General features: G+C 62.5%; 207 protein-coding genes and 15 pseudogenes (2 of these 222 cut by a window edge). 126 read left to right on the top strand and 96 right to left on the bottom strand.

Features of this window, described 5'->3' with window-relative positions:
* A protein-coding gene (locus ACPPVR_RS12845) for an ABC transporter substrate-binding protein (protein WP_426614578.1) crosses the window boundary here: on the bottom strand, positions 1-233 show its 5' portion. It extends 748 nt beyond the left edge of the window; the window shows 233 of its 981 coding nt (coding positions 1-233); it begins with the start codon at positions 231-233; its stop codon lies off the left edge, out of view.
* 87 nt (positions 234-320) lie between these two features.
* On the opposite strand from ACPPVR_RS12845, the gene ACPPVR_RS12850 reads away from it, so the two are divergent.
* Positions 321-680 carry a hypothetical protein gene (locus tag ACPPVR_RS12850; protein WP_426614579.1) on the top strand — a complete coding sequence of 120 codons (360 nt, stop codon included), beginning with the start codon at positions 321-323 and terminating at the stop codon, positions 678-680.
* 196 nt (positions 681-876) lie between these two features.
* Here ACPPVR_RS12850 and ACPPVR_RS12855 read toward each other — a convergent pair whose 3' ends face one another.
* Together ACPPVR_RS12855 and ACPPVR_RS12860 are read right to left on the bottom strand one after the other, a co-directional pair.
* Complete coding sequence (locus tag ACPPVR_RS12855) at positions 877-1,695, bottom strand: quinoprotein dehydrogenase-associated SoxYZ-like carrier (protein ID WP_426614580.1); 819 nt, start codon at positions 1,693-1,695, stop codon at positions 877-879.
* A 69-nt stretch (positions 1,696-1,764) separates the two neighbouring features.
* Complete coding sequence (locus ACPPVR_RS12860) at positions 1,765-2,673, bottom strand: quinoprotein relay system zinc metallohydrolase 2 (protein WP_426614581.1); 909 nt, start codon at positions 2,671-2,673, stop codon at positions 1,765-1,767.
* 145 nt (positions 2,674-2,818) lie between these two features.
* Here ACPPVR_RS12860 and ACPPVR_RS12865 point away from each other — a divergent pair, with 145 nt between their 5' ends.
* Both ACPPVR_RS12865 and ACPPVR_RS12870 read left to right on the top strand, forming a co-directional pair.
* Positions 2,819-3,700 (top strand): substrate-binding domain-containing protein, encoded by an 882-nt coding sequence (locus tag ACPPVR_RS12865; protein WP_426614582.1) that lies wholly within the window; start codon positions 2,819-2,821, stop codon positions 3,698-3,700.
* Complete coding sequence (locus tag ACPPVR_RS12870; protein ID WP_426614583.1) at positions 3,697-4,254, top strand: PQQ-dependent catabolism-associated CXXCW motif protein; 558 nt, start codon at positions 3,697-3,699, stop codon at positions 4,252-4,254. The genes ACPPVR_RS12865 and ACPPVR_RS12870 overlap by 4 nt, the downstream gene beginning before the upstream one ends.
* Before the next feature lie 157 nt (positions 4,255-4,411).
* Here the strand turns inward: ACPPVR_RS12870 and ACPPVR_RS12875 are convergent, their stop codons facing one another.
* From ACPPVR_RS12875 to ACPPVR_RS12900, 6 genes are all read right to left on the bottom strand, one after another.
* On the bottom strand, positions 4,412-4,711 hold the full coding sequence (locus tag ACPPVR_RS12875) for a copper-binding protein (RefSeq protein WP_426614584.1): 300 nt from the start codon (positions 4,709-4,711) through the stop codon (positions 4,412-4,414).
* A gap of 135 nt (positions 4,712-4,846) precedes the next feature.
* Complete coding sequence (locus ACPPVR_RS12880; protein ID WP_426614585.1) at positions 4,847-5,461, bottom strand: hypothetical protein; 615 nt, start codon at positions 5,459-5,461, stop codon at positions 4,847-4,849.
* Positions 5,458-6,306 carry an ABC transporter permease gene (locus tag ACPPVR_RS12885; protein ID WP_426614586.1) on the bottom strand — a complete coding sequence of 283 codons (849 nt, stop codon included), beginning with the start codon at positions 6,304-6,306 and terminating at the stop codon, positions 5,458-5,460. Before ACPPVR_RS12885 ends, ACPPVR_RS12880 begins: the two co-directional genes overlap by 4 nt.
* Positions 6,303-7,109 carry an ABC transporter ATP-binding protein gene (locus tag ACPPVR_RS12890; RefSeq protein ID WP_426614587.1) on the bottom strand — a complete coding sequence of 269 codons (807 nt, stop codon included), beginning with the start codon at positions 7,107-7,109 and terminating at the stop codon, positions 6,303-6,305. The genes ACPPVR_RS12885 and ACPPVR_RS12890 overlap by 4 nt, the downstream gene beginning before the upstream one ends.
* The gene (locus ACPPVR_RS12895) at positions 7,106-8,074 is read right to left on the bottom strand and encodes a YVTN family beta-propeller repeat protein (RefSeq protein ID WP_426614588.1); all 969 of its coding nucleotides are present in this window, start codon (positions 8,072-8,074) and stop codon (positions 7,106-7,108) included. Before ACPPVR_RS12895 ends, ACPPVR_RS12890 begins: the two co-directional genes overlap by 4 nt.
* 22 nt (positions 8,075-8,096) lie before the next feature.
* The gene (locus tag ACPPVR_RS12900; RefSeq protein WP_426614589.1) at positions 8,097-9,278 is read right to left on the bottom strand and encodes an ABC transporter substrate-binding protein; all 1,182 of its coding nucleotides are present in this window, start codon (positions 9,276-9,278) and stop codon (positions 8,097-8,099) included.
* A gap of 126 nt (positions 9,279-9,404) precedes the next feature.
* Between ACPPVR_RS12900 and ACPPVR_RS12905 the strand changes: the two genes are divergently transcribed.
* On the top strand, positions 9,405-9,908 hold the full coding sequence (locus ACPPVR_RS12905) for a DUF3280 domain-containing protein (protein ID WP_426614590.1): 504 nt from the start codon (positions 9,405-9,407) through the stop codon (positions 9,906-9,908).
* A gap of 163 nt (positions 9,909-10,071) precedes the next feature.
* On the opposite strand, the gene fghA is transcribed toward ACPPVR_RS12905, so the two are convergent.
* Both fghA and ACPPVR_RS12915 read right to left on the bottom strand, forming a co-directional pair.
* On the bottom strand, positions 10,072-10,917 hold the full coding sequence (gene fghA / locus ACPPVR_RS12910; RefSeq protein ID WP_426614591.1) for an S-formylglutathione hydrolase: 846 nt from the start codon (positions 10,915-10,917) through the stop codon (positions 10,072-10,074).
* A 77-nt stretch (positions 10,918-10,994) separates the two neighbouring features.
* Complete coding sequence (locus ACPPVR_RS12915) at positions 10,995-11,615, bottom strand: response regulator (protein WP_426614592.1); 621 nt, start codon at positions 11,613-11,615, stop codon at positions 10,995-10,997.
* 190 nt (positions 11,616-11,805) lie between these two features.
* On the opposite strand from ACPPVR_RS12915, the gene ACPPVR_RS12920 reads away from it, so the two are divergent.
* Entirely contained in the window at positions 11,806-13,164 is a 1,359-nt protein-coding gene (locus ACPPVR_RS12920; RefSeq protein WP_426614593.1) for a histidine kinase, read from the top strand.
* Between the two features lie 162 nt (positions 13,165-13,326).
* Positions 13,327-15,786, top strand: a complete 2,460-nt coding sequence (locus ACPPVR_RS12925) for a TonB-dependent receptor (protein WP_426614594.1) — start codon at positions 13,327-13,329, stop codon at positions 15,784-15,786.
* A gap of 40 nt (positions 15,787-15,826) precedes the next feature.
* Here the strand turns inward: ACPPVR_RS12925 and ACPPVR_RS12930 are convergent, their stop codons facing one another.
* Complete coding sequence (locus tag ACPPVR_RS12930) at positions 15,827-16,171, bottom strand: monooxygenase (RefSeq protein ID WP_426614595.1); 345 nt, start codon at positions 16,169-16,171, stop codon at positions 15,827-15,829.
* Between the two features lie 272 nt (positions 16,172-16,443).
* Here ACPPVR_RS12930 and ACPPVR_RS12935 point away from each other — a divergent pair, with 272 nt between their 5' ends.
* The 8 genes from ACPPVR_RS12935 (at position 16,444) to ACPPVR_RS12970 (ending at position 27,378) form a co-directional block, all read left to right on the top strand.
* Positions 16,444-17,190 (top strand): SDR family oxidoreductase, encoded by a 747-nt coding sequence (locus ACPPVR_RS12935; protein WP_426614596.1) that lies wholly within the window; start codon positions 16,444-16,446, stop codon positions 17,188-17,190.
* Between the two features lie 257 nt (positions 17,191-17,447).
* Entirely contained in the window at positions 17,448-18,296 is an 849-nt protein-coding gene (locus ACPPVR_RS12940) for a L,D-transpeptidase (protein WP_426614597.1), read from the top strand.
* A 175-nt stretch (positions 18,297-18,471) separates the two neighbouring features.
* A complete protein-coding gene (locus ACPPVR_RS12945; RefSeq protein ID WP_426614598.1) occupies positions 18,472-18,699 on the top strand; it encodes a DUF2798 domain-containing protein in 228 nt (75 codons plus the stop codon).
* Between the two features lie 159 nt (positions 18,700-18,858).
* Positions 18,859-19,665, top strand: coding sequence for a tetratricopeptide repeat protein (locus ACPPVR_RS12950; RefSeq protein WP_426614599.1), 807 nt, complete (start codon positions 18,859-18,861; stop codon positions 19,663-19,665).
* Between the two features lie 572 nt (positions 19,666-20,237).
* A complete protein-coding gene (locus ACPPVR_RS12955; protein ID WP_426614600.1) occupies positions 20,238-23,798 on the top strand; it encodes a patatin-like protein in 3,561 nt (1,186 codons plus the stop codon).
* 91 nt (positions 23,799-23,889) lie between these two features.
* A complete protein-coding gene (locus ACPPVR_RS12960) occupies positions 23,890-25,353 on the top strand; it encodes a GH1 family beta-glucosidase (protein WP_426614601.1) in 1,464 nt (487 codons plus the stop codon).
* 208 nt (positions 25,354-25,561) lie between these two features.
* A complete protein-coding gene (locus tag ACPPVR_RS12965; RefSeq protein ID WP_426614602.1) occupies positions 25,562-26,794 on the top strand; it encodes an acetyl-CoA C-acetyltransferase in 1,233 nt (410 codons plus the stop codon).
* Between the two features lie 281 nt (positions 26,795-27,075).
* Positions 27,076-27,378, top strand: coding sequence for an HU family DNA-binding protein (locus ACPPVR_RS12970; protein WP_426614603.1), 303 nt, complete (start codon positions 27,076-27,078; stop codon positions 27,376-27,378).
* 230 nt (positions 27,379-27,608) lie between these two features.
* Here the strand turns inward: ACPPVR_RS12970 and lon are convergent, their stop codons facing one another.
* From lon to ACPPVR_RS12985, 3 genes are all read right to left on the bottom strand, one after another.
* Entirely contained in the window at positions 27,609-30,002 is a 2,394-nt protein-coding gene (gene lon / locus ACPPVR_RS12975) for an endopeptidase La (protein WP_426614604.1), read from the bottom strand.
* Between the two features lie 8 nt (positions 30,003-30,010).
* Complete coding sequence (locus ACPPVR_RS12980) at positions 30,011-30,394, bottom strand: Hsp20/alpha crystallin family protein (RefSeq protein ID WP_011088914.1); 384 nt, start codon at positions 30,392-30,394, stop codon at positions 30,011-30,013.
* Between the two features lie 188 nt (positions 30,395-30,582).
* Complete coding sequence (locus ACPPVR_RS12985; RefSeq protein ID WP_426614605.1) at positions 30,583-31,149, bottom strand: ferritin-like domain-containing protein; 567 nt, start codon at positions 31,147-31,149, stop codon at positions 30,583-30,585.
* 144 nt (positions 31,150-31,293) lie between these two features.
* Between ACPPVR_RS12985 and ACPPVR_RS12990 the strand changes: the two genes are divergently transcribed.
* From ACPPVR_RS12990 to ACPPVR_RS13020, 7 genes and pseudogenes are all read left to right on the top strand, one after another.
* Positions 31,294-31,920, top strand: coding sequence for a MarC family protein (locus tag ACPPVR_RS12990; RefSeq protein ID WP_426614606.1), 627 nt, complete (start codon positions 31,294-31,296; stop codon positions 31,918-31,920).
* A gap of 160 nt (positions 31,921-32,080) precedes the next feature.
* A complete protein-coding gene (locus ACPPVR_RS12995; protein ID WP_426614607.1) occupies positions 32,081-32,734 on the top strand; it encodes a class II aldolase/adducin family protein in 654 nt (217 codons plus the stop codon).
* An 8-nt stretch (positions 32,735-32,742) separates the two neighbouring features.
* On the top strand, positions 32,743-34,530 hold the full coding sequence (locus tag ACPPVR_RS13000) for a chloride channel protein (RefSeq protein ID WP_426614608.1): 1,788 nt from the start codon (positions 32,743-32,745) through the stop codon (positions 34,528-34,530).
* 127 nt (positions 34,531-34,657) lie between these two features.
* Positions 34,658-35,947, top strand: a complete 1,290-nt coding sequence (locus ACPPVR_RS13005; protein WP_426614609.1) for an alpha/beta hydrolase — start codon at positions 34,658-34,660, stop codon at positions 35,945-35,947.
* A 118-nt stretch (positions 35,948-36,065) separates the two neighbouring features.
* Positions 36,066-36,436 (top strand): annotated as a pseudogene (locus ACPPVR_RS13010) (hypothetical protein).
* Positions 36,437-37,780: 1,344 nt separating this feature from the next.
* Positions 37,781-38,752: a hypothetical protein gene (locus ACPPVR_RS13015; protein ID WP_426614610.1), complete on the top strand. Its 972-nt coding sequence runs from the start codon at positions 37,781-37,783 to the stop codon at positions 38,750-38,752.
* A 109-nt stretch (positions 38,753-38,861) separates the two neighbouring features.
* Positions 38,862-40,034 (top strand): autotransporter outer membrane beta-barrel domain-containing protein, encoded by a 1,173-nt coding sequence (locus ACPPVR_RS13020; protein ID WP_426614611.1) that lies wholly within the window; start codon positions 38,862-38,864, stop codon positions 40,032-40,034.
* A 432-nt stretch (positions 40,035-40,466) separates the two neighbouring features.
* Here ACPPVR_RS13020 and ACPPVR_RS13025 read toward each other — a convergent pair whose 3' ends face one another.
* Entirely contained in the window at positions 40,467-40,805 is a 339-nt protein-coding gene (locus tag ACPPVR_RS13025; protein WP_426614612.1) for a hypothetical protein, read from the bottom strand.
* Positions 40,806-40,937: 132 nt separating this feature from the next.
* On the opposite strand from ACPPVR_RS13025, the gene ACPPVR_RS13030 reads away from it, so the two are divergent.
* The 4 genes from ACPPVR_RS13030 (at position 40,938) to uraD (ending at position 43,550) form a co-directional block, all read left to right on the top strand.
* Positions 40,938-41,216, top strand: a complete 279-nt coding sequence (locus ACPPVR_RS13030) for a hypothetical protein (RefSeq protein ID WP_426614613.1) — start codon at positions 40,938-40,940, stop codon at positions 41,214-41,216.
* A gap of 88 nt (positions 41,217-41,304) precedes the next feature.
* Positions 41,305-41,718: a DUF3830 family protein gene (locus tag ACPPVR_RS13035; protein ID WP_426614614.1), complete on the top strand. Its 414-nt coding sequence runs from the start codon at positions 41,305-41,307 to the stop codon at positions 41,716-41,718.
* A gap of 1 nt (position 41,719) precedes the next feature.
* On the top strand, positions 41,720-42,655 hold the full coding sequence (gene puuE, locus ACPPVR_RS13040; RefSeq protein WP_426614615.1) for an allantoinase PuuE: 936 nt from the start codon (positions 41,720-41,722) through the stop codon (positions 42,653-42,655).
* Between the two features lie 7 nt (positions 42,656-42,662).
* Positions 42,663-43,550 (top strand): 2-oxo-4-hydroxy-4-carboxy-5-ureidoimidazoline decarboxylase, encoded by an 888-nt coding sequence (gene uraD / locus ACPPVR_RS13045; protein ID WP_426614616.1) that lies wholly within the window; start codon positions 42,663-42,665, stop codon positions 43,548-43,550.
* Here the strand turns inward: uraD and ACPPVR_RS13050 are convergent.
* The 3 genes from ACPPVR_RS13050 to ACPPVR_RS13060 are packed head-to-tail and all read right to left on the bottom strand — an operon-like array spanning position 43,547 to position 48,517.
* Positions 43,547-44,944, bottom strand: coding sequence for a nucleobase:cation symporter-2 family protein (locus tag ACPPVR_RS13050; protein WP_426614617.1), 1,398 nt, complete (start codon positions 44,942-44,944; stop codon positions 43,547-43,549). The two genes, uraD and ACPPVR_RS13050, sit on opposite strands and share 4 nt — an antisense overlap.
* 25 nt (positions 44,945-44,969) lie before the next feature.
* The gene (locus ACPPVR_RS13055) at positions 44,970-47,693 is read right to left on the bottom strand and encodes a molybdopterin-dependent oxidoreductase (RefSeq protein WP_426616093.1); all 2,724 of its coding nucleotides are present in this window, start codon (positions 47,691-47,693) and stop codon (positions 44,970-44,972) included.
* Positions 47,690-48,517, bottom strand: coding sequence for an FAD binding domain-containing protein (locus tag ACPPVR_RS13060; RefSeq protein WP_426614618.1), 828 nt, complete (start codon positions 48,515-48,517; stop codon positions 47,690-47,692). The genes ACPPVR_RS13055 and ACPPVR_RS13060 overlap by 4 nt, the downstream gene beginning before the upstream one ends.
* A gap of 154 nt (positions 48,518-48,671) precedes the next feature.
* Between ACPPVR_RS13060 and ACPPVR_RS13065 the strand changes: the two genes are divergently transcribed.
* Positions 48,672-50,021 carry an 8-oxoguanine deaminase gene (locus ACPPVR_RS13065; protein ID WP_426614619.1) on the top strand — a complete coding sequence of 450 codons (1,350 nt, stop codon included), beginning with the start codon at positions 48,672-48,674 and terminating at the stop codon, positions 50,019-50,021.
* Positions 50,022-50,139: 118 nt separating this feature from the next.
* Here ACPPVR_RS13065 and ACPPVR_RS13070 read toward each other — a convergent pair whose 3' ends face one another.
* The 4 genes from ACPPVR_RS13070 to ACPPVR_RS13085 all read right to left on the bottom strand — a co-directional run bounded on the left by ACPPVR_RS13070 (position 50,140) and on the right by ACPPVR_RS13085 (position 54,843).
* Complete coding sequence (locus ACPPVR_RS13070; RefSeq protein ID WP_426614620.1) at positions 50,140-51,216, bottom strand: BMP family ABC transporter substrate-binding protein; 1,077 nt, start codon at positions 51,214-51,216, stop codon at positions 50,140-50,142.
* Positions 51,217-51,292: 76 nt separating this feature from the next.
* Complete coding sequence (locus ACPPVR_RS13075) at positions 51,293-52,210, bottom strand: ABC transporter permease (RefSeq protein WP_426614621.1); 918 nt, start codon at positions 52,208-52,210, stop codon at positions 51,293-51,295.
* Complete coding sequence (locus tag ACPPVR_RS13080) at positions 52,197-53,288, bottom strand: ABC transporter permease (RefSeq protein ID WP_426614622.1); 1,092 nt, start codon at positions 53,286-53,288, stop codon at positions 52,197-52,199. The genes ACPPVR_RS13075 and ACPPVR_RS13080 overlap by 14 nt, the downstream gene beginning before the upstream one ends.
* A complete protein-coding gene (locus ACPPVR_RS13085; protein ID WP_426614623.1) occupies positions 53,272-54,843 on the bottom strand; it encodes an ABC transporter ATP-binding protein in 1,572 nt (523 codons plus the stop codon). Before ACPPVR_RS13085 ends, ACPPVR_RS13080 begins: the two co-directional genes overlap by 17 nt.
* A gap of 303 nt (positions 54,844-55,146) precedes the next feature.
* Between ACPPVR_RS13085 and ACPPVR_RS13090 the strand changes: the two genes are divergently transcribed.
* Entirely contained in the window at positions 55,147-55,332 is a 186-nt protein-coding gene (locus tag ACPPVR_RS13090) for a hypothetical protein (RefSeq protein ID WP_426614624.1), read from the top strand.
* 92 nt (positions 55,333-55,424) lie between these two features.
* Complete coding sequence (locus tag ACPPVR_RS13095) at positions 55,425-56,534, top strand: hypothetical protein (protein ID WP_426614626.1); 1,110 nt, start codon at positions 55,425-55,427, stop codon at positions 56,532-56,534.
* Between the two features lie 183 nt (positions 56,535-56,717).
* Here the strand turns inward: ACPPVR_RS13095 and ACPPVR_RS13100 are convergent, their stop codons facing one another.
* The 6 genes from ACPPVR_RS13100 to ACPPVR_RS13125 are packed head-to-tail and all read right to left on the bottom strand — an operon-like array spanning position 56,718 to position 62,588.
* Complete coding sequence (locus ACPPVR_RS13100; protein ID WP_426614627.1) at positions 56,718-57,203, bottom strand: nucleoside deaminase; 486 nt, start codon at positions 57,201-57,203, stop codon at positions 56,718-56,720.
* A 13-nt stretch (positions 57,204-57,216) separates the two neighbouring features.
* The gene (locus ACPPVR_RS13105; RefSeq protein ID WP_426614628.1) at positions 57,217-58,749 is read right to left on the bottom strand and encodes an ABC transporter ATP-binding protein; all 1,533 of its coding nucleotides are present in this window, start codon (positions 58,747-58,749) and stop codon (positions 57,217-57,219) included.
* Positions 58,746-59,429 (bottom strand): cysteine hydrolase family protein, encoded by a 684-nt coding sequence (locus tag ACPPVR_RS13110; RefSeq protein ID WP_426614629.1) that lies wholly within the window; start codon positions 59,427-59,429, stop codon positions 58,746-58,748. Before ACPPVR_RS13110 ends, ACPPVR_RS13105 begins: the two co-directional genes overlap by 4 nt.
* An 11-nt stretch (positions 59,430-59,440) precedes the next feature.
* On the bottom strand, positions 59,441-60,367 hold the full coding sequence (locus ACPPVR_RS13115) for an ABC transporter permease (protein ID WP_188096507.1): 927 nt from the start codon (positions 60,365-60,367) through the stop codon (positions 59,441-59,443).
* Positions 60,367-61,479: an ABC transporter permease gene (locus ACPPVR_RS13120; protein ID WP_426614630.1), complete on the bottom strand. Its 1,113-nt coding sequence runs from the start codon at positions 61,477-61,479 to the stop codon at positions 60,367-60,369. Before ACPPVR_RS13120 ends, ACPPVR_RS13115 begins: the two co-directional genes overlap by 1 nt.
* Entirely contained in the window at positions 61,476-62,588 is a 1,113-nt protein-coding gene (locus tag ACPPVR_RS13125) for a BMP family ABC transporter substrate-binding protein (protein WP_426614631.1), read from the bottom strand. The genes ACPPVR_RS13120 and ACPPVR_RS13125 overlap by 4 nt, the downstream gene beginning before the upstream one ends.
* Positions 62,589-62,992: 404 nt before the next feature.
* On the opposite strand from ACPPVR_RS13125, the gene ACPPVR_RS13130 reads away from it, so the two are divergent.
* From ACPPVR_RS13130 to ACPPVR_RS13150, 5 genes are all read left to right on the top strand, one after another.
* The gene (locus ACPPVR_RS13130) at positions 62,993-64,276 is read left to right on the top strand and encodes an allantoate amidohydrolase (protein ID WP_426616094.1); all 1,284 of its coding nucleotides are present in this window, start codon (positions 62,993-62,995) and stop codon (positions 64,274-64,276) included.
* A 73-nt stretch (positions 64,277-64,349) separates the two neighbouring features.
* A complete protein-coding gene (locus ACPPVR_RS13135; protein ID WP_426614632.1) occupies positions 64,350-65,720 on the top strand; it encodes a hypothetical protein in 1,371 nt (456 codons plus the stop codon).
* A gap of 278 nt (positions 65,721-65,998) precedes the next feature.
* Positions 65,999-68,068 (top strand): alkaline phosphatase family protein, encoded by a 2,070-nt coding sequence (locus ACPPVR_RS13140; RefSeq protein WP_426614633.1) that lies wholly within the window; start codon positions 65,999-66,001, stop codon positions 68,066-68,068.
* A gap of 86 nt (positions 68,069-68,154) precedes the next feature.
* Complete coding sequence (locus tag ACPPVR_RS13145) at positions 68,155-69,723, top strand: sulfotransferase (RefSeq protein WP_426614634.1); 1,569 nt, start codon at positions 68,155-68,157, stop codon at positions 69,721-69,723.
* The gene (locus ACPPVR_RS13150) at positions 69,720-70,151 is read left to right on the top strand and encodes a hypothetical protein (RefSeq protein ID WP_426614635.1); all 432 of its coding nucleotides are present in this window, start codon (positions 69,720-69,722) and stop codon (positions 70,149-70,151) included. Before ACPPVR_RS13145 ends, ACPPVR_RS13150 begins: the two co-directional genes overlap by 4 nt.
* A 13-nt stretch (positions 70,152-70,164) precedes the next feature.
* On the opposite strand, the gene ACPPVR_RS13155 is transcribed toward ACPPVR_RS13150, so the two are convergent.
* The 3 genes from ACPPVR_RS13155 to ACPPVR_RS13165 form a co-directional block, all read right to left on the bottom strand.
* Positions 70,165-71,484 (bottom strand): dicarboxylate/amino acid:cation symporter, encoded by a 1,320-nt coding sequence (locus tag ACPPVR_RS13155; RefSeq protein ID WP_426614636.1) that lies wholly within the window; start codon positions 71,482-71,484, stop codon positions 70,165-70,167.
* Between the two features lie 85 nt (positions 71,485-71,569).
* A complete protein-coding gene (locus ACPPVR_RS13160; protein WP_426616095.1) occupies positions 71,570-72,583 on the bottom strand; it encodes a formamidase in 1,014 nt (337 codons plus the stop codon).
* Between the two features lie 133 nt (positions 72,584-72,716).
* The gene (locus ACPPVR_RS13165) at positions 72,717-72,938 is read right to left on the bottom strand and encodes a hypothetical protein (RefSeq protein ID WP_426614637.1); all 222 of its coding nucleotides are present in this window, start codon (positions 72,936-72,938) and stop codon (positions 72,717-72,719) included.
* A 352-nt stretch (positions 72,939-73,290) separates the two neighbouring features.
* Here ACPPVR_RS13165 and ACPPVR_RS13170 point away from each other — a divergent pair, with 352 nt between their 5' ends.
* Positions 73,291-73,473, top strand: coding sequence for a hypothetical protein (locus tag ACPPVR_RS13170; protein ID WP_426614638.1), 183 nt, complete (start codon positions 73,291-73,293; stop codon positions 73,471-73,473).
* An 18-nt stretch (positions 73,474-73,491) separates the two neighbouring features.
* Here the strand turns inward: ACPPVR_RS13170 and ACPPVR_RS13175 are convergent, their stop codons facing one another.
* From ACPPVR_RS13175 to ACPPVR_RS13185, 3 genes are all read right to left on the bottom strand, one after another.
* Positions 73,492-74,868: a vWA domain-containing protein gene (locus tag ACPPVR_RS13175; protein WP_426614639.1), complete on the bottom strand. Its 1,377-nt coding sequence runs from the start codon at positions 74,866-74,868 to the stop codon at positions 73,492-73,494.
* Positions 74,869-74,873: 5 nt separating this feature from the next.
* Complete coding sequence (locus tag ACPPVR_RS13180; RefSeq protein ID WP_426614640.1) at positions 74,874-75,821, bottom strand: AAA family ATPase; 948 nt, start codon at positions 75,819-75,821, stop codon at positions 74,874-74,876.
* Positions 75,822-75,968: 147 nt separating this feature from the next.
* A complete protein-coding gene (locus tag ACPPVR_RS13185) occupies positions 75,969-76,169 on the bottom strand; it encodes a hypothetical protein (RefSeq protein WP_426614641.1) in 201 nt (66 codons plus the stop codon).
* Between the two features lie 224 nt (positions 76,170-76,393).
* Between ACPPVR_RS13185 and ACPPVR_RS13190 the strand changes: the two genes are divergently transcribed.
* A complete protein-coding gene (locus ACPPVR_RS13190) occupies positions 76,394-77,368 on the top strand; it encodes a quinone oxidoreductase family protein (RefSeq protein WP_426614642.1) in 975 nt (324 codons plus the stop codon).
* A gap of 37 nt (positions 77,369-77,405) precedes the next feature.
* On the opposite strand, the gene ACPPVR_RS13195 is transcribed toward ACPPVR_RS13190, so the two are convergent.
* Together ACPPVR_RS13195 and ACPPVR_RS13200 are read right to left on the bottom strand one after the other, a co-directional pair.
* A complete protein-coding gene (locus ACPPVR_RS13195; RefSeq protein ID WP_426614643.1) occupies positions 77,406-77,681 on the bottom strand; it encodes a hypothetical protein in 276 nt (91 codons plus the stop codon).
* A gap of 106 nt (positions 77,682-77,787) precedes the next feature.
* Positions 77,788-78,396, bottom strand: coding sequence for a S24 family peptidase (locus ACPPVR_RS13200; protein ID WP_426614644.1), 609 nt, complete (start codon positions 78,394-78,396; stop codon positions 77,788-77,790).
* Positions 78,397-78,562: 166 nt separating this feature from the next.
* Between ACPPVR_RS13200 and ACPPVR_RS13205 the strand changes: the two genes are divergently transcribed.
* Positions 78,563-79,093, top strand: coding sequence for a GcrA family cell cycle regulator (locus tag ACPPVR_RS13205; RefSeq protein ID WP_426614645.1), 531 nt, complete (start codon positions 78,563-78,565; stop codon positions 79,091-79,093).
* A 52-nt stretch (positions 79,094-79,145) separates the two neighbouring features.
* Positions 79,146-79,721, top strand: a complete 576-nt coding sequence (locus ACPPVR_RS13210) for a hypothetical protein (protein ID WP_426614646.1) — start codon at positions 79,146-79,148, stop codon at positions 79,719-79,721.
* A 45-nt stretch (positions 79,722-79,766) separates the two neighbouring features.
* Here ACPPVR_RS13210 and ACPPVR_RS13215 read toward each other — a convergent pair.
* Positions 79,767-80,121: pseudogene (locus ACPPVR_RS13215) on the bottom strand (hypothetical protein).
* Between the two features lie 196 nt (positions 80,122-80,317).
* Between ACPPVR_RS13215 and ACPPVR_RS13220 the strand changes: the two are divergent.
* The 3 genes from ACPPVR_RS13220 (at position 80,318) to ACPPVR_RS13230 (ending at position 81,829) form a co-directional block, all read left to right on the top strand.
* Positions 80,318-80,782 carry a hypothetical protein gene (locus ACPPVR_RS13220; protein ID WP_426614647.1) on the top strand — a complete coding sequence of 155 codons (465 nt, stop codon included), beginning with the start codon at positions 80,318-80,320 and terminating at the stop codon, positions 80,780-80,782.
* A gap of 388 nt (positions 80,783-81,170) precedes the next feature.
* A complete protein-coding gene (locus ACPPVR_RS13225; RefSeq protein ID WP_426614648.1) occupies positions 81,171-81,356 on the top strand; it encodes a hypothetical protein in 186 nt (61 codons plus the stop codon).
* Between the two features lie 131 nt (positions 81,357-81,487).
* The gene (locus ACPPVR_RS13230; RefSeq protein ID WP_212328811.1) at positions 81,488-81,829 is read left to right on the top strand and encodes a phasin; all 342 of its coding nucleotides are present in this window, start codon (positions 81,488-81,490) and stop codon (positions 81,827-81,829) included.
* A 202-nt stretch (positions 81,830-82,031) separates the two neighbouring features.
* Here ACPPVR_RS13230 and ACPPVR_RS13235 read toward each other — a convergent pair whose 3' ends face one another.
* The 3 genes and pseudogenes from ACPPVR_RS13235 to ACPPVR_RS13245 form a co-directional block, all read right to left on the bottom strand.
* Positions 82,032-82,208, bottom strand: coding sequence for a hypothetical protein (locus ACPPVR_RS13235; protein WP_426614649.1), 177 nt, complete (start codon positions 82,206-82,208; stop codon positions 82,032-82,034).
* 77 nt (positions 82,209-82,285) lie between these two features.
* Positions 82,286-83,116, bottom strand: coding sequence for an alpha/beta fold hydrolase (locus ACPPVR_RS13240; protein WP_426614650.1), 831 nt, complete (start codon positions 83,114-83,116; stop codon positions 82,286-82,288).
* 149 nt (positions 83,117-83,265) lie between these two features.
* A pseudogene (locus ACPPVR_RS13245) lies at positions 83,266-83,535 on the bottom strand (ShlB/FhaC/HecB family hemolysin secretion/activation protein); the annotation flags it as partial.
* Between ACPPVR_RS13245 and ACPPVR_RS13250 the strand changes: the two are divergent.
* Positions 83,535-84,323: pseudogene (locus ACPPVR_RS13250) on the top strand (putative bifunctional diguanylate cyclase/phosphodiesterase); the annotation flags it as partial. The pseudogenes ACPPVR_RS13245 and ACPPVR_RS13250 sit on opposite strands and share 1 nt — an antisense overlap.
* 17 nt (positions 84,324-84,340) lie before the next feature.
* Here the strand turns inward: ACPPVR_RS13250 and ACPPVR_RS13255 are convergent.
* Complete coding sequence (locus ACPPVR_RS13255) at positions 84,341-84,601, bottom strand: hypothetical protein (RefSeq protein WP_426614651.1); 261 nt, start codon at positions 84,599-84,601, stop codon at positions 84,341-84,343.
* A gap of 268 nt (positions 84,602-84,869) precedes the next feature.
* Here ACPPVR_RS13255 and rocF point away from each other — a divergent pair, with 268 nt between their 5' ends.
* From rocF to ACPPVR_RS13275, 4 genes are all read left to right on the top strand, one after another.
* On the top strand, positions 84,870-85,847 hold the full coding sequence (gene rocF, locus ACPPVR_RS13260) for an arginase (RefSeq protein ID WP_426614652.1): 978 nt from the start codon (positions 84,870-84,872) through the stop codon (positions 85,845-85,847).
* Positions 85,848-86,006: 159 nt separating this feature from the next.
* Positions 86,007-87,278 carry a sulfite dehydrogenase gene (gene soxC / locus ACPPVR_RS13265; protein ID WP_426614653.1) on the top strand — a complete coding sequence of 424 codons (1,272 nt, stop codon included), beginning with the start codon at positions 86,007-86,009 and terminating at the stop codon, positions 87,276-87,278.
* Entirely contained in the window at positions 87,265-87,807 is a 543-nt protein-coding gene (locus tag ACPPVR_RS13270) for a c-type cytochrome (RefSeq protein WP_426614654.1), read from the top strand. The genes soxC and ACPPVR_RS13270 overlap by 14 nt, the downstream gene beginning before the upstream one ends.
* A gap of 111 nt (positions 87,808-87,918) precedes the next feature.
* Positions 87,919-88,203 (top strand): hypothetical protein, encoded by a 285-nt coding sequence (locus ACPPVR_RS13275; protein ID WP_426614655.1) that lies wholly within the window; start codon positions 87,919-87,921, stop codon positions 88,201-88,203.
* 4 nt (positions 88,204-88,207) lie between these two features.
* Here ACPPVR_RS13275 and ACPPVR_RS13280 read toward each other — a convergent pair whose 3' ends face one another.
* Complete coding sequence (locus ACPPVR_RS13280) at positions 88,208-89,422, bottom strand: mandelate racemase/muconate lactonizing enzyme family protein (RefSeq protein ID WP_426614656.1); 1,215 nt, start codon at positions 89,420-89,422, stop codon at positions 88,208-88,210.
* A gap of 165 nt (positions 89,423-89,587) precedes the next feature.
* On the opposite strand from ACPPVR_RS13280, the gene ACPPVR_RS13285 reads away from it, so the two are divergent.
* Positions 89,588-89,776, top strand: coding sequence for a hypothetical protein (locus tag ACPPVR_RS13285; RefSeq protein WP_426614657.1), 189 nt, complete (start codon positions 89,588-89,590; stop codon positions 89,774-89,776).
* 145 nt (positions 89,777-89,921) lie between these two features.
* Here the strand turns inward: ACPPVR_RS13285 and ACPPVR_RS13290 are convergent, their stop codons facing one another.
* Positions 89,922-91,241: an NRAMP family divalent metal transporter gene (locus tag ACPPVR_RS13290; protein ID WP_426616096.1), complete on the bottom strand. Its 1,320-nt coding sequence runs from the start codon at positions 91,239-91,241 to the stop codon at positions 89,922-89,924.
* Positions 91,242-91,582: 341 nt separating this feature from the next.
* Here ACPPVR_RS13290 and ACPPVR_RS13295 point away from each other — a divergent pair, with 341 nt between their 5' ends.
* A complete protein-coding gene (locus tag ACPPVR_RS13295) occupies positions 91,583-91,756 on the top strand; it encodes a DUF3606 domain-containing protein (RefSeq protein WP_426614658.1) in 174 nt (57 codons plus the stop codon).
* 66 nt (positions 91,757-91,822) lie between these two features.
* On the opposite strand, the gene ACPPVR_RS13300 is transcribed toward ACPPVR_RS13295, so the two are convergent.
* The 3 genes from ACPPVR_RS13300 to ACPPVR_RS13310 form a co-directional block, all read right to left on the bottom strand.
* Entirely contained in the window at positions 91,823-92,008 is a 186-nt protein-coding gene (locus ACPPVR_RS13300; RefSeq protein WP_426614659.1) for a hypothetical protein, read from the bottom strand.
* A 215-nt stretch (positions 92,009-92,223) separates the two neighbouring features.
* Complete coding sequence (locus ACPPVR_RS13305) at positions 92,224-92,373, bottom strand: hypothetical protein (protein ID WP_426614660.1); 150 nt, start codon at positions 92,371-92,373, stop codon at positions 92,224-92,226.
* A gap of 298 nt (positions 92,374-92,671) precedes the next feature.
* The gene (locus tag ACPPVR_RS13310; protein ID WP_426614661.1) at positions 92,672-93,007 is read right to left on the bottom strand and encodes a GYD domain-containing protein; all 336 of its coding nucleotides are present in this window, start codon (positions 93,005-93,007) and stop codon (positions 92,672-92,674) included.
* 586 nt (positions 93,008-93,593) lie between these two features.
* Here ACPPVR_RS13310 and ACPPVR_RS13315 point away from each other — a divergent pair.
* From ACPPVR_RS13315 to ACPPVR_RS13330, 4 genes are all read left to right on the top strand, one after another.
* Positions 93,594-93,854 (top strand): hypothetical protein, encoded by a 261-nt coding sequence (locus ACPPVR_RS13315; protein ID WP_426614662.1) that lies wholly within the window; start codon positions 93,594-93,596, stop codon positions 93,852-93,854.
* Between the two features lie 244 nt (positions 93,855-94,098).
* Positions 94,099-94,503 (top strand): hypothetical protein, encoded by a 405-nt coding sequence (locus ACPPVR_RS13320; RefSeq protein ID WP_426614663.1) that lies wholly within the window; start codon positions 94,099-94,101, stop codon positions 94,501-94,503.
* Positions 94,504-95,052: 549 nt separating this feature from the next.
* On the top strand, positions 95,053-95,301 hold the full coding sequence (locus ACPPVR_RS13325) for a hypothetical protein (RefSeq protein WP_426614664.1): 249 nt from the start codon (positions 95,053-95,055) through the stop codon (positions 95,299-95,301).
* A 413-nt stretch (positions 95,302-95,714) separates the two neighbouring features.
* Positions 95,715-95,933: a hypothetical protein gene (locus ACPPVR_RS13330; RefSeq protein WP_426614665.1), complete on the top strand. Its 219-nt coding sequence runs from the start codon at positions 95,715-95,717 to the stop codon at positions 95,931-95,933.
* On the opposite strand, the gene ACPPVR_RS13335 is transcribed toward ACPPVR_RS13330, so the two are convergent.
* Both ACPPVR_RS13335 and ACPPVR_RS13340 read right to left on the bottom strand, forming a co-directional pair.
* A complete protein-coding gene (locus ACPPVR_RS13335; protein ID WP_426614666.1) occupies positions 95,934-96,269 on the bottom strand; it encodes a hypothetical protein in 336 nt (111 codons plus the stop codon). It lies immediately after the preceding gene.
* 15 nt (positions 96,270-96,284) lie between these two features.
* Entirely contained in the window at positions 96,285-96,617 is a 333-nt protein-coding gene (locus tag ACPPVR_RS13340) for a DUF1330 domain-containing protein (RefSeq protein WP_426614667.1), read from the bottom strand.
* A gap of 289 nt (positions 96,618-96,906) precedes the next feature.
* Between ACPPVR_RS13340 and ACPPVR_RS13345 the strand changes: the two genes are divergently transcribed.
* The 6 genes and pseudogenes from ACPPVR_RS13345 (at position 96,907) to ACPPVR_RS13370 (ending at position 101,856) form a co-directional block, all read left to right on the top strand.
* Positions 96,907-97,296, top strand: coding sequence for a hypothetical protein (locus ACPPVR_RS13345; RefSeq protein ID WP_426614668.1), 390 nt, complete (start codon positions 96,907-96,909; stop codon positions 97,294-97,296).
* A 747-nt stretch (positions 97,297-98,043) separates the two neighbouring features.
* Entirely contained in the window at positions 98,044-98,343 is a 300-nt protein-coding gene (locus tag ACPPVR_RS13350) for a hypothetical protein (protein ID WP_426614669.1), read from the top strand.
* A 12-nt stretch (positions 98,344-98,355) separates the two neighbouring features.
* Positions 98,356-98,451: pseudogene (locus ACPPVR_RS13355) on the top strand (PBSX family phage terminase large subunit); the annotation flags it as partial.
* Positions 98,452-98,677: 226 nt separating this feature from the next.
* Positions 98,678-99,946 carry a CaiB/BaiF CoA transferase family protein gene (locus ACPPVR_RS13360; protein ID WP_426614670.1) on the top strand — a complete coding sequence of 423 codons (1,269 nt, stop codon included), beginning with the start codon at positions 98,678-98,680 and terminating at the stop codon, positions 99,944-99,946.
* A gap of 107 nt (positions 99,947-100,053) precedes the next feature.
* Positions 100,054-101,283: an acyl-CoA dehydrogenase family protein gene (locus ACPPVR_RS13365; RefSeq protein ID WP_426614671.1), complete on the top strand. Its 1,230-nt coding sequence runs from the start codon at positions 100,054-100,056 to the stop codon at positions 101,281-101,283.
* Positions 101,284-101,292: 9 nt separating this feature from the next.
* Positions 101,293-101,856 (top strand): flavin reductase family protein, encoded by a 564-nt coding sequence (locus tag ACPPVR_RS13370; protein ID WP_426614672.1) that lies wholly within the window; start codon positions 101,293-101,295, stop codon positions 101,854-101,856.
* A 6-nt stretch (positions 101,857-101,862) separates the two neighbouring features.
* On the opposite strand, the gene ACPPVR_RS13375 is transcribed toward ACPPVR_RS13370, so the two are convergent.
* Positions 101,863-102,768 (bottom strand): NAD(P)-dependent oxidoreductase, encoded by a 906-nt coding sequence (locus ACPPVR_RS13375; protein ID WP_426614673.1) that lies wholly within the window; start codon positions 102,766-102,768, stop codon positions 101,863-101,865.
* A 177-nt stretch (positions 102,769-102,945) separates the two neighbouring features.
* Between ACPPVR_RS13375 and ACPPVR_RS13380 the strand changes: the two genes are divergently transcribed.
* The 6 genes from ACPPVR_RS13380 (at position 102,946) to ACPPVR_RS13405 (ending at position 109,302) form a co-directional block, all read left to right on the top strand.
* Entirely contained in the window at positions 102,946-103,929 is a 984-nt protein-coding gene (locus ACPPVR_RS13380) for an ABC transporter substrate-binding protein (protein ID WP_426614674.1), read from the top strand.
* 73 nt (positions 103,930-104,002) lie between these two features.
* Positions 104,003-105,697, top strand: coding sequence for a dihydroxy-acid dehydratase (gene ilvD, locus ACPPVR_RS13385; protein WP_426616097.1), 1,695 nt, complete (start codon positions 104,003-104,005; stop codon positions 105,695-105,697).
* A gap of 128 nt (positions 105,698-105,825) precedes the next feature.
* On the top strand, positions 105,826-106,671 hold the full coding sequence (locus tag ACPPVR_RS13390; protein ID WP_426614675.1) for an ABC transporter ATP-binding protein: 846 nt from the start codon (positions 105,826-105,828) through the stop codon (positions 106,669-106,671).
* Positions 106,668-107,453 carry an ABC transporter permease gene (locus ACPPVR_RS13395; protein WP_426614676.1) on the top strand — a complete coding sequence of 262 codons (786 nt, stop codon included), beginning with the start codon at positions 106,668-106,670 and terminating at the stop codon, positions 107,451-107,453. The genes ACPPVR_RS13390 and ACPPVR_RS13395 overlap by 4 nt, the downstream gene beginning before the upstream one ends.
* Positions 107,450-108,217, top strand: coding sequence for an ABC transporter permease (locus ACPPVR_RS13400; RefSeq protein WP_426614677.1), 768 nt, complete (start codon positions 107,450-107,452; stop codon positions 108,215-108,217). Before ACPPVR_RS13395 ends, ACPPVR_RS13400 begins: the two co-directional genes overlap by 4 nt.
* Positions 108,218-108,255: 38 nt before the next feature.
* A complete protein-coding gene (locus ACPPVR_RS13405; RefSeq protein WP_426614678.1) occupies positions 108,256-109,302 on the top strand; it encodes a peptidase M29 in 1,047 nt (348 codons plus the stop codon).
* Here the strand turns inward: ACPPVR_RS13405 and ACPPVR_RS13410 are convergent.
* From ACPPVR_RS13410 to ACPPVR_RS13430, 5 genes are read right to left on the bottom strand one after another with little or no spacing between them, the layout of a single operon-like run.
* Complete coding sequence (locus ACPPVR_RS13410; protein ID WP_426614679.1) at positions 109,299-110,291, bottom strand: 3-hydroxybutyryl-CoA dehydrogenase; 993 nt, start codon at positions 110,289-110,291, stop codon at positions 109,299-109,301. The genes ACPPVR_RS13405 and ACPPVR_RS13410 overlap by 4 nt on opposite strands.
* A gap of 3 nt (positions 110,292-110,294) precedes the next feature.
* Positions 110,295-111,383 carry an NAD/NADP octopine/nopaline dehydrogenase family protein gene (locus tag ACPPVR_RS13415; RefSeq protein WP_426614680.1) on the bottom strand — a complete coding sequence of 363 codons (1,089 nt, stop codon included), beginning with the start codon at positions 111,381-111,383 and terminating at the stop codon, positions 110,295-110,297.
* Positions 111,380-112,906, bottom strand: coding sequence for a class I adenylate-forming enzyme family protein (locus ACPPVR_RS13420; protein ID WP_426614681.1), 1,527 nt, complete (start codon positions 112,904-112,906; stop codon positions 111,380-111,382). Before ACPPVR_RS13420 ends, ACPPVR_RS13415 begins: the two co-directional genes overlap by 4 nt.
* Before the next feature lie 2 nt (positions 112,907-112,908).
* Positions 112,909-114,198 (bottom strand): acyl-CoA dehydrogenase family protein, encoded by a 1,290-nt coding sequence (locus ACPPVR_RS13425; protein ID WP_426614682.1) that lies wholly within the window; start codon positions 114,196-114,198, stop codon positions 112,909-112,911.
* Positions 114,199-114,205: 7 nt separating this feature from the next.
* On the bottom strand, positions 114,206-115,024 hold the full coding sequence (locus tag ACPPVR_RS13430) for an alpha/beta fold hydrolase (RefSeq protein WP_426614683.1): 819 nt from the start codon (positions 115,022-115,024) through the stop codon (positions 114,206-114,208).
* 195 nt (positions 115,025-115,219) lie between these two features.
* Here ACPPVR_RS13430 and ACPPVR_RS13435 point away from each other — a divergent pair, with 195 nt between their 5' ends.
* The 4 genes from ACPPVR_RS13435 to ACPPVR_RS13450 all read left to right on the top strand — a co-directional run bounded on the left by ACPPVR_RS13435 (position 115,220) and on the right by ACPPVR_RS13450 (position 120,600).
* Entirely contained in the window at positions 115,220-115,981 is a 762-nt protein-coding gene (locus ACPPVR_RS13435; protein WP_426614684.1) for an SDR family NAD(P)-dependent oxidoreductase, read from the top strand.
* A gap of 25 nt (positions 115,982-116,006) precedes the next feature.
* Complete coding sequence (locus ACPPVR_RS13440) at positions 116,007-116,843, top strand: enoyl-CoA hydratase family protein (protein WP_426614685.1); 837 nt, start codon at positions 116,007-116,009, stop codon at positions 116,841-116,843.
* A gap of 99 nt (positions 116,844-116,942) precedes the next feature.
* Positions 116,943-119,294, top strand: coding sequence for a bifunctional salicylyl-CoA 5-hydroxylase/oxidoreductase (locus ACPPVR_RS13445; protein ID WP_426614686.1), 2,352 nt, complete (start codon positions 116,943-116,945; stop codon positions 119,292-119,294).
* A gap of 55 nt (positions 119,295-119,349) precedes the next feature.
* Positions 119,350-120,600: a flavin-dependent oxidoreductase gene (locus ACPPVR_RS13450; protein WP_426614687.1), complete on the top strand. Its 1,251-nt coding sequence runs from the start codon at positions 119,350-119,352 to the stop codon at positions 120,598-120,600.
* A 9-nt stretch (positions 120,601-120,609) separates the two neighbouring features.
* Here ACPPVR_RS13450 and ACPPVR_RS13455 read toward each other — a convergent pair whose 3' ends face one another.
* On the bottom strand, positions 120,610-121,065 hold the full coding sequence (locus tag ACPPVR_RS13455; protein ID WP_007601580.1) for a cupin domain-containing protein: 456 nt from the start codon (positions 121,063-121,065) through the stop codon (positions 120,610-120,612).
* 30 nt (positions 121,066-121,095) lie between these two features.
* Positions 121,096-122,271: an ABC transporter substrate-binding protein gene (locus ACPPVR_RS13460; protein ID WP_426614688.1), complete on the bottom strand. Its 1,176-nt coding sequence runs from the start codon at positions 122,269-122,271 to the stop codon at positions 121,096-121,098.
* 279 nt (positions 122,272-122,550) lie between these two features.
* Here ACPPVR_RS13460 and ACPPVR_RS13465 point away from each other — a divergent pair, with 279 nt between their 5' ends.
* The 3 genes from ACPPVR_RS13465 (at position 122,551) to ACPPVR_RS13475 (ending at position 125,362) form a co-directional block, all read left to right on the top strand.
* Positions 122,551-123,042 carry a MarR family winged helix-turn-helix transcriptional regulator gene (locus ACPPVR_RS13465; RefSeq protein ID WP_426616098.1) on the top strand — a complete coding sequence of 164 codons (492 nt, stop codon included), beginning with the start codon at positions 122,551-122,553 and terminating at the stop codon, positions 123,040-123,042.
* Between the two features lie 148 nt (positions 123,043-123,190).
* A complete protein-coding gene (locus tag ACPPVR_RS13470) occupies positions 123,191-124,882 on the top strand; it encodes a benzoate-CoA ligase family protein (protein WP_426614689.1) in 1,692 nt (563 codons plus the stop codon).
* A 21-nt stretch (positions 124,883-124,903) separates the two neighbouring features.
* Positions 124,904-125,362, top strand: coding sequence for a RidA family protein (locus ACPPVR_RS13475; RefSeq protein ID WP_426614690.1), 459 nt, complete (start codon positions 124,904-124,906; stop codon positions 125,360-125,362).
* 11 nt (positions 125,363-125,373) lie between these two features.
* On the opposite strand, the gene ACPPVR_RS13480 is transcribed toward ACPPVR_RS13475, so the two are convergent.
* The 3 genes from ACPPVR_RS13480 to ACPPVR_RS13490 all read right to left on the bottom strand — a co-directional run bounded on the left by ACPPVR_RS13480 (position 125,374) and on the right by ACPPVR_RS13490 (position 128,722).
* Complete coding sequence (locus tag ACPPVR_RS13480) at positions 125,374-126,102, bottom strand: CBS domain-containing protein (protein ID WP_426614691.1); 729 nt, start codon at positions 126,100-126,102, stop codon at positions 125,374-125,376.
* A 97-nt stretch (positions 126,103-126,199) separates the two neighbouring features.
* A complete protein-coding gene (locus ACPPVR_RS13485) occupies positions 126,200-127,174 on the bottom strand; it encodes a CHAD domain-containing protein (RefSeq protein ID WP_426614692.1) in 975 nt (324 codons plus the stop codon).
* Positions 127,175-127,189: 15 nt separating this feature from the next.
* Complete coding sequence (locus tag ACPPVR_RS13490) at positions 127,190-128,722, bottom strand: AAA family ATPase (RefSeq protein WP_426614693.1); 1,533 nt, start codon at positions 128,720-128,722, stop codon at positions 127,190-127,192.
* 194 nt (positions 128,723-128,916) lie between these two features.
* On the opposite strand from ACPPVR_RS13490, the gene ACPPVR_RS13495 reads away from it, so the two are divergent.
* A complete protein-coding gene (locus ACPPVR_RS13495) occupies positions 128,917-129,756 on the top strand; it encodes a universal stress protein (RefSeq protein ID WP_426614694.1) in 840 nt (279 codons plus the stop codon).
* A gap of 70 nt (positions 129,757-129,826) precedes the next feature.
* Positions 129,827-132,520, top strand: coding sequence for a GNAT family N-acetyltransferase (locus ACPPVR_RS13500; protein ID WP_426614695.1), 2,694 nt, complete (start codon positions 129,827-129,829; stop codon positions 132,518-132,520).
* 8 nt (positions 132,521-132,528) lie between these two features.
* Here the strand turns inward: ACPPVR_RS13500 and ACPPVR_RS13505 are convergent, their stop codons facing one another.
* Entirely contained in the window at positions 132,529-133,011 is a 483-nt protein-coding gene (locus tag ACPPVR_RS13505) for a phage holin family protein (protein WP_426614696.1), read from the bottom strand.
* Positions 133,012-133,287, bottom strand: coding sequence for a hypothetical protein (locus ACPPVR_RS13510; protein ID WP_426614697.1), 276 nt, complete (start codon positions 133,285-133,287; stop codon positions 133,012-133,014).
* Between the two features lie 165 nt (positions 133,288-133,452).
* On the opposite strand from ACPPVR_RS13510, the gene ACPPVR_RS13515 reads away from it, so the two are divergent.
* From ACPPVR_RS13515 to ACPPVR_RS13535, 5 genes are all read left to right on the top strand, one after another.
* A complete protein-coding gene (locus ACPPVR_RS13515) occupies positions 133,453-134,589 on the top strand; it encodes an ABC transporter permease (protein ID WP_426614698.1) in 1,137 nt (378 codons plus the stop codon).
* Positions 134,590-134,591: 2 nt separating this feature from the next.
* Positions 134,592-135,359: an ABC transporter ATP-binding protein gene (locus ACPPVR_RS13520; protein WP_426614699.1), complete on the top strand. Its 768-nt coding sequence runs from the start codon at positions 134,592-134,594 to the stop codon at positions 135,357-135,359.
* A 3-nt stretch (positions 135,360-135,362) separates the two neighbouring features.
* Positions 135,363-136,466, top strand: a complete 1,104-nt coding sequence (locus ACPPVR_RS13525; RefSeq protein ID WP_426614700.1) for an ABC-type transport auxiliary lipoprotein family protein — start codon at positions 135,363-135,365, stop codon at positions 136,464-136,466.
* Between the two features lie 153 nt (positions 136,467-136,619).
* Positions 136,620-137,333, top strand: coding sequence for a helix-turn-helix domain-containing protein (locus ACPPVR_RS13530; protein ID WP_426614701.1), 714 nt, complete (start codon positions 136,620-136,622; stop codon positions 137,331-137,333).
* Positions 137,334-137,675: 342 nt separating this feature from the next.
* Positions 137,676-138,404 (top strand): Crp/Fnr family transcriptional regulator, encoded by a 729-nt coding sequence (locus tag ACPPVR_RS13535; RefSeq protein WP_426614702.1) that lies wholly within the window; start codon positions 137,676-137,678, stop codon positions 138,402-138,404.
* Positions 138,405-138,469: 65 nt separating this feature from the next.
* On the opposite strand, the gene ACPPVR_RS13540 is transcribed toward ACPPVR_RS13535, so the two are convergent.
* The 5 genes from ACPPVR_RS13540 to ACPPVR_RS13560 all read right to left on the bottom strand — a co-directional run bounded on the left by ACPPVR_RS13540 (position 138,470) and on the right by ACPPVR_RS13560 (position 143,064).
* Complete coding sequence (locus tag ACPPVR_RS13540) at positions 138,470-139,246, bottom strand: cyclase family protein (protein ID WP_426614703.1); 777 nt, start codon at positions 139,244-139,246, stop codon at positions 138,470-138,472.
* 75 nt (positions 139,247-139,321) lie between these two features.
* On the bottom strand, positions 139,322-140,611 hold the full coding sequence (locus ACPPVR_RS13545; protein WP_426614704.1) for a TRAP transporter large permease: 1,290 nt from the start codon (positions 140,609-140,611) through the stop codon (positions 139,322-139,324).
* Positions 140,612-140,627: 16 nt separating this feature from the next.
* On the bottom strand, positions 140,628-141,143 hold the full coding sequence (locus tag ACPPVR_RS13550) for a TRAP transporter small permease (RefSeq protein WP_426614705.1): 516 nt from the start codon (positions 141,141-141,143) through the stop codon (positions 140,628-140,630).
* 130 nt (positions 141,144-141,273) lie between these two features.
* Entirely contained in the window at positions 141,274-142,266 is a 993-nt protein-coding gene (gene dctP / locus ACPPVR_RS13555; RefSeq protein WP_426614706.1) for a TRAP transporter substrate-binding protein DctP, read from the bottom strand.
* A gap of 54 nt (positions 142,267-142,320) precedes the next feature.
* On the bottom strand, positions 142,321-143,064 hold the full coding sequence (locus tag ACPPVR_RS13560) for a GntR family transcriptional regulator (protein WP_426614707.1): 744 nt from the start codon (positions 143,062-143,064) through the stop codon (positions 142,321-142,323).
* Positions 143,065-143,427: 363 nt separating this feature from the next.
* Here ACPPVR_RS13560 and ACPPVR_RS13565 point away from each other — a divergent pair, with 363 nt between their 5' ends.
* Entirely contained in the window at positions 143,428-144,234 is an 807-nt protein-coding gene (locus tag ACPPVR_RS13565) for an SDR family NAD(P)-dependent oxidoreductase (RefSeq protein WP_426614708.1), read from the top strand.
* A 12-nt stretch (positions 144,235-144,246) separates the two neighbouring features.
* On the opposite strand, the gene ACPPVR_RS13570 is transcribed toward ACPPVR_RS13565, so the two are convergent.
* Positions 144,247-144,945, bottom strand: coding sequence for a molybdate ABC transporter substrate-binding protein (locus tag ACPPVR_RS13570; protein ID WP_426614709.1), 699 nt, complete (start codon positions 144,943-144,945; stop codon positions 144,247-144,249).
* Positions 144,946-145,181: 236 nt separating this feature from the next.
* On the opposite strand from ACPPVR_RS13570, the gene ACPPVR_RS13575 reads away from it, so the two are divergent.
* Complete coding sequence (locus ACPPVR_RS13575; protein ID WP_426614710.1) at positions 145,182-147,272, top strand: molybdopterin-dependent oxidoreductase; 2,091 nt, start codon at positions 145,182-145,184, stop codon at positions 147,270-147,272.
* A gap of 135 nt (positions 147,273-147,407) precedes the next feature.
* The gene (locus ACPPVR_RS13580; protein ID WP_426614711.1) at positions 147,408-148,190 is read left to right on the top strand and encodes an enoyl-CoA hydratase/isomerase family protein; all 783 of its coding nucleotides are present in this window, start codon (positions 147,408-147,410) and stop codon (positions 148,188-148,190) included.
* Between the two features lie 192 nt (positions 148,191-148,382).
* Here ACPPVR_RS13580 and ACPPVR_RS13585 read toward each other — a convergent pair whose 3' ends face one another.
* The 3 genes from ACPPVR_RS13585 to ACPPVR_RS13595 all read right to left on the bottom strand — a co-directional run bounded on the left by ACPPVR_RS13585 (position 148,383) and on the right by ACPPVR_RS13595 (position 152,622).
* Complete coding sequence (locus ACPPVR_RS13585) at positions 148,383-148,811, bottom strand: GlcG/HbpS family heme-binding protein (RefSeq protein WP_426614712.1); 429 nt, start codon at positions 148,809-148,811, stop codon at positions 148,383-148,385.
* A complete protein-coding gene (locus ACPPVR_RS13590) occupies positions 148,804-151,782 on the bottom strand; it encodes an FAD-binding and (Fe-S)-binding domain-containing protein (protein WP_426614713.1) in 2,979 nt (992 codons plus the stop codon). Before ACPPVR_RS13590 ends, ACPPVR_RS13585 begins: the two co-directional genes overlap by 8 nt.
* A gap of 102 nt (positions 151,783-151,884) precedes the next feature.
* On the bottom strand, positions 151,885-152,622 hold the full coding sequence (locus ACPPVR_RS13595) for a GntR family transcriptional regulator (protein WP_426616099.1): 738 nt from the start codon (positions 152,620-152,622) through the stop codon (positions 151,885-151,887).
* Positions 152,623-152,755: 133 nt separating this feature from the next.
* Here ACPPVR_RS13595 and ACPPVR_RS13600 point away from each other — a divergent pair, with 133 nt between their 5' ends.
* From ACPPVR_RS13600 to ACPPVR_RS13630, 7 genes are all read left to right on the top strand, one after another.
* Positions 152,756-153,958, top strand: a complete 1,203-nt coding sequence (locus ACPPVR_RS13600; protein WP_426614714.1) for a pyridoxal-phosphate-dependent aminotransferase family protein — start codon at positions 152,756-152,758, stop codon at positions 153,956-153,958.
* 52 nt (positions 153,959-154,010) lie between these two features.
* Positions 154,011-155,294, top strand: a complete 1,284-nt coding sequence (locus ACPPVR_RS13605; RefSeq protein WP_426614715.1) for an MFS transporter — start codon at positions 154,011-154,013, stop codon at positions 155,292-155,294.
* A gap of 117 nt (positions 155,295-155,411) precedes the next feature.
* Positions 155,412-156,611, top strand: coding sequence for a pyridoxal-phosphate-dependent aminotransferase family protein (locus tag ACPPVR_RS13610; protein ID WP_426614716.1), 1,200 nt, complete (start codon positions 155,412-155,414; stop codon positions 156,609-156,611).
* 28 nt (positions 156,612-156,639) lie between these two features.
* Entirely contained in the window at positions 156,640-157,437 is a 798-nt protein-coding gene (locus tag ACPPVR_RS13615; RefSeq protein WP_426614717.1) for an enoyl-CoA hydratase/isomerase family protein, read from the top strand.
* Between the two features lie 303 nt (positions 157,438-157,740).
* On the top strand, positions 157,741-158,715 hold the full coding sequence (locus ACPPVR_RS13620) for a Bug family tripartite tricarboxylate transporter substrate binding protein (RefSeq protein WP_426614718.1): 975 nt from the start codon (positions 157,741-157,743) through the stop codon (positions 158,713-158,715).
* Positions 158,716-158,776: 61 nt separating this feature from the next.
* Complete coding sequence (locus ACPPVR_RS13625) at positions 158,777-159,319, top strand: tripartite tricarboxylate transporter TctB family protein (protein ID WP_426614719.1); 543 nt, start codon at positions 158,777-158,779, stop codon at positions 159,317-159,319.
* 10 nt (positions 159,320-159,329) lie between these two features.
* Positions 159,330-160,847, top strand: coding sequence for a tripartite tricarboxylate transporter permease (locus tag ACPPVR_RS13630; RefSeq protein ID WP_426614720.1), 1,518 nt, complete (start codon positions 159,330-159,332; stop codon positions 160,845-160,847).
* An 86-nt stretch (positions 160,848-160,933) separates the two neighbouring features.
* Here ACPPVR_RS13630 and ACPPVR_RS13635 read toward each other — a convergent pair whose 3' ends face one another.
* Positions 160,934-162,127 carry a CaiB/BaiF CoA transferase family protein gene (locus ACPPVR_RS13635; RefSeq protein WP_426614721.1) on the bottom strand — a complete coding sequence of 398 codons (1,194 nt, stop codon included), beginning with the start codon at positions 162,125-162,127 and terminating at the stop codon, positions 160,934-160,936.
* Positions 162,128-162,821: 694 nt separating this feature from the next.
* On the opposite strand from ACPPVR_RS13635, the gene ACPPVR_RS13640 reads away from it, so the two are divergent.
* Positions 162,822-163,316 (top strand): tetratricopeptide repeat protein, encoded by a 495-nt coding sequence (locus ACPPVR_RS13640; protein ID WP_426614722.1) that lies wholly within the window; start codon positions 162,822-162,824, stop codon positions 163,314-163,316.
* Positions 163,317-163,469: 153 nt separating this feature from the next.
* On the opposite strand, the gene ACPPVR_RS13645 is transcribed toward ACPPVR_RS13640, so the two are convergent.
* Together ACPPVR_RS13645 and gspD are read right to left on the bottom strand one after the other, a co-directional pair.
* Positions 163,470-164,066 (bottom strand): prepilin peptidase, encoded by a 597-nt coding sequence (locus ACPPVR_RS13645; protein WP_426614723.1) that lies wholly within the window; start codon positions 164,064-164,066, stop codon positions 163,470-163,472.
* Positions 164,067-164,070: 4 nt separating this feature from the next.
* A complete protein-coding gene (gspD, locus tag ACPPVR_RS13650; RefSeq protein ID WP_426614724.1) occupies positions 164,071-166,416 on the bottom strand; it encodes a type II secretion system secretin GspD in 2,346 nt (781 codons plus the stop codon).
* Between the two features lie 171 nt (positions 166,417-166,587).
* Between gspD and ACPPVR_RS13655 the strand changes: the two genes are divergently transcribed.
* The 11 genes and pseudogenes from ACPPVR_RS13655 to ACPPVR_RS13705 all read left to right on the top strand — a co-directional run.
* On the top strand, positions 166,588-168,273 hold the full coding sequence (locus ACPPVR_RS13655; RefSeq protein ID WP_426614725.1) for a GspE/PulE family protein: 1,686 nt from the start codon (positions 166,588-166,590) through the stop codon (positions 168,271-168,273).
* A 4-nt stretch (positions 168,274-168,277) separates the two neighbouring features.
* On the top strand, positions 168,278-169,489 hold the full coding sequence (locus ACPPVR_RS13660; protein ID WP_426614726.1) for a type II secretion system F family protein: 1,212 nt from the start codon (positions 168,278-168,280) through the stop codon (positions 169,487-169,489).
* Between the two features lie 118 nt (positions 169,490-169,607).
* Complete coding sequence (gspG, locus tag ACPPVR_RS13665; protein ID WP_426614727.1) at positions 169,608-170,063, top strand: type II secretion system major pseudopilin GspG; 456 nt, start codon at positions 169,608-169,610, stop codon at positions 170,061-170,063.
* Positions 170,026-170,535, top strand: coding sequence for a pilus assembly FimT family protein (locus ACPPVR_RS13670; RefSeq protein ID WP_426614728.1), 510 nt, complete (start codon positions 170,026-170,028; stop codon positions 170,533-170,535). The genes gspG and ACPPVR_RS13670 overlap by 38 nt, the downstream gene beginning before the upstream one ends.
* Positions 170,513-170,911 carry a type IV pilus modification PilV family protein gene (locus ACPPVR_RS13675; RefSeq protein WP_426614729.1) on the top strand — a complete coding sequence of 133 codons (399 nt, stop codon included), beginning with the start codon at positions 170,513-170,515 and terminating at the stop codon, positions 170,909-170,911. Before ACPPVR_RS13670 ends, ACPPVR_RS13675 begins: the two co-directional genes overlap by 23 nt.
* Before the next feature lie 8 nt (positions 170,912-170,919).
* Positions 170,920-171,627: a hypothetical protein gene (locus ACPPVR_RS13680; protein WP_426614730.1), complete on the top strand. Its 708-nt coding sequence runs from the start codon at positions 170,920-170,922 to the stop codon at positions 171,625-171,627.
* Positions 171,624-172,601: a general secretion pathway protein GspK gene (locus ACPPVR_RS13685; RefSeq protein WP_426614731.1), complete on the top strand. Its 978-nt coding sequence runs from the start codon at positions 171,624-171,626 to the stop codon at positions 172,599-172,601. Before ACPPVR_RS13680 ends, ACPPVR_RS13685 begins: the two co-directional genes overlap by 4 nt.
* Position 172,602: 1 nt before the next feature.
* Positions 172,603-173,640, top strand: a complete 1,038-nt coding sequence (locus ACPPVR_RS13690) for a PilN domain-containing protein (protein ID WP_426614732.1) — start codon at positions 172,603-172,605, stop codon at positions 173,638-173,640.
* Positions 173,637-174,218, top strand: a complete 582-nt coding sequence (gene gspM / locus ACPPVR_RS13695) for a type II secretion system protein GspM (protein WP_426614733.1) — start codon at positions 173,637-173,639, stop codon at positions 174,216-174,218. The genes ACPPVR_RS13690 and gspM overlap by 4 nt, the downstream gene beginning before the upstream one ends.
* A 130-nt stretch (positions 174,219-174,348) precedes the next feature.
* A complete protein-coding gene (locus tag ACPPVR_RS13700; protein ID WP_426614734.1) occupies positions 174,349-175,041 on the top strand; it encodes a hypothetical protein in 693 nt (230 codons plus the stop codon).
* 90 nt (positions 175,042-175,131) lie between these two features.
* Positions 175,132-175,416 (top strand): annotated as a pseudogene (locus tag ACPPVR_RS13705) (tripartite tricarboxylate transporter substrate binding protein); the annotation flags it as partial.
* Positions 175,417-176,254: 838 nt separating this feature from the next.
* On the opposite strand, the gene ACPPVR_RS13710 reads toward ACPPVR_RS13705, so the two are convergent.
* Together ACPPVR_RS13710 and ACPPVR_RS13715 are read right to left on the bottom strand one after the other, a co-directional pair.
* Positions 176,255-176,551, bottom strand: coding sequence for a hypothetical protein (locus tag ACPPVR_RS13710; RefSeq protein ID WP_426614735.1), 297 nt, complete (start codon positions 176,549-176,551; stop codon positions 176,255-176,257).
* Positions 176,552-176,945: 394 nt separating this feature from the next.
* Positions 176,946-178,424 carry a hypothetical protein gene (locus ACPPVR_RS13715; RefSeq protein ID WP_426614736.1) on the bottom strand — a complete coding sequence of 493 codons (1,479 nt, stop codon included), beginning with the start codon at positions 178,422-178,424 and terminating at the stop codon, positions 176,946-176,948.
* A gap of 389 nt (positions 178,425-178,813) precedes the next feature.
* Here ACPPVR_RS13715 and ACPPVR_RS13720 point away from each other — a divergent pair, with 389 nt between their 5' ends.
* From ACPPVR_RS13720 to ACPPVR_RS13730, 3 genes and pseudogenes are all read left to right on the top strand, one after another.
* Positions 178,814-179,788: a Bug family tripartite tricarboxylate transporter substrate binding protein gene (locus tag ACPPVR_RS13720; RefSeq protein WP_426614737.1), complete on the top strand. Its 975-nt coding sequence runs from the start codon at positions 178,814-178,816 to the stop codon at positions 179,786-179,788.
* 138 nt (positions 179,789-179,926) lie between these two features.
* Positions 179,927-180,459, top strand: a pseudogene (locus tag ACPPVR_RS13725) (tripartite tricarboxylate transporter TctB family protein).
* An 11-nt stretch (positions 180,460-180,470) separates the two neighbouring features.
* The gene (locus tag ACPPVR_RS13730; RefSeq protein ID WP_426614738.1) at positions 180,471-181,994 is read left to right on the top strand and encodes a tripartite tricarboxylate transporter permease; all 1,524 of its coding nucleotides are present in this window, start codon (positions 180,471-180,473) and stop codon (positions 181,992-181,994) included.
* 934 nt (positions 181,995-182,928) lie between these two features.
* On the opposite strand, the pseudogene ACPPVR_RS13735 reads toward ACPPVR_RS13730, so the two are convergent.
* Both ACPPVR_RS13735 and ACPPVR_RS13740 read right to left on the bottom strand, forming a co-directional pair.
* Positions 182,929-184,110 (bottom strand): annotated as a pseudogene (locus tag ACPPVR_RS13735) (CaiB/BaiF CoA transferase family protein).
* A gap of 145 nt (positions 184,111-184,255) precedes the next feature.
* Complete coding sequence (locus tag ACPPVR_RS13740) at positions 184,256-184,570, bottom strand: hypothetical protein (RefSeq protein WP_426614739.1); 315 nt, start codon at positions 184,568-184,570, stop codon at positions 184,256-184,258.
* A 218-nt stretch (positions 184,571-184,788) separates the two neighbouring features.
* On the opposite strand from ACPPVR_RS13740, the gene ACPPVR_RS13745 reads away from it, so the two are divergent.
* Positions 184,789-187,953, top strand: coding sequence for a M10 family metallopeptidase C-terminal domain-containing protein (locus ACPPVR_RS13745; protein ID WP_426614740.1), 3,165 nt, complete (start codon positions 184,789-184,791; stop codon positions 187,951-187,953).
* 264 nt (positions 187,954-188,217) lie between these two features.
* Positions 188,218-189,174 (top strand): glycosyltransferase family 2 protein, encoded by a 957-nt coding sequence (locus ACPPVR_RS13750; protein ID WP_426614741.1) that lies wholly within the window; start codon positions 188,218-188,220, stop codon positions 189,172-189,174.
* 17 nt (positions 189,175-189,191) lie between these two features.
* On the opposite strand, the gene ACPPVR_RS13755 is transcribed toward ACPPVR_RS13750, so the two are convergent.
* The 5 genes from ACPPVR_RS13755 to rfbF all read right to left on the bottom strand — a co-directional run bounded on the left by ACPPVR_RS13755 (position 189,192) and on the right by rfbF (position 195,182).
* Positions 189,192-190,112: an NAD-dependent epimerase/dehydratase family protein gene (locus tag ACPPVR_RS13755; RefSeq protein WP_426614742.1), complete on the bottom strand. Its 921-nt coding sequence runs from the start codon at positions 190,110-190,112 to the stop codon at positions 189,192-189,194.
* A gap of 41 nt (positions 190,113-190,153) precedes the next feature.
* Complete coding sequence (locus ACPPVR_RS13760; RefSeq protein WP_426614743.1) at positions 190,154-191,911, bottom strand: thiamine pyrophosphate-binding protein; 1,758 nt, start codon at positions 191,909-191,911, stop codon at positions 190,154-190,156.
* Positions 191,912-191,926: 15 nt separating this feature from the next.
* The gene (rfbH, locus tag ACPPVR_RS13765) at positions 191,927-193,219 is read right to left on the bottom strand and encodes a lipopolysaccharide biosynthesis protein RfbH (protein WP_426614744.1); all 1,293 of its coding nucleotides are present in this window, start codon (positions 193,217-193,219) and stop codon (positions 191,927-191,929) included.
* A gap of 116 nt (positions 193,220-193,335) precedes the next feature.
* Entirely contained in the window at positions 193,336-194,415 is a 1,080-nt protein-coding gene (rfbG, locus tag ACPPVR_RS13770; RefSeq protein WP_426614745.1) for a CDP-glucose 4,6-dehydratase, read from the bottom strand.
* Positions 194,412-195,182 carry a glucose-1-phosphate cytidylyltransferase gene (rfbF, locus tag ACPPVR_RS13775; RefSeq protein ID WP_426614746.1) on the bottom strand — a complete coding sequence of 257 codons (771 nt, stop codon included), beginning with the start codon at positions 195,180-195,182 and terminating at the stop codon, positions 194,412-194,414. Before rfbF ends, rfbG begins: the two co-directional genes overlap by 4 nt.
* Positions 195,183-195,594: 412 nt before the next feature.
* Here rfbF and ACPPVR_RS13780 point away from each other — a divergent pair, with 412 nt between their 5' ends.
* Positions 195,595-197,169 carry a hypothetical protein gene (locus tag ACPPVR_RS13780; RefSeq protein ID WP_426614747.1) on the top strand — a complete coding sequence of 525 codons (1,575 nt, stop codon included), beginning with the start codon at positions 195,595-195,597 and terminating at the stop codon, positions 197,167-197,169.
* 9 nt (positions 197,170-197,178) lie between these two features.
* On the opposite strand, the gene ACPPVR_RS13785 is transcribed toward ACPPVR_RS13780, so the two are convergent.
* The 5 genes and pseudogenes from ACPPVR_RS13785 to ACPPVR_RS13805 form a co-directional block, all read right to left on the bottom strand.
* Positions 197,179-198,387, bottom strand: a complete 1,209-nt coding sequence (locus ACPPVR_RS13785) for a glycosyltransferase (RefSeq protein WP_426614748.1) — start codon at positions 198,385-198,387, stop codon at positions 197,179-197,181.
* The gene (locus ACPPVR_RS13790; protein ID WP_426614749.1) at positions 198,384-199,151 is read right to left on the bottom strand and encodes a class I SAM-dependent DNA methyltransferase; all 768 of its coding nucleotides are present in this window, start codon (positions 199,149-199,151) and stop codon (positions 198,384-198,386) included. The genes ACPPVR_RS13785 and ACPPVR_RS13790 overlap by 4 nt, the downstream gene beginning before the upstream one ends.
* A pseudogene (locus ACPPVR_RS13795) lies at positions 199,148-200,258 on the bottom strand (DegT/DnrJ/EryC1/StrS family aminotransferase). Before ACPPVR_RS13795 ends, ACPPVR_RS13790 begins: the two are co-directional and overlap by 4 nt.
* Entirely contained in the window at positions 200,255-200,701 is a 447-nt protein-coding gene (locus ACPPVR_RS13800; protein WP_426614750.1) for a hypothetical protein, read from the bottom strand. Before ACPPVR_RS13800 ends, ACPPVR_RS13795 begins: the two are co-directional and overlap by 4 nt.
* Positions 200,702-200,828: 127 nt before the next feature.
* Entirely contained in the window at positions 200,829-201,236 is a 408-nt protein-coding gene (locus tag ACPPVR_RS13805; protein WP_426616100.1) for a glycosyltransferase family protein, read from the bottom strand.
* Positions 201,237-201,286: 50 nt separating this feature from the next.
* Here ACPPVR_RS13805 and ACPPVR_RS13810 point away from each other — a divergent pair, with 50 nt between their 5' ends.
* The 14 genes and pseudogenes from ACPPVR_RS13810 (at position 201,287) to rfbA (ending at position 213,709) form a co-directional block, all read left to right on the top strand.
* Entirely contained in the window at positions 201,287-201,712 is a 426-nt protein-coding gene (locus ACPPVR_RS13810) for a hypothetical protein (protein WP_426614751.1), read from the top strand.
* A 1,071-nt stretch (positions 201,713-202,783) separates the two neighbouring features.
* On the top strand, positions 202,784-203,905 hold the full coding sequence (locus ACPPVR_RS13815) for a DegT/DnrJ/EryC1/StrS family aminotransferase (RefSeq protein ID WP_426614752.1): 1,122 nt from the start codon (positions 202,784-202,786) through the stop codon (positions 203,903-203,905).
* Entirely contained in the window at positions 203,902-204,384 is a 483-nt protein-coding gene (locus ACPPVR_RS13820) for an acyltransferase (RefSeq protein ID WP_426614753.1), read from the top strand. The genes ACPPVR_RS13815 and ACPPVR_RS13820 overlap by 4 nt, the downstream gene beginning before the upstream one ends.
* Positions 204,381-204,785, top strand: coding sequence for a sugar 3,4-ketoisomerase (locus ACPPVR_RS13825; protein WP_426614754.1), 405 nt, complete (start codon positions 204,381-204,383; stop codon positions 204,783-204,785). The genes ACPPVR_RS13820 and ACPPVR_RS13825 overlap by 4 nt, the downstream gene beginning before the upstream one ends.
* Before the next feature lie 227 nt (positions 204,786-205,012).
* Positions 205,013-206,251: an O-antigen translocase gene (locus ACPPVR_RS13830; protein ID WP_426614755.1), complete on the top strand. Its 1,239-nt coding sequence runs from the start codon at positions 205,013-205,015 to the stop codon at positions 206,249-206,251.
* Positions 206,248-207,138: a glycosyltransferase family 2 protein gene (locus tag ACPPVR_RS13835; RefSeq protein ID WP_426614756.1), complete on the top strand. Its 891-nt coding sequence runs from the start codon at positions 206,248-206,250 to the stop codon at positions 207,136-207,138. Before ACPPVR_RS13830 ends, ACPPVR_RS13835 begins: the two co-directional genes overlap by 4 nt.
* 13 nt (positions 207,139-207,151) lie before the next feature.
* Positions 207,152-208,300, top strand: coding sequence for a hypothetical protein (locus ACPPVR_RS13840; protein ID WP_426614757.1), 1,149 nt, complete (start codon positions 207,152-207,154; stop codon positions 208,298-208,300).
* A complete protein-coding gene (locus ACPPVR_RS13845) occupies positions 208,287-209,168 on the top strand; it encodes a hypothetical protein (protein ID WP_426614758.1) in 882 nt (293 codons plus the stop codon). The genes ACPPVR_RS13840 and ACPPVR_RS13845 overlap by 14 nt, the downstream gene beginning before the upstream one ends.
* Positions 209,169-209,323: 155 nt before the next feature.
* A complete protein-coding gene (locus ACPPVR_RS13850; protein WP_426614759.1) occupies positions 209,324-210,250 on the top strand; it encodes a glycosyltransferase in 927 nt (308 codons plus the stop codon).
* A 59-nt stretch (positions 210,251-210,309) separates the two neighbouring features.
* Positions 210,310-210,864, top strand: a complete 555-nt coding sequence (gene rfbC, locus ACPPVR_RS13855) for a dTDP-4-dehydrorhamnose 3,5-epimerase (RefSeq protein ID WP_426614760.1) — start codon at positions 210,310-210,312, stop codon at positions 210,862-210,864.
* Between the two features lie 15 nt (positions 210,865-210,879).
* On the top strand, positions 210,880-211,941 hold the full coding sequence (gene rfbB, locus ACPPVR_RS13860) for a dTDP-glucose 4,6-dehydratase (protein WP_426614761.1): 1,062 nt from the start codon (positions 210,880-210,882) through the stop codon (positions 211,939-211,941).
* The gene (locus ACPPVR_RS13865; protein WP_426616101.1) at positions 211,868-212,356 is read left to right on the top strand and encodes a sugar nucleotide-binding protein; all 489 of its coding nucleotides are present in this window, start codon (positions 211,868-211,870) and stop codon (positions 212,354-212,356) included. The genes rfbB and ACPPVR_RS13865 overlap by 74 nt, the downstream gene beginning before the upstream one ends.
* Positions 212,299-212,835, top strand: a complete 537-nt coding sequence (locus tag ACPPVR_RS13870; protein WP_426614762.1) for an SDR family oxidoreductase — start codon at positions 212,299-212,301, stop codon at positions 212,833-212,835. The genes ACPPVR_RS13865 and ACPPVR_RS13870 overlap by 58 nt, the downstream gene beginning before the upstream one ends.
* A gap of 11 nt (positions 212,836-212,846) precedes the next feature.
* Positions 212,847-213,709: pseudogene (rfbA, locus tag ACPPVR_RS13875) on the top strand (glucose-1-phosphate thymidylyltransferase RfbA).
* 83 nt (positions 213,710-213,792) lie between these two features.
* Here the strand turns inward: rfbA and ACPPVR_RS13880 are convergent.
* Together ACPPVR_RS13880 and ACPPVR_RS13885 are read right to left on the bottom strand one after the other, a co-directional pair.
* The gene (locus tag ACPPVR_RS13880; protein ID WP_426614763.1) at positions 213,793-215,028 is read right to left on the bottom strand and encodes a hypothetical protein; all 1,236 of its coding nucleotides are present in this window, start codon (positions 215,026-215,028) and stop codon (positions 213,793-213,795) included.
* A 56-nt stretch (positions 215,029-215,084) separates the two neighbouring features.
* A complete protein-coding gene (locus tag ACPPVR_RS13885) occupies positions 215,085-215,267 on the bottom strand; it encodes an HAD hydrolase-like protein (RefSeq protein ID WP_426616102.1) in 183 nt (60 codons plus the stop codon).
* Positions 215,268-215,859: 592 nt separating this feature from the next.
* On the opposite strand from ACPPVR_RS13885, the gene ACPPVR_RS13890 reads away from it, so the two are divergent.
* The 4 genes and pseudogenes from ACPPVR_RS13890 (at position 215,860) to ACPPVR_RS13905 (ending at position 218,607) form a co-directional block, all read left to right on the top strand.
* Entirely contained in the window at positions 215,860-216,663 is an 804-nt protein-coding gene (locus ACPPVR_RS13890; RefSeq protein WP_426614764.1) for a YdcF family protein, read from the top strand.
* A 297-nt stretch (positions 216,664-216,960) separates the two neighbouring features.
* Positions 216,961-217,107 (top strand): annotated as a pseudogene (locus ACPPVR_RS13895) (carbamoyltransferase N-terminal domain-containing protein); the annotation flags it as partial.
* A gap of 145 nt (positions 217,108-217,252) precedes the next feature.
* Positions 217,253-217,486 (top strand): annotated as a pseudogene (locus ACPPVR_RS13900) (carbamoyltransferase N-terminal domain-containing protein); the annotation flags it as partial.
* Positions 217,487-217,530: 44 nt separating this feature from the next.
* Positions 217,531-218,607: a carbamoyltransferase C-terminal domain-containing protein gene (locus ACPPVR_RS13905; RefSeq protein WP_426616103.1), complete on the top strand. Its 1,077-nt coding sequence runs from the start codon at positions 217,531-217,533 to the stop codon at positions 218,605-218,607.
* A gap of 66 nt (positions 218,608-218,673) precedes the next feature.
* Here the strand turns inward: ACPPVR_RS13905 and ACPPVR_RS13910 are convergent, their stop codons facing one another.
* Genes ACPPVR_RS13910 through ACPPVR_RS13920 form a run of 3 tightly spaced genes read right to left on the bottom strand, consistent with a single transcriptional unit; the run spans position 218,674 to position 221,911 of the window.
* Positions 218,674-218,937, bottom strand: coding sequence for a hypothetical protein (locus ACPPVR_RS13910; RefSeq protein WP_426614765.1), 264 nt, complete (start codon positions 218,935-218,937; stop codon positions 218,674-218,676).
* 37 nt (positions 218,938-218,974) lie between these two features.
* Positions 218,975-219,943 carry an NAD-dependent epimerase/dehydratase family protein gene (locus ACPPVR_RS13915; RefSeq protein WP_426614766.1) on the bottom strand — a complete coding sequence of 323 codons (969 nt, stop codon included), beginning with the start codon at positions 219,941-219,943 and terminating at the stop codon, positions 218,975-218,977.
* Between the two features lie 54 nt (positions 219,944-219,997).
* Positions 219,998-221,911: an SDR family NAD(P)-dependent oxidoreductase gene (locus ACPPVR_RS13920; RefSeq protein WP_426614767.1), complete on the bottom strand. Its 1,914-nt coding sequence runs from the start codon at positions 221,909-221,911 to the stop codon at positions 219,998-220,000.
* A 720-nt stretch (positions 221,912-222,631) separates the two neighbouring features.
* Between ACPPVR_RS13920 and ACPPVR_RS13925 the strand changes: the two are divergent.
* Together ACPPVR_RS13925 and ACPPVR_RS13930 are read left to right on the top strand one after the other, a co-directional pair.
* Positions 222,632-222,742, top strand: a pseudogene (locus ACPPVR_RS13925) (GDP-mannose 4,6-dehydratase); the annotation flags it as partial.
* A gap of 40 nt (positions 222,743-222,782) precedes the next feature.
* Positions 222,783-223,678 (top strand): annotated as a pseudogene (locus ACPPVR_RS13930) (GDP-L-fucose synthase family protein).
* Between the two features lie 137 nt (positions 223,679-223,815).
* On the opposite strand, the gene ACPPVR_RS13935 reads toward ACPPVR_RS13930, so the two are convergent.
* The 3 genes and pseudogenes from ACPPVR_RS13935 to ACPPVR_RS13945 all read right to left on the bottom strand — a co-directional run bounded on the left by ACPPVR_RS13935 (position 223,816) and on the right by ACPPVR_RS13945 (position 226,472).
* Positions 223,816-224,166 carry a hypothetical protein gene (locus tag ACPPVR_RS13935; RefSeq protein WP_426614768.1) on the bottom strand — a complete coding sequence of 117 codons (351 nt, stop codon included), beginning with the start codon at positions 224,164-224,166 and terminating at the stop codon, positions 223,816-223,818.
* 286 nt (positions 224,167-224,452) lie between these two features.
* Positions 224,453-225,628: pseudogene (locus tag ACPPVR_RS13940) on the bottom strand (ERF family protein).
* Positions 225,612-226,472 (bottom strand): YqaJ viral recombinase family protein, encoded by an 861-nt coding sequence (locus ACPPVR_RS13945; protein ID WP_426614769.1) that lies wholly within the window; start codon positions 226,470-226,472, stop codon positions 225,612-225,614. Before ACPPVR_RS13945 ends, ACPPVR_RS13940 begins: the two are co-directional and overlap by 17 nt.
* A gap of 382 nt (positions 226,473-226,854) precedes the next feature.
* On the opposite strand from ACPPVR_RS13945, the gene ACPPVR_RS13950 reads away from it, so the two are divergent.
* A protein-coding gene (locus ACPPVR_RS13950; RefSeq protein ID WP_426614770.1) for a D-glycero-alpha-D-manno-heptose-1,7-bisphosphate 7-phosphatase crosses the window boundary here: on the top strand, positions 226,855-227,083 show its start. It continues 284 nt past the right edge of the window; only the first 229 of its 513 coding nucleotides appear in the window; it begins with the start codon at positions 226,855-226,857; the stop codon falls past the right edge of the window.

Consider the following 227,083-nt stretch of genomic DNA (forward strand, 5'->3'; position numbering starts at 1 on the left):
GCGTTGCCGGCGCGGAGCGCGATCTTGCCGGCCTCGGGGCTCGCAAGCTCGGTGACCTCCAGTGTCAGGTCGGCCTCCTTGTCGAGGCCGCCCGCGCGGATCGTCGCCAGTTCCCAGGAGAACGTTCCGGTCTTCTGCACCGCAAGGCGGATGGTATCCGCGGCGTGGCCGGGAGCAACTTGCGTCAGCGCCAGCATCATCGCGAGCGCCAATGTTCGACCAAGAACTTTCATCACCTTGTGAGCCGTTTCCTCGAAGGGAGTGCTTTTCAGGACAATACGCATAGCATAGCTTCCATCGCAACCAGCGGGAGGATGCTCATGAGTTTGCCGGGACGGCTACGACCGATTGTCGCCGCATTGGCGGTGCTGGCGGCGACCGTGTACGCGGCGGGCGCCGAAGAAGCCAACGATTATCCGACATCAGCGCGCGCGGAATACGTCTATGGCTGCATGAAGGCCAATGGCGAGACGCGGCAGGCGATCGAGCAATGCTCCTGCTCGATCGACGTGGTGGCTTCGATCGTCAGCTACGAGCGCTACGTCACCGCCGAGACCGCGCTCAGCATGTCCCAGGTCCAAGGCAATCTCGGCACGCAGTTTCGGACGTCAGAGCAGGCAAACTCGGCGGTGAATGATCTCAGGCGCGCGCAGGCGGAGGCCGAGGTGAGGTGTTTCTGACCGTAGCCGCGTAGGTGATGCTCTCTTCTCCTTCTCCCGTTGTGGGAGAAGGTGGCGCGAAGCGCCGGATGAGGGGTATTCCTCCTCATACTCAGACGTCTAATAGTATTGCTCGCGGAGACATACCCCTCACCCGTCTCGCCGCTACGCGGCGATCCACCCTCTCCTACAGGGGGAGAGGGGAAGGCAGCTTGCCTCACGTCCCCGGCTTCTCAACATCCCACTCGTTCCGGAACACATGCCCATCCGTATCCTTCGCCTCCGCGCGAAAGCGCTTGGCGCCGTTGGAGACATACGTGAAGCGCAGATTGGGATCTTCCGAGATCGAGATACCCCCCTCCATCGACAGCACGGGACTGGCATCCTGCGTCAGCGTCAGCTGGTTGACGAAGAAGGCGGGAATGTAGAGCTGCGTGACCTGGTCCATCTGGAGGCCGGAATTGTTGGGATGGCCGATCATGATCTGGGCCTCGCGGATTCGGCTCGCCGGCGCGGCCTCGTGCGCGAATTGCCGGTAGCGCATCTGGCCAAGACGGTTCTGGGCTTCTTCGGCATTTTTGCCCGCCGGTGCCGAACAGCCTCCGGAGGCTTTTACGTAGGTCTTGGAGACGTAGAGAGTGCCGTCGCTGAGCTCAGCCACCGCATGGACGTCGGTATAGTTGTTGACGCGCACGCGCGTTGAGATTTCGCTGACATTGGCATCCGGCCCGAGCTCGAACTTGGCCGCCATCGGCGCCGGGTTGCGGTCGATCACCAGCGTGATCGAACGGATGCGACGGCTGTCGGCCGGTGACAGCTTGCTGCGCAGAGTTACCGGTACGATGGCCGCGTCCTCGGCGCGATAGGGCATCTCGATGGCGATGATGTCGCTGCCGTCATTCATCGGGCGGTTGCTGAAGATGTCCTGCACCAGGCCTGGCCAGGGATCGTAGGCCTCCTCGGCACTCGCCGGCACAGCGAAGGCGATGCCGAGCAGTGCAGCGATCAGGGGCAGAAGGCGTGTATATCCCATCATGGTCGTGGTCCCGCGAGGACGAAGCAGTCTGGGTCAGCGTAGCTGATCCCAATGAGCGTAGCGCGTCCGCTACTCCCATTCAATTTCCGAAAATGCTGCGGTTGCGTTGCGGGCGTTGTAGTCGTCGAAAAGATCCCAATGGGAACGCTCCGATCCGGCCGCTTTATCTGCGGCCGCCCGGATCGATTCGCCCTTTTTGTTCAGAGCCCGGACGTCGGACAGCAGCGTCGAGAGATAACGCCGCTCCTCGGCGAGCGCGGTAGGCCAGTCGCTCACAGGGCCGTGACCGGGGACGACGCGGGCCGCTGGAATGGTCTCGAGTTCCCTGAGCAGGTCGAGCCAGCCGCGGATGCTGCCGTCCATCACCGGGATGTGGCGGAGAAAGACGAGGTCGCCCGCGAACAGCGTCTTCGTCGTTTCGTCGAACACCGTCAGATCATTGTCGCTGTGCGCGGCCGGCCACGCGCGCAAGGTCACGCGGCGCGATCCGAGGTCGAGCGTCAGCGTGTCCGTGACGAGCAGCGTTGGCGGCACGATCTTCACGGGATCGATCAGTTCGCCGCCCATGATGCGTCTAAAATTGTCGAGATAATACCGCCCGCGCGTCGCCAGCGCCTGCGGCAGTTTGCTGTGGCCGGCGAAGCTGGTTCCTTCCGCCACAAATGCCGCATTGCCGAAGACATGGTCGGGATGGCCGTGGGTGTTGATGACGTAGCGGATCGGCTTCGCTGTGCGGGCCCGCACGGCCGCGAGCAGCGCCTCGCCTTCACGGAGGCTGCCGCCGGTGTCGATCACGGCCACCGCATCCTCGCCGACGATGAAGCCGACATTGGCAATGTCGCCCTCGTTCTCGCGCGTCATCAGGGCAATAGTCCCGGAGTGTAAGAAGATTCCCGGCGCGACTTCGCTCACAGGCAATTCGGCCGCACCGGCGCGTGCTAGCGTGGCGAGCCCCAGCAGGGTCAAGGCTGCGATCATTGACGCGAGATGAGACACTTTTCCGCCTCAGTTCAGGGTTTGCCGCGTTGCACTGCAGCACAACAAAGCCAACGCGAAGCTTGGCAGAACATGGTGCGTCCTGCGTTGCATGGATAGCATTCGGACAAAAGATGGAGGAAGCGCGATGACGGAGGCCGGGCGACATCGTCGCTGGTTATTTTTGCTGTGCGTGATGGCGGCGTCTGGCGTGATCGGCGATGTCGCCGTGGCGCAGACGAACGAAACCGGCGATCTCTCGTTCGAGCTTGTCGATCCCAAGGTACTGCGTGTCTGCGCCGATCCGCGCAATCTGCCGTTCTCCAACGAGAAGGGCGAGGGGATCGAGAACAAGCTCGCCGAGTTGTTCGCGGACAAACTCCAGAAGAAGCTCGACTATGTGTTCTTCCCGCAGGCGACCGGCTTCGTGCGGATGACGCTGGGCGCGCATCGCTGCGACGTCATCATGGGCTTTCCGCAAGGCGACGAGCTCGTACAGGGTACCAATCCCTATTACCGCACGTCCTACGCGCTGGTCGCGAAGGCGGGCAGCGGGCTCGAAGATATCGATACGCTCGAGGATGCGCGGCTCAAGGGCAAGCATGTCGGCATCGTCGCCGGCACGCCGCCAGCGACCAACATGGCGATCGCCGGCCTGATGGGCGACGCCAAGCCCTATCCGCTGATGATCGACACCCGCTATGACAATTCGGCGCAGGCGATGATCGATGATCTCTCGGCCGGCAAGATCGACGCCGGCGTGCTGTGGGGACCGATGGCGGGGTTCTACGCGAAGAAGGCTGGCTCGCTCCACGTGACGCCGCTGGTGAAGGAAACCACCGGGCCGAAGCTGGTCTATCGCATCGGCATGGGCGTACGCCCCGCCGACCAGAACTGGAAGCGGCAGCTCAACAAGCTGATCCAGGAGAACCAGGGCGAGATCAACAAGATCCTGATCGACTTCGGCGTGCCGCTGCTGGACGAGAGCGACCGGCCGCTGGGCGCGGAGACGGCCAAGAAGGCGCCATGAGACGGCGCGTTGCCGCTGCGCTCGTCGCCGCCATGCTGGCGGCGCCGGCATTCGCGCAGCAGCAGGAACCGTTCGAGCCGGAGGGATTTCGCACCGACAATTACCGCGCGCCGGTGCCGGCGACGCTGGAAGGCGCGCGCGTATTGATGACTGCGGAAGCCGAGGCGATCTGGCGGGCGAAGAGCGGCGCCTTCATCGATGTGCTGCCGCGGCCGCCGAAGCCAAAGAACCTTCCCGAAGGCACGGTGTGGCGCGATGCGCCGCGGAAAAACATTCCTGGCAGCATCTGGTTGCCGGACACCGGCTACGGTGCGCTGCCGCCCGCGATGGACGATTATTTCCGCCGCGGTCTCGCGCGCGCATCGCACGGCGACAAGGCCGCGCTGCTGGTGATCTATTGCCTCGCGGATTGCTGGATGTCGTGGAATGCTGCCAAGCGCGCGCTGGCTTACGGTTACGCCAACATCGCCTGGTATCCCGACGGCACCGACGGCTGGGAGCGCGCCAAGTTGCCCACCGAAGAGGCGCAGCCGGAGCCGCGGCCGGAGCAGTGAGCGGCTCGATTGGCCCCGCGACCACGGTGTTAGAGGGAGAAGCGCAATCCTCTCCTCGTCATTGCTTCGCTCCGCTCGCAATGACGACGCGGAGACAGCATCGCATTCATCCACTGGATCGATTCGCGGCGAGCCGCCTCCGCGGCAAAGACCGAGCCTACTGCTTCTGCAGTTTCGTCAGCGTGCTGGTACCATCAGCGTCGGTCGCGGTGTAGTTCACCCGGTCACCGGCATGGACGGCATCGAGCATCGCGGCATCCTTGGCCTTGTACACCTCGAGCGCGCCGGCGCCGCCCGCGCCGCCGCCGACCGTGCCCGTCTGCGTCTGCTGGATCGAGATCGTGTTGTTGAGCCGATCAATCCTGGTGACCATTCCGGTCAAATCGTCAGCAAACGCGCTGGATGCGAGCATGCCGATGGCCGCAGCGCCTGCGAAGATGAATTTTGCTGTTCCCATCGAGGCCTCCCGAGTTGGAGCTTCACTTCGACAAGCCATCCTAGATCGATTTGGTTCCGGCAGATAGCGCGGCAAAGGTTGATGATCGCGATGAGATCGCGGGAACCTTTCGAGAAGCCGTCAGCGAGGTTGACCCTATTCCATTTCCTGCTGGATTACGCGTCCGAGCGCAAACAGGCGCTGGTCGATCGTGGTCGGGACCTCGCAGACGAATCGAACCACCTTGCGGCGGTCCTCGAAAATGCGGGTCTCCCAGACCAGCTGATTGCTGAGCGCCTCGACCTTGGTGTCGTCGCGCGGCGTCGCGCCCTGGAGCGTCTGAAGCAAAATCGTCTCGTCGCGGATCTTGTCGGCGACCTCGCGTTGCTTGCGGCTGACCCGTTCGAGCCCGCCCATGACTTGGGAGCGCTGGGCGTTGAGCGTGTCGAACAGGCCGGCGAACAGCAGCTTTGCATTCGCGGTCTTGTCGGAGGCCGTGCCCGCCAGAAATTCCTTCACCGACTTCTCGGCCTCGTCCAGCGGCGTCTTTCGCGCCGCCAGCTTTGAAACGAGGGCACTGACCTTGGCGTCATCCTTCCATTTGGTCCCGACGTCGTCCAGCGCCGGGCCGGCCCAGACCGCCGCAAGCGAAATGTCCGGCACTTTGGCCTGCGTGCACGGCCAGTCCGGATAGCGCGGATCGGCCGCTCGCGCGGCCGCGCCCGACAGCGCGAGCGTTAGTGCTGCCATGGCCACTATCCGAACCATCATCCTTCGCCTCCCGCAGGCCCGCGCCGTGCCAGCCCGCGCGACGGATCATAGGCATAGATTGCGCCGGTCATGAAGACGATTGTGCAGGTCGCGACCACGGCCAGCGAGATCCAGTTGACCTGTCCATAGAGCGCAAAGCGGATCAGCTCAACCGCATGGGTGAACGGATTTACCTGGCAAACATAATAGAGATAGGGGCTGCCCTCCTGCACCCGCCACAGCGGGTAGAGCGCGGAGGAGGCGAAGAACATCGGGAAGATCACGAAGTTCATCACGCCGGCGAAGCTTTCAAGCTGCTTGATGCCGGAGGAGATCAGCATGCCGAGCGAGCCCAGCATCAGCCCGGACAGGATCAGCGCCGGCAGCACGGTGAGATAGCCGATCGGGGGAGGGGTGATGTCCCAGAACCAGGCGATCAGCAGGAATGCATAGACCTGGAGCAGCGACACCGCGGTGCCCGCGAGCAGCTTGCAGAACAGCAAAAATCCGCGCGGCAGCGGGCTCACCAGCAGCGTGCGCATATTGCCCATCTCGCGGTCATAGACCATCGAGAGCGAGGACTGCATGCCGTTAAAGAGCTGGATCATCGCCATCAGCCCCGGCGCGATGAAGACCTCGTAGAGGATGTAGGTCTCGTAAGGCGGGATGATCGAGATGCCGAGCACCTGGCGGAAGCCGGCGGCGAAGATGAACAGCCACACCAGCGGCCGCACCAGCGCCGAGACGAAGCGTTCGCGCTGATGCAGGAAGCGCAGGCCCTCGCGCCAGACGATGCCGGTGAGGCACGTCGTGTACTCCGCGACTGAGAAGCCGCGGGGCGTATCGTGGGAGGTGATGCTGCTCATGCGCCGCCTCCCGGCATGATTTGCGCGCCAGTCAGGCGCATGAAGGCACTGTTGACGTCCTGCGCGCCGGCCTCCGCGATGACGCGGCCGACAGGGCCCTTGGCCAGCACCTTGCCCTGGTGCAGCACCACGAGATCGTCGCCCGCGATGATCTCGTCGAACAAATGGGTAGCCCAGAGCACGCCGATGCCTTGCTCGGTGACGAGCTGGCGAACATGGCTGATGATGTCAGCGCGCGCCTTGACGTCGAGCCCGACGGTCGGCTCGTCCAGCAGCAACAGCCGCGGCCGGTGCAGCAGTGCACGCGCGATCTCCAGCCGCCGCATCTGCCCACCGGAGAGATCGCGCACCTTGCTGCCGGCGCGCTCAGTAAGGCCAATGCGACCGAGCAGCTCGGCGCTCCGCGCAGCGGCCTCGCGGCGGCTGATGCCGTGGAGGGCGGCGTGATACAGCAGGTTCTGCGTCAGCGACAGATCGAGATCGAGCGTACGCGGCTGGAACACGACGCCGAGCAGCCGCAGCGCCTCGCCGGGGTTTTTGCCGATGTCATGACCGAAAATGCCGACGCGGCCGGTCTGGATGCCGAACAGGCGCGTGATGAGCGAGAACAACGTGCTCTTGCCGGCGCCATTGAGGCCGAGCAGCGCGGTGAAGCTCGCAGGCTGCACGGCGAAGGACACGTCGATCAGCGCCCGCCGCGGACCGTAGGAATGGCTGACGCCGTCGATCGACAGCGCCGGCACCGCCGCCGGATCGAGCTGCGCGGTCTCGCGTGGTTCGGTGATGGGGGCGGGGCTGGTCATGGCGCGATCGTAATACCCCAGGGTAATTCGCCGACCTGAATGGTCTTGATCACCTTCTGTGCCGCGACGTCGATGACGGAGACATCGTTCGACACGCCGTTGGTCACCAGCAAATATTTCTCATCCGGCGTGAACGCCATGTGCCAGACCCGCTGTCCGACCAGCAGATATTTCGTCACCTTGCGCGTCGCGGTGTCGACCACGGCGACGCGGTTGGCGGGCCCAAGCGCGACGAAGGCGGTCTTGTCGTCCCTGGTCATGCCGATGCCGACCGGCTGGATCGCCTCGCGCCGCAGCCCCGGGATGTCGAAATTGACCTTGCCGATGACCTCGTGCTTGTTGGGATCGACGATCGACACCGTGCCGCCAATCTCCGACGATACCCACAATTCGGAAGCGTCATGCTTGAATTCAGCAAAGCGCGGCCGCGCGTCGATCAGCACATTGGCGACGATCTGGCGCGACGATGTGTCGATGAAATGCGCCATATTGGTCGTTTCCGACGTGTTGATCAGAATCTTGCCGTCGGGGCTGATGGCCATGCCCTCGGGCTCGACGCCGACCTGGATGTCGCCAAGGCGCACGCGCTTCTCGAGATCGATCACGGTCACCGTGTTGTCGTTCTCGTTGGCGACATAGAGCGTCTTGCCGGCAGCATCCTGGGTGAACAGTTCGGGGTCGGGCCCGGAGGGCAGGGTGTCGACGATGGCTTGCGTCTTGGCGTCGATCACCTGAATGGTGTCGTCGTCGCCGACGGCGACCATCACGAATTTTCCATCACGCGTGAATTCGATACCGCGCGGGCGCTGGCCGACCTTGATGGTCTTGGTCACCGTCCAGCTTTCGGTGTCGATCACCGACACCGTGTTGCTCTTCTCGTTCGAGACATAGGCGATGAACGCATGCGCAGGCGCTGCCGCGAGCGCCAGTCCGGACAGCAATCCAACACGCCACATCCGCGACATCCAAGTCCTCACTTCAATTCCTTCACTTCAGCTTGCATTTGCTCTCCGGGCGATCGTAGCCGAGCGTGTCGAGCTCGGAGACCTGATGCAGAAACCCTTCCTGCGGTGACACCGACACCACCATGCGGCCGTCGACCAGGAGGATCGGCTGTCGGAGCTGGAGATTCCAGTCGCGCAGGGTCAGCTTTGTGCCCTTGAAGGCGGCGACGGAAAAGTCGGGGCCCTTGATGAAATCGGTGACCTTCTTGATGTCGCCGGAATTGGTGCGCGAGGTCGCTTCGCCGATCATGCGCACGGCCGTCCAGGCCTGCATGTCGAGCGCGGTCATGCGCCTTGAGTTCAGCTTCATGAAGCGGTTCTGCATCTGGGTTGCGCCCCACTGGTCCTGCGCCGCGTCCCAGCTGCGCGGGACGAGGCCGGCCGAGCCCGCGACGGGGCGCGGATCCCAGGTGCGGTAGGGCAGATAGGCGCCGAACACTTCGCTCTCGTCGGCGGCGACGAGCACGTCATAGGCGGGCGCCTGTTGCGTGAACACGGGCATCTGCCGCTGAATCAGCGTCACGCCCGAATCCGTACGGCGCGCGCCGCCGGTGTCCTCGAAATTGCGCTCCTGCACGATCTTGGCGCCGAACCGCGTCGCGGCGCGTCGCAGTGCATCGGCGTATAGCTTGTCCTCGTCATGCGAGCCGACCACGAGCAGCCAGCGCTTCCACTGCTTCCACACCAGATACTGGCCGAGCGCGTCCGCCAGCATCGCGCGCGTCGGTGCGGCGTGGATGACATTGGCGCGGCAATCGGCCTCGCGCAGTCGCTCGTCGATCGCGCCGGCATTGAACAGCAGCGTGCCGCGATCGCGCAAGGCGTCGGCCACCTTCAACAGCGCATCGGCCGGCAGGTCTGTGATGACAAAACCATTTTTCTCGGCGAGGGCGGTCGCGGCCTGCACCACGTCCTCACCTTCCTTGATGCGGCGTTCCTCCAGCGAAAAACGCTGGTTGAGGAATTTTCCCGTGGTGTTGTTGTCCTCGATGGCGAGGCGCGCGCCGGCGACGCCGTCATTCTCTGCGGGCTGCTCGACCAGCGACAGCGTCGATCTGGTGCCTGCGACGCCGAGATAGCCGACGCCGATCGTGACCGGGTCCGCCGCGAGCGCTTGCGTCGCGACCAGACACAGGCCGATCAGGCCGGGCAACCATCGGATCATGCTTCCTCCGCACGTCTCCCCGGCTTGACCGCCGGTGGAGAATTGTCTCTCTTGAAGCATGACCGATTTGGCAGGGCTTGCAACCCCGCATTTGGTCGTCGCGACACGACAAGCGGAATCACGATCATGCGAGCGTTGCTGACGATTGCGGCTTTGCTGTTGACCGGTTCGGCTGCGTTCGCCGATCCGCCGAAGCTTGCGGTGTTCGATTTCGAGCTGATCGACACCAGCCTGCCCGGCGAATTCTACGGCTCGAAGCCGGAAGAGGCGCGGCTCGATCGCATCGGCGAGCAGTTGCGCAAGGAATTGGCTGACTCAGGCAGGTTCCAGCTGCTCGACATCGCGCCTGTCAGGGATGCCGCCCGTCACAGCAATTTGCAGGTCTGCGGTGGCTGCGACCTCAAGCTCGCGGGGCAGCTCGGCGCCGACGTCGAGATCACCGGCATGGTGCAGAAGGTCTCGAACCTGATCATCAACCTGAATATTTACTTACGCGACGTGAAGACCGGCAACATGATCATGGCCGCCAGTGCCGACATGCGCGGCAACACCGACGAGTCCTGGTCGCGGACGATGAGTTATCTGATCCGCAACCGGTTGCTGGCGCCGAATTACGGGAAGCGGGAGTAGGTTCTTTCCCTCTCCCCTTTTGGAAGAGGGGGTCTCGCCGCGAAGCGGCGAGACGGGTGAGGGGTTCTCTCCGCGAGCGACCGTCTCGCATTGGAATTCTCAAAGGCAACCCCTCATCCGGCGCTTCGCGCCACCTTCTCCCACAAGGGGCGAAGGAAGAATCTCACCCCTTCAACCTCTCCGCATGCCAGTGCAGATGATCGCCCATGAACGTCGAGATGAAATAATAGCTGTGGTCGTATCCCGGCTGGCGCCGCAGCGTCAGCGGGATGTTGGCCTTGGCGCAAGCGGCCTGTAGCAGCTCGGGACGCAACTGCTCCTTCAGGAAATTATCGGCCTCACCGACATCGACGAGAAAGCCGGAAAATTTCGCGCCGTCCTCGATCAGCGCCACCGTGTCATGGCTGCGCCATGCATCCTTATTCGGCCCGAGGTAGCCGGTGAGCGCCTTGATGCCCCAGGGTACCTGCGACGGCGCCACGATCGGGGCGAAGGCGCTCGCAGCGCGATAGCGGTGCGGGTTGCGCAGCGCCACCGTCAGTGCGCCGTGGCCGCCCATGGAGTGACCCATCACCGATTGCCGCTTGGCATCGACGGGAAAATGTCCCGCCACGAGCTTCGGCAGCTCGTCGGTGACATAGCTCCACATCCGATAATTGCGCGCGAACGGCGCCTCGGTGGCGTCGACATAGAAGCCGGCGCCAAGGCCGAAATCATAGGCATTGTTGGCGTCACCGGGCACGTCGGGCCCGCGCGGGCTGGTATCGGGCGCGACGAAGATCAGGCCGAGCTCGGCGCAGGCGCGGCGGAATTCGCCCTTCTCGGTGACGTTGGCATGCGTGCAGGTGAGCCCGGAGAGATACCAGACCACGGGCAGTTTCGCCCCGTCCGCATGCGGCGGAACATAGACCGAGAACACCATGTCGGTTCCGGTCGCCTGGCTCGCATGGCGGTACACGCCCTGCACGCCGCCATAGGATGTATTGGTCGAGACAGTCTGGATCGTCATGCGGTTTTGCTCCGTGGAATCTCTCACCACATCACCATTGCAACGCTTGTATGACCGAATTTGTGTGGGCGCGCCAATCAGGCGACGCCGCTGTCGATCGCCAGCCGCACCAGCTCGACCGAGGTCTTGACCCCGAGCTTCTGGCGCATGATCGAGGAGGTGTTGGCGACCGTCTTGTAGGACGATTGCACCAGCCATGCGATCTCGGACAGGCTTTTTCCGGCGCTGAGCAGCCGCAGGATCTCCATCTCGCGCGGGTTCAGCTTGGACAGCGGGTTCTGCGCCAGCGTGGGTCCGGCAAACGCAATGCTGCGCGCGATTGCGCTGGGCAGGTAAGTGCCGCCGCCGCCGACGGTGCGGATTGCCTCGACGAGATCGTCGGGGTCGCCGGTCTTGGAGACATAACCCTTGGCGCCGCACTCGATCGCGCGCGCGGCAAAGGCGGGGTCGTCGTTCATGCTGAACATGATGATGCGGGCATCAGCCGCGCGCTCGAGGATGCGGCGCGCCAGCTCGAATCCGGAAACGGTGGGCAGGTTGATGTCGATGATGCAGAGGTCGGGGCGCTCGACAATGAAGACGCATTCGCCGCTCTCGGCGTCGGCGGCCTCCAGAATGTCGATCTCGCCGTCATCGGCCAGCACGGCTCGGCAGCCGGAGGCGACGATGGGATGATCGTCGACGATCAGAATGCGCATAGGCGTTCCTCGCGACAGCTCCGGCCTGTTTCGCCGCATGATGCCGAACAAGGGAGCCGCGCGCGTCTCATGTCGGGTCATGCAACCCGGCCGGGATTGCTGTACGCTTCCGATTAGATATCGGGCGCTTCGGGTCTGTCAACGTCATCGGACAGGCACGAGCGATCCCGCGGGGGCACGGACGCAACCAATGTGGCAAAATCTATCCTTGCGCGCGCGCATCAACCTGCTGCTGGCGTTGCTGCTGGCGCTGGGGCTCGCCGTCAACATCGCCCGCCAGGTCGCAGAAGCTGGCCCGCGCGTGCAGGCCGAGGACCAGAGCGTGATCCGGCTCGCCCGCGAATTCATCGAAATGATCGTTGCCGATCTCAACGAGGCGCCCGATCCCGATGCCAGGCTGAACCAGATCGCGCGCGATCTGAACCGTCTCCGCCATGTCAGCATCGCGCTGCATGATTCCGCCGGGAACCCGCTCACGCCGCCGCGGCCCGATACCGACGACGACACGCCCGGGCCGCCGGCCTGGTTCGTCGGCCTGGTCCATCCCGAGCAGACCGCGGTCAGCGTGCCGGTCTCGGTCCATGGCAAGCCCGGCTCGCTGGTGATCACCTCGCATCCCAATGACGAGATTGCCGAGATCTGGGACGCCATCGTCACGCAGCTCGAGGTCGGTTCAGTCATCGCGCTCGCGCTGTTCCTGGTGATGATGAATGTGGTCGGCCGGGCGCTCGCCCCGCTGCAGTCATTGGCGCAAACGATGGGCGAGCTCGAAGATGGCCGCTACGACGCTCGCGTGGTGCCCGGCGGCGCGCCCGAGCTCGCCGCCATCTGCACCAAGCTCAATCACCTTGCCGCGACGCTCGGCGAGGCGGTCGAGGACAAGCGCCGTCTTGCCGAGCGCGCGGTGTCGCTCCAGGACGTCGAGCGCAAGGAGATCGCGCGCGAGCTGCATGACGAGTTCGGGCCCTATCTGTTCTCGCTGCGCGCCCATGCGAGCGCGCTGGCAAAGCTCGCGGACGGGCGCGCGCCGAGTGCGGAGGCCGTGCGCAAGCACGGTAGCGTCTTGCTGGAGCAGATCAACGCGCTCCAGCAATTCACCCGCCGCGTGCTGGAGCGCCTCCGGCCCGTCGGCCTCGCCGAGCTTGGCCTCGGCCAGGCGCTCGAATCGCTGTCGCGGCTGTGGCGGGAAGCTCATCCCGACGTGACGATCAAGACCAGTATCTCGCCCGCGCTCGGGCTGGTCGGCGAAACCGCCGATCTCACCATCTACCGCGTGGTGCAGGAGGCGATCACCAACGCGTTCCGCCACGCCGGCGCGACCGCGATCAATGTCGTTATCGAGCCGGCGGAGCAGCCGGGCCGCGACGGCCGCGGCTGCGCCCGAGTGCGGGTCAGCGACAACGGCCACGGCATGGAGCCGGGTCAGAAGCTCGGCTTCGGCCTCGTCGGCATGCGCGAGCGCATTCTGGCGCTGGGCGGCACGCTCAATGTGGCCTCCGGCGAGGGCGGCGTGACCGTGGAGGCGCTGGTTCCGACGGCTGCCGCCTGATCCCGCCTGTTACAATCGGGAAAAAGTCCCGATTTTGTCGGGAAGATGGGCGCGGATAGTGCCCGACCTTTTGTGGCTGGTGCGCTCACGGCCGCCGACTACACTCGTCTCAACCAAACGGCGAAAACAAAACAGCCGAAGGTTACGGATGGGACGACAGGAATGCGCAAGTCGAGAAACAAGCCGAGAAACAAGCGAAATCTGCTGATTGCCTCGGTATCGACGGGGCTGGTGTCAGGATTCTTTCTCGGAACTGGCGCGCGCGCCGCGCAGGACGAGGAGACCAACGTCCAAAACCTGCCCGCGATCGAGGTCGTGGCGCCGCAGCCGACCACGCGGCGTGCGCCGGCACGCGCGGCGCCGGCCAGATCGGCGAGCTCCGCCCAGCCCAAGACCAGGCTCTACGTCTACCCGACTTCGCCCGGCGCCTCAGGCAGCATCGATGTCGACAAGATTCCGGCGAGCGTCAACGCGGTCGATGCCAACCAGATCAGGCGTACGGGATCACTGGACATCGCGGTCGCACTTCAGCAATACGTGCCCGGCGTCAATCTCAGCGAAGTCACCGGCAATCCGTTCCAGCCGAACCTCGAGTTTCGCGGCTACGTTGCCTCGCCTTTGGCAGGGACGCCGCAGGGCCTTGCCGTCTACCAGAACGGCGTGCGCATCAACGAGGCGTTCTCCGACACCGTGAACTGGGACGCGATCCCGACCACGGCGATCCGCTCGGCCACGATCGTCACCAACAATCCCGCCTTCGGCCTCAACGCGCTCGGCGGCGCCGTCAATCTCCTGATGAAGGACGGCTTCACCTATCAGGGCGCCGAGATCGACGTCATGGGCGGTTCGTTCGGCCGCATCCAGGGGGCGGCGCAGTGGGGCAAGAAGGTCGACAACAATTGGGCCGTCTATGGCGCGCTCGAAGGCGCGCATGACAATGGCTTCCGCAATTTCTCCTCGTCGGACATCCGCCGCTTCTACGGCGATGTCGGCTATCGCTTCGAGGGCAACGAATTCCATGTTAACATGGGCGTTGCCGACAACCACCTCGCCGGTCCCAGCACGGTGCCTATCGAATTGCTCCAAAATTATTGGGGCGCGACCTACACCACGCCGCAGACCAACACCAACAAGATCGGCTACATCAATCTGACCGGCAAGGTCGAGGCGACGCCGACCTGGACGTTCGAAGGCAACGCGCATGTGCGCGGCTTCAACCAGAATACCCAGGACGGCAACCCGACCGACGCTCAAGCCTGCGGCGCCGATCCGACAACACTGTGCTTCGGCGATGACACCACGCCGGCCATCGGCCTCAACGGCGCCCAGCTCGCCAATCCCTTCCCGGCGGGGGCTGTGCTCGGCGAGATCGATCGCACCACGACGCGTTCGACCACGTTCGGCATCTCCGGCCAGGCGACCAACAGCGACCAGCTGTTCGGGCACGAGAACCGCCTCGTGTTCGGCGCGACCTACGACGCCAGCGTGACGCATTTCGATGCGACCTCCGAGCTCGGCACGGTGGGTACAGACTATGTCGTCACCGGCAGCGGGGAGTTCCTGGGCTCGAACGGCAGCCTCGGCCCGGTGTCGCTGCGCACCGTCAATCAATATCAGGGGCTCTACGCCCTCGACACCTTCAACGTGACCAACGCATTCGCGATCACCGCAGGCGGGCGGTACAATGCGGCGCGTGTCACGCTGGAAGACCAGCTCGGGACAGCGTTGAATGGTGACCACACCTACGATCGTTTCAATCCGGTGGTCGGCGGCACCTACAAGATTACGCCCGAGCTTACCGCTTATGCCGGGTATTCGGAAGCCAATCGCGTCCCGACTCCGCTCGAGCTCGGTTGCGCCGACCCAAACAAGCCGTGCCTCATCGCGGCTTTCCTCGTCTCCGATCCGGACCTGAAGCAGGTCGTGTCCAAGACCGTGGAAGCCGGGTTCCGCGGCACCAAGGACCTGAACATCGGCCAGCTCGGCTGGAAGATCGGCGGATTCCGCGCCACCAACTACGACGACATCCTGGCGGTGCCGATTGCCAACCAGCAAGGCTTCGGCTTCTTCCAGAACGTCGGCTCGACGCGTCGGCAAGGCCTCGAAGCCGAGGTCAGTCTGAAGTCGAACACGGTCCAGTTTCACGCCAGCTACGCCTTCGTGGATGCGCGTTTCCTCGATGCGGTGCAGGTCAGCTCCAACAGCCCGACAGCCGTGCTCAATGGCGGCGTGATCCAGGTCTTTCCCGGCAACCAGATCCCGGCCATTCCGCGCCACCGCATCAAGGCCGGCATCGAATACGCGGTGACCGACGCCTGGAAGGTCGGCGGCGATGCACTCTGGGTCTCGAGCCAGTATTATGCCGGCGACGAAGCCAATCTCGAGACCAAGCTGCCGGGCTACGCCGTATTCAACCTGCACACCTCCTACCAGGTCACCAAGAACCTTCAGCTCTATGGAAAGGTCGATAACGTCTTCGACAACCGCTACGCGACCTACGGCACGTTCTTCGACACTGGCGCGCTCCCGAACTTCACCAACGGCGGCAGCTTCAACGACCCCCGCTCGCTCAGCCCGGCAAGGCCGCGCGCGTTCTATGCGGGCGCAAGAGTGACGTTCTAGGGTTTCTATTCAGAAATCGAGGGTTCGTGCGCGCGGCGCTTCACTCGACCGCAGCTAGCGCGAGGGCGACTCCATCGACCCGCGTTTCTCCTCTCAGATTATCCACTGTGACATGGGTGTCGTACCAGGTCAGTCGAGGACGGGCGCCGAAGCGCTTGGTCAGTTCGTCCACGCGCTCCTGCGTGAACCAGGCTTCGGCGGCGGCCCGGCTCTCCCATAGATAGATCCCACCCGTACCGGCTTCGCCGTTCACGTAATCCTTGCGGATCAACCCGCGGTCGGCGAGACCTCGGTAAATCGGTGCTGACGCGGTGCCGCCGGACACGGCTTGCTCTTGTGTCCGCTTTGGAAGGTCGAATTGAACGATGACAATACAATTTGCCATGATGTGCTCCTCCTGAGACGTGCCGCAGTGAACATAATGGCGCGCTGGTCTCGCGTTTGAGATCGGGTAGAAAAAAGACAAATATGCCTGGTCTTTGACAGTTCATGCACTGGTAGTTTCGTACACAAGTCGAGTGGTAGCATGAACCTCGTCCGGTCGCTCATCCGCGAGATCGACGCTCGTGAGCGTGAAGGAGGCGGCCCCATTGCTGGTTTCGTCGAGGCCACCCATCTGTCTCGAGGACGTCATCTCTCATCGGACAGGAACCATCCATGGCTAAGCTCAACGGCAAGATTGCTCTCATCAGCGGAGGCACGAGCGGTATCGGTGCCGAGACCGCCAAGCTCTTTCGGTCCGAGGGGGCGACCGTCATCGTGACTGGTTCAAGCCAGCGTTCGGTGGACGCCGCCAGGGCGGAGCTTGCAGGGATCGAGGTTCTGCTATCCGATGCCGGCAACGTTGCTGCCACGAAGATCCTGGTCGACCAGGTCAAGGCCAAGCACGGCCGCATCGACGTCTTGTTCGTCAACGCAGGTATCGCCAAGTTTGCGCCGATTGCGCAGATCGACGAAGAATTCTACGACAGCCAGTTCAACATCAACGTCAAGGGTGCATTCTTCCTGATCAAGCACGCTGTCCCGGCGATTCCAGACGGTGGCGCGATCATCCTGACCGCTTCCGTCGCTGGCGCGAACGGGGGCCTGGGAGGCAGCACGGTGTATGGCTCGACCAAGGCCGCGCTACGCTCGTTCGGCCGCACGATCGCCAAGGAGCTCGCGCCGCGCGGCATCCGCGTCAATACCATCAGCCCCGGCCCGATCGTCACCCCAATTCTGGACAAGAACGGGTTTACGGCGGCTCAGAAGGAAGGCTTCATCGAAGGGGCCAAGGCCCGCATTCCGCTTGGCCGCACGGGTACCGCCGCCGAAGTTGCCGCAGCGGCACTCTATCTCGCTGCAGACGCCACCTATTCCACAGGAGCCGAGCTGTTCGTCGATGGCGGCTTGGTCGACCTCTAGACCAGCTGCCAGACGGGGGAAAAGCGCTGCGATTCAATGCAAAGCGGACGTGGTGTCTTTTCCCAGCAGGTCCGCTTTCTGACCCAAAGCCGCCGTTAGCGAAAGAGCGGGGCGTGTCCGCGCCACCCCTTCTCGATGTTGCCGAACAAGAGTTCGGCGTTAACCATCGCCAGCGGTTCCAGTTTGAGCGAAATCGCTTCGAAGTTTCTTAAATTTTGCAGGGTACCTCTTCCAGGCATGGTGACCTGGGGAACGATATGAGTAAGCGGGCCAAACGCGGAAAGGCCGAGACGCTCGCACTACCAATGGCCGGGAGAGTTGCAATTGGCGCCGTGGCCGTCGCCGTAGTGGGGTACAGTTTGCTGTCTCGCCCGGCGAGCGTGCAACCGACACGGAAACCGTCCGCATCCCAGGCCCTGGCATCGTCAACTCCGGTTTACGTGGCACCTCCGGTTCATGCATCAGCTCCGGCTCCGATTCCGGCCCCTCTGGTCGAACCACCAAAAGCCGCTGACGGTCCCGGAGCATTTGTCCGACAGGTGATTGACTACACGAGCCACCAGACCCCGGGCACCGTGATCATCGACACCAAAAACACATTCCTCTATTTCGTTCTGAACGACGCGCAAGCACTGCGCTACGGCATCGGTGTTGGCCGCGAAGGTTTCACATGGTCCGGTGAGCAGACTGTGGCTCGTAAAACAGAATGGCCGGATTGGCGTCCGCCTGCAGAGATGGTTGTGCGTCAGCCTTATCTGCCGCGGTTTATGGCAGGCGGTCCCGGCAACCCGCTCGGCGCTCGGGCGATGTATCTCGGCGAGACCGAATTTAGAATTCACGGCACCAACAAGCCCGATACGATCGGGAAGCGGGTTTCGTCCGGCTGTATCCGGCTGACCAATGAGGACGTCGTGGACCTTTATGAGCGGGTGAAAGTCGGAGCGAAAGTGATCGTGCTTCCGGCAACCGCTGCTCGTCGTCCATCCCAGGGCGCGCCGCCCGACGCCGCTTTCCAATCGCCGGACCCGGCATCGCCGTCGAACCGGCCCTCGGCAACCAACGCGCAGATGGTTTCATCTGGACCTAAGATCGCCGAGGTCCAGTGACTCAGCCCTCTGTGCTCGGTCTTCAATTGAGGACAAGCAAACATTCGACATCGGCGGCATAGCTTTCGACTGCCGCCTTTGATCCATTGCGGACCATTTGAACATGCGCTCGACTCGGAAGCTAACTGAGGCACATCCCTTGCATTGAACTGCCAAAGAAGCACGGGAGAACACGATGCTCGGGATACCTCGCCGCTACAGTCACTTCGTCTTTGGCGTTATCCAATCCGGCCTGACATCGGCAATTGCAGCCGCAATCGCCAGTTTGCCGCTCAGGACCGCGGGGCAATTTGGCATGCACTGGCTGCAGTCATGGCTGGTTTCCTGGCTCGTGATGTTGCCGGTCGTTATTTTTGCGGCTCCGGCGATCCGCCGTTTGGCCTACACAGTCACCCGCGAATAAGCAGGCCCGTTCCGGTATGAACCATTTGTTCCGCGACCCCGACTAAAGGACAAATCAAAATCCGGGGAATGGTGGTCGGTTATTCCGGCTGCTCCTACCAACGTGCGGAGACCGCGTGCGATGCAGATGCGCTTGTCAACATACCGGTTGTTAGCATGCATGGCCGTGGTGGTTCTCGCCGGGTTGCCGAGAGTGGCCGCCGCAGACGAGTGGGATTCCTGCGTAAGGTTATCAGAAGACCTCGCGGTCGCAGGGTGCTCGCGCGCCATCGACTCGCACCAATACACGGGTCGAAGCCTCGCGCGGCTGTATGCGCGTCGCGGCGGGGCGTACCAGGCACAGGGCGACCTCAACCGCGCATTGGCGGATTTCAACGAGTCGATGCGGATCGATCCGACGTATCCGTCGGCCTACAATAACCGCGGCAACACTTGGTACCGCAGGGGCGACTTCGACCGGGCCATCGCGGACTATAACCAGGCGATCCAGCTCGATCCGAAATATGGGTCCGCCTACGTCAACCGCGGCAGCGCCTTGGGCGCCAAGGGCGACCTCGACCGGGCCATTGTGGACTTCGACCAGGCGATCGAGCTCGATCCGAAAGATGCTGAAGCGTACTACAACCGCGGCAGCGCCTGGGGCGGCGAGGGCGACCTCGACCGGGCCATCGCGGACTATAACCAGGCGATCCAGCTCAATCCGAAATATGGGCGCGCCTACGTCAACCGCGGCAGCGCCTGGGGTACCAGGGGCGACCTCGACCGGGCCATCGCAGATTATAACCAGGCGATCCTGCTCGATCCGAAAGATACCAAGGCCTATTACAACCGCGGCATGGCGTTGGAGAAGAAACGCAGTCTGCAAGCAGCGTTGGCTGACTTCAAGATGCACTCTCAACTCGCTCCCTCCGATCCAGACGGCTTGACGGCTGTGAAGCGCGTTTCGAAAGAATTGAGCGCAAGATGACGGGGCGGCGTTGACATGGCTTGATGTCTGGAATCGGCCATGAGCAGATCATGCTGCGCCGCAAGCTGCTTCTTGAGGAGGGGCACGTTCTGCTCGGCCTGGCGTAGGGCCGCTCGCAGTGCCGCCCAGTCCCTCCCGCTAGCCGAGAAGTTCTTCCGAACGTTTTCCCCGGCCGCCAATATCCCGTAAGCGTGGATGGCCGCCTCGGTCTCCCGGATTTGCCCGTTGAGCGAAGCCTCCTGAATGGCCGCGATCGCGATGTTGGAGGTCAGCCTCAGGTAGGTCGCCTCCTCCAGCGCCCGGGTGCGAAGGCCGGGTGCGAAAACGAACCAGTCTTCCTCGCGTCGAGCCGGTCCCGTCGATGCCGCGCCTCAAACCCTGGTCAGGTTGCTCTGTGGCCGGACTTCTTCGAGAAATTGTTCAGGTCGGCGCGCCGATCGCCTTGTATCAATGGTTGTTAATGGGTCATACTACACCATTACATAGACCATTGCCGTCGAGGTCAATATTGCCGAGGGCCCGGTTCGATACGGGCGTGGGCCTACGGAAACAGACTGGCCGAATTTGAGACCATGAATCGTGCGGAGCCCCGGCGCGATTTCAGCGGCGCCGGCGTGAAATGGATTGCGAGCCGTCACGGGCGGCCTCGCTTCGACGAATTGCGTGAGCACCAATTTTTTGAACGGGGGCTGGCAATGACTGAAGCTGCTGCGACCGGCCGACCGCGAATGCAGAACAATTTCTACGCGCTCGAGGTGCGGTTCGGCGTCGTGATGTATGGCGGCGTTTCGCTCGCGATCTACATCAACGGCGTCACGAATGAACTCTACGAGATGGCCTGCGCGACTCCCAAGGAGCGCGATGACCTGAGCATCCCCGGCACGCGCGATGTCTACCGCAAGGCGTCGTGGCTGTTGCGTGACGATGCGCTGCGCACGCGCTATCTCGAGCACCTGAACGGGAGTGGCGACGACCCGTTCGCCGATATGGACGCTCTACCCCCGGGGCTTCGCACGCGCTTCGTGGTTGATACGCTCGCGGGCACCTCGGCCGGCGGCATCAACGGTCTCTTTCTCGCCAAGGCACTGGCCAACGGGCAGGAGTTCGCCCCGCTGAAAGCGCTGTGGGTCCAGGAGGGTGATATTGGCCGCCTGCTCAACGACGACGCCTCATATGAGGGGCTGGAGTTCGCCAAGACCGATGATCCACCGCAATCGCTGCTGAACAGCGATCGGATGTACATCAAGCTGCTTGATGCGTTCGAGAAGATGAAAAGGGTGATCGCACCGGCCATCGTGGGGGGATCTCAATTGGTCGACGAACTCGACCTGTTCATTACGACCACCGATATTCGAGGTGCCGTCGTGCCGCTGCGGCTGTTCGACAAGGTCGTCTACGAGCAGCGATACAAGCAGGTCTATCATTTCCAGTATGCCGCGGGGGGCGACAATCATTTCGCTGACAGTTACGCTCCCTTCCTTGCGTTCGCGGCGCGCTGCACGTCATCGTTCCCGTTCGCATTCGAGCCGATGTCGGTGAGCGACGCGCAACGCTTGTGCGATGCGCGCTCGACCGAAGAGCCGGTGAGTTTCGACGATTGGAAGTCGTTCTTCACCGGCCTGTCGACCGCCGACATGGGAAATGGCGGCTGGCGCAAGCGCGCATTTGGCGATGGCGGATATCTCGACAACAAGCCATTCAGCTACGTCTGCGAAGCGTTGTCATGGCGTCTTGGCGAAGTCCCGATGGAGCGCAAGCTGATTTATGTCGAGCCGTCTCCCGCTCATCCGGAAACCGGGCCTCAATCCTCCAACAAAAAGCCGGATGCGGTTGAAAATGCCGTCGCGGCGCTGTTCACGATCCCTCAGGACGAGACGATACGCGAGGACCTCGAAACGATATTGGCTCGCAACCGGCGTATCGAGAGAGTGGAGCGGATCGTGCGTCAGGTCGAGATCGACATCGAATCGCGCCAGATTGATCCATTTGCGCGCATCGAGCTCGATGAGCATGGCAAGGTGCCTGCTTGGCGATCGCGCGACATGCTCCAAATGGTCAATTACTACGGTGTCGCGTTCCTGCCATACCGTCACCTCCGACTGATGACGGTCACCGATGACATTGCAGAGCGGTTGGCCATCTGGTGGGGCATCGACCGCCACTCCGACCGGTTGTACGCGTTGCGCGCGCTGGCTCGGGCCTGGCGGGAGGAGAATTTCTTCGAATACGCGAGCGACGCCAAAGGTCGCACCCAGTCAGTTAACGCGTATCTCGACGATTACGACGTCAAGTACCGTCTCAGGCGCACCGGCTTCGTCTTGCGCAAGGTGCATCAGCTTCGAAGCCTCTTCACCAAGCCTGAGCTTCCCGGCGACAGCGACGCCTGGTCCGACGCTGAAAGGCACCTCATGAAACAGTGGGACAAGCACGTGTCGTCCCGCGAACCGCCTCGGGGACCGATGAATACGCAGGCGCTCCTCGCCGCGCTGAACTGCCTCGCAGGCTGGCTGGGCGAAGCCATCGCCGAGCTCCGTTCCGCCACGTGGCAAGTGCAGGCCCCGGACAATCCGGCCAGGGCCGGCTGTCATGATGGGCTGATCCAGACGCTTCGCGTACTTCTTGGCGAGAAGCCGGATCCCGACCTGAAGCCGTTGCGGACCATATCCGGTAGGCTCGTGCCGCTTCCGAGCGAACTGCCGCCTCCGAGCCCGCTGCGGACACTTCAGGAGAATGTTTTTACCAGGGCAAAGAAACTCTTCGCGTTTGCCAAGGAGGTGGAGCCGACGGAGCTTCAGGTCGCACTTGAAGCCGACATTCGTTCACTAAAGGAGAGCTACACTCCGGTGATGGGTGTCAGGCTGGACGGCAAGATGCCGCTTCCTCACGCCCTGCTTGGAAATCCGGAGCTCGTTCCCAGCAATGAAGTCGACGGGCCCCAGGTGCGCATCGAAGTCCGCGATGTCGAATTGCCAGGCGATGTCACGGCGCTCAACACGCCGGAGGGAACGACCGTGCGCGAGTTTCTGGCCGAATATTTCATGCGTTTCGACGAGTACGACCAGGCCAGCTTCCCCCTCTATTACGATACCGGGACCGGCGAGCCGTCGACGGTCGAGGTGGTCCGCATCAGTCCAGAGGATGCCACCAGCCTGATCGACGAGCGCAATAGCCCGCGACGCAAGCTCGCCGGCACGGCCGTTGCTCACTTCGGCGCCTTCCTGGATGCGCGGTGGCGCCGCAACGACATCCTGTGGGGCAGGCTGGATGGTTGCGAGCGCCTTCTGGTGACCCTGTTTCCCGCACCGGAGGATGACCTGATACGCAAGGCGCTGCTCAAGGAAGCTCAACGCACGATCGTGCGCGAGGAGATGCAGCCTGAGGAATACAATGAATTGATCGATCGTTTTGTGGAGGTGCTTGCGGCTCAGAACCAGCCGACGCTTGACGAGGCATTCAATGCCCTGTGGGCGCAGCTCCCGCTGACCGCCGCCAACCAGCGCCGCACGCAGATCGGAATCGCGTTGAAGGCCGTGATGAGTGATGTCGGCATGCTGAATTACTTGTCAGATTTTTACGAAGTCGACCGCGATCTCGACCCCAAGGCAACGCTGAAGACAGGGGCGCGCGCGCTGACCGTCACGGGAAAGATACTCGAGGAGGCCGAGAAGCATCACCGGGCGCCGTTTGCGCGGATGGTCTGGCTGACACGTGCCGGTCGCGCGCTGCAGGCGTTGCTGATGGTGTCGACGCCGGGTACCCTGCCAAGGACGATATTCCGGCACTGGCTCATCCTGCTGTATGTGTTCGAGGCATTGATAGTTGTCGGTGCGATAGTGCTGGCGGCGCCGGCGACGCGCACCTTCGGCCTCACCATCTTCGTCATCACGGCGGTTGTCCATCTGGCGAGCTTGATCACTGGCGATTACATGGTTCGAAGCAGCCGGTGGCTTAAGCGGGCTCTGACTGCTCTTGTCGTCACGTTACTCGTCCTGATGCTGTTCGGCGCAGTGGCGGTGCTCAACGACGGTCCGGGGCACGTCTTTTGCTCCGCCGGCCATGGCGCGCGCAACGGAATTTTCGGGTTGTTATGCAAGCAGAACGACAGTCCGAAGCCCGCGACCGCAACCCATTGACGCATTGCAATTGCGCGCGAACTCCACTTCTCAAGCGGAGCCGGACTGACCATTGTGCCGGTCCGGAACGAATGGAAGTGGAGCAGTATCAATGTCGGACAAGGTCTCGCGCCGCCAGTTTGCGAAGCTCGCGGGGCTGTCAGCAACCGGAATGGCCAGCCCGCTTGAGATAGCGGAGGCCAGGCCGGCATCGGCGCCGCGCAGCGCGAGCGGCTTTCCGCCAGGTTTCCTCTGGGGCACGGCGACCTCGTCCTATCAGGTCGAGGGCGCGGTCGATGAGGACGGGCGAGGGACCTCGATCTGGGACAAGTTCGTGCGCATCCCCGGCAAGATAGAGGATGGCTCGACCGGCGACCGCGCCAACGAGCATTATCACCGCTACAAGGACGACATCGCGCTCATCAAGGAGCTCGGCTGCAAGGCCTATCGCTTCTCGGTGGCCTGGCCGCGGGTGTTTCCCGACGGCGACGGCAAGCCGAATCCGAAGGGGCTCGACTTCTACAATCGCCTGGTCGACGAGCTCCTCAAGAACGGCATCGAGCCGTGGCTGACGCTCTACCATTGGGACCTGCCGCAATCGCTCCAGGATCGCTTTGGCGGCTGGCGTTCGACGGAGACCTGCAAGATCTTTGGCGACTACGCGGGCTATGTCGCAAAACACCTCACCGATCGGGTCGGGAACGTGTTCACGCTGAACGAGAGCGGCCGCTTCGTCTATTTCGGCTATGGCATCGGCATCGATGCGCCCGGCGTCACGCTGCCGCAGGCCGAGATCAACCAGATCAGGCACAACAGCGCGCTCGCGCATGGGCTTGCGGTGCAAGCGGTGCGCGCCCATGGCCGCCACGGCACCCGCGTCGGGCCGGCCGAGAACATCGATGCCTGCATTCCCGCGATCGACACGCCCGAGCATGTCCGCGCCGCCGAAATTGCGCTGCGCGAGATGAACGCCGGCTATCTCAACGTCATCATGGAGGGCCACTATACCGATGCCTTCCTGAAATTCGCCGGTGCCGACGCTCCGAAATACACGGACGCCGAGTTGAAGATCATCTCATCGCCGATCGATTTCCTCGGCCTCAACATCTATGCGCCGCAGCACTACATCGTTCCGTCTGATCAGGGCGCGGGGTTCGCGCCGCTGCCCATTCCAAAATCCTTTCCGCATATGAATTCGGACTGGCTCCGCGTCGGGCCCGAGACGATCTACTGGGTGCCCAAGCTGGCGGCAAAAATCTGGAAGACCGATGCGATCTACATCAGCGAGAACGGCACCTCCGGCGAGGACCAGGTCACGCCCGACGGCAGGATCTACGACACCGACCGCATCATGTACCTGCGCAACTATCTCGCCCAGCTCCAGCGCGCCACCGCCGAAGGCGCGCCGGTGCGCGGCTATTTTCTGTGGAGTCTGATGGACAATTTTGAATGGGTGTTCGGCCTCAACAAGCGCTTTGGGCTCTATCACGTCAATTTCGACACCCAGGTCCGCACGGCGAAGCTCAGTGCCAGCTTCTATCGCAACGTAATCGCGAAGAACGCGGCGGGGGCGTAGCGACAATTGCGCGGTTGTCGCTGATTTGCCCGACAAGTCAGTTGCTTCGCACGCGTCGCCGCGCCTGATGCGGCACCCGCAATTCTACTTTGCATGGGGTTGTTTTCGCGTTTTTTTGCAGAGAGGGCGTCCGCCACCGCGCATTGACTCCGCTGTCCCCCTGATTCACAACGCCTCTCAACATCCATAAAAAAGAGGGACAACGCCAATGACCGATGCACTCATCATCGATGCCTGCCGCACCCCGCGGGGCGTCGGCAAGGCCGGCAAGGGGGCACTCTCCGGCATTCATCCGCAGCAACTCGGTGCCACCGTGCTGCGCGCGCTCGCCGATCGCACCGGCATCGACACCGCCGATGTCGACGACATCGTCTGGGGCTGCAGTGCGCAGGTCGCGACCCAGGGCGGCGATCTCGGGCGGATGTCGGCGCTCGACGCCGGCTACGACGTGCGCGCCAGCGCCGTGACGCTCGACCGCTTCTGCGGCTCGGGCATCACCAGCGTCAACATGGCCGCATCCTCGATCATGGCGGGCGCCGAAGACCTCGTCATCGCCGGCGGCTGCGAGATGATGTCGATGGAAGGGCGTCGCGGTTCAAGTCCGATGATGATGGATAGCGGCAATCTGCGGCTGCGTGCGCGGCATCCCCAGTCGCATCAGGGCGTCTGTGCCGACGCTATTGCAACGCTGGAGGGCATCACACGGCAGGATGTCGATGCGCTCGGGCTGGAAAGCCAGAGGCGCGCAGGCCTTGCGATTGCCGGCGGTCACTTCAAGAAGAGCCTCGTTCCCGTCCATCGCGAGGACGCCAGCCTCGCGCTCGACCACGAAGAATATCCGCGGCCGCAGACCACGATGGAAGGCCTCAGCAGCCTGAAGCCGGCATTCCCCGCCGTTGCCGACTATGCGATCGACGACAAGGGCACGACCTATCGCGGCCTGATCCTGCAGAAGTATCCCGACCTGAAGATCGACTTCATGCACCATGCCGGCAACTCGTCCGGCGTCGTCGACGGTGCCGCCGCGATCCTGCTGGCCTCGCCCGCTTACGCCAAGGCACACGGCCTGAAGCCGCGCGCCCGCGTGGTGGCGATGGCGAACTTGGGGGACTCGCCGACCCTGATGCTGAACGCGCCGGTGCCGGCCACCCGCAAGGTGCTGGCGAAAGCGGGCCTCACCATCGACGACATCGACCTGTTCGAGATCAACGAGGCCTTTGCGGTGGTAGCGGAAAAATACATCCGCGACCTCAAGCTCGACCGCGCCAAGGTCAACGTCAACGGCGGCTCGATCGCGCTCGGCCATCCCATCGGCGCCACCGGCTCGATCCTGATCGGCACCGTGCTCGACGAGCTCGAACGGCGCGACCTCAAGCGCGGTCTCGTCACCATGTGCGCCGCCGGCGGCATGGCGCCGGCGGTCATCATCGAGCGCCTCTAGCCTTATTTTTCAGGGTGAATCGCGACCGGCCTCCGACAAAGAGGCCGGTCGTCACTTGTCGAAAGCATCGAATCAGCTTTAGCAAGGCTGCTTGCGGGCCTCTGAAACAAGGCAAAAACCGCTGCCCGAGGCTCTTCCCGCTCTGGAAGCAGCTAAAAAGCAGGGTTTTTTGCCACAGGGGGCCAAATAAGCCCGTAAAACCGCGACAAAACTGTGCAGAAGGCTATAGGCCTTCTCCGGTTGGTCTAATATGCAACCGGCAACGAATCAGAGGAGACACGATGCCAACCCAACTTTCCAAATCGCAGCTGATCGAAAAGATCGCGACCAGCACCGAGCTTTCCAAGCGCGACGTCAAGAGCGTCATCGAGACGCTGACCGACGTCGGCCACAAGGAGCTGAAGAAGAACGGCCTGTTCCTGGTGCCGGGCTTCGCCAAGTTCGTGGTCATCAAGAAGCCCGCGACCAAGGCGCGCAAGGGCACCAACCCGTTCACGGGTGAAGAGATGATGTTCAAGGCCAAGCCGGCCCGGAAGATCGTCCGCGCCCGCCCGGTCAAGGCCGCCAAGGACGCTGTGGCCTGATAAAGCAAAGGCCCCCTCGTGAGAGGGGGCCTTTTGTCGTGAGGGACCGCGAGGGCTGATGCGGAGGGGATCAGTCCTTGCGGCGCTTCACCCGGACCGGAATCGGCTGAAGCCGCGGCTCCGGTGCCGCGAGCGCGTCGCGAACCCGGTCAACCGCGCGATCAAGCAATTGGCGCACGCGCTGCATCTTTCGCGATCTCTTCGCTCTTTTCAGCAATTCACTCATCGCATCACTCCGCCGCTTCGACGTTGGCCTCGGCTGGCTCGAGCGCCGCGGCGATCGCTTCGTCGACACGTTCCAGCCAGATGAATTCGAGGTTGTCCCGCGCGCTCTTCGGGATGTCGTCGTAATCCCGCTTGTTGCGCGCCGGCAGCATCACCCGCTTCAGCCCGGCGGCGGCGGCAGCCACCACCTTCTCCTTGATGCCGCCGACCGGCAGCACGAGGCCGCGCAGCGAGATCTCGCCGGTCATGGCAGTGTCGCTTCGCACCGTCCGATTGGTGAGCAGGGACGTCAGCGCCGTGAACATCGCAACGCCCGCGCTCGGTCCGTCCTTCGGGGTTGCCCCCGCCGGAACGTGAACGTGGATGTCGCTCTTCTCGAACAACGACTGGTCGATGCCGAGCTGCGTGGCTTTGCTCTTCACCAGCGTCAGTGCCGCCTGCACGCTCTCGCGCATGACATCGCCGAGCTGACCGGTCAGGATCAGGCTGCCACGTCCGTGCACGCGCGTTGCCTCGATGAACAGGATGTCGCCGCCGACCGGCGTCCAGGCAAGGCCGGTGGCCACGCCGGGAATGCTGGTGCGCTGCGCGATCTCGCCCTCGAAGCGCGGTTGCCCGAGCACGGTGCCGATATCGTTCGGCGTCACGACCACCTTCGCAGCCGTGCCTTCAGCGACCTGCACGGCGGCATGCCGGAACAGCTTTCCGATCTCGCGCTCCAGGTTACGCACGCCGGCCTCGCGGGTATAACCTTTGACGACCAGCTTCAGCGCCTCCGGCTCGATCTCGGCTTGCTCGGCGGTCAAGCCGTTGGCCTCGAGCTGCCGCCGCACCAGGTAGCGCCGCGCGATCTCCAGCTTCTCCTCCTGGGTGTAGCCGGCCAGGCTGATCAGCTCCATGCGGTCCAGCAGCGGACCCGGAATCTGGTCCAGCATGTTGGCGGTCGCGATGAACACCACGCGCGACAAGTCGAAGGGCACGGCCAGGTAGTTGTCCCGGAACGTTCCGTTCTGCTCGGGGTCGAGCACCTCCAGCATCGCAGCCGAGGGATCGCCCTGCACGCCGCGGCCCATCTTGTCGATCTCGTCCAGCATCATGACGCAGTTGCGCGTGCCGGCCTTCTTGATGCCCTGGATGATGTTGCCGGGCAGCGCCCCGATATAGGTGCGCCGATGGCCGCGGATCTCGGCCTCGTCATGCACGCCGCCGAGGCTGACGCGCACGAAGGGGCGATCCATCGCGCGCGCGATGGATTGGCCGAGCGATGTCTTGCCGACGCCGGGCGGCCCGACGAAGCACAAAATCGGCGCCTTGCCCTGCGGCGCGAGCTTGCGCACCGCGAGATATTCGATGATCCGGGTCTTGATCTTCTCCAGGCCGAAATGATCGGCGTCGAGAATGCGACGCGCCTCCTTGATGTCGATCGGCTTCTCCTCGGGCAGCGCCCAGGGCAGCTCGATCAGCCAGTCGAGATAAGTGCGGACCATGCCGGCTTCGCCGGCGGCCTCGGGCATCCGCTCGTAGCGGCGCAGCTCCTTCCTAGCGTGCGCGTCGGCTTCTGGCGGCATCTTGGCCTCCGCGATGGCAGCCGTCAGCTCGGCCACCTCTGCCGCCTTGCCGTCGCCTTCGCCGAGCTGGCGCTGGATGGTCGCCATCTGCTCGCGCAGGATCGCCTCGCGCTGCCGCTCGTCGAAAGTGGCGCGGGTCTTCTGACCGATCTCGTTACTGATGCGCAGCACCTCCAGCCGTTCGGCCAGATGCTTCGACACCTTCTCGACGCGCAAGGCGAGGTCGATGGTCTCCAGGACCTCCTGCTTGTCCTGCGGCTTGATGTCCATGAAGGACGTTGCCAGATCCGCCAGCGTGCCGGGCACGGTGGTGCCCTGGAACATCGCGACCAGCTCCTGCGGCGCCTGTGGCAACAGCTCGATCGCCTCGATCGCCTGGCGCTGCAGATTCAAGGCGCGCGCCTCGATCTCCGGCGATGTCGTGGTCGGCTCCGGAATTTGCTGGATCCGCGCAGCCAGGAACGGCGTTCCCGGCAGGAAGTCGAGGATGCGGGCGCGCTGCACGCCCTGGCAGACGATGTGATGGGTGCCGTCGGGCGCGGTGATATAGCGCACGATGTTGGCGATGGTTGCGATCCGATAGAGGTCGTCCGGACCCGGCTCTTCGGTCTCGGGGCTGCGTTGCAGAACGATGCCAATCGGCCGCTGCTCGCGCAGCGCCTGCTGCGCGGCGGCGACCGACTTCGGTCGCGCGATCGCGATCGGCGCGATGGCACCGGGGAACAGCACCATCTCGCGCACGGGGATGATGATCAGCGCGTCTTCGGGGATCTTCACGTCAGAATTGTTTGGGGAATGGGTCTGTGCGGTATTCATCTGTTCGGTGGCCATGGTCGACCTCAGGATTTGGCGAGGCGCAGTGCGACGCAGCCGTCCATCACGAAGCGGCTGATGGCATAGCGGCCAAGGGGAAGCGCGATGCGGCGCTCGAAGCGGCCCTGCGGCAGCTCCAGCCGGTGGATGCGGGCGTTGCGAAGCTCCGGCGGCAGCGTGCGCTGGCCGGAGATGACGAGCGCGCCGTCATGGATCACCGTCTCGACATTGTCGGGATTGACGCCGGGAAGCGCGACCAGGATCAAAAGCTCATGCTCGGTCTCGAGCACATCGATCGGCGGTTCCCAGCAGGCTTCCTGACGGCCGAACTGCTGACGCAGCCGTTCGGCGCGGGTCAGGGAGTCCAGGGCTTCGGACAGCATCCAGTCGAGGGGATTTTTAGGTTGCATGGCAAAACTCGGGGGAAGGCGCTGCGATTGGAAAAACAGCATATGGGGATGGTTCCCCGGAAATCCAGCATCGCGCGTTTGCAGCATGCCTGGCCCCTCGAACCCGGGGAGCCCCTTGCGGTCAAACGCGACAGCGCCGCGGAGATGTTCCGCGGCGCTGAAGGCAACAGTGAGGCGAGACGCGCGTATCAGGCGGCGGCGCGGTACTCCTCCTCGGCTTCGAGGTTGATAACGGAGGTGGCCAGCTCGCTCAGCGTGTGATCGGTCGCCTCTTCCTCGTCCAGCGTTGCCTGGAGCAGTCTTGCTGCGTCGGGCATGCCGAGCTCCTCGGCCCAGGTGCGCAGTGTCCCGTAACGGGAGATCTCGTAGTGCTCGACGGCCTGAGCGGCCGCGAGTAGGCCGGCATCGAGGGCAGGGGCGTTCTTGAAGTCCTTCATGATCTCGGCACCCTCGTCGGTGATGCCGTTGATCGCCTCGCACGGCTTGCCGCGTGCGGGCTTGCCCAGCATCTTGAAGATCTGCTCCAGCCGTTTGACCTGGCCCTGTGTCTCACGCAGATGCTTGTTGAAGGCGGCCGCGAGATCCTTGGAATGCGCCGCCTTGGCCATCTTAGGCAGGGTCTTGATGATCTTGTTCTCGGCGTAATAGATGTCCTTCAGCGTCTCCAGGAACAGGTCGCTCAGCATCTTCGGCGCCTGACGCGGCCGGCGCGTCGCGGTTTTCCTGGTGGTGCGCTTCTTTGCTTGTTTAGCCATGAATCCTCCTCTTGAGGGGCACGGGAAAGGCGATCCCGTCCTCAATCCTCGCGCGACCAAGACTCTGCGAGGACAAATGTTCCTCGCGAAGGCTGCAGTGAGCCGTTATGGATTGCGGCAGCACCTCGCGCGCGACCTATCCGCATGCTCGACTTCGCCCTGTCCGCTTTCGTGACACTGCTGCTGGTGGTCGATCCGGTCGGCCTTGCGCCGGCCTTCCTCGCCGCGACCGGGGGCATGCCGGACAAGATCAAGCGGACGGTCGCTCTGCGCGCCCCTATGATCGCGGCCTCGATCCTGATTGTGATCGCGCTGGTCGGAAACTGGCTGCTGCGCCAGCTCGGGATCGGCATCCCTGCGTTCCAGATCGCCGGCGGGCTCTTGCTGTTCGGGGTGTCCTACCAGATGATCTTCGGCGACCGTCCGCATCGCGAGGCGAGGGAGGCCGACAAGGCGACGTCGGAGCATGCCTCCGATGTCGCGGTGTTTCCGCTGGCAATCCCCATGATGGCCGGCCCCGGCGCGATCGCGACCACACTGCTCCTGACGGGCGATGCCGGCTACGGGCCGAGACTTGCCATCATCATCGCGATCGTCCTCGCGGTCTGCCTGCTCTGCATGCTCTGCTTTGTCTCCGCGGGCCTGATTGCGCGTACTCTCGGGCGCACCGGAAATGCCGTGCTCTCACGGGTGCTCGGCATGCTGCTCGCGGCCTATTCGGTGCAGTTCGTGATCAATGGGATCGCGGCCGTCCGGGCGACCCTGCCCTAGGGCTGCGACGATCCGTTAGCCTGTTGATTTTACGGGATATTTACTGGTATCCCGGGAGCATCGATGAGACGGCGCGCGATCGGGCCGCTTTCTCTTGCACTGCCGCATTGCTTTGACGTACTCCCCCTCTCAAAGGAATGTGCATCGCCGGGAATTCGAGATGTCGATGACAGCGGACGAGCTCGACAAGAGACAGGCCATCATCGACGCCTGCCGCCGCATGAATGCGCTTGGCATCAACCAGGGCACCTCCGGCAACATCAGCGTGCGTTTTGGAAATGGGCTCCTGGTTACGCCGACCAGCGTGCCTTACGAGGCCATGACGCCCGATCAGATTGTCTTCATGGCGATGGATGGTTCGCATGCCCCCACCCAGAAGCCGTCCAGCGAGTGGCGCTTCCACCGTGACATCCTGAAGGCGCGCGGCGACGTCAATGCCGTCGTGCATGCCCATCCGACCTACTGCACCATTTTGGCGATCATGGGTCTGGATATCCCCCCGGTGCATTACATGATCGCGGCCGCCGGCGGCGACAGTATCCGCTGCGCGCCCTATGCGACCTTCGGGACCGCGGAGCTGTCCGAACATGCGGTGAGTGCGCTGGTGGGCCGGCTCGCCTGCCTGCTCGACCATCACGGCATGATCGCGGTCGGCAAGACGCTCGACAAGGCGATGTGGCTCGCCGTCGAAGTCGAGACGCTGGCGCGGCAATATCACGGCTGCCTACAGATCGGAAAACCACCGCTGCTCTCGAGCGCCGAGATCGAACGGGTCCGCCAGCGCATGGCCGGCTACGGCATGTCGGAAGGTTAGGGCAGGCGGTGTTCGCGCGGATCAGACATATCGTCGATCGCAAGGGATCGAACCGCATCATGGTTCGGCTGCGCGCGCTGTTGCGCAGCAACGAGTTCTACCTGATTCCGCTGGCGCTGGTGATCGGCACGCTGGCCGGCGCCATCGTGACGCTGATGGCCGAGATCGCGCAGATTGCCCATATGGTGATCTACGGCATTCCCATCGATGTCCGCCTCTCCGCCAACGCCCGGGTCAGTCCCTGGGCGGCGCTGCTCGCGCCCGCGCTCGGCGGGCTGGCGCTCGGCATCATGGAATGGTCGCGGCGGCGGATGAAGATTTCCAGCGCGGTCGACCCGATCGAGGCCAATGCGCTGCGCGGCGGCAATCTGTCGATGCGCGACAGCGTGGTGGTGTCGAGCCAGACGCTGATTTCCAACGGCTGCGGCGCCTCGGTCGGCCTCGAAGCCGGTTATACCCAGATCGGCTCGGGCATCGCCTCGCTGTTCGGCAAATTCTTCAATCTCCGCCGCAACGACCAGCGGCTGATCGTCGGCTGCGGCGCTGCCGCGGCGATCGCGGCGGCCTTCGGCGCGCCGATCACCGGCGCCTTCTACGCCTGCGAGCTGATCGTCGGCGTCTATTCGGTCGGCAGCGCCGCGCCGATCCTGGCCGCCTCGCTCGCCGGCGCCCTGACCGCGCAATGGCTCGGCGGCGCGCCGTACTCCATCGAAATACCGAAGGTCAGCGCCGTCGGCATCGAGCAATATCTGGCGCTGATCGGGCTTGCGCTCATCACCAGCGGCGTCGGCATCGCCGTGATGCGCTCGTCCTCGACGTTTGAGCGCCTGTTCGCCTGGCTGCCGGTGTGGCTGCGCCCGGTGATCGGCGGCCTCATCGTCGGCAGCTTTGCGATCGTCACGCCGCAGGTGCTCGCGGCTGGCCACGGCGCCATGGTGCTCGATCTCTTTCACGACCTGACGATTGGTCTGATCGCGCTGATCATCGCCCTGAAGGTGACGGCGTGCCTGATCTCGCTCGCCTCGGGCTTCCGCGGCGGTCTTTTCTTTGCCTCGCTGTTCGTCGGCAGCCTGATCGGAAAGTTTTTCGCCGCGGTGCTGCTGCTCATCAGCCCGGAGTTTGTGATCGATCCGCTGGTGTCGATGCTGACGGGCATGGCGACGCTCGGCGTCGCCATCGTCGGCGGTCCCCTGACCATGTCGTTCCTCGTGCTCGAGATGACCCGCAATGTCGACGTCACCGCCGTGGTGCTCGCCGGCTGCATCGTCACCTCGATCTGCGTCCGCTTCATGTTCGGCCATTCGTTCTCGACTTGGCGCCTGCACCTGCGCGGCGAGACCATCCGCAGCGCCAACGACGTCGGCTGGCTGCGCAACCTCACCGTCGAGCGTCTGATGCGCTCCGATGTCGGCAAGGTGCCGTCGACCACGACGATCGCCGCGGTCCGGAGCGAGTTTCCGCTGGGATCGCGGCCCGGCATCGTCATCGTCAACAATGCGGACGAATATGTCGGTCTCGTCCTGCTGCCCGATTTGTTTTCCAGCGACCTCGACACCATCGCCAACGACATCCAGATCATCGAACTCGCGCGTCTGACCGACATCGTGCTGATTCCGGAAATGAACGTGAAGTCGGCGATGGCGGTGTTCGACGAGGCGGAGGCCGAAATGCTGGCTGTTGTCGATTCCACCGACAGCCGCAAGGTGGTCGGTTTCTTGACCGAGTCCACCGCCCGCCGCCGCTATGTCGAGGAGATCGACAAGGCCACGCGCGGCGTGCTGGGGGCGTTGTCGTAGGGTGCGTTGAACCGGGCAAGTTGACGCTGGCACGCCTTGCGGACTTGCCAGATCGCCCACAACCTCTAGGCTAGAGACGGACGGTCAGGCTGCCGCTTTGGCCGCCCTCAGCGACGAGGGACGTGCGATGTCCGACACACTTCGCCTGTTGCTTGCCTTGCTCGACCTTGGACCGCAGCTGGAGACTTTGCTCGGCGGCAAATGGCCGGCTTACCGCGACGAATTGCTGGAGCTCGCCGGGCGTGCAGCCAACGGTGACGACCCCAGCGAGCTCCGCCACGCGCTCGACGCGCTGGTTCAGCGTCTGCTTGCCGAAGCGCCAGTCGCGGAGCTCGTCCGGCATGCCGTACAGGAAGCGGAGCCCCCGCCGGCCAAGGAGATCGTGGTCCGACGCGGCCACGTTCGGCCGAGCGCGGACGAGACGACCGGCATCGTCACGATTCCCGTCTTCTACGGCACGGATCGCGCCCGGGGCGACGATACGCCGGCGAACTATTTTCGCGGTGCCCGCGGGGCGCCGGCGTTCGGGGTTGCGGAGGTCAGCGTGCCCACGCGCGGGCGCGACCTCGGCGAACTGACGGGTCCGAGCTGGTGGCGCTTCGAATTTACGGCCGATCCGGCAAAGCACGTCATCCTCAAGATGGTCGGATCGCTTGGCCGCGATGCTTTCGTCGCGAGCCTGAAGGACTCGCTTGCTGCGGCGGACCAGCGCGACGCCCTCGTCTTCGTGCACGGCTTCAACGTGTCGTTCGAAGATGCGGCGCGGCGGGCCGCGCAGATCTCCGTCGACCTGAAGTTTGCCGGCAGGACGCTGCTGTACAGCTGGGCGTCGGCGGCGGATGCGAAGCAGTACACCGTGGACGAAAGCACGATCGATTGGTCGCGTGACCATTTTGAAGCGTTTCTCCAGCTCGCGCTGAGCGAGATCGGCGCCCGAGAGGTTCACGTCATCGCTCACAGCATGGGGAACCGCGCGCTGGTCAACACGCTCGAACGGATTCCGTCGTGGCAATTGCCGGCGGGTGCCGCAAAGCTCGGTCAGGTCGTCTTCGCGGCGCCTGACGTCGACTGCGACCGCTTCGTCCAGCTTGCCGCCAAATTCAAGGGGAGCGCCGCGCGCTTCACGCTCTATGCCTCGTCACGCGACGTCGCGCTGCTGGCTTCGAAGTTCGTGCACGGCTATCCAAGGGCGGGCGAGGCTGGCGAAGCGTTGCTGGTCGTCGACGGTGTCGATACGATCGATGCGTCGCTGGTCGACACCAGCCTGGTCGGCTTGCACCACTCCTATTTCGGCGACAAGCGCTCGATCCTCAACGACATGTTCAACCTGATCACGCAGCAAGTCGCGCCGGACAAGCGCTTCGATCTCGAGGCCGTGGGCGATACGCTTCGGAGATACTGGAGCTATCGCGCCTAGGGGATCTAAAAACGATTAATGCGCGGCAGATCGCCGCGATCACGAAACCATTTCGGAGCTTTGCGCATTATGTGTTGTTTCCATATCTCTTCTTTGGGTGAGGACAGAGGACTTTGAGATGAGCAATAGATTTGTGAATTCGAGAGTTAGCCGCATCACCGACTGGCCGCATTCGCTGGTCTCGCCCTGGCTGTGGCGTCCATCTCGCCTGCGGCCGCCGCGGCCAAGGGGGCGCCTGCGATGGCAGGGCAGGGCTCATCCAATGCTACCGATTTTAGCGCCGCGCGACGTCGCCACTATTATCGGCGCGGGCCGAACGCCGCGGGCCTTGCCTTCATGGGCGTCGCGGCCGGTCTGATCGGAGGCGCGATCGCCGAGAGCCGGCGCCAGGAGTACTACGACAATTATTATTATAATGGCGGCCCGCGCTATTATGGTCCAGGCTATGGCTACTATGGTGGACCGCGCTACGACTATAATCCGTACTGACGGTGACGGTAGCCCGGATGGCGCGCAGCGAAATCAGGAGCCGATCGAGCTCGTGGCAAGCCGCCCGATTGCGCTGCGCTCTATCCGAGCTACGGGCCTGTGCCCGCCTGTGTCGTGCGCTTGTCAATCCGATCTCATGAAAATATTCCATTTTACCGAAATTCGGAAATATCGTATGTATTGCCCGGCTCGACCTGGAGGGGCGATCGTGCGTCGTCACTGATCGAGAGCCGGGTTGCGGTGGACGCGGCAGCGTCGGCGCGAGATGGTGCGGGCAGGGCGAGTAGTCCTGTGAGCCCGAAACCGAGCGCGAATGAGCGGCGCTGTGAAGTTCGTCTCGCCAGCATTTTCCGGCAACGTCGACAGCGCCGGAGAACCCTGTGGCGGCCGGCGAACGCGCGTACGGCAGGCGACTTGTGAGCTCTGACGAGAGGCTTCGTCCTTCTGACGCAGCTTTTCCAGAACATCCGGCGACGTGGCGGCAGCAGCGCCGGGGCCACCGAGGCTGTCCCATTGCGATAGATCAAGTTGCAAGTGGGTTCCGTCCTCGGACCGGTCCTTGAAATCGCGGTGGTGCTTTTCCAGATGAGCGTCTGCTTGTCCGCCGTTCAACTTGCCCTGCGCAAGCGCGGCGTGAAAGAGACTGTTAGCTGCTTGTCGTTAGTTCCATCTACCCGGTGCGAACGCCTAGGGGGACCTCGATGGATGGCGGTCCCTCCGCACCGAGGCGAGGCCCTCCGAGATTTTTAGGGAAAGCGAGGTACGCGCGACTGCACTTATCGAGGGTATCTGGTGCGAGAGAGAAAATCCGTGGTTGCAGTTACAGACGAGGCAACAGGTCTGAAGATGTGGAGTGGAAACCGGATGCGAATTCAGCTTCCGGGAGCGTAGCGGACCAATTGTGCTCAAAGCGAATTCTCCGGATCTTGACCCAGTCGGACAATATCGCTCGGTCGAGGAAGAAACTTCCGTCAAGATCCAGATTTGGTCTGCGCCACTGTCCATTGTGTAACACGCTCGCAACGGCGGGTGACCAACTCAAGTTGCGCTGGTTGTTCGTCACACTTGCGGCAAGGTTCGCGGCATTTGTGGCGTGAGCTGAGTTCGTGCGCTGACTTCTGCACGCTCCGCCATCGATCGGCACGACGTTTCGAAATGGCAACTCCGTGACTGGGGACAGTGATGGACTCTGGGACCACAATCGGGCGAGCCAATGTCGATGCTGGCGCGCGGAAACCTTGGGCCACCAACTCAGTAAGATATTCGGGTCGCTTCGGGACCACGCGCGAGCTGGAAGACGCTTCCACGGTAGTTCCGGCGTCGAGGGATTCGCGCAAGGGCCAAGTGCGCGCGCATCTGTCGGCAACGACGGCGGTCGCAGCGCTGCTCGCGGCTACTTCGTCTTACGCGCAAAACGCGACCTGGACCGGGGGCGGAGCTCCCGTTGCCAACGAATGGAGCCAAGGCAACAACTGGACTCCGGCGCCCGTGCCAACCGGTACGGCGAATTTCACCAACAACGGCGCCCCTACGTCGGTGATCATCTCGGCGAACACAACGATCAACACAATACAGTTCGATGCCGGAGCGCCGGCCTATACATTTACCAGCGGGTTTAACGGCAGTACCTTCAATATCGTTGGCCAGGGTATCGTCAACAATTCTGCGGTCGCGCCGCACTTCATCAATTTTATCAGCTTAACCCTTAGCGGGCAGGCCGGTAATGCCAACTTCACCAACACCGGCACACTTATATTCAGCAACACGACCACCACGGTGAGCGGCACGATCGACGGCACAGGCCTGGTTCTCGTGACCGGCGTTGCAAATCCGGTCACGTTCACGGGCAGCAACACCTACACAGGCCCGACCGTCGTGAGCAACGGCAAGCTGATTGTCGATGGTTCGATCGCGTCGTCAAGCCAGACGACGGTGAACAGCAACGGCGCGCTAGGCGGAAGCGGCACGGTGGGCAAGACCCTCATCAACGCGGGTGGTTTCCTCGTTCCCGGTCCGGTGGGAACGCCGGGCAGCATAAACGTCGCCGGTAGCCTCGCATTTCAATCCGGCGCGTTCTACTTCGTACAGTTAAACCCCTCGACGGCGTCAACCACCAATGTGACCGGCACCGCCTCGCTCGCGGGGACAGTGGTCGCCGATTTTGCACCTGGGAGTTATGTGTCACACCGATACACCATTTTGACGGCCGCCGGCGGACTCACCGGCACATTCGATGCTCTCGCCAATTTTTGGCTTGCCGGCCGGCTTCTTCGCGCGAGTGACCAACAACGGCAACAGCGCAATACTTATTCTTAGGGCCCAGCTCGTTCCCGAACCTAACCCGCCTATCATCCCACCCGAAGTACCGGGTGGACCAACACCACTGCCGCCGCCCCCGCCGCTCTTCACCGGCAACCAAATCAACGTGGGCACTGCGATTGATAATTTCTTCAACAATGGCGGCGCGCTGCCGCCGGCCTTCGCGTCGCTGTTCGGCCTCGCTGGCAGCAATCTCACCAATGCGCTGGACCAGATTTCCGGAGAGGCTGCGACCGGCGCACAGACCGCGGCATTCCAGCTCGGCAGCCAGTTCCTCAACCTGATGCTTGACCCCTTCGTCGATGGCCGTTGCGATGTTGGCCGCACTAACCAACCGGCGCTCCTCTCTAGACCCGAGTGCGAAACCAAGCGGTCGGACCCGGCTCTGGCCTATGCCTCGGTGTACAACAAGGCGCCCCCGGCTCCGGTACGGGTCTACGAGCCGCGCTGGACGGTGTGGGGTGGCGGCTATGGTGGTGGCAATAAGACCAACGGCGATCCCGTGATCGGCAGCCACGATCTGTCGGCACGCACCGCGGGCTTCGCGGGCGGGTTCGACTACCGCCTTGCGCCCAATTCCGTGGTGGGCTTTGCGATCGCCGGTGGCGGTACCAATTGGAGCCTGTCGCAGGAGCTTGGTGGTGGCAGAAGCGATGCCGTCCAGGCCGGCGTTTACGGCGCTACCCGTTGGGGTGCGGCCTATCTCGCCGCAGATTTTGCCTTCACCAATCACTGGATGTCGACGGACCGTTTCGCTTTTGCAGGCGACCATCTGACGGCCGCCTTCAATGCGCAGAGCTACGGCGGGCGGCTGGAAGGCGGCTATCACTTCGAGACGCCGTACGTCGGAGTTGCGCCCTACGCAGCGATCCAGGCGCAGAGCTTTCATACGCCGAGCTATAGCGAGACCGGCACCATTCCCAACGGGTTTGCCCTCGCGTTCGGCTCGCGCGATGCCACCGATACCAGGACCGAGCTTGGTGCGCGCTTCGACCGGGCGTTGGCGGTCTATCCGAATGCCGTGCTCGCGCTGCGCGGTCGTGTCGCGTGGGCGCATGATTGGGTGAGCGACCCCACCCTTATGCCGCTGTTCCAGTCGCTGCCGGGGGCGAGCTTCATCGTCAATGGAGCGCCCCCCGCGAAAGATTCCGCGCTGGCCTCGGCGGGCGCGGAGCTTCGGTTCGCCAACGGCATCTCGCTGCTTGCCAAGTTCGACGGTGAGTTCGCAAGCAAGTCGCAGACCTATGCCGGCACCGGCACGATTCGCTACAGCTGGTAACAGCACCGGATTGGCGCGCCTTGGGCGGCGACTTCCGCCTATGGCACAGTCAAGCTTTTGCGGAGGTGTGGAGCACCCAACCCACCGCGCAGGGAAGGCCGTGTGTTGGGCTTCACCTGTATGCCGCTGTGCAGTTCTTCTGCATGTGCCTTCGCACAGCGGACCGTGGGTGCCAGCCGGCACCCGGCCTTCCCTGCGCCCTCTTGGATAAGAGGGTGGAGAGATGAAGCAAAGCTCGGGTGAAATCAGCTGCGAGGGTGCGAAGGCTTGTCTGCACGTCGAATGGCGAGCTAGAAGATGACGACGGTTCACCTTGCTCCGTCATTGCGAGCGCAGCGAAGCAATCCAGAGTCTTTCCGCGGAGGGATTCTGGATTGCTTCGCTCCGCTCGCAATGACGACATTCAAGCGGTTGCGCTCTATGCTTCCGGCATCACCGTCCCGCCGGTGCCGACAATGCGCCGTTGGAATACCGCCACTGCTCCAGCTCGCTCGGCTGCGACGGCCAGAGGGCGGCGTTGGAGTCGCGCACCGATTGGCTGATGGGGGCAGGCTGCGCCTTGCGCACGTGGTGTCGGTCGCTTGCTGCGGCGGTCTGGATGGTGATGGCGGCAATCAGCGTGGCGCCGAGAATGGTGAAAGTTTTATGCATCGTTGTTTCTCCCGTGGCGACGCTCCGGCTGTGAGAGGAATGTCCCTTCTGCACGTCGCTGCGGCTGACATGGCGATGGGCCCTGCCGAATATCAGCAGCGCCGGCTTCACGATCGGCAACGCCGCCTTCACGATGGGGCGAGCAAATTTTTTGGTCTCGGCTAAATATTCGGCAATTGGCCCTTTGGGGCCGGTGGACTTGCCCCCCGCAATCCGGTTGAATGGGGCGAATTGAGATTTTGAGCGACAACGATGTCGAAATATCTGCTGGTCCTTCTGTTGATCGCCTCGCCGGCCGCGGCGCAGGTCAAATTGACTCCGAAGACCTCGACGGCGCATCCCGACCCCTGCGCGCCGATCGGACGAACCGCGGATGGCAAGCTGGTCTATTCCATGACGTGCGAGACCCTGCCGGCGCCGCCTGCGCCCCCGCCCCAGGCGGAACTGAGGGAGGCGCCGCAGCCTGCCGCCGAGCCGGAGCCGGAAGTGCGGCGGAGTGGCCTTTTCGGCTGGTCCTACGACCGCAGGTGACGGGCCGCGCCCCTTGCACGAAGCCCTCTGGAATGCTCTTTGCTTGAAAGTTCCCGTGGGGCCGATGTCCCCGATCCAGAGAGATGAGATGAGCAAACTCGTTATCCAAGCCGGTGATTTCAGCTTCGATGCCCGCTTCGAGGAGCAGGCGGCGCCCAAGACCGTCGCTGCGTTCCGCAAAGCGCTGCCGTTCGAAAGCCACATCATCCATGTGCGCTGGAGCGGCGAGGGTGTATGGATGCCACTGGGGGACCTCGACTTCGGCGTCGGCTACGAGAACCACACCAGCTATCCTGCGCCCGGCCAGATCATCCTCTATCCCGGCGGCATCAGCGAGACCGAGATCCTGATGGCTTATGGCGGCGTGAGCTTCGCGAGCAAGATGGGCCAGCTCGCCGGCAACCACTTCATCACGGTGACCTCGGGCCTGGAGAATCTCGCGACGCTTGGCAAGAGCGTGCTGTGGAAGGGAGCCCTTCCGATCCGCTTCGAGGAAGTCTGACTTGGCGGACGCCCGCTACCCGCGCGATCTCCACGGTTACGGCCGCAACCCGCCGCATCCACAATGGCCTGGTCATGCGCGGGTCGCGGTGCAATTCGTCGTCAATTTCGAAGAAGGCGGCGAGAACAACATTTTGCACGGCGACCGCGCTTCCGAGGCGTTCCTGTCCGACGTGCTCGGCGCGCAGCCATGGCCGGGCCAGCGTCATGCCAATATCGAATCGATGTTCGAATATGGCTCGCGTGCCGGCTTCTGGCGGCTGTGGCGGATGTTCAGCGAGCGGAAGTGGCCGACCACCGTGTTCGGCGTTGCCACCGCGCTCAAGCGCAATCCGGAAATTGTCGCGGCGATGACGGAGCAAGGCTGGGACATCGCGAGCCACAGCCTGAAATGGATCGAGCACAGGGACATGACGGAGGCGCAGGAGCGCGCCGAGATTGCCGAGTCGATCCGCGTCCACACCGAGGCCACCGGCGCGCGGCCGCTCGGCTGGTACACCGGGCGCTCCTCGATCAACACCAACCGCTTGCTGATGGAGGAGGGCGGCTTCCTCTATCTCTGCGACTCCTATGCCGACGACCTGCCATACTGGGTCAAGGGCGCCAAGGGCAAGCAGCTCATCATTCCCTATACGCTTGACGCCAACGACATGCGCTTCATCAACCCGCAAGGCTTTGCGGAGGGCGAGCAGTTCTTCACCTACCTGAAGGATGCCTTCGACGTGCTCTACGCCGAGGGCGAGACCGCGCCGAAGATGATGTCGGTCGGGTTGCACTGCCGTCTCGCCGGTCGGCCTGGCCGTGCGGCGGGGCTGATCCGCTTCCTGGATTACATCGGCAAGCATGAGCGCGTCTGGGTGCCGACGCGGCTCCAGATCGCGCAGCATTGGCACGACAAGCATGTGCATCTTGCGGCCGATGCGTTCGAGATCGGGTGAAGTCACGATGTCGCAAATCTCGCTCGCCGATCTCAACGCCGCTGATAAGGCCGCGTTTGTCGCGGCACTCGCCAACGTCGTCGAATATTCACCATGGATTGCCGAGCAGCTCGCGGCGCAGCGTCCATTCGCCGGCATCAATCAGCTGCATGCTGCGTTGATGGCGGCGATCCAGAGCGCCGAGCCCGACGTTCAACTGGCGCTGATCCGGGCCCATCCCGATCTCGCCAACAAGACCCAGCGCGCGGCGGGCCTCACGGCCGAGTCGACCGACGAGCAAAACAGCGCCGGGCTCGACCGGCTGTCGGATGCTGAATACGCCGCCTTCGAGCGCGTCAACAATGCCTATCGTGAGAAGTTCGGCATCCCCTATATCGTCTGCGTGCGTCGTCACACCAAGGATTCCGTGCTGCGCGACTTCGAGACGCGGTTGCGCAACATCGCCAAGACCGAGACGCGGCGCGCGATCGAGGAGATCGGCCGCATCTCGGCGCTGCGGCTCGATCAGCTCGTCATTGCCGACGACAAGCTCAAGGTGCACGGCCGGCTCTCGACCCATGTGCTCGACAATCACGCCGGCAAGCCCGCGCCAGGGATTGCCGTCGAACTGATCGAGCTTGCGGCGCTGGGCGAGAACCGCGTCATCGCGCGCGCCGTCACCAATGCGGACGGCCGTACCGACCAGCCGCTGATCGGCGGTCGCCCGCTGCCGATCGGCCGCTACGAGCTCAAGTTCGGCGTCGCCAAATATTACGCTGAGCGCAACGTGCCGTTGTCCGACCCGCCGTTCCTCGACGAGATCCCGCTGCGCTTCGCGATCAGCGAGCCGGAAAGCCACTACCACGTGCCGTTATTGGTCACCCCGTGGAGCTATTCGACCTATCGCGGCAGCTAGACATGCTGCGCCGATGCCGCGACTGACGCTGCGTCGGCCTCTGCTGCGGCGCCACCGCTCAGGCCGTTGAAGAAGGCGTTGAGCAGCACCGAGACCACCGCACAAAGCAAAATGCCGGACTCCAGCAACGGCTGGAGGTCGTGCGGCAAATTCCGGAAGAAGCCGGGCGCGACCAGCGGGATCATGCCGAAGCCGATCGAGATCGCGACGATGAAGAGATTGTAGCGGTTGGTGCGGAAATCGACCGAGGTGAGGATGCGCGCGCCGGTCGCCGCGACCATGCCGAACATCACGAGGCCGGCGCCACCGAGCACGACCAGCGGTACGGCCTCGACCAACGCCGCGAGCTTCGGCAGCAGCCCGAGCACGAGCATAATGCCGCCGCCGGTTACGGTGACCCAGCGCGAGCGCACGCCGGTCACCGAGACGAGGCCGACGTTCTGCGAGAACGAAGTGTAGGGAAAGGTGTTGAAGATGCCGCCGAGCAGCGTGCCGACGCCGTCGGCGCGCAAGCCCTTGGTCAAGGCTTCGCGGTCGATCGACTTGCCCGTGATGTCGCCGAGCGCGAGGAACATGCCGAGCGACTCGATCATCACCACGATCATGACGATGCACATGGTCAGGATCGGAACCGGATGGAATTGCGGCATACCGAAGTGGAACGGAATCACGATCGCGCCCCAGGACGCGGCGGCGACCTTGTCGAAATGCATCACGCCCAGAACAGTTGCCAGCACGGCGCCGGCGATGATGCCGAGTAGCACGGAGACATTAGCCAGAAAGCCAGTGCCCCATTTGATCAAGCCGAGGATGAACAGCAGCACGAACAGCGAGATGCCGAGGCCCTGCAACTGCCCATAGGCCGGATTGGGGAAGCTGCCGGCGACGCCATCGACCATCTTTGTCAGCGTCGGCAGGCCGCCGCCGGCCCAGTTGATGCCGACCCGCATCAGCGAGATACCAATCACGAGTATGATGGTGCCGGTGACGACGGGCGGAAACAGAGGCAGCAACCGACTGATGAAGGGCGCGGCGATGATGCCAAAGATGCCGGCGGTGATGACGGAGCCGTAGATGCCGAGCAGGCCGATGTCGGGCGCGGTCGCCATCGCCAGCATCGGGCCCACTGAGGCAAAGGTCACGCCCATCATCACGGGCAGGCGAATGCCGACGCCGGGGAAGCCGAGGCATTGCACCAGTGTCGCAAGACCGCAGGCGAACAGATCGGCGCTGATCAGGAAGGCGACATCCTCCGGCGGCAATTTCAGCGCGCGCCCGATGATCAGAGGCACTGCGACCGCGCCGGCATACATCACCAGCACGTGCTGGAGCCCGAGCGCCAGCAGGCGCGGGACCGGCAAGACCTCGTCGACGGGATGGACTTCGCTGCTCACCGATGACTCCCCCAATGGAATGTGCTCAACCAAATTTCTCGTGCAAGGCCGGAAACAGCCGGTCCGGCTTATAGGGCGGTGCGGTGAAGCGGATGCCGGTGGCGTCCGCAATCGCGTTGGCGAGCGCGGCGGTGACCGGATTGTACGGGCTCTCGCTCATCGACTTTGCGCCGAGCGGCCCGATCGTGTCGGATGTCTCGGCGAAGAACACTTCGGTGCGGGGCACATCGGCAAAGGACGGCAAATGATAGTCGCGGAACTTTGGATTGGTGACGCGGCCGGTCGCATCGATCACCATCTCCTCATAGAGCGCGGCACCAAGCGCCTGCGCCACGCCGCCCTCGACCTGGCCGCGGCACTGCATGGGATTGGCGACGACGCCCGCGTCTGCAGCCTGCACGCTTTTGAGAATCTTGATCTCGCCGGTGCCCTTGTTCACCGCGACGCGAAATCCCTGGACGTTGAAGCCGACAGAGCGCGGCGTGCCGCCGGAATTGCCATTGGCTGCGAGCGGCTGGCCGCGTTCACGCGCAAGCTTCGCCAACTCCGCAAATGACATGCGCCGCACGCCGCTGACGACGGCTTCGTCCTCAAGCGTGCAAGCTCCGACGTCGCAAAGCCAGGCATCTGCGGCGGCCGCCTTCAGTTCGGTCGCAAGCTGCATGGCCGCCGCATGCGTCGCCTTGCCGGCCACAAAAGTGCCTGCGCTGCCATAGGCGCCGGTGTCGTGGCCACCATGAGCGGTATCGGACTGACGCAGGCGGATCTTGTCCACGGTGGTCGCAAGCGTCGTCGCCGCGATCTGCCGGTGTACGGTGCTGGTGCCGTTGCCAAACTCGGCCGTGCCGACGGTGAGATCGAAGCCGCCACCATCGTTGAGCGCGATCATCGCATCCGCGAAGTGGCCGGCCGGCGGCACCGTGTCGATCATGGTCAGCGCGATGCCGTCGCCGATCAGCCATTCCGGCGACAGATCGCGCTGCGGGCCATCCGCTTGCATCGCGCGCTCGACGAGGTCGAGGCACTGGTCGAGCCCGTAAGAGCCATAGAGTACGTCGTGATAGTCGGATGGCGGCGGCGACAGCATGGGATCGCCGGGCTTGACGATGTTGCGGCGGCGCATGTCGTAGGGGCTGATCCCGAGCTGCCGGGCGAGCTCGTCGATCGCGGCTTCCACCGCGATCAGCGTCTGCGGCAGGCCATAGCCGCGAAACGCGCCTGATGGCACCGTGTTGGTGTAGACGGCGTAGCCGTCGACCCTCTTGTTCGGGCAGTTGTAGACGGCGATGGACTCTGACAGCGCGTGGAACATCACGGGGCCGGCGTGATTGCCATAAGCTCCGGTGTTGGAGAGCACGTCGAGCTGGAGTGCGGTGAGCTTGCCGTCCGCATCGGCGCCGGCTCTGATGCGGACCCGCATCGGATGCCTTGTCGAGGTCGCGATGAACTGCTCCTCGCGGGTGAGCTCGAGCTTGACCGGCCGTCTGGTCTTCAGCGCGGCGAGCGCCAGGATGTCCTCGACGAACATCTCCTGCTTGCCGCCGAAGCCGCCGCCGACGCGCTCGCAGAACACGCGGACCTTGTCCATGGGAAGCTCAAAGATGTCCGAGAGCGCGCGCCGGGTCAGGAACGGCACTTGCGTCGAGCAGCGGACGTTGAGCACGCCGGCATCATCGAGCCAGGCGAGGCCGCCATGGGTCTCGAGAGCTGCATGCTGCACACGTTGGCTGTGGAAGGTGGCTTCGTAAGTGACAGCGGATACGTCGAGCGCTGCTGCGACATCGCCGAACTCGCCGTGAGTCTCTGCGACGAGATTACGCTGTGCGTCGGCAACGCGGTTCTCGGTGGTCCGATCGGGATGAATGATCGGTGCGCCCGGTGCCATGGCCTGCTCAGGATCGACCAGCGCGGGCAGGATCTCGTATTCGACCTTCAGCCGCCGGCAAGCTTCCTCGGCAGCGCCTTCGCTCTCCGCAACGACAGCGGCGATCTTCTGGCCGATGAAGCGGACGACGTCGTCGAGGATGCGGGTGTCCTCGGGGTCCATCCAGTCTTTCTCGTGCCGCGCGGTCGAGAACAGCATCGTCGGCGCGTCCTCATGCGTCAGCACGGCGTGCACGCCGGGAACGCTCAGGGCCGCCGACTTGTCGATCGCGATGATCCTTGCGTGGGCGTGCGGCGAGCGCAGCAGCTTGATATGCAGCAGGCCTTCGATTTCGGTGTCGAAGGTGTAGCGCGCCTTGCCGCGCACGATGTCGGGGCCTGCGGGCGCAGGCAAACTGCGGCCGAACGCTGCGCCAGCCTCGATGCTCTCCTCGACATTGGTCTTGCCGAGGATCGCATCCTCGATCGCACGGTAGCCGGTGCAACGGCAGATATTGCCCTTCAGCGCTCCGCCAAGATCGGTGCGTTGTGCCTGGTTGAGCGAGGCGCAGGTGAGGATCATGCCGGCGGTGCAGAAGCCGCACTGGAATCCCTGCGCATCGAGGAAAGCCTGCTGCATCGGATGCGCGCCGCTGTCTCCGCCAAGCCCTTCGATCGTGGTGACAGCCCGGCCTTCGGCGCGGAAGGCTGGGATCAGGCAGCTGTGTACCGGCTCGCCGTCGAGCAGCACGGTGCAGGCGCCGCAATCGCCGGCATCGCAGCCTTTCTTTACGCCGAAATGGCCGAGCTCGCGCAGGAAGGTGCGCAGGCACTGGCCCGCGCGCGGATCCTGCGGAAATGTCTTGCCATTGATCTCAAGACTCATGGCCACGCCGTGTCCAGCAGTTCGCCGCGGATCTCCTCGGCCAGCCGCAGCGTCATGTGCCTGCGCCAGAGCGGCTTGCCGTGGATGTCGGTGTGGTACAGCTCTTCGGTGATCTGCTGCTCGATTGCTGCACGGAGCGCGGTCGCATCCGGTGGCTTGGGAAACGATAGCTGGATTGGTCGCACCGTCGATGCGGTCACCGTCAACGTCAGCGTGCTATCGGCATCGAGGCTGCCGGTCAGAAGCGCCGCGGAGCGGCCGACCGGCGCGAGCGAAATCTGGCGAAACGCCGAGCGGCGCTTCAGCGCGGCAATCGGGATATCGATCTGCCGCAGCAGGTCGCCCGGCGTCAGACGGTTGCGCTGGTTGCCGGTGACGAAGTCGATGACGGGAATCTTCTGCTCGCCGCCGGTTGCCTTCCAGATGGTGCAGACCCCGTCGAGCGCTGACGTGAGCGAGATCATCGGTCCGGCCGGCAGGGACATGCAGAGATTGCCGCCGACCGTCGCCGTCTTCCAGATCTTGAACGAGGCGAGGAAGGCGCGACAGCACTGGCTGATCAGCGGCGCCGCGAGCCAGTCGGTCGGGCAGGCGAGCGCGTCGAGTTGCGAAATCGTGCAGGTCGCGGCAACGGTGAGATGGTTTTCCGTAATTGTCAGCGCCGGCCATTTCAGATCGGTAAGATCGATGAGCCGTGTCAGGTGCGCTTGCGGTTCGGAGAACAGCCAAGTGCCGCCTGCGAGCCAAGCATCACCTGACGTCCAAACGGGCAGGTCGCAGCGCGTTTGCGGATGGGCGACTGCTGTGATGGTATTCAAGTCCATGGCTGCGCCAACGCTTCCACCGAACGCATTATTCTCTGGGAAAGTCTTGCAAGACCAGCGCCAAGTGGCAACAACAAGTCGCAGCAATGACGCTCTGGGGCTGGCCTTTGCCTTGCAGGCCATTCGTTAACGTGAGGCGAGGAGGAGCAGGTTCATGAGCGATGCAAAGCCGATCTGGATCAGGGATCCCCTGGCCATCCTCGCCGACGGCGCCGAGCGCGGGATCGTGGTGAAAGACGGCCGGATCATCGAGCTCGTGCCGCCCGGCGGTACGCCCGCGACCTCCGACGTCGCGGTGTTTGATGCGGGCGAACATGTCGTGCTGCCCGGGCTTATCAACACCCATCATCATTTCTACCAGACGCTGACACGGGCCCTGCCGGCGGCGATGGACCGCGAGCTGTTTCCCTGGCTCCAGGCGCTTTATCCGGTGTGGGCGAGAATGACGCCGGAATCGCTCGAGCTCGGCGTCACCGTGGCGATGTCCGAGTTGCTGCTGTCGGGCTGCACCACGACGACGGACCATCACTACGTGTTCCCGGCCGGGCTCGAGGAGTCCATCGATATCGAGGTTGGGGTCGCAAAACGGCTCGGCGTGCGTGTGCTGCTGACGCGCGGCTCGATGAACCTGTCGCAGCGTGACGGCGGCCTGCCGCCTGATAGCGTTGTGCAGGACGAGGACACAATCCTCGCCGACAGCGCGCGCGTGGTCGCAAAACATCACCAGCGCGGCGCGGATGCGATGGTGCAGATTGCGCTCGCACCGTGCTCACCGTTCTCGGTGACGACGTCGCTGATGCGTGCCACGGCCGATCTCGCCGACAAGCTCGATGTGCGCTTGCACACCCATCTCGCCGAGACCGAGGATGAGAACAAGTTCTGCGAGCAGATGTATGGCTGCCGTCCGCTCGACTATCTCGAACGATGCGGTTGGCTCAACGCGCGAACCTGGCTCGCGCACGGCATTTTCTTCAGCACCGAGGAGATGAAACGGCTCGGCAAGGCCAGGACCACCATCAGCCATTGCGCCTGCAGCAACCAGCTCCTGGCCTCCGGCTGCTGCCCCGTGTGTGAGATGGAGGAGGCCGGCGTCGGGATCGGGATCGGCGTGGACGGCTCGGCCTCGAACGACGGGTCGAACCTGATGCAGGAAGTGCGGGCTGCCTTCCTGCTGCAACGGGCGCGCTACGGCGTGACGAAGGTCAGCCACAGGGATGCGCTGCGCTGGGCTACCAAGGGCTCGGCGGCCTGCGTCGGCCGTCCGGAACTCGGCGAGATCGCCGTCGGCAAGGCCGCCGACCTCGCGCTGTTCAAGCTCGATGAGCTGCGCTTCTCGGGCCACGGCGATCCGCTGGCCGCATTGGTGCTGTGCGGTGCGCATCGGGCCGATCGGGTGATGGTGGCGGGCAAATGGGCCGTGATCGACGGTGCGATCCCGGGACTGGACGTTCCGGAACTCATCCGCCGGCACAGTTCCGCGGCGCGGGCGATGCAGGCGGGATAGGCCAAGAAGAATAGGTAGAATAGAAGGAGGGGGCGACCACAAGTGCCGGGTGCTTCTGGCCACCCCCTCCGAACCTCCTCCGGGAGGAGCAGGTGATTTAGTCAATGCAAGAAGCGTGCTACTTGCCCGGCAGCTTGTCGTCGATGCCCTTGACGTAGAAATTCATGCCGAGGATCTGGCCGTCAGCAAGATTGGCTCCGCCCTTGCACTCGATTTCCTTGCCGTCCTGCCCAACGACCGGGCACTTGAACGGATGCAGCTTGCCGGCGGTGATTGCCGCCTGGGCATCCTCGGCGATTTTCTTCACATCGTCAGGCATGTTGGTGTACGGCGCCATGGCGAACATGTGGCTGTCGAGACCGCCCCAGCTGTCCTCGGACTTCCAGGTGCCGTCGAGCTCGGCCTTGACCCGGGCGATGTAGTAGGGCGCCCAGGTGTCGAGGATCGAGGTCAGCTGGGTCTTGGGCCCGAACTTGATCATCTCGGAGTCCTGGCCGAAGGCGAACTTGCCGCGTTCGCTGGCGATCTGCATCGCCGCCGGCGAGTCCGTGTGCTGCATGATGACGTCGGCGCCCTGGTCGATCAGCGCCTTGGCAGCATCGGCTTCCTTGCCCGGATCGAACCAGGTGTTGGCCCAGATGATCTTGACCTTGATGTTCGGGTTGATGGTCTGCGCCGCGAGGACTGTCGCGTTGATGCCGGAGACGACCTCTGGAATCGGGAACGAGCCGATATAGCCGAGCACGCCGGACTTCGACATCTTGGCCGCGATCAGGCCCTGGATGTAGCGGCCCTGGTACCATTTGGCCGAATAGGTCGACATGTTCTTGTCGCGCTTGTAGCCGGTGGCGTGCTCGAAATGCACGTTCGGATATTTCTTCGCGACCTTCAGCGTCGGATCCATGTAGCCGAATGACGTCGTGAAGATCAGCTTGTTGCCGGCGCGGACGAGCTGCTCGATGGAGCGCTCGGCGTCGGGACCTTCGGGCACGTTTTCGAGAAAGGTGGTCTCGATCTTGTCGCCGAGCTCCTTCACCAGCGCCTGGCGCGCGAGCTCGTGCTGATAGGTCCAGCCGAGATCGCCGACCGGGCCAAGGTAAATGAAGCCGACCTTCAGCTTGTCGGCGGCAGAGGCTGCACTGACGCTCCCGGCGAGCAGAAGGCCGGCAGCCAGCGCAAGAAGTGATTTCCTCATCATCAATCTCCAAACAGTCGGGGAAGCTACGATCCGCAACATGCGCGCCCCATCGCGCACGCCGCGGAAATGAAACTCAGCGATCAGGCACGAACACGGTGCCGAGCGCGGCCGGCGCAGTCGAGCCGCCGGTGCGCGCACGGGAGAGCAGGACCAGGACGATGACGGTCGCGAGGTAAGGCAGCGCCGACATGAATTGCGAGGGAATGCCGACGCCCCAGCCTTGGGCGTGCAATTGCAGAATTGTCACCGCACCGAAGAGATAAGCGCCGATCACGAGCCGGCCCGGCCGCCACGACGCGAACACGACCAGCGCCAGCGCGATCCAGCCGCGGCCCGCGGTCATGCCGGGAATGAAGAACGGCGTATAGGCGAGTGGTAGGTAGGCGCCGGCCAGCCCGGCGCAGGCGCCGCCGAACATCACGGCGAGCATCCTGATCTTCAGCACGGGATAGCCGAGCGCATGCGCGGAGACGTGATTGTCGCCGCAGGCGCGCAGGATCAGGCCGGGCCGCGTGCGATACAGGAACCACCAGACGCCGATGATCAGCGCCAGCGAGAAATAGACGAAGGCGTCTTCGCCGAACAGCACGCGGCCGATCAGCGGAATGTCGGTGAGGCCCGGAATATAGAGATGCGCCGCCGGCGTGATGCGCTCGCCGACGAAACCGGCCCCGATCAGGCCCGACAGGCCGACGCCGAGAATGGTCAGCGCGAGACCCGTCGCAACCTGGTTGACGGCGAGCCCGAGCGCCATCAACGCGAAGATCAGCGACATCAGGGTTCCCGCGACAATGCCAAAGAGTGCGCCGATGAAGATCGAGCCGGTCAGCCACGCGCCGCCAAAACCGCAGGCGGCTCCGACGATCATCATGCCCTCAACGCCGAGGTTGAGGACGCCGGAGCGTTCGGTCACGAGCTCGCCGGTCGCGGCGATCAGCAGCGGTGTCGAAGCGGCGAGCACCGCCAGGATGATGGCTTCAACCAGCTCCACGGGCCACCTGACGGTTCGGGAAGACCAGCTTGAAGCGGTAGAGAATGAGGGAATCGCAGGCGAGCACGTAGAACAGCAGAATGCCCTGGAAGACCTTGGTGACGTCCAACGGGATCTTCATTGCGATCTGCGCCTGCTCGCCGCCGATAAAGGTCAATGCGAGAAAAAGGCCTGCAATTAATATTCCAATCGGGTTCAACCGGCCGAGGAAGGCGACGATGATCGCGGTAAAGCCGTAGCCCGGCGAGATGCCGGGCTGGAGATGGCCGACAGGGCCCGCGACCTCGATGATGCCGGCAAGGCCCGCCAGCGCGCCTGAGATCGCGAAGGTCAGGAGGATCAACTGGTTGGAATTGAAACCACCGAACCGCGCCGCGCGCGGAGCGGCGCCGACAACGCGGATTTCAAAGCCCTTGATGGTTCGCCCGAGCAGGATCGCGGCCGCCGCGACGACCAGCAGCGCGATGATGGAGCCGAGATGCAGCCGACCGCCTTCGATCAGCAGCGGCACGGTTGCGACCGGATCGAATTCGGCCGTGGTCGGGAAGTTGAAGCCGTTTGGATCGCGCCAGGGCCCGCGCACGAGGTAATCGAGGAGGAGGTCGGCGACATAGACCAGCATCAGGCTGGTCAGGATTTCGCTGGCGCCGAACTTCACCTTGCAGATTGCCGGGATCAGCGCGTAGAGCGCGCCCCCCGCCGCGGCGAGCACGAACATCGCCGGCAGCACCCAGGCACCGGCGTCAGTGCCTTGCGTCTTCACCGCAATCCAGCTTCCGGCAACCGCGCCGATCAGGAATTGTCCTTCGGCGCCGATGTTCCAGGCATTAGCGAGATAGCAGAGCGACAGCCCGATCGCGATCATCACCAGCGGCGTCGCCTTCACCGCGATCTCCTGGAGCGAATAGCTGTCGGTCAAAGGCGCGATGAAATAGGCTTGCAGCGCGAGAAGCGGATTCTTGCCGAGGATCGCGAACAGGATGGTCATGGTGACGATCGTCAAGCCGATCGCGATCAGTGGCGAGACCAGCGCGATCGTATTGGAGCGCTCGGCGCGCTTCTCAAGCACCAACTGCATGCGCGGCCTCCTTCGGCTCGAGGCTGCTGCCGCCCATCAACAGGCCGAGTTTTTCACGTGTTGCGTCGCGCGTCGCGAGCGGTTCCGACAGATGGCCGTGGAACATCACGGCGATGCGGTCGGCGATTTCGGCAAGCTCGTCGAGGTCCTGGCTGGTCACGAGCACGGCAGCGCCTGACGTGGCCAGATCGAGCAGCGCCTGGCGAATGACGGCGGCGGCACCGGCGTCGACGCCCCAGGTCGGCTGGCTCACCACCAGTACCGCCGGGTTGCGCAGGATCTCGCGGCCGACGATGAACTTTTGCAAATTGCCGCCGGAGAGGCTTGCCGCTTCCGGATCGCGCTTGGCCTTGCGGACGTCGAAGGTTTCGGTGGCGCGGTCGACGGTCTTGAGCGTGGCCGCGGTGTCGATGAAGCCGCGATGGACCATGCCGCTGGCGGCGTGTCCCGTGAGCAGCGCATTCTCCGACAGCTTCATGCGCGGTGCCGTGCCATGGCCGAGCCGCTCTTCGGGCACGAAGGCCGCGCCGAGCTTGCGCCGCTTGGTGATCGAGAGGTGGCCGGCGGCGATGCCTTCGATCACCACCGTGCCGGGGTCTTTCGACAGCCGCTCGCCGGACAGCGCGGCGAACAGTTCGTCCTGGCCGTTACCGGCGACACCGGCGATGCCGAGGATCTCGCCGCCCTTGAGTTCGAAAGAGATGTGCTCGAGCCGCACGCCATGTGCCTCGTCCGGCGCGAGGGTGAGATCGTTGACGACCAACCGCGCTATGGTGGTCTGCCGGCCGGCGGCAGCTTTCACTTCCTTGATCTCGCCGCCGACCATCATGCGCGCGAGCGAGGCGGCGGTCTCGAGCCTCGGATTGCAGGTCTGGATCTTCTTGCCGCCGCGCAGGATCGTGGCGGTATCGCAAAGCCGTTTCACCTCTTCCAGCTTGTGACTGATGTAGAGGATGGCGCGGCCTTCGGCCTTGAGCCGTTCCAGCACGATGAAGAGCTGGTCGGCCTCCTGTGGCGTCAGGACAGCAGTGGGTTCGTCCAGGATCAGGAATTTTGGATCCTGCATCAAGGCGCGGACGATTTCGATGCGCTGCCGCTCGCCGACAGACAGTTGCCAGACCTCCCGTTTGGGATCGAGCGGCAGGCCATAGGTCTTCGACACCTGCTCCAGCCGTGCCGACATGTCCTTGAAGGACTCTTTTCCGTCGAGGCCAAGCGCGACGTTCTCGGCAACGGTGAGATTGTCGAACAGCGAAAAATGCTGGAACACCATGCCGATGCCGCGGCTGCGCGCTTCGGACGGGCCGGACAGCACAATTCGCTCGCCCTGCCAGCGGATCTCGCCGGCGCTGGGCTGGATCAGCCCGTAGATCGCCTTGACCAGCGTCGACTTACCGGCACCGTTTTCGCCGAGCAGGGCGTGGATTTGCTTCGGCCAGATGTCGATGTCGATGCAATCGTTGGCGAGGAAATCTCCATAGCGTTTGGTGAGCCCGATCGTCTGAAGCAACGGGGAGTCGCCGGAATGCAGGCCGTTAGGCGTCGGATCTAACATTCGCTGATACGCTTGCGTGGGGTGAAGTGCCTCAATAGTGGGCTAGTTTGAACCGCCGCGTAAGGTGTGAAAAAGCGTCATCCCTTGCTCAACGCTTCGGCAGGCGCGTCGATGTCGCGAGTCGCTGCTTTCGTCGGGCGACGATCGCCTCCAACCGCCTGCGGATAGCCGTCGCGGCCGCGTCCTGCCAGTAACGGTTGTTGCAAATTTGTGACGGTTCAAGCCAAATCGGAACCCGCTATGCAGGCTTGACGTGAAGTTGAGCAAAGACGCGCCAGTGCGCGTATGCAATTCCGGAGCGCGATGACAGTCGTCGCCGAACATCGCGCGCACGCACAAAGCTCGACGCAAAAGCTAAGCAAATTCAAACGGGAATGCCTGGCGAAGAGCGGTCTTGAGTTGCCGCTTGCCAGCGAGGGCGAGGCGCAAAAACTCTCAAGATTCCGAGGTGAAGTGCGGTTGGCTGCCAAAACAAGCGGCATGCCTTGAAAGAAGTTGAGGCTTCTCACTCTGGGAGTTCAGCGCAAGTGTCGCACCAAGGGACGTTCATTTTTACGTGTCCAAACTTGGGGGTATTCAGGATGTCGTTTCGTTTCAAAGCAATTGCAGCCGCGGCGCTGTCACTTGCTACGCTCGCCACCGGTGGCTTGGCTCAAGCTGCGGATCTGCCGGTCAAGGCCGCCAAGAAGGCTCCTGACCTCCCGTTCTTCCTGGTGATCGACGACCGCGTGTCGTTCTCCTACATCTTCAATGCTGCCCAACCCGGCATGTTTACCAACACCAACGGCGTGGTGAATGCCAAGACGACGAAGCAGGTCTACTCGTTCACCCACTTCGACCTCTGGGCGTACGGCACCAACTTCTTCACGATCTCGATGTTCAAGTCGGACCACAACGACCCGGCGGGTCCTTGTACCGCTCCCGGCGTGATCGTATCGCCCGCCGCCGGCTTCGCGGCTTCGCCCGCGAGCTGCGCCGGCGCGACCGAAATCTACGGCCTGTTCCGCTCGACCTTGGGCTGGAACGAGCTCTTCAACACCAAGGCTTTCACACAAGGGCCGCTGCAGAACATCTCGTTCGAGGTTGGCATGGATGCCAACACGGAGAACCGATATTTCGGCGCCGCCAAGCGCGACGTCGTCGCCGGTCTGCAGTTCGCCTTCAACCTGCCCTATAAGGGCTACTTCAACGTTGCGCCGTTGATGTATTACGAGTTCGCCAACCACAACTCGTTCTCGCAGTGCGGCGCCGGGTTTTCCGCCCCATGTCTGATTGATGGCAATACGTCCTTCAAGCCGACCTGGGCGATCGAAACCAACTACTATATGGATCTTGGCTTCATGCCGCCGAACATGCAGTACTGGTCGATCAGCGGCCGCGCGGCGTGGTACGGCAAGAAGGGTACCGACACCGAACCGCTTCCGGCCAGTGTGGCCAACGGCGTCTATCCCACCAAGGTCGAGTTCAATTCGGAGCCGATTCGTCTGACGCTTGACGCGTCAAAGGCAGTCTGGGGTGACAAGTATTCTCACATGGTCGACGTCTGGGTTGCCTACCGCTACTGGCAAAACAAGTTCGGCCTCGATCACAACAATGCTTTTGCCTGCACCACCGTGGTTAGTGGTCGGACGGTGAGCAACGGCTCCTGCACCGAGTCCTCGCTCTACTCCGGTATCACTGTGAAGTTCTGATCGGCTGAAGATCTCCAAGCTACAACGATGGCGCCGCGCATGTCCGCGCGGCGCCATTGGCGTTTGTGGGAGCGTAGGGTGGGGCAAAGGCGCAGCACGCCGTGCCCATCCTCTTTCCGAGCGGTTGGGATTGGTGGGCACACTTACTTTGCCTAACCTGCGAAGTTGAGGTCTTGGAGCTCGCTACTTCGTCCACACGCCGTCGTGCAGCGCTTCGGCTTCGTCTTCGAGCAACGGCCCCACGACCTCCGTCGGCCGCTGACCGCTGGCAAAGATGTCGCGGCAGGGCAGGTCGAGCGTCGGGTTCTCCGGATGGTTGCCGGTGACGCCGCGCAGGCGGTGTTCGCTAAGGCCGTAGACCACGCGGCCGATGCCGGCCCAGTAGATCGCGCCCGCGCACATCGCGCACGGCTCGGCGGAGGAATAGAGCGTGGCCTTCACCAGTACCTCGCGGCTCAGCGTGCGGCAGGCCTGCGTGGCCGCCAGGCGCTCGGCATGCGCTGTGCCATCATGATCCGGCATGTAGCCGTTTTCGGTCTCGATCAGCACCTTGCCGTCCGCATCTACGACGATGCAGCCGAAGGGATGGTTGCCATGGGTGAGGGAGCGGCGGGCGACCGTGAAGGACAGGCGTAAAAACCGCTCGTCGCGTTCGGCTGCGCCGCTCATCGCTACTCCCTGGTCAGTGCCCCGCCATGTGCCTACCGACCTCCGTGAGGTCGGCTTCGCTGGTCCGTTCTTCATACACGAATTCGCCGTGGAACATCACCACCAGCCGATCGGACAGTTCAAGCAATTCGTCGAGGTCCTCGCTGACGAGCAGGACCGCCGCGCCGCGGTTGCGCGCGGCCATGATCTCGGCATGAATCTGCGCCACAGCGGCGAAGTCGAGACCAAAGCAGGGATTGGCGGCGATCAGCACCTCGACATCGCCGCCGAGCTCGCGGGCGAGCACGGCGCGCTGGACGTTGCCGCCCGACAGTGCCGAGATCGGCGTATCCGGGGTGCGGGTCTTGATCTTGTACTGCCCAATTTTCTTCTTCGCGTCGTCGCGAAAGGCGCCGCGGTTGAGCCACCAGCCGCCGCTGGCGAACGGTGCACGGTCAAACTCGCGGAAGGCGATGTTGTCGGCGACGCTCATGCCGCCCACGCAGGCGTTCTTCAGCGGCTCCTCCGGCAGCAGCGACATCTTGTGGCGGCGCATGTCTTCGCGGCTGGCGTGATAGGGATCGCCCGCAACGCGAATTTCGCCGCTTTCGGATTCGCGTTGGCCAGCCAGCACCTCGACGAGCTGACGCTGGCCATTACCGGAGACACCGGCAATGCCGACGATCTCGCCAGCGCGCACGATGAGCGAGACGTCATGCACGGCGATGGCGCCGGCATCGTCGAGCGCGCGGACCTTGGCCAGTTCCAACCGTGCCTGACCGGCTTCGCCGGTACGTGGCGGCTGCACGGTCAGCTCCTCGGCGCCGATCATGGTGCGCGCCATCGCATCCGGCGTCAGTTCAGCGACCTTGCCGGCGCCGGCAAGCTTGCCGCGGCGCAGAATGGTGACCTCGTCAGCGAAGGCCATGACCTCGCGGAATTTGTGCGTGATCATCAGGATCGTCAGCTCGCCCTTCACGACCATGTCGCGGAGCATGCCGAGCACCTCGTCCGCTTCCGCCGGCGTCAGCACCGAGGTCGGCTCGTCCAGAATCAGGAAGCGGCGCTTGAGATAGAGCTGCTTCAGGATCTCGCATTTCTGGCGCTCGCCGGCCGAGATGTCGGAGACTCTTGCGGAGAGCGGGACCTTGAAGGGCATCTGTGCCAGGAACGCCTCGAGCTCCTTCATCTCCTTCGACCAGTTCACCACGACCGGCACGTCGTCGCGCGCCAGCACGAGGTTCTCCGCAACCGTCATGGCCGGTACCAGCGTAAAGTGCTGGTAGACCATGCCGAGGCCGAGCGCGTGGGCATCCTTCGGGTTGGCGATCGCCTGCTCGCGATCGCCGATGATGATGTCGCCTTCGGTTGCGTGGTAATAGCCCATGATGCATTTGACGAGGGTCGACTTGCCGGCGCCGTTCTCGCCGAGCAGCGCGTGGAACGAGCCGGGCCGCACCTTGAGCTCGACATTGTCCAGCGCCAGGAAGTCGCCGAAGCGCATGGTCATGGCGATGGCGTTGACGCCGAAGGCGCCCGACGGGGGAGGCGATTCGCCGATGATCACGAAATCGCTCCGATGAAGGCGTCCGACGTCGAGACCGCGCCGAACACCCCGCCCTGCATCTTGATCATCTTGAGCGCGTGCTCGTGGTTGCTCTTGTCGGTCGCGCCGCAGCAGTCGTGCAGCAGCACACATTCGAAGCCGCGGTCGTTGGCCTCGCGCATGGTGGTGTGGACGCAGACGTCGGTGGTGATGCCGGTGAGAACGATGTTCTCGATGCCGCGCACGCGCAGGATCAGCTCCAGGTCGGTGGCGCAGAATGAACCCTTGCCGGGCTTGTCGATGACCGGCTCGCCCGGCAGCGGTGCGAGCTCCTCGATGATGTCCCAGCCGGGCTCGCCGCGCACCAGGATGCGGCCGCAGGGGCCGGGATCGCCGATGCCGGCGCCGATCTGGCGCGAGCGCCAGCGTTTGTTGGCGGGCAGGTCGGAGAGATCGGGGCGATGGCCTTCGCGGGTATGGATGATATGGAAGCCTTGGCTGCGCATCGCTGCGAGCAGCTTCTTGATCGGCTCGATCGGCGCCCGCGTCAGCGAGAGGTCATAGCCCATCTTGTCGACATAGCCGCCGATGCCGCAGAAGTCGGTCTGCATGTCGATGATGATGAGCGCCGTGTTCTCGGGACGGAGATCACCGTTGTAGGGCCAGGCGTAGGGCTCGGAGTTGAGGTAGCGCTCGGGCATGATTTCGCTCTCTAGCGGGTGATCGACAATTCGGCCGGGGCTCCGGTCAGCGTGCGTTTTGGCGAGCAGGTGATGATCATGATGGCCAGGGTCAGAATGTAGGGCGCGGCGTTGAAGAGGTGATAGCCGGAGGTGACGCCAACCGATTGCAGCGCCGGTCCCAAGGCCGCTGCGCCGCCAAAGGCGAGCGAGGCCCACAGGCAGAGCAGGGGATCCCAGCGCGCGAAGATCACGAGCGCTACGGCTGTGATGCCCTGGCCCGAGGACAAGCCCTCGTTCCAGCTTCCGGGATAGAAAAGAGACAGGAACGAGCCGCCGATGCCGGCGAGGAAGCCACCGACCATGGTGGCGCGCAGCCGGATCAGCAGCACGGAGTGACCCATCGCGCGAGCCGCATCCGAACTCTCGCCGGCAGTGCGGATCAGGAGGCCCCAGCGCGTGGTGCGGAACGCCCAATAGAGGATCGGCGCGAGCGCGACGCCGATCAGGAAGAGGACATTGACGCGCAGTGCGGCGCGGAGCTGCGGGATGTCGCTCCACCAGCCGAAATCGATTGCGGGCAGCCGCGGTGCGGTCGGCTCGATCAGCGGTTTGCCGAGGTAGAACGCAAGGCCGGTGCCGAACAGCATCAACGCGATGCCGACCGCGACGTCGTTGACCCGCGGCAGCGAGCAGATGCCGGCATGCAGCGCGCCGAGAAGTGCGCCGGTGATGCCGGCCGCAAGCACGCCCAACCAGGGCGAGCCGGTGAGATAGGAGATGCCATAGGCGCTCATCGCGCCCATCACCAGCGTGCCTTCGAGACCGAGATTGATGCGTCCGGAGCGCTCAGTGATGCATTCGCCCAGGCTCACGAACAGGAACGGCGTAGAGACGCGAATGGCGCCGCCGAGCACGGCGAGCGGGACGGTCCAGAGTCCGATCGATCCGTCTGCCATCAGGATTTTCCCTTCAGGAATCCGATGCGGCCGTAGAGCGCATCGCTAGCCAGCACGAAGACGAAGATGATGCCCTGGAGCACCAGCACGGATGCATCGGGCAATCCAAGACGGCGTTGCAACAGGCCGCCGCTGGCGCTGATGCCGCCGAGCAGGATCGCGACAGGGATGATGGCCAGCGGATTTTGCCGCGCGAGGAAGGCGACGAGAATGCCGGTGAATCCGTAGCCTGCCGCGAGGTTGGCGTTGGTGCGCCCCTGCACGGCTGCGACCTCGACCATGCCGGCAAGGCCCGCGGCGCCGCCCGCGAGGAAGCAGATGGTGAGAATGAGCTTGCTGACGCCGAGGCCGACGATTTTGGCGGCGCGGATGTTGCCGCCGGCAACCCGCGCCGCAAAGCCGAACACGGTGTGATAAATCAGGATGTAGGCGGCGATCGCGGCGATCAGTCCGAAGACGAGGCCCCAATGCACGTCGGTGCCGGGAATGGAGCCGATCATATTGGCCGCGCCGATCTCGCGGGTCGACGGCTTGTTGAGGCTCGCGGGATCACGCATCGCGCCTTCGACGAGATGGTTGAGGATCGCAAGCGCGATGTAGACCAGCAGAAGGCTCGAGATCGTCTCGTTGACGCCGCGATACTGCCGCAGCGCGCCTGCCAGCATGATCCACAGGCCGCCGCCGATGACGCCCGCGCAGACCATGGCGATCTGGACGATGAGCGACGGCATGCCCTGAAGCACGATCGCCGCGCTTGTCGCTGAGAGCGCGCCGATCAGAAGCGCGCCTTCGCCGCCGATGATGACCATGCCGAGCTGCGCCGGCAGCGCCGTGCAGAGCGCGGTGAGGATCAAAGGTGCTGCGCGCGTCAGCGTGTTCTGCCAGGAGAACCAGGTGCCGAAGGCGCCGTAATACATGTAGAAATAGAGATCGAGCGGGTTCTTGCCGAACATCGCGACGAAGATGCCGAAGACCACGAGCGCGCCGGCCAGCGCCGCGCCCGGGATCAGGATGTATTCAATTGTCGCGCCGTAGCGCTGGAGGAAGCCGGGATCGGCGGCCGGGGCAATCGCCCCGACCGCTTCAGTGGGATCCGCCGCTTCCGTTGTCACGAAGTCGCTCCGATCACGCCCTCGACGAGATAGTCCATCTTCTCGAGCTCGGGATCCTTCTGGCCGCGGTCGGTGCCGGCTGGGATCACCGTCTTGCCCTTGTTGTCGAGCAGTCCTCCCTTGAAGATGGCGTAGCCGTCGGCGGACAGGAATTTTGCCTTGACGTCGTCGGCATGTTTGCGCGCTTCGGCAGAGACCGCTTCGCCGTATGGCGAGGTCTTGACGATCTCTTCCTTGAGGCCGCCGCGATAGAAATTCGGGATGGTCTCGCCGGCGGCGATCATCTTGACGAACTTCGGGTAGAGCGCTTCCCAATTCCATTCGGCGCCGGTGAGATAAGCCTTCGGCGCGAGCGGCGACTGGTTGACGTGATAGCCGCACACCATGGCGCCGCGGCGCGCGGCGTTCTCGACCATGGTCTTCGGACCGTCGACGTGGCAGGTCAGCACATCGACGCCCTGGTCGATCAGGCTGTTGGTGGCTTCGGCCTCCTTGACCGGCATCGACCAGTCACCGGTGAAGATCACCTGCGTGGTGGCCTTCGGATTGGCGAGCTTGGCGCCAAGCGCGAAAGCGTTGATGTTGCGCAGCACCTGCGGGATCGGTTTCGCAGCGACGAAGCCGACCTTGCCGGTCTTGGAGGTGTAGCCGGCGATGATGCCGGAGATGTACTGGGCTTCGTCGATATAGCCGAAATAGCTGCCGGCGTTCTTCGGATCCTTGTCGCTCCAGAGGCCGCCGCAGTGCTCGAAGCGCAGCTTCGGGAACTTGTTGGCCATCTTGATCATGTGCGGATTGTAGTAACCGAACGAGGTCGGGAAGAGCAGGCTGGCGCCGTCGAGATTGATCATCGACTCGATGGTCTTCTCGACCGCGTCGGTCTCGGGCACCTTCTCTTCCTCGACGACCTTGAGGCCGGGAATCTTCTTCAGTGCCGCGGCGCCCTGCGCGTGCGCCTGATTATATCCGTAGTCGTCGCGCGAGCCGACATAGATGAAGCCGATGGTGGTGTCGGCTGCGAAGGCCGGGCGGAGGCCGGCTGCCGCTCCGAGGGTGAGGGCTGCGCCGCCCTGCAACACATGCCGTCGTGAAATCCTGCCAAAATCCATTGGTTGCTCCCTTTGGCGGATGAACCGCCCCAATCTCGCGGCTGCGCCGATCTGGCGGAGCCCGGAACAAGATGTCGCAAGCTTCGTGCCAGAGGCTATGAAACGTGCATATCTTTGTAAGTATATGAATTATATAATATGTTTGTCGAACTCGAATCTTGCTGAGGAAATCGGCAGATTAAATTTTAGGCGGTATCTTTGTGTTGTATGCAATTGAGTTAAGCAGCTTTGACCCGCCCGCGTGTGCATTTGCGCTGGCCGGCCCGTCCGCCGCGTGCCGCATTCATGCTAACCAGTCGCTGATTTGGGGCGGGCGCCGGCCGGGCGATTTTGCTGGCACCGAACTTGTATCGATGTCGTTACGATCGCCGCGCGCGGTCTCCAGGATGGAAAGCTCGACCGAGATGGGTGCTGCGACCGCCGTTCAAGATGCATCCCTCGGCAAGGAGATCGTTCGCCGTATCAACGAGCTCGGCGCGATCTCGGAAGAGCCCGACAGGCTCACCCGCATCTATCTCAGCAAGGAGCTGCGTGTGGCTTCGGACCTCATTCTCGGCTGGATGCGCGAGGCCGGCATGAGCGCGCATCTCGACGCGATCGGCAATGTCTGCGGCCGTTACGAGGGCGAACGGCCCGGGGCGGCTTGCCTGATGCTCGGCTCGCACTACGACACCGTGCGCGACGCCGGCAAGTGGGACGGGCCGCTGGGCGTGATCACGGCTATCGCCTGCGTCGCCGATCTCAACCGCCGCGGCAAGCGCCTGCCGTTTGCCATCGAAGTCGTTGGCTTTGCCGACGAGGAAGGTGTGCGTTTCGCCTCCACGCTGCTCGGCAGCCGCGCGGTGGCGGGCACGTTTGACGAGAGCGTTTTGAACACGCGCGACCGCGACGGCGTGTCGATGCGCGATGCGCTCGTGCAATTCGGGCTCGACCCTGACCATATCGGCGCGGCCGCGCGGGCGCGGCGCGAGTTGCTGGCTTACCTCGAATTGCACATCGAGCAGGGCCCGGTGCTGGAAGCGCGGAACCTGCCCGTCGGCGTCGTCACCGCGATTGCAGGCGCGACCCGGCTCGCCGCGCGGCTGACCGGCATGGCCGGCCATGCCGGCACGGTGCCAATGGCGCTGCGCCGTGACGCTCTCTCCGGTGCGGCCGAATGTATCGGCGCGATCGAGCAATTTTGCCAGACCGACGAGAGCGGGTTGGTCGGCACCGTCGGCTACATTCAGGCGAGGCCCGGCGCGACCAACGTCATTGCGGGCGAAGTGTCGTTCACCATCGACATGCGCGCGCCGACCGACATGCATCGCAAGCGCGCGGTGGCTGATGTCGTCCGCCAGATCGAGGCGATCGCAAAGCGCCGGCAGCTGGGACTTCAGCTCGACGTCACCCACGAGAACCGCACCGCGCCCTGTGCGCCCTGGCTGAAGGACCAGATCGCACAGGCGATCGCCGCGGAGGACTTTTCCGTGTTCGATCTGCCGAGCGGGGCAGGGCATGACGGCATGGCTATGATCGACATCGCCGATGTCGGCATGATCTTCGTCCGCTGCCGTGGTGGCGTCAGCCATCATCCGGACGAGCACGTCGAGCTGGCGGATGCCGATGCCGGCGCGCGGGTGCTGCTCCGGGTGATCGAGAATTTCCGGCCGCGAGAGGCTGCCAGGGGCCCGCAAGTCACCGGGTAGAGACACGAATCAGACATGTGTAAAATGGTGCCCGCCATCACCAGCACCACGAGATATTGGCCGACTTACCCAGATGAACAGCGATATTTCCTTTCCGTCACGTCGTGAAAACCGGTTTTACCAGGGCGTGGCCGCGACCTTCGCCAACGCCCTTCAGGCGGTCAATTTTCTCGGTGATCGGTTCCTGAGACAATCGCATCATTCGTTGTCGGCTATCGAGGACCTTTATCGGCACTCGATGGATAGTGCGTTTTCGGTGACCGAGTCCTTTCTCGTCACGGGGGCGCCGCACGCATCCGCTTATTATCCGCGCGACTTCGCCTGGTTCTATCCCGACGTTCTCGATCCCGAGACCATCATGGACTCTCAGGACGCGGTTCGGCGGGCCCGGCTGCTCGAAAAGAGCGTCCGCCTGCTGCTGGAGGCCGTTCGTGCCGACGTCGTCACCACGACCATCGTTCCGGCGGGACGCGGCCGTTATCTTGGCGTGAACTATTTCTCGCGGCCCTCGGATACGCTGCTCGGCGTTCTGGCTGGCCTCCAGCAGATGATCTCCGCCGAGGCGAGGGCGTCGTCCTATCTGGCGATGTCGCAATGCGCGCATGCCGGCCGTCTGCTGCTCGCCGAATACGGCGCCGACCTGAAGCGTGCGATCCTGCAGCTCGCGAGCGAGCTCGAACCGTTCGATCATCACGGCACCACGTATCTGCTGTGTGATGCCACCGCTCCTCGGTCCGCGGCAACCGATACCCGCGCCGAACGCAGGCGTTTTGTCACCAATGCCTGTATCTATACGACGTTTGCATGGTGCGTTCAGCTCGGGGTCGTCGACGCCAACGAGCTGAAGTCGCTGCTCGGACGCGAACTCGCGCAGTACAAGCAGGAGCTTCTTCGCCTGTTCGGCAAGGACGGCTATGTCAGGCATTCCCTGGATGGCCCGGCAGGGTCGCCGGTGTCCTCAGTTGCCCTGGATTTCGTCAGCGTGCATCGCGGCTTCTGGGATCTGAGTGTGGCGAGCGAACGCGCGCTGTTCGCGGCCACGACGGATCTGATCATCGCCGAACCGCGCTTTCGCATCCCCGGCACATCCCACTTCCTGGTGTCCGCGGATAATCCGCGCAACAAGATGATTCACAAGATTGCGGCGCCCGCCTACCAGGGACGTTCCTCCTGGCCGACGTTCAATGTCGAATTTGCCGATCGCATGCTGGACTACGATGAATTCTCGGGGGGCGATACCTATCGCGCCTATGCCCAGGGCATATTGAAGGACATTCGCACTGCGACCGAGGTCCACGGCGGATATCAGGAACTGTTGTCGGAACAGGGGCTGAAGTATCGCACCTGGGCCTACAAGGGCGCCGTGGCTCACTCCTGGTTTCCGCGCTTCCTTTCTGTCTGGAGCAGGGCGTTCGGGACGCCGCTGCTCCACTGGAATGACTAACCCGCTGATCAGTCTTCCGGGGGCTGTTCGGGGTGATCGCGCATGCCAGGCGGTACGAAGGCGCCTAAACCTGGCGGCGACACGCCCACAAGCAATTGATCCGCAATCCACAAGTGCCGCGGCCGCTGTGCAGGTTGCGGCAATTGGTCTCTGCACGCCGTCACAATTGCGTAACGTAAGTGACATGCCTGCGCAGCACGTCTGACAAGTACGCCCCTTAGCCTGACATGCACTGAAACAATTGGCTGCATTCAAGCAACGATAAGGAGGGGCGCGCAATGCTTTCGAAAATGACACGACGTCTACGCGATCGCACCGTGGTCACGGCCGCGATTCTGTCGCTGATGGGATATGACGTCCACGCGATGGACGCCAACTCTCTCGGCGGCAGCAACAGAAACGGCGATCGAACCGAATCGCCGATCAAGCATGTGATCGTGATCCTCGGCGAGAACCGTACCTTCGACCACGTCTTCGCGACCTACGAACCGCACCGCCCGGGCGAACGCGTCGACAATCTCCTCTCCAAGGGCATCATCACCAAGGACGGCTTGCCCGGCCCGAACTACGCCAGGTCGGCGCAGTTCTCCGCCGTGGTCAACAACACCTACTCCATCAGCCCGGGCCAGAAGGCCCCCTACAACAACACGACCAACAAGGTGCAGGCGCCGGGAACCTCCTACGCGCCGCAATCCTGCTACACCTCGGTCGATCAGGCCGCGCTCAATGGTCCGGGGTGCCTCGCCACGCTGCAACTCGCGGCGCAGGGGGATTACGGCCTCCGCCCGCAGGATCTGCCGCTGCTGACGACCGGCGCGACGGGACTGCCCGGCAACTCGCCGGACTCGCGCATCCTGGATTTCGACAATCTGCCGAACGGTCCCTATCCGCTGGTGACCCTGGCGCAGGGCGGCGAAACACCGACCACCCTCTACAAGACCTATGGCGGCAGCCCGGTGCACCGGTTCTACCAGATGTGGCAGGAGCTTGACTGCGACGTCGCCAAGGCCACACACCACAATCCGAGCGGCTGCCAGGCCGATCTCTTCACCTTTGTGGAATCGAGCGTCTCCTCGGGGAGCAACGGCAACCCGATCCCGCACGCGCTCAAGGAGGGTGCGATCGCGCTCGGCTTCTACAACGTCGCCAAGGGTGACGCGCCCTATCTGACCGAGCTTGCGCGCAAGTACACGCTCAACGACAATTTCCACCAGAGTGTGATGGGCGGCACTTTCGCCAATCACATGATGATCGGCTACGCCGATGCGCTCTATTATGCCGACGACAAGGGCGATCCCGCGACGCCCGACCCCGTGCTCGTCCCCGGTTCAAATCCGCCGCAATATGTCAACGAGATCGAGAATCCGAACCCGGCGCCTGGCACCAACAACTGGTATCTCAACGACGGCTATGGCGGCGGCAGCTATTCGAACTGCTCCGAACCGAGCCAGCCGGGCGTTGGTCCTGTCGTCACCTACCTCAACGCCATCCACGTGCCGCCGCGCTGCACGCCGCACGCCTACTATCTCCTGAACAACTACGTTCCGGCCTATATCGGCAGCGGCGCCACCGATCCGATCAACAACGGCCCGTTTACCCTGCCGCCCGTCATCAAGCAGCGGCATATCGGCGACGCGCTGACCCAGGCCGATGTCTCCTGGGCCTATTTCGGCGAGCGTTGGAACGACTTCAAGACCGCGCCCGGAGAAGGCACCAATTTCGGCGCGCTGGACCCGGTCGCCTATCTCTATTGCAACATCTGCAATCCGTTCCTGTTCTCCGCCTCGGTCATGACCAATGCGGCGCAGCGCAACGCGCATATGAAGGATACGCTCGACCTCTACGATGCCATCGCCAACGGCAATCTTCCCGCCGTATCCTTCGTCAAGCCGAGCACGTTCAACGATGGTCATCCGTCGTCATCCCGGGTCGACCTCTTCGAGGCTTTCGCAAAGAAGATCGTCGATCAGGTGAAGTCCAACAAGGAATTGTGGAAGTCCACGGCCATCGTTATCACCATGGACGAGGGCGGCGGCTACTATGACTCCGGCTATATCCAGCCGGTCGACTTCTTCGGCGACGGTACGCGGATTCCGCTGCTGGTCGTGTCGAAATATTCGCGCGGCGGACACATGTCGCATGAATACGGCGATCACGTCTCGATCACCAAGTTCATCGAGCGCAATTGGCATCTCAAACCGCTTGGGCCAAAGACACGTGATGCGTTGCCCAATCCGGTGACCTCTGACGAGAACCCCTACGTTCCCGTCAACCGGCCGGCGATCGGCGATCTCTTCGGCAATTTCAGTTTCGCCGACCGTCACGACGACGATCACGACGAAGACTGATCGGAACTGATCGCCTTCACTCGCATGACCCGGCGGCTCTCACCAGCCGCCGGGGCAATTCTCATATCAATTGCCCTAGCGTTGGAGTGATCCGCGTGAATGTTACGCTCCCGGGGAGCGCCGCTTCGATCGACGCGGCGGGTAGTGCGTTTGCCGCAGGTGATCTGGCTGCCACCGAGCAGATCTGCGCGCGGATTCTCGGCCAAAATCCTTCCGATTGGCGCGCTTGGGCCCTCCTGACCGAAACCGCGTTGCTGCGGGGCCGCCAGGATGCCGCGACCGTAAGCGCCGATCGCGCCGTGGCGCTCGCGCCGACCAACCCGATTGCCCTCGTATTGCGCGCGAAACGACTGTTCGTGGCCGGTGAGACTCGTCAGGCCTGCGCGGCGACGGAGGCTGCGGCCCAACATCTTGGCGAGGCGCCGGCCGCCCTTGACGCGGTGGGCGCGATGTTCGGCCTGCTCGGGTTGCAGCAGCGGGCGAGGGAACTCTTTCGTCGCGCGGTCGCGGCCCGGCCGGATATGCCGCAATATCTCTTCAACCTGGCGGCCGCCGAGCGGATGATCGGCGCGCTCAGCGATGCCGAAACACATTGCGACGCGGCGATTGCGTGCGACCGTCACTACGGGCTCGCCCACTACCTCCGCTCAGACCTTCGAATTCAGAGCTCCGATCGCAACCATCTCGATGAGATGGAAGCGCTCCTGCGCGAGGGGCAGCTATCGGCGCCGGGCGAAATCATGCTGCGCTTTGCGCTCGGCAAGGAATGCGAGGATATCGAGCTCTGGGGCCGCGCTTTTGATCACGTCGAGGCAGGCTGTAACCTGCAGCACCGATCGCTTTCCCGCGATCCCGCCGCCCAGATTGGCGAGGTAGATGCGATCATCCACGCACACACGCGAAGCTGGATCGAATCCGCGCCACGTGGTCGCGCTGAGGCCGCGCCCATCTTCGTCACCGGCCTGCCGCGCACCGGCACCACGCTGGTGGAGCGGATCATCGCCAGCCATTCCGCGATGCATTCGGTCGGCGAGACCAACGCGTTTGCAGCCGAAATGCGCCGCGCCATGGCAGAGCGTCCGGGCGGTCGCGACCTCGAAGACATCGGCATGCGCTATCTGGATTCGGCGGCGGCGCTCCGCGTGCCGGACAATGTTCGTTTCATCGACAAGACGTTGGAAAATTACCTCTATTGCGGCCTCATTCGCGCCGCGTTGCCGTCCGCGAAGATCATCCTCGTGCAGCGCCATCCGATCGATTCGTGCTGGGCCATCTACAAGGCGCACTTCCGCGGCAAGTTCTCGTTCTCATATCACCAGACCGAGCTCGCGGACTATTATCTGGCGTACCGCCGTCTGTCGCGACACTGGCGCGCGGTGCTACCGCCAGACGTGCTCATGGAGATCAACTACGAGGACATCGTGCGGGATCAGGCTGCGGCAAGCCGGGACATCATCCGCTTTCTCGGGCTTCCCTGGGAAGATGGGGTGATGCGCTTTCACGAAAGCTCGGCGCCATCTGCAACCGCCAGCGCCGTTCAGGTGCGCCGCCCGATCTACGCGTCCTCGGTCGGCAAATGGCGTCACCATGCCGATCGGCTGAGGCCGCTGCGCGAACGCCTGGCGCGCGAGATTCCGGAAGCGGAGCTGGCATGACGATGCGGCGGCCGCCCCTGCTCCTCGTGACCGCGTCTGTCGTCCTTCTGGCCTTTGGTCGAACGGCGTCGGCGGAGGTGAAGGTCGGAGGTCGGCCGGATGCTGTGCATCTCGAAGTCCGCGACGCCTCGCTCCACGACGTGCTGGCGGCGCTGCAAGAACGGTTCAATCTGCGTTATCGCACCATAGATCCGCTCGAGACGCAGACGACGGGCGTCTTCGATGGACCGCTGCCGCGCGTGGTCGCCCGGCTCCTCGGCGGCCATGACTACGCGATGCTTATCACCGCCGACGGCGTCGACGTGCTGGTGCTGGTACCGCAGCGCCCCAGCGTCGCCGTCGTCGCTGCTGTGACGCCCGCAAATGCGGCCAGGCCCCCGCTAACAGCCGCGGAGCGCAGCCATTTTGAGAGTGGGCACCTGCGATAGAGCGCGGTGGCGCCTAGCCCGCGGTCACGTCCACCAGCTCGCCACCGTCGAGCATCTTGGCCGCCTTGGCGCGATCGAGGTCGCCTTCCCAGGCAGCGACCACCACTGTCGCAACGCAGTTGCCGATGAGATTGCCCATGGCGCGGGCCATGCCGATGAACCAGTCGACCGACAGCACCAGCACGAGGCCGATTGCGGGAATGCTCGGCACGGCGTTCAGCGTCGCCGCCAGGATCACGATCGCTGATCCCGGCACGCCATGTGCGCCCTTCGACGTGATCAGGGAGACGCCGAGCACCAGCAGGAGATCGCCGAACGACAGCGGCGTGTTGGTCGCCTGCGCGATGAACACGACGGCGAGCGTCAGATAGATCGAGAAGGCGTCGAGGTTGAAAGAATAGCCGGTCGGGATGACGAGGCCGACAACGGAATCCTTCACGCCCATCCGCTCGAGCTTCTTCATGATCTGCGGCAGCACCGCGTCGGAGGACGCGGTTGCCAGCACGATGGTCAGCTCCTCGCGCAGGTATGCGAGGAATTTGAGGATGTTGATTCCGACGAGCGCCATCACGCCACCGAGCACGCCGAGCACGAAGATGCCGACCGAGACGTAGAACAGCATCACCAGCGAGACGAGCTGCTTCAGCGAGCCGATGCCGTACTTGCCTACGGTATAGGCGACCGCGCCGAGCACGCCGAGCGGAGCGACGCGCACAATCAGGCCCATGACGCGGAACAGAACGGTCGATGCCGCGTCGATGATCGAGGTGACGAGCTTGCCTTTCTCGCCGCCAACCAGCGCCAGGCCGACGCCGAACAGCACGGCGAAGAACAGCACCTGGAGCACGTCATTTCGCGACAGCGCATCGAACGAGGTGCTCGGAATGACGTTGAGCAGGAAGGAGCCAATGCCAGCGCCTTGCAGCTTGTGGGCATTGTCGGCGTAGGTGTTGAGTGCCTTGGCATCGAGCGTTGAGGGATCGATGTTCATGCCGTGGCCGGGGCCGAAGATGTAAGCGAGGATGAGACCGACCACGAGCGCGACGGTGGTCATCACCTCGAAATAAAGCAGCGCCTTGACGCCGACCCGGCCGACCTTCTTGAGGTCACCGGCGCCGGCAATACCGTGGACGACGACGCAGAACACGATCGGCGCCACGATCATCGAGATCAGCTTCAGGAAGGCGTCGCTGAGGATCTTGAGGCTGATGGCAAAGTCCGGCGTGGCCACGCCGAGGATGATGCCCAGGATCAGCGCGGCCAGGACCTGGACGAACAGCGAAGTATAGAGCGGCTTGCGCTCGGCGGCCGGGGCCGCGGCAATGGTCGACATGATGACTTCCCCGTTTCAACGACGTCTTGGCCGTCAAAAGGAGCAACAAATGTGCCAGAATGTCGCGATCTTTGCCGAAAATGACCTATTCGGCTGCCTTTGCCGTTCTGCCGAACATCCGTGCCGGCGCCGGGAAACCGCAGGACGTTCCGTCGGTGACCTGGACCTGGTCTTCCCACGGCAGGCGGAAGGTGCCTGCGACCATGTCCTGCATGAAGGTGTAGGGGCAGTCCATCGCGCCGCCCTTCACCGCGACATAGCCCCGGTGCCAGAGCTGGTAGATGTTGTTCTCGACGCCCCAATTGATGCGGGCCTCGCGGACCAGATCGGGCCGCACTTCGGCGGTGATGATCTCGTCGGTCCGGCCATTGGTGCCGTGCGCCAGCACCGAGCCGTCGAAATTGACGATCATGCCTTCGCCCATGGAATCGAACGAGCCGTCGGAGCCGCACATGCAGACATTCGCGGTGACCATCAGGTTCTGGAACGAATTGGCCTGGTTGGTGAAGCGCCAGGACTCGCGGATCGGCGCGGTGTAGCCGGCGGTACGGATCATGATCTCCGCGCCCTTGTAGGCGCATTCCCGCGCCATCTCCGGGAACATGCCGTCATGGCAGATGATCAGCGCGATCTTCGCGCCGTTCGGGCCCTCGATCACGGGAATGCCGATGTCGCCCGGCTCCCACGGCTCGACCGGAATCCAGGGATGGAGCTTGCGGTAGTAGAGCTTGATCTCGCCGTGGTCGTCGATGATTAGACCGGAATTGTAGGGATTGCCGTGCGGGTTGAACTCCATGATGGAGAAGCAGCCCCAGATCCTGTTGTCGATGCAGGCTTTCTTGAACGCCGCGACCTCCGGTCCGTCGAGACGGCACATGATCTCGGGATTGGTGTCCATTGAGAGGCCGTGCAGCGCGTACTCTGGGAATACCACCAGATCCATGGTGGAGAGGTTGCGGCGGGCCTTGCCGACCATCGAGACAATGCGCTCGGTCTGCCTTGCCAGATCCGCTTTGGTCACGACATTCGGCAGTTGCAACTGCACGAGCCCGATGACCACGCCATTGGGCGATTTGTTAAGCCCGCCGAGACCATTCATCATCAGCTCCCTTCGGCTTCGTTGCCGTGCTCGCGCCGCGTCACCGCGCGCGAGATCTGTCGCGGGAAGCAAATCCGATTTTGGCCGAGAGCAAAAGATTATTTTTCAGGCGATGGCGCAGTCTCGCAGCTTATCATGCTGCGACGTCGAGCAGCCGGCACGATCCGCGCACCAGCACCGTGCGTCCCGTAGGTGTCATCGCAGGCACGCCGTCGTTGACCATGACGAGACCAAGTTTCACGAGACCGTCGAGGAGATAGGCCTTCGAGAGGCGACCGTTCGACATCGGATTGCGAAGCGCACGCAGCGCCTCCCATTGGTCCGGTGAAAGATCGAAGTCGACGTCGTTGCTCATGTTGCCTCAACTGATGGTGCAGTTCGTGCGCCCGTGTTAGCGGCGCTACATGAAGACCATGCGACGACAATGAGTCCGGAATCCGATGAGCTGTTTAGAACATCTCTTCACAAATTGCCGCACGTCGTTGCGTCACAGAAGTTAAGATCGCTCACGCACGAATATCGTCCCGATCGCGGATCACTAATTGATGATTTGCTCTTGATCGTGCGACGCCGACTACCGCAACGCACGGGAAGCACCTCTGTCCCATTCTGCGTCGCAATATGCACAGAAATCTGGAGGCGAAGAGTTTCAGACTCTGTTAGGCTGATTCCCGGCGAATAGCTTCACACAACAGGAGTGTGAGTGCATGAATAGGCTGGTCGAAATTCGCAGTCAGGAATTCCTCTGCCGAGAGCGCGCCGCGCTGGATTCCGAGCGGCGGGTGTTCTGGCTTGCGCAGGCCCAGGAATGGGAACAGCGCGCGCTCGACGAAATCGCTTATTACTTTCGCGAGTGCAATCTCCCGCGGGCCGAACTGAACGCCGCCTGACGCGATTGCGATCACTTCTTACTGATAGGTCGCCACGATATCGGACACTGCGCGCTCCAGCTGCTGCGCGGTCGCGCATTGGCGCACCAGGCTGCAAAATGTCGCGTAACGCGGCATCTCGGAATCGCCAAAGCCCCAGGCGAGCCTTCCTTCGGGATTGAGCCAGACCAGCCGCTTCGAGCGTTCGGAGACGCGGCGCAGGATGTCGGCACGCGGGTCGAGATTGTTGCTGCGAGCGTCGCCGAGCACGATCACCGTGGTCTGCGGCGTCAGTGTGCTCATGAAATCTTTCTCGAAATCGACCAGCGAAGAGCCGTAGTCGGACGAGCCGAAGCCGACCTTGGACATGATCTCGGCCATCGCCTCTTCCGGCGACTTCTTTTCCAGGATGTCGCTGACTTCGATCAGGTGCGACGAGAATGCGAAGGAGTGGACGTCGTCGACCACCTCATGCAGCGAGTGGATCAGGAGCAGGAAGAAGTCGGACACCTGCGCGACCGAGCCCGAGACGTCGCAAATCGCAACGATCCTGGGCCGGTCACGGTGCTTGCGCTTCCACGCCGTGAGGAAGGGCACGCCGCCCCAGGCGGCGTTGCGGCGCAGCGTGCGGCGGACGTCGAGATGGCCGCGGCGCTGGCGCTTGCGCGGTTTCGAATAGCGCTCGCGCAGCCGCCGCGCGATCTGGCGGATCAGCGCGCGCATCTCCGCGACCTGGCGCCGCTCGATGCGGGCGAGCGGCGCGTTGCGCAAAATCTCGTTGTGGAGGTTTTCGGCCTCTTCGCGGGCATAGAGCACAAGCCCCTGCGAGACAGTGTCGCGAACCGCTTCGCGCAAGGCGTCGAGCGCGGCGCGCAGGCGCTCGGCCAGTGCGGGATTGGTCGCGGTCAGCTCCTCGAGATCATCGCGCAGGCGCTGGAGGCCCATGGCGTCGAGGATTCGGCTCGAGAAGATGCCGCGCTGGGTGGAGTAACGGATGTCGGACAGGGATGCCGCGCCGGCCGCGCTTGCGATCGCGGCCGCGACGGCGTTGCGATCCTGTGACAGCAGCATCTGCGCGAGTGGGCCTACTTCCTCTTGCGGCGAACCGCCGCCCGCATCGCTGGCCGCGCCGGATGAAGGAGATTGATCGGCGCCCTCTGAAGTGTCGTCGCTGTCGGCCTCAGGCTGTTCCTGCCGCGGTTCCGGCTGGCTAAAGAACAGATCAAAACAGTCACCGAGTGCGAGTTTCTCGTCCTGCGACTTGGCGAGCGTCAGAAGGAGGGTATCGCGCAGGATGGCGCGGTCGGACACGCCGACCTCCGCGACCGCGCGCATCGCATCGATGCTTTCAGCTGGCGAAACATGGACGCCGGCGCCTCGCGCCGCCCGAAAGAAACGATGGATATTCTCGCGCATCGGCGTCAACCGAAGACGTTGGATCGCGCTGACTTGGCAATGAAGGTCGTGATCTGGGGCGACGCGGCCTCGATGTCGGCTTCGTATTTCAGGAGCACGTTGAGCGTGTCCTTGACGAGCTCGGTGTCGAGCTCGGAGGCCTGCAACAGCACCAGCACGCGCGCCCAGTCGATGGTCTCGCTGACCGAGGGCAGCTTCTTCAGATCGAGCGAGCGGATCTCGTGGATGAAGCCGACCATCTGCCGGCGCAGCGTCTGCGAGATGTTCGGCACGCGGCTCTCGACGATGCGTTCCTCAAGCCGCTGCTCGGGGAATCCGATATGCAGATGCAGGCAGCGGCGCTTCAGGGCATCGCCCAGGTCGCGCTCGCTGTTGGACGTCAGAATGACCGTCGGCGGCGTGATCGCGGAAATAGTGCCGAGCTCAGGGATCGTGACCTGGAAGTCGGAAAGGATCTCCAGCAACAGCGATTCAAATTCCGCATCCGATTTGTCGATCTCGTCGATCAGCAGCACGCAGCCCCCGGGCTGTTCCAGCGCCTGAAGCAGTGGCCGCGGCTCGACGAACTCCTTGGAGAAGAACACGTCGCCAAAATCGTGGAGCTGATTGAGTGCATCGTGCAGCGTCTGTGCGCCGCCCAAGACTTCGCCGAGCTTGTCCTTGAGGATCTGCGTATAGAGCAACTGCTTGGCGTATTTCCACTCGTAGAGCGCCTTGGCCTCGTCGAGGCCTTCGTAGCATTGCAGGCGGATCATCTTCTTGCCGCTCCAGGCGGCAATCGCCTTGGCAAGCTCGGTCTTGCCGACGCCCGCGGGGCCCTCGACCAGGATCGGCTTCTCGATCTGTTGCGACAAATAGACGGCAGTCGCGATCTGCCGGCTCGCGATGTAGCCCTGCGCGGCGAGGCCGCTCTCCACTGCCTCGATCGCGGTCGAGGGCTTCTGTTCAGCCACGAAAGGGCGCTCCCAAAGGTCTTGATTGAGGCCTGTTCTGCCTGCGTTCCCGGCAAAGAACAAGCCTCGTTTGGGACGGGCCTGACCCGCGCTGACGGCCGCTTTTTCCGTTCAGCGCAAATACTTAAGCGATGGCCGATCGCGCAGTTAATGCCGCAGCAGTTCGCCCTTGCGGATGGTCTGTCTGACCTCCGCGCCGCAATCGGCGCATTCGTAGATGAAGTCGATCTTGGCAAGGCTCCAGTGCGGTTCGACCTCGCGCACATACATCGGCAGGAACCCCATGCAGGTGGGGCAGATTACAGGCGCGATTTCGATATCCTGATGATGCTGTACATAAGCTGGCATCTCGGCTCTCCTTCGCAGGCGACCACCAAACCCCGCGCAAACGCTACTGCCGGTTGCCGCAAGGCCGTCATCAACTCTTTCGAACGGAGACGGAACGGCGAGGGTTTGTCGTTCGCTGTGACATTCTTGTTACGTCTCTGTACTGTAACGGGCGGACTAAATGCCTATTTCACAGCCCGATCCGGTTCTCGGACCTTCACTGCAACGATAAGGGAGCAACGCCCATGACGCATGCCATCCGTTTCCACAAGACCGGCGGTCCGGAAGTCCTGGTTTGGGAGGAGGTCAGTGTCGGCAAGCCGGGACCTGGCGAGGCGCGTATCCGCCACACTGCCGTCGGTCTCAACTTCGTCGATATCTATAACCGCTCGGGTGTGTATCCCGCGCAATTGCCGAGCGGCCTCGGCGCCGAGGCGGCCGGTGTGGTTGAGGAGGTCGGGGCTGGTGTCACCGATTTGAAGCCGGGCGATCGTGTCGCCTATGGTTCTTCGCCGCTTGGCGCCTATTCAGAGGCGCGGCTGATCCCGGCCGACCGGCTGTTGAAGCTGCCTGACGGTGTCGACGACAAGACCGCGGCAGCGATGATGCTCAAGGGCCTCACGACGCAATATCTGATCCGGCAGACCTATCGCGTGAAGGCCGGCGACACGATCCTGCTCCATGCCGCCGCCGGCGGCGTCGGGCTGATCCTGAGCCAGTGGGCCAAGCACCTTGGTGCGACTGTGATCGGCACGGTGAGCAGCGACGAGAAGGCCAAACTCGCAAAGGCACATGGTTGCGATCACGTCATCATCTACAGCCGCGAGGATTTCGTGAAGCGCGTGGATGAGATCACGGGCGGCAAGAAGGTGCCGGTGGTCTATGATTCCGTCGGCAAGGACACGTTCCTGAAGTCGCTCGACTGCCTCGCGCCGCTCGGTGTTGCAGCGTTGTTCGGTGCGTCGTCCGGTGCGGTCGAGCCGCTCAATCTCGGCCTGCTGGCGCAGAAGGGCTCGCTCTACGTCACCCGTCCCACCCTGTTCACCTACGCCGCCAAGCGAGAGAGCCTGGTTGCAATGGCGAACGAGCTGTTCGATGTCGTCAAATCCGGCGCGGTCAAGATCGAGGTACACCAGACATATGCGCTGAAGGATGCGGCAAAGGCGCACGCCGATCTTGCCGCGCGCAAGACGACGGGGTCGACCGTGCTCATGGTGTGATCTCCGACCGGACGGTGGCGCAGGCGGCAGGCCTGCGTCACGTCCGCTCGTGCTTGCGCAGGTCGCGGGCGTGATCGAGGCGGGTCGCCTGGAGATCGACATCTTCCGGCGGGAGTTCGGGGAGGGCGGCCTCGGTCAGGATGGCCTCGGTCACGTCCTCGACCGAATTCTCCACGACCTCGTGGATGAACGAGATGTTCTGGTATTCCCCCGAGGTAATACGGGAGACGACCTCGCGCCTTGTGATCTCGGGGTCGACGATTGCCTCGCGGCCGCGTCGCCCGTAATCGATCATCACGACGAAATACTGCATGAAACGGTCCTGCCGCGCCCCGTGCGGGCAGCGCGGCAGATTATTTCCGAAAAACGGAATTAAGTCAAGTTTGATTTCCAAAAATCGGAAATCGGCGCCGATGCGCCTACCGACCCTTCTTGCGGGGACGCGCTGACTTGGCGCGCATCCGCTCAAGCTGGCCCTTGGGCATCGAAAGGCAGATCTCCCCCACCCAGTCGAGCTTGACGCCGACGATCGGCTTGGCGTTGAAGCTGTTGAGATTGACGACGGAGGGGGATTTGCCCCGCTCGATGGTCTTCAAATAACGCTCGCCGGTCTTGAGCCGGACCACGGCTTCCTCGCCGTAGAAGCTCGACAGCGGATGGCGCTGGTCCTTGTAGACCACGATCACGTCGCCGCTTTCGTATTTGGGCAGCATCGAATCGCCGACGATCTCGAAGGCGACGGTCTCTTCCATGATCGGGAAGGGCAGCGCGATGTCGCCGAGCCCCTCCGGAGGAACTTGTTCGAAATCCGGCTCAATTACGGCGCCGGCCCCCACCCGCCCCATGATCGGCGCGAGGTTCAGCTCAAGATATTCCATGATCGGAATAATTTCCGAGGCCTTGACCAGGCGTTCGCCCCCGAGGATTTCCGAAACCGCGCCCGGGCGCACGCCCATCGCCGCGGCCAACCCGCCCTTGCTCTTGCCAGTCTTCTCCAGGCCCCGCTCGATCATTGCAGCGTCCAACATGGTGATTCCCTCGCTCACTCGTCGATCTGCCTCTTGTAATCCGAAATTCGGAATTGATGCAATTATGAATATCAGAATTCGCGCTTGACTTTGGTTTCGGAATACCGGAATGTGAGTCTCGCCTCCGGATCGTGCGATAGGCGGAGGCGTATCACAGGACAGCAGCATGGAACCGGGCCATTGGTCGTCGGAGCACTCCGACGCGCTTCGCCACTATTTTCTCAAAGGGATGTCTTATGCGGAGATCGGGAGAGAGATTAACGCAAGGTTTGGAACGGCTTACACGCGCAACGCAGTGGTTGGCCGCGCCAAGCGGCTCGGCCTTGCCGCGCCGACGCGGTTGACCAGTCCGTCGATCGTGCCGTCCTTGCCCGGCGAGTCCGGTCTGCTCTCGACGCGCCATCCAGCGTTGCCGATCCTGAACCTGCCGCCGCAATCGGCGCTGAAGCCGGCCAAACCGGTCAAATTGCGCTGCATCGGTGTCAGGCCGCGCCTGATTGCGCTGGTCGAGTTGGAGCGAGGTGACTGCCGCTATCCCTATGGCGGTGACAAGGATGGTGAGGAGATCAGCTTCTGCGGTCACCCGCGCCAGCCGGGCTCGAGCTATTGCGCGCCGCATGCGTGCGTGACCCGCGGTTCAGGAACCGCCGGTCGGGCCGCCGGTCCCGTCGCACTGAGACTTGTCGCCGCCGCCTGACGGGGCGCAGCCCGATCTCTCTTTCAACGTCAGTTTCGCAAGGAGTCTCCGAGTGGCACGTGTCAGACGCAACATGTCCTACAAATTGGCCAAGCCCCACGATCGGCGATCGCGGGACCTGCCGTTCAATGCCGCGGTGGCGGAGGTCGAGGTCGACAATCCCCTGGCGCTCGATCCGGACGATAAGATCGTGGCCATGCGGTCGATCCGCAATGATCCGCTCGGTCGGCTGCATTCGCATCACCAGATCGACGAGGCGCAATACTGCGGCGGCCGCGCCTACCAGAACGACTGGGAGCGGGCGGAGAGGGGCCCTCAGGCGGTGGATCCGACCCGCGAATATGTCGATGGGGCACGCTCTCGCGAGCCCGTTACGGAGAGCCAGCGCCAGGCTGTACTGCGGCTGAATCGGGTCGAGCGCGAACTCGGCACTGATGGCGCAGCGCTAGTGCATGACGTACTGGTCCTCGGCCTGACCATGGATCAGATCGGGCAGCGCCGTGCCGTCCGTACCCAGCGCTGGAACGACTATTTCGCGCGGCGATTTCGCGAATGCCTCGACCGGCTGGCGCTGGTCTACGGCTTTGCGACCAAGGCATTGGCGCAGCGCTCAGCGCCGCGCCAATGACGTGAGTACGCCGGCGGCTTTCGTCGCCGGCGTATCGTCCGTCGCTTACTGATGCGGCACGATCTGATAGGGCGTGGTATAGGGCTCGACGCGGAGCGAGGCGTTGGCCAAAAGCCCGATCTTGGCGGTGGGCGCCTGCTGCAACTCACCGTTCGGTCCGCGATGCACGTTGTACTGCCAGACGGTGAGATCGCCCTTCTGCGCCAGCGCGTGCGCGACCGCGCTTGCATCATTGCCGCCGAGCATCTGGCTCTTCGGGCGACAATCCGATGATGATTTCGTCCTTGACGGTGACGATCTTGAATAGGTTCATTTTGGTCTCCTGCGCCCATGCGCCCTGTGTCGAGAGTGTGAGAAGCGCAATCGCGGCGCCTTTGATGAGATCGCGGCGAGAAAGCATGCTGTCGTCCTTTGGTGCTGACGTGCGCCACGAATCGCGATGTCCATCAGCCATGGCGCCCGTGATCTGCGTGGCCGTTACGCACCCGCTTGGTCGCGCGGTCTTGAACAGCGGTTCATAGGCGAGCAATATTGGGAATGATGAACCCTGATGCGGAGCGGCGAGTCCAAGCCGAGAGATCAAGGGGATTCTTCAGATGAAATTCACCAGCGCTGTTTGTCTCTTCGTATCACTCGGTATGGCCGGCCCGGCCGTTGCCGCCGATCCCTTCTATGTCGGTAGCTGGACATTCACGACGGCCGTCGTGGCGCCATGGGCCGATCCGCCGCGTAAGCCTGACGATTCCGAGCGGGCGCGGCTGATAGGCAAGACTGTGGTCCTCAAGGCGCGGGAGATCTCCGGTCCCCGTCCATTTGCCTGCGCCAAGCCGCAATACAAGGTGACGGAATACGGTCCCGACTTGCTGTTCCAAGGCGCATTCGATGAGATGCGGCGCGCCGACAAGAAAGCAGATCCCAAGGCGCTTGCCGCTTCGCTCGGCTTCACCGGTGCCCGGATCAGGACGCTGGAGACCGGCTGTGAGATCGGCGTCCATTTCGTGGACGATGCAACCGCCGAAGTCGGACTCAACGATTACGTGTATGCGCTGAAGAAGCGCTAGTCCGTATTTGCCGATTTCCGATCACACTGGAAACAAGGCGAAATGCTGTGCCGATTGACAGCGATCAGTGCTGCATGCGTGAGTGATGCTGCTTCTTGACGCATGTGGGTGACGGCGGCGCATATTCCTGTTATCCGGAATTGCCGTGGCGCGCTGCCGATGAAGCATCGCTAAGTCCTACGGTTTGGCTTGCCCGAAGGGTTGTTCCTTGTCATAATTGCAACTTCTCGGGTCGGGCCTAGTCCGTACAGATATGCAGTTCAGCGTGCCAACCCGCTGGGATGCTCCGGCCGAGAGTTCGTCGTCGCCATCGTGTTCGGTGACGGCGTCCGGTTCGATCGGGACCCCGACGTCCGGCCATGAGGCCGACCCCTGTCATAGGTGCGAGATGAAAAACCTCAATTTCGCGGCTGAATTGCATCTCAAGCTCGGCGCGCCCGCGAACAGTACCGTCGAAAGTCTTCGCCTGCTGCGCGCCTTTCTCAAGCTCGCGCCCCGGCAGCGCTTTGAGGTCATCAAGCTCGTCGAAGACCTTGTCACCGACGAAAGCCTCTCCGAACACCCGCTTTCTTGAGCGGACCGCGCACCCGCATTACACTTTGTCCATCTTTCCGGTCAAGCGGACCGCCGGTGCCCCTGGCTTGGGCGCTAGATGGCGGTGCGACAAATGTGATAATCAGGGGAAAAAGCAGGAGGAGTGCGACCATGATCGAACCGAAGCTCGAAGTTCCGGCCGAACTGCGCGACCTGGCGGAGAAGACGATCGACCAGGCAGAGAAGGCCTTCGGCATGTTTTTCGATGCCGCCACCAAGTCCATGTCGTCGGTCCCGGGGGCCGGCGCGGATGTGTCCAAGCAGGCGCTCGCGTTTACCGAGCAGAACATGAAGGCGGCGTTCGAACATGCGCGGAAGCTCGTTCACGCAACCGACGTTCAGGAAGCAATGCGGATTCAGTCCGAATTCCTGCGCAGCCAGTTCACCAACGCCGGGGATCACATGCGCCAGATGACCGGCAACTTCATGCAGCCCGGCAAGGGCAAGTCCTGATTATACAAGGCGCCGTCGTCTGCTCACAAATTGATCTTGTGCGGCAGCGGGATGCGCATTTCAATTCTGGTGCAGGTCCATGATGGGCCACCGGGTGAACATCATCCGCCGTCCATCATCCTTTCTGCTGATCCCTGTCGGTCCATCCGGCAGGGATTTGCATTTGCGGACTTGTTGGTGGACTCGGCGCAAAGTTCGATGCTCAGCCGCAGCACGATCCCGGAAATTGCGAGAGGTCGATGCGGGCGATGATCGACCGCAGCAGCCTACGGGTCGCACGATAGAGATGCTGTACGAACCCAGGCGTCGCCGCCGCGGGCAGGCCAAGCCTTCCCGTGTCGAGACTTTCCGTATCAAGGCCTTCGGGTTGATGCGACACGTGCCTCTCCGACGCTGTACAGCCCTTATATTGTGGCCGGCCTGGCGCTGCCTTGATCTGGCGCAAGGCGTTCCCGGCTAGTAGTCGCCGGGGTTCATGATCATCGGGCTGGTCGTGTCGGCCGGCGCGAGCGCGCTGCTGGCGCTGTCGCGCAGGAAGCGATCGAGCGTCGCCTGGATCTTCTCCTTGACCGAGTCCGGTCCGCGATCGCTCATCTCGGTGTGCTGCGCACCGGTACGGATGATGTCGATGCCGCGCGCCTTGGCTTCTTCCGGCGTCGGCAGCACGCCGGGGTCGGTCACGAAATTCGCGTCCTTGGAACGGAACGACAGGATCTTCATGCGGTCGTTGAGCACGAACGGCACCCTGAGATTGTCGAGCGTGATCACCTTCGACACCAACTCGGGATGCTGATGGGCGACATACATGGAAACGTCGCCGCCGTTGGAATGACCGACCAGCGTGATGTGATCGTAATCGGCGTTCTCCTGCCGCCCCATCAGCTCGCGCAGTACGAAAAGGATGTTTGCCTCGCAACGGATATAGACTTCGCGCCGGCCGACATAGGGCTGGCCGACCCGGGTCATCAGGGGCGGATCGCTCGGCAGGTCCTGCTGAATGCTGGCAACGAGATAGCCGCGTGCTGCCAGCACGTTGGCGAGGAAGGAATATTCCGTGGCCTTGACCGTATTGCCATTGCTGATGACGGCGAGGGGAAGCTTCCAGAGGCCGAGATTGGCCTTGGTCTCGTAGTCGCGCCGCACGGCGATCTCGACTGAGACCGGCCGCTGGCGCGTGGCGTCGAACAAGGTCAGCAATTCGTGACGGATCGCGAATTTGCTGACGACGACGTACTGGCCGACGCCGAGGGCGCAAAGAAAAGCCAGAATTGCAAACACCTTTTTCATGGTTCCGTCTCAATCACTTTTGACTGAAGATGGTCATTGAGAACTCCCGGATCGAGCAATCGTGAGCACGTTACGGGATTAAATTTAGGCAAGTCTGTGGGCGAGGTCCCAAAAAGGGCTACATGTGGGCGTCCACGGAGGCTGCACGGCTAGAGGCAGCTCGCCTTGCCGCGTTCCGGGCAGAGCCGGAAGGCGCTCGAGAATGTGAACAGGAAGCGCGGGCTGCGGCGCTCATTGTCCGGCGCCCGGTAGCCCGGCGGCACGGCGACGCCGAAATCGGCCTGGACATCATCCCACAGAAAGAACCGCACGCCGGCACCCACTGACGTCAGCGACAGGCCGTCGCTCAGGCGATAGCCGTCGTTCCAGACTGCGCCGCCGTCCCCGAAGGCGTAGAGCCGGTAGCCGCTCCAGTAGCGACCGGCTGACAATGGAGAGCGAGCTTGCGCTCGCCGCGGACCGCGGCGAGTTCGAACTGTTCTACCAGCCCCAGGTTCGCCTGGTCGACGGCGGCCTGGTCGGAGCTGAAGCACTCATCCGCTGGCGGCATCCTGCGCGTGGCTACGTCTCGCCCGGGGAGTTCATGCCAGTGGTCAACACCTCGGCGCCGTCCGAGCGGATCGCGAACTGGGTGATGCAAACTGCCTGCCGGCAGGCGCGCGCGTGGGAATTGTCCGGCAGCAGCGTGCGTGTCGCGATCAACCTGTCGCCATCGCAGCTCCACTCCGGCGATCTCGCCCATTCGGTTGCGATGCTGCTCGCCGCGACTGGGCTCACGCCGTCACTGCTCGAGCTGGAGGTTACCGAGGATATCCTGCTGCACGATGAAGGTCGCGTGCTCGACATGTTCAAGCGCAATCAGGAGCTCGGCGTCCGCGTCCTGTTCGACGACTTTGGCACAGGCTATGCGAGCCTGAGCTATTTGAAGAAGTTTCCGCTCGATGGGCTCAAGATAGATCGCTCGTTCGTGCTCGACTTGCTCGCGGATTCCCACGACGCTGCGATCGTCGGCTCGACCATCGGCCTCAGCAAGCAGCTCGGTCTTTCGGTCGTGGCTGAAGGCATCGAGAACCGCGCCACCGCCGACTTCCTGATTAGCATGGGATGCGAAGAGGGGCAGGGCTATTTCTTCGGCCGCCCGATGCCGGTGGACGCGTTCGAGAAACGGTTTTTAGCGGCTGAGCGCGAAGCTGTCAGCGCAGCTTGAGCAGGCTGATCCGCAATCTAACGCCGGCGCGCTACTGCCACGCCAAACAGGAAGGCGACGAACAGGCTGGCAAGCGGCGCCTCGCGCGTGATCGCGGCGACGGTCGAAAGCGGTCGTCCGGGCTTTCGCGCTTCGTCGAACGCGTAGGTGAGGCGATCAACCGCCGCGCGCAAGCCCCCCGCGACCTCACCAATCGTGTTGGAGACGTCTGTTGCGGCATCAATGGCGCGCACCGCGATGCCGGGTTGCGGAGTGGGCTGCGGAATTTCCGTGCTCAAGTTCGTGAACTCCGCTCGAGATAAGGTGAATGAGGCCGGCACCTTTGGCTATCCGCGCGAGCGCTAGTTCTGAATAGCGGGCCCGAAGACCTTTGGCTATCCGCGACAGGCGCCGTGGTGAAACGGCGGGTGCCGGCCTTGCAGAGAAAATGCGGCGCGCGGGGTTTTGTTCCGGCCTGAAGGCCCGCGCCATGCCTTTTCCCCCGTGAAACGACGGATGCGAATCTCTGTTAGGCTGGCGCAGCACTTCTCATCTTGGGAGATTGCCGTGACCGATGGGACTATGACAGATCGAGCCCGGCGCATCGCCTTGCTCGGTGCGCCCATCGACATGGGGGCCTCGCAGCGCGGAACCCTGATGGGACCGGCGGCGCTGCGCACCGCCGGTCTTGCGACATTGCTCGAAAGCCTGGATTTCGAAGTCGTCGACCACGGCGATCTCTCCGTGGCCGATCTCGGCGATCTCGCCGACAAGCCGCCGGAGAAAGCCAACCATTACCGTGAAATCCAGCGTTGGACGCGCGTGCTGAGCCGCCGTGGCTATGAGATCGCCAAGACCGGCGCGATCCCGATCTTCCTCGGGGGCGATCACACTCTGTCGATGGGCTCGGTCAATGCGATGGCGCGGCATTGGCAGGAGGGCGGGCGCGAGTTATTCGTGCTCTGGCTGGACGCGCATGCCGACTACAACACGCCTGAGACGACGATCACCGCCAACATGCACGGCATGTCGGCCGCGTTCCTGTGCGGCGAGCCGGGCCTTGAGGGCCTGCTGGGCGATGATCCGCGCGCATCGATAGAGCCCGATAGGCTCGATCTGTTCGGCGCGCGTTCGATCGACAAACTTGAAAAGGAACTCATGCGCGCACGTCGGATCAGAGTTATCGACATGCGCCAGATCGACGAGTTCGGTGTCGCCGTGCTGATCCGGCGCGTCATCGAACGGGTCAAGGCAAGTAACGGCGTGCTGCATGTCAGCTTCGATGTCGATTTCCTCGACCCTGGTGTCGCGCCGGGCGTCGGTACCACGGTGCCGGGTGGGGCGACCTATCGCGAGGCACATCTGATCATGGAGCTGCTGCACGATTCGGGTGTGGTGGGATCGGTCGACATCGTCGAACTCAATCCCTTCCTGGATGAGCGCGGCCGGACGGCGCGCACCGCGGTCGAGTTGATCGGTAGCCTGTTCGGCCAGCAGATCGCGGACCGGCCGACGCCCAGCAATGCGATCGCTCCCGGCGAGTGACACGCGAGCGGTTTGTGCATCGCAAAGAATGGAACTGCTGCCGCGACCGGGGGATTTAGATCAGTCCTGATCGAAATCGCCTGCTTTTGAAATACGTGCGAATTGCAAATGCGCTTCGCAGAAGGTTTCATGCGGCCGAGCTTCAGCCGAGGGTTCGTAATGAGCAGCAGAATCGACGCCGACCAAAAATCCTTCAGGACCACACGACGAGGCTTTCTGCGAAGCGGCGCTGCAGTGGCGGGCGGCGCCGTTCTGGGTGCCAATACAGCTGCTGCCGCAGAAGCGGACAATCTTCCGCCTAACGTTCCCGACTGGATGAAGACGCCGGGCGAGCCGATGGGAAGCCAGCCCTATGGCACGCCGTCGCCGTTCGAGCAGGGCGTCGTCAAAAACATCTCGAAGACCCTCAAGCAGTACATTTCCGCGTCCAGCCGGACGCCATTGCAGGAGCTCGATGGCATCATCACGCCGAACGGCCTGTTCTACGAGCGGCATCATGGCGGCGTTCCGACCATCGACCCGGCGCAACACCGGCTGATGCTGCACGGCCTCGTCGAGCGTCCCCTGATCCTCACCGTGGATGATCTGCGGCGTTTCCCGTCGGAATCGCGCATCCACTTTCTCGAGTGTTCGGGCAACCCAGGCTACAGCAGGCCCTATGGCAAGACAGCATCGGATCTCGTGGGCTTGGTGAGCTGTGCCGAATGGACGGGCGTGAGTCTGAAGCTGGTGCTCCAGGAGGCCGGGCTAAAGCCGGATGCCAAATGGGTCGTTGCGGAAGGCGCCGACGCTGCCGCGCTGACCCGCAGCATTCCGATCGAAAAATGTCTCGATGACGCGATGCTGGTCTACAGTCAGAACGGCGAGCGACTACGGCCGCAGCAGGGATATCCGCTGCGGCTGTTCCTGCCAGGCTTCGAAGGCAATATGAGCGTGAAGTGGCTGCGGCGCCTGCACGTGGCGGCGGAACCCGCGTACTCGCGCGAAGAGACCTCGAAATATACCGACCTTCTGCCGGACGGGACTGCGCGCGAGTTTTCTTTCTACATGGAGGCGAAGTCGATCATCACGCGTCCGTCGGGCGGCCAGCGTCTGAGCGCGCCCGGCTTCCAAGAGATCAGCGGGATTGCTTGGAGCGGACATGGCAAAATCGCGCGTGTCGAGGTGTCCGTCGATGACGGCAAGATCTGGCAGGAGGCGCGGCTGCAGGAGCCGGTGCTGACACGCGCCCTCACGCGCTTCCTCCTGCCTTGGCGATGGGACGGCAAGCCCGTAGTGATCCAGAGCCGCGCGATTGATGAGACCGGCTACGTGCAGCCGACGCTCGCCGAGTTGCTTGCGGTACGTGGTGAGAACTACTTCTACCACAACAACGCGATTTGGCCCTGGCACATCGCGGCCGACGGCGAGGTGACCAATGCGCTTGCGTGAGACTTGCGGTATCGCCATCGCGATCCTGCTGTGGACCTGGGCGGGTGGTGCACAGGCGCAGGGCCCTTACGGCATCGGACGGTCGGCGACGGCTGCGGAGATCGCTGGCTGGAATATTGATGTCGGGCGCGATGGCAGCAATTTGCCTGAAGGCCGCGGCTCGGTCGGTCAGGGACGCGATGTGTTCGCGCAGCAATGCGCTTCTTGCCATGGCGAGAAGGGCGAGGGCGGCGTCGGCGATCGTCTCGTCGGTGGGCAGGGTACGATCGGCACACCCAAGCCGATCCGCACTGTCGGCAGCTACTGGCCTTATGCGACGACGCTGTTCGACTATATTCGTCGCGCCATGCCGCAGAACGCGCCGCAGTCGTTGAGCAATGAGGACGTGTACGCAGTGTCGGCCTACATCCTGAGCTTGAACGGATTGGTCGCAGCTGACGCGACGCTGGATGCGAAATCGCTTGCGGCCATCAGAATGCCGAACCGCGACAGGTTCGTCGGCGATGCGCGCCCTGACGTGAAGCATTGAGGTTGCAGGCCTCAAGTTCCGCGCATTGGCTCGGAACTTGCTTGAGCAAAAACGGAACTCGTGGGGGCACAGTTGAGTTAACCCGCGAGAGGAAAAAGTATGGATTCTTCGATGACCACAGATCGTTTCGCGAACTCCATTTCCATAGCGCTTCGCCATCCCGGGGTGATCGCGCTGATCGTGGCCGGCATGACGATTGCTGCGATGCTGATCGTCGATCACGGGCCATGGAGCCGGGCCAAGGCGCAACCGGCTCATGTCGCAATGTATGCGACGACGGGCGACGCGGCGCGAGCTGTAGGCGCCAAGGTGCTACCAACTGAACCGAAGTCGCCGGTAGAGCCGGAGCGGCCGGGGCCAACGACGTCCCCGACCGTTAATCCCGTGACGCCGTAAGACTTCAGTTCTTGCGGCCATAGTTGAGAAGCCCGCCGCTCGCCTTGGGCGGATGCGCGCGAAGGGCTTCCTCGTTCGGCTCGGTGCCCCAGCCGGGACGGTCGGGAATGACCAGATGGCCATTCTGGATTTGCGGCTCATGCGTGAACAGCTCGCGGTCCCAGGCGAGGCGGTCGATGTCGATCTCCATGATGCGCAAGTTCGGCACGGCAGCGCAGAAATGCGCGTTCATCATCGAGCAGAGATGGCCATAGAAATTATGCGGTGCGACATTGACCTCGAACGCTTCCGCTGCTGATGCGATCTTCATGGACTGCCAAACGCCGTTCCACGGCGTATCGATGATCGCGACGTCCATTGCTTGTTCGCGGAAATATGGCAGGAACTCGCGCAGGCCCAATAGCGTCTCGCAGGACGAGATCGGATGCGGGCTCTGTCTTCGGATATAGCCGAGCGCTTCGGGATTGAAGCTGTCGATCTCGATCCAGAACATGTCGAGGTCGGCAATGGTGCGCAGGATTTTCAGATAGCCTTCGGTCTTGGCGTTGAAATTGCAGTCGAGCAGGATGTCGACGTCGGGACCTGCGCCGTCGCGGATTGCTTCCAGATGCGTGCGCAGGTCGCGCAGGATTTTCCGGTCGACATTGATCTCGGGCGCGAAGGGCGAACCGAAGCCGGGCCGCCAGCCGGTCGGCTTGCCGTCGTCATAGGAGAAGATGTTGGTCTTGAGCGCGGTAAACTTCTTCTCGCGCACCTCGCGTCCCATCGCCTTGACGCCGTCGAGGTCCTCGATCGGCGGCTTGTACCAGGAGGGATGATTGATCCGCCACGTCGCGCAATGCGACCAGTAGACCCGGACGCGATCGCGGATCTTGCCGCCGAGCAGTTCGTAGCAGGGCACGCCGAGACACTTGGCCTTGGCATCGAGCAACGCATTCTCGATCGCGCCGAGCGCCTGCGCCACTACGCCGCCCGCGGCAGGGCGGGTGGCGGCGAATAGCTCGGGGTAGATGCGCTCGTGCTGGAAGACGTTCTGCCCGATGACGCGGGCTGAGAGGCGCTGGATTGCAGCGCCGACGCCGGGCGAGCCAAAGCCCTCGTCGAATTCGCTCCAGCCGACGATGCCGTCTTCCGTCGTCAGCTTGACGAAGTGGTAGTTTCTCCAGCCGGCGTCGCAGGCGAGGATCTCGAGACTTGTTGCTTTTGACGAGTTTGTCATGTCGCTCCCTGTCGCCCGCTCGGGCGTTTATTGCTCTTGTGGTCCGGTCGTAGGTCCGGCCCCAGCTGCAACTGTTATGCTAGCGACAGGCCGGCGTGAAGTCCGCGAAGGAGGCGCCCGGCGCGCATTTCCGGGCGTTTGGGCGGCGGGATTTTAAAATTTGCCATGATCTTGCCCGGGATCGTCGCGAAATTGCACCGCGGCCTGACGTTTTTGGCCACAATCGGAACCGACGCTGCGGCCATGAAATTCATGGCGATGATCTGGATTCTGGCGCTGCTCACGATGAGTGGGGCGGCCATTTCCGATCAGCTTCTGACGGCCGATCAGCACGTCGCGCATGGGGTGAAATAGGCGCGGCGGGCTTGGGTACTATTGTCTTTGGGGGAGGACAGCGATGCTTTCGGTAGACCAGTTCTTGCGCTTCGTCAGCGTGCCCGCTGTGTTCGCGGCCTTCGTCGTCGCGTCGCAGATTTCGGCGGCGCTGTCGCCGGCCTGATCAGCCGATCACGACCGAGCCGAACAGCGCGAGGACGGCCAGCGCCATCAGCGCGGTGCCGAGCCATCCCAGCGCGACGAGCCATGACCGCGCCTTGAAGCGGCCCATGACCTTCTTGTTCGAGACGATCAGCATCATCATCGCCATGATCGGGACGGCGACGATGCCGTTGAGCACGGCGCTCCACACCAGCATGTGGATCGCGCTGATGCCGGTGAAGCCGAGGCCGAAGCCGATGATGGTTGCGGCCGCGATGATGGTGTAGAAGCCGACCGCCTTCTCGGGCCTTGCCTCCAGCGTGGCGCGCCAGCCGAAAATTTCCGCAACGCCGTAAGCCGCCGAACCCGCCAGCACCGGGATTGCCAGCAGCCCCGTGCCGATGATGCCGAGCGCGAACAGCGCGAAGGTGAAATCGCCGGCGAGCGGCCGCAGTGCTTCGGCCGCCTCCGTCGCCGAATTGATCTTGGTGACGCCGTTGGCGTTCAGCACGGCGGCCGTGGTCAGGATGATGAAGAAGGCAATGCCGTTCGACAGCAGCATGCCGAGCGTGGTGTCGACCTTGATGCGCGCGAGTTCGGGATCTCCGCCGCGCTGTGTCTCCTCGCGCAGCGGCCGGTCGCGCTTGCCCTGGTTCATCTCCTCGACTTCCTGGGAAGCCTGCCAGAAGAAGAGATACGGGCTGATGGTGGTGCCGAGCACAGCGACCACCATCATGAAATAATCGGCGTTGACGGTCGCCTTCGGCCACACCGCGGCGAGCATCGCCGTGCCCCAGGGAATTTCCACGGTGAAGGCGGTCGCGACATAGGCGAACAGCGTCAGCGTCAGGAATTTCAGCACCGGCGCATAGCGGCGATAGGGCAGGAAGACCTGGAGGATGGTCGAGCCGGCCGCGAAGATCAGCGCATGCTCGTGGTTGAGCCCGCCGATGACCAGCGACAGTGCTTCCGCCATCGCGGCGATGTCGGCGGCGATATTGAAGGTGTTGGCGGCAACGAGCAGCGCCACGAGCCCCAGCACCAGCCAGCGCGGCGCAAGCTCCATCACATTGGCAGCCAGCCCCTTGCCGGTGACCCGGCCGATCTGCGCACTCACCAGCTGAATGGCGATCATGAACGGTGTGGTGAGGAAGACCGTCCAGAGCAGCCCATAGCCGAATTGCGCGCCGGCCTGCGAATAGGTGGCGATGCCCGACGGATCGTCGTCGGCAGCGCCGGTAATGAGGCCTGGCCCCAGCCTTTGCAGCAGCGTCGGCGCTGACTTCGTCGGTGCGACGACGGTGTCATGCTTCGAGGGGGCGCGTTTCGATCGGTTCGACAGGGCTGACCTTCCGGAATTGCGAATTCGAATCCTAAGCGCGACGATAGCCGAAAAGTTCCTTCCAAGCTCGCGCCGTCACCGGCGGCGGGCGCTTCCTTTGCCGTTGTCTAGCCCCCCTTTAAAACAGGCGCGTGACCGGTCCGCTCGCGACGATGCGCGAAGCCCTTGCGAATGGCACGTTTAAATTGTAGGGACGGCTTTGTCGACCGAGCCAGGATGCGTGCCGTGCCGTTCGCAACGTGCGCATGGACACCAGCGAAGTGTTTGTCCGAAGCCCCACGCGTCCAGGAACAGCTTTTCCGTGACGGCGTTTCCCCGTGTCGAGAACGAGGGACTCATCGATGGACAACCTGACGAAGCGCGAACAGCCGGACCGCAGCAAGATCAACATGCATGAGGCTTACGAGGTCAAGCACTGGACCCACGCGCTCGGCGTGTCCAGGGAGCAGCTGCAAAAGGCCGTCGACAAGGTCGGCAATTCTGCCGCAGCCGTCCGCAAGGAGCTTTCGAAATAGCCGCGACGCGGCGCAGGTCCTCTGTGCGCCCGGGCAGGAGGCCCGCGCTCCACACCGGGAGGTGTCCTACTTCATGCTGACGAACATCCCCCAGGCGCCGGCGAGTGCCGCGCCGGCGAAGACGATCACCGGGCTGTCGCAGAAGGCGCTGCCATAGCTGCACACGTCCCGGCCGAGCGAGCCGAGCTCGTGATGGCCCGCCGAATAGAACAGTCCCGAAAGCCCGAGCAACCCGGCGGCGACGTAATACATCGCGCATCTCTCCTCAGAACGAATGTGTGCCAGCATGGCGCGGAGAGATTTCGTTTCGCCGAATCCGGCCTGGTGCATTTGAATAAAGCTTGATGCGTCGGGTAAAACCACCGGCCGCATGCCACCGTCGGACTGTGTTGGCGTGCCTCTCAGGTTGAATCTTTAGCTTCTGAAAATCGGTAGTTGCTTGCGGGCGGCTTGGCAAGGCGTAGGATTCAGCTGATTTGCAAAATGGGAGGTACAGCATGCTCGCCGTCCTCGTTTTCAAAATCACCATTGTTGGATTGGGTGTCTTTTCGACAGTTCTCGCCTACAGGCTGATGAGCGCATGAGGCAAGAGGCCGCTGGTTGGCGGCCTCTTTCATGTTTCCCATCCCCGCAAGAACAGCCGACGTGACACGCGTCTCGCCTCCGGGCACACGCATTGAAGCGGCGTGTCCCTATCTGCTTTGCGCACCTGCCGGGAATTGAAAGGGGCCGCCTTGCGGCGGCCCCTTGCCGGTTGAAATCGTCCTACGGGATGGAAATATTATCAGCCCCGGCAGGACCAGATTACGGACTTCCACCATCCCGGAAATCCCGGACAACTACCGTATGGAAGGCTGACCTGATCCCTGGCCGTGGGCTCCGTTCGAGGGTGAGCTTCAAGCTGACGTTCAGGCGTCAGCTGCCCGGCGGGCTATAGGACGCGCGCAACTTGGCGGCGTTCTGCCGCACCTGCTTGATCTCATCCTGCGCGAAGAGCCGCGTCAATTTCACGTTCTGAAGCGCGCCCGTCGTGACGGTCAGTCCGGAGATGGCTGGCGCCGCACTCGGGTCGGGCACATCGAAAATCACGAGCACGCCGGGGCCGTCGGCCGCGACGCTGTACATCGAGATCAGCTTTCCGCCGGCCGCCTCGATGAGTTTTCTCGCCGCTTCCTCGCGGTTGGTGGTCGGCTTTTCAAGGATGGCGTTGAGCGCGCGTGGTGTGTATTGCCCGGTGAGACAAAAATGCATGGCATTCCTCCTTCTGGGGTTCATTCACGTTCGCGCCGTTCCGAGCTGGTCGTCACGACGGCCGTATCTGAAAAAGATGGAGTACAATGCCCGCCGTGGGCATAAACGCCGCCACTGACTGACGAGACTTCGGCACACCCCGTTGGCGGCTCGGCCGGGAAGATACATCAGACGGCGGGACCGCAAAAGGCGATTCCGGATGACGATGATCGACGCGATGGCAGCGAAGTACCGCCATGGCGCGATCCGCGGCGAGAATTTCTGACCCCGGTTGCGACGGCATCCTCGCCTCGTGGCGCAGCGAACCATCAGCCGCGTTGCATCTTGAGATTGAGCTTGCTCCGTCGGGCAAAACACCGGCACAATGGCATCATCGGAATGTGTCGCGCGTCACCGATCGGCGCCAAATCCGGTTTGACACTCCCGCCTGCGGATACGGCTGCGGCGATCATTCCCGCAATTGAACCGGCATCCGGTCTCGTCACACCAAAACCAGCAGGCCGATGGCCATGGCCGCCGCGGCCTTGCCGATCGATGGGCCCTACGGCCCGGTCATCGAGGCGGCACCTGATGGACGGATGTTGGCATGAACCCCGCTCTTGATCTCGGCTATCGCCTCGTTGCGCTCGCGTCGTGCGTCTATTGCGCCCGCAAGGCGTGGTACGGCTTCGCCGAGGGGAAAATCCAGTTCGTCAGCGATGACTGGCTGGACTGGTCGCGATGGTCGCGCCAGATGTTTTACCGGGACACCATGCCGATCCGGTACTGGATGCAAGTGGGCGGCTCGGCCTTCGGCGCGGTTCTGTGCCTCGTGGGCGCGATCATCGGGTGGCAGCCGAACAGCTGAGCGGGGCTGGAGCGGACGTCGTTGCGTGCCCGAGCTGAGGTCGGTTTATGGCCCCAATGTCGACATTCCCACCTTGCTGGGGCATGCGGTGTCCCTGAGGAAGAGCCCACGGATGGCAAGCCACGCAAGTGATCCGTGCCCGCCGAAATCCGGCGGCGATCTGTTCATTTTCGGCCTTGGCCCGGGCGAGACCTGCGTTGTATGATCGCCACGTTAAACCTGAGCGTGTTGCCAGGTGTGTACCATGTCGAAAATTTACGAGAAGGTTGTCATGAAGGCGGTCTTGTATCTCTTGATGTTGTCATTCGGTTTGCCCTCGTTCGCCGCCGACGTTCGCGCAAATCCTGGGTTCATAGACAACAGCGTTTACACGCAGCCCGTCGATGAAAATGCGATGAGTGAAAGCATTTTTCATGGTGAAACTGTTGATCCCTCGCTCATGGAAGCCCAGTACCTGGGAGCACCGAATACGGGGCCTTGTTCGCGGAACACGCCTCACGGCGAATATTGCTTTTGCAATCGCGGAGTGCTCCGCAGTCGCGATGGACTTCGAGATGGATGGTATTTCGACGGGAAGTTCGCCGTAAGGACAGGCTTTTACTTCTCTTACAACAAAGGTTCGCATACCGCCGTCTGCCGACGCAATTAGTCCAAGCCATTTCAACCAATTTGAGCGATCCAATCGTTGACGATGGCGGACATGTGGGATCATCCATTGTGGTTTCACGCCGCGCGCACCTGCTATTCGGAAAGGAAACAGAACTCCGTCCCCTGAGGAGAACGAATGGAAGCTCGCGTCAGCTTATGGACGTCGTTGCGTGCCCGAGCTGATGGCGAAGTTGGCGCGACAGAACGAGTTGTGGTCGCTCCAATTGGCGGCCTCTTTCATGTCAGGGCAAAGCCTCCGAGTCGCCTGTTGGCCCAGAACGGGCGTCGTCGCGTTGCAGAGCCGAGGCCGCTTGTGACACCACAGCGGACGCTGGATCATTCGGCGACGAAACAGTCCTGAAACACTCCTGAAACCAGATCACCCTGAACTCCGCCGTCGTTCGCCCCGACCAACGGAGCGAAAAGGAGACGATCATGATTCAGGTTGGTTCGAAGGAAGAAGTCGCGTTGCTCCTGGCGTTGTTTGGTTCGCACCCCCAGCCCGTCAGGAAGCCGAAGCCGACATCACCGCGCAACTGAGAGTGAACCCATGCCGGGCTTGGCCGATTGCCTGAGCTTCCTGCGCTTGCTGATTGCCAGGGGAGATCCGAAAGCGATCCCCTTGGCCACAGGCGCCATCGACGAGTATCTGCAAATGGCGCCGGTCAGCATACGCCGGAACGGCCTGCGCGTGCTCCAGCAGGACGCATGGGACCTGCATGGTGCCGGGGTCGGCGTGCAGCGCTCGTTCGCGGAAACGGTGGACGCTTATATCGAGCGGAAGCTGGCAGAGGAGTAGGTGGTCAACGCGATCAGTTTCTCGGGTCAGGTACCTTCGTTACTTTCGCAGGTTATCCGGGCCGCGGCGTTGCGAGGGAGCCTGTTCCCCGTCGTTTAGAGCGCGGGCTTTGCGATTAGCTCCTGAGTGCTGTGATATGCGCACTTAATCTTCGTATTGCAGCTTGGACAGATCCATACACGACCAAGACCCAAAGCGGACTCTGAAGAGCATCGCCCCAACAGTCTGGCAGGTCGTGGGTAGGCTTAGGACGCTAGCCCGTGTTGGTAAGTGACGCTGCCAAATATCGCGCCAGCGTCGGATTAGCGCGAAACCAAAACGCGCACGACGAAACCATTTTGTACCCCTCAAGAAGTAGCGTGGAATTATCCGCATCAGATCATTCCCGAAGTTTTCGCCAGGAGATTAGTCCCATGGATTATTTCCAGGAGGATTGCGCTCACGTCGCGAACCAGTTCGAGGCGGAGCCTACGAAGAGCACGAACGAGGAGGACAGAATCACTCGTAAGCGCTGGGCGCGGGGGCTCGTTGCGTTTTACGCTTGTGTGCTTCTGGCCGGTGCGACTGCAATTGGTGTCACGCAGTACAAAGCGCCTTCGACCGGTACGGAACAGCACGCATCGCTGAAGTAGCTAAACTGGCAGCCGAAGCCAGACGTCTTTACTGGATAGCGTGCCGGTTGGCGTGGCAATCTCCATGTCGGCGACGCGAAACGAGCCGGGCTGGTCGTCGTAGACGTACTTGAGGTGCCACAACGGGCCGACGTCTGGCGAAATGGCAAAATCGTCCAATGCGACTGTGATGTTGTGAACGGCATCGCGGCGCGCAATCGGCGCGGAGAACATCGCATCTAACAGGGTGGCCAAGCTCATGCCGTCGACTAGCATAGCCCGCGCGCATTCGTCGCCGTGAGTAAGCCGGAGGGCTGTCACGATGATCGCAATAGCGTCGGGGTTCTTGAGTGTCACGGTACAGTCATACGGCTACGCGCCGGGGAATGCCCAAGCGTTTAGAGTGGCGATGCCCTCGCGAATCTTCTTGATTGCCGGATAGTCCGGCGAATCCCAGAAGGCATGGATGGCTTCCATCGAGGGGAATTCGAACATGACGACCGGGCGGGTGTCGTGCTCGCCTTCGAACACTTCCACCTTCGCGCCCCTGGCGGCAAGTTTGCCGCCGAACTTGGCGATGAACGGAACGACGGCCTCGCGGTACTTCTGGTACTGTGCTTCATCAGTGATCGAAACTTGCACGATAAAATATGCGGTCATGATGTAAGTGCCTCCCGAGAAAATGGTGTGGGGCAATGCCATCATTCTGCATCAGTCCCGTCAGCGGTTGCAACAGCGACCTTGGCGGCCCGCAGCCCCCGCCGCCGGGGCGGGGGCCTTGCATCTCTACAAAAAAACGGGCTCTAACCGGCCGATAGGAAAAAAAGCAAACCGGCGATCCTGAAGGGTGTGGCTACAGTCAGAGTTTGACTCGTCGGGCAAAACACTGGCAGAATGCCACCATCGAAAAGAGTTTGGTTCAGCCCGCGCGGAGCAATCCGAGGCGGGCTTTTTGTTTACGGAGATGCAATTGCCTTCCTAGAAAGGATTTGAAATGAAAAAATTGAAGAGGGGCAATGAACCGCCTGTCCCCGTCGTTCAGCAAGCCGTGAGCGAAAGTTTCATGGCCCCTACGCTGGCGGACGTCGAAACGTTGGCAAGAGCCAAGACCGAGGCCGCAATCAATGTGCTGGCCGTGATCATGTATCGAGAAACAGCAAGTCCGTTTGCGCGCGTGGCCGGCGCAACCGCGATTCTCGATCGGGGTTGGGGTAAGCCGGTTCAACCGTTAGCCACCGACAAGGCTCCCGTCGAATTGCTGCATCGGATTGAACGCGTCATCGTCCATCCGGACCATTCGCCAACAATTGTCGAGCAGATTGATGACGCGGAGCCGCCGGACGTCCCACAACTCATCTCGCCGTCGAAGAAGAAATTGCAATGACCGTGAGAATGCCGGCGAGCATCATTCCGGCTGCAGTACGATTTTATCGACCGCCCTTCCGACGCGTTTGACTCGTCGGGCAAAACACTGGCAGAGTGTCATCATCGAGATGAGTTTGGTTCAGTCCGCGCGGGACAATCCGCGGCGGGCTTTTTCATGTCGAACTCGGATCGCGAATACAAGGTTTGACTCGTCGGGCAAAACACTGGCAGAGTGTCATCATCGAGACGAGTATGGCTCAGCCCGCGCGGGACAATCCGCGGCGGGCTTTTTCATGTCGTACTCGGATCGCGAACACAAGGTTTGACTCGTCGGGCAAAACACCGGCAGAATGATATCATCGAGACGAGTTTGGTTCACCCGCGCGGGACGCAATTCCGCCGCGGGTTTTTTCGTCTCGATTCCAGAATCGGACGGCGGCCACGCATGATGGCCACGCACTCACAAGACATGGAGCGCCGAATGGCGCGCCGCCGTCCGAACCCCTTTATTGGCCGAGCACGCGCGAACGTGCCGGCCCGCGGCGCGAGTCCCTCGCTCCGCGCCGCTGCGGTCCCCGGACACGGGGATAGGGTTCGCGCCCGAAACGATCGCGCCTCGTCGCGCGATCTGCCGCACTCTTGCTTTGATGGAGAAAACGATGACGGCGTATCTGATATCGCTCGCGACTGCGGGCCTGATCGCGATTGCCTTGTGGGAGATTGTTGCTTGAGTGATGATCTCGAATGCGAGCACGGGAGCCCTCCAGTGCGCCGGCCTGTCGCCAGGAGGACGTCGAAAGCGCGAACGCTGACCGAAATTCGTTCTCTGGCGCGCAGCCATACCAAGACGGCTATCAGCGTTCTCGTCGGCGTCATGCGCAGCGATGATGCAACGCCGGCCGCCCGCGTTTCGGCCGCGAACGCGATCCTCGATCGCGGCTGGGGCAAGGCAGCACAGCCGCTCGAGAACGGGGAGGACAGTGCTCTGGAATTGATCCACCGGATCGAGCGCATCATCGTGCATTCGGAACATTTTGACGGCGAGGACACTGGCGCCATCACTTGAGAAGAGGCGCCGATGTCCATCCTGAAAATTCCGACAGCCAAGATTTTCGAGCCGCTGCTGAAACCCGCGCGCTACAAAGGCGTTTACGGAGGACGCGGTTCGGGCAAGTGGCTCAGATAAGTCCGCAATTGTCCGGTTTCCCGTGATGCGGAACGTCACTTCTGCAACGAATAATTGCGCGATCGGATTGGCCCGGCAGCCTGATGGCTGCCGGGCCCTTTTGCGTTTTGCGAGAGAGTTGGATCAGGCCCTTGCGCAGTTGGTGATGCCGGGCTTTAAGTTTGTTCTTGCAGGAAATTCGGCGACCACAAGCCGATGTAAGGGAGCTCTATCGATGTCCACCAAGCCGCAATTGCCGGAACGTCCGTCGCGGGCGGCGGGAGGGCCAACCGCTCTCGATGGCCTGCTGGTCGTCGATTTCACGCGTGTGGTGGCGGGGCCCGCCTGCACACAGACGCTCGCCGATTTCGGCGCACGCGTCATCAAGATCGAAAATCCAGATGGCGGCGACGACACGCGCGCCTATGAGCATGCCGAGATCGGTGGCGAAAGCGCAGCCTATCTCAGCCTGAACCGCAACAAGCAGGGCATCGCGCTCGACCTTGCCGTGCCGGAGGCGCGTGAAATCGCGCTGGATCTGATCCGCAAGGCGGATGTGGTCGTGGAGAATTTCTCGAGCGGGGTCATGAAGAAATTCGGCCTCGACTACGGGGCGGTCGCGCCCCTCAATCCGCGGCTGGTCTACTGCTCGATCTCGGCCTATGGACGTACCGGACCTTTCGCCTCGCGCCCCGGTTTCGATCCCATCACGCAGGCGGAAAGCGGCTTCATGTCGCTCAACGGGTTCGCGGATGGTCCGGCCGTCCGCACGGGCCCGCCCATCGTCGACATGGCGACCGGTATGTCTGCTTGTAACGCCATCCTGCTTGCTCTGCTGGCTAGGGATCGGCTGGGGCGCGGGCAGCATGTCGAAGTCGCTTTGTTCGATGTCGCCATGGGTATGACAGGTTTCTACGGCATGGCCTATCTCATCAATGGTGAGAATCCCGGCCGGTTCGGCAATTCGCCGAGCGGTTCGCCAACCGTCGGCGTCTACGAGGCGTCCGACGGGCCGCTCTACATGGCCTGCGCCAACGACCGGTTGTATCGGCGCCTGGTCGTCGAAGTGCTGAACCGACCAGATCTCATCACCGATCCGCAGTTCGCTACGCGGAAGGCTCGGTCCGAGAACAAAGAGCTCCTGCGGTCGGCCATCGCGGAGATCTTCGCAAGCGATAGTCTTGAGAACTGGATGGCGAAGATGAAGCTGGCCAACATTCCGGTCGGCTATCTCCGTACCGTCGAAGAAGGTTTTAATGCGCCCGAAGCGCGTGAGCGCCAACGTTTAAGCCGGATTCCGCATCGCACGGCGGAATGGGTGCCAAATATCGAAACGCCAATCACCATGGGTCTGACAGCAGCGGTTGATCCGGTGGCCGCGCCGCTATTGGGCGAGCATACCGAGGGCATCATGCGTCAGACGCTTGGCTACGACGAACGCCGGATTGCGGCGCTGGTCGAAAAAGGGGCCTTTGGACTGCGCAAGGCCGCGACGTCGGTCTGAGCACCGTTGCGCACTGTGATCGGCACTTCACGAACCGCAACTAACGCTGCACCAGCTTGATTTGGCGCGGTTCCCGCCGCATAACTGTGTGAGAACGAGGGACACGAATGGCGCCTGGTCAAGAGCCGAGCACGGGTCAGTCGGCGGGGACAGATTCCGGCGATCGCGCCTATGCGTCGATGATCGCGAGGGCCCAATCGCTGTTGCCGCAACTGCGGGAGCGGGCGGCCCGGACCGAAGAGTTGCGGCACCTGCCGCCGGAGACAGAGCGGGACCTGCATGACTCCGGCTTGTTCCGGATGCTCCAGCCGAAGCGTATCGGCGGCGCCGAGCTAGACTACGTCGCCCTGATCGACTGCGCAGACCTGCTCGGACAGGCGGACGCGTCCGTGGCCTGGAATCTGGCCAATCTGGCGAGTCACCACTGGATGCTCGGTATGTTCGCGCAGAGAGCGCAGGATCTGGTCTGGGGCAGCGACCCGGATGTACTGATCGCGTCATCGTTCATCTTCCCCGCCGGCCGCGCCAGGAAGGTCGAGGGGGGATACCGGCTACACGGAAGTTGGCCGTTCTCATCGGGCGTCGCCTCCTGTGATTGGAACATGCTCGCAAGCGTCGTCTCGTCCGACGACGAGGCCGATGGCATCGAATACCGCATCTTTCTGTTGCCCAAGGCCGACTACAAGATTCTCGATACCTGGAACGTCACTGGATTGCGTGGCACGGGGTCGTCGGACGTAGAAGTCAGGGACGCTTTCGTGGCCGACCATATGACGGTCGCCGTGGGAGGTCTCGCTGGCGGCCCGACACCGGGAAGCAAGGTGAATCCCAATCCGTTGTACGCGCTGCCTGTGTTCTCGCTGTTTCCCTACGTTTTGTCCGGCGTCGCACTCGGGAATGCGCAGGCATGCCTGGACGATTATGCGGAGGTCGCGCGCCACCGCATATCGACCTACAATCGCGCCAAGCTGAGTGATTTTCAAAGTACCCAGATCAAGATCGCGGAGGCCTCGGCCAAGATCGATGCTGCACGTTTGATCATGCGCTCGGCCTGTATCGTTGCCATGGAGGACGCTCGACGTCGTCACATTCCGGACATGGCGACCAAGACCAGGTATCGGCGCGATGGCGCCTTCTCGGTCAATCTATGCACTGACGCGGTTTCGATGCTGTTCGCGGCAAGCGGGGCGCGTGGCCTGTTCACGACAGGTGTATTGCAGCGGCAATTCCGCGATGCGCACGCAATCAATTCGCACCTCGCATTCAATTTCGATGCGGCCGGAACCAACTATGGACGCGTGGCACTCGGCCTGCCGTCCGAGAATCTCACCTTGTGAGGCCGGCCGATGAATGATCTGCCGAAGCAGCCGGCCGTCCCTGATCCAGCGAACGAATTCGCGAGCGACAGCTCATCGATCGATCCCCGCGACTTTCGCAACGCGCTCGGCACCTATGCCACGGGTGTGACGATCATTACGGCTACAGGTCCGGACGGAAAGCCTTATGGCTTGACCTGCAACTCGTTCGCTTCGGTCTCTCTGAACCCGCCGCTGGTTCTCTGGAGCCTCGTTGTCTACTCGTCGAGCTTGACCGTGTTTCAGAATGCCAGCCATTTCACCGTCAACGTGCTTGGTGCTTCGCAGCAGGCGCTCGCGAACAAATTCGCAAAATCGTCCGATGACAAATTTACCAACGTCGACTGGAGCCCTGGCCTCGGCAACGCTCCGGTCCTGGCGGAAAGCGTCGCCAACTTTCAGTGCCGCTCCGTCAATCGCTACTACGGCGGCGACCACGTGATCTTTCTCGGCGCTGTCGAGGCTTATACTTACAACGCGAAAGAGCCGCTGCTTTTTGCGCGAGGGACGTTTGGCCGATTCCTGGGTGACGATGAGAGCAAGACGTCACCGTAGCGAGTTTCAGGCTTCCGCTGAGAGCTTGTAGATCTCCAGCGCATCCGCGTTAGCGCCACGCGCAGCCTTTGCCAGTCTGAAAATCTGGCCCGCGAGTGCGGCCATCGGCACCGGCGTTGATGTTGCCTGCGCGACATCTGCAACCGTGTCGAGGTCCTTGAGCATCGTCGCAATGTGACCGAGCGGCGGCGAGTGGATGCCCTGGACCATACGCGGCACGAAGAGCTGAAGCGGTATCGAATCCGCAAAGCCGCCGGCGAGCGCCTCGGGCAACCGATTGGCGTCAATTCCAGCGTTCACGGCAAGGCGCGTTGCCTCTGCAAGGACGGCCATCGCACATCCAACGATGACTTGGTTACAGAGCTTTGTGGTCTGGCCGGCACCGGTGGGTCCCATGTGAGTGAACCTGCGTGCCATGGCCAGCACGTAAGGCCGCACCCTTTCGATGTCGGCGGCTTCTCCGCCGGCCATGATGGCAAGCGTGCCTTCTTCGGCTCCTTTGGTGCCGCCGGACACCGGTGCATCAATCCAGCCCGCGCTGTTCGCCTCTTTCAGTCGAGCTGCGAGATTGCGCGCGGAATCCGGATGAATCGACGAGAAGTCGACCACGAGTTTGCCGGCACCAGCCGCCGCCGAAATGCCCTCGGATCCGAAAATCACCTCTTCGACCGCTGCCGCATCCGTCACGCACATGAAGACGACGTCCGATCCCGACAGAACGTCGCGGGGGGAAGCTGCGCGTTTGGCGCCGGCCTCGACGAGCGGAGCAACCTTGCCCTCCGAACGGTTCCAGACGGTCACCTGGTGGCCGGCCTCGAGCAGGCGCCGGGTCATCGGCGTTCCCATCAGTCCGAGGCCGAGATAGCCGAGCCTCTCGACGCCTTGCTGGTTTGCCTTGCTCGCATCAGCCATAGGTTGCTTCCTTCTGTCGCGGCGCAATGGTGCGCGACCGCTGCCGCACCATACATAACGCTTGACGCAGCGAAACCGACCGGCATGCATGGCTTGCTTGATTGTTTGAACCATGAAACATTTGGGCCGGTCGGGTTGGGTGGCGTCGGTCGGCGCCGGAGCAACGGAGTGGGCGCGATGCGAGCGGTTTCGAGGTGGATGCTGGCAATAGGGGCCGCGGCGGCCATGATTGCGGGCGCAAGCCCCTCACGGGCGCAACAGACAATCCGCGTCGGTTGGACGATCCCGGCCGAGGAATCCAAATATTGGATGATGCGCAGGCCGGCCGAATTTCCCGATATCGGCAAGACCTACAACATCGAGTGGACCCAATTCCAGGGCACCGCGCCGATGACGCAGGCGCTCGCAGCCGGTGCGCTGGACTGCGCCACGCAGGCGCCGCTGTCGCTCGCCAACGGCGTGGTTGGCGGCAATCTCAAGGCCTACATCGTGGCGCAACACGTCTTCGAGAAGCCCGGCGGTTTCTCGGTGTACTGGGCGGTCATGGATGACTCGCCGATCAAGACGATTGCCGATCTCAAGGGCAAGACGGTCGGCATTTCCGTGATTGGTGGCGGCACGCAAGGGCCATTCAACCTGCTCCTGAAGCAGAACGGTGTCGATCCGGCCAAGGACATCAAGTTGGTCGAGGTCGGTTTTGCCGTCTCCGAAGACGCATTGCGTCAGGGCCGGGTCGACGCGGTCAACATGAACCAACCGTTCGCAGCGCGCGCCGAGGCGAAGGGGGGAACGCGAAAGCTGTTCTCGTTGTCGCAGGCGATGCCGAACATCGTGCACATTCTGGAAGCGTGCCGCGCCGATTTCGTCGACAAGAACCCGGAGCTGGTCAAGGCCTATGTCCGCGACATCACATCAGGAATGAAGAAGGCGCTGGCGAACCGCGAAGAGACCCTCAAGGTGGTGTCCGAGGTGCTGAAAGCGCCTGTTCCGGTGCTCGAGACCTATCTCCTCAAGGATAACGATTTCGGCCGCGATCCCGGTGCCGCGCCGAATTTTCCTGCGATCCAGAAGATGCTGGACATCTACGCGGAAACGGGTTTGCTCCCGAAGCTGGATGTCGCGCAGTTCAAGCATCCGACGATCGTCGCGCCTCTTCAGTAGGCGATCGCTTGTTGAATTGATGAGGTCGCAGCGTCCCGCCACGTGCGGGACATTGCATGAAGATGATGCACGTATGAAGAAGTTGCGATCACGGATAACGACCGACGGCCTCGACCGGGCCCCGCATCGCGCGTTCATGCGTGCGATGGGCCTGGATGACGAGGCAATCGCCAAGCCCATGGTAGGCGTCGTCAGCATGAAAGGCGAGCAGACGCCCTGCAACATGACCCACGACTTCCAGGTGGCGGCGGCCAAGACCGGGATTGAGGAAGCCGGCGGGACGCCGCGCGAATTCTCGACCATCTCGGTGTCCGACGGCATCAGCATGAATCACGAGGGAATGAAGTTTTCCCTCTTCTCGCGCGAGTTGATCGCCGACTCTATCGAGGCCGTCGTCCACGGTCTCGCCTACGACGCGCTGATCGGATACGGCGGATGCGACAAGACGCTTCCGGGCGTGATGATGGGAATGGTTCGCTGCAACGTGCCGTCAATCTTCATCTATGGCGGCAGCGCGCTGCCGGGGCGTGTGGACGGGCGGACTCTAACGGTGCTCGACTCCTACGAAGCTGTTGGTAGCTTCATGACCGGTGAAATCGACGGAGCCACGCTCGAGCGGATCGAGCGCACCTGCCTGCCGACCATTGGAGCTTGCGCCGGCCAGTTCACCGCGAACACCATGGGCATGGTGTCGGAGGCGATGGGATTGACCATTCCCAACGTCTCGATGGTGCCCGGTGTCTACGCCGAGCGCGCGCAGATCTCCCGGCGCGCCGGTCGGCTGATCATGGAAATGCTGGAGCGCGGCGGCCCGCTGCCGCGCGACATCGTGACGCGCAAATCCCTGGAGAACGGCGCGGCCATTGTTGCCGCGACAGGTGGTTCGACCAACGCCGCGCTGCATTTGCCGGCGATCGCGAACGAGGCCGGTATCGCATTCACGATCGACGATGTCGGCGAGGTCTTTGCCAGGACGCCGCTGATTGGAAACTTGCGGCCGGGGGGCATATATACAGCGAAGGATGTCTACGATATCGGCGGTGCTGCCGTCGTGATTCGCGAACTCATCCAAAGCGGACATATCGACGGCAGCTGCCTGGCCATTACGGGCCGCACGCTCGCGGAAGAATATGGCGGGGCCAACGCACCCGATGGCGAGGTTGTTTACGCGGCTCGCTCACCAATCATGCCCGATGGCGGCGTGGCTGTGCTGAAGGGAAATCTCTGTCCCGACGGTGCGGTCATCAAAGTTGCAGGCCTCAAGAGCCAGTCCTTCGAAGGCGTTGCACGCGTATTCGAGGATGAGGAGGCTTGTGTCTCGGCGGTTCGCGACCGCAGCTACAAGGCAGGCGAGGTGCTGGTCATCCGCAATGAAGGACCGGTCGGCGGCCCCGGCATGCGCGAGATGCTCGGCGTTACAGCGCTGATTTATGGGCAGGGCATGGGCGAAAAAGTTGCCCTGATCACGGATGGTAGGTTCTCCGGTGCAACCCGCGGCATGTGCATCGGTTATGTGTCTCCCGAAGCGTTTGTTGGTGGCCCGTTGGCGCTTGTTCGCGATGGCGACAAGATCCGGATTGACGCTGCTGGCCGCCGCATGGACTTGCTGGTTGACGAACAGGAACTTGCAGTGCGCCGTCGCGATTGGAAGCCGAGGCCGCCTCGTCATCGCGCCGGAGCGCTTGCAAAATATGCGCGGCTGGTTGGTCAGGCGCCGGGCGGAGCCGTCACGCATGAGGGCCCGGCTGAATGGCCGTGGTTCGATTGAACCATGATGCTTGCGCGAAAATGACGACCCGTTTGGCAGGTTTCTTGCTAAGCTCTTGGTGCTGATGGAGGACATTCAGTTGGTCGGTTGCGCGGGGATATTCGCGCACGGGTGAAGCGAGAGACGGGATGAAGGTAGTGCCTTCGAGATCGAGCGAATGGGTGAGACCGGTGACGTCAAAAAAGCCGGCTTCTGCTATCATCGAGATCGACCGCGTCTCGCAGGTTTTTCAAACCTCGGCGCGCAAGGATCATTTGGCGTTGTCGGATATTTCCCTCACGATCGACGAGGGAGCGTTCGTCTCCATCCTCGGTCCGTCCGGCTGTGGCAAGTCGACTCTGCTTTACATCGTTGGAGGTTTCGTCAATCCAAGCAGCGGCGCGGCGAAGATGAAGGGCAAGGCGATCACGGCGCCAGGTCCGGATCGTGGACCGGTATTCCAGGAGTTTGCACTGTTTCCCTGGAAGACCGTGCTGGGCAACGTAATGTACGGGCCTCGTCAGCAAGGAGCGCGAGCCGTTGAGGCTGAAGCACAGAGCCGGACCTTGATCGAAATGGTTGGCCTCAAGGGCTACGAGAATTTCTACCCCAAGGAACTCTCTGGAGGCATGAAGCAGCGGGTGGCGCTGGCCCGAACGCTCGCCTATCACCCCGAAGTCCTGCTGATGGATGAGCCCTTCGGTGCGCTCGACGCTCACACGCGGACGCGCTTGCAGAACGATCTGTTGAATATCTGGGAGCGCGACCGCAAGACGGTGTTGTTCGTCACCCATTCGGTCGACGAGGCAGTCTTCCTGTCGGACAAGGTCGTGATGATGTCAAAATCGCCGGGCCGTATTCGGCAGGTCATCGACATCGATCTGCCGCGGCCGCGTCGTCGCAACGAGTTGTTGCTCGATCCGCGCTACCAGAAATATGTCGTCGACATCGAGCGCATGTTCGATGAGAGCGACGAGACCGGATCACCTTCATGATGTCGCCGGCTGCCCTGGTCAGACGCGCCGCCCCGGTGTTTGCCTGCATCGGGTTGCTGGCCGTATGGCAGGTGGCGTCCCTTGTACTGAAGAACGACAGCTTTCCGACCGCGATCGAGGCGATCCGCGCGATTCCCGACATCCTTGGCGACAAGGAAGCGCTGATCAACATTCTGGCCTCGCTGCGTCGCATGGCGATGGGATTCGGCGTAGCTGTGCTTGTTTCGATTCCCCTGGGCCTGTTGATGGGGCGTAGCCGCGCGGTCGCCGCCTTCTTCAATCCGCTTCTGATGGTGATTTACCCGGTGCCGAAGGCGGCCTTGATGCCGATCATCATGCTATGGCTCGGGGTCGGCGATATCACGAAGACGCTGGTAATCTTTCTTGGTGTCAGCCTGCCGGTAATCTATCACAGCTTCGAGGGCGCCAGGGCCGTCGAAGAGAAGATGCTGTGGTCCGGCGCGGCCATGGGACTCTCACCCCTACAGCGCCTCGTTCGGATCGTGCTGCCTGCCGCTCTCCCGGAGATTTTGACTGGGTGCCGCACGGGCCTGGTGCTGGCGCTGATCACGATGATTACCAGCGAGATGATCGCCCGGCAGTCCGGCGCCGGCAACATTCTGTTCAATGCACTCGATATGGGGCAATACGACACCGTGTACGCGATGATCATCATCGTGGGGGCGATGGGAATCTGCCTCGACGCGATGTTCGAGCGGGTCCGGGCAAGGCTTGTACGTTGGTCTGAACCCCAGTTCGATATGCCGCTGAGCTTCTCATGACATCGCGCCTTTCCTCAACAGAAGTGATCCTCGGGCTGGCGCCAATCGCGCTGGTGATCGCTATCTGGCAGGGCCTCGTGTCATCCGGTCTTGCGCCCGCGGTTTTGCTGCCGCCGCCGGGAATCGTCTTCAGCCGGTTGTTCCAGCAGCTTTTGACGTGGACCTTTCAGCAGGAGATCGCGGCGACTCTGATCCGGTTGTTTGCCGGTTTTGCGATTGCTGTTGTGCTTGGCGTCAGCATTGGTATCGCCGCGGCGGCCAATCCAGCAATCAACGCCGTGGTTCGTCCGATCGTGCGCGTTCTGGCGCCGTTGCCCAAGGTCGCGCTTTATCCTGCGCTGCTATTGTTGCTTGGTTTCGGCCACGGGTCGAAGATCACATTGGTAGCCGCGGATGCACTCTTTCCTATTCTGCTGTCCACCTACTATGGCGCGTCGACCGTCGAGCAGAAACTGATCTGGTCGGCTATGGCGGCGGGAACGCCGCGCTACGCAATCCTTTTCAAGGTTGTCTTGCCGGCTGCGATGCCGGCGATCCTGACGGGCTGCCGGGTTGGCCTTGTTATTTCCTGCATCGTGGTGTTTCTGGCCGAGATGATTACGTCGACGGACGGACTGGGCCATGCCCTCGTCACGGCGGCCCGGACCTTCCAGGCCGTCGACATGTTCGTGCCGCTGATTACGATCTCGCTGCTGGGGTTGATCCTTAACGGTCTGTTGGGTGCCGTACGATCGTATCTCCTACGGGGCTTCCCCGAAGCGTGATCTGAACGGACAAGAAACCAGAAGACTGGGAGTGAATCATGCTGGCTGATCGCATCGAGGCAAAATGGATCGACGCATTTTGCGAGATTTTTGAGCGATGCGCCGTCAAGGCCGGTGATACCGCCGCGATCCTGTCGGAAACCCAGTCGCGCGCATTGAATGTGCATCTGGCGGAGCTTGCGCTGTTGCGCATGGGGGCAAAGCCGTTTCACGTGGTGATGCCGACTCCGCGCAACCGCAACGTCGTTCCGGTTCGCTCAACGGGGGCAAGCGAGGCGATCCAGCGGCTTGGGCCGGTCATCAGCGCGCTTCAGCAGGCGGGCTTTGTGGTGGATTGCACCATCGAGGGCCTGATGCACGCGGTAGAGACACCGGAGATTTTGAAGGCCGGCGCGCGGATCCTGGTAATCTCCAACGAGCACCCCGAGGCGCTGGAACGCATGGTGCCGGACCCGGCGCTCGAGAAGCGCGTTCGGGCGGCGGCGAAGATGCTGCGGGGGACCAAGCGGATGCGGGTCACCTCAAAAGCGGGGACCGCGCTTGACGTCGATATGGTCGGAGCTTCCACGGTCGGCGTTTGGGGCTGGACCGACAAGCCTGGCACGCTGGCGCATTGGCCGGGCGGCATCGTCGTCAGCTTTCCCAAGAGCGGGACGATCAACGGCACGCTGGTGATGGCGCCCGGCGATATCAACCTGACCTTCAAGCGCTACCTGACGTCCCCGGTGAAGATGACGCTGAAGGACGATTATGTGGTTGAGCTGGAAGGCGAGGGCACGGATGCGGCGATGATGCGCGCCTATCTCGCCGCGTGGGGCGATCGGGAGGCCTACGCCGTCTCACATGTCGGTTTCGGCATGAATCCAGGGGCGCGTTATGAAGCGCTGTCGATGTACGACCAGCGCGACACCAACGGGACGGAGATTCGCGCCGTCCCCGGCAACTTCCTGTTCTCGACCGGTGCGAACGAATTTGCGGGCCGCTATACGGCAGGCCACTTCGACCTGCCGATGATGGGAACGACCATCGAACTCGACGGGGTCGCCGTGGTGCGAGAAGGTGTGCTCCAGGACGTCTTTGGCTAGCTGCGATCGAGGACCGGCGGCCGAGCCAGGTCGAAGTGCCGGAGCAGATCGACCATGGCCTGAAGCCGTTTCGCGCGATAGGCATCGACGTCGAGGCCGGAATAATCGAGAAAGCCTGCGCCCGTTCGCAGGCCGATCCGGCCTTCATGCATGTTTCGTGAAATGACGTCCGGCGCGCGATAGCGGTCGCTGCCAAGCGCGCCCTCAAGATAGCGGCTGGCATAGTACAGGATATCGCCGCCGCCCCAGTCGATGAACTCGAGCAGACCGAGCACCGCATAGCGGAAGCCGAAGCCGTAGCGGATCGCCTTGTCGATCTCTTCCGCGCTGGCGACGCCTTCCTCGACCATGCGCGCGGCTTCGTTCATCGCGAGTGCCTGGATGCGCGGGACGATGAAGCCGGGCGTAGCTGCACAGACCACCGGCACCTTGCCGATGCCCTCGAGCAGCGCCTTGACCTCGCTGATGACGGCGGGGTCGGTCGCCTTGCCGGGCGAAACTTCCACCAGCGGGATCAGATAGGCCGGATTGAGCCAATGCACGTTGAGGAAGCGGCGAGGTTGTTCGATCGCGTCGGACAGATCGTCGACCAGAATGGTCGATGTCGTTGACGCGATGATCGTGTCGGGGCGGACCTGCCGCGAGGCAGACCCTAGCACTTCGCGCTTAAGCTCGACGACCTCAGGCACGCCTTCGAAGACAATTCCGGCATCGGTCAGCGCTGCTCCACTCTCGCGGGCTGGCACCACCGAGACCCGCGCGATGAGTGGCTCGACATCTGCCTCGGTCAGTAGCCCCAGGCTCGACAGGCTGGCGAATGTTTTCCGAACCTCGCCGAGCGCGTCCGCTTCCAGCCTGGTGAATTCTTCCGCGGAACGGGCCTTGACGTCGATCATGGTGACCGTGTGTCCCGCGTAGGCGAATGCGACGGCGATGCCACGGCCCATGCGGCCAGCCCCGAGACAGGCGATGTTGGCGCGGATGGTCATCAGTCAGAATCCCTCGCGAAGCAACGTCTGCAATTCGGCTTTGTGGAGACCGCCAAGGCCCAGCGTTTCGAGCGTTCGGCCGCCCTGTGTAATATCTTCGCCGCAGATCGCTCCGCCGATCGCCAGAAAGGCCTTGGCCAGCGGTGTGGCCACACCCGCGAGACCTGCGACGGAGACCAGCAGCGATAATCCAAGCCGCAGATCCTCGCGCATGTAGCGATGCTCGGTCAGGACGATGCGTTCGCGCCAGTCGCCGGAGTCAGTCAGGCGGTCATGCGAGCCGCGGCCATACATCCAGATTTCGCCCTCCTTGGCGTAGTGGTGGGCGAGCGGGAAATGCGGCGCGGCATATCCGAGTGCTTCACGCACCACCATCCGCTCCGCGTCGAGCGCGTCAGTGACCCGGCGGATCGCAGCTTGCGTGCCTTCTTTGTGAATGTCCCACCGCTCGAAGTGCTCGATCGGACCCGCATTCATCACGATCAGTGGCGGATGGATGACGGGGCCGGCATTCATCAGTGCGCCAGAGAGCGCGTCGCCGCACGGTTCGATCGCGCCAGGGAAGGCGCGTCCGATCACTTCGAGGGCCTGCGGAGCTCGATCGAGCGGGAAAACGCCGACTGGCAGTCGTTTGGCGCGGATGGTGATCGCGACCTCGAACGGCCCGTGCTTGCGGGTCAGCCAGGGCAACGTGCCGGTCTCGGCGAAGCTCGCCTTGGCGCGATTGCCGGCGTCACGTGCGGCTTGCGCGAAGATCATCGAGCCGAATGTAGCCGGTGGCAGAAATACCACCTGGTCGTCCTGCAAATGCGGAGCAAGCAAACGCGCGATATCCGGTTGCGCGAAAGCGGGGGAAGGGCACAGGATCAGCTCCGTGTCGTCGACGGCCTCGGCGATGTCTGCTGTGACCAGCGCGAGCTTCACGTCATGGCGGCCGTTATGATCCTTCACCAGGATGCGCGAGCCTGCGTCACGATGGGCTGCAACCTGGTCCGTGTCGCGGCGCCACAGCCGGACATCATGCCCCGACAGCGCAAAGTCGCCCGCGGCTGCGAAAGAGCCGTTTCCCCCACCGAGTACCGCAATCTTCAAGATGCTCCTCCTTGCGCGCGCGACTGCGCATCAAGCTGCTTGAGCAGGAAATGCTGAACCTTGCCCAGCGCCGTGCGCGGGAGGTCTGTGACGAAGATAATGTCGCGCGGCACCTTGTAGCGCGCGAGCTCGGCCTGAAGGTGCCCCTTCAGCTCGTCCGCTTCGAGGCGGCAGCCGGATCGGCGGATCACATAGGCGATCGGCACCTCGTCCCAGCGCTGGTCCGGCCTGCCGATTACGGCGCATTCGCTGACATCGGGGTGTTCGAGCAGGACGCGTTCGACTTCGGCCGGATAGATGTTTTCGCCACCGGAAATGATCATGTTCTTCTTGCGATCGCGCACCCAGAAATAGCCGTCGGCGTCGCACAGGCCGATATCTCCGGTGCGATACCAGCCATCTTGCAGCGCGTCGCGCGTGGCATCCGCATTGCCCCAATATTCAGAAATTACGTTCGGCCCACGCACCGCGATCTCGCCCGGCATGCCCGCCGGCACCTCGCGGCCTCCCTGATCGATGACCTTTGCCTCACAGCACAGGCCGGCAAGACCGGTCGATCCCGCGCGCGAAAGATCGCCGCCAAGCCGCGTGTACACTGCTATGGGGCAGGTTTCTGTCGAACCGTAGACCTGGAGCACCGGAACTCCGCGTGCGACGACACGATCGATCAGATGCGGCGGTACGATGGTCGAGCCGGTGGCGACGGCTTTTAGCGACGAGAGATCGGCGCTGGCCCAGGCGGGATGCTCGGTCACGGCCTGGATGATCGCCGGCACCATCACGGTCAGTGTCGGTCGTGCCTGCGCGATGGTCGCGAGCGCCGTATCCGGCGTAAAGCGGGCATGGATCGTGACGGTCGCACCAAGCTGGAGCGCCGGTGTGGTCTGGATGTTGAGACCGCCGACGTGGAAGAACGGCAGCACGGTCAGCACATGATCGTCGGATGTCATGTTGTGCATGTGCTGGCTCATGACGCCGTTCCAGAACAGCGCCTCCTGACGCAGCACCGCGCCCTTTGGCCGTCCGGTCGTGCCGGACGTGTACACGATGAGAAGTGGGCAGGAGAGATCGGTGTGTGGGTTGCGTCCGCTAACTCTGTTGCCCGCCAGTAAATCATCGAAGGCTGCGCCGTGCGGCGGCTTGAAGTCGAGGCCGATAACGGCCATCCCCGGTGTGAGTTCGGGCAGCACACCCTCAAATGCCTGCTCGAGTATGAGTACCTTCGCGCCTGCATCTGAGAGAATGAACAGCTGTTCGGCGACGGCGAGCCGCCAGTTCAGCGGCACCAGGATCGCGCCGAGCCGTGCGCACGCATAGAGCAGGACCAGATAATCCGGCCGATTCAGGCTCAGAATCGCGACGCGGTCGCCGCGGCCGACGCCGAGCTCCTGCTTCAACGCCATGGCAGTCCGTTCGATGCGCGCGGCGAATGCGGCGTAGCTCAGCCGCTCCCCTTCGAAGGCGATGGCTATCTTGTCTGGCGCGAACGCCGCGTTGCGGTCGATCAGACTACAGAGGTCCACCGTCAGTCGTCCGTTTCACCGGCCTCGTACAGCGCCTCACGCCCGAGCCGGTCTAGGCAGAGTTCGGCTGTCCAGGGCAGCATCAGCGAGCCGCAGCGGCTGTCGCGATAGATGCGCTCCAGCGGAAGCGACCGGAGCATGGCCTGACCACCGCAGGTTCGGATCGCGAGCGCCGCCAGCTCATTGGCGCCTTCCATCACCGAATATTGCGCGGCATAGGCGCGCAGCACCTGCTCCTTGCTCGGATTGGCGCGCGCCTCGGTGACAGCCTGGAACCAGATCGCCTTGATTTGCTCCAGCTTGATCTGCATCTGCGCCACTGCAATCTGCTTGGTCGGATACATCCTGCGCTTGACCGGTGGCATGCCCGGCACCTCGCCGCGCAAATAGCGCACGGTGAAGTCATAGGCGGCCTGCGCAAGGCCCATATAGGTCGGCGACAGCGTCAGGAACATGTGCGGCCAGCGCATCGCGGCCTGGAAATAGACGCCGCGCGGCATCAACGCGGAATCGTCCGGTACGAACACGTCCTTGAACAGAAGCGTTCGCGAGATCGTTCCGCGCATGCCGAGTGGATCCCAATCACCGACGACTGAAACGCCTTGCGATTTGGCAGGGATTGCCAAGTAAAGCGTGTTGCGGCGCGAAGCTTTCGCGCCTTCCTCGATCTCGGTGCACAGCACGCCGTAATAGTCGGCATGGCCGGAGAGCGATGCAAAGATCTTCTTGCCGTTGACGATCCAGCCACCCTCGACGGGCTTTGCTTCCGTACCGAACGCAACGCCGCCCGCGGCCGCCGCGCCGCCTTCCGAGAAAGGCTGCGAATAGATCGCGCCGTCCTCGACGATGCGTTTGTAATGGACCGCGCGCCGCCGCTCGTGCTCGGCGCGGGTCTCCCCGTCCATATCGAGATCGTCGGCGAGCGGGCCCGACCACAGGGTCGAGCAGACATGCATATTCCATGTGAGCGCAGTGGCACCGCAATAGCGGCCGATCTCGGCTGCTGCCAAAGCGTAGGTCTGGTAGTTCGCGCCGAGCCCGCCATGCTTCTTGGGGACGGCGATGCCGAGCAGGCCAACACGGTGCAGGTCGCGATAATTCTCGGTCGGGAAGATCGCCTCGCGATCATAGGTCGCGGCGCGGTCCGCGAACACGCTCTGGCCGATCTCGCGGGCGCGGGCGATGATGCCGGTCTGCTCCTCGCTCAAGCGGAACGCGACGGGATCGAAGATTGGCGCATCCAGTGCGACCCTGTCGCTGGCGCCAATGGTCTTGCTGACTTGCATGGTCATTGCGCGATCACCCTCGTTTAGTCGCGACGGAGTCAAGAAACCGGCCGAGAGCCTCGTCAAAAGCGTTCGGACGTTCCAGGTTTGCGAGGTGGCCCACGCCGGCCAGCTCGACATGCTCCGCCGAAGGAATATAAGTCGCCGTCTTCGCCATCATGGGAGCGGGCGCATTGTTGTCCCTTGAGCCGGACAGCAGCAGCGTTGGTACGGAAATATCCTTGAGCGTGCTGCGCTGATCGAAGCCGATTAGGGCCAGCATCATGGCGCGATAGCTCGCTTCCGGCACGCTTGCCATGCATTCGCGTGCAAGCTCCATCCCCTTTGGATCTGGCTCGTCGCCGACAAGCTCCTTCACCAGGGAAGGCGCCAGCGACTTCATCGTCTCTCCGCGATCGAGTGGCCCAAGCCGCGCTGCGATAAACGATTTCTGCCAATCGCCGTCCGCCTTGCCGAAGGCCGGGCTAGTCTGCGCCAACACCACGGCGCGTGCCAATTTGGGAGACTGAACCAGCAATTTCTGGACGATCATGCCGCCGATGGAATGGCCGACCAGAATAGGATTGGTTGCATCGATCTGCGTGATGAATTGCTGGAGCGCATCGGCCAGGGCAGAGATGCTAACGCCGCCAAGCGGCGCTGACCCACCGTAGCCCGGCATGTCCCACGCGATCGCGAGGAAGCGGTTGCCGAATGTGGCGAGCTGGCGCCGCCATGCCCGCGCTGCGCCGCCAATGCCGTGAAGGAAAATCACAGGGACCGCGCCCGGATCGCCTGCGGCTTCATAGGCGAAGCGACCATCCTTTGTTATCATCGGCGCGGGCTGCGACACGCGATATCCTTTTGCTTGGCCCGGTGATGCTAACAGGCTTGTGAGGGATGGGAAGAGATAATTTTATACTTAAAGCAATTTTCGGGCCGCCGGGTGCATAGCCTTCCCGGAGGTCACGAGTACGCTTCGTTGCAAAAGCTTGAAGTTTAAAATATATCGAAGCATAGGCCAGCAGTTACGTCAGGGAGCCCGCGCATGTCCGGATTGCCGCATTCGCCGCACGCGCTGGTGACCGGTGGTGGCCGCGGCATCGGCCGGGCGATTGCGGCGGCTCTCGTTGGAGCTGGTGCCACCGTCACGGTGCTTGGCCGGAACGCAGCAACCCTTGAGGAGGCCGTGAGTGCAGGCGCTGCGCATTTTGCCGCCGTCGCCGACGTCTCTGACGAAGCCGCGTTGAAGGCAGCCATTGCCGAAGTGCATGCGCGAAAGCCGATCGACATTCTGATCGCCAACGCCGGCAGCGCCGAGTCGGCGCCGTTCTCGAAATCGGATAGCGCCCTTTTCGCGCGGATGATGGACGTCAATTTCATGGGCGTGGTCCATGCGATCCACGGTGTGTTGCCGGGCATGAAGCATCGTCCCTATGGGCGGATCGTGGCGGTCGCCTCGACGGCCGGGCTCAAGGGATATGCCTATGTCAGTGCGTACACCGCGGCCAAGCACGCCGTCGTCGGTCTCGTCCGTTCGCTCGCCCTCGAGATGGCCGGGAGCAATGTGACTGTGAATGCGGTGTGTCCCGGCTTCACCGATACCGATCTGGTCGCCGGCAGCATCGAGAACATCATGAAGAAAACCGGCCGCAGCCGCGAGCAGGCCATTGCCGAGCTTGCGAAGCACAATCCGCAGGGGCGCCTGATCACGCCGCAGGAGGTGGCGGACGCCGTGCTCTGGTTGTGCGGTGAGGGCGCTGGCGCGATCACCGGTCAGGCGATCGCGGTAGCCGGCGGCGAAATCTAGCGGCTCGGAACAAAGAGGACATCGCATGAGCAGACCTGCCAATCCCGTGACCGTGCCGCTCGCGGACTATTCGCCCGAGCACTTTCTGCTGGCCGTGGTCGACGGTGTCGCGACGGTGACACTCAATCGTCCCGAACGAAAGAATCCGCTGACCTTCGAGAGCTATCGGGAGCTGACTGATTTCTTCCGCGCCTGCGCGTTCGACGATGCGGTCAAGACCATTGTCGTGACCGGCGCCGGAGGCAATTTCTCGTCCGGCGGCGACGTGTTCGAGATCATCGGCCCGCTCGTGAAGATGGACACCAAGGGGCTCACCGCCTTCACGCGGATGACGGGCGACCTCGTCAAGGCGATGCGGGCCTGTCCGCAGCCGATCGTGGCCGCGGTCGAGGGCATCTGCGCCGGCGCTGGCGCGATCGTCGCCATGGCGTCGGATATGCGGCTCGCCGCGAGTGGCGCCAAGGTCGCTTTCTTGTTCAACAAGGTGGGGCTTGCCGGCTGCGACATGGGTGCCTGCGCGATCCTGCCGCGGATCATCGGGCAGTCCCGTGCCTCCGAGCTGCTCTACACCGGGCGATTCATGACCGCGGAAGAGGGTGAGCGCTGGGGCTTCTTTAGCCGCATCGTGACGCCGGAGCAGGTGCTGCCCCAGGCCCAGTTGCTGGCCAAGCAGGTCGCGGAAGGTCCGACCTTCGGCAACACCATGACCAAGCGGATGCTGGCGATGGAATGGGCGATGTCTATCGAAGAGGCGATCGAGGCGGAAGCCATTGCTCAGGCGCTGTGCATGACGACGGCGGATTTCGCGCGCGCCTTCGAGGCGTTCGCCAACAAGGTCAAGCCGGTCTTCAGGGGCGACTGAATAGGGAGCTTTGCTTGCGGATGGGCAGCAACGGGGACTTGCGCGAAATTATTTTAGGCTTAAAATAGTTTCATGGCCGGGTGAATTGGCGAGGCTCCCATGAAAGTCGCGATCATCGGTGGTGGACCTGCGGGTCTCTACGTAGCGATCCTGCTCAAGAAGCAGCGCCCCAGCGCCGATATCAATGTGTATGAGCGCAACCGCGCCGATGACACTTTCGGCTTCGGTGTAGTTTTCTCCGACGCCACGCTGGACAATTTCGAGAAGCACGATCTTCCGAGCTACCGCCGCATCACCCAGGAATTCGCATATTGGGACGACATCGCCGTGCATTTCCGCGGCACTGTGCATCGGGTCGGCGGCAACGGCTTTTGCGGGTGCTCCCGGCAGAAGCTGCTCCTGATCCTCCAGCAGCGGGCGCGTGAGCTCGGCGTCAACTTGCATTTCGAGGCGGACATCGACGACGAGTCGCGCTTCGCTGATGCCGATCTGATCTTGCTGGCTGATGGCATCAACAGCCGCTTCCGCGAGAAGCACGTCGATCATTTCCAGCCGGAAGTCGACCTCCGCACCAACAAGTTCGCCTGGATGGGCTCGACCAAGCCGCTCGATGCCTTCACCTTCATCTTCCAGGAGACCGAGTGGGGACCGTTCATCGCCCACGCCTATCAGTACGAGGCCGGCCATTCGACCTGGATTTTCGAGACCGATCCGCAGACGTTCGAGCGAGCAGGACTAACGGGGCTAAACGAAACCCAATCCGCCGCGCGGATGGCCGAGATCTTCGGCTGGTTCCTCGACGGTCACGAGCTTCTCACCAATCGCTCGATGTGGCGCAATTTCCCGATGATCCGCAGCAAGCGCTGGGTCAAGGACAACATGGTGCTGCTTGGCGACGCCAAGGCGACCGCGCATTTCTCGATCGGTTCCGGTACCAAGCTCGCGATGGAAGATGCGATCGCGCTGGCTGAGGCGATCGCGAATGCGCCCAGCATCGAGGCGGCGTTGGACGTCTATGAGCACGGCCGCCGTGAAGAAGTGGAAAAGACTCAGCACGCCGCCGACGTCTCGCTGGTGTGGTTCGAGCACGTCGATCGCTTCTGGGATTTCGATCCCGTCCAGTTCGCCTTCGGCGTGATGACGCGCTCGAAGGCGATCACCTATGATAATCTGAAGCTGCGTGCGCCGGATTTCGTGGCCGAGGTCGAAAAATCGTTTGCCAAGCAGGTTCGTGGCAATGGATTTGATGTCGATACCAACAAGCCCATGGTGCCGCTGTTCCAGCCAATCCGACTGCGCGAGATGGAGATCGCCAACCGCGCCGTGGTGTCGCCTATGTGCATGTATTCGGCGAAGGAGGGCGTTCCCGGGGATTTTCACCTGGTGCACTACGGATCGCGCGCGATTGGCGGCGCCGGCTTGATTTTCACGGAGATGACTTGCATCAGCAGCGACGCCCGGATCACGCCTGGCTGCGCCGGTCTGTGGAACGACGAGCAGGAGGCGTCGTGGCGGCGTATCGTGGATTTCGTCCACGGCAACTCGGCCGCGAGAATCTGTCTGCAACTCGGACACGCCGGCCGCAAGGGTGCGACCAAGCTGATGTGGGACGGCATGGACCGGCCGCTGGACGAGGGCGGCTGGGAGGTGGTCTCGGCGTCGCCGCTGCCTTATTTCCCCGACAGCCAGGTGCCGCGTGAGCTTGATCGCGCCGATATGAAGGCGGTGAGAGATTCCTTTGTCGCGGCGGCCGAGCGCGGCGAGCGCTGCGGCTTCGACATGCTCGAACTGCACTGCGCCCACGGTTATCTGCTCGCGAGCTTCATCTCGCCCCTGACTAACACCCGCACGGACGAGTATGGCGGCTCCCTCGCCAATCGCCTGCGCTTCCCGCTTGAGGTTTTTGAGGCGCTTCGTGCGGTGTGGCCGTCGCACAAGCCAATGTCGGTGCGTATATCTGCGACCGACTGGGCGGAGGGGGGCATCGACGGCGACGACGCCGTCGCCATCGCCCGTGCCTTTGCCGAAGCCGGTGTCGATCTCGTTGATGTCTCGACCGGACAGACTGTGCGCGATGCGCAGCCGGTCTACGGGCGTATGTTCCAGACCCCGTTCTCCGACCAGGTCCGCAACGAGGCACGCGTGGCCACCATGTGCGTCGGCAACATTACGACCGCGGACCAGGCCAACACCATCCTCGCTGCCGGCCGGGCCGACCTCGTCGCGCTTGGGCGGCCGCATCTGGTCGACCCCTTCTTCACCATGAAGGCCGCGGCCTGGTACGGAGCGAACGGGGCGTTCTGCCCGCCGCAATATCTGCCCGGAAAAGAGCAGATTTTCCGCAATAGTGTCCGCGATAGGCAGGATCTCGAGGAGCTGCGAATTAAGGCTAAGCCGAAGACCCGGGCCGAGCTCAAGGCGGAGGCAACAAAGCCGCTTGCGGCGGAGTGACCGCCCGTGCGAATTTGACCCATTGCCTGGCATGTTTTGAGTGGAGTTGAGGGCGATGAAGGCGATTATTGTCGGCGGCGGTATCGGTGGTCTCACCACGGCATTGATGTTGCGCTCGCGTGGCATTGGTTGCGAGATTTTCGAGCAGGCCGACACCATCCGCGAGCTTGGCGTCGGCATCAACACGCTGCCGCATGCCATGCGCGAGCTCGCAGGCCTCGGCCTTTTGCAGAAGCTCGACGACGTCGCGATCCGCACCGACCAGCTCTATTACCTTAATCGTCATGGCCAGGAGGTCTGGCGCGAAGCCCGGGGGGTGGATGCCGGCCACGATGTGCCACAATTCTCGATTCACCGCGGCAGGCTTCAGGGCGTCATCCATCGCGCCGTCGAGGAGCGGCTCGGGCCTGAATCGATCCACACCGGTTGCCGCCTCGGTGCGTTCACGCAAGATGAAGGCGGCGTCACGGCCTATTTCTTCGACCGGACCGGCACGCATATCCACACCGTACGCGGTGATATCCTGATCGGCGCCGACGGCATCCATTCGCGTGTCCGTGACACGCTGTTCCCGAACGAGGGGCCGCCGTGCTGGAACGGTCTGATGCTGTGGCGGGGTGCGCGCGACTGGCCGCTGTTTCTCACCGGCAAATCGATGATCGTGGCCGGTGGCCTCAACGCCAAGGTGGTGATCTATCCGATCGCCGAGGGATCGAGCCCCGCGAGCCGTCTGACCAACTGGGCCGTGCTGGTGAAGGTCGGCGAAGGCAATGCGCCGCCGCCGCGCAAAGAAGACTGGTCGCGACCGGGCCGCCGCGAGGAGCTGATGCCGCATGTGGCGCGCTTCTCAGTGCCTTACATCGACGTGAAGAGCCTGATCTCGGCAACGCCGGAATTCTATGAATATCCGACCTGCGACCGCGATCCCCTGCCTTATTGGTCGTCGGGGCGCGTCACGCTGCTGGGCGATGCCGCTCATCCGATGTATCCGGTCGGCTCCAATGGTGCGTCGCAGGCGATCCTGGATGCGCGCTGCCTCGCGGACGCGCTGGTGCGTGCCGAGCACCCACGCCAGGCGCTGATGGAGTACGAGAAGAAGCGCCTGCCGATGACCGCTGATATCGTCCGCTCCAACCGGCGCGGCGGCCCCGAGGGCGTCATCGACGCCGTCGAGCAACTCGCGCCCGACGGCTTCGACAATGTCGACAACGTGTTGAGCTATTCCCAGCGCGAGGCGATCGTGCGCGGCTACGCGACCAAAGCCGGATTCGCCGCAGTGCCGGGCCTCGCCGCGGTGCGCGCTTAAAGCCCGCTGCTAGCCGCCGGGCGGCGGCGGCAGGAAGTGGATGTTGAACTCGGCAGCCATCGCCACAACGTCCTCCGGCTTCTGCTCCTTCATGTTGTGAAGGCCCCAGAACAGGTCGAACAGCTTGCGGGTCGGCGAGACCCAGAACAGCACTTTTGCGGTCTGCTCGGACTTGTTGAAGATGCCGTGCGGCACGCCCATGCCAAGGCGGATCAGATCGCCTGCCGTCGCTTGCGATTCGGAATTGCCGAGCATGAAATCGAGCTTCCCCTCCAGCATGTAGAGATACTCGTCCTGATCGGGATGAATATGCGGCGGCACGAATGTGCCCGGCGGCAGCGTCGCGTGCCAGGAGAAGCTGTGCTCGGTGTTGCTCTTCGGCACATAGGTCTGGCCGAGGATGTTCCAGGAGATGCCCTGGATTCCCTCATTGGCCCGCGTGATGCCGGTGATTTCGCTCTTCATTGCAGTCCTCCCTTGACGCGACGCTCGGCTTTAGTTCGCCGCCTTGCAGTCCTTGGCATAGCGGTCGCCGTAGTTCTCAAAAACCTTCTGGACGATCTCGGTCTGGAACTTTCCGTCCGGACGCTTGGCGACCTTGGTCAGGTAAAAATCCTGGATCGGGTAGCCGTTGGTATTGAACTTGAACGAGCCGCGCAGCGAGGTGAAATCGGCCTTCTTCAGGGCAGCCGCAACGGCGTCCTTGTTGGAGAGGTCGCCCTTGACGCCCTTGATGGCGCTGTCGATCAGCATCGCGGCATCATAGGCCTGGAAGGCATAGGTGCCGGGCACGCCATTGTAGGCAGCCTCATAGGCGGCAACGAACTTCTTGTTCTGGGGATTGTCGAGATTGGGTGCCCAGTTCGCGCCGCCGAACATGCCGACGGCCGCGTCCTGCTGCGCCGGCAGGGTCGATTCATCCACCGTGAAAGCCGAGAGCACCGGTATGCTGTCAGCAAGGCCCGCCTGCTTGTATTGCTTGACGAGATTGACGCCGAGGCCACCGGGCATGAACGTGAAGAGCGCATCGGGCTTCTGCGACGAGATCTTGGACAGCTCCGGCTGGAAGTCCAGCGTGTTGAGCGGCATGTAGGACTCCTCGACAACCTCGCCCTTGTAGTCGAGCTTGAAGCCGGCGACGGAATCCTTGCCGGCCTGATAGTTCGGTACCATCAGGTACATGCGCTTGTAGCCGCGATCCTGCGCCACCTTGCCGAGGATCTCGTGAACCTGATCGTTCTGGTACGACGTCACATAGAAGAACGGGCTGCAGTCCTTGCCGGCAAAAGTCGATGGGCCGGCATTGGGGCTGATCAGAAAGGTCTTCGATTCCGTAACGGGCCGGTGGATGGCCTGGAGGATGTTGGAGAAAATTGGTCCGACCACGAAGTCGACCTTGTCGCGCTCCAGAAGGCCCTTGACCTTGGTCACGGCCGCATCCGGCTTCAACTCGTCGTCGACCACGACGACCTCCACGTCGCGGCCGCCCATCTTGCCGCCGAGATCCTTCACAGCAAGCGCAAAGCCGTCGCGGACTTGTTGGCCCAGCGCGGCGCCGGGTCCCGACAGGGTCACGATCACACCCAGCTTGATCTTCTCCTGGGCGAGGGCAGGGTTCGCCGCGCTACCGAGCAGCAAGGCAGCTGCGGCCAAGGTCAATTGCGTCTTCATGATTTGTCCCCCCGTGACAATCGGGCTTGCGTTGCAAGCCGCGTACTCCAATCCAAGCTTATGCCGATGATGGCCGCCGCGGCAAGCAAGGCTGTGCGCATCGCGCCATCGCAGGCGACGCTCATGCAAGCGGCACGCCAATTGTTTGAAGCCTAAAGAAATTCGCATGCGGTCGATTGTTGCAGCTTTAGGCTTGCAGCCCGCGCGAATTTATTTGAAGCTCAAAATGTTAGGGAATCCGTGCCGGCGACAACGCCAGCCGCCAGTGACTGCATCAAGATGCTCGATTCCGAGACCAAGGCCGTCGAGACGCCGGAGGACCATGCCGAAGAGCTTCGGCTGTGGCTGCGTCTGCTGACCTGCACGACCTTGATCGAGGGCGAAGTCCGCGGCCGGCTGCGGCAGCGCTTCGACGTCACATTGCCCCGTTTCGATCTGATGGCGCAGCTCGACAAGGCGCCTGACGGCATGACGCTCTCTGACGTCTCCAAGCGCATGATGGTGTCGAACGGCAACGTCACCGGCCTGGTCGAGCGACTCGTGGAGTCCGGCCATCTCGATCGTCGTACGTCCGAGACGGATCGTCGCGTCCAGGTGATCCGCCTTACGAAACTCGGGCGTGCCGAGTTTCGCAAGATGGCCGCGGAACACGAGACCTGGATCGCAGATCTCTTCGCCGATTTGACGCCAAAGGATGTGCGCGACCTGATGCGGCTCCTGGCCAAGACAAAGGCGTCGGCGCAGAAATCGGCTGCACGCCGCCGGCGTTAAGGCCGGTGGGCGGACCGGCCTCAATTCCCATTTGCCCCAGGAAAAAGCACGGGATGCCCAAAATCCGCTATTGCGCCGAATTGTTTTAAGCCTAAAATGTTTTCGTGTTAGTGCTGCCGGGTGCTTTCCATGCGCAAAGGAGCGTGCGATGGCCAACGCCGCCAAGGCTTACGTGTCGGGCTCGTATGACGGCAGTGCCGCGACGGCCCATGTCGATACATTCGCGCGGCAGCATCTGCCGCCGCCCGAACTCTGGCCCGAATTCATCTTCACGCGGCCGGAGCTGAATTATCCATCGCGCCTGAACTGCGTCAGCTATTTCGTCGACCGCTGGGTCGAAGAGGGCGACGGCGACGCGCCTTGCGTCATCAGTCCTGCGGTCAGTTACACCTATCGCGAGCTGCAAGCGCTGGTGAATCGCATCGCCAATGTGCTGGTCGGCAAGCTAGGCCTCGTGACCGGCGGGCGTGTGCTGCTACGCTCCGCCAACAACCCGATGATGGTTGCGACCTACCTCGCGGTGATCAAGGCGGGCGGCATTTGCGTGGCGACGATGCCGCTGCTGCGCGCCAAGGAGCTGTTCTATCCGATCCAGAAGGCGGAGATCACGCTGGCGCTCTGCGACGGAAAACTCTCCGACGAGATGGAGAAAGCGAAGGCTGCGGCATCCGGTCTCGAGCACGTCGTCTATTGGGGCAACGGCTCGGCCGACTCGCTTGAGGCGCTCATCGCGGATGCGAGCCCGGAGTTTAAGGCCGTCGATACCGCGTCCGACGATATCTGCCTGATCGCTTTCACGTCGGGCACGACCGGTGATCCCAAGGGTACCATGCATTTCCACCGGGACATGCTGGCCGTGTGCGACGGCTATTCGCGCAACATCCTGCGGGCCGAGCAGAACGATCGTTTCGTCGGCTCCGCACCGCTCGCCTTTACCTTCGGCTTCGGCGGCGTGCTGTTTCCGATGCATATCGGCGCTTCCTTCGTCGTTCTAGAGAAGACCACGCCCGACGATATCCTCACGGCGATCGAGCAGTACAAGACGACCGTCTGCTTCACGGCGCCGACGGCGTACCGTGCCATGATCGGCAAGCTTCCCGGCCGCGACATTTCCTCGCTCCGGAAGTGTGTCTCCGCAGGCGAGACGCTGCCCAAGCCGACATTTGATGCCTGGCTCAAAGCCACCGGCATCAAGCTGATGGACGGCATCGGCGCGACCGAGATGCTGCACATCTTCATTAGCGCGACCGAAGACGAGATCCGTCCCGGTGCGACCGGCAAGCCTGTGCCGGGCTATGAAGCGAAGATTGTCGACGACGCCGGCAACGATTTGCCACCGGGTACGATGGGCCGGCTCGCGGTGCGTGGCCCGACCGGCTGTCGCTATTTGGCTGACGAACGCCAGCGTAAATACGTCCAGAATGGCTGGAATATCACCGGCGATACCTATCTAATGGATAGCGATGGCTATTTCTGGTATCAGTCGCGCTCCGACGACATGATCGTCTCCGCCGGGTATAATATCGCGGGAACGGATGTGGAGGCGGCGCTGCTGACACATGCGGCGGTTGCCGAATGCGGCGTTGTCGGCGCACCAGACGAAGCGCGCGGCATGATCGTGAAGGCCTATGTCATTGCTGCGCCCGGCGTGACGCCGGATGCGCAGCTCGCGGCCGAGTTGCAGGAGCATGTTAAACGCGAGATCGCGCCTTACAAATACCCGCGCGCGATCGAGTTCGTGACGCAGTTACCGAAGACCGAGACCGGCAAGTTGAAGCGCTTTGCCTTGCGGCAATTGGCGCAGGCCGCCGCGACGTCATCGGGCGTCGCCGCAGAATGAGATGAGGATCAGGAATTGTCCGTGACGACGCCGAAAGGCCCACAGCTTGCGGTGCTGCCGAGCGCCCCTGAGGATGAAACCCGTTCAGTGGCGCAGGTGCTCCAGCCGTCCGGCTGGCCGATGCCGAAGGGTTACGCCAACGGCATAGCCGCTGAGGGGCGCATCGTCGTCACCGGCGGGGTGATCGGCTGGGATGCCGAGGAGCGTCTCGCGGAGGGCTTTGTCGCGCAGGTGCGTCAGACGTTGAGCAATATCGCGGCGATCCTTGCCGAAGCAGGTGCGCGGCCCGAGCACTTGGTGCGCCTGACCTGGTACGTGGTCGACATGGACGAATACTTGTCGAACCTGAAGGAGCTCGGCAAGATCTACCGGACGATTTTTGGCGCGCACTATCCTGCGATGGCGCTCCTCCAGGTCGTCCGCCTCGTCGAGAAGGCGGCGCGCGTCGAGATCGAAGCCACCGCTGTCATTCCTCGCTGAACCGCTATGCTTCAGCTCGCCTTTACGAGATCTTCGTCCTCTGGCGAATTCAGATAAACGCCAGACATCGTATCGACCCAGCAAAGATGGTCGTGCACCTTCTTCACGCCCTCGACGTTCTCGGCTGCGACGATCGCTGCCTGCCGCGTGCGTTCCTCGGTGATGACACCGCTCAGGTGAACGATGCCGTCGCGGACGATGACGTTCAGCCCGAACGGGCACCAATCGCTCTTCTCCACGGCGTCGATGATGCGGCCGCGAATGTGATCGTCGTCGGCCGTCGGATCCGGCACCTCGCGGGCGAGACCGGCCACTGCCTGCAGCAGGTTGGCGCGCGACACGATGCCGACGAGCTTGTCGCCGCGCACCACCGGCAGGCGCTTCACATTGTTCCGTTCCATCAGATCGACGATCTCCGCGAGCGCGGTATCCTCGGTGATGGTCACGGGCGAGGCGGTCATCACCTCCGAGACCTTGCGGCCATGCTCATGGACGAAATCGCTGGCCGATTTGCCGGGGCCGAGGATGAATCGCAGCCAGCGGCCCCGCTTGCGCCCGGTGCCGATTTCGCTGCGTCGGATGAAGTCCCCTTCCGAGACGACTCCGACCAGCTTGCCGGTGTCGTCGACCACGGTGAGGCCGCTGACGTGGCGCTTCAGCACGATGTTCGCGGCTTCGACGATGCTGGTGTCGGGGGTAACCGAGATGACCGACCGGGTCATGATCTGGTGGGCGCGCATTTTCGAGCTCCGCAGGTTCACACAAATATTGATCTGCGAAGCTTAGATCAGCGTCAGCGCCTGGATTTGACGTAAGTCAAGCCCGGCTTGGGAGCCTCTAGTCCTCTGGCTCCAAATTCGGCGCAAGATCAGAGGAACGGAAGGGCTTGGCCTTGTCCAGCTTCCGGTAAGCCGTCGAGGCGATCTGCAGCAGCTTCTTTGCACGTTTGCGGTTGTGGAAACGAATGCCTGCCTCGGGGCCCGCCCGGTTCAAGGACGCTGCCAGAGTTTGGCCTCGTGCGTCGTCATTCAGTTGTCCGAGCGATCGTTGCGCCTTGCGCAATTGCTTGAGGATCGATTTCTGCTTCGTCAGCGACTTGTCGGCGAACAGATCTTCCAGCGACTCGATCGAATAGGTCAGTCGCTTGTTGAGAATCCGCAGCTTGTGACGTTTCTCGACGTCGAGCTTGCGGAGCCTCCGGGCCTTCTTGAGCAGCGTCCATTCCCATTCCGTCAGTTGCGCCGTCGCATGGTCGGAGAGCGAGCGACGACGCAGCCTGATGGCGTCCTTGCTGGGCCTGGTCGACCATGGGCCGCTCTCGATCCAGGTCGAGGTCTGCTCGACCAAGCGCCGATATCGCGCGGATTGCAGCGCGCGGGCGAGCAGGCGGTGGCTCTCGGCGCGCTTCTCGTCCCAATGCCGGAGTTCGGCAATCACGGAGAGCTCCTCGCTGCTCTCGGCCACGACACGCTCAATCGCGACGTCGAGGTCTCGCACCATGCCGAGCTGGCTGTTCAGCCATTTCAGCTCGGCCCAGACTTTGGGTCGCAGCGCATCGTCGACCATGGGCGAAAAGAAGCGAATTGCGGTTCGTAGATGCGTCAGTGCAATCCGGATCTGATGCAGCGCCTCCGGGTTGCCGCGGCAAGTGCTGTCATGCTGGGCAAGGACAGCGTCGAGATGGCGGCGTGCGATGATCCGAAAGGCCGTGTCACAGGCCAAGCCGGGACTGAGACGGGCGGGCAGGGCATTGCGCCTCGTCGCCGGCCTGGCGCGAGCGATCGCCGTCGAACTCGTGGTGGGTCGCGCCATCTTAGCCCGCGCCAATCAGATTGCCTTATTTGCCCTAGCGATCGCATCCCGGCAGCTCTGGAGCGTCTGCTGTTGTGTCCCTGATGCATCGATGGTCGCCCAACCGATTTGGCCGATATTATAGTGCTCTTGCAGTGCGGCAACCTCTTGCGTGGCGTCGGATGCGTCCCCGCGGCGGCTACCGATTCGGGCCTGCCGGGTCGCGAGGTCCGCGACCAGGAAGAGACCGGTGAGAGGCACGTTACACGCCCGGGCCAACACGGCGAATGCGTCTCGTTCGAAATCGCGGGCGAATACGCCGTCGACGATCGCCGAATGGCCCTGGGCCAACACACGTCGGGCGTGTTGGGCCAACGTCTGGTAAACCCGCTCCGCGAGCTCAGGCGTGTATGCGGATGGCGGCAATCGGTCTGTATCCCTGACTCCGAACATTTGCTTGCGAACGACGTCGCTACGCAGCACGACCGCCCCCGGCAGGGGCGCCACGGCCGGCGCGAGCGTGCGCGCCAAAGCCGTCTTGCCGGTGCCCGACAGTCCGCCGACCGCAATCAGACGGGGGCCAGGAGGTTGGATCAGCGCCCGGGCGAGGTCAAAATAGCGGCGGGCTTCTTCAAGAGTGCCGGCATTGTCGGAATGTGGCGGCTTCAGCCGCGCCAGCGCGACATGGGCACGGATCGCCGCGCGAATGGACATGAACAACGGCAGGGTGGAAAGCGCGCCGAGATTTTCGGGCGGGGTCGCAGCCAGATATCGGTTGAGGACGATGTTGGCCGCCAGCGGCTGATCATGGCGCAACAGATCCGTCAGCGTGAACGCGAGATCGTAGAGTACATCGACGGTCGCGATCTGTGCGTCGAACTCGATGGCGTCGAACAGCACGGGCTGCTGCTCGATCAACACGATATTCGCAAGATGCAGGTCGCCGTGGCAGCGGCGCACGAAGCCCTGACGGCCACGCTCCTCAAGCAACGCGCGAACGCGCAAAAATGCCTCGTGCGAGGCTTGGGCAAGCTGCTCGATCTCTGCGGCCTGGAAATGATTGCCGTTCCGCAGACCATTGCTGTTGCCGTCGACCAGGGCAGGGATGGATGAGACCCATGCCTTGCTATCGGTGGGTATCGCCGCAGCATGCGAAGCGGAGATCGCATCGGCGATGGCCGACGCAAGGCCAGCATCAAACGGTCCAGCCTTCGCCAGATGATCCAGCGTCCGGCTTTCGTCGAAGCGCGCCATGTCGACCGCATACTCGATCGGTCGGCCATGGCCGTCAACCTTCACCGATCCGTCTGGCTCCTCCGTGATTGCCACGACGCGGTGATAAATCTGTGGCGCCAGCGGCCGGTTGATCCTGATCTCCTCCTCGCAGGCCGCCTTGCGCTTGCCCAGTGTCGAATAGTCGAGAAAGGGAAATCGCACAGCCCGCTTGATCTTCAGCGCGCGCGTCCCGTCGAGGAAGACCGAAGCGGCGTGCGTGTCGATCCGTTTGACGCCGGATTGCGCGGTCAGCGCCGCAAAGATCCGTTCCTGGGTCGCGGAATCGTCGGTCATTCCTGCCCGCACATGCAGATGGGTCGGCAAGCGGCCCGGCCGCAAACCAAGTTCATCCTTAGAACGGGATCACGACCAGTCCTTGACTTCCGTCAAGGCCTGCCGTCGGTTGACGAGACGGAGTTCCCCCGGTTTGACGAGGATCAAGCGTCCCGACCAAAGGCGGCCTATTTTGGCCGGCAAGGAGAATCCCGATGCCCATCAAGGACGTCTTTCTGCCGCTTGTCGGCCAGCCGCGCGGCCCGGCCCTCGCTGCGATCGAGAAGTGCGTGGCCGTGGCCGGTGACCTCGGTGCCAGGATCACCGCGTTTGCGCTCGAGGAAGATGTTTTCGAGCGGCCGAAGGTGGTGCTCCGCGACGATGCGGCTTCCGCTGAGGCCGGGGAGGCGCATGAGTTGAGCGACGCCCAGCAACTCCTGAACGCCTTCACCAATGCGGCCTCCCGCGCCAACATTCGCGCTCAAAGCCGATCGGGCAAGGTGCCGGCTGATCAGATCGCGGCAATCCTGGCCGAGCATGCGCGTTTCAGCGACCTCACGCTGATCCCCGTGAAGCCGCACGACAGCCGAACAGAGCTCATTGTCGAGACGTTCTTGTTCGAGTCCGGCCGGCCGCTTCTGCTCTGTCCGGAACATCGCGTGGAGGAACTTCGCTCCGAATTCGAGAACGTCGTGATCGCCTGGGATCACTCCGCTCGTGCGGCGCGCGCGGTCGGCGACGCGTTGCCGATCCTGCAAGCTGCTTCCTCGGTCCGCGTGGTGACCGTGGCGGACGACCCGACAGAGGCGATCACACAATCCGGCACAAGTCTCGTCCATCATCTCAGGGAACACGGAGTTTACGCGTCGTTCGAAACGGTGACGGGCGGCGGTAGCTCGATCGGCAAGGTGCTCGGGAATTGGGCGCAGTCGCATACGATCGACGCCATCGTCATGGGCGCCTACCACCATTCGCGCCTGAACGAGATCGTCTGGGGCGGTGTAACCAAGACTGTCATCGGCCAGCCACCGTGCTGGGTGATGATATCGCACTAGGTGCGTTCACCAAAAATCCGGGCTAGCTTCGCGACTGTCGGACCCCTCGCCCGATCGGACGATTGTAATCATGTCGACCTACCGCCTGAAGAACCTGCTGTCGCCCAAGTCGGTCGCGCTTGTCGGCGCGAGTTCCCGTCCGGTGTCGGTAGGACGCGCCGTTCTGGAAAATATTCGCAAGGCGGACTTCAAGGGGCCGTTCGGCCTGGTGAACACGCGCCACGCCGAGATCGGCGGCATGGCTGCAGTGAGCAGCCTGGACAAGCTGTCATTCGTTCCCGAGCTCGTCGTCATCACCGCGCCGGCTGGTGAGGTTCCCGGCATCATCGAGCAGGCCGGTCGCCGCGGCTCGGCGGGCGCCCTAATCGTGTCGGCCGGCCTCGGTCATGGACCCGGGTCGCTGCAAGAGGCCGCCATCGCGGCAGCCCGGAAGTACGGCATGCGGCTGATTGGCCCCAATTGCCTCGGCATCATGATGCCCGGTGCGAGCCTCAACGCCAGTTTCGCCGCGCACATGCCGGGCGCGGGAAATCTCGCGCTGATTTCGCAATCGGGCGCGATCGCCGCCGGCATGGTCGACTGGGCCGCGCAGCGCGGCGTCGGCTTCTCCGGTATCGTCTCGATCGGCGATCAGATCGACGTCGACATTGCCGACCTGCTCGACTATTTCGCGATGGATCACAAGACCCGCGCGATCCTGCTCTATATCGAGGCCATCAAGGACGCACGAAAGTTCATGTCGGCCGCACGCGCTGCGGCGCGCGTGAAGCCTGTCGTCGTGGTGAAGTCCGGCCGCATGGCGCCGGGCGCGAAGGCCGCCGCCACCCATACCGGCGCTCTCGCCGGTGCGGACGCCGTTTATGACGCGGCATTCCGCCGAGCCGGTGTCCTGCGGGTGTCTGATCTGCGCGAGCTGTTCGATTGCGCCGAGACGCTCGGTCGCGTCGAATCGCCGGCCGGCAAGCGTCTCGCAATTCTGACCAATGGGGGCGGCATCGGCGTCCTCGCGGTCGATCGACTGGTCGAGCTCGGCGGAATTCCGGCGTCCATCTCGGCGGAGGCGCGTCAAAAGCTCGACGCGGTGCTGCCGTCGACCTGGTCCGGCGCAAATCCCGTCGACATCGTCGGCGATGCGGATGCATCACGCTACGCGGCGGCGCTGGAGGTTCTGCTCGCCGATCCCGACAATGACGCGGTCCTTGTTCTCAATGTCCAGACCGCAATCGCCTCGGCCGCCGATATCGCGACGACGGTGACCGAACGTGTCAGCAAGTATCGCGAGCAGCGGCGCAGTTGGGCAAAACCCGTTCTGGCCGCCTGGGTCGGAGCCAATCAAGAGATCATCGCAACGCTGTCCAGCGCCGGTATTCCGAATTATCCAACCGAAGACGATGCCGTGCGCGGCTTCATGCATCTGGTTCGGCATCGCGAAGTGGTCGAGGAGCTGAGCCAGGTTCCGCCTGCGATGCCCGACACGTTCCTGCCTGACGCCCGAGCGGCCAAGCAGATCGTCGCCACCGCGATCGCCGACGGCCGCAAATGGCTCGAGCCTGTCGAGGTCAAGCATCTGCTCGGGGCCTATGACATCGCGATGGTGCCGACCTGCGCGGCGACCGATGTCGAGCAGGCGGTGGCCCACGCCAATGAGATTTTCGCGCAAGGTTCGACAGTCGTGCTGAAGATCATGTCCCGCGACATCGTTCACAAGTCGGACGTCGGAGGCGTCGTTCTCAATCTGACCACGCCGGAGGCCGTGCGCGCGGCTGCCACCGACATTCTCACTCGGGCAAAGAAGCTTCGCCCCGAAGCCCGCATTGACGGCGTCATCGTGCAAGCGATGGTCGTGAAGGCGAAGGCGCGCGAGCTGATCCTGGGTCTCGCCGACGATCCGACCTTCGGGACTGTCGTGGTGTTCGGTCGTGGCGGGACCGCGGTGGAAATCATCAACGACAAGGCGCTGGCACTGCCGCCGCTCGATTTGCAGCTCGCCCGCGACCTGATCGACCGTACACGTGTCTCGCGATTGCTCCACGCCTATCGGGACGTGCCGGCCGTCAAGCAGGATGCCGTCGCCATGGTGCTGGTCAAGCTGGCGCAGATGGCGGCCGACATTCCCGAAATCCGCGAGTTCGACATCAACCCGCTGCTCGCGGATGAAACCGGCGTGACGGCGGTCGATGCCCGCGTCGCGGTCGGGCCGTCGCAACGGAAATTCGCAGGTTCAGGACCCGCCAATTTCGCCGTTCGCGCCTATCCCTCACAGTGGGAGCGCCGCCTCGCGCTCAAGGATGGCTGGCGCATCTTCGTGCGGCCCATACGTCCGGAGGATGAGCCGACCATCCACGAGTTCCTGCGTCACGTCACGCCACACGACCTCCGCCTGCGCTTCTTCGCCGCGATGAAGGAGTTTACCCACGAATTCATCGCGCGCCTGACCCAGCTCGATTATGCGCGCGCGATGGCCTTCATCGCGTTCGATGAAGCCACCAGCGAGATGGTCGGCGTGGTCCGGATTCATTCGGACTCGATCTACGAGTCCGGCGAGTACGCGATCCTGCTGCGGTCCGACCTCAAGGGCAGGGGGCTCGGATGGGCGCTGATGCAACTGATTATCGACTATGCGAGGTCGGAGGGGCTGAAGGCGATCTCGGGCGATGTGCTCAAGGAGAACAGCACGATGCTGGAGATGTGCCGCCAGCTCGGCTTCACGGTCAAGCCGGATCCGACCGAGCCGGACATCTGTGATGTCCGGCTGAAGCTCTGAGCGCGCGACTACGAGCGTGCCTCGGCCGACGCTGCCGCCTGCTTGGTCGTTTTCCGCAGGCCCTTGACGATGATCGCGATCAACGGAACCAGTACAGGCACAATCGTGTTGAGCGGATGGTGAGCCGCGCCCGACACCTGGGCCTGAAGCGCGCGCGCTTCCAGTTGGAGGGCTTCGATGGATGCGCCGTGAATTTCATTGGCAAGCTCGATGTCGCGACCTGACGGAGAACGCTTCGCGACGGCGAAAAGGATTCCTGAAATGACGAAATTTATCGCACCGAGGGCGGCGGCCGCGGCAATCGCGCTCCAGATCTGGACCAGCGCGAAATAGGCCGCGAACTCCAGCATCAGCAGGCCGAATGCCGCGATCAGCGCCGCGAAGGCACGCAGGCCAAGCCCGACCAGAAGATGGCGCAGCCTGATGTCGGCGATGATCCTGTCGGTGCGCCACAGCGCACGCAGATGTTTGACGACATTTTCCGTATTCACCTAATGTCTCCTGAGCATGAAGCCGACCACGACGCCGAGCGCGAAGGCGGACGCAAGTGCCGCTGCGGGACGCTCCGTGACGAGGTCGTGAAGCTGTTCCTGCTCCTCGCTGACGGTCTCGCCGAGCTCGGCCAATGCAGCCTTGATCTGATCGGCGAGCGCCTCGGCGCGGTCCTTTGACGCATCGAACATCTCTTCGCCGGCCGTGCTCAGCAGACGTGTGACGTCGACCTTCAGCGCTTTCAGCTCGTCGCTCATTCTGCCGGTGTCGAACATTAGCGGTCTCCATTGAATGGCAAGAGCCTATGCGAGCGCCCCCAACGGCAATTGATTTGCGTCAAGGGGCAGTCCTGGGCCTGTGTTGAGGCAGGTCAATCGGGTAACGTGATGCCGGCCTAGAAGACCAACGAGCGGGGACCGGTCGTCCCACGAGGATATGGTGTGAATTCGGAACCTCTATTGCTGGCAACGCCGTCGGGCGATGCGCTTAAATTGCGCCCCGAGGGGCCGTGGACCGCCGCCAATGTGTCCGCACTTGAAGCGCTGTCCCGATCGGTCGGGGCGGATGTCGATCGATCCAGAGCCGTGACGCTGGACATGTCAGGCGTCAGCGCGCTCGACACGCTCGGTGCCTGGGTCCTGGAGAAGCTGTCGCGCAGGGCGGCAGCATCCGGCAGATCGGCGGAATTCGTCGGTGTCGCCGATCGTTTCGGCGGTCTTTTGGACGAGGTGCGTCAGGTCAATCGTCGTACGCCGGCGCCGGCGGTCGCGCCCAATCCGGTTTTGCTCAGGCTGAACGATCTCGGCAAGGCGACGATCGGGGCCCGGGAAGACGTCTCGATCTTTCTTCACATGCTGGGCGCATTGTTCATGGCTCTGTTCGGCGTGCTGCGCCGTCCGCGCTCGCTGCGGCTGACATCGCTGGTCTATCAGCTCGACCGGATCGGGTGGCAGGCGATTCCTATCGTCGTACTAATCACCTTCCTAATCGGTGCCATCATCGCGCAGCAGGGGTTCTTCCATTTCCGCAGGTTCGGCGCGGAATCCTACACCGTCGACATGGTCGGCATCCTCGTGCTGCGTGAGCTCGGCGTGCTGATCGTCGCCATCATGGTCGCCGGCCGTTCCGGAAGCGCCTACACCGCCGAACTCGGCTCCATGAAGATGCGCGAGGAGATCGACGCGCTCTCGACCATGGGCCTCGATCCCATCGACGTCCTGATCCTGCCGCGCGTTGTGGCTCTCGTCATCGCGCTGCCGATTCTGGCCTTCATCGGATCGATGGCTGCGCTCTATGGCGGCGGCCTGGTCGCGCAATTCTATGGTGGCATGGCGCCCGCAATCTACATCGCGCGGCTGCGTGAAGCCATCTCCGTCACGCATTTCGAGGTCGGCATCCTGAAAGCGCCGTTCATGGCGCTGGTGATCGGGATCGTTGCCTGCAGCGAAGGTTTACGCGTCAAGGGCAGCGCGGAGTCGCTGGGACGGCAGACCACGACGTCGGTGGTGAAATCGATCTTCCTGGTGATCGTGCTCGACGGCCTGTTCGCGATCTTCTTTGCCTCGATCGGGATGTGACGATGCCCGGCTCGCAAGAAAAGTTCGCGATCCGCGTCCACGACCTCGTGGTCGGCTTCGGGCGCCAGACCGTGCTCGACCATCTTTCGCTCGACGTCTGGCGGGGTGAGATCCTCGGGCTGGTCGGCGCGTCCGGCGGAGGCAAGTCGGTGTTGATGCGGACCATCATCGGCCTCATCCCGCGCCAAGGCGGGACCATCGAAGTCATGGGACAGCCCATCGGCGGCCGCAGGCAAGGCGCAGCCTTGACATGGGGCATCTTGTTTCAACAGGGCGCGCTGTTCTCCTCGCTGACGGTTCGGCAGAACGTCCAGTTTCCGCTGCGCGAAAATCTGGTGCTCTCGCAGGAGCTGATGGACGAGATCGCGATCGCCAAGCTGGAGATGGTCGGGTTGCGGGCACAGGACGGCGACAAGTACCCCTCAGAGTTATCCGGCGGCATGACCAAGCGCGTGGCGCTGGCGCGCGCGCTCGCGCTCGATCCGCCGATCCTGTTCCTGGATGAGCCGACCTCCGGCCTCGATCCGATCGCGGCCGGCGATTTCGACGCGCTCATCGGCACGCTGCAAAAGACCCTCGGGCTGACCGTGTTCATGGTCACCCATGACCTTGCGAGCCTGACCACGGTCTGCGACCGCGTCGCTGCGCTCGCCGACGGCAAGATCGTCGCGGTCGGCCCAATGCGCGAACTGCTGCAATCCGAGCATCCCTGGGTGCGGGCCTATTTTCACGGCAAGCGCTCGCAGATGCTGCAACACGAGATGAGATGAGATATGGAAATCCGCGCTCCCTACGTGCTGATCGGCACCTTCGTGCTGGCTGCAATCCTCGCGGTGTTCGGCTTCATCTATTGGCTGAACAACACGGGCGGCATCGGGCCGCGCACGAGTTACCACGTTCAGTTCCAGGGGCCGGTGCCCGGCCTCCTGGTCGGTGCCGGCGTGCTGTTCAACGGCATCCGGGTTGGCGAGGTGACCCAGCTAGGCCTCGCGCCGGACAACCCGCGCTTCGTCAATGCGACGATCTCGGTGGCCTCGACGACGCCTGTACGCACCGACTCCAAGGTCGGCCTCGATTTCCAGGGGTTGACCGGCGTGCCGGTGGTGACGCTGGAAGGCGGCATGATCGTTGGCAAGTCGGGCGAACCCTTCACCCTGATCGCCGAAACCGGCGCAGGCCAGAGCATGACGCAGGCCGCGCGTGATGCGCTGCGGCGGGTCGATACCGTGCTGGAAGACAATTCCGGCCCGCTGAAGGATACCATCGCCAATTTGAGGACATTCTCCGACGGGCTTGCGCGCAACACCGGCAAGCTCGACGGCATTTTGGCCGGCCTCGAAAAGATGACCGGCGGCGGGGCGCCCGCGCAGAAGATCACCTATGATTTGCGCACGCCGCAGAATCTCGGGCCTGCCGGCAAGACTCTCTCGGCGTCATTGGCGATTCCCGAGCCGACCGCGGTGGCGATGCTTCAGACGCAGCGCATGCTATTCTCGCCGGTCGGGGACAATCCAGGCTTTGCGGATTTCCTGTGGGCCGACAGCATTCCAAAACTGGTGCAGGCGCGGCTGATCGACAGCTTTGAGAATTACGACATCGCCCACGCCCCGCTGCGGACGACCGATCTTGGACCAGCGGACTATCAGCTCCTGATCGACATCAGACGCTTCCGCGTCGTTACGGAAGGCGAGACCCGGGTTGAGATCGGACTGTCGGCACGGATCGTCGACAAGAACGGCAAGGTGATCGCATCTCGCCTCGTTGAGGCCAACGAGAACCTCGATAAGGTCGAGCCCGCGGCTGCCGTCATGGCGTTCGACGCGGCCTTCGCCCGCATCGCCAAGGAGCTGATTGGCTGGACTGTGCAGGCGGTCTAGCGCTTCTGCGTCGTTTCCCGAGCGTTCTGTTTGGAGCAGGGTGGCCATCTTCGTCACATTTGATCTGGGTCAATTGGCTCTGCCACGATGCAGTAAAATGCAGCCCGCGTGGTGGACACGGCCCCAATCGGAGGCCGGCCCCTCGAGTGGTGGATGAAGGCTTCCGTGGTGACGATTGAGCCGAACGGGCATTCTTGCAGCGATTGTACGGTACGAGCATCGGCGGTTTGTTCGTCGCTGGATGCCGTCGAGCTCAAGGAGTTCGAGCATCTGGGACGTCGCGCCCATTTTGCTGCAGGCGAGGCAGTGTTCTGCGAGGAGGACATCGCGACGTCGTTCTACACCGTCAGCGACGGCGTGATGCGGCTCTACAAGCTGCTGCCCGACGGTCGCCGGCAGATCGTGGGCTTTGCGTTGCCCGGTGATTTCCTGGGGATGAACATTTCCGGCCGCCACAATTTTTCGGCCGATGCCATCGGCGCCGTGACAGTGTGCCAGTTCGCGAAGGCGCCCTTCGGTCGATTCATGGCGGAGCGGCCGCATCTGCTGCGGCGAATCAACGAGCTGGCCATTCGCGAACTGAGTCAGGCGCGCGATCACATGGTTCTGCTTGGTCGGCGCGCGGCAGACGAAAAGCTTGCGACCTTTCTCCTTGGCTGGCGCGAGCGGCTAATGTTGCTCAAGGGGCCGTCGAACACGGTTCCACTTCCGATGAGTCGCCGGGATATCGCCGACTATCTCGGCCTGACCATCGAAACCGTCAGCCGGACCTTCACCAAGCTGGAGCGCCACGGCGCGATCGAGATCGTCCATGGTGGGATCAGCCTGCGCGATTGCGCGCGGGTCGAGGCATTGGCCGCGGCATGAAGTCTGGCGGGGCAGGCCGCTAGACCAGCGCAGGTCCGCTCGACTCCGGCGCAAGCGCCGAAGTTCCTGAGATCACTGTCGCATTTGCCTCGACTGCCGAGGGCTCTTGCAAGGTCAAGCTCTTGCCTATTTGGCCGTGCTCAAGCTCAATCGTGACTTGCTGTCCCTGCAACTCTGCATGGTCTGAAATGCATTGGCGCACCCTGCGGATGCGATTTCTTGGCGCGACCGCGGCATTTTAACAGCACTTGTCTAAAACTGTGTCCGTGCTTTCCGGTTGAAAAGCCCGGCAACACTGACTACGCAGGAACTCCAGTGCCTCGCAGTCTTAGGAGTCCCGGCGTGCCTCAGGACAAGACCGGCGACCCCCGACAGTCATCGGGCAACAAACTATCGGTCCTGCGCAAGCACCCGATCTTCGCGGATCTGGAGCCGGAGGCGCTTGATCAGCTCTGCCGCTACGCCAAGCACACCACGGTCAAGCGTGGCGCGACCATCGCCGCCAAGGGTGATCCCGGCAACAATCTCTTTGCCGTGATCACGGGCACGGTGAAGATCTCCTCCTCGTCGCCTGACGGCCGGAATGCCATTCTCAACCTGATCGGGCCCGGAGAAATCTTCGGCGAGATCGCGGTCCTTGATGGTGCACCGCGGTCGGCGGATGCGACCGCCAACACCAATTGCGAACTCTACATCATCGACCGCCGCGACTTCCTGCCGTTCGTCAAGAGTCAGCCGGCGCTGGCGATGAAATTCATCGAATTGCTCTGCGCGCGGCTGCGCTGGACCAGCCAGCAGGTCGAGCAGGTCATTTTGCAGAATTTGCCAGGCCGGCTTGCAAGCGCGCTGCTCGGTCTCACCGAAGAGCGCAAGTTCGACTCCGGCAGCGGCACACTTGCGATCACCCAGCAGGAGATCAGCGAGATGGTCGGGATGACGCGCGAGAGCATCAACAAGCAATTGCGTGCCTGGGCCGGACGGAACTGGGTTCGCCTCGAGCATGGCGCCATCGTCGTGCTCGATACCGACGCGCTGCGCGAGCTCGCCGTGAGCGGTCTCGACGGCGAGTGATCGTGCCGGCTTGTTGATCTTGAGCATGATCCGGGAAGCCGCTGCACACTTTCCTGGATCATGCTCTAGCTATCGATGATGGCGACCGCGCGGGTCCAGCCCGCCGACGCGCGCTCGATCTTCACCGGGAAGCACGAGACCGTGAACCCGGTCGAGGGTAATTGCTCGAGATTGTGCAGCTTCTCAAGATGGCAATAACCGATGTGCCGTCCGGCCTTGTGGCCTTCCCAGATCAGGCCGGCGTCTTTTGTTTCCGCATATTTCTTCGCGGTGAAGACGAATGGTGCGTCCCAGCTCCAGCCGTCGGTGCCGGTCAGCCGCACGCCGCGCTCGAGCAGGTACATGGTGGCTTCATAACCCATGCCGCAGCCGGAATTGACGTAGTCCGCCTGGCCGAATTTTGCACCGGCGCTGGTATTGACGACGACGATCTCCAGCGGCGACAGCGTATGGCCGATGCGCTCGAGTTCCTTTTCGACGTCAGCGGCGGTAGCGACATAACCATTCGGCAGATGCCGGAAGTCGAGCTTCACGCCGGGCTGAAAACACCATTCCAGCGGCACCTCGTCGATGGTCCATGACCGCTCGCCGCGATTCATGGTCGGATGAAAATGCCAGGGCGCGTCGAGATGCGTGCCGTTGTGGGTAGACAGCGAAACCTGCTCGACGGCCCAGCCCTGGCCATCCGGTAGATCCTGTGCCTTCAGGCCGTCGAAGAACTGCAGCATGCGCGGCAGCCCCTGCTGGTGATCGATGTACTGGATCGTCGGGTGGTTGCCAGGCGGATCGGCCGTCACGTCGTTCCGCAGCGGCACGGAGATATCGATCAGCTTCCGCGGCATGGGCGTTTCCCTCAAGATGTTTCGTAGCATCTTGAGGGCGCTGCGCCGGCGACGTCAAGCCGGCGCAGTTTTGCTTCACCGTAAGATGTGACGCGGCAGCCAGAGCGAGATCTCCGGCAGATAGGTGACGAGCATCAGCACGAACAGCATGACGCCGTAGAACGGCCAGATCTTGCGCATGACCTCCTCGAGCGAGACCTTGCCCACTGCGCAGCCGACGAACAGGATCGCCCCGACCGGCGGATGGCACAGGCCTATGCCGAGATTGAGCAGCATGATCATGCCGAAATGCACGGGGTCGACGCCGAAGTTCTGCATCACTGGCAGCAGGATTGGCGTCGCGATCAGGATCGACGGCGCCATGTCGAGCAGCGTTCCAAGCAGCAGCAGCAGGACGTTGAGCAGGAGCAGAATGACGTATTTGTTGCTGGAGATCGACAGGAAGAACGCCGTCATCTTCGCCGGCATCTGCGTCAGCGCCATGATGTAGCCGACGGCGGAGGCGCACGCGATCAGCGTCATCACCATCGCGACGGTGCGGAGGGTCCGGTGCAGCAGCACCGGCAAATCGCGCCATTTGTAATCGCGGTAGACGAACATGGTGACGAAGAACGCCCAGATGCAAGCGACGGCGCCGGCCTCGATCGCGGTGAAGATGCCGCCCAAGATGCCGCCGAGGATGATGACGAGGGTGATCAGGCCCCAGGCTGCGTCGATCGTGATCTTGATCGCCTCCTTCGCCGGAACGGTGCGACCCTGCGGATGACCTTCGCGATAGGCGATGGCGACGCACAGCACGATCAGCGAGAACCCGAGCAAGAGGCCCGGAAAGACGCCGGCCATGAACAGTGCGCTGATCGAGATCGTGCCGCCGGTCGCGAGCGAATAGAGCACGGCGTTGTGACTCGGGGGCACCAGCAGCGCCTGCACCGAGGACGAGATGGTGAGGTTGGTCGCGAACACGCGCGGATAGCCGTTCTTTTCCATCTGCGGGATCATCACCGAGCCGATCGCCGAGGTGTCGGCCACAGCCGAGCCGGAGATCCCGCTGAGGAACGTCGTCGCCAGCACGTTGACGATGGAGAGGCCGCCGCGCAGCCGGGTCAGGCCGACCAACACGTCGGCAAAGGCGACCAGCCGCCGCGCCATGCCGCCTTCGGCCATGATGGCGCCGGCGAGCACGAAGAACGGGATCGTCAGCATAGCAACCTTGCTGACGCCGTCCGAGATCTTCAGCATCAAGGCTTCCAGGGGAATGCCGACCGACAGCGCACCGGCGATCGCCGCCATGGCCAGCGAATACGCGATCGGCATGCCGATCAGGAAGCACACGATCATCGTGCCGAGGAGAATAAAGATGTCCATTGCGATAACTCTCGGCTCACTCGAAGGGGGCGGTTTCGGAATGCTTGCCGATCGGGTCGGGTGGCACGCCGAGGAAAATCCGTTCGATCACGAACAGGAGCAGACAGACGCCGCCGATCGGAATCGGCAGATAGGTGACGCCGACCGACAGCGAGGGGAAATCGGGGATGGTGTTGTACCAGGTAATCTCGACAAGACGCTCGCCCCAGATCACCATGAACAGCGCGATGAGCGCCATGAGCAGCTGAACCAGGATCTCCGTCGCCCGTCGCAGCGGCGGAGGGAGTTTGTTGGCGAAATAGGCGACGCTCATGTGCAGGTTGAGCCGGTAGCCGGCAGCGGCGCCGATGAAGGTCAGCACGATCGTCAGCAGCACGGCCGTCGGCTCCGGCCAGGAAGCCGCACTGTTGAGCACGTAGCGCGTGAACACGGCCCACGGGATCACCGCGGAGATCGCGACCAGAGCGGTGCAGCCGACGATCACGCATAACAAATAGAGAAAGTCCATCGCTCGGCGAAACAATGCGGCCATCCGCGTTTCCTGCTCTGTCAGTGGTTCAGATTGTCGAGGCCAAAGCGCGATGAACGATCATCGCGCTTCGACCTTTTTTGTAAGAGGATGATCTTTCCGGAAAACCGCTGGGCGCTCTTCCGGATCATGCTCAAAGCGTCTGGATGCGCTGGATCATGGCCTGGTATTTCGGGCCATACTTGTCCCAGACAGGCTTGACCGCATCCTGGAATGGCTTCTTGTCGGCGATCTCCACGATCTCGCAGCCGGCGGCCTTGGCCTTCTCCATCGCAGTCGTTTCGTACTTCTTCCAGAGCTCGCGCTCCTCGAGCTGGGCCTCGCGTGCGAACTTCTTGACCAGCGCCTGGTCGTCGTCGGACAGCGCCGTCCAGGACCGCTTGGAGAAGCAGAGGATCTCGGGAATGATCAGGTGCTCGGTCAGCGAGTAGTATTTCGCCGCGGTGTAGTGGTTGCTGAACACGTAGCTCGGTGGATTGTTCTCGGCGCCGTCGATCACGCCGGTCTGGAGCGAGGAGAACACCTGGTCGTAGCCCATGGCGATGCCGTTGCCGCCGAGCGCGTTGGCCATTTCGATGAAGATCGGATTGCCGATGACGCGAAGCTTCAGCCCCTTGACGTCGGCGATCGACTTGATCGGATGCTTGGTGTTGTAGAAGCTGCGCGCACCCGAATCCATCCAGCACAGTCCGACCAGGTTTGCGTTGGGGCTCGCGGTGATCTTGTCGAGCAGCTCCTGGCCGATGTCGCCGTCCATCATCTTCCAGGATTGCGCCACGTTCTTGAACAGGAACGGCATGTTGACGACGTTGATGTCGTCGACGATCGGGCCGACCGCGCCGGCGCTGACGCGCAGCATCTGGATGGCGCCGATCTGGGTCTGCTCGATCGTCTCCTTCTCGGCGCCGAGCTGGGCGGAGGGATAGGTCTGGATCGAGAGGCGGCCTTGCGTCGCCTCGGCGAGCTTCTTGCCCATGCTCTCGACGGCGGCGACGGTCGGATAGCCGACCGGCTGCACGTCGGCGGCCTTGAACACGGCCTTGGTCTGGGCACGGCCGGACGAGATAGGAGCCAGTGTTGCTGCTCCAAGTCCGGCGCTCAATTTGATGAAATCACGACGTCTCATTGTAGTCCTCCCTCATTCCTTGTTTGGTGTGTGTCGTTGTTGACCGTGGTGCGGTCAGTCCGTGCTGGCAAAAAACTCCGGATTGGTGTGTTGCGTCTCCGAGATGTCGGAGAGCAGCCGGTCGAGGTGCCGCTCCATCGCAATCCCAGCTCGTTGCGGATCGTGCGCCTCGATCGCCGCGAGGATCGGCTCGTGCTCTGCGATCACCTGCGTCATGCGCCCGGCCACCGGCAGGGTCAATTGGCGATAGCGGTCGACGTGCACCTTCACATGCTGGATCAGCGTCCAGATTCCAGGGTGCCTGGCGACATCGGCGACGGTGGCGTGAAACAGCTCGTCGGCCTGGTGAAACGCGACACGGTCGCCGGCCTCATCAGCCTCGCGCTGACGCTCTACGATCGAGCGCAATTGCAGGATCTGGCTTGCGGTCGCGCGTTCAGCCGCTAGCCGCGCGGTGGTCTCTTCCAGCGCCTTGCGGATGATGATGGCTTCGGGAAGCGCGGCGAGCGGGATGCGGGAGACGAAGATGCCCGATTGCGGGAACACGTCGAGGAGGCCTTCGTCGGACAGTTTGAGGATCGCCTCGCGCACCGGTGTCCGGCTGACGCCATAGTTGAGCGCGATGTCGGCCTCGGAGATCACGTCGCCCGGCCGGCGTCGCATCGACACCAGTTCGCCGCGCAGCTCGCTATAGATGCGCGACGACGCCGTCGCCCGCTGCGGTGGCTTGCCGCGGCGTGGGCTGATGGCAGCCGGCGTGAGCGCGGCCTGGGCTTTCCTCGTTGAGCGTGCGGACATGTCTGTGTGGTTGAAATTGATATATTAGTATACGAGGCGCTCTGCGAGAAGATCAACTCCGCAGATTGGCTCAATGGTGCACTGCAACAAGATTTGCAAAGTCACGACGAATGGTCGGACACCAGCCTTCGTCGCGTTCGGCGGACAGCTCCGCGCTCATGCGTCCCTCCTTGAATCTATTTCCCCACGGCCTTCCTAGGGTCGCGTAGAGGGGCGAGTCCAAGTTGAAGGGGGTATCGATCGATACCGAATTTGGATTGATGAAGCGATCGCGAGGGCCGCCAACACTCCAATTGCTTTGTCTTCGCAGGCGAGGATGAGTGCGCTACGACTCGACTTCGAAAACATTGGAAGGACGTGACCGTGACGGACTATCGCAAGCTCTTTGATCTCACCGGCAAGACTGCGGTCGTGCTTGGTGCCGCATCGGGCATCGGCAAATCGTCGGCCGAGGCGCTGGCCGGGCTTGGCGCCCGCGTTGTCTGCGCCGATCGCGCGCTTGATGCGGCAGAAGTGACCGCCGCGGGCATCCGGGACAATGGCGGCTGGGCGGAAGCGGCCGCGTGCGATGCTGCGAGCGCCGAGGATGTCACCGCGTTGGCCGCGACCGTGATGCAGAAATTTTCGCGACTCGACATCGCCGTGACGACGCCCGGGCTCAACATCCGCAAGACCATCCTCGACTACACCGAGGAAGATCTCGACCGCGTCATCACCCTCAACGTCAAGGGCACGGTCTGGTTCTTCCAGGCGTTCGGCCGCATCATGGTCGAGCAGAAAGGCGGCAGCATCATCGCCTGCTCCTCGGTGCGTGCCGTGACCATCGAGCCCGGCCTCGCCGTGTATGGCTCGACCAAGGCAGCGATCGGCCTGCTGGTGAAGGGTTTTGCGTCCGAGGTCGGCCGCTCCGGCGTTCGCGTCAACGCGATCGCGCCGAGCATTGCCGAGACCGCGCTGACCGGCCCATTCAAGCAACGCCCTGATATCTACAATCTCTACGCCGGCCACACTGTGTTCAACCGCTGGAGCAGCGCCGACGAGGTTGCGACCGCGGTCGCCTATCTCGCCTCGGATGCCGCCAGCTATGTTAGCGGCAGCACGCTGTTCGTGGACGGCGGCTGGACCGCCGTCGATGGCCCGCCGACCGGTCTCACCCAGTTGAACAAATAGGGCCATCCGCATCTAGCCGGCAAAGCCCACGCGCTGACGCAACTCTCTCTGGGCTGCGCCGGCCAACAAGGCGACCAGCGCGGCGGCCTCTGCCGGATGTGAAGCCCGCGTGGTCACGCCGGCCGTGTACATCGTGACCAGCTCGCACCCCGGCGGCAGCGATCCGGACAGCGTGATGCCGTCAGTGGCGATGATCTCGGTGGCCTGCGTGCAGCCGATCGGCCGTTGTGCGGTGGAGGCCGCGAGTTCACCCATCGCAGTCGCGCCATCTGAAAAAATCTTGAGGCGGGATGCGACCTCATAGGCGATGCCGAGCTGATCCAGGACTTTGGCAACGTGCCTGCCCGCGGTCGAAGCCTTGATGTCCGGGACGAAGATCGCATCTGCCGCTCGCAGCACCTCGCGCAAGTCCGCGTCGGTCTTGACCGTCACCCTGGGGTCACGGCGGCGAACCGCCAGTGCGGTTTCGACCCGGCCGACATCCGCGATCGAAGAGAGGGTAACGAGTTTCTCCTCGGCGAGCTTTGCGACCAGCGCCTGCGTGAGGATCACGAGATCGGCCGGCGCCCCCGCGCGCAACTTGTCCGCCATCGCGCCGACCGCGCTGAATTCGCCATCGATCGCAAACCCGGTCTGAGCCTTGAAGGCCTCCGCAAGACCGCGAACGAGGCCTTGCGCTGCGCCTCCGCTGAGGATGTTTACGGTGTCCACGATGCTGCCTCCCCGATGTCATTCTTGTTGGCCGGCACTGTAACGGCAGGCCCCATGGACTGTCGACGCCTCACAAAGTCGACCCGGGCCGGAATATCAGGTCGCTTTCGGTGTGATTGTGCGGCCTTTCGCGACTGCGGCAGGAACTGGCGGCGCGCAGGACTTGAGCAAATCGCATGGGCATTGGCGGATAAATGCGCTCGGCTGGCTAGTATTTTGATGTTACGAATTTGGCCATGAACCAGCATGCCAAGATCGAGATCCGTCACTCCACCTGTCCGCATGATTGCCCATCGGCCTGCGCCCTCGATATCGAAGTGGTCGAAGGCCGCAGCATCGGGCGTGTCCGCGGCTCGAAGAAGCAGACCTATACGGCCGGGGTGGTTTGCGCCAAGGTCGCCCGCTATGCCGAGCGTATCCATCACCCCGAACGGTTGATGTATCCGATGCGCCGGACCGGGCCGAAAGGCTCCGGGCAGTTTGCGCGCATTTCCTGGGACGAGGCACTGGACGAGATCGGGCATCGCTTCAACCAGGCCGAGCGCGAATTCGGCGCGGAATCGATCTGGCCTTATTACTACGCCGGCACGATGGGGCTGGTGATGCGTGACGGCCTCAATCGCCTCACGCATGTGAAGAAATATTCGCGTTTCTATTCGACCATCTGCGCCAACATCGCGCGCGTCGGCTATGCGATCGGCACCGGCAGGATCGCCGGCGTCGATCCGCGCGAGATGGCGCTCTCCGACCTCGTCGTGATCTGGGGCACCAATCCCGTCAACACGCAGGTCAACGTGATGACGCACGCTGCGCGCGCCCGCAAGGAGCGCGGCGCCAAGATTGCGGCTGTCGACGTCTACGACAACGACACCATGAAGCAGGCTGACATCAAGATCATCCTGCGCCCCGGCACCGACGGCGCCTTCGCCTGCGGCGTCATGCACGTCCTGTTCCGCGACGGTTATGCCGACCGCGCCTACATGGACAAGTACACGGACTGCCCGGCCGAGCTCGAGGCGCATCTCGAAACGCGCACGCCGGAATGGGCGTCTGCGATCTGCGGCGTGCCGGTGTCCGAAATCGAGGCGTTTGCCAAGCTTGTGGGCGAGACTCAACGGACTTTCTTCCGTCTCGGCTACGGCTTCACCCGCTCCCGCAACGGCGCGACGCAGATGCATGCCGCGCTGTGCATTCCCGCGGTGACCGGTGCCTGGCAATATGAAGGCGGCGGCGCCTTCTTCAACAATTACGCACTGTGGCACTTCAACGAATCCATCATCGAAGGCCACGACACGATCGACAAGACGACACGCGCGCTCGACCAGTCGCAGATCGGCCGCATCCTTACCGGCGATGTGGACGCGTTGCACGGCAAGGGCCCGATCAAGGCGATGCTGATCCAGAACACCAATCCGATGACGGTGGCGCCGGAGCAGGCGCTGGTGCGCCAGGGCTTTGCGCGGGAGGATCTGTTCGTTGCAGTGCACGAGCAGTTCATGACCGAGACGGCGCAGATGGCCGACATCGTGCTGCCGGCGACAATGTTCATGGAGCACGACGACCTCTATTACGGCGGCGGCCACCAGCACATCTCGGTCGGCCCCAAGCTGATCGATTCGCCCGGTGAATGCCGCTCAAACCATCAGGTTCTGCAAGCGCTGGCACCCCGCCTTGATGCCAAGCATCCGGGCTTCGAGATGACCCCGCGCGAATTGATCGACGCGACATTGAAGCTGAGCGACCATGGCGACATCGCAGGCCTCGAGGCCGACATCTGGCGCGACCTGCAACCGGACTTCCGCACCGCGCATTATCTCGATGGCTTCGCCCACGCCGACAAGAAATTCCATTTCAAGGCCGACTGGGCGAATCCGCCGTTTGGCTTGATGATGGGCGAGTTCGACAAGATGCCGTCGCTGCCGGACCATTGGGCCGTGATCGAGCATGCCGATCAGGCTCATCCGTTCCGGCTTGCGACGAGCCCCTCGCGCAGCTTCCTCAACACCACCTTCAACGAGACGCCGTCCTCGCAGGCGCGCGAGGGCAAGGCGAGCGTGATGATCCATCCGATGGATGCGGCCTCGCTCGACATCGCGAACGGCGACGTCGTAACGCTCGGCAATACGCGCGGCGAGACCACCCTGGTCGCAACGCTGTTCGAGGGCGTGCGGCGCGGCGTGCTGATCGCAGAGTCCGTTCATCCGAACAAGGACCATATCGGCGGACGCGGCATCAACATGCTGACGGGCGCCGAAGCCGTTGCGCCGATCGGCGGGGCCGCGTTCCACGACAACAAGGTCTGGATCAGGAAAGCGGTCGCGGCCTGAGGCGCGCTCGCGCTTTGATCGTCTGCGCATTTGTGTCGAGGCGCTAAAGCCGCGCCTCGCCGCAGATTGCGCTTGCACCTCGCGCCCGAGCTGCCGCAAATGGCTGCAAAACGGGAGCAAGGAAGCGAGCGTGCCATGACCGACACCACAAGCGTCATCACCGAGAAGCGCGGGCAGGCGTTCTGGATCACCATCAACCGGCCGGAGAAGCGCAACGCGCTCAACGGCGAGGTGATTGCCGGCATCACAAAGGGCTATCGCGACGCGCATGACGACAAGGATGTCCGCGTCATCGTGCTGACGGGCGCGGGCGACAAGGCGTTCTGCGCCGGAGCGGACTTGCAGAATTCCGGAGCGGCTTTCGCGATGGACCATTCCAGGCCAAATGTCGACTACGCCGATCTGTTGCGCTTGTCGCAGAACGCGACGAAGCCGGCGATTGCGCGCGTCGGCGGCGTCTGCATGGCCGGCGGCATGGGCCTGCTCTGCATGACCGACATGGCGGTTGCGGCCGATCACGTCATCTTCGGCCTGCCGGAGGTGAAGGTCGGCGTGTTCCCGATGCAGGTGCTGAGCTTGCTGCAGACCATCGCGCCGCCGCGCCTCGTCAACGAATGGGCGCTGACGGGTGAGCCGTTCGATGCGAAGGCCGCGCAAGCGGCCGGGCTCCTCAACTACGCGGTGCCCACAGCCGAACTCGACACTAAAATCGACTGGCTGATCGGCCGCATCATCGACAAGTCGCCGACCGCAATCCGCCGCGGCAAATACGCGATGCGCGCCATCGCCTCGATGTCGTTCGACGAAAGCATTGCCTACACTGAAAGCCAGATCGCGCTGCTCGCGATGACGGAGGATGCCAAGGAGGGGCTAAAGGCGTTCGGTGAGAAGCGCAAGCCGGTGTGGACGGGTAGGTGAGGGGTTGTGTTGTGACACTGCTGGACCCGTCATCCTGAGGTACGGTGCTTGCGCCAATCTCCTCGTCATTGCAAGCGTAGCGAAGCAATCCAGAGTCTTTCCGCAGCAGCAGCCTGGATTGCTTTGCAATGACGGAACGTGGTGAAGCGCCATCCTCAAATTCACGTGTCAAACAGTAGACACGCCTGCGAGCTAGCCCGCGTTGGGCTTCAGCCCCGCAGCCTGAATGCCCGCCACAGCACAAGCCTCGTCATTGTCGGAGGTGTCGCCGGATACGCCCACAGCACCGAGCAGCGTGGTGCCGTCCTGGATCAGCACGCCGCCGGGGACCGGCACCAGCGCGCCTTTTGCAATCGTGTTCACGGCGTCGATGAAATAGGCCTGCTCCTGGGCGCGCTGGTACAGCGCGCGCGAGCCCATGCCCAAGGCGAGCGCGCCATAGGCCTTGCCGTGGGCAATCTCGGCGCGCATTAGGCTGGTGCCGTCCTGCGCGGCGGCGAGCTTGAGCACGCCGCGTGCGTCCAGAATAGTGACGACGAGCGGCTTGAGCTTCAGCTCAGTCGCCTTCGCGAAAGCGGCGTCGAGAATCTTGCGGGCGGTGTCGAGGGTCAGTTCAGCCATGGCTGGGTTCCTTTGCAATGTAAGTGGTTGTCGATTGGGTTTCGGCGCGATCGAGGCTCATCGCCAGGACGCGCGCGACGTGCAACGCCTCGCGCTGCGCGCCATCGTGGATCTGGTGCCGGCAGGAGGTGCCGTCGGCAACGACGAGCGTCGCCTGGTCTGCGCGGCGCACGGCCGGCAGCAGCGAGAGTTCTGCCATCTCGATCGAGGCATCGTAAGTGTCGGCGCCATAGCCGAAGGCGCCGGCCATGCCGCAGCAGCTGGATTCGATGGTCTCGACCTCAAGGCCAGGCACCAGCCGCAGCACCTGCTCGACCGGTTTGAAGGCGCCGAAGGATTTTTGATGGCAATGGCCGTGGACAACAGCCTTGTCGGCGACAGCGCCGAGCGGCAGTTGCAGCCGGCCGGTCTCGGCCTCGCGCACCAGAAACTCCTCGAAGGTCAGCGCGTGTGCGCCGACCGCCTTGGCGTCATCGTCCTTGCGCAGCGAGGCAAGCTCGTCGCGCAGCGTCAGCAGGCAGCTTGGCTCGAGACCGACGATAGGCACGCCGCGCGCGGCAAAGGGCGCGAAGGCCGCGACAAGCCGGTCGAGCTCGGTCTTGGCTTCGTCGACAAGGCCAGCTGAAAGGAATGTGCGGCCGCAGCAGAGGGGGCGGCTGCCGCTCGCCGGCTTCGGCAGATGCACACGATAGCCGCCGGCCGCGAGCACACGCAACGCTGCCTCGAGATTCTCGCGCTCGTAGATGCGATTAAAAGTGTCGGCGAACAGCACGACCTCGCGGCCGGCCTCTGGACCAACTGCTTCCGCAGGCGGCACAAACACGTCGCTGCGGAAGGTCGGCAGGGCGCGGCGTGCGCTGATACCTGCAAAGCGCTCGAACAGCTTTCGCAGCAGCGGGCTGCGGTTGCGCAAATTGGCCAGCGGCGCGAAGCGGACGGCAAGGTCGGCGTAGCGCGGGAGGTAGCCGACGAGCCGATCACGCAGCGTCAGGCCGTGAGATGCGACGCGCGCGGCGAGCACTTCGATCTTCATCTTGGCCATGTCGACGCCGGTCGGGCATTCGTGGCGGCAGGCCTTGCAGGAGACGCAGAGCTTGAGCGTTTCCATCATCTCGTCGGAAGACAACGCGTCGGGGCCGAGCTGACCTGAGATCGCGAGCCGCAGCGTGTTGGCGCGCCCTCGCGTGACGTCCTTCTCGTTGCGCGTCGCGCGATAGGACGGGCACATTACGCCGCCCTCGAGCTTGCGGCAGGCGCCGTTGTTGTTGCACATCTCGACCGCGCCCTGGAAACCGCCACCGGCACCGGGATAAGCCGACCAATCGAGCTTCGTCGTCAGCTCGCCAATGCGATAGTCCGGCCGGTAGCGGAATAACGAGCGATCGTCCATCTTCGGCGCATCGACGATCTTGCCGGGATTGAGGACGCCTTCGGGATCGAAGCGGCTCTTCACCTCCTTGAAGTCGGCAACGAGGCGCTCGCCGAACATCGTGGCATGAAATTCCGAGCGCACAAGGCCGTCGCCATGCTCGCCGGAATGCGAGCCCTTGTATTCGCGCACCATGGCGAAGGCTTCTTCGGCGATCGCGCGCATCGCCTTGACGTCTTTCTCCAGCTTCAAATTCAGCACCGGGCGCACATGCAGGCAGCCCTCGGAGGCATGTGCGTACATCGTGCCGCTGGTGCCGTGCTTGGCAAACACCTCGCTCAGCCGCGCCGTGTAGTCGGCGAGATGCGGCAGCGGCACGGCGCAGTCCTCGACGAAGGAGACCGGCTTGCCCTCCTGCTTCATCGACATCATGACGTTGAGGCCGGCAGCGCGGAAATCGGCAATGCCGCCCTGGAGCGCCGGCTCGGTGATCTCGACCACGCCGCCCCATTTGCGCTTGTCGTTATTCCAGCCGAAGCCGAGATCGGCCATCAGCTCGCCGAGCTGCTTCAGGCGTTGCAGATTGTCGGCTTGGTCTTCCTCGGCGAACTCGACAACCAGAATGGCATCCGGATCGCCCTTGATCGCCGCATTGATGATCGGCTTGAACATCGCGATGTCACGGCCGAGCGCGAGCATGGTGCGGTCGACCAGCTCGACAGCGATGGGCTTAAGTTTTACGAGATGCTGGGCCGCATCCATCGCCTCGTAGAAGCTGCCGAAATGGCAGACACCGAGCGCCTTGTTGCGGATGACGGGCCACAGCTTCAGCTCGACCTTGGTGGTGAAGGCGAGGGTGCCTTCCGAGCCGACGAGCAGATGCGCCATGTTGTTGCGCGCATTGCGCGGCGTGAGCGCATCGAGATTGTAGCCGCCGACGCGGCGCTGCACTTGTGGAAAGCGCGCCGCGATCTCCTCGGCTTCGCGCGCGCCGAGATCAAGCATGTCGCGGAACAGGCTGCGCGCGTTGTCGCTCGCTCCGATATCGGAGAGATCGCGCGACACCTCGCCGAAGCGGCTCTGCGTACCGTCCGCAAGGACCGCCTCCATCGACAGCGTGTTGTCGCGCATGGTGCCGTAGCGCAGCGAGCGGCCGCCGCAGGAATTGTTGCCGGCCATGCCGCCGATGGTGGCGCGCGACGCCGTGGAGACGTCGACCGGAAACCACAGGCCGTGTTTCTTGAGCTGGCGGTTGAGATCGTCGAGCACGATGCCCGGCTCGACTACGCAGGTCCGGTTCGCGACATCGAACGACAGGATGCGGTTGAGGTGCTTTGAGAGATCGACGACGAGGCCGTCATTGACGGTCTGGCCGCATTGCGAGGTGCCCCCGCCGCGGGGGGTGACTTTCCTGCCCTCGTCGCGGGCGATCGCCAGCGCCCGCAGCGCCTCGTCCATGGTTTTGGGCACGACCACGCCAGCCGGCATGATCTGGTAGAACGAGGCGTCAGTGGCGTAACGGCCGCGGCTAAAGCCGTCGAACAGGACGTCGCCGGTCATTTCCGCGCGCAGGCGCCGTTCGAGCGATGAGGCGTTTGTCATCCCTGGTCCCGAGTGATCCAACGGGGCCAAGCCCGATTGGAGTATTCATTCTTGTTTCTGATCGGTTATATTATGAATTCAAAATGAGCAAGCCGGCCGCCCTCAGGGCGAGGCCGGTGCGTCCTCTTGGGGCTCGGTCAGGTGCTCGATCGCGGCCGTCCGCTTGTTGCGCAGGTGCTGGAACAGAATGTCGCTCAGCTCGCTGCCTGCGCGGCGGCGCAGCGCATCGAGGATGGCCTCGTGCTCGCGCATCGCTTCCGCCCAGCGCTGCCGCTTGCGGGCGAAATTGGCGGAGTAGCGGATGCGACGGATCCGCCCCGCGAAGTTGGCGTAGGCGGCCTTCAGCGTCTCGTTGCGCGCGGCCGCGACGATGCTTTCGTGGATGCGCTGGTTGGTCTGGAAATAGCCGTGCATGTCGCGGTGCAGATAGTGGCCGTACATCTCGTAATGAAGCTGTTCGATCGCGATAATTTCCTCGTCTGTGATGGCCTCGCAGGCGAGGCGCCCGGCAAGGCTTTCCAGTCCCGCCATCACGTCGAACAGTTCCTCGAGATCGCGCTGGCTGAGTTGGCGCACGCGCGCGCCGCGGTTGGGCAGGAGCTCGATCAGCCCCTCGGCGGCGAGCACTTTTAGGGCTTCGCGCAGCGGTGTTCGGGAGATGCCGAGCATTTCGCAGAGCTGTCGCTCCGGAACGCGCGCGCCGTCGGGAATATTGCCTTCCACGACGTAGTCGCGCAGCCGCAGCAGGATCTCGCCATGAAGCGAGGCCTCCTGGCGGTCGCCGCCATTGCCGGCCGGCGGGGTGATTGGAACCCCGGTGTCGGGAATCGTGGATTTCATTTGCAGCACAGTAGTTTGCTCAGTTGGTCGCGTCGACGTCCACAATCGAATACCATTTTTCGATTGAAATGACAAAAAATGAATGCAAAATAGCCGACTGGACCGGCCAGAGTCCGTTGCCAGGGAGGTTTTCATGCATCAGGGACGCCATTTCCTCCAGATCCCGGGCCCAAGCCCGGTCCCCGAGCGCGTTTTGCGCGCCATGGACATGCCGGTGATCGACCACCGGAGCGCGGAATTCGGCGAACTTGGCCTGGCCGTGCTCGAGGGCAGCCAGAAAATCTTCCAGACAGCGGCCCCGGTCGTGATCTTCCCCTCGTCGGGGACCGGCGCCTGGGAGGCCGCGATCGTCAACACGCTGACGCCGGGCGACAAGGTGCTGATGGTCGAGACCGGCCATTTCGCCACGCTGTGGCGCCAGATGGCGAGGCGCTTCGGCATCGAGGTCGACTTCGTTCCCGGCGACTGGCGCCGCGGCGCCGATCCCGCAATGATCGAGGCAAGGCTCGCCGAGGATACTGCGCGCGCGATCAAGGCTGTCATGGTCGTGCACAACGAGACCTCGACCGGTGCGACCAGCCGCATCGCTGATATCCGCGCCGCGATCGATCGCACGGGCCACCCCGCACTGCTGATGGTCGACACCATCTCCTCGCTCGGCTCGGTCGACTATCGCCACGACGAGTGGAAGGTCGATGTTAGCGTGAGCTGCTCGCAGAAAGGCTTCATGCTGCCACCCGGTCTCGGCTTCAACGCGATCTCGGAGAAGGCCCGCACCGCGGCGAAGACCAACAAGATGCCGCGCTCTTATTTCGACTGGGAGGAGATGCTCAAGCCCAACGCAAAGGGCTTCTTCCCCTACACGCCGGCGACCAATCTGCTCTACGGCCTGCGCGAGGCGATCGCAATGCTGCTCGAAGAGGGGCTCGACAATGTCTTCGCGCGCCATCAGCGGCTCGCCGCCGCAACCCGCGCCGCCGTCAATCATTGGGGCCTCGAGGTGCTCTGCCAGGAGCCGGCCGAGTTCTCGCCGGTGCTCACCGCAGTGCTGATGCCACCGGGACATGATGCCGATCAGTTCCGCAAGATCGTGCTCGACAATTACAACATGTCGCTCGGTTCCGGCCTGTCGAAAGTTGCCGGAAAGGTCTTCCGGATCGGCCATCTCGGCGAATGCAATGCGCTGACGCTGCTTGGCGCGCTCACCGGCGTGGAGATGGGCCTGTCTGTCGCAGGCGTGCCGCACCGCTCCGGCGGCGTCGACGTCGCGATGAAGCTGTTGGAGCAGCGCCCGCAGGGCAATGCATCGCCGCATCTCAAAGTGGTCGGCACTTAATCGCGCAGGGCACACGCGGGCGACGATCATAAGAAGCGATCAGGGAGGGGTGATGGGAATTCGGTTCAAGGCCACGCATGTTGTGCTGGCTCTGCTGTGCGCGATGTATTTCATCACCTATATCGACCGGGTGAACATCGGCATTGCGGCGAGCGAGATCCAGAAGGAGCTCGGCCTCTCGAACACCCAGCTTGGCCTCGTCTTCTCTGCCTTCGCCTATCCCTATCTGTTGTTCCAGGTGATCGGCGGCTGGGTCGGTGATCATTTCGGCCCACGCAAGACGCTGTTCTGGTGCGGCATGATCTGGGCGGCCGCCACCATCATGACGGGCTTCGTGCACGGGCTCACCGCGCTGTTCCTCGTGCGCTTCGCGCTCGGTTTTGGCGAGGGCGCGACATTTCCGACCGCAACGCGCGCGATGCAATATTGGACGCCGGCGAACCGCCGCGGCTTTGCGCAAGGGCTGACGCATTCCTTCGCGCGGCTGGGCAATGCGATAACGCCGCCGGTGGTCGCGCTTCTGATCGTCTGGCTGACCTGGCGCGGGTCGTTCGTTGTGCTCGGCTTTGTGAGCCTGATCTGGGGCGTGATCTGGGTCTGGTACTTCCGCAACGAGCCGAAGGAGCACGCCTCCATCACGCAAGCAGAGCTCGCAACGCTGCCGCCGCGCCCGACCGGCGAGCGGCCGCGCGTGCCGTGGGGTCCGCTGTTCGGCCGGATGTGGCCGGTGACGCTGACCTATTTCTGCTACGGCTGGAGCCTGTGGCTGTACCTCAACTGGCTGCCGCTGTTCTTCAAGAACAACTATAATCTCGACATCAAGAACTCGGCGCTGTTCGCTTCCGGCGTGTTCTTCGCCGGCGTGGTCGGCGACAGCGTCGGCGGCGTGCTGTCGGACAAGATTCTCGACCGCACCGGCAATGTCCGCCTCGCACGGCTGAGCGTGACCGTTGCGGGATTTGCGGGGGCACTGCTCTCGCTGTTTCCGATCCTGTTCGTCCACGACATCACGATCGTCGCGCTGTGCCTGTCGGCCGGCTTCTTCTGCGCTGAGCTGGTGATCGGCCCGATGTGGTCGATCCCGATGGACATCGCCCCCAAACATTCCGGCACCGCGTCGGGAATCATGAACACCGGCTCGGCCTTCGCTGCCATCGTGTCCCCGCTGGTCGCGGGCTTCGTGATCGACGTGACCGGTAACTGGTACCTGCCGTTCCTGATGTCGATGGGGCTGCTTCTGCTCGGGGGCTTCTCCGCCTTCCTGATGCGCCCGGAACGCCCGTTCACGGAGGCCGAAGGGCGGCTTCCGTCCGGAAAGGTGGTAGCCGCGGCGTAGGGGGCGGCGGAGGTCCGCCGCTTATGCATGGGAGTCGCCCTAAGGAGAGGGGACAAGCTGGTCAAATGGTGCTATTCGGCGGCCATCAAAATCAAGGCAAGACCGGGAAGGACGCCGATGACCGTGCATACTGGAAGGCATTTTCTCCAGATTCCAGGACCGACCAATGTGCCCGACCGCGTGCTGCGGGCGATGGACATGCCGACGCTGGACCATCGCGGTCCGGAGTTCGCCGAGCTGGGTTTCGCCGTCCTGGCGTCGATGCAGCGCGTGTTCCGTACCAAGCAGCCCGTGATCATCTTCCCCTCGTCCGGCACCGGTGCCTGGGAAGCGGCGATGGTCAACGTGTTCGCGCCCGGCGACAAGGTGTTGATGTGCGAGACCGGCCAGTTCGCCGTGCTGTGGCGCGGTATCGCCGAAAAGTTCAAGCTCGATGTCGACTTCGTCCCGAGCGACTGGCGCCATGGCGCCGACCTCGCCGAGATTGAGCAGCGCCTTGTCGCCGACAAGCAGCATACGATCAAGGCGGTCTGCGTCGTGCACAACGAGACCTCGACCGGTTGCGTGACCCCGCCGCTCGAGGTGCGTAAGCTGCTCGACCACGTCAAGCATCCGGCGCTGCTGATGGTCGACACCATCTCCGGCCTCGGCTCGATTGAATATGAGCACGATGCCTGGGGCATCGACGTTTCGGTCGCTGGCTCCCAGAAGGGCCTGATGCTTCCGCCCGGCCTCGGCTTCAATGCCGTCTCGGAGAAGGCGCTCGCGGTCGCCAAGACCAATCCGGGCATGCGATCCTATTGGGATTGGCAGGAGGTCATCACTTTCAACAAGCTCGGCACTTTCCCCTATACGCCCGCGACCAATTTGCTCTACGGCCTGCGCGAAGCGGTCAAGATGCTGGAGGAGGAAGGCCTCGAGAACGCGTGGTCCCGACACAAGCGCCACAGCGCGGCGACACGCGCGGCGGTCAAGGTCTGGGGCCTGGAGACGCAGTGCGCCGATCCTGCCGCGCATTCGCCGGCGCTGACCGGCGTGCGCGTGCCCGAGGGCCACGACGCCGACCACTTTCGCAAGGTGGTGCTGGAAAACTTCGACATGTCGCTCGGCACTGGCCTGAACAAGGTCAAGGGCAAGGTGTTCCGCATCGGCCATATCGGGCATTTCAACGATCTGATGCTGATGGGCACGCTCGCCGGCGTCGAGATGGGCCTGGATCTTGCAAAGATTCCGCACCGGAGCGGCGGCGTGTTGGCGGCCATGGACGTCCTGAAGGGACGCGACGTGGTGCCGATGGCCAAGGCAGCCGTTGCCTGAACTAACCTAGAGAAGAAGTGAGCGCGCGATGAACGCACCGACGACTGCTAACGAAGACCTGCTCTACTCCGTCCAGGACGGCATCGCGCGGATCACCTTCAACCGCCCCCAGGCCCGCAACGCACTGACCTTTGCCATGTATGAGCGCATGGCGGAGATCTGTACCGAGATCAACGGTGACCGTTCGATCAAGGCGCTGATCGTGACCGGCGCCGGCGACAAGGCGTTCGCGTCGGGCACCGACATTTCCCAGTTCCGTGCGTTCAAGACTGCGCAGGATGCGCTCGACTACGAAGCACGGATCGACCGTGTGCTCGGCACGCTCGAGCAGTGCCGTGTGCCCGTGATCGCGGCCATCGCCGGTGCCTGCACCGGCGGCGGCGCCGGCATTGCCGCCTGCTGCGACCTCCGCATCGGAACCGAAGCCACCCGCATCGGCTTTCCGATTGCGCGCACACTCGGCAACTGCCTGTCGATGTCGAACATCAGCCGCGTCGTCTCGCTGGTCGGTCCCGCCCGCACCAAGGATATGATCTTCAAGGCGCGTCTGGTCGAGGCACCGGAAGCGCTCGCGCTTGGCCTGCTCACCGAAATCGTGCCCGACGTCGAGACGCTGCAAACTCGCGCGGACGAGACCGCAAAGCTCGTCGCAAGCCACGCGCCACTGACGCTGGAAGCAACCAAGGAAGCGGTGCGCCGCATCCGCCGCACGCTGTCGCGTGAAGAGGGCGAGGATCTGATCCTGAAAGCCTATATGAGCGAAGATTTCCGCGAGGGCATGGACGCCTTCCTCAACAAGCGCACGCCGAACTGGAAGGGCAAGTAGGGCCTCGCGCGCCGCTCGCTGCCCTGCGACGCAGTACGGGGTCGTGCGCGGCGTATTCGGTTATAGCTTCTCATACTGTTGTGCCGTTCGGCTTCTTATGGCGGGGCCCTGAAATGGCAATCGTCTTGCGGGCCGGGCGCGCTTGCAATCGATCTCATTCCAAAGTCATAAGCGGTGCGACGTTGGGCAGCTTGAACTGGCCGGCGTTCGCCCGCACAATGCAATTCGCCTTTGGCTTTGGCGAATTACCAATCCGAACAAGAACATAAGCAAGAACTGGGGAAGATGCGCGTGGGACATGGAATGAAGGCCGCGATGGCGCTGGCGGCCACACTTTGCGGCACGCCGGCTTTTGCCGGCTGGGAGCCGACCAAACCCGTCGAGATCGTGGTGGCGGCGGGCGCGGGCGGCGCGTCCGACCAGATGGCGCGGATGATGCAGGCCGCGATCCAGAAGAACAATTTGATGAAGCAGCCGATCGTGGTCTCGCTCAAGGGCGGCGCCTCTGGCGCGGAAGCGCTGATGTACATGAAGTCCAGCGACGGCGATCCGAACAAGGTGCTGATCGCCTATTCGCTGATCTACATGCTGCCGCTGTCGGCCAAGATTCCGTTCAACTGGCGCGAGCTGACTCCGGTCTCGGTGATCGCGCTCGACCAGTTCGTGCTGTGGGACAACAGCGCCGGTCCGAAGACGGTGAAAGAATTCGTCGAGGCCGCGAAGGCCGCAAGCGCCCCGTTCAAGATGGGCGGCACCGGTTCCAAGCGCGAGGATCACGTGTTGACCGTCTTCCTCGAGCAGAAGACCGGCGCAAAATTCTCCTATCTGCCCTACAAGTCCGGCGGTGAGGCCGCGACCCAGCTGGTCGGCAACCACACCGAATCCAACGTCAACAATCCGAGCGAAAATCTCGAAGTCTGGCGCGCAGGCCAGGTGCGCCCGCTCTGCGTGTTCGACAAGGAGCGCATCTCTTACACCAGCAAGGTGACGGACACGGAGTCCTGGGCCGACATCCCGACCTGCAAGGAGGAGGGCGTCGACGTCCAGTATCTGATGCTGCGCGCGATGTTCCTGCCCGGCAAGGTCACGCCGGAGCAGCAGACGTTCTATGTCGAGCTGTTCCATAAGGTGACGCAGACCATCGAGTACAGGGACTACATGGAGAAGCAGGCGCTGAAGCCGATCTTCCTCACCGGCAAGGATATGGTGCAGTTCCTCGAGGAGGACGACGCGCAGAACAAGTCGCTGATGACGGAGGCAGGTTTCGTCGCGAGGTAGACTCTCGTCTTCGTTCTTACGGTGCGAGGGAGAATTGATTGCACTCCGTCCCTAACAGAGCATGTCCCAAACCAATCTTGAAATCGTCGTCGACGATCCCACTGCGCCTGAAGAGCACTCGCCCGCCGTGGCGAACTCCGGCACGGTCGAGATCGTCGTCTGCCTCCTGCTGCTCGCGCTGGCCGCAATCCTCGGCTATGACAATTGGCGCACCGGCGCCTCCTGGGATTCGACCGGGCCCGAGCCCGGCTATTTTCCGTTCTATCTCTCCATCATTCTCGGCGGGGGCAGCCTCTATGGCCTGGTTACCGCATTCCTCGCGCGTGGTGCAACGCCCGAGACCTTCGTTACGCGCGCGCAGGCGCGCCGCGTGTTGGCGGTGTTCGTGCCGACACTGTTGTTTTGTCTGGTGACGCAGTTCCTCGGCCTCTATGTCGCGAGCTTTTTCCTGATCGCCGGCTTCATGCGCCTGATCGGCAAGATCGCGCTGTGGAAGTCGTTGCTCACGGCGTTCCTGTTCACGGCGATCATGTTCATCACCTTCGACATCGCCTTCGACGTCATCATGCCGAAGGGACCGCTCGAAGCGGCCTTCGGCTACTAGGCGGGCTCTGATGGAAGCGTTTGGTCTCTTGCTTCACGGCTTCGCCGTTCTGCTGACATGGAAGACGCTGGTACTGATGATGGTCGGGCTGGTGCTCGGCATCTTCGTCGGCGTTCTGCCCGGGCTAGGCGGTCCCAACGGCGTCGCGATCCTGCTGCCGCTCACCTTCACGATGGATCCGACCTCGGCGATCGTGATGCTGTCCTGCATCTATTGGGGCGCGCTGTTCGGCGGCGCCATCACCTCGATCCTGTTCAACATCCCCGGCGAGGCCTGGTCGGTCGCGACCACCTTCGACGGCTATCCGATGGCGCAGCAGGGCCGGGCGGCGGAGGCGCTGACCGCGGCGTTCACGTCCTCCTTCATCGGCTCGCTGGTCGCGGTGCTCCTGATCACCTTCCTTGCGCCGATGATCTCGTCCTTTGCGCTGAAGTTCGGCCCACCCGAGTTCTTCGCGGTCTATCTGTTGACCTTCTGCTCCTTCGTCGGTCTTGGGCGCGAGGCCAAGCACAAGACTGTGATCTCGATGTCGCTGGGGCTGTTGCTCGCAGGCATAGGCATGGACACGGTGTCGGGCCAGCTGCGCATGACCTTCGGCTCGTCCGAGCTCTTGCGCGGCATCAACTTCCTCGTCGCCGTCATCGGCCTGTTCGGCATCAGCGAGATCCTGCTGACGATGGAGGAGCGGCTGGCGCTGCGTGGACATGCCGCGAGCATCTCGCTCCGCGTCGTGCTGAACGTGTGGAAGGACCTGCCGAAATACTGGGTGACGCTGCTGCGCTCGTCCTTCATCGGCTGCTGGCTCGGCATCACCCCGGGCGGCGCGATCGCAGCATCCTTCATGGGCTATAACCTCGCCAAGCGTTTCGCCAAGGATCCCGAGAGTTTTGGCAAGGGCCGCATCGAAGGCGTGTTCGCGCCGGAAACGGCGGCGCATGCCTCCGGTACCGCGGCGCTGCTGCCGATGTTGGCGCTCGGCATTCCCGGCTCCGGCACCGCTGCGATCCTGCTTGGCGGGTTGATGGTGTGGGGGCTCAATCCGGGCCCGCTGCTGTTCGTCGAGCACAAGGATTTCGTCTGGGGCCTGATCGCCTCGATGTATCTCGGCAATGTCGTCGGCCTCGTGCTGGTGCTGACCACGGTGCCGATCTTCGCCTCGATCCTGCGCGTGCCGTTCGCTGCGGTGGCACCGATGATCGTGGTGTCCTGCGCGATCGGTGCCTATGCGATCCAGAACGCGATGTTCGACATCTGGCTGATGCTCGGCTTCGGCATCGTCGGTTACGTCTTCAAGAAGATCGGCATTCCCTTGGCGCCGTTTACGCTCGCTCTCGTGCTCGGCAACCGCGCCGAGGATGCCTTCCGCCTCTCGATGATCGGCTCCGGCGGCGACCTCAAGGTGTTCTGGTCGAACGGTTTGGTCGGCTCGATCACGACGCTGGCCATCCTGCTGCTTTTCTGGCCGGTGATCGACGTCCTGCTCGGCCGCGTCGGGCGGACGCAGCGGGCGAAACCCGAGTCGCGCTAACCCCAGGCGTCTATTCGCGTTAGCAATTCAAGATCGTGGCCCAGCCGAAATGGCCGGGCCTTTCGTTGCGGAAGCCTCGCGCGTTCTCACACCACCTTGGCGTCGCGAAGCCTGGCGATCTCGTCGGCGCCGAAGCCGAACTCTTTCAGCACCTCATCGGTCTGCTCGCCGAACTCTGGCGGGCGCGCCACCATCTTGCTCGGCGTGCGCGACAGCGTGACGGGCTGGCCGACCAGGCGGATGTGGCGGTCCTCGTCGTTCGGCACGTCCTTGGCGATGCCGAGATGCTTGACCTGCGCGTCCTCGAACATCTGGTCGATTGCGTAGATCGGTCCGCATGGCACGCCGGCGTCGTTGAACTCCCGGACCCAGGTCTCGGTCGACTTCGTCAGGGTGCGCTCCTCGATCCTGGCGTTGAGCGCGTCGCGATTTTTGGAGCGGGCAGGTGCGGTCGCATAATCGGGGTGGCTGTAGAGCTCGGGCGCGCCGATGGCCTGCGCGCAGCGCTCCCAGATCCGCCCACCCGTGGTGGCGATGTTGATATAGCCGTCAGAGGTCTTGAACACGCCGGTCGGGATGCTGGTCGGGTGGTTGTTGCCGGCCTGCTTGGCGACCTCCTTCTCCATCAGCCAGCGCGCGGCCTGGAAGTCGAGCATGAAGATCTGCGCCTGCAGCAGCGAGGTCTGCACCCACTGTCCCTTGCCGGAGACCTCGCGCTCAAGCAGGGCGGTGAGGATGCCCATGGCGCAGAACAGGCCGGCCGTGAGGTCGGCAACGGGAATGCCGACCCGCATCGGGCCTTCGCCCGGCGCGCCGGTGATCGACATCAGCCCGCCCATGCCCTGTGCGATCTGATCGAAGCCCGGCCGCTTGTGATAGGGCCCGTCCTGGCCAAAGCCCGAGATGCTGCCATAGACGATGCGCGGGTTGATCTCGCGCAGGCTCTCATAGTCGATGCCGAGCTTCTTTTTCACGTCGGGCCGAAAATTCTCGACCACGACGTCGGCCTTGGTGGCGAGGCGCTTGAACACGGCAAGCCCGCGTTCGTCCTTCAGGTTCAGCGTCATCGCGCGCTTGTTGCGGTGCAAGTTCTGGAAGTCGGACCCGCGCCGCGGCCCGCCTGGCTGCTCGCCGCCGGCATCCTCGGTGAGCGCGTCGACCTTGATGACGTTGGCGCCCCAGTCGGCGAGCTGGCGCACGCAGGTGGGTCCGGAGCGGACACGGGTCAGATCGAGCACGGTGAAGCGCGACAGGGCTTCCGAGGCATGCGGAAAGGGCATTTTGATAGGCTCCAGGACAGATTGCGCGCCTACCATAGTGCCGAAAGATCATGCGGCAAGTCCGGCCCGGCGCAGATGCCGCCTTTCGAAATGCAATGCCTGACGCGGTTTGCCCCGTGGAGTGAGGAGATCAGCGCGAGAGGCGCTTCAGCTCGCGCGCGCCTTCTTCCGCCAGCGGATCGTCCGTGCCGTGCGATGAAGAGCTCGAAAGTCTCCGGCGTCCTTTTTCCACCGGCAAGCTCAGTCCCTCGACAACGGCTCACCGGCGGTGGCAAGGACACATCATTGGGGACCCCGGCACGGACACCGCAGTGTTGGCCAGCCGAACGTCCAGGACAACTTCGTGCTGTACCAGATGGATAACCCTCAATCCGCCGGCGGCGCGGTCTGGACGGATCACGCTGCTCTCCTCACGAATTCGCCTCGGCGTTGGCAGCCAAAAACCAGGAACTGGCGGCTACAGCGGACGTGGCGGGCGCTCACTTCACGTTTGACAACCTGCCCCATGTCTCGCAGCACAATTTGGCGACTATCATTTGTTCGATCGAAAGACCGCCCCAACCGCCTATGGATTCTTCGACATCCGTCGACTAATCTTGCTGCCTATGCAGGGAGCGGGTGGGTAATGGAGACCCTTAATATGTGTGATCGGGGGCTTCGCCGTGCAGTTTTGCGGCGGTGGATGCGTGATCCGATGCGACGCGCATGCTGGATGTTGCCTGCGACCGCGCTTGTGCTTGCACCCGTCGCGCCAGCCCACGCCCAATCCCTCCGCAAAGGCGTCTCCGCCTTCTACCGCCAGGAGTATGCGACGGCGTCCCGCGCCTTCATTCCGCTCGCCGAACGCGGCGATGCCGCGGCGCAGACCTATCTCGGCTTCCTGTTCGAGACCGGCCGCGGCGTGCCGCAGAACTATACCGAAGCCGCGATGTGGTACCGCCGGGCGGCGGAGCAGGGCGACGGCCGCGCCCAATATTCGCTGGGGCTGCTCTACGACCGCGGCCAGGGCGTGCCGCAGAACATCGTCGAGGCCTCCAAATGGCTGAACCTGTCGACCGCGTCGGCGCCGCCACGGGTGCGCGAGTCCCGGGCCCGGATCCGCGACGCCGTCACCACCAAGATGACCCGCGGGGAGATCGCCCGGGCCCGCCTGCGGGCGCTGGAATGGGCGCCGAGCCGCGAGCACTGACCTCTGGCGCCGCCTCATGCGGGGTTCGGCCTGTGGTTTCCGCGGCCGTACGACAAAAAAGTCGAAAGCAACCCCATGCAAAGTAGCCGCTGACTGCCGGCGAGAGGCCGCGCGTCTGAAGCAGAAATGCGATTCATTCCGCTTTCATCGGGCTTAGCCGGGCCAGCCGCCGAGCCAGTTCAAATACCAGGTCTCGCCCAGCCAGCCGATCCAGATCGCGGGCGCCAGGAACAGTCCGAACGGCAGGAAGGCCGTTGCGCGCAGCGGCTTCCTTCGCAATGCAGCATTGGCGACATAGGCGCCGATCGCAAGCAGCGCAGCGAGCTCGATCACCGCGGCCACCGTCACAAGATCGAGCCAGGCACCGCAGACCGCCGCGAGCTTGACGTCGCCGAGCCCCAGCCCGTCGCGGCCGCGCCAGCGCCGGTAGAGCGCCATTAGGAGCACCAGTGGAAGCGTGATAGCGGCAGCGCGCGCGACCGGCCAGAGCAGCGCCTCGAGGCCCGCATCCGGCACGACCGCGGCGGCGCGGAGCAGGGCGAGCGCGAAGGCCGCGCCCGTCAGCTCGTTCGGGATCAGATAGTGGCGGGCGTCGTTGGCCGCGATGGCGAGCATCAGGGCGGCGAGGAACGCGCCGTAGAGGCCTTCCGCGCCGGGGGCCGCGACGAGGCTTGCGAACACGCCGACGAGCAGCGCGAGGCTCAGGACGAGGGGGGCGCGTGTTCCGTCGTGCGCGGCTTCGTCCGTCACGCCCTTAGCGCGCCGCCTTGGGCGGGCTCACGGTGATCACCGGATTGCTGGTTCCGACCAGGCGGCTGTTCATCTTGCTGCGCATCTCCTCGGCGATGACATGGGCATCGACGCCGTCCTTGATGACGGTCGGGCGGATGAACAGGATCAGCTCGGTGCGCGCGCGCGCGGTGGTCTGGTGCGAGAAGGCGTCGCCCATGCCGGGAATGGAGTCGAGTACGGGAATGCCCTGGCGCTGCTTGTTCTCGGTCTCGCTGATCAGGCCAGCGAGCAGCACGGTCTGGCCGCTCGTCACCGCGATCGAGCTCTTGACCCGGCGCTGCGAGATCGTCGGCGTCAGCGAGTTGGCGCTGCCGGCGGCCACGCTCGAAATCTCCTGCTCGATGTCGAGCACGACATTGCCGTTGGCGTTGGCGCGCGGCAGCACGCGCAGGATGATGCCGGTGTTCTTGTAGTCGATGGTGTTGACCACGGTGTTGTTGGCGGTCAGCACGGTCGCTGTGCCGGTCGAGAACGGCACCTGGTCGCCGACCTGCAAGGTTGCAGCCTGATTGTCCAGCACCACCAGTGACGGGTTGGACAGTACCTTGACGTTGGTGACGCCGTGCAGCGCGTCGAGAATGACGCGCGGCGAATTTTCGGAGCCGATCAGGAAGTTGAAGCCCGGTAACACGCGTCCGAGCAGGGCGCCGGACGCGGCATTGACGGCGTTGGACGCTGCTTCGACGGCACCGCTGCCAACCGTCGCGGCATTGCTGACGCCGGAGATGGTGTTGGAGATCGAGCCCTTCTGGCTCGCCAGGAAGAACTGCACGCCGTAGTTCAACTGGTCGTTGAGCGTCACCTCGGCGATCGTCGCCTCGATCGCGATCTGGCGTTGCGGCCGGTCGATCTGCCGGACGGTCTGCTCGACGACGCGCTGCGCCTCCTGGTTGGCATAGACGAGAACGGCGTTGTTGGTGACGTCGGCGGTGATGCGCACGTTCTGGAGGATGCCGTTGATGCCGGGCTTCGCGCCGTTGCCCGACAGTCCATTGGCACTGTTGTCTTGCACAGGTGTTGCGGCTGCGGCCGGCGCGGGACGCGCGCTGAACGATGATCCCGGAGCTCCAGTGACCGGGGTTGCGGCGCCGGATGCGGCGGTCGGCATGGCGCTGAGCGCGGCGACCGGATTGCCGGAAGCCGACATCGAAATCCCCGAACCCGGCGAGATCTGGCTTGAAGCGCTATCGAGCGTCGTGTTGCTGGTCGCGCTTTGGCTGAACAACATCTCGTTCAGCATCGCCACGACCACCTTCGAATTGCCGTAGCGCAGCGGATAGGATTTCAGGTTCACGCCGTCAGTGTCGGATTGGTCGAGCCGCGCGATCCAGGTCTGCGCGCGCTTCAGATATTCCGGCTTCTGGCTCACCACGAGGATCGAGTTGAGCCGTGCGATCGGCTGGAGCTTGATCACGTTCTGGCCCATCCCGCCTTCGCCGGAATCCATGATCTTCTCGATCTCGGCGATGACAGGCTCGGGCGAGGAATTGCGCACCGGGAAAATGCCGACCGACTGTCCACGCATCCAGTCGGCGTCGAATGACAGGATGGTGTCAACCGCGGTCGCCCGGTCGCTGCCGCTGCCGCTGACGATCAGCGTGTTGCGGGAACTGTCAGGACGCATGGTCGAGGCCTTCACGCCGAAGGCATCGAGCAGCTTGAAGATGTTTTGCGCCGAGGTGTAGCGCAGCGGCACCACGGTGATGCCCTGGCCGGCTCCGGCGCTGGCCGTGCGGTCGATGCCGCCGGGGCCGGCTTCCGGCGCCGGCAGCAGGCGATAGCCGGTGCGGTCACGCACCAGCGCCACGCCGGACATGCGCAGCGCATTCTCCAGCACGTAGATCGCGTCCGCCTTGGGCACCGGACGCACCGAGGCGAGCGTCACGGTTCCCTGCACGCGGGGATCGATGGTGTAGCCAACGTTGAGTACGTCACCAAGGATGACCTTTGCGACGGTCGCCACCGGGGCGTTCTCGAAATTGAGATCGTAGCCGCTGCCGCCGCCATCGTCGCGTTCGGCAAGGGCGCCGCTTTGCGGCGCTGCACCATCGCTGAGATAGATCGCGGGCCTGGACGATTTCGCCTGGCCCATGCCGCTCGCCCCTGCATCCGCAGGTTGCCGCGGCTCGAGATCGAGGGCGCGGATCTTGTCGACAAGATCCTGGGCGCGCGGATCCTTGGGGTCCGCTTCGACCGATTGGTCGGCCGTGACGATGCAGGCGGTGAGCAGGAAGGCGGACGACAAAAGGACGAGCGTTCCAGTCAACGCTGAGCGCAGGCGCAAGAGCGGCTGAACCACCTCAAACAAGATACGCCTACCAACGCTGAGAGAAAGAAGCGTCCGATCCCCCTTGGCTCGGACGCGCAATAATTTGCCGCACGATTATGTTTTTGCTAAGAAATAAGTCAAGGGCAAAGGACCTTCCGTGCTCCGTCGAAGCTGTTGTATTCTAGTAACAAGGTCAACGCTGTGAATGCGATGCGCGACCGCTCCGCCGATAGCTTCAGGCAGCATCTCCTGGAAAAATATTCACTGCCGCCGCGAGCGCAGGTCCGTGTGGAACGGTCAGCCAATCCGGCGCTCACGCGTCCGCTGCGCGAATTCTGGGAGGCCACTGATCTGTCGGCGGCGGAATTCGCCGACGAGCTGTCCGATTATTTTTCTCTGCCGCGATTGAGCCTTCCGCAACTGCTCACGACCACGCCCCGTCTCGACGGTTTTTCGCGGCGATTCCTGCGTGAATCCACCATCTTTCCCTTTGGCGCGCCGGATGGTGGATTTCGCCTGGCTGTAGCCGATCCCTCCGACACGGCGGCCATTCGTGCCGCCGAAATCGTGTTCGGAACGCCGGTCGATGTCGTCGTAGCGTCATATGAGGACATTACGACAGTCCTGGATCAGCGAGCCGATGCCGACGATGCGAATGCAGACAAAAGCGCCGGCCGCGCGGCGCAGTCCGACGACGACATCGAGAGCCTGCGCGATCTCGCCAGCGGTGCGCCGGTGGTGCGCGCGCTCAACGATCTCCTGGAGCGCGCGGTCGATCTGCGTGCCAGCGACATCCATGTCGAGCCGTTCCGCGCTGGTCTCGTAGTGCGCATGCGCGTCGATGGCTTGTTGCGCGCGCTGCCGTCGCCGCACGGCATCCCGCCGCAGGCGCTGATCTCGCGCATCAAGATTCTCGCCAGCCTTAATATCGCCGAGCGGCGCCTGCCGCAGGACGGCGCGGCGCGTGTCCGCGTCGGACGCAGCGAGCTCGACGTCCGTGTCGCCACCATGCCAACGCAGCATGGCGAGAGCGCCGTCATCCGCCTGTTGCCACGAGACCGCGGTCTGCTGGAGATGAGCAAGCTCGGGCTCGGCGCGCGCGACGAGAACGTGATGACGCGGCTGCTGGCGATGCCGCATGGCATGATCGTGGTCACGGGCCCGACCGGCAGCGGCAAGACCACGACGCTTGCCACCATGCTGTCGATCCTCAACGAGCCGACGCGCAAGATCCTCACGATCGAGGATCCCGTCGAGTACGAGATCCCCGGCATCAACCAGTCCCAGGTCAAGCCGTCGATCGGACTGACCTTCGCTACCGCCATGCGCTCTTTCGTGCGCCAGGACCCCGACGTCATCATGGTCGGCGAAGTCCGCGACGCCGAGACCGCGCATATTGCAATCCATGCCGCGCTCACCGGCCATCTCGTGCTGACGACGCTGCATACCGAGACGGCGGCCGCCGCCGTACCGCGTCTGATCGATCTCGGCATCGAGGGCTTTCTGCTCAAGTCGACGCTGCGCGCGGTGGTGGCGCAGCGCCTGGTGCGCATGCTCTGCGACCGTTGCAAGGTGCCGCATGCGCTGACCGAGGCCGATCTCGCCAAGGACCCGCGCTTTGCCGTGATCGGCTTCAAGTGCGACGAAATCGTGCACGAGGCAGGTGGCTGCGAGCGTTGCGGCGGCACCGGCTATCGTGGTCGTAACGGCGTGTTTGAAATCCTGGAAATGTCCGACGAGGTGCGCGCGCTGATCGGACCGCAGACCGATTCCCACTCCATCGACGCCGCCGCGATGCGGGGCGGCATGACGACGATGCTGGAGGATGCGGTCGCAAAATGCCGGGCCGGATTGACGACGGTGCCCGAAGTCTTCCGCGTCACGACGGTGCGCTAAGCTCATGCAGAACTACCGCTATCGCGCGCTCAATGCCAACGGCGAACTGGTCTCCGGGGCCATCGCCGCGCCCGCGCCCGGCGATGTGGCGCAGCGGATCGAGCGACTCGGCCTGGTGCTGGTCGACAACGTCACGCCGGAAGAGGGCGGCGCGGCTGGCAGTGCGTTCAGCCTCTTCAACCGGCCAAAAGCCGAAGACGTCACCATCTTCACCCGTGACCTCGCGTTGCTGTTGCGCGCTGGCGCCCGCATCAATGACGGGCTGGAGCTGCTCGCAGCCGATCCCGATTTCGGACGGCTGCGGCCGGTCGTCGCCGACATCCGCGCGCGCGTCGTCTCCGGCGAGAGTTTTGCCGAGGCGCTGGTGCGGCATGAGGGGCTGTTTCCACCGATGTATATCGCGCTGGTGCGGGTTGGCGAGGCGTCCGGATCGCTGGATCAGGTGCTTGAGGTGCTGGCCGGTGAACGCGCGCGCAGCGAGGCGCTGAAGCGCCGGCTGACGGATGCGATCCGCTATCCCGTCTTCGTGCTCGGCGCGGCCGGCTGCGTGCTGCTGTTCTTCCTCACTTTCGTGCTGCCGCAGTTTGCCAGCGTGTTGCAGGATTTCGGCGCCAAGGTCGATCCGATCGTCGGCGTGTTCCTGAACATCTCGACCTTTTTGCGCGGCAATTCCGACGCTGTGCTGGTCGGGCTTGCCGTCACGATCGCCGCCGCGTGGCTGCTGTTGCGTCAGGAGCGCGTCCGCCGCGGCATGACCAATGCGATCACGCGGCTGCCGGCGATCCGCAACGTGATGCGCTCGTACCGAACGGCGCTGTTCTGCCGCAATCTCGGCCTGCTGCTCGGCAGCGGCGTCAACCTCACCACCACGCTGCGCATCCTGATCGACATGATGGCAACGACGGGCCCGTCCGCGGTCTGGGGCGATGCCGCCGACCGCGTCCGTCATGGTTCGAAGCTTTCCGATGCGCTCGCGGATACCGACGCGCTGCCGGCGATGGCGGTGCGCATGCTAAGACTCGGCGACGAGACGGGGCAGTTGCCGATGCTGTCCGGCCGGGTCGCCGAGTTTTATGAGGTCAAGCTCCAGCGTACGCTCGACCGCGCGGTCGGCATTGCCGGGCCTGCGGCGATCATCGCGATCTCCCTGGTCGTCGGCGGCCTGATCACGTCGGTGATGACGGCGCTGATGTCGGTGAGCCAGATTGTCGGTTAGGCTGAAGCGCGATGGGATATCGTCATCGCGCTTCAGGTTGTTGTTTGAGCATGATCTTTTCGGAAAACCGCTTCGCATTTTTCCAGATCATGCTCTAGGGTAACGAGAGGGGTTCGAAGTGACCAAACATCCATCGTCAAGGCGCAGCCGGCGGCGCGTAGACCGGGGAGAGGCCGGCTTCACCCTGGTCGAGATGCTCGTCGTCATCACCATCATCGGGATGATCATGGCGCTGGTCGGCCCCCGGGTGCTGAACTATCTCAGCGAGTCCAAGGCCAAGGCGGCAAAAATCCAGATCGAGAGCTTTTCCAGCGCGCTCGATCTCTACTATCTCGATCTCGGCCGCTATCCGACGTCGAATGAAGGCCTCACCGGGCTGACGCGCAGCAACAATCAAGCGGGCTGGAACGGGCCTTATCTGCGCGGCGGCGTGGTGCCGACCGATCCCTGGGGCCATATCTATGTCTATCGCTCGCCGGGCGCGAGCGCACCCTACGACATCATCTCGCTCGGATCTGACGGACAGGAAGGCGGCAGTGGAACGGCAGCCGACATTGCCAGCGGCACGCGCTGAGGCAAGCTGTGATGCGCAAGGCTTGGATGCGCGCGGCTTCGCGCTGATCGAGATCCTGTGCGTGCTCGCGATCATCGGCCTGCTCGCGGCGATCATCCTGCCGGCGATCCCACGCACGACGACGCGTGCGAAGCTGGAGAGCTACGCGGTCGAGACCGCCGCGCTGCTCAAGGCTGATCGCAATTCGGCGCTGCGCCGGCAGGTTTGGGTGGCAACCCAGGTGGATGCGGAGGCGCGTGCGATCCGTTCCGGCGTCACCGGGCGGACCATTCGCCTCCCGCGCGACGTGATCGTGCAGGCGACGCTGGCCTCGCGCTGCGCCGATCGCGCGACGGGACGGTCGATCGATTTCTTTCCGTCGGGCATGTCGTGCGGCGGGGTGATCGCGCTGGCGCGGCCCGGCATGGGCTACGAGGTGCGCGTCAACTGGCTGACTGGAGGCGTCGAGATTGTCTCGCAGAAGCTGCTCTGACGGCACCGCCGGCTTTACCCTGATCGAGGCGCTGGTCGCGCTTGCGATCATCGCGATCGTGCTTGGGACGATCGGTTCGGTCATCGCCACCACCGCGAAAGGCACGCGCTCGATCGACCAGCGTATGGCGCTGGCCGGCACGGCCGAGACGCTGCTTGCGGATTTGCCGGCGCGCGGATTGCTGAAGCCCGGCCGGCAGAGCGGCGAGCTTGCCGGCAGCCGCTGGCGCGTCGACGTCGCGCCGATGAATGTGGCGGGCGGCAATCCCGCCACCGATCGCTTCGTGCCGCTGGCGGTCAATCTGCGGCTCCAGCGCGCCGACGGAGCTGCGATCCAGGTCACGACGGTGAAGCTGGTGCCAAGGCCCGCGCAATGACCCGCGCAATGAAACGCCTTCACCGCGCCCTGCGCTCCGAGGCGGGCTTCACCCTGCTCGAGGTGCTGCTGGCCACGCTGTTGATGACGGTGATCCTGTCTGCGCTCGCGACCGTGACGGCGCAGTGGCTGCCGAACTGGAACCGCGGCATCGCCCGCGTGCAGCGTGCGGAGCGTCTGGCCACCGGCCTCGACCGCATCGTCGCCGACCTGTCGGTTGCCGAGCAGATGGCCGTGAACGGCGACGCCAAGGTGCCGCTGTTCGACGGCGCCGAATTGTCGGTGACCTTCGTGCGTACGGCGCTCGGCCCGAGCGCGCGTCCGGGCCTCGAATTCATCCGCTTGATCGAAAAAGCCGACGCGCAGGGGCTCGCGCTGGTGCGCGAGCGTGCACCGTTCCAGCCGATGGCGACGGACGGGCAGATCCGCTTCGTCGACCAGGTGGTGCTGATCCGCGCGCCGTTCCGCGTGAGCTTCGCCTATGCCGGGCCGGACAGGCAGTGGCAGCCCGTCTGGCAAAGCCAGGCGCAACTGCCCGAGCGCATCCGCATCACGGTGCGTGACGGCGCCACCGGTCAGGTGCTGGCGGTGTCGGCGGCGGCCCTTCCGCACATCACGGCGCCGGCCGAATGCGCGCGAGCCAAGAATCCGACGACCTGCGTGACGGCGGGCAAAAGGCCGCAACAGGCGGATAAAAAAGAGGAGCAGCAGCTGTGAGCGGCGCTGCGCATGATCGGGGAGCCGACCGGGCCGTTCTCCGAACTGTTCTCCGAACTGTTCTTGGCTGTAAACGCGGCTTCGCTGCTTCTGGCGACAGCGGCGGCTTCATCGTCGTCGTCGTGCTCTGGATGCTGGCTGCGCTGGCCGCGCTCGCGCTGATCTACCTGACCTATGTCACCAACACCGCAGTCACGGTGGCCGTCAGCGCCGACCGGTTGCAGGCCGATGCGCTGATGAACGCCGGCCTCGAGCTCGCGGCCTACCGGCTGACCGCGCAGCAAGAGGCGACGCGGGCGACCAGCGGCACTTTCAACGCCCGCGTCGGGGCGGGCCGGGTGGCCGTGACGTTCCGCTCGGAGGCCGCGCGCATCGATCTCAACATGGCGCCGAAGGCCATCCTCGCGGGCCTGATGACGACGCTCGGCGTCTCGGCGATGGATGCGCCGGTCTACGCCGACCGGATCATGGCGTGGCGGTCCTCGACGGAGGCCGGTCAGGACAATCCGGAGGATTCCTACTACCGCACGCTCGGTGCGCCCTATCTGCCGCGCCATGCGCCGTTTCCGCACAGCGACGAGCTGTGGCTCGTGCGCGGCATTCCGCCTGTCGTGGTCGAGCGCGTGCTGCCTTTCGTCACCGTGTTCAGCAACATGCGGACGGTGAACGTGGTGGACGCGGCGCCGCAGGTAGTGGCCGCGCTGCCCGGCATGACGCCGGAGACGCTGCAACAGCTGCTGCGCGACCGTGCCGATCCCAACGTCAATCCGCAGTCCCTGGTCGGGCTGGCCGGCAGCGCCAGCGCGACGATCGAGGGCTCGAAGGCCTACCGGCTGACGGTCGCCGTCGAAGCGCCGTCGCACCGGCAGAGCTCGGCCGAGATCGTCATCCTGCTTCTCGAAAGCGGCGATGAGCCCTATCGTGTATTGTCGTGGCACAACGCCTTCGACGGCTCCGCCGGAAAGCCTCTGTGAGATGAGCTCGCTCAGTTCCCTTCGTACCATTCTCGACGCCTGGACCGGCACGGTGGCCGGTGCCATCGTCGCCGGACTCGAACGGATGGTGTCGCCGCGCCTGGCGCGGCTGGTCGAGGACGAGAACGGCACGTTCGCGCTGGAGGCTGCGAAGCCGGAGAATGCGCCTAAGGAGATCGCGTTCGAGGACGGCAAGTTTGCGGCCGTCAATCTGGCGCAGATCGTCCGCGGCAGCCGCGTCGAGATCGTGCTGCGGCCTTCGCGCTTCCTGTTCCGCCCGCTGGAGCTGCCGGCGCGTGCGGCCGATTTCCTCGACGGCATCGTGCGGGCGCAGATCGACCGGCTGACGCCGTGGAGCGCCGCAGAAGCCGTGTTCGGTTGCAGCGCGCCAGTGGCGCAAGGCAACGAGGGCATCACTACGCTGATCGCGGCCGCACCGCGCAGACTGGCGATGGGCTATGTCGAGGCGCTATCGGGCTTTCATCCGTCCGCGATCGCGATTGTGACGGAGGCGGCCGAGGGCGGCCGCATCAAGGTGTTCGAGCAGAAATCGCGCGGCGCGGTCGACCCGGCGCGGTTGAGCCGGAGGCTGCAAGCGGTGCTGGCCATTGCCGCCGTCGCCGCGGTTGCAGGGTCGATTGCCGCCGGTTATCTGGCCGACAGTCTCGGTGCGCAGGAGGGAGAGCTCGAGCGGCAGATCACCCAGCGCCGCGCCGCGATCCGCGGCAGCGACGGCGGCGAGCGCTCGCCGCTGGCGCTGCTGGAGCGACGCAAATACGAGACGGCGGCGAGTGTGATCGTGCTGGAATCGCTCAGCCGCCTTCTGCCCGACCACACTTACGTCACCGAACTGCACCTGGCCGGCAACAAGCTCCAGATCGCCGGCATCACGCGCGATGCGCCTTCGCTGATTCCGCTGATCGAGCAGTCCCAGCATTTCACCCGTGCGACCTTCTACGCCCCGACCACGCGAGCCTCCTCCGATCCCGGCGAGCGTTTCCACATCGAGGCGCAGATCGAACCTAGGAACGCGCCATGAGCAGCGCAGGGATCACGAGCGGAAATGCGGTGACGCGGGCGCTCGCCGGCTCGCCGCTGATCGCGGTCACGCTCTATGTCGCGGTTGCGGGCGGGCTGCTACTGATGGCGGGCCTGTCGGTTGCCGACGTCATCGCCCACCGCCAGGCCCTGGCGCAGACCTCCGACCTGCTCGACCAGTTGCGTGGCCGCAAGACAGGCGCCGGCAATGCCGCAGCATCATCGGCCGAGCATCCCGGCACGCCGTTCCTGGAAGGCCCGACCGTGACGGTCGCGGGCGCCAATCTGTTGCAGCGGGTTGCGACGGCAGTCGGCAATGTCGGCGGCTCGGTGCAGTCCTCGCAGGTCGACGTCTCCGGCGCGCAAGTGAAGGACGGCTTCGTCGGCCTCGTCGTGAGCTGCGAGCTGGAGCAGCCCGCAATCCAGAAGGTGCTTTACGATCTCGAGGCCGGCATGCCCTTCTTGTTCGTCGATCAGCTCGACGTCCAGGTGCCGCAGACCACCGCGATGAGCGAGGTCGGCACCGGCCGCGTCAGGGTGATTTTGGGCGTCTCCGGCCAGTGGCAGGCAGGGAAGTAGGGCGGTTCGCGGGGAACGGACCACGTCGTTGGGCGGGTTTTGCGCCGGGTTCGTTCCCGCTCGCGTGGTTCAAGTTGATGATAGGGCGTATTCGAACTAGTTTGTTGCCCGGATATGCAAGGGAATTTCGATGTCCGTGGGGATGAGACTGACGGGATTGGCGGTGTTGTGCGCGGTTCTCGGCACGGCCCGGGCCTTGGCCGCCACGTCGTCACGCATGGACATCCTGCCCGACGATGCCGCCGGCAGTCCGGCCGAGAGCGTCGACGTCGGTGCGGTGAGGCCGATTGCCCGGCCTGCGCAGGCTGCCAGCAGGCCGGCTCCCCGCGGCAACCCGCTGTGGTCGGTGCCGCTGTCGGCGCTGACCGTGACCCAGGAGCGCCCGATCTTCTCGGCCATGCGCCGGCCGCCGCCGCGCGCAGTCGCGGCGGCGCCGGTCGAAGAGGCTCGCGTGCCGCCGCCAAGGCCGGTCGAGGCGCCGCCGCCTCTGATGCTGGTCGGGGCCGTGGTGGGCGAGGGCGATGCGATCGCTATTCTGGTCAATCGCGACGACCAGAAGGTCGTTCGCCTGCGGCAAGGTGAATCGCTTGGCGGCTGGTCGCTGATTTCGGTCCAGCCCCGCGAGGTGACGCTCAAGCAGGGCGATCGCAGCGAGGTGCTGGCGCTGCAGCGGCCGGACGCCGCGGCCACGTCCGCGAACCCGCCCGCAGCCGTATCGGCGGAGGCCGGCGGCAAGCTGACGATGCCGACCACGGCCAACACGGCGTTCGCGCCCTTCGTGCCGCGCGCGACGCCGAAGAACGGTGAGGCAGGCGGGCTCTGAGCGCGAGCGGCCTGCGGTGCGATCACGCTTCATTTGTAAGGGCGATGGCGTTTTACGCGCGAGACTCTGTTCGGTTATTTATCGTAGATCCTGAGATGGCCAACGGTCGTGACGGCCGTGCTTTGCGGCACGCCGGCTTGTGCCGGCTGGGAACCGACCAAGCCCGTTGAGATCGTGGTGGCGGCGGGCGCCGGCGGTGCCTCCGACCAGATGGCGCGCATGATGCAGGCCGCGATCCAGAAGAACAATCTGATGAAGCAGCCGATGGTCGTTTCGCTCAAGGGCGGCGCCTCGGGCGCGGAAGCGCTGATGTACATGAAGTCCAGCGAGGGCGATCCGAACAAGGTGCTGATCGCGTATTCACTGATGCTGCTCGCGATCTCCCCGCCTGGCAACGTGACGTTCCAGACGTAGAAAACCCATGCGACAGCAGCTGCAGGCTTCAACCAGCTCAGCATGTCCTATTGGGCGCGGGCTGTTACACTTTCCTTTTAAGGTGCGCCCCCGTTGAACTCGTCTATTTCGTATCGTCCAGACATCGACGGCCTGCGAGCCATAGCCGTTGCTGCGGTTGTGTTGTTTCGAGCCTTTTACCGGGGGGGCTTCATTGGTGTCGACATCTTCTTTGTAATCTCAGGCTTTTGATAACCAGCATTGTTTTGAATGAGATCGGCGCAGGGCCTTTTAGTCTGGTGCGCTTCTACCAAAGGCGGATTCGCAGGATATTTCCGGCGTTGGTTCTTGTGTTGGCGATTACTTGTTCTAACTGGATTTTTATGTTGCTCCCCAGCCAGTACGTATCCTTGGGGAAGAATACGTTCGCCGGAGCGCTCTTCTTTCCAAACTTCATGCTCCTTTAAGAGATCCGATACTTCGATATAGCCGCTTCTCTAAAGCCGTTACTTCATCTGTGGTCTCTGGGAGTGGAAGAGCAGTTCTACTTAATATTTCCCCTGCTGCTGCTGCTGGCTCTCTGAGCTGGTTTAAAGTCTCCCTTATCGCGTGGGTTCTTGCGATCGCAGGGTTGTCGTTTGTGCTCAGTTGCATCATGACGGTTAGTCATCCGTCTGCTGCGTTCTGTTTGCCGCTCACTCGCGCAGGGAGCTATTGGGAGGAGCGCTGCTGGCAATAAGTCCATTTTGCTTCGAAAGACTCAACGCTTACGTCTCAAATGCGCTTGCGATTCTCGACTCCGTCCTTATTGCGACTGCTCTTATTGCTTTGCACGCGAAAGCTCCATTTCCCGGCTGGAGAGCCGCGCTCTCCAGCGCGTATAACAGGGCAAGTCAAAAGCCGCAGCGGTCAACTCGTTTGGAATGAGGTAGTGGCGGGCATCGTTCAAGGCGATCGCGATCATTAGGGTGGCGAGATATGCACCCAGCAACCCATTGGCACCCGGGGCGATCAGGAGGCTTGTGAAAACCGCCATAAACAGCGCAAGAGCGAATGCCAGACCGCTTCGGATTGTCTTTGGTTGCCCTTGGGTGGAATCCTGATTGGAGGAGTGCATAGCCTCTCTGGCATTTGCGAATGGAGTAAGCGACAAAAGGAGCGCTTGAGACGGGTGGCCATACCGATTGCAATCCGGCATACCGACTGACCTTTCCGATGGCCTTTCGGACTCTGTCTCATAAAGTTGTGACAAGTGATCCCTCGATCGCCACAGGTCGGACAGTTTCCCGATCGCTCATATGCGATCGAACCCAAACTGCTGCGTTGATTTAGGGCTTGGTGCCCGGGCCATGATCGGCCTGTTGTAACGAAAAGGCCTCAACGGGAGCCCTCAGCTTGGTGGGTGGCGACTCGGATGTTTCTGGCCAAACCGAGGAACAGGCAGACAAGGGCAAACGCAGAGCGCGCAGATGACGTATCATGGAGCCGCCCGGACCTCTCGGCGACCCCGTCTAATCGCGTTCTATTGACACACTGGGTTTCTTTGCGCGCATTGCAATCCATAGCAGGTATGCGGCAAGAAGGACCAGCGGAAGCTGCACGAGGTAAGCCGGCCAGCCCATCCAGGGTCCGTAGTGAAGGAAGAACATTTGCTTCGGGAATTCCGTGAGGTCGGCATAGTCGTTGCCTTCCCACGGCGCGACGTTGAACCTGAGCCAGAATTGCGCGCTGAGGATCGTCATGATGGCAAAGAGATATCCGAAGATCTTCGATGTACCGGCCCTGTCCAGTACAAGCGCCAGCCCCAATACGAGGCATGGCCAGGCTCCGAGTATGAAACGAGATTCAGTGACTAGCACCAGCGGCAAAGTGGCGGCGACGATGCCGACTGGGCCGAGCCCCACTTTCCGCAGTTCGGTGCTCACGTCCTGCCATCTGAGCATCACGAGCAGGACGGCCGGTCCCCAAAGGAGCGTGGCCGCCAGGAACGGCATCAGAAATTTTCCTCTGCCGGTCAAGGGAAAGATGATCAACTTCAATACATACAGGACGCCGCTGGGATTCGGAACATCTGGGTTTGATATGGCCGTGGACGCAATTTGAGGGATGAGCAGTCCAGCACCAGCAAGAAGAAAGAAGCGCAGGGGTACATCAGCGAACACGCCCAGAGGACAGCGGCTCAACAAGACGGGGCCGATCAGGATCCAAAGGGCAAGTACAATGACCATCAAGGATGGGGCGCCGGTAAGAAAGATGGCTAGCTCGTGAACCGCGGAGCCTTTCGTGATTGCCGTGGAAAGGGACGCAAGCACGGAGATCGATATCGCCGCCACCGCGATCGCCATGAACAGGCGAATGGCGCGCAGTTGACGGTCGTTCCGCTTCCAGTCGGAGGTGGTCGCAGGCAACTGCACGTTCTCAGCGTTTGGCAATTTCAGGTTCAGGGAGATCAGCAACAAGGCCCCGTAGAGCCCTGTCAGTTGCCACACAAATGACCCCGCGATCGTCACAACGAAGAGCAGCAAGGGCCGTTTTTCCAGAAAAAGCCAAAGTAGGAGCAGGTTCACCAGCAGAGCGACGCCATCCGTCAATACCGGGTAATACATCAGGTGCTTGGTCGCAAAGTAATTCAGGAACAGGCTGGCGAACCCGATCCACAGGCCGCCCGGCCCGATCGAAAGCAGATCCGCCATTCTCTTCCAAATGATGGCGCCCAGAACCAGCGCCAGCAAGTTGAGGAGTTCGAAACTACGAATGATGTTTTGGTCGGAGAAATCGGCGCCCGAGACTTCAAGCATCGTCCTCACGATCAGTGAGGGAAGGACCCGCTGTGAATAGTATCGACTGAGCTGCCCATCGCTGATCATCGAACCGAGTCTGCGCACCATGTCGGCGTAGGTGACGCCGTCCCATCCGAACCCTCCTCCGGCAGGAACAATCTCGCCAAACAGGAGATTGGAGACGCCTAAGACGAGGACGATGGCGATCATGCAGACCAGTGTCGTCGACGCGCCCAATCTCGAAAAAAGCCCGTGCATTTCGCTTGTTCTTTAGGAGGGGGATTGCAATCCGGCCGCCGGCCGATCGTGTTCGGCGGCTCTTGGGAGCGTGTCTCACAATCGCGGGCCCATAACAAGGTATGTGTTAGCTGCGGAGGAGAGACGGTGCCGATTAGACCACGGTGGATGGGGCCTCGCTAACGGCCTGCTGCAGGCGTTACCATCAGGCTGTTTGTAATCGGTCTCATTCCAAAGTCATAAGCAGGGCGTCGCCGCCCCGGCTTGAACTCCCCGGTGTTCGCCCGCACAATGCAACCGCCTTACTTCGCGAATTGCCAAATCTGAACAAGAACCTAGGGAAGATCCGCGTGGGACATGGAATGAAGGTCGCAATTGCGCTTACGGCCGTGCTTTGCGGCGCGCCGGCTTTTGCTGGCTGGGAACCGACCAAACCCGTCGAGATCGTGGTGGCGGCAGGCGCGGGGGGCGCCTCCGACCAGATGGCGCGGATGATGCAGGCCGCGATCCAGAAGAACAATCGGATGAAGCAGCCGATCGTGGTCTCGCTCAAGGGCGGTGCTTCCGGCGCGGAAGCGCTGATGTACATGAAGTCCAGCCAGGGCGATCCGAACAAGGTGCTGATCGCCTATTCGCTGATCTACATGCTGCCGTTGTCGGCGAAGATCCCGTTCAACTGGCGTGAGCTGACCCCGGTTTCGGTGATCGCTCTTGATCAGTTCGTGCTGTGGGACAACAGCGCGGGACCGAAGACGGTGAAGGAATTCGTCGACGCGGCGAAGGCGGCAGCTGCGCCGTTCAAGATGGGCGGCACCGGCTCCAAGCGCGAGGACCATGTGCTGACCGTCTTCCTCGAGCAGAAGACCGGCGCGAAATTCTCCTATCTGCCCTACAAGTCGGGCGGCGAGGCCGCGACCCAGCTCGTCGGAAACCACACCGAATCCAACGTCAATAACCCAAGCGAAAATCTCGAAGTCTGGCGCGCGGGCCAGGTGCGTCCGCTCTGCGTGTTCGACAAGGAGCGTATCTCCTACACCAGCAAGGTGACGGACACGCAGTCCTGGGGCGATATCCCGACCTGCAAGGAAGAGGGCGTCGACGTACAATACCTGATGCTGCGCGCGATGTTCCTGCCCGGCAAGGTCACGCCGGAGCAGCAGGCGTTCTATGTCGAGCTGTTCCACAAGGTGACGCAGACCGCAGAGTACAAGGACTACATGGAAAAGCAGGCATTGAAGCCGATCTTCCTCACCGGCAAGGATATGGTGCAATTCCTCGAAGAGGACGATGCAACCAACAAATCGCTGATGACGGAAGCCGGTTTCGTCGCGAAGTGACTTCATCCGCCACATCATGCCCCGCGAAGGCGGGGCATCCAGTATTGCACAGAGTTCGGCGAAAGACGGCTTCTGCACGGCATACTGGATCATCCGCTATATCGCGGATGATGACAGCGCAATTTGACTTGGCAGAACATGTCCCAAACCGATCTTGAAATCGTCGTCGACGATCCGACCGCGCCTTCCCCCTCCGTCGTCAGCTCCGGCACGATCGAGATATCCGTCTGCCTCCTGCTGCTCGCGCTAGCGGCAACGCTCGGCTACGACAATTGGCGCACCGGCGCGTCCTGGGATTCGACCGGACCCGAGCCCGGCTATTTCCCGTTCTCTCTCTCGATCATCCTCGGCGGAGGCAGTCTCTACGGGCTGATTGTGGCGCTGCGGGCGCACCGGGCGGCACGCGAAACCTTCGTCACCCACGCGCAGGCGCGCCGCGTGATGGCGGTGTTCGTGCCGACGCTGCTGTTCTGCCTGGTGACGCAGTACCTCGCCTTTATGTCGCGAGCTTCCTCCTGATCGCCGGCTTTATGCGCCTCCTGGGCAAGATCGCGCTGTGGAAGTCGCTGCTCACCGCGTTCCTGTTCACGGCGATCATGTTCGTCACCTTCGACATCGCCTTCGACGTCATCATGCCGAAGGGGCCGCTCGAAGCGGCCTTCGGCTACTAGGCGGGCCCGCGATGGAAGCTTTCGGCCTTTTGCTTCACGGCTTCGCCGTCCTGCTCACGTGGAAGACGCTCGCGCTGATGATGGTCGGGCTGGTGCTCGGCATCTTCGTCGGCGTGCTGCCCGGGCTCGGCGGCCCCAACGGCGTGGCGATCCTTCTGCCACTCACCTTTACGATGGATCCGACCTCGGCAATCGTGATGCTCTCCTGCATCTACTGGGGCGCGCTGTTCGGGGGCGCGATCACCTCGATCCTTTTCAACATCCCCGGTGAAGCCTGGTCGGTCGCAACCACTTTCGACGGCTATCCGATGGCGCAGCAGGGCAGGGCGGCGGAGGCGCTGACAGCGGCGTTCACGTCTTCCTTCATCGGCTCGCTGGTTGCGGTACTCCTGATCACCTTCCTCGCGCCGATGATCTCGTCCTTTGCGCTGAAGTTCGGCCCGCCCGAGTTCTTCGCGGTTTATCTCCTGACCTTCTGCTCCTTCGTCGGCCTCGGGCGCGAGGCCAAGCACAAGACGGTCATCTCGATGTCGCTGGGGCTGCTGCTTGCGGGCATCGGCATGGATACGGTGTCCGGCCAGTTGCGGATGACCTTCGGCTCGACCGACCTCTTGCGGGGCATCAACTTCCTGGTCGCCGTCATTGGCCTGTTCGGCATCAGCGAGATCCTGCTGACGATGGAGGAGCGGCTGGCGCTGCGCGGTCATGCGGCAAGCATCTCGCTGCGCGTCGTGCTCAGCGTCTGGAAGGACCTGCCGAAATACTGGGTGACGCTGCTGCGCTCCTCTTTCATCGGCTGCTGGCTCGGCATCACCCCGGGTGGCGCGATCGCGGCGTCCTTCATGGGCTACAATCTCGCCAAGCGCTTTTCGAACGATCCCGAGAGCTTTGGCAAGGGCCGCATCGAGGGCGTGTTCGCGCCGGAGACGGCGGCGCATGCGTCGGGCACCGCGGCGCTGCTGCCGATGCTGGCGCTCGGCATTCCCGGCTCCGGCACGGCTGCGATCCTGCTCGGCGGCCTGATGGTGTGGGGGCTCAATCCAGGCCCGCTGCTGTTCGTCGAGCACAAGGACTTCGTCTGGGGCCTGATCGCCTCGATGTATCTCGGCAATGTCGTCGGCCTCGTGCTGGTGCTGACGACGGTGCCGATCTTCGCCTCGATCCTGCGCGTGCCGTTCGCCGCGGTGGCGCCGATGATCGTGGTGTCCTGCGCGATCGGCGCCTATGCGATCCAGAACGCGATGTTCGACATCTGGCTGATGCTGGGTTTTGGCGTCGTCGGTTACGTCTTCAAGAAGATCGGCATCCCCCTGGCGCCGTTCACGCTGGCGCTCGTGCTCGGGAACCGCGCGGAGGATGCCTTCCGTCTGTCGATGATCGGCTCCGGTGGCGACCTCAAGGTGTTCTGGTCAAACGGGCTGGTCGGCTCGATCACGACGCTGGCGATCTTGGTGCTGTTTTGGCCAGCGATCGACGGCTTGCTCGCCCGCGTCGGATGGACGCGGGGACCAGACCCGCGTCACGCTAGGAGATAATACCGCTTGGAGTCAAAGACATAGCTGAAGACCGGTTCCGGATCACGGAGCCGTGCGGTCCATTTGTTTCTGAATGTTGCGTTTCAGCAAAGCCTTTGGGCAGCTCTGCACGTACATTCTCTGTTCGCAAATTGTGCGGAGGGACTGTAGCGGGGCCGCTCACGCACCGACGTCTCCTATTTCAACAGCGGAACCGGAGCACCGATCGCGCCTCCGGCGGGCTCCATCACAAATGCCTAATTCGACACGAACGGCGGCATCGTCGGCGGCCAAGCCGGCTACAACTGGCAGAGCGCCAACTGGGGGTCGGCGTCGAGGGCGACCTGCAATGGTCGGGCGCTGGACCCTGTCTTCCACCTTTTCCTTCCGCCCGGCGGTCTGGCCGGCACGACTTTGAAGATCGATCAGAAGCTCCAGTGGTCGGGACGTTGACTGGCCGCGTTGGCATCCTGGCCACCCCGAAGATGCTGTTCTACGGCACGGCGGTCTGGCCTTCGGTAAGATCGTTGACGGGTTTTTCTGCCAGCTTCAGGCCAATGAACTTCCATCCTAGAAATAATTGATATAGTTTGGTAGAAAGTTAGCATCACGTTCTTTCCGATCAAGCCAATTGCCGAAAACCTACACTCTGATGGATTGTTTTTCAGATGAGGGCGAATGCAGGGGCTTTTGCGCGTATCATAGTGGCGGTTGCGGTCGCCGCCCTTGTTTCGTCCTGCTCGGGCTCAAATCAATTTTCCTCGAAGTCCGATGCTCGACCTGGCCCTTCCTGGGTTCGTAACCTCAATGAGACACCGCCAAGCCGAGAGCGGGCATCTACCCCTGCACAGGCGGCCGACGATCTACGGGCCGCGCGGGAGAAACCATTGCGCTAACGACTCGGCCGGCGATGTTTCGACTTTTTCGCTATATGGGCGCTCCGTTGCGCCGCCATTCAGACGACCTTGGCAACCTTTAGACCCTCGATTTCTTCTTGGTTGAACCCAAATTCGGTAAGCACCTCGTCGGTCTGCTCGCCGAATTCCGGCGGCCGCGCCACCATCTTGCTCGGCGTGCGCGACAACGTCACGGGCTGGCCCACCAGGCGGATCTGGCGGTCCTCGTCGTTCGGCACGTCCTGCGCGATGCCGAGATGCTTGACCTGCGCGTCCTCGAACATCTGGTTGATGGCATAGATCGGCCCGCAGGGCACGCCGGCCTCGTTGAATTCCCTGACCCAGGTGTCGGTCGACTTCGTCAGGGTGCGCTCCTCGATCTCGGCGTTGAGCGCGTCGCGGTTCCTGGAGCGGGCGGGAGCGGTCGCATAATCAGGATGGGCTGTAGAGCTCCGGCGCACCGATCGACTGCGCGCAGCGTTCCCAGATCCGCCCGCCGGTCGTGGCGATGTTGATGTAGCCGTCTGAGGTCTTGAAAACGCCGGTCGGGTGGTTGTTGCCGGCCTGCTTGGCGACCTCCTTCTCCATCAGCCAGCGTGCGGCCTGGAAGTCGAGCATGAAGATCTGCGCCTGCAACAGCGAGGTCTGCACCCACTGGCCTTTGCCGGAGACCTCGCGCTCGAGCAGCGCGGTGAGGATGCCCATGGCGCAAAACAGGCCCGCCGTGAGGTCGGCGACGGGGATGCCGACCCGCATCGGACCCTCGCCCGGCGCACCGGTGATCGACATCAGGCCGCCCATGCCCTGCGCGATCTGATCGAAGCCCGGCCGCTTGTGATAGGGGCCGTCCTGGCCGAAGCCGGAGATGCTGCCATAGACGATGCGCGGATTGATCTCGCGCAGGCTGTCATAGTCGATGCCGAGCTTCTTTTTCACGTCGGGCCGGAAATTCTCGACCACGAGGTCGGCCTTGGCGGCGAGGCGCTTGAACACGGCAAGCCCGCGCTCGTCCTTCAGGTTCAGCGTCATGGCCCGCTTGTTGCGATGCAAATTCTGGAAGTCGGACCCCCGCCGCGGCCCGCCGGGCTGCTCGCCGCCGGAATCCTCCATGAGCGCATCGATCTTGATCACGGTGGCGCCCAGTCCGCGAGCTGCCGCACGCAGGTGGGCCCGGATCGCACTCGGGTCAGATCGAGCACGGTGAAGCGCGAGAGGGCTTCCGAGGCATGCGGAAAGGGCATCTTGTGGGGCTCCGGGACAGATTGCGGGCCTACCATAGTGCCGAAACATCATGCGGCAAGTCTGGCGCGACGCGGATGCCGCCTGCCGAAATGCAATGCCTGACGGGTCTGGCCCGAGGCGGCTTACTGTGCTGCGTGACGGGGATCAGCGCGCCAGGCGCTTCAGCTCGGCGCGCGCCTGCTCGGCCAGCGGGTCATCGCCGTGGCGCGCAATGAAGAGCTCGAACGCCTCCCGCGTTCCCTTCTGACGGGCGGCCTCGTATTCCTCCGCCACCGCGGCGGAAGGATCGCGGGCCATTGGCATGGAGGGGGCGCGTCCGGGCTTGCCGCTTTCCTTGCCGCTGTCGTCCGCATTGGCTTTCCCGACCATAACAGGCTGTTCTCCGATGGGCAGGCGATCCGGCCCGGCGAACACCGCCAGGGCCCCGATCAGACCGGCTGAAAATGGGCCTCGTTTCATGATTTCCTTTCCAAATCATACTCGCTTCAAATCATACCCGCGGGTGGAACCTGCATCGTCGCCCTTGGCCCGTATCACTACGGAATTTGATAGACAATTGGGCGTTTTGGAAGGGGGCCGGGCGCGGTCGCCAAATTTAAACCAAACCTATACCTCTCAAGCTAGAATCGCGTAACCGCGCCACGAATCGCGCGCAATGCGTTGCTCCGGAGAGTCCATTGGCCACCTCTGTCACCGTCAGTGCCACCAACAACGCTGACATCGACGGCCTGCTGTCGGGGACCAAATGGACCGGCACGATCAGCTACAGCTTTCCCGACGCTGCAAGCGACTACGCCAATCCCTACAACGGCGGCAGCAGTGAGCCGACAACTTCGGGCTTTACCGCCGCGCCGAGCCAGATGCAGGCGGCGATCAACTACGCGATCGGGCTGATCCAGAGCTACACCAACGCCAGCATCACGTATAACGGCACGAACAGCGCAGACATCATGATCGCGCAGTCGCCATCGGCCAATCCGACCTCCTATGCCTATTACCCCGGCAACTATGCGGCCGGCGGCGACGTGTGGTTCGGGACACATTACGACTACACGCAGGCGAAGCTCGGCAATTACTATTTCACGACCGCGCTGCATGAGCTCGGCCACGCCTTCGGCCTCAAGCACAGCCAGGAGACGGGCGGCCCCGCCAACGTCGCGGTGCCGAGCGCGCATGACGACAGCGAATACACCGTCATGAGCTATCGCAGCTATGTCGGCGCTTCGACGACCAGCGGATATACCAACGAGGCCTACGGATATCCGCAGACCTACATGGCCAACGATATCCTCGCGCTGCAAACGATGTACGGCGCGAACTACACGACCCAGAGCGGGGCCACGGTCTACACCTGGAGCGCGACCACGGGGCAGGAGTTCATCAACGGCGTCGCACAGCTCGCGCCGGGCGGCGGGGTCGGCGGTTCGGCCAACCGCATCTACGAGACGGTCTGGGACGGCGGCGGCGTCGATACCTACGACCTGTCGAACTACACGACAAATCTGAGCATCAATCTCAATCCCGGCGCCTCGTCGGTGTTCTCCACCGTGCAACTGGCCAATCTCGGCGACGGCCATTATGCGTCGGGCAACGTCTACAACGCCTATCTCTACAATGGCGACACGCGTTCCTACATCGACAACGCCACCGGTGGCTCTGGGAACGACACCATCATCGGCAACGCCATCGCCAACGTGCTGAACGGTGGCTCCGGCAACGACACGATCACCGGCGGCGGTGGAAATGACACCATCGTTGGCGGCGCCGGTACGGATCCGGCGGTGTATTCGGGCAACCGGGCGAACTACGGAGTCAGCTACGACGTGAGTTCGCAGACATTTACGTTCACGGATCTGCGCTCCGGTTCGCCCGACGGCACCGATACGCTGATCGATATCGAAAATTTCCAGTTTGCCGCCGGAACGATCACGAGTGCCACGCTGCTGAACCAGATCGGCCCGATCACGGTCGAAGCGCTCGGCGCCACAAGCCTGGTTGAGGTTAGTTCAGACTTCTATCTCGACAGCATCAGCATGGGGAGCGGCCCGATGCTGAATTACGACGGGGCGGCAGTGACCGTCGGCATTTTCGGGACGTGGTCGCCGATCGGGGCCGAGCAGGTCTCGGGCGGCTACGACGTCGTCTGGAAGAATTCCGCGACCGGGATGTTCTCGTTCTGGAGCGTGGACAGCAACGGCAACTATCTGTCGAACCTGACCCCTGATGCGGCCGCCAACAGCGCGACGGTGTCGGCGCTGGAGACGACGTTCCATCAGGACCTCAACGGCGATGGCGTGATCAGCACGGGCTCCGCCACCATCGAGGTAGCGGGTTCTACCAGCCTGGTTCAGCTTGGTTTGGACTACTACCTCAACAGTATCAGTACCGGCACCGGCCCGATGTTGCAATTCGGCGGGGCGGCAGTGACGGTCGGCATTTTCGGGACTTGGTCGCCGATCGGGGCCGAACAGGTCTCCAGCGGTTACGACGTCGTCTGGAAGAACTCCGCCACTGGCGCATTCTCGTTCTGGAGTACGGACAGCAACGGCAATTTTGTTACGTATTTGGCCCCCGATGCGGTTGGCACCAGCACGACTGTGGCGTCGCTGGAGACGACGTTCCAGCAGGATCTCAACGGGGACGGCGTGATCGGTGCCAATTTCGTCACCATTGAGTCGGCTGGTTCGACCAGCCTGGTTCAAGTTGGTTCGAACTATTACCTCGACAGCATCAGCACCGGCTCTGGGCCGATGTTGAAGTACGGCGGCTCGGCGGTGGCGGTCGGCATTTTCGGGACTTGGTCGCCGATCGGGGCCGAACAGGCCTCTAGCGGTTACGACGTCGTCTGGAAGAACTCCGCCACCGGCGCGTTCTCGTTCTGGAGCACAGATAGCAACGGCAATTTTGTTACACACTTGGCTCTTGATGCGGCCGGCAACAGCACGACGGTGACCTCGCTGGAAACGACGTTCCAACAAGATCTCAACGGTGACGGCGTGATCGGCGCTGGCCGCGTTACGATTGAGGCGGCGGGTTCAACTAGCCTGGTTCAAGTTGGTTCGAACTATTATCTCGACAGCATCAGCACCGGCACCGGTCCGATGTTGAAGTACGGCGGCTCGGCGATAACGGTCGGCATTTTCGGAGCGTGGTCGCCGATCGCCACCGAGCAGGTCAACGGTGGCTATGGCGCCGTCTGGAAGAATTCCTCGACCGGGATGTTCTCGTTCTGGAGCACGGACAGCAACGGCAACTTTGTTACGTACTTGGCTCCCGATGCGGCCGGCAACAGCACGACGGTGACCTCGCTGGAAACGACGTTCCAACAGGATCTCAACGGTGACGGCGTGATCGGCGCTGGCCACTTTACGATTGAGGCGTCGGGTTCGACCAGCCTGGTTCAAGTTGGTTCGAACTATTATCTCGACAGCATCAGCACCGGCACCGGTCCTATGTTGAAGTACGGCGGCTCGGCGATAACGGTCGGCATTTTCGGAGCGTGGTCGCCGATCGCCACCGAGCAGGTCAGCGATGGCTACGGCGTCGCCTGGAAGAACTCCTCGACCGGGATGTTCTCGTTCTGGAGCACCGACAGCAACGGCAACTTTGTTACGTATTTGGCTCCTGATGCGGCCAGCAACAGCACGACGGTGACGTCGCTGGAGGCGACGTTCCAACAGGATCTCAACGGTGACGGCGTGATTGCCGGTCACGCTTCAGCCGGGACAGGACCGCGCGCAGGGACGGTCCTGGATCTATCAATAGTTTCTAAAATTCACGCAAACGATGGTGTCGATTTTCTGTTCTTCGCCCCGCACGACGGAGGGTTCATTATCCACTGACGGTGCACCCGATCCCGCGCAGCCTTCACTTCCGTGGCTTGCCCGGGTATCTCGCTTTTCGACCGGCTGTAAACTTGCAGTCTACCAGCTTTTCAGCTCAGCCGAGTCGCTGAGCATTTTAACTAGCAATATTGTGGGGCGAGTGGCAGAAGCTGGTTTTCTTAGGGGAAGTTTTAATTAGAGACTCCTCTAACGCTTGCACACGCGCTTTCGCAATGATCTAGTTGCCTGCCGAATTGCAGCCGTCGCTCAGCGGAATCCCTAGTGAAGACAATAAGCATCGTCACCCCCTGTTACAACGAAGAGCTTAACGCCGAAGATTGCTACCGAGCTGTCCGCCACGTTTTCAGCGAGTATCTGCAAGGGTACCAGCGCGAGCACATCTTCTGCGACAATGCCTCCGAAGATCGTACCGTGGAGATCCTCCGGGGTATCGCCGCCTCTGACAAGTCGGTGCGCGTCATCGTCAATGCACGCAACTTTGGGCCGCTCCGCAACACCTTCAACGGCGTGATGGCCTCGAGCGGCGACGCCGTGCTTCTGTTCATGCCGGCGGACCTCCAGGATCCGCCGGAATTAATCCCCGACTTCGTCAAGCTGTGGGAGGCGGGCAACGAGATTGTTTACGGCATCCGTGCCGTTCGCGAGGAAGGGCGGCTAATGCGCAGCATCCGCAATGCCTATTACCACGTGCTGACACGCTTTTCCGAAATCAAGATACCTCCGGGCGTGGGCGACTTCCAACTGGTGGATCGTGGCGTCGTCGAACGGATGCGGCGCGTTCGCGACGGATATCCATTCATGCGCATGATGACATTCGAATGCGGCGGCCGCGCCGTGGGCGTGCCCTATACCTGGCGTGCGCGCAAGAAGGGAATATCCAAGAACCGCGCTGCGGCGCTGATCGATCAGGGTCTCAACGGACTGGTCTCCTTCACTTCGGCACCGCTGCGGATTGGACTTTATGCGGGTTTCGCGCTTTCGTTCGCGAGTATCGCCTATGCGTTGATCAACCTTCTGCTCGGCTTGGTCCTCTATCAACGCCTCGCCGAACCCGGCATCCTGACGCTCATCGTGGCGATGTTCTTTTTCGGCGGCGTCCAGTTATTCTTCATGGGCATGATCGGTGAATATATTCTGGCCATCTACGGCCAGGTCCGCGAGAAACCCGTGGTGTTCGAGCGGGAGCGGGTCAATTTCGACGGAACACCAGGCGGCTAGAGATCAGCAGCTAGAAATCACTTGTCGCCCGCATCCGTGGTCTGAGACCACGCAACCGTTTCGCGCAATCCTTGCTCGAACTCGACGCTGGGACGCCAGCCCAGACCTTCGAGCCGCTTCACACCCGCGGCAAGGACCATAACCTGGTCAGGCCGATAGAGCACTTCGCCAAAGCCGAGGTCTCCGGCGCCAATGAGATCCCGCAACCGCGTTACCGTCTCGCGGAGCGGCGGCGCCTCCGGACATCCGAGGTTGTAGAGACCTTCCGCGCCCGGATTCGCGAGCACCAGCCGAACGGCCGCCGCGGCGTCTCGGACGTGAAGGAAGCCCCAGCGCTGTTCGCAGCCTGTCAGAGCCATATGCCCATTGGCGCGCAGCGTCCTGATCAGACTTGGAATCAACCAGGAATCGTTATCCTTGGGGCCGTAGATGGAAAATATGCGCAGCCACGCGAAACGCAGCTTGCGTTTCGCGCAGCGCCGCTCGGCCATCAGACAGCTCGCGAGTTTGGCGATGCCGTAGAGGGTCGTCGGCCTCGGCGGATCACTCTCGACGATCGCTCTATCATAAGGGCCATATTCAGCCTGAGACCCCGCACCGACGAAGATCGTCGCGCCAGCGTCCGCGGCGAGGTCGATCAACTCCACGGCATCGACGACGTTTCGCGCCTGATCCTCGTTATTTCGATCGCTGTTGCTGACACCGCGCCAAGCCATGTGTACAATGGCATCCGGCCTGAAGGAACGAAGTCCGTCCGTAAGCCCAGCAAGATCGTCGAGCGAGCCCCCGATCACGCTGAGCTGGTCCAACTTGCCCGAGAGGCGCCAGGACCTGGCGCCAGGCCGCAGCAGCACCGCAACATCATGCCCCTGCTCGATCAGGTCGGCTACGACGTAAGACCCCAGAAAGCCCGTCGCTCCCGTTACAAAAATGCGCATCGCGATCCCGGCAATGTCATGGAGAGTGACTCATACGAGACCTATGCAGTTCGCAGCGAAGCCTGTCTGGGGTAGTCCACGAAGCGATTCCCTTCGGCGTATTCGGCCTCGCTGAGGTAGGGAAACTGGTCGTTGATGGGGCGTCCCATCTCGAGCTTTGGTTCGATCAGCGTATGCTCGCTCAGGATCACGTCGATCACAATCGGACCACCTGTGAACAATCCGGGCTCGACCTGCTCGAGACGCTCGATACGCGCGTATCGCAGCCCGTAAGCCGCCGCCAGCGCCCCGAAATCGGGAAAGCTCAGGCCATCCCGCGAAGCGCTGTAGCGGCTCTGCATGTAGCTGTCCTGGAATTGCTTGATGATCCCGTACGATCCGTTGTTCATGACAATGATCGCGATATCGAGATTATTGTGCCGGACAGTCTGCAGCTCCTGGATATTGAGGTGAAAGCCGCCGTCCCCGTTGTAGGAAATCACCTGCCGATCGGGACGATCGATCTTGGCCCCGATCGCTGCCGGCAGCGCATAGCCCATCGGCGAGTTGCCGCCCGGATTGAATAAAGTGTGCCGCTTCACCTTGAACGCCTGGTACAGCCAGCAGACAGCGGCGCCGGTGTCGCCGACGACGATAGCGTCCTCCGCGACGATCTCGTTGACCCGCCGGATGACGTCGTAAGGCGATAGCGAGTTCAGGCGCGTCGCCGACGCGCTGACTTCCTTGTGGTAATAGCGCTGCTTCATGGCGGCGACGTAATCGCCCCACTCCGAACCGGGGGACCGAACATCGAGTTCGCGCAACACTTCGGGCAGTAGGGCGAAATCCAGATGGCTGGTGCGATAGCCATCGTTGCGATATTTGGCCAGTTCCTCGACGTCGACGTCGACGACATGAACGGTGGCGCCTGTCGCGAACTGCTTGGTGTTGCCGGAGCGCTGACGATTATCCAGCCGGCTACCAAGCACCAGCACGGTATCCGCGTTCTGCAGCACGAAGTTCGCACCGCGATTTCCGTACACGCCGATCTGTCCAACGAAGCCAAGATGATCGTGATCGAAGTAGCTCAGGCCGGCCCAGCTCGACACGAACGGCAGGCCGTTTCGGCGCAACCAGTCCGCACCCTCCTGCTCAACGCCTGCAAGGCCTATCCCCGCTCCCCAGAGAACCACCGGGCGTTTTGCCTCGGCCAGCGTCTGTTTCAGGTCTGACAGCACCTTCGCCGGCTCCTGGGCCGTCACCGGCCCCCTGGAAGGCAGCAGGATATCGTCTCCGACCTCAGCCTGCTGAACGTCCATGGGAACGTCGATCAGGACAGGGCCCATCCGGCCTGACGTTGCGATCGCATAGGCCTTGGCGAGCTCCTCGCGCAGCTCGGCCGGGCTTCTGACCATCACAGCATACTTCGTGACCGGCCGGACCATCTCCACTATCCTGGTTTCCTGGAAACCGGCCTGGCGCACGTTGGCGCCGTGAAACGTACTGCTCTCACGCTGGTTCACCTGACCGGTGATGTGCAGGGACGGGATGGAATCGAAATGGGACGTGGCGATCCCGGTGATGAGGTTTGTTGCCCCGGGCCCGGAGGTCGCCATGGTCACGCCGACCTTGCGATTGACGCGCCACAGCGCGTCGGCGGCCATCGCGGCCCCCTGCTCGTGCTGGAAGCAGGTGTAGTTCAGCCCCGGATGCTCCGCGACCGCATCGATCATAAATGCGCAGGCACCGCCAGTCAGGAGAAAAATCCGGTCGCTCCCGACCCGCGAGAGAAATTCCGCGACGTACTGTGCTCCATTCATCGTGTCATTCCCACGCTAGACGCCACGAGATTGCGTGGCACAGAAGTCGCGCATCACCTCGAGGACGTACCTGATGTGCTCGTCGTCGAGCCCCGGATAGACGCCGATCCAGAAGGTCTGGTTCATGATCGTATCGCTGTTGGCAAGCGACCCGTGAACCCGGAAATTGCGTCCGATCATGTAAGGTTGCCGGACCAAATTGCCGCCGAACAACAGACGCGTGCCAATGCCACGTTCGTTCAGATGCCGTACGATGGCGTCACGCTTGAACGGCGCTCCCTCGCGAACCGTCAGCACGAATCCGAACCAGGACGGCTCGCTGTTGGGCGTGGGCTCCGGCAAGATGAAGAACTCTTCGAGGGGTTTCAGTCCACTCTTGAGGAGATCGAAGTTTCTGCGCCGGGCGGCAATGAAGCCTTCGAGATGGTCGAGTTGCGAAACGCCGACCGCCGCCTGCATGTCGGTAATCTTGAGATTGAAGCCGAGATGGCTGTAGATGTATTTGTGGTCATAGCCATGAGGCAACTCGCCGAGCTGCCAGTCGAAACGGCGCTGGCAGGTGTTGTCCTTTCCCGGTTCGCAATAGCAGTCGCGTCCCCAGTCACGGAACGTCTCCATGGCGCGACGCAGCGCCGGATGATTGGTGAATACTGCACCACCCTCGCCCATCGTGATGTGATGAGCCGGATAAAAACTCAACGTGCCGATGTCGCCGAACGTGCCGACGTGACGCCCCGCATACGTCGCCCCGAGCGCGTCGCAACAATCTTCGATCAGCCAGAGTTTGTGCCGTTTGGCGATATCGGCGATCTTACCGACATCGAAGGGGTTGCCGAGCGTGTGCGCGACCATGATCGCGCGCGTATTCGGTGTGATCGCCGCTTCGACGAGCTCGGGAACGATATTGTAAGTCGGGATGTCGACATCGACGAACACGGGCACCATGCCCTGCGTCATCGCTGGATTGACCGTCGTCGGAAATCCTGTCGCAGCCGTAATCACCTCGCTTCCGGGCGGAACTTGCCGGTCGCGGAGCAAGGGTGAGGTCAGCGCCGAGAAGGCAACGAGATTGGCCGAGGATCCCGAGTTGACCGTCATGGCGTAGCGGGCGCCCACGCGCTCAGCCAATTTCTGCTGGAACTCCTCGTTGAAGCGACCGGTGGTCAGCCAGAAATCCAGCGCCGAATCAACCAGCGACTTGACGTCGCTTGAATCGAAAACTCGGCCTGATACGGGCACGGACGATTGCCCGGCGACGAACTGCTTTGGTGCATGCGCGATGGCGGAGTATTCCTCCACCAGTTCCATGATCGAAGCTCTGATATCTTCAAGGCTTCTTTGACCCGATCGAGCAGATGATGGCGTCGATTTCATGAGACTTTACTTGTTGACCGCGACAGCTGGCCGCGAGATGGTTTTGATGCCTATTGCGCTACGCCGTTCGGCACGGTGTCATGCAGTACGCATTCGAGCTGTTCGAGAGAGACGCGACGAAGGTCCTGACCGCGCTGCAGCGCCTTGTACCAGTCTACGGTGAGAGCCAGCCCCTGCGACAGATCCAGGCGCGGCGTCCAGTTTAGTCGCGAGCGGGCGCGTTCGCAATCAAGCCGCAAAAAGACGGCTTCGTGCGGATGCGGGCCGTCATCTGCCGTCCATCGCGCGCCGTCGCCCCACAGCGCGATCAGATGATCGACCACCGTTCCGACCGGCACCTCGCTTGCGGCGTCGGGCCCGAAATTCCAGCCGCCGACGAAACGTTCATCGCTCGCCAGCCGCTCGACCAGCGTCAGATAGGCGAGCACCGGATCGAGCGCGTGCTGCCACGGCCGCACCGAATTGGGATTGCGGATGCGCAACGCCTGGCCTTCGAGAAACGCCTGCATCGCATCGGGCACCAGGCGGTCGCGCGCCCAATCGCCACCGCCGAAGACGTTGCCGGCGCGCGCGGTCGCGACGCGCGCTGCGCCCGGCGCATTGAAGAAGCTGTGCCGATAGGAATGCGTTACGAGTTCGGTGCAGGCCTTGCTGTTGCTGTAGGGGTCGTTGCCGCCGAGACGGTCGTCCTCGTGAAAGGCGGTACCCGTGCCGTTGTTCTCGTAGCATTTGTCGCTGGTGACGATCAGGATCGCCTGCACGGAGTGCAGATGTCGTGCGGCCTCTAGCACATGCACCGTGCCCATCACATTGGTCGCAAAAGTCTCGACCGGCTCCTCATAGGCCGGCCGCACCAGAGCCTGCGCTGCCAAGTGGATGACGATGTCCGGCTCCGCCTCCGTCATCGCGGCGCGCAAGGCGAAGAGATCGCGGATGTCCGACTCGCGATGCTTGATGTCATCGGCGATGCGCGCCGTCACGAACAGCGCGGATTGATGCGTCGGCGGCAGTGCATAACCGTAGACGCTGGCGCCTAGGCGGCGCAGCAACAGCGAGGTCCACGCACCCTTGAAGCCCGTGTGTCCGGTCAGAAAGACCTTCTTGCCGCGCCAGAAAGCTGGATCCGTCACCAGACCTTCCACCGGGCGCGGTTGTTGGCCCACTCGTCCTCGAGATAGTTGCGATCGCGCAAGGTATCCATCGGGTGCCAGAAGCCGGGATGCATGAAGGCGCGGAGCTCGTCGTTGCGGGCAAGCTGCTCCATCGGCTCCCGTTCCCATACGGTCTGGTCGCCTGCAATCAGATCGCCAACGGAAGGCGACAGCAGGAAGAACCCGCCATTGATCCAGCCTCCATCATTATGCGGCTTCTCTTCGAAATTGACCACCCTGTCCCCTTCGATCGCCACCGCACCGAACCTGCGCGCCGGCCGGACCACCGAAACGGACGCCTTGCGGCCATGTTCCCTATGAAAGGCAATTTCAGCCGTGAGATCGATATCGGCTACGCCGTCACCGTAAGTCAGGGCGAAGAACGGCTCGTCAGCGACGTAGGGAAGCACCCGCTTGAGCCGCCCGCCGGTCTGCGTCTCTTCGCCGGTATCGACCAGAGTGACCCGCCACGGCTCCGCCGTCTCGCGGTGCACCTCCATCCGATTTTCGGCGAGGTGAAACGTGACGTCGGACATGTGCAGGAAGTAATTGGCGAAGTACTCCTTGATCAGGTAGCCCTTGTAGCCAACGCAGATCACGAAATCATTGAAGCCGTGACGGCTGTAGATCTTCATGATGTGCCAGAGGATGGGCTTGCCGCCGATTTCAACCATCGGCTTTGCGCGGGTCGTCGTCTCTTCGGCTATTCGGGTGCCCAGACCACCCGCAAGGATTACAACTTTCATCAACGAGCTCCGAACGGGGAGATCCGTTCCTTCGTATCGCGCTGCTTCTATACGAGGACCTGCGTTTGGAAAACTGTTCAGGATGGCCGCACCCAATTTGGTATTATATTACCATAAACAGGCTGTAGGCGCGGGCTCCGCTAGGGCAGACACCCGCGGATCGTCGCCGTGGCCTCATGAGGAGCCCGAATGCCTCAGGTGTTCCTCCCGGCCGACGAATTGATATTCCGCTGCCACCGTTTCGAAGTTGAAGGCGATCATCGCATCGTATAAATGTTGATCGTGATAGCCGGAAGAGCCTATTCCTAGTGCAGAATCAGCCTGTTGGGCGCGCGGCGAACCCCTTCATAGTGTCGCGACAGAATCAATACTTCGCCCGCGAACCAGTTCACTCCACTCCAGAGGCTCAGTCTTGAACGATGCGGCGCGTGGGCGGGTGAATGCAGCCCGTCCGGCTGTGTACAGCGGCCCGACTCGTCTCCAGCGGCTGATTCACGGCTGGTCGGCAAACCTGGTGCAGATGCTGCTCGGACTGACCCAGCAGTTGTTCCTGATTCCGGCCTTCCTGCATGTCTGGACTGGCGATGTCCTGGCTGCTTGGCTCGCCATCTATGCGGCCGGAAGCCTCGTAATTGTTGCCGATGCTGGACTGCAGCTGCGCGCCGTCAACCGCTTTCTCGCTTTCAAGACCTGCGTTGATTGCGATGGAAGGACACAGAGCTTCTATGCCAGCATGCTCCGGATCTATGTCTCGGTCGTAGTCGTGCTAAGTGTTGTGTTGGTCGGGGGCGTGCAGCTCTGGCCGCCCTCCGCAATACTCGGATTTCACGAGATCGCCAACTTCGACTCCGCGCTGCTCGTGATGACCCTGGGCATGCTCCTGACCGTGCCGGCCAACCTGGCTTCGGGCCTCTATCGCGTGCGTGGTCGCTACAGCCGAACGGTCTGGCTGCAAAACATGGCGCTTCTGATCGGCCAGATTGCCCAAGTGGTCGCGCTCGTTGTTTTTGGCAGCCTGCTCGCGATGGCGGTGGCCTTCGTTTCCATGCAGGTCGTCTTTGCGGCTTTTCTCATCGGGCTCGATGCGCCGCGCCTGTATCCGTTTCTGCGTCGCGACGCAGGGCGGCAACAGAACCGGTCATGGCGATGGGAAATCGGACAGTTCGGTCTCGCGCTGCCTTTTGCGGCCGGTAGCTTTACCGAGCTGGCACTCTTGAACTTGCCTGTCCTGCTGGTGAGCTCTTTCGTTGTCGATCGCATCGCAGTAGCGCAATGGGGGCTGACCCGGGTGATCGCGACTCTGCTGCGGGGGCTGTGCCAGCAGGTGAGCATGCCGATTGCCCCCGAGCTCGGCCACGATTATGCGATCGGGGACATGGAGCGACTACGCCGGCTCTACGCTTGGGGATCGGTCCTTGTGACCGCGATCGTCAGCCTGATCGTCGGAGGGCTGCTTCCGTTCTGGCAGGATTTCTTCACACTATGGACGCACGGCACAATTCCCTATGATGGGCCGCTCGCCATCACGCTGTTGTTCGGCTCCGCTGCGGTCGCGCCGTCGCTGCTGGCACTTGTCTTCGCTTATCACAGCAATCGCGGTGCGCTGTTGGCCCGCACCAAGCTGCTGCAATTCGCTGTTTTCCTGGTGTTGTCACTCGTTCTGATCCCGAGGCTCGGGCCTCTTGGAGCCGCTCTTGCCATTGTCGCGAGCGATCTTGCCGTGCAGTTCGGCCTGCTCGCGCTCGTCATCATGTGGCAGACTCTACAACGTCCGCTGCGGCACCTAGCCTTCCTCGTCGCGATCGCGATCACAATCGTGTCGATGGGATGGGGCATCGGCGTCGTGGCCGCGTCTTGGGCTGGAGGAAGCAGCCTTGCGCATTTCATCGCCGAATGCACGATTTGGCTAATCGTCGTTGGCGCAATCGCGAGCCCACTTGCAAGCTGGAAGGTTCGCGCCCGTCTGATAGCCATCATTCCGGCCTAACGAGCGAGATCAGCGCGGCATCAGCGCCAGGCGGTTCTTGAGCCGCGCCATATGCTGCGCGAACTGCTGCCGTCCGGCAGCCGTCTCTTCCGCAAACTGTGCGAGCCGAAGTTCGCCGGCCGCGCGCAGCCGCTCGCGCATGCCCTCTGCGCGGAGACCGACAATCGCATCTGCGAGCGAGCGCGGGTTGTCGTAATCGAACAGGATCGCGGCGTCGCCGGCCTGCGCTTTGAACGCCTCGGGATAGATCACGGGCGTGCCGACCGCCCAGGCCTCCAGCGGCGGCAAATTGGTCGGGCCGAAATAGCTCGGCATCACCAGCGCCGGTGCGCCGCGGTAAAACGCGCCGAGCTCGGCGGATTCGACGAAACCGATGATGGAGATCTGGTCCGACAATCCGTAGGAGCGGATCGCCGCATTGATTTTGTCGCGGCCGCCGCGATCCGAGCCACACAGTACCAGCCGTTCGGTGATGCCCCGCTCGCGCAATAGAGCAAGCGCGGCGAGTAGCGTCATGTGGTTTTTGTGCGGCCAGAACTGCGCCGGATAGAACAGATAGCCTGGTTCAAGCCAGTATTTTGCCAGCGCCGCCGCATCCGCCTCTGCATCCGGTGTGGATTGGCTGATATAGGTCGAGGGCGAGAACGGGATGCAGACCGCGCGGTCTCTTTCCATTGCGTATCGCCGCGTGAGATCGTCGACGAGTTCGGGCGCATTGACGATCACGACGGCCGCCTTGGTGCTGGCAAGGCCGAACAGGATCTCGCGGCGCTCGAATTCGCCAAACGTCCGGACTTCCGGAAACTCTGGCGCATCGCGGTGGCAACCGTCGAAGATCGTGATGATGAAGGGCAGCTCTGAGAGCAGCAGGTGCCGCTTCGATGTCGAGGTGAAGTGCACCACGTCGATGCCGTCGCGGATCAACGCTCGCTCGAATGGCGACTTCAGCTTCAGGGCGATCTGGACGAGATCGAACGGCCCACAATATTTCAGGAACAGGAAGAGATAGTCGAGCACACCGAACTTGCGCAGGCGGGCTGCGACCCCGAACTCCTTCAGGATCTCCAGCGTCTTCGGGTAGGGCGAGTACACCACGATCTCGTTGCCGGACTTGGCTGCCCAGTGGCGCAGCCAGAGCAGGTCATTGAGCGGCTGCTGAAAGCCGCCACCGACCTCGACGGCCTGCTCCAGCATGACGGCGAGCCGCAGCGGCCTCACGGTGTCACGCTCTTTCTGGCGATCGCATAGGCCGCCCAGCTCTTTGATTGTGGCGAGTCCTGCGTCAGCCATGCGGCGTGAGCGGCGGGCTGAAAGCCGCTCGCCCGTAGCGCGGCGTCGATCTCGAACGGAAACCAGTAGCGCATGTGGTGCGCTTCATCTACGCGCCGGATCGTGGCGCAATCGGTGTCCTCGCAGAACAGAGTGTAGTTCACGGTGACGGTCGCTGCCTGCTCGTCATGATCGGATTGCGCGATGCGAGTGAGGCGCAGCGGCCTCTGCTCGATCACCTTGACCCGCGTCTCGACGCCCTGCGCGAGCACGGCGCCGCCATACCAATAGTCGAAGAAGAACAGGCCGCCCGGCTTCAGCGCGGCATGCGCGGTGCGGAACATGGCCGCCAGCGCATCGCGGCTGGTCTGGTAGCTAGCGACGTGGAATAGCGACACCACCACGTCGAAGTCACGCTCCGGGCCGGCCTCACAGGCATCGCCATGCCGGAACGGAATCGAAAGCCCGGCCTGATCGGCGCGCGTCTTTGCACTCGCGATCATCTCGTGGCTGAGATCGATGCCGGCAACGCTCCACCCCTGGCGGGCGAATGCGAGCGCGTGCAGGCCGGTGCCGCAGCCAAGATCGAGCAGCTTGCCGGAGGCGACGCCGTGGTCGCGCAAGCGCCCCTCGACGAAGGACGTCTCCGCCGCGTAATCCTTGTCCCGGTACAGAAGATCGTACCAAGGCGCGTATTCGGCGAATACCGTCACGCCAGGATCTCTTTCAGCGCCCCTGCCGACCGGGCGATCTCGTCGTCGGTCAAAGCAAGCCCGCTCGGGAGGTAAAAACCGCGACGGGCGATGTATTCCGCATTCGGATGCGATTCATCGAGCATCAGGCCCATCCGGCACAGCACCGGCTGTTCGTGCATGCACCAGAAGAATGGCCGCGTCCCGATGTCTTTTTCGCCGAGGCGGCGCATCGCCTCCTTGGCGTCGAACGGCACGTCGTCGCCGAGCACGATGCCGAAGACCCAGTAGATGTTGTCGGCGTAGCCAGTGCGGGCGACCGGGCGACGGATGCCGTTGAGGCCCGCGAGATGCTCGTCATAGAGCCGGCCGATCCGGCGCTTGATCTCGACCGTGCGCGGCAGGCGCTCGACCTGGGCGACCCCGAGCGCGGCCTGGAGGTTGGTCAGACGTGCGTTCCAGCCGAACTCTTCGTGGACGAAGCGCTGCTGCGGCTGGAAGCAGAGATTGCGCAGCCCTTGCAGGCGACCGGTGAGCGCGTCGTCATCGGTAAGGATCATACCGCCTTCACCGGTGGTGACGTGCTTGTTGGGATAGAAGCTGAAGGTCGAGACGTCGCCAAAGCTGCCGCAGGGCGCGCCGCGATAGGTCTGGCCGTGCATCTCGGCGGCGTCCTCGATCACCTTCAGATCGTGCTTGCGCGCGAGCGCCATGATCGGATCGAGATCGACCGGCAGGCCGTAGATGTGAACCAGCATGATCGCGCGCGTGCGCGGCGTGATCGCGGCTTCCACGCCCTCGACCGTCATGTTCCAGGTCGCGGGATCGCAGTCGACCCCGACGGGCACGAGGCCGGCCCGCACCAATGCGGCGGCGCAGCTGATGATCGTGAAGGTCGGGATGATGACCTCCGAGCCCGAGCGCGTGGACGGCGATGTCAAGCGCGACCGAGCCGTTGGTCACCGCGATGCCGTGGCGCCGTCCGGCAGCGTCGGCCATCGCCTGCTCGAAGCGCTTGATGAACGGTCCCTCCGAGGAGATCCATCCGGTGCGGATGCATTCGGCGAGATAGTCGGCCTCGTTGCCGTCGAGCAGCGGCGTGTTGACGGGAATGAACGGCGCAGTCACAGGCCCGGACCCTTGATCCGGATTTCGGACGGGGAGGCTTCGGCAAACCGGGTCTTGTCGTTCTCGCCGGAATAAGGACCTTGCTTGATCTCGAACATCTCGAGCGGTTCCAGCACGTGAAAGCCGTGGGCGCCGCTGCACAACAGGATGATGTCGCCGGCACCGAGCACGCGGCTTTCGAGATATTTTTCTTCAACCGAGTAGAAGTCGACCTGCAGCTTACCCTTCTGGATCAAGAGAACCTCCTGGGTGTAGTGCACCTCCCGCGTCACCTTGTTGTGGCGATGCGGCTCGATGCTCTTGCCCTGCGGATGGCTCATGTAGGCGAGCTGCTGCGACAATTCCGGCGTCGAAAAGAAGTGGATCCCTGGCTCGCGAAACAAGGCGCGAACGATGATCGCATAAAGCTGGTCGCCGAATCGAACATGCTCGACGTGTTCCATCGTAAAGCCTCGACAAAAAGCGCTGTAATTAGAGTAAGATAGCTGTCCCGTAGCGCACTTTGGCCATTTTGGCCGGGACCGTCAAGGGCGGATAGAATATGACAATCGGCGTGCTGCGGTTGGGAATTTAGTTGATGAAAGCGAGGATTTCTTCGACACGCCGGCGGAAGGTGTGGGCGGCAAATGTCCTGGCCTGTCCCGCCGTCGCAACGGACATGCGCGCCGCGTCGTCGCCGAGATAGCGTTCGATCAACGCAAGGCAGTCTTCGACCGTGCGCCAGGCCGCGACCTCGCGCTCGGGGGCGAACAGCGTGTGGAGATTGTCCTTGAAGTCGGTGAGCAGGAAAGCGCCGACGCCGGTCGCTTCAAACAGGCGCGCATTGCCGGCTTCGCGGCCGGCCATGTCGATGTGCGAATTGAGCGTGACGCGCGAGGCGCGAAGCGCCTGGTACATCTCCACGCCCCATACCTCGCCTTGGTAGCAGCGGTGCAGCGGCGAGGAGGCGGGAAGGGTGTGCAGGCCGCTGCCGAACAGTTGAGATCGTAGCGCCGTGCCACCGCCTCGAGCTGCGCGACGCGGAGCTGGTGATCTGCCGAGACGGCGCCGACGAAAGTGAAGTCGAAGTTTTGCGAAGGCGGCGGCGGCAGGATTTCGAGGATGTCAGGCTCGAAGGCGAGATGGACCACCTCTGCGCGCGCGCCGTGTTGGCGGAAGAAATCCACCACGGCCGCCATCTGCGAGATCATGAGGTCGTACACCGACCAGTCTTCACCACGCGAGGGCGAGATGCCGACTTGGCCAATCAGGATCGGGCGGCCGATTTGTTTGATCCTGCGTGCCAGGCGCGTGTCGACATGAAACAGATCCTGATTGAGGACGAGATCCGGTTTGAACTCCTCGATCTGTGCCAGCAGGACTCCTTCCGCTTCCGCGTCGAGGCGCGGGCTGAGGCCAACCTTGCGCGCGAGCGGCCTCAGCGCCGGTTTGAACGGCGCGACGGCGCGTTGTAGCCAACCGGGGATGGCCGGGCGTGCGGCGGGCGCGTCGGGTGGCGGCGGGGCGGTGACGGAAAGGCCGTGCTCGCGTGCCCAGGCAACCCGCATCCATGGATTGTTGACATGGATGTCGGCGGCGACGTGTCCGAGGCCGGCGAAATTGCGCGAGTAGAAATCGGCGACGCTGAACAGGCTGGCGTTACGCGCCGCCATCTGTGTCGCATAAGGCTCGTTCTCGAGGCCCGGCCGACGCCTGTAGAGCCAAGAGAAAAAGCGCGGATAGTCGGCGTTGAGGATCAGGACGCGCATCGAGCGTGTTGCACCGCGAGGACATGGGCCACTCTCAGAATGGGCGGTGTTTCCTACCCCAAGTGGAACTCAATGGCGAGGGGCTCAAGGTGATCGTAAGCGCGCCGGGTTCGAAAGATGGTCGACAAGTTCAGACTTCCACGATCTACTCCGCATCTGCCGCCCGAAGATGCCGCAACGTGGATAGAAAGTTTCCTTCACCAGGGCAAGACCCGGCTGAGTCGAATTTGGCGACAGGAATGCCGGGATAGCCAATCCGAGGTGGCATCTCTCTGTGGCGCCAGATATTTGCGAACTCGGCTGTTCGCCTGCCTGTCCTCGCATTGCGGCGCTGTGTCACCTCCATCGAACTCGATCCTTACGGAAGATGGGCGCGGAATGCTGGTTGCTCTCGAAGAGCATCCATCGCCGAGTTGTCAAATTTCTGGATCCGAGCATCGCGTCGCAATTTTCGCACGAACGGCGCTACCGATGGACAATGCCAGGCCTATGTTTCGACCGACATCGATCCTTAGCCTCCTGGTCGGCGCGTTTCGCGAGCTCCCCTCGCGATGGGCGACGGCAGGCATCCCAGCTGACTGGTTGACCCCGAGGGTCTCTCAATCGTATTGATGGTGCTTCACATGCGTTGCAGCGCGCAGGCCTTGGCTGCGCTCTGCATGAATGGTCAGGTTGTGATCGGATGCTGAGGACACCTGCCGAAGTAGCGACAACTCCATTGCGTCTGGAGTTGCTCAGAGGCTTGCTCGATCTACGGGCACGCGAGGAGAGCTTTGGATGAAAGTCCCGTTCTTAGACCTACAAGCAATCAACGGCCAGCTCCGGGCGGAGCTTGCTCTTGCGCAAGACCGAGTTCTATCGTCTGGTTGGTACATCCTCGGCCCCGAGCTGGAAGCCTTCGAGAATGAATTTGCCGCGTACTGTGGAGCAACACACGCGGTTGGAGTAGGAAACGGGCTCGATGCTCTCCACCTTATTCTCAGGGGCTACGATATCGGTGCCGGCGATGAGGTGATTGTTCCTGCCAATACCTTCATTGCGACTTGGCTCGCAGTTACACATGCAGGGGCGACGCCGGTTCCGGTGGAGCCCAGGCCCGACACGTACAACATGAACGTCTCTAAGATCGAAGAGAAGATTACCTCCAGGACGCGAGCCATTATCGCCGTCCATCTTTACGGTCAGCCGGCAGAGATGGAAGCCATCAACGAGATCGGTAGAAGACATTCAATAAAGGTCATCGAAGATGCGGCCCAAGCTCACGGCGCCAGTTACCGGAACCGCCGTGCCGGGGCACTAGCAGACGCGGCCGGATTTAGCTTCTATCCAGGAAAAAACTTAGGAGCCCTCGGCGATGGCGGAGCTATCGTAACAAACGATCCCGTACTCGCGAAGAGCACTCGTGACCTATCGAACTATGGGGCTTCACGAAAGTACCAGCACGATCGGATCGGCTTTAACACTAGGCTTGATGAGCTTCAGGCTGCGTATCTGCGGGTGAAGCTTAGGGCCTTAGATAGGATGAACGAAATTCGGAGTGCTCAGGCCGCTCGATACATGGAGCTCCTTGTAGACTCTCGAATAGTGGTTCCTAGTGTGATTAATTCGGTGCGGCCATCTTGGCATCTGTTTGTTATTCAGATAGCCGAGAGAAGCAGAGTTATAGAATACTTGACCGAGAAGGGGATCGCGACTCTGATTCATTACCCCATCAGCCCGGCAGACTCAAAGGCGTACGAAGGGCTGATTGCAGGTTGCGCAATTACGTCGTTGTTGAGCTCCAAGGTGCTCAGCCTGCCGATAGGGCCGCATCTCGAACTCGGTCAAATCGATTGCGCCAGCAAGCATCTCATCGATGCGATTCACATGGTCAATAAACACTCTGCGGCGAAACCATGACATCTGTTTTCATTCATCCTTTGTCTGATGTTCAGAGTAGGTGGATCGGGGACCGATCCCGAATATGGCAATTCGTTGTCATTCTCCCCGACGCAAGAATAGGCGAAGATTGCAATATATGTTCCCATTGCTTTATCGAGAATGATGTGAGCGTAGGAAATAGAGTTACGCTCAAGTGCGGCGTGCAACTTTGGGACGGAATGGTCGTCGAGGACGACGTCTTCATAGGACCCAACGTTACGTTCTCAAATGATCGCTTTCCCCGTAGCCGGAATCGAGATGCTCACTTTGAGAGGTGTGTCATCGAATACGGTGCATCCATAGGTGCCGGCGCCGTCCTGCTCCCTGGTGTCCGAGTGGGGAGAAATGCGATGGTTGGCGCGGGCGCAGTGGTCGTGAGCGATGTTGCACAAGAGGCAATAGTGGTCGGAAATCCTGCACGAGTGATTTCAATGGTCAAGTCGAGGCTTGCAAAGTGAGCATAGAACGCTGCAAGATTATCGACCTTCCAAAGATAACGGATCCCCGCGGAAACTTGACATTTATCGAGTCAAATCGACACGTTCCATTTGATATCAAACGCGTATACTATCTTTACGATGTGCCGGGCGGGTCCGAGCGAGGGGGGCATGCGCACAAAGCCCTTACTCAATTGATCGTGGCTATGGCAGGTAGCTTTGATGTTCGCATTGACGATGGAAGCCAAAAACGTGTATTTCACTTAAATCGATCTTATTATGGCCTGCTGCTAACGCCGATGATCTGGCGCGAACTCGACAATTTTTCGTCTGGCTCAGTCTGTATGGTCCTAGCTTCAAATCTGTATGACGAGGAGGATTACTACCGCGATTATCACTCCTATCTCGTAGATGTGCGCTGACGGCTCGGACTGACCTAGCAGAGGTTGCGCCGCCACAGCCCACATAGTATGCAGCGCAACGCTCTAGGTTGGGCTCACCTATCCTCGTAGCGATGGGCTTGATGATCGAGATCTGATCGCCTGATCGGGGCGCTGAAGGATATCGTAATAGCGGAAGAGATGTGAATATAGTCCGCGCCTCAGTACTTACGTCTATTGCCACTTTGGCAAGGCTTCTATCGAGTCTCGTGATAGTCAAGCTTGTTGCTTCGTTTGCTGGGCCCGAAGGGGTGGGAAAGCTGGGGCAACTGCTCAGCGTTATATCGTTGCTTGCTGTGTTCGGAGGGGGCGGGATCGGCAGCGGGATCGTGAAATATGTCGCCGAACTCCGCAACTCCGTCGCGGGCCTCAAGAACTTCCTAGGGTCGGCGGCCTTTTTCACGATCATGAGCAGTTTTTTCATTGTGACGGGAGCCTTGGTCTTTAGGCGGCCACTCACTTTGTATCTTTTGCAGGATGACCAATATCAAGTCCTGATAACGATTCTCGCGCTGACTCAGCCTTTCATCGCCGCGAACGCCTTCTTTATTTCAGTTCTGACCGGTTGCGGTGACATACGGCGCGTATCGCTTGCCTACACTGTGTCGGCTGTGATGAGCGTTGTCTTGGCCGGGGCTCTGGGCATCGCCCTGCACTCTTACGGCGCTTTATTGGCGTTGGTCGGAAGCCAGACGCTCGCGTTCTTCGTAACGCTTTTCTTTGTCGTCCAAAGTCCTCACCGTGAGCTCTTTCGATTCCGTATTTCGATCGATAGAGCGATTGCGGCCAAGCTCTTTCAATTCTCAATGATGTCCCTTGCTTCGGCAGTTCTTCCTCATTTCGTGGGTCTATGGATAAGGGACCACTTGGCCGAGCAGCTGTCATGGCGAGAGGTGGGCTATTGGCAGGCGGTCGGCAAGATTTCAGAAGCGTATTTGCTGTTTTTCACTGTTCCGATTGCCTCGTACTACGTCCCGAAAGTGTCTGCGATTACGGCCTATCGTTCGTTCAAGCGAGAAATCACAAATGCCTTCGTCCATATTGTCCCGGCGGTCATCTTGATCGCGTTGCTGGTGTATGTATTCCGGAGTTTGGTGCTGCGAGTTCTTTTCAGTGAGGACTTTGCGCCGGCTGAATCGTTGTTCCTTCCGCAACTGGTGGGAGATGTGATCAAGGTAACCTCCTTCATCTTCTCCTATGTGATGGTGGCTCGCGCCATGACGATGTCCTTGATTGTTGCGGAAGTGCTTTTCAGCGTAAATTACGTTTTTCTGGTCGCTGTCTTGACACCGCATTTTGGCTTGATGGGTGCGATGTACGCCTTCGTCGTCAATTACGCATGCTATCTCGCTTGCGTTGGGTGGTTCATTTGGCGGTACGTGCGATCAGCGTCTTGGTCGGATTTGCCGCGCGCTGAAGAGCAAATGCTTCGAACGGGTGACGTATGACCGCGGTGCCTCTAGTCTCAGTCTTGATTCCAGCCTATAATCACGAGCGCTACGTGCAGAGATGTCTGGATAGCGTTCTGCAGGATGCATATCCACGGAAGGAACTGGTCGTAATCGACGACGGTTCGACGGACGGTACCGCTGATGTCATCTCGGATTGGATCCGTCGTAACTCAAGCAGTCTCGACGTGAGGTTTTGCCGCCGGGAGAACCGAGGCATTTCTCGAACTCTCAACGAACTGGGCAAGCTTGCAAGCGGTGAATTTTTGAGGGTCGTTGCAAGTGACGATTTTCTGCTGCCGGCGGGCATCGCCGCTCAAGTCTCTTACCTGCAACAAGGCTCTTCGAGGTTAGGGGTTTTCGGGGATGCCGTTGTCGTGGACGGGCAAGATCATAGGATCCACGAGAGCCTCATTTCAGATGTGTATGGAGCCGACAAGTCCAAGTACCTGACGGCCGAATCTCTCAGTCGGCAAATCATCTGTCGTTGGTCTGTTGGTGGGCCGGTTCTGATGATCCGAAAGGCCGCATTTGAAGCGCTAGAGGGCTGGAACGAAGAGCTCTCCGTTGAGGACTGGGACATCTACTTGCGCTTACTTGCCGTAAATGGCTTAGGTTTCGTCGATCTACCTGTAGGCGCTTATCGGCTGCATGGGTCGAACACAAGCCGAACGCAGAACGTCGAAAAAAGAATACGTAATCTCCGGGATATGGAGAAGACGGCTCGTCGTTGTAGCCATTTCTTTGAAAAACCTTATTCTACTCTCTTGCTCGCGCAAGAGAGCCTGGCTTCCGCGAAGATCAGTTTCTTGCAGCGGCGCTACTTGCATTTGGCTCTCGATTTACTGAAGTTCCTGAGCCTGAAATCTTCAGTCGCATTCAGGTAGTTGGTAGGGCGGCATGCTTCTGACGCTACTGAGATATCCATCCTTCTATCTCGCGTTCCCGATGATTATCGCGTTGACGGGGATGATTGCCAGTTTTGAGTTGTCTATCGATGTGCTCGGAGGGATACTGTTCTTCGCGATAGCCGCGGTCGCTATTGTCGCACTCGACTTCATCCTCGGTGTCCGTTTGCCGCAACTTCAGTCGTTTCAGGGCATGGATTTCTCTGGAACGCGTCAAGGCCTGGTCGCGGTGTTACTTTGTTGGTTGGTGGCCGCTTTCTGCGTCATCGACTTGACCGCTTTTCCTATCCCGCTCATCGTCGATCCGTCGTCATACGCGACGTTCGACGGCGGCCGCAATCACATCCGCCACATCTCGAACTTGAGCTGGTTACTGCCGCCTCTTGCACTGCTCTGCTTCAAGAGCAGAGCCGTGCGCATCGCGCTGATTACGATGGGCCTGATCTTCCCGCTTCTTGTCATCGACCGGAATCGTCTGTTCGCGGCGTTGTTCTCGTTGGTGCTTACGTTTGTTCTCCAACGGAAGAAGTCGCCGCTTCATTCCTGGAAGGTCATTGCGCCTCTCCTGCTCGCAGGGCTGGCAGTTTTCTCGTTGCTGGGAGCAATTCGCTCGGGTACTCTGGATGGTCTCGCCTTGCCATTGAGCGGCTTCTTCCAAAACTCTCCGGAAGGAGTGAAGTGGCTGCTGCTCTATGTGAGCGCCGGCGTCTACAATTTCTCGTGCATCATGGCTAAGGGCTATCACAACGCCAGCTTCCTGTACGCTCAACTCATTCCGTTCGACGGTTCGGCGGAGACGCTCGGGACAGACATACCGTTGGATGCGCCAACTATCAATGTCGGCACGGAGTTCTTTCCATTCTTGATGGCGCTCGGTTGGGGTGGCGCGATGCTCAGTGTTCTTGCCCTGTATGGCATGCTGCTGTGGAGTATCGTGCTGTTGCGTGACGACATCGCGGTCTGGAGGTTTCTTATTTTTCTCCGCATTGCATACGTGTCCATCATGTCTCCGTTTGCCCCGCAGGCCTTTACCTGGACGAATTTCGGTTTCGTGGCGATTTGTTTGACGATCCCGATAATTGCGCATTTTCTTCCTGAACGAACGGCTGAAGGAGGACTGATCAGGGATGACGGAAGATAAAATGTCCGTTTCGGTAGGGGGCGCTGCAAGACGGGACGGCTTTGCGCCGGAAGAATTGGTATCTGTCTTCACGCGCCAGTGGCGATGGGCTGTGGCGACGTTCGCGATCGTCGCCTTAATTGCGATCACAGCTCTGAGCTCGGTAAAACCGAGGTGGGAAGCCCAGGCGACGATCCGGATCGGCCAAGTTTATGACGTGCTATCTGGTGCGGTCCGGCCAATCGAGCCGCTTCAGGATGTCCTGGAGCGAATGCGCGTAAGATCGTTCCTGCGAGATGCCGTGAGCAGCAAGGGAAGCCCGCCGGAGGACGCTACGCTGGGCGAAATCCTCGCGACGTTTAGCGTCGAATCGATCCCTTCGACGGGGCTGATCCGCATCAAGGCGCGGGCCACAAGCGCTGACGATGCAAGACATGTTGCAACGGCTCTCTTCGATCGCTTGTCATTTATGCATGAAGAGCTGGTGCGGGAGGCGCGCTCTGGCGCCGAGCTGCTAGCGGAGCAATATACTCAGGAGCTTGCCGGCTTGCGCGAAACGCAGTCGAATCTACAGAAGGCATTTTCGTCTGCTAGCAGACAGGGGGCCGATGACGGTCCAATGGCTTTAGCCACGATTACATCGGCCATGGAAAGAAACGACAGGGAGATGAGAGAGCTCGAGCGCCAGAGATTTCTTCTGCTTCAGCGCAACCAACACCAGTCGATCTCTACCAAGATGATTGGGGAGGTTTCCTCGCTGAGGATCGCGTCAATCAGGAGAAGCCTCGTCGTCGTGTTCGGGCTGGTCATGGGCTTGGCCGCCGGAATGGTGGTCGCCCTGTTGCGGGATTACTTTGTCAGGACGCGATCTCAACGGTTATCGGCCTAGTAGCCTCGGCAGATTTCGTGACCCGTGATGAATCACTCGAGCCAGCCGGCACAAGGGCATAGAAAGCCTCCGAGGGATTTGGTACGCAGATGCGTCTTATCTCGGTGCCTTGATCAAAATGACTGTCAGAGCACAGCCACGAGGGCGTTTGCCAATTGTCCAAGCATCCCAAAGTGACGATCCTGCTGGCGGCCAGAAATGGCGCCGAGTTCATTCGCCAGCAGCTCGAGTCCTATAGGGCGCAGACCTATCCGAACTGGGAGCTCGTCGTCTCGGACGATGGCTCGACCGACGGCACGCTCGCCGCCGTCGATGAATTCGCCGAATCCGTACCTCAGAGAGTAATTGTCGTTCACGGTCCGAGACAAGGCTTCTGGCAAAATTTCGTCTCCCTGGTCCGAAGCCCTGAGGTTTCGGGCGATCTGATGGGCTACAGCGACCAGGACGACATCTGGTTCGCTCACAAGTTGGCGGATGCCGCCGCGTGGTTTGAACGGGTTCCGGAAGACAGGCCGGCGCTCTTTTGCACGCGGACCCAGCTCGTCACGCGTCAGGGAGCACCTATGGGTTTCTCGAGGGTGTTCGGGCGTGCGCCGGGGTTCGCCAATGCGCTGGTCCAGAACCTCGGCGGTGGCAACACCATGATTTTCAACCGGGCGGCACAACGGGCGCTTCAGAAAACGCCGCTGGATGCAGCGATGGTCGCGCACGATTGGTGGACATATCAGATCATCACGGGCGTTGGAGGGCTCGTGCACTACGATACCCGGGCCAGCCTGGCGTACCGGCAGCACGGAGAAAATGTGTTCGGAAAGAATGTCGGTCTTCAGGCGCGCCTCACGAGGGCGCTTGGGCTCGCGTCGGGGCAAATGGCGGGGTGGAATGAGATTAATCTGAAGTTGTTAAACCGGGTGCGTGGGGAACTGCTTCCGGAAAACGTCGCAATTCTCGATCTGTTCGCCCGGGCACGAACGGCTTGGCTGCCTATTCGATTGTGGTTATTTTGGAGATCTGGGGTCTATCGGCAGACGGTCACAGAGAATCTTGCGCTCTACCTTGCCGCGATCTTCGGTCGGGTCTAACAGCTTGAGGTCGAAACCTGCCACGGACTGAACATGCGCAATCTCGCCGGGCGGCACCCATGAAAATCGAACGCTTGATCATTCCGGACGTGTTGTTGGTGACGCCGCTCCGCCATGCCGATCAGCGTGGTTCGTTCTCCGAAACCTTTCGGGCGGATGTCCTCGCCGCCCATGGCGTCAATGCAGCCTTCGTGCAGGACAATCATGTCGTGTCGAAGAGCAGAGGTGTCGTAGGCGGATTGCACTACCAGGTCGCGCCTTGCGCGCAGGGAAAGCTCGTGAGGTGTTCGAAAGGGGCCATTCTCGACGTCGCGGTGGACGTTCGTGAGGGGTCTCCGACCTATGCAAAGCATGTCGCTGTCGAGCTGTCCGAGGCCAGTTGGCAGCAGCTCTGGGTCCCACCCGGTTTTGCGCACGGCTACGTCACGCTAGACGATAATTGCGAGGTCATTTATAAGACCACTGACTATTATTCGCCAAGTCATGAACGCGGGATCGCGTGGGACGATCCCGCGTTGAAAATCGATTGGCGCATCTCCCCGACCAAGGCCACCTTGTCGGACAAGGATCGCAATCTTCCCCGTCTGGGCGAACCGGCGCGGCGCTCAAACTAAAGCTGTAGGACGATCATGCGGGTTCTTGTGACTGGGGGTGCCGGATTCATCGGATCGGAAGTCTGCCGTCATTTCATTTCCAGTCTCGGGCTCGATGTTGTCGTGCTGGACAACCTGAGTTACGCAGGTAACCTGGTCTCGCTCGACCCCGTCGCAAGCAGCCGGCGATACGCTTTTGAAAAAGGCGATATCTGTGACCGGGAAACCGTCGATTCCATTTTCAGGAAGTATGAGCCGGGCGCGATCGTTCACCTCGCGGCGGAGACCCATGTCGACCGTTCGATCGCGCATTCAGAAGTCTTTGTGCGAACGAACGTCCTCGGGACGTTTACTCTCCTCGACGTATCGCGTCGCTATCTCGAGCGCAGCCCGGCGAGCATCGCGCAATCGTTCCGATTTGTGCACGTCTCGACCGACGAGGTCTACGGATCTCTGGGAGCGGAGGGCGCCTTCAGCGAGACGACGTCCTATGACCCGAGCTCGCCCTATTCCGCCAGCAAGGCCGGGTCGGACCATTTGGCGAAGGCGTGGCATCGCACCTATGGCCTGCCGGTGATGGTCTCAAACTGCTCGAACAATTACGGGCCCTACCAGTTTCCCGAAAAACTCATTCCCTTGATGATCCTGAATGCGCTCGATCGCAAAGCGCTGCCCGTCTACGGAAATGGCTTGAACGTGCGCGATTGGCTCTACGTGGAGGACCATGCGCGCGCACTCGCGACAATTCTGGAGAAAGGGCGGCCAGGTCAGACCTACAATGTGGGCGGACACAACGAAAAGACCAACCTGGACGTGGTGCGGCAGATCTGCACCTTGCTGGACCAGCTGCGCCCGACCGATGCGTCGCATCATGAGCTGATCTCGTTCGTGACGGATCGCCCGGGGCACGATCTCCGCTATGCGATCGACGCAACGAAGCTGGAAGGCGAGCTCGGCTGGCGCGCCAACGAGACGTTCGAGACGGGTATCGAGAAGACCGTGCGCTGGTACATGGATCGCACCGATTGGTGGGTGCCATTGCGGGAGCGCGTCTACGGCGGCAAGCGGCTCGGGCTTATCGGGCAAGACGGCTCATGAGGCTGCTGCTCGTCGGTCGCGAAGGCCAGTCGCCCGATCGTTGCGCGAAGCCGCCGCCAGGGAGAATGATCTCGTTCTCCAATCCGTCGGACGTCCGGATGCGGATTTGCTACGACCCGGAACGGTAACGGCGGCCATTTCCCAGTTTCGCCCGGACATCGTCGTCAATGCGGCGGCCTATACTGCCGTTGACAAGGCCGAAGACGAGCCGGATCTGGCTTTTGCGATCAATCGGGACGGCGCAGGGGAGGTCGCGGCCGCTGCGGCCGGCGAGGGCGTTCCCGTCATTCACTTCTCGACCGACTACGTGTTCGACTGTTCGACGGAAAGAAGTCCGATTCTTACGAAGAACAGGACGTGCCCAATCCACAGAACGTCTACGGGCGTTCGAAGCTGGAGGGAGAGCGAATCGTGATGTCGGCGAACGCCCAAAACATCGTACTGCGGACGTCCTGGGTGTATGCGCCGTTTGGGGCTAATTTCGTGCGGACGATCTGGCGGAAGCTCGTTGAGGGGCAAAGCCTCAGGATCGTCGATGACCAGACGGGCTGTCCAACCTATGCGCCGGACCTCGCTGAGGCTACAATCGCGTTGGCGCGCCGGTTGATCCGGACAGGCTGGCGATCCGACTATTCCGGAATAACGCATATTGCCGGTCCCGACGCTCTTACCTGGTACGACTTCGGGCGCCTGATCCAACAAAGGTGCGTGGTGGGTGAAGCCGCGAGATCGAGCGAGATCGTTCCGGTCTCCTCGTCCGAATATTCGGTCCGCGCCATTCGTCCGGCGAACTCGCGCCTGTCGACCACGCGCCTGCAATCGGTTTTCGACATCCAGCTACCTGCACTTGCGGCGTCGCTGGACGACTGCCTCGATCGTATCTCACAGGAGTAGGGAGGTTCGCCTTGAAAGGAATCATTCTCGCCGGCGGCAGCGGTACGCGGCTGTCCAATGACCCTCGTAACCTCGAAGCAGTTGTTGCCGGTCTACGACAAGCCGATGATCTATTATCCGCTCACCACTCTCATGCTCGCAGGGATCCGTGAGATCCTGATCATTTCGACGCAGCACGACCTGCCGCAGTTCCAGGCCCTGCTTGGCGATGGCAACCGATGGGGCCTGTCGCTGTCCTACGCGCAGCAGCCGACGCCCGGCGGTCTTGCGCAGGCCTTCATCATCGGCGCGAATTTTGTCGAGGGCGCGCGTTCAGCCCTCATTCTGGGCGACAACATATTCTTCGGCCAGGGGCTCCACCAATTGCTAGCCAGCGCCGCGGGCCGCACGAGTGGCGCGACCATCTTCGCCTATCATGTGGCCGATCCAAACCGCTATGGCGTGGTGGAATTCGATGAAGGGGGGAAGGCACGCTCGATCGAGGAGAAGCCGCAGAAGCCCAAATCGAACTTCGCGGTCACGGGCCTCTATTTTTACGACGAGCAGGTGGCGCATCTGGTTTCGAGCATCAGGCCCTCGGCACGCGGCGAGCTGGAGATCACCGACTTGAACAGGCTTTATCTCGAGCGTGGCCAGTTGCATGTCGAGCGATTGGGCCGCGGCTTTGCATGGCTGGATGCGGGGACACCTGAAAGCCTGCTCGATGCCGCGGAATTTGTTGCGACCGTTGAGAAGGCAGGGGTTCCGCATAGCCTGCCCAGAGGAGGTTGCGCTCAATCAGGGCTACATCGACCAGGCTCAGCTCGAGCGACTGGCGTTCGATATGGGCAAGGGCGACTACGCGTCCTATCTGCGCAATCTGGCGAAGGCCTGAGCGTGCCGTAACTCAGGCGGAAGCGGACACCGCGCCGTTGCAAACCGGCCCGTCCGACGGGCCGGTACGGAGCCTCCGCTAGCCTAGATCGGGTGCTTCTCGCCGACCAGCCGTGGCGTCACGCACCATAGTGCGATTAGGATCACCAGCCCGTGCGTCAGCAGCGATGTGGTCAGGGGCGTGTTGGTGAGTATTTGCGGCATCAATCCGCTCGACAACAGAATGAACCGGGACGGCAGGCCGGACGAGACGTAGTTGGAGAAGGCGAAAACAGCGCCGCATGCCAGTGCCGCGATCGGGGCCAACCACGGGCCGACCGATGCCACGCCTTCAGTCGCGAACAGCGACGAGTTCATGTAACCCATCGTGTAGGTATTTTGCATCACCACTGAAAGGGGCACATCGTAAGGGCACACCGCGGGCTTGAGGAACGATATCTGACAGAAGTAGGTGTGCGGGTGAGTCGAAAAGAAGGAATTGTAGATGTCCAGGGCGCTCGACTGGATGGCGAACATGCGAATGTTAATCACCTTGAAAAAGGCCTCGGACAATCCGGCTTGTCCCGGCAGAGCCAGGTTGGCCAGGACAAGGCCGACTGCAAGAGGCAGCAGAAGGGACAGGATCGAGGCGATCCTGGCTTCGAAAAGCGTGACCAGAATCAGAAGCCACAGCAGAAGCGCAGGCGCAAACAGGGCAAGCTTGCTCAACGTGATCGGAAAGAAAGACAGCATCAGCAAGAGCGCGAGCGCGGCTCGCTTCGGCTGGCGGCGCTCCAGATGGCTCGCAAAGGCGAACGGCAGCAAAGCACTGAGCGTGATGCCGATCGCGTAGCGTAGCGGCGCCGGAAAATCGATGTCCTGACGGAAGTCGTAGATGCGCTCGAGCGACACGAGTCGGAAGTTGTATCTCGATGCAGCCAGAAGCGTGATGAGTGCCAGAACCTCGATGCACAGCAGGAGCTTGCCAAACGCGCGTTCCGAGAGTTCAAATCCAGGTTTGAGTCGAGTGGGCGACACGATCGCCAGCGGAAGAAAAACCAGGAATGACGCCATGGCGGAGAAGCGCGCGAGGTGGTGATCGTAGGGATACCTTGAAAAGGTATTGATCCAAAGGAATCCTGCCATCATGACGAACAGGCTAAGCCCGACCACAAAGCCGAAGCTGAACCGTGCGGCCGCAAACAGCGCGATGGGCACGCATGAAAACACCGTGACGACAGCAATCGCCTCGAGGAGGCGTTCTTGATGGAAAGGAATGTAGTCGAGGCGCTTCGCGACTTCGACTAGAGACAGGCAGCAGAGTGTGGCAAGCAGACCCAAGAGACTTATGATCCCTGCTCGTCCTGCGAGGAGGGAGGCTTCCGACTTGTGCCCAGTCATGGCCTGTCGCTTCTTTCCGTCGACAAAAGCTCTCGGACATACGTCTCGAGGTTGCCGCCCGGGAACAGAAACCCTCGTACGCCCGCCGCTGCGGCCGCTTCCAGGTCGCTGGATTTGTCTCCGATAAGGAGGTTGTGGCTCACGTCGACAGGCGAGCGCTCGAGAAGGTCGGTAATCATGCCAGGTGCGGGCTTGCGCCGCGGGTTGGTTTGACGATATCGCTCCAGGACGGCTTCCGGGTGGTAGGGCAATACTCGAATGCGTCAATGTGAGCTCCGCGCTTTGCCAATTCGCCGGCCATCCAGTTGTGAAGTGTAACGACATGGCTCTCATCATAGAGGCCTCTGGCGACCCCCGACTGGTTGGTTACGATAAAAGCAAAGTAGCCAGCATCATTGACCGCTTTGACGGCTTTTGCGGCGCCGTCTATCCATTCAGCTTGGCGATTTCGAAGACATAGCCGCTATCCTCGTTGAGGACGCCGTCGCGATCAAAGAAAACGGCCGGCCTATTCAAATTTGGTCTCCTTGCTTCCGTTCGGCGCAGACATCGTGCCGCAATGGGCCCCATCGATTGCCATTGACAACCACCATGAGTAAAGGATGCTGCAGGTTTGGTACTATCAATATTCGTAACATGTCTTGCCTCCCATTTTGAGGGCTGGATCGCTGGGTAATCTTAGCTCTTTCCGTCTTTCGCCACTTGAATCACGCATTAGAATATATTTTCTGCTCTCGTTCCTGTCCGAGTGCAATTGGCGAAGTTGGAGCAATGTATTTCATTCTGTCGAAGACCGTTGGCGAGCTACTCACCCCATCAACGTTCATTGTAGCGCTCGCGCTGGTTGGTCTCTTGCTCATCGTTTGTCGCTTGCCCGTCCTTGGCGGACGTACCCTGGTCGTTTCGTCGCTTCTTCTAGTTTTATGCGGGGTATCCCCGCTCGGCCTTTGGTTATTGGAGCCATTGGAGAACCGTCTTCCCAGCTGGGACGAAACCCGAGGGGACCCGACCGGAGTTATCCTGCTGGGTGGCAGCATCGATGCAGATCTTTCGTCTGCGCGAGGAGCGGCCGTCTTTCCGACGGGGGCAGATCGCCTGGTAGCGGCAGCCGAGCTCGCTCGGCGCTATCCGAACATTCCCGTTATTTTCACGGGTGGGAGTGCTAACCTCACCAATGGTGCGCGCGAGGCGGATTTTGCCGCGGGTGTTTTTGCGAGGTTGGGATTGCCTAATGATCGCATAATCATCGAGCGCGAGTCTCGGAACACATTTGAGAATGCAGAGTTCACAAAAGCGATTGCCCTTCCGAAACCTGGTGATCGCTGGTTGCTTGTTACATCAGCATATCATATGCCGCGATCAGTTGCATTGTTTCGAGCAGCGGGTTTTTCTGTTGAGCCGTACCCGGTGGATTGGCTTACGCCCGGATCCTCAGGTGGATTTTGGATAGATAGGCCATTCTACGGATTGCGCCGTACTGATCGAGGAATCCACGAATGGCTGGGGCTACTTGCAGATTGGATATCAGGAAGAAGCAAAGTACTTCTTCCTGCCTACCGTCCGGAGAGCAACTGAACAATCATAGGGGTTTCGGAGGGACCATCAGAAAACGTCAATACGCACAGAATAAGCCATGCGCAGAAGAAGAAAACGGCAGCACCTATTCTCCGGCCCAAAGTCTTCCTCCTGTCGATTGGAGCGGCTGGCTGTCGATTGGAGCGGCTGGCGGCACCGCCTGAACCTAGGCGAATCGCCTAGTATCACTGCCACCGATCGGGCGCAAGCAGGGGCAGATGCCAAAAAATCGGGAAAGCCAGGCTCTTGTTTATTTTTCCCCAGTTTCTATACGTGCCGTCTAGAGGTGGCGTACATATGCATGTGATCGGAATCAGCTCTGGCATCAAACACGGCCACCACGACGGCGCGGCGGCGTTGCTGTGCGATGGCGAATTGGTCGCGGCAGCTGAAGAGGAACGGTTCACGCTTGCCAAGCATGCGCGCGGCGAATTACCGCGCGGCGCCATCGAGTCCTGCCTGAAGCAGGCTGGGATCACCATGCGCGACGTCGATTGGATCTGCTCGCCGCTGAAAACCTACACGAACTACGCACAACGGCTCACCGAATATTTCAAGTACCAGTTCGGGCACAGCCCGAAAGATCGAGCTGTACGACCATCACCTCTGCCACGCGGCGAGCTCGTTCTACGGGTCCGGTTTTTCCGAAGCGACGGTCGCCTGCTTCGACTTCTCCGGCGATTCCAGCTCCGGCCTCGTCGCGCACGCGCGCGGCAACGACTTCCGCGTGTTGACGCGCTTCGGCCGGCACAACAGTCTTGGCCTCTACTACGGGATGCTGACCCAGTATCTCGGCTATCAGATGACGAACGACGAGTACAAGGTCATGGGCTTGTCCTCTTATGGCAGTCCGGACTATCTGGACAAATTCGCCAAGCTGCTGCGTCCAACGGCATCAATTACGAGCTCGATCCCGAACTCGATAAGCGCAGGCGTGACGCGGAGATCTTCACCAGCGATTTCTCGACGCGGCAGGAGCGCATCTTCAGCGAGAAGATGGAGGAGATTTTGGGACCACGGCGGCTGCGCGGCCAGCCGCTCGACCAGCGGCTGACCAACATCGCCGCGAGCGGCCAGAAACAGCTCGAGATCGTGGCCACCGAGGTGATCCGGACCGCAATCAGGGAAACGGGTTGCGGCGACGTCTGCATCGCTGGCGGCGTCGGGTTGAACTGCAAGATGAACATGGAGATCGCAGCCGAGCCAGGGGTTAAGCGGCTCTACGTTCCGCCGGTGCCGCATGATGCCGGCGTGGCGCTGGGCGCCGCGATGCTCAAATGTGCCGAGGCCGGCCACCGCATCACGCCGCTGACGCACGCCTATTGGGGCCCTGAATACTCCAACGACACGATCCGGGAGACGCTGGACAAAATCGGCGCACGCTTTGAGCTACTCGATGATCCCGTGGCGCGCTGCGTCACCGATCTTGCGGATCAGAAGACGGTGGGCTGGTTCCAGGGCCGGATGGAATACGGTCCGCGCGCTGGGCAACCGCTCGATCCTGGCCGATCCGCGCCACGCGGACATGAAGGACCGCATCAACCTCACGATCAAGTCCGCGAGGAGTTTCGCCCGTTTTGTCCCTCGGTGCTGTACGACCGCCAGGCCGACTACTTCGAGAACGCCTTTGATGCGCCCTTCATGGTGGTGACGTTTCCGGTCAACGCGAAGGTCGCGGAGACCATGCCCGCGGTGGTCCATGTAGATAACACCGCGCGTATCCAGAGCGTTTATGAGGGGAGCAATCCGCTTTACAGTCGCCTGATTGGAGCGTTCGCCAAGGCGGCATCGCTGCCGGTGCTGATCAACACCAGCCTCAATATCAATGAGCAACCGACCGCGAATGCGCCGCTGGAGGCGTTGCACACCTACTTCTGCTCGGGGCTCGATGTCCTTTATCTCGGAAATTACCGGTTATCGAAGTCACCGCGCGCGGCGGCATAGATTCCGTTTCCGCTCTCATTGTTTTGTTGCCTGGTTGGTCCGTGCCAGGGTTCCCCGGGATCACGGTCAGCGTCGGATCGCCGGCATTTTTTGCTCGCGGAAGTCTAAATTGTTGCTGATAGCAATCTGAATTGCAAGATTACCACGTGGATTGGGTGCTCCCGAACGGGCGGACGAGTGGGTAGAGAACTCAGGGAATTCAGTAGGTTGGAGCGCATCTGCTTGCAGCAAGCGGATCTCGCGACGACGGACCTTGATCGAGATTCGTTCCTGTGGCCGAAGATTGCCGGCGAGCTGCAGACGGCATCGAGGCAAAAGCAACTCGGGCACGGATTGCCCGTGATACATGGCTAACTTGGATGAAGTTTTAGTGGTGATCCTCTGGAGCACCTTCCGTATTCTGAGCCGACAACGCAAGCCGCAGGCCCTCGTCGAGGGAGACCTGCGGCTGCCACCCGGTTGCGATCGCCTTGGAGACGTTGAGTTCGAGCGAACCGATCAGGCCGTCATGCGTATCCTGCCGGCCGACCACGCTGAGGAGCGTGCTGAGAAGGTCCGGCGGCATGCGGAACAGCCGCGAGCTCTTGCCGGATGCCTTGGCCAGCCGCTCGATGAACTCCGGCGTCGAGACCTGTTCCCTGTCGGCCACCAGGAAGATCTCGAAATTGCTCGCGGGATCGGGATGAGCGAGCCGGCGCAGGATGAACGACGAAAGATTCTGCACGGCCAGAAAAGCACGCTGATTGCTGATCGCGGCGAAGGGCAACGGCAGTCCCAGATTCACCGCACGCGTCAGCAGCGCGAAATTGCCCTTGGCGCCCGCGCCATAGACCAGCGGCGGCCTGATCACCGAGATCTTCATGCCGCCGTCGCGCGCCAGCGTCCGCAGGCCCGCCTCGGCCGCGGCCTTCGACTTGCCGTAGAGGCCGCGCGGCGTGAGGATGTCGTCCTCGCTGAACGGCGCGCGGCCTTCATTGCTGCGGCCGTGCACGAGAACGGTGCTGATAAAGATGAAGTGGCGCACTCCGGCCATTGCTGCGCTGCGCGCTAGGTTGAGTGTGCCGTCGATGTTGACGTTGCGGTAGAGCTGGACCGCGTGCTCCTCGTGCTTGTGATGCACGCGCGCGGCGAGATGGACGACGGCGTCGACGCCTTCGAGCGCAGCACGCCAGTCGGTCTCGGGGCCGATCGATTGGATGACGTCGCCGTCTACGCCTCTCGGGCTGCGGACCGCACGATGGACTACCCATCCCTCGCGCAGAAGGACGGGTGCAAAGTGGCGTCCGATGAAACCGTCGGCTCCCGTCACCAGTACGACCGGTTTAGTCCCGCTCATCTTTGCTCCTTCCGTTCTGACTCGCGACGACGATCTTGCCTTGAGACTGCATGGTCAGGCCGCGGTCGACCCGAATTCCGGAACTGCGTCTTTCAGGATGGTCCGGATGGTGGTCCGATCGTCGCGCGCGATCGCCTGCTCGAGTGCCGTGATCCATTTGCGCAGGGTCTGCATCGGCGGCTCGTTCGGCTGCGCGGCCATGATGCCGGCGACACCGATCTCGCGGGTCGGCTCCTCGGACGCAAACAGGATCTCGTGCAGGCGCTCGCCCGGCCGCATGCCGGTGAACACGATCTCGATGTCGTAGCCGGGCTGGAGACCGGAGAGGCGGATCATGCGCTCTGCGAGATCGACGATCTTGACCGGCTGGCCCATGTTGAGCACGTAGACCGACACATCCGAACGTGCCGTGCCGAGCGCGTGCGTTGCCGCCGTGATGACGAGGTCGCAGGCCTCGCGAATGGTCATGAAGTAGCGCACCATGTCGGGATGCGTCACCGTCACGGGGCCGCCGGCCTCGATCTGGGCCTTGAACTTCGGCACCACCGAGCCATTCGACGCCAGCACATTGCCGAACCGGACCGAGATCAGCCGCATCGGCGGCCTGCCGCCGCCGCTGCCTGCCGCAAGATCGTGATCGAGCGCCTGGCAGTACATCTCGGCGAAGCGCTTGGTCAGGCCGAGCATCGACACCGGCTCGATCGCCTTGTCGGTCGAGATCATCACCATGGCTTCGGCGCCGGCGCTGTGCGCCGCATCGGCAACGTTGATCGAGCCGAAGATGTTGGTCTTGACCCCCTCGCTCCAGTCGCGTTCGAGGATCGGCACATGCTTGAGGGCTGCGGCGTGGAACACGATGTCCGGCTTGAACTCGGCCATCAGGCGCATGACGCGCTCGCGGTCGCGGATGTCGGCGATCCGCCCTTCAATCGCGGCAGCAGCACCTTGCGCCGCGAGCACCTCGGTGACCGCGTAGAGCGCCGGCTCGGAATTTTCCACGATCATGAGGCGCGCGGCGCCGAAGGCGACGACACGCTCGCAGATCTCTGAGCCGATCGAACCGCCGCCGCCGGTGACGATCACCGCCTTGCCCCTGATTAGGGCTTCGAGGCGCGCATAGTCGATTGTCTCGCTCGGCCGCAACAGGAGGTCCTCGACCGCGACGGCCGTGAGCCGCGGGGTATCGCCACTCTCCAGCGAGGGCATGCGGTTGACGATCACGCCGAGCTTGCGTGCCCGCATCAGGATCGATTCCGGATGGGCCTCCGGCTCGAACGCCGACGGCGTCATCACGACGCGTGCGATCGCCTTGTTGCGTTTGGCGAAGTCGGCGATGACGTCCTCGATGTCGTCGATGCCGCCCAGCACCGGCACGCTACGGATCGACTGGCCGCGATCGGAGTTCGACGGCGACAGCACGCCGACCGGCCAGATGCGCTTGATCGCCCCGCTCTCGATGCCGCGCAACAGCACCTCGGCATCCGCGGCACGGCCGATCAGCAGCGTCGGTGCGGCATCCGCGATCCGGGCATGACGCCGCACGCGAGTGTAACGGAAATAGCGGTAGGCCATGCGCGACGCGCTGAGGAAGGCGATCTCGATGAACCAGTAGAGGACGATCGTCACCTTGCCCAAGAAGAAGACGCCGCGGACGTTGGGGGCGACGAAGATGTAGTCCAGCACGAGCAGGGCAACCGTCAGCACGGTCGCGACGCGGATGATATTCAACGCGTCGGGCAGCGAGATGAAGCGCCATTTCGTCGTCGTCAGGTTAAAGACGAAGAACACGACCACGCTGAAGGCGAGGAAGTAGGGCAGGATCTGGAACAGCAGCGGCAGGCGGTCGAAGAAGCCTTCGCCGCCCTCGAAACGCAGATAGAAGGCGACGAACAACGCCGCCGTGGTCGCCAGCAGGTCGTGGAGCGCGATCAGAAAATTGCGCAAGGTGAGATGCGAAAGACGCGTCATCATTTAACTCAATAAGCGCCAGATTTATTTCAAGCCTGTGTGCATTCTGAACATTCGGGAGCGGGATCAGGTTTCGGGTAGCTCGAATGCAGACCGATTGTCAGACGGAGAAGATTTCAAACCTAGTCGAAAATGATTCAGGAGCTCAAGAGCTGCACATTGCCAGAATGGCCAAAAAGGTGATCTGCCTTCGGACTGACAACCACATACTGACGTTTGTCAGACAGGGCTGCTGGTGCTTCCAATTGACTGACCGAGGTGATGGCTGAACAGTTCGAGCTATGCAAGGAGTTTCTTTGGTACCGAATATGAGTTGTTCGAACACCCGGCATTGGTTCTTTGATCGCCAGTTGGACCTGTGCGGAGGACTAAGTTCGTCGGGTGAATTCGATGGTTCTGTTCGTGAAGGCTGCTGAAATGTGGAACCCGGGTGAGGTCGCCTTTTCCTTGCTCAAAGCTGTCCTTCAGCCTCCGCAAGAGTCCCCTATCTCAAGCTGACATACTAAGAGGTGACTCCTAGATAACGGATAGCGATGAGCAAGTTTGTGTTTCTATCTACTCGTTTTATAGCTGTTCCCTGAAGCCCGAGTTGCCGAGATTTAGGCTTGACCAGGGTGCCCGCCCAGTTCAGAGGTATGCGCGATTCTCGAAACTACTCGCTAGATGCCCGTCTAAAACAATCGATGGAAAATATGACCCAGCGGGTGGCTCTGATCACCGGTGCTCGGCTGGAAGCCGAAGCGGACGTTTGCAGAGCTCGTCGAGGAGATGATGACGAGCGATCTGGCTGAGGCAAAACGGGACGCGGCCGGTGGCAAACGCACCGTTTGAGCTGAAGGGCAAAAGCGTCTACGTCGCCGGCCATCGCGGCATGGTCGGCAGTGCGCTGGTGCGCCGGCTGGCGCGGGAAGACGTCGAGCTCGTCACCGTGGACCGGGGCGAGGTCGATCTCTGCAACCAGGCCGCCGTGTTCGACTGGTTCGCCAAGACACGCCCCCAGGTCATCTTCCTTGCCGCTGCCAAGGTCGGCGGCATCGTCGCCAACGACACGCTGCGTGCCGAGCTCATCTACGACAACATCGCGATCGCGGCCAACGTGATCCAGGCCGTGCATCAAAACGGCGCCGAGAAGCTGATGTTTTTGGGCTCCTCCTGCATCTATCCGAAGCTCGCACCGCAGCCGCTCCGCGAGGACTCGGTGCTGACCGGCCCGCTGGAACCGACCAACGAGCCTTATGCGATCGCCAAGATTGCCGGCATCAAGATGGCGGAGGCCTATCGCAGCCAGTACAGCCGCGACTTCATCAGCGTGATGCCGACCAATCTCTACGGCCCCGGTGACAATTATCATCTCGAACTGAGCCACGTCGTCGCCGTCCTGATCCGGCGCTTTCATGAGGCGAAGGTCGCTGGCGCAGAGAGTGTCGTGGTCTGGGCACCGGCTCGCCGCGGCGCGAATTCCTCTATGTCGACGACATGGCCGATGCCTGCGTGCACCTGATGAAGACCTATTCGAGCGCGGAGCTGATCAACATCGGCACCGGCGAAGACATCACCATCGCCGAGTTCGCGCGCGTCGTCGCCGCAGTCGTCGGTTACGGTGGCGAGATCAGTTTTGACACCTCGCGTCCCGACGGCACGCCGCGCAAGCTGCTCGACGTCAGCCGGCGCGACCGGTTCGGCTGGCGCGCGCAGATTTCCCTCGCGGAAGGTTTGAGGCAAACTTACAACGATTACGAGTATTCCGCGAATTCTGGAGGCTTGTGACTGCACCCGAAGGTATCGTTGGCAAACCAAGCCGGTATGCGCACACCAATAAAACTTCTCTTACGCCCCACGGCGTTGTATTGATTGTATATAGCGTTAGATGGGCTCGATGCTGGCCGCAGCTCGACGAGCTTGGATCATAATTCCGCCTCACCTACGCGTGGTGAATGAAATGCCGACCGGCGAGTGGCCCCGTTGAACCGGTTGCCGGAGAAGATCCGTTCCGATCGATCTCGTCGAAAACTATTGAGCTCTTTCAGCAATAAGAGGCGTCGAAGCTGAGTGCCATTCAGCAACGCTTCAAAGATAGAGAACGCCTCGCGGGCCTGGACATAGACCTCCATGCTGACGGTGTGTTGATCAAAACCGTACGAAGCAAGCCTAGTTTCGATATCGGTCGCGGCAATCGGATCAAGCTGCCAGTCCAGGGCATTTTGCAGAGTGTAGAATTCGGCTATATCTTGCAATTTCGGAGCGATGCCAACCATGTCGATACGTCGAAGCGCCAGCTCTATGGCTTTCTGTCTATAGCTTTTTAGAAGCCGGTGTCGCAGCACTCGATACCGTTGCATCTCCCAAGATAGTTCGGCGAGTCGATGGCAAGGAGCCATTCGATAGCTGACCGTGGAGCGATGTCCTGAAAAATTGCTGCTTGGAGCGCTTGATAGTGATCAAGGCTCTCTCCGGGCAGCAGTTGAGGGGCGGGACGTAAGGCTTCGAACTCGATGGGTAAGGCAGTGACGGCTTGCGACGGACGGCTGTCGGAATGCCCATTCATTGACGCGGTGCCTCTGGCGGGTGTTGTGATCCGAGAACTTGTTTGGTTGTGTTTGCTTGGTCGGTCGCATGGACCGGACTTAGGTCCCAAAGCTTCTTTGCGATGGGTAGAGGCGAGATCTGCACGTTGGTCCACCATGCTCTCTCGTTTCCATTGCGGTGGAGCTCTTGATGATGAGACCGGCAAAGAGGGACCGTAAATTCGTCGCTGACCTTGCGTCCGAGCGCCCGTGGTTAAGAAAATTTTAGATGATGGGCATCGGTGGGCGTTTTTTTGCAGACGAGACAGGCTCGGCTCCGAACGAACGCAAGATGCACCTTACTGCGCATTCGCCGCGGCTCCTTCGGGAAAGCAAGGCCGGTCTGCTGCTGTTCGGGGGCGCGAGCAATAAGCGCCTCGAGTTCTGGCCAAGGCGGCCCGCTGCAAGCTTCGTCGACCGGCGCGGGCTGTTGCCCTCCAACACCGAGTTCGGCAACTGCCGCGTCCTCGACCCGCTTCTGGTAGGCGTCTTCGAGAATGCGGGCGTCCGCCGCCAGGAGCGTGTTCTTCAGGGGCAGGTTGGCTTTGGCCCAGGTGAGTAGGCTGTCGCTATCTCGTTTGGAGGCGAGTTCGCCAAGCAGCCTATCCAATAGCTCCGCAGAGCGTTCCGGCGGCAGAACCGGCGGCCGGTTCAGGATCTCTTTGGACGGCTTTCCTTTCGGTCTTGGGGCGGCTTGTGGTTCGGTAGCGGCGGGAGGCCCGGCAATCGCATCCGGGGCGTCCATATCGTCCTCTCCGGCGATCCCGACCAGGGCAAACAGGGCGTAGCGCCGGGCATAGGTCAGCGCCGCACCCATTCGGTGCGGCGCTTCCACGTTCTTGCTGGCGCAGACCGGCCAGTCTGAGGAGATCCATTCCCCGGAGGCATGTGCGAGCAGGGTGGTGAGGTGGATGTGGCCGGTCGGCTGCTCGACCCGGGTGGTCTGGATCGTTGCGATCTCCTGCTGGCTCAAGGTCTTTCTGACGATGTCCAAGCCGCTGGCGAGTGACGCATAGCGAAACGTTCGATCGTCCTCCCGCGGAAAGGGCGACCGAATGACAGCGGTGAGGGTCTTCTCCGGGTTCATGAGTTCGGCCTGAGCCCGGGCGAGGGCGGCTGCGATGGTGCCGATGCGCTCACTGGACTGATGCATGGGATCCCTCCGTGAGCCGGGCCTCGAAACTGATTGCCCCCGATTTTGAACGCTTGGCCTTGATGCCGTGGCCCGTCGCCTCCTTGGCGTCCTCCGGCATCAGCTTCTTCAGGTCCGCCTTGGCGGTCTCATGCTCCCCATGCGCGTCGCGGGTCCGAAGATAAGCGGCGGCCAGATCCGCCCATTGATTGGAAGTTGACATATCGACGACCTTGACCGCCTCCAGCCGCGGACGTGGTGTCTCGATATTGAATAGGATGGGCGGCTCGCCGCTTTGGACGCAGCGCCAGAACTTCTTCTCGGCCGTGAGCAAGAGGTGCTGGTAAAGCGGGTCGGCGTGAATCTTGATCTCGACCCATTTGCCACCACCGGTGACGATCGATAGCACCCCGCTGCGGGCTGCTATGACCCACATGTTGTGCTGCAATTGCGCCATGTGTTTCTCAGCCGCAGCTTCCTCGGTGAACGCCCATGGCAGCATGAATTTGGCCTCGAACACCGCGCCGGTCTGTTCGACCACGCCGTCCAGCGTTGCCGCCATCCATTTATGGATAGGATGCCGCACCCGCTTCTGGATGTCCTTGACCGTTTGGCCGGAGGACTTCTGGTACCAGGCGCGATTGAGCACCTCGGTTACCGTTCCGAGCTGAACAATCAGGTTGTCTGAAAGGTCTTCCGGACCGACCTCGCCGCGTTTTTCCCGCCACAGCCGTACGAGAGCGTCCGCGTCGGTGCCCATGATGATGCGCGCATCTGAGCCACCAATGAAATGGCGCCGATCCTGAGGATTGAAGGTGATGATCCGAGGGTGTGTTGCTGGGCCGTTCGTTTGAACTGATGTCACCGGTCTCTCCTACTCAAGTACAATGCAGCCAGGTTGCTGCACTGCTCGAAGCCCCGGACTTGCGGGGCGAGATACCGGCGCGTGGCCTTTTTTATGCGCCCGTTCGAATCAGTAACGCTCCAAACGCAGGTGAATGCCAGTCCTTTCTGCAGCAATCTTATTGCTCGTTTCGGGACGCGAATGGCTCTGTTCTCGACCGCTTTAGCGCAAGGTCGGCAAGAGTCTGCACGGCATCAAAGCAACAAAACGAAGCCAATCGATGAAGGAGCAGCAAAGAAAATAACCCGAGGCCCGAGCTCAAATGCCTGACGGAGTGACATGTTGAAAAAGAGCACTGATTGTCGGAAGATGTTGGTTCCGAGCAACTTGGGCCAAAGATCTAATGCGTCCGGCAGTTTTCTTTGATCGCGATGGCGTCCTCAATGAGGATGACGGCTATGCTTCTGATCCGGACAAGATCCGGTGGGTAAAAGGAGCTCAACAGGCCGTAAAGGCCGTCAATGACGCTGGGTATTTCGCGTTTGTCGTTACGAACCAATCAGGAATTGCCAGGGGGTTCTATGAGGAGCGGCACGTTCGCAGTCTGCACGAATGGATGTCGCGTGAGCTCG

Origin of the sequence: Bradyrhizobium sp. McL0616 (assembly GCF_049993385.1) — a bacterium.
Taxonomy (GTDB): Bacteria; Pseudomonadota; Alphaproteobacteria; order Rhizobiales; family Xanthobacteraceae; genus Bradyrhizobium.

Bases quoted from the DNA above. Each gene is read 5' to 3' on its own strand.
- ACPPVR_RS13380 (WP_426614674.1), top strand. From the start codon at position 102,946: ATGCGAGCGGTTTCGAGGTGGATGCTGGCAATAGGGGCCGCGGCGGCC.
- ACPPVR_RS13275 (WP_426614655.1), top strand. From the start codon at position 87,919: ATGACCACAGATCGTTTCGCGAACTCCATTTCCATAGCGCTTCGCCAT.
- ACPPVR_RS13150 (WP_426614635.1), top strand. From the start codon at position 69,720: ATGACGATGCGGCGGCCGCCCCTGCTCCTCGTGACCGCGTCTGTCGTC.
- ACPPVR_RS13680 (WP_426614730.1), top strand. From the start codon at position 170,920: ATGAAACGCCTTCACCGCGCCCTGCGCTCCGAGGCGGGCTTCACCCTG.
- ACPPVR_RS12945 (WP_426614598.1), top strand. From the start codon at position 18,472: ATGCTCGGGATACCTCGCCGCTACAGTCACTTCGTCTTTGGCGTTATC.
- ACPPVR_RS13630 (WP_426614720.1), top strand. From the start codon at position 159,330: ATGGAAGCGTTTGGTCTCTTGCTTCACGGCTTCGCCGTTCTGCTGACA.
- ACPPVR_RS13375 (WP_426614673.1), bottom strand. From the start codon at position 102,768: ATGGCTGATGCGAGCAAGGCAAACCAGCAAGGCGTCGAGAGGCTCGGC.
- ACPPVR_RS13450 (WP_426614687.1), top strand. From the start codon at position 119,350: ATGAAGGCGATTATTGTCGGCGGCGGTATCGGTGGTCTCACCACGGCA.
- ACPPVR_RS13820 (WP_426614753.1), top strand. From the start codon at position 203,902: ATGACATCTGTTTTCATTCATCCTTTGTCTGATGTTCAGAGTAGGTGG.
- ACPPVR_RS12920 (WP_426614593.1), top strand. From the start codon at position 11,806: ATGTGGCAAAATCTATCCTTGCGCGCGCGCATCAACCTGCTGCTGGCG.
- ACPPVR_RS13640 (WP_426614722.1), top strand. From the start codon at position 162,822: ATGCGACGCGCATGCTGGATGTTGCCTGCGACCGCGCTTGTGCTTGCA.
- ACPPVR_RS13435 (WP_426614684.1), top strand. From the start codon at position 115,220: ATGTCCGGATTGCCGCATTCGCCGCACGCGCTGGTGACCGGTGGTGGC.
- ACPPVR_RS12870 (WP_426614583.1), top strand. From the start codon at position 3,697: ATGAGACGGCGCGTTGCCGCTGCGCTCGTCGCCGCCATGCTGGCGGCG.
- ACPPVR_RS13915 (WP_426614766.1), bottom strand. From the start codon at position 219,943: ATGAGCGGGACTAAACCGGTCGTACTGGTGACGGGAGCCGACGGTTTC.
- ACPPVR_RS13455 (WP_007601580.1), bottom strand. From the start codon at position 121,065: ATGAAGAGCGAAATCACCGGCATCACGCGGGCCAATGAGGGAATCCAG.
- ACPPVR_RS13445 (WP_426614686.1), top strand. From the start codon at position 116,943: ATGAAAGTCGCGATCATCGGTGGTGGACCTGCGGGTCTCTACGTAGCG.
- rfbH (WP_426614744.1), bottom strand. From the start codon at position 193,219: ATGGAACTGGTGGAGGAATACTCCGCCATCGCGCATGCACCAAAGCAG.
- ACPPVR_RS13580 (WP_426614711.1), top strand. From the start codon at position 147,408: ATGACCGACACCACAAGCGTCATCACCGAGAAGCGCGGGCAGGCGTTC.
- dctP (WP_426614706.1), bottom strand. From the start codon at position 142,266: ATGAGACGTCGTGATTTCATCAAATTGAGCGCCGGACTTGGAGCAGCA.
- ACPPVR_RS13065 (WP_426614619.1), top strand. From the start codon at position 48,672: ATGAGCGATGCAAAGCCGATCTGGATCAGGGATCCCCTGGCCATCCTC.
- ACPPVR_RS12925 (WP_426614594.1), top strand. From the start codon at position 13,327: ATGCGCAAGTCGAGAAACAAGCCGAGAAACAAGCGAAATCTGCTGATT.
- ACPPVR_RS13060 (WP_426614618.1), bottom strand. From the start codon at position 48,517: ATGGACTTGAATACCATCACAGCAGTCGCCCATCCGCAAACGCGCTGC.
- ACPPVR_RS13085 (WP_426614623.1), bottom strand. From the start codon at position 54,843: ATGTTAGATCCGACGCCTAACGGCCTGCATTCCGGCGACTCCCCGTTG.
- ACPPVR_RS13510 (WP_426614697.1), bottom strand. From the start codon at position 133,287: ATGTTCGACACCGGCAGAATGAGCGACGAGCTGAAAGCGCTGAAGGTC.
- ACPPVR_RS12970 (WP_426614603.1), top strand. From the start codon at position 27,076: ATGCCAACCCAACTTTCCAAATCGCAGCTGATCGAAAAGATCGCGACC.
- ACPPVR_RS13240 (WP_426614650.1), bottom strand. From the start codon at position 83,116: ATGAAAAAGGTGTTTGCAATTCTGGCTTTTCTTTGCGCCCTCGGCGTC.
- ACPPVR_RS12890 (WP_426614587.1), bottom strand. From the start codon at position 7,109: ATGACCAGCCCCGCCCCCATCACCGAACCACGCGAGACCGCGCAGCTC.
- lon (WP_426614604.1), bottom strand. From the start codon at position 30,002: ATGGCCACCGAACAGATGAATACCGCACAGACCCATTCCCCAAACAAT.
- ACPPVR_RS12855 (WP_426614580.1), bottom strand. From the start codon at position 1,695: ATGATGGGATATACACGCCTTCTGCCCCTGATCGCTGCACTGCTCGGC.
- ACPPVR_RS13600 (WP_426614714.1), top strand. From the start codon at position 152,756: ATGCATCAGGGACGCCATTTCCTCCAGATCCCGGGCCCAAGCCCGGTC.
- fghA (WP_426614591.1), bottom strand. From the start codon at position 10,917: ATGACGATCCAGACTGTCTCGACCAATACATCCTATGGCGGCGTGCAG.
- ACPPVR_RS12935 (WP_426614596.1), top strand. From the start codon at position 16,444: ATGGCTAAGCTCAACGGCAAGATTGCTCTCATCAGCGGAGGCACGAGC.
- ACPPVR_RS13465 (WP_426616098.1), top strand. From the start codon at position 122,551: ATGCTCGATTCCGAGACCAAGGCCGTCGAGACGCCGGAGGACCATGCC.
- ACPPVR_RS13690 (WP_426614732.1), top strand. From the start codon at position 172,603: ATGAGCTCGCTCAGTTCCCTTCGTACCATTCTCGACGCCTGGACCGGC.
- ACPPVR_RS13095 (WP_426614626.1), top strand. From the start codon at position 55,425: ATGTCGTTTCGTTTCAAAGCAATTGCAGCCGCGGCGCTGTCACTTGCT.
- ACPPVR_RS13220 (WP_426614647.1), top strand. From the start codon at position 80,318: ATGAAATTCACCAGCGCTGTTTGTCTCTTCGTATCACTCGGTATGGCC.
- ACPPVR_RS13470 (WP_426614689.1), top strand. From the start codon at position 123,191: ATGGCCAACGCCGCCAAGGCTTACGTGTCGGGCTCGTATGACGGCAGT.
- ACPPVR_RS12955 (WP_426614600.1), top strand. From the start codon at position 20,238: ATGAATCGTGCGGAGCCCCGGCGCGATTTCAGCGGCGCCGGCGTGAAA.
- ACPPVR_RS13710 (WP_426614735.1), bottom strand. From the start codon at position 176,551: ATGCACTCCTCCAATCAGGATTCCACCCAAGGGCAACCAAAGACAATC.
- ACPPVR_RS13285 (WP_426614657.1), top strand. From the start codon at position 89,588: ATGATCTTGCCCGGGATCGTCGCGAAATTGCACCGCGGCCTGACGTTT.
- ACPPVR_RS13080 (WP_426614622.1), bottom strand. From the start codon at position 53,288: ATGCAGTTGGTGCTTGAGAAGCGCGCCGAGCGCTCCAATACGATCGCG.
- ACPPVR_RS13490 (WP_426614693.1), bottom strand. From the start codon at position 128,722: ATGACCGACGATTCCGCGACCCAGGAACGGATCTTTGCGGCGCTGACC.
- ACPPVR_RS13090 (WP_426614624.1), top strand. From the start codon at position 55,147: ATGACAGTCGTCGCCGAACATCGCGCGCACGCACAAAGCTCGACGCAA.
- ACPPVR_RS13400 (WP_426614677.1), top strand. From the start codon at position 107,450: ATGACATCGCGCCTTTCCTCAACAGAAGTGATCCTCGGGCTGGCGCCA.
- ACPPVR_RS13195 (WP_426614643.1), bottom strand. From the start codon at position 77,681: ATGCAGTATTTCGTCGTGATGATCGATTACGGGCGACGCGGCCGCGAG.
- ACPPVR_RS13200 (WP_426614644.1), bottom strand. From the start codon at position 78,396: ATGTTGGACGCTGCAATGATCGAGCGGGGCCTGGAGAAGACTGGCAAG.
- ACPPVR_RS13495 (WP_426614694.1), top strand. From the start codon at position 128,917: ATGCCCATCAAGGACGTCTTTCTGCCGCTTGTCGGCCAGCCGCGCGGC.
- uraD (WP_426614616.1), top strand. From the start codon at position 42,663: ATGTCGCAAATCTCGCTCGCCGATCTCAACGCCGCTGATAAGGCCGCG.
- ACPPVR_RS13615 (WP_426614717.1), top strand. From the start codon at position 156,640: ATGAACGCACCGACGACTGCTAACGAAGACCTGCTCTACTCCGTCCAG.
- ACPPVR_RS13740 (WP_426614739.1), bottom strand. From the start codon at position 184,570: ATGAAACGAGGCCCATTTTCAGCCGGTCTGATCGGGGCCCTGGCGGTG.
- ACPPVR_RS12915 (WP_426614592.1), bottom strand. From the start codon at position 11,615: ATGCGCATTCTGATCGTCGACGATCATCCCATCGTCGCCTCCGGCTGC.
- ACPPVR_RS13890 (WP_426614764.1), top strand. From the start codon at position 215,860: ATGTATTTCATTCTGTCGAAGACCGTTGGCGAGCTACTCACCCCATCA.
- ACPPVR_RS13175 (WP_426614639.1), bottom strand. From the start codon at position 74,868: ATGCGCGAGAATATCCATCGTTTCTTTCGGGCGGCGCGAGGCGCCGGC.
- ACPPVR_RS12930 (WP_426614595.1), bottom strand. From the start codon at position 16,171: ATGGCAAATTGTATTGTCATCGTTCAATTCGACCTTCCAAAGCGGACA.
- rfbB (WP_426614761.1), top strand. From the start codon at position 210,880: ATGCGGGTTCTTGTGACTGGGGGTGCCGGATTCATCGGATCGGAAGTC.
- ACPPVR_RS13390 (WP_426614675.1), top strand. From the start codon at position 105,826: ATGAAGGTAGTGCCTTCGAGATCGAGCGAATGGGTGAGACCGGTGACG.
- ACPPVR_RS13410 (WP_426614679.1), bottom strand. From the start codon at position 110,291: ATGACCATCCGCGCCAACATCGCCTGTCTCGGGGCTGGCCGCATGGGC.
- ACPPVR_RS12985 (WP_426614605.1), bottom strand. From the start codon at position 31,149: ATGGCTAAACAAGCAAAGAAGCGCACCACCAGGAAAACCGCGACGCGC.
- ACPPVR_RS12885 (WP_426614586.1), bottom strand. From the start codon at position 6,306: ATGAGCAGCATCACCTCCCACGATACGCCCCGCGGCTTCTCAGTCGCG.
- ACPPVR_RS13160 (WP_426616095.1), bottom strand. From the start codon at position 72,583: ATGAATGGTCTCGGCGGGCTTAACAAATCGCCCAATGGCGTGGTCATC.
- ACPPVR_RS13115 (WP_188096507.1), bottom strand. From the start codon at position 60,367: ATGGCAGACGGATCGATCGGACTCTGGACCGTCCCGCTCGCCGTGCTC.
- ACPPVR_RS13305 (WP_426614660.1), bottom strand. From the start codon at position 92,373: ATGAAAGAGGCCGCCAACCAGCGGCCTCTTGCCTCATGCGCTCATCAG.
- ACPPVR_RS13635 (WP_426614721.1), bottom strand. From the start codon at position 162,127: ATGCCCTTTCCGCATGCCTCGGAAGCCCTGTCGCGCTTCACCGTGCTC.
- ACPPVR_RS13070 (WP_426614620.1), bottom strand. From the start codon at position 51,216: ATGAGGAAATCACTTCTTGCGCTGGCTGCCGGCCTTCTGCTCGCCGGG.
- ACPPVR_RS13815 (WP_426614752.1), top strand. From the start codon at position 202,784: ATGAAAGTCCCGTTCTTAGACCTACAAGCAATCAACGGCCAGCTCCGG.
- ACPPVR_RS12880 (WP_426614585.1), bottom strand. From the start codon at position 5,461: ATGATGGTTCGGATAGTGGCCATGGCAGCACTAACGCTCGCGCTGTCG.
- ACPPVR_RS13660 (WP_426614726.1), top strand. From the start codon at position 168,278: ATGCAGAACTACCGCTATCGCGCGCTCAATGCCAACGGCGAACTGGTC.
- ACPPVR_RS13055 (WP_426616093.1), bottom strand. From the start codon at position 47,693: ATGAGTCTTGAGATCAATGGCAAGACATTTCCGCAGGATCCGCGCGCG.
- ACPPVR_RS13130 (WP_426616094.1), top strand. From the start codon at position 62,993: ATGGGTGCTGCGACCGCCGTTCAAGATGCATCCCTCGGCAAGGAGATC.
- ACPPVR_RS13310 (WP_426614661.1), bottom strand. From the start codon at position 93,007: ATGCATTTTTGTCTCACCGGGCAATACACACCACGCGCGCTCAACGCC.
- ACPPVR_RS13590 (WP_426614713.1), bottom strand. From the start codon at position 151,782: ATGACAAACGCCTCATCGCTCGAACGGCGCCTGCGCGCGGAAATGACC.
- ACPPVR_RS13405 (WP_426614678.1), top strand. From the start codon at position 108,256: ATGCTGGCTGATCGCATCGAGGCAAAATGGATCGACGCATTTTGCGAG.
- ACPPVR_RS13845 (WP_426614758.1), top strand. From the start codon at position 208,287: ATGACGGAAGATAAAATGTCCGTTTCGGTAGGGGGCGCTGCAAGACGG.
- ACPPVR_RS13485 (WP_426614692.1), bottom strand. From the start codon at position 127,174: ATGGCGCGACCCACCACGAGTTCGACGGCGATCGCTCGCGCCAGGCCG.
- ACPPVR_RS13760 (WP_426614743.1), bottom strand. From the start codon at position 191,911: ATGAATGGAGCACAGTACGTCGCGGAATTTCTCTCGCGGGTCGGGAGC.
- ACPPVR_RS12960 (WP_426614601.1), top strand. From the start codon at position 23,890: ATGTCGGACAAGGTCTCGCGCCGCCAGTTTGCGAAGCTCGCGGGGCTG.
- rfbC (WP_426614760.1), top strand. From the start codon at position 210,310: ATGAAAATCGAACGCTTGATCATTCCGGACGTGTTGTTGGTGACGCCG.
- ACPPVR_RS13295 (WP_426614658.1), top strand. From the start codon at position 91,583: ATGGACAACCTGACGAAGCGCGAACAGCCGGACCGCAGCAAGATCAAC.
- ACPPVR_RS13280 (WP_426614656.1), bottom strand. From the start codon at position 89,422: ATGACAAACTCGTCAAAAGCAACAAGTCTCGAGATCCTCGCCTGCGAC.
- ACPPVR_RS13315 (WP_426614662.1), top strand. From the start codon at position 93,594: ATGAACCCCGCTCTTGATCTCGGCTATCGCCTCGTTGCGCTCGCGTCG.
- ACPPVR_RS13425 (WP_426614682.1), bottom strand. From the start codon at position 114,198: ATGACCATGCAAGTCAGCAAGACCATTGGCGCCAGCGACAGGGTCGCA.
- ACPPVR_RS13610 (WP_426614716.1), top strand. From the start codon at position 155,412: ATGACCGTGCATACTGGAAGGCATTTTCTCCAGATTCCAGGACCGACC.
- ACPPVR_RS13885 (WP_426616102.1), bottom strand. From the start codon at position 215,267: ATGATTACCGACCTTCTCGAGCGCTCGCCTGTCGACGTGAGCCACAAC.
- ACPPVR_RS13125 (WP_426614631.1), bottom strand. From the start codon at position 62,588: ATGGATTTTGGCAGGATTTCACGACGGCATGTGTTGCAGGGCGGCGCA.
- ACPPVR_RS12865 (WP_426614582.1), top strand. From the start codon at position 2,819: ATGACGGAGGCCGGGCGACATCGTCGCTGGTTATTTTTGCTGTGCGTG.
- ACPPVR_RS13370 (WP_426614672.1), top strand. From the start codon at position 101,293: ATGAATGATCTGCCGAAGCAGCCGGCCGTCCCTGATCCAGCGAACGAA.
- ACPPVR_RS13525 (WP_426614700.1), top strand. From the start codon at position 135,363: ATGGAAATCCGCGCTCCCTACGTGCTGATCGGCACCTTCGTGCTGGCT.
- ACPPVR_RS13835 (WP_426614756.1), top strand. From the start codon at position 206,248: ATGACCGCGGTGCCTCTAGTCTCAGTCTTGATTCCAGCCTATAATCAC.
- ACPPVR_RS13140 (WP_426614633.1), top strand. From the start codon at position 65,999: ATGCTTTCGAAAATGACACGACGTCTACGCGATCGCACCGTGGTCACG.
- ACPPVR_RS13655 (WP_426614725.1), top strand. From the start codon at position 166,588: ATGCGCGACCGCTCCGCCGATAGCTTCAGGCAGCATCTCCTGGAAAAA.
- ACPPVR_RS13030 (WP_426614613.1), top strand. From the start codon at position 40,938: ATGTCGAAATATCTGCTGGTCCTTCTGTTGATCGCCTCGCCGGCCGCG.
- ACPPVR_RS13800 (WP_426614750.1), bottom strand. From the start codon at position 200,701: ATGGAACACGTCGAGCATGTTCGATTCGGCGACCAGCTTTATGCGATC.
- ACPPVR_RS13730 (WP_426614738.1), top strand. From the start codon at position 180,471: ATGGAAGCTTTCGGCCTTTTGCTTCACGGCTTCGCCGTCCTGCTCACG.
- ACPPVR_RS13560 (WP_426614707.1), bottom strand. From the start codon at position 143,064: ATGTCCGCACGCTCAACGAGGAAAGCCCAGGCCGCGCTCACGCCGGCT.
- ACPPVR_RS13500 (WP_426614695.1), top strand. From the start codon at position 129,827: ATGTCGACCTACCGCCTGAAGAACCTGCTGTCGCCCAAGTCGGTCGCG.
- ACPPVR_RS13595 (WP_426616099.1), bottom strand. From the start codon at position 152,622: ATGAAATCCACGATTCCCGACACCGGGGTTCCAATCACCCCGCCGGCC.
- ACPPVR_RS13190 (WP_426614642.1), top strand. From the start codon at position 76,394: ATGACGCATGCCATCCGTTTCCACAAGACCGGCGGTCCGGAAGTCCTG.
- ACPPVR_RS13440 (WP_426614685.1), top strand. From the start codon at position 116,007: ATGAGCAGACCTGCCAATCCCGTGACCGTGCCGCTCGCGGACTATTCG.
- ACPPVR_RS13330 (WP_426614665.1), top strand. From the start codon at position 95,715: ATGGATTATTTCCAGGAGGATTGCGCTCACGTCGCGAACCAGTTCGAG.
- ACPPVR_RS13155 (WP_426614636.1), bottom strand. From the start codon at position 71,484: ATGTCGACCATTGCCGCGGCCCCGGCCGCCGAGCGCAAGCCGCTCTAT.
- ACPPVR_RS13270 (WP_426614654.1), top strand. From the start codon at position 87,265: ATGCGCTTGCGTGAGACTTGCGGTATCGCCATCGCGATCCTGCTGTGG.
- ACPPVR_RS13205 (WP_426614645.1), top strand. From the start codon at position 78,563: ATGGAACCGGGCCATTGGTCGTCGGAGCACTCCGACGCGCTTCGCCAC.
- ACPPVR_RS12905 (WP_426614590.1), top strand. From the start codon at position 9,405: ATGCGAGCGTTGCTGACGATTGCGGCTTTGCTGTTGACCGGTTCGGCT.
- ACPPVR_RS13520 (WP_426614699.1), top strand. From the start codon at position 134,592: ATGCCCGGCTCGCAAGAAAAGTTCGCGATCCGCGTCCACGACCTCGTG.
- ACPPVR_RS13540 (WP_426614703.1), bottom strand. From the start codon at position 139,246: ATGCCGCGGAAGCTGATCGATATCTCCGTGCCGCTGCGGAACGACGTG.
- soxC (WP_426614653.1), top strand. From the start codon at position 86,007: ATGAGCAGCAGAATCGACGCCGACCAAAAATCCTTCAGGACCACACGA.
- ACPPVR_RS13300 (WP_426614659.1), bottom strand. From the start codon at position 92,008: ATGTATTACGTCGCCGCCGGGTTGCTCGGGCTTTCGGGACTGTTCTAT.
- ACPPVR_RS13700 (WP_426614734.1), top strand. From the start codon at position 174,349: ATGTCCGTGGGGATGAGACTGACGGGATTGGCGGTGTTGTGCGCGGTT.
- ACPPVR_RS13365 (WP_426614671.1), top strand. From the start codon at position 100,054: ATGGCGCCTGGTCAAGAGCCGAGCACGGGTCAGTCGGCGGGGACAGAT.
- ACPPVR_RS12860 (WP_426614581.1), bottom strand. From the start codon at position 2,673: ATGATCGCAGCCTTGACCCTGCTGGGGCTCGCCACGCTAGCACGCGCC.
- ACPPVR_RS12980 (WP_011088914.1), bottom strand. From the start codon at position 30,394: ATGCAACCTAAAAATCCCCTCGACTGGATGCTGTCCGAAGCCCTGGAC.
- ACPPVR_RS13720 (WP_426614737.1), top strand. From the start codon at position 178,814: ATGAAGGTCGCAATTGCGCTTACGGCCGTGCTTTGCGGCGCGCCGGCT.
- ACPPVR_RS13100 (WP_426614627.1), bottom strand. From the start codon at position 57,203: ATGAGCGGCGCAGCCGAACGCGACGAGCGGTTTTTACGCCTGTCCTTC.
- ACPPVR_RS13170 (WP_426614638.1), top strand. From the start codon at position 73,291: ATGAATAGGCTGGTCGAAATTCGCAGTCAGGAATTCCTCTGCCGAGAG.
- ACPPVR_RS13320 (WP_426614663.1), top strand. From the start codon at position 94,099: ATGTCGAAAATTTACGAGAAGGTTGTCATGAAGGCGGTCTTGTATCTC.
- ACPPVR_RS13395 (WP_426614676.1), top strand. From the start codon at position 106,668: ATGATGTCGCCGGCTGCCCTGGTCAGACGCGCCGCCCCGGTGTTTGCC.
- ACPPVR_RS12965 (WP_426614602.1), top strand. From the start codon at position 25,562: ATGACCGATGCACTCATCATCGATGCCTGCCGCACCCCGCGGGGCGTC.
- ACPPVR_RS13605 (WP_426614715.1), top strand. From the start codon at position 154,011: ATGGGAATTCGGTTCAAGGCCACGCATGTTGTGCTGGCTCTGCTGTGC.
- ACPPVR_RS13325 (WP_426614664.1), top strand. From the start codon at position 95,053: ATGCCGGGCTTGGCCGATTGCCTGAGCTTCCTGCGCTTGCTGATTGCC.
- ACPPVR_RS13035 (WP_426614614.1), top strand. From the start codon at position 41,305: ATGAGCAAACTCGTTATCCAAGCCGGTGATTTCAGCTTCGATGCCCGC.
- ACPPVR_RS13225 (WP_426614648.1), top strand. From the start codon at position 81,171: ATGAAAAACCTCAATTTCGCGGCTGAATTGCATCTCAAGCTCGGCGCG.
- ACPPVR_RS12990 (WP_426614606.1), top strand. From the start codon at position 31,294: ATGCTCGACTTCGCCCTGTCCGCTTTCGTGACACTGCTGCTGGTGGTC.
- ACPPVR_RS13360 (WP_426614670.1), top strand. From the start codon at position 98,678: ATGTCCACCAAGCCGCAATTGCCGGAACGTCCGTCGCGGGCGGCGGGA.
- ACPPVR_RS12895 (WP_426614588.1), bottom strand. From the start codon at position 8,074: ATGTCGCGGATGTGGCGTGTTGGATTGCTGTCCGGACTGGCGCTCGCG.
- gspM (WP_426614733.1), top strand. From the start codon at position 173,637: ATGAGCAGCGCAGGGATCACGAGCGGAAATGCGGTGACGCGGGCGCTC.
- ACPPVR_RS13715 (WP_426614736.1), bottom strand. From the start codon at position 178,424: ATGATCGCCATCGTCCTCGTCTTAGGCGTCTCCAATCTCCTGTTTGGC.
- ACPPVR_RS13920 (WP_426614767.1), bottom strand. From the start codon at position 221,911: ATGACGCGTCTTTCGCATCTCACCTTGCGCAATTTTCTGATCGCGCTC.
- ACPPVR_RS12875 (WP_426614584.1), bottom strand. From the start codon at position 4,711: ATGGGAACAGCAAAATTCATCTTCGCAGGCGCTGCGGCCATCGGCATG.
- ACPPVR_RS13840 (WP_426614757.1), top strand. From the start codon at position 207,152: ATGCTTCTGACGCTACTGAGATATCCATCCTTCTATCTCGCGTTCCCG.
- ACPPVR_RS13585 (WP_426614712.1), bottom strand. From the start codon at position 148,811: ATGGCTGAACTGACCCTCGACACCGCCCGCAAGATTCTCGACGCCGCT.
- ACPPVR_RS13755 (WP_426614742.1), bottom strand. From the start codon at position 190,112: ATGCGCATTTTTGTAACGGGAGCGACGGGCTTTCTGGGGTCTTACGTC.
- ACPPVR_RS13135 (WP_426614632.1), top strand. From the start codon at position 64,350: ATGAACAGCGATATTTCCTTTCCGTCACGTCGTGAAAACCGGTTTTAC.
- ACPPVR_RS13575 (WP_426614710.1), top strand. From the start codon at position 145,182: ATGAACCAGCATGCCAAGATCGAGATCCGTCACTCCACCTGTCCGCAT.
- rfbF (WP_426614746.1), bottom strand. From the start codon at position 195,182: ATGAAAGTTGTAATCCTTGCGGGTGGTCTGGGCACCCGAATAGCCGAA.
- ACPPVR_RS13340 (WP_426614667.1), bottom strand. From the start codon at position 96,617: ATGATGGCATTGCCCCACACCATTTTCTCGGGAGGCACTTACATCATG.
- ACPPVR_RS12850 (WP_426614579.1), top strand. From the start codon at position 321: ATGAGTTTGCCGGGACGGCTACGACCGATTGTCGCCGCATTGGCGGTG.
- ACPPVR_RS13550 (WP_426614705.1), bottom strand. From the start codon at position 141,143: ATGGCCGCATTGTTTCGCCGAGCGATGGACTTTCTCTATTTGTTATGC.
- ACPPVR_RS13545 (WP_426614704.1), bottom strand. From the start codon at position 140,611: ATGGACATCTTTATTCTCCTCGGCACGATGATCGTGTGCTTCCTGATC.
- ACPPVR_RS13620 (WP_426614718.1), top strand. From the start codon at position 157,741: ATGAAGGCCGCGATGGCGCTGGCGGCCACACTTTGCGGCACGCCGGCT.
- ACPPVR_RS13935 (WP_426614768.1), bottom strand. From the start codon at position 224,166: ATGGTTGGCATCGCTCCGAAATTGCAAGATATAGCCGAATTCTACACT.
- ACPPVR_RS12950 (WP_426614599.1), top strand. From the start codon at position 18,859: ATGGCCGTGGTGGTTCTCGCCGGGTTGCCGAGAGTGGCCGCCGCAGAC.
- ACPPVR_RS13005 (WP_426614609.1), top strand. From the start codon at position 34,658: ATGTCCGACACACTTCGCCTGTTGCTTGCCTTGCTCGACCTTGGACCG.
- ACPPVR_RS13530 (WP_426614701.1), top strand. From the start codon at position 136,620: ATGAAGGCTTCCGTGGTGACGATTGAGCCGAACGGGCATTCTTGCAGC.
- ACPPVR_RS13460 (WP_426614688.1), bottom strand. From the start codon at position 122,271: ATGAAGACGCAATTGACCTTGGCCGCAGCTGCCTTGCTGCTCGGTAGC.
- ACPPVR_RS12940 (WP_426614597.1), top strand. From the start codon at position 17,448: ATGAGTAAGCGGGCCAAACGCGGAAAGGCCGAGACGCTCGCACTACCA.
- ACPPVR_RS13165 (WP_426614637.1), bottom strand. From the start codon at position 72,938: ATGAGCAACGACGTCGACTTCGATCTTTCACCGGACCAATGGGAGGCG.
- ACPPVR_RS13185 (WP_426614641.1), bottom strand. From the start codon at position 76,169: ATGCCAGCTTATGTACAGCATCATCAGGATATCGAAATCGCGCCTGTA.
- ACPPVR_RS12995 (WP_426614607.1), top strand. From the start codon at position 32,081: ATGTCGATGACAGCGGACGAGCTCGACAAGAGACAGGCCATCATCGAC.
- ACPPVR_RS13625 (WP_426614719.1), top strand. From the start codon at position 158,777: ATGTCCCAAACCAATCTTGAAATCGTCGTCGACGATCCCACTGCGCCT.
- ACPPVR_RS13230 (WP_212328811.1), top strand. From the start codon at position 81,488: ATGATCGAACCGAAGCTCGAAGTTCCGGCCGAACTGCGCGACCTGGCG.
- ilvD (WP_426616097.1), top strand. From the start codon at position 104,003: ATGAAGAAGTTGCGATCACGGATAACGACCGACGGCCTCGACCGGGCC.
- ACPPVR_RS13110 (WP_426614629.1), bottom strand. From the start codon at position 59,429: ATGCCCGAGCGCTACCTCAACTCCGAGCCCTACGCCTGGCCCTACAAC.
- ACPPVR_RS12900 (WP_426614589.1), bottom strand. From the start codon at position 9,278: ATGATCCGATGGTTGCCCGGCCTGATCGGCCTGTGTCTGGTCGCGACG.
- ACPPVR_RS13345 (WP_426614668.1), top strand. From the start codon at position 96,907: ATGAAAAAATTGAAGAGGGGCAATGAACCGCCTGTCCCCGTCGTTCAG.
- ACPPVR_RS13480 (WP_426614691.1), bottom strand. From the start codon at position 126,102: ATGCGCGCCCACCAGATCATGACCCGGTCGGTCATCTCGGTTACCCCC.